The sequence below is a fragment of the Bacillus smithii genome, assembly GCF_001050115.1.
GTDB lineage: Bacteria > Bacillota > Bacilli > Bacillales > DSM-4216 > Bacillus_O > Bacillus_O smithii.
This window is the reverse complement of the sequence record NZ_CP012024.1, coordinates 383,530-614,215: the sequence shown is the minus strand read 5'-3', so window position 1 is coordinate 614,215 and position 230,686 is coordinate 383,530. Positions and strand designations below refer to the sequence as shown.

General features: G+C 41.4%; 198 protein-coding genes, 1 tRNA gene, 1 other RNA gene, 4 pseudogenes and 2 riboswitches (1 of these 206 cut by a window edge). Of the genes and pseudogenes, 61 read left to right on the top strand and 143 right to left on the bottom strand.

Going from position 1 to position 230,686, the window contains the following annotated elements; translation table 11 throughout:
- Both pxpB and BSM4216_RS02880 read right to left on the bottom strand, forming a co-directional pair.
- Window positions 1-133, bottom strand: partial view of a 5-oxoprolinase subunit PxpB gene (pxpB, locus tag BSM4216_RS02885; RefSeq protein ID WP_048622672.1) — the 5' end (the start) only. 593 nt of this gene lie to the left of the window's left edge; only the first 133 of its 726 coding nucleotides appear in the window; the start codon lies at window positions 131-133; its stop codon lies off the left edge, out of view.
- 307 nt (window positions 134-440) lie between these two features.
- Window positions 441-905, bottom strand: coding sequence for an Lrp/AsnC family transcriptional regulator (locus tag BSM4216_RS02880; RefSeq protein ID WP_048622671.1), 465 nt, complete (start codon window positions 903-905; stop codon window positions 441-443).
- A gap of 116 nt (window positions 906-1,021) precedes the next feature.
- Here BSM4216_RS02880 and BSM4216_RS02875 point away from each other — a divergent pair, with 116 nt between their 5' ends.
- The 13 genes from BSM4216_RS02875 to BSM4216_RS02820 all read left to right on the top strand — a co-directional run bounded on the left by BSM4216_RS02875 (window position 1,022) and on the right by BSM4216_RS02820 (window position 12,245).
- Window positions 1,022-1,432, top strand: a complete 411-nt coding sequence (locus tag BSM4216_RS02875; protein WP_048622670.1) for a carboxymuconolactone decarboxylase family protein — start codon at window positions 1,022-1,024, stop codon at window positions 1,430-1,432.
- Window positions 1,433-1,796: 364 nt separating this feature from the next.
- Window positions 1,797-3,110, top strand: a complete 1,314-nt coding sequence (locus tag BSM4216_RS02870) for an APC family permease (protein ID WP_048622669.1) — start codon at window positions 1,797-1,799, stop codon at window positions 3,108-3,110.
- Between the two features lie 429 nt (window positions 3,111-3,539).
- Entirely contained in the window at window positions 3,540-4,334 is a 795-nt protein-coding gene (locus BSM4216_RS02865; protein WP_048622668.1) for a sensor histidine kinase, read from the top strand.
- A 40-nt stretch (window positions 4,335-4,374) separates the two neighbouring features.
- Window positions 4,375-5,481 carry a hypothetical protein gene (locus BSM4216_RS02860; RefSeq protein ID WP_048622667.1) on the top strand — a complete coding sequence of 369 codons (1,107 nt, stop codon included), beginning with the start codon at window positions 4,375-4,377 and terminating at the stop codon, window positions 5,479-5,481.
- Window positions 5,482-5,540: 59 nt separating this feature from the next.
- Window positions 5,541-6,545, top strand: coding sequence for a transposase (locus BSM4216_RS02855; RefSeq protein WP_156179197.1), 1,005 nt, complete (start codon window positions 5,541-5,543; stop codon window positions 6,543-6,545).
- A 97-nt stretch (window positions 6,546-6,642) separates the two neighbouring features.
- On the top strand, window positions 6,643-7,125 hold the full coding sequence (locus tag BSM4216_RS02850) for a hypothetical protein (RefSeq protein WP_156179199.1): 483 nt from the start codon (window positions 6,643-6,645) through the stop codon (window positions 7,123-7,125).
- A 233-nt stretch (window positions 7,126-7,358) separates the two neighbouring features.
- Entirely contained in the window at window positions 7,359-7,949 is a 591-nt protein-coding gene (locus BSM4216_RS02845) for an accessory gene regulator ArgB-like protein (protein WP_048622666.1), read from the top strand.
- Window positions 7,933-8,055 carry an AgrD family cyclic lactone autoinducer peptide gene (locus BSM4216_RS16085; RefSeq protein WP_082142235.1) on the top strand — a complete coding sequence of 41 codons (123 nt, stop codon included), beginning with the start codon at window positions 7,933-7,935 and terminating at the stop codon, window positions 8,053-8,055. Before BSM4216_RS02845 ends, BSM4216_RS16085 begins: the two co-directional genes overlap by 17 nt.
- 255 nt (window positions 8,056-8,310) lie before the next feature.
- Window positions 8,311-8,420: riboswitch (TPP riboswitch) on the top strand.
- 111 nt (window positions 8,421-8,531) lie between these two features.
- Window positions 8,532-9,146 carry a DUF561 domain-containing protein gene (locus BSM4216_RS02840; protein WP_003353909.1) on the top strand — a complete coding sequence of 205 codons (615 nt, stop codon included), beginning with the start codon at window positions 8,532-8,534 and terminating at the stop codon, window positions 9,144-9,146.
- Entirely contained in the window at window positions 9,133-10,266 is a 1,134-nt protein-coding gene (gene thiO, locus BSM4216_RS02835; RefSeq protein WP_048622665.1) for a glycine oxidase ThiO, read from the top strand. The genes BSM4216_RS02840 and thiO overlap by 14 nt, the downstream gene beginning before the upstream one ends.
- Window positions 10,263-10,466, top strand: a complete 204-nt coding sequence (gene thiS / locus BSM4216_RS02830; RefSeq protein WP_003353911.1) for a sulfur carrier protein ThiS — start codon at window positions 10,263-10,265, stop codon at window positions 10,464-10,466. Before thiO ends, thiS begins: the two co-directional genes overlap by 4 nt.
- A 4-nt stretch (window positions 10,467-10,470) precedes the next feature.
- Entirely contained in the window at window positions 10,471-11,238 is a 768-nt protein-coding gene (locus BSM4216_RS02825) for a thiazole synthase (RefSeq protein ID WP_048622664.1), read from the top strand.
- A gap of 5 nt (window positions 11,239-11,243) precedes the next feature.
- The gene (locus tag BSM4216_RS02820; protein WP_048624373.1) at window positions 11,244-12,245 is read left to right on the top strand and encodes a ThiF family adenylyltransferase; all 1,002 of its coding nucleotides are present in this window, start codon (window positions 11,244-11,246) and stop codon (window positions 12,243-12,245) included.
- 436 nt (window positions 12,246-12,681) lie between these two features.
- Here BSM4216_RS02820 and BSM4216_RS02810 read toward each other — a convergent pair whose 3' ends face one another.
- Entirely contained in the window at window positions 12,682-13,680 is a 999-nt protein-coding gene (locus BSM4216_RS02810; protein ID WP_061778459.1) for a TAXI family TRAP transporter solute-binding subunit, read from the bottom strand.
- The gene (locus BSM4216_RS02805) at window positions 13,677-15,674 is read right to left on the bottom strand and encodes a TRAP transporter permease (protein WP_082142233.1); all 1,998 of its coding nucleotides are present in this window, start codon (window positions 15,672-15,674) and stop codon (window positions 13,677-13,679) included. Before BSM4216_RS02805 ends, BSM4216_RS02810 begins: the two co-directional genes overlap by 4 nt.
- Window positions 15,675-15,922: 248 nt before the next feature.
- Here BSM4216_RS02805 and BSM4216_RS02800 point away from each other — a divergent pair, with 248 nt between their 5' ends.
- On the top strand, window positions 15,923-16,114 hold the full coding sequence (locus tag BSM4216_RS02800) for an H-type small acid-soluble spore protein (RefSeq protein ID WP_003353924.1): 192 nt from the start codon (window positions 15,923-15,925) through the stop codon (window positions 16,112-16,114).
- 95 nt (window positions 16,115-16,209) lie between these two features.
- The gene (locus BSM4216_RS02795) at window positions 16,210-17,127 is read left to right on the top strand and encodes an LCP family glycopolymer transferase (protein WP_048622662.1); all 918 of its coding nucleotides are present in this window, start codon (window positions 16,210-16,212) and stop codon (window positions 17,125-17,127) included.
- Window positions 17,128-17,296: 169 nt separating this feature from the next.
- On the opposite strand, the gene BSM4216_RS02790 is transcribed toward BSM4216_RS02795, so the two are convergent.
- The 5 genes from BSM4216_RS02790 to BSM4216_RS02765 all read right to left on the bottom strand — a co-directional run bounded on the left by BSM4216_RS02790 (window position 17,297) and on the right by BSM4216_RS02765 (window position 26,078).
- Window positions 17,297-19,267, bottom strand: a complete 1,971-nt coding sequence (locus tag BSM4216_RS02790; RefSeq protein ID WP_048622661.1) for a methyl-accepting chemotaxis protein — start codon at window positions 19,265-19,267, stop codon at window positions 17,297-17,299.
- Between the two features lie 1,103 nt (window positions 19,268-20,370).
- Window positions 20,371-21,348, bottom strand: a complete 978-nt coding sequence (gene galE, locus BSM4216_RS02780; RefSeq protein WP_048622659.1) for a UDP-glucose 4-epimerase GalE — start codon at window positions 21,346-21,348, stop codon at window positions 20,371-20,373.
- Window positions 21,349-21,369: 21 nt separating this feature from the next.
- Window positions 21,370-23,124: a phospho-sugar mutase gene (locus BSM4216_RS02775; RefSeq protein WP_048622658.1), complete on the bottom strand. Its 1,755-nt coding sequence runs from the start codon at window positions 23,122-23,124 to the stop codon at window positions 21,370-21,372.
- Window positions 23,125-24,109: 985 nt separating this feature from the next.
- On the bottom strand, window positions 24,110-25,003 hold the full coding sequence (galU, locus tag BSM4216_RS02770) for a UTP--glucose-1-phosphate uridylyltransferase GalU (protein WP_003353929.1): 894 nt from the start codon (window positions 25,001-25,003) through the stop codon (window positions 24,110-24,112).
- 307 nt (window positions 25,004-25,310) lie between these two features.
- Entirely contained in the window at window positions 25,311-26,078 is a 768-nt protein-coding gene (locus tag BSM4216_RS02765; protein ID WP_048622657.1) for a tyrosine-protein phosphatase, read from the bottom strand.
- Between the two features lie 239 nt (window positions 26,079-26,317).
- Here BSM4216_RS02765 and BSM4216_RS02760 point away from each other — a divergent pair, with 239 nt between their 5' ends.
- Together BSM4216_RS02760 and BSM4216_RS02750 are read left to right on the top strand one after the other, a co-directional pair.
- Window positions 26,318-27,058 carry an SGNH/GDSL hydrolase family protein gene (locus BSM4216_RS02760; protein ID WP_048622656.1) on the top strand — a complete coding sequence of 247 codons (741 nt, stop codon included), beginning with the start codon at window positions 26,318-26,320 and terminating at the stop codon, window positions 27,056-27,058.
- 698 nt (window positions 27,059-27,756) lie between these two features.
- Entirely contained in the window at window positions 27,757-28,443 is a 687-nt protein-coding gene (locus BSM4216_RS02750; protein WP_048622654.1) for a YndM family protein, read from the top strand.
- Between the two features lie 139 nt (window positions 28,444-28,582).
- Here BSM4216_RS02750 and yfkAB read toward each other — a convergent pair whose 3' ends face one another.
- Window positions 28,583-29,698 (bottom strand): radical SAM/CxCxxxxC motif protein YfkAB, encoded by a 1,116-nt coding sequence (gene yfkAB, locus BSM4216_RS02745; protein WP_040341255.1) that lies wholly within the window; start codon window positions 29,696-29,698, stop codon window positions 28,583-28,585.
- A gap of 345 nt (window positions 29,699-30,043) precedes the next feature.
- Window positions 30,044-32,293: an alpha-galactosidase gene (locus BSM4216_RS02740; protein ID WP_244878037.1), complete on the bottom strand. Its 2,250-nt coding sequence runs from the start codon at window positions 32,291-32,293 to the stop codon at window positions 30,044-30,046.
- 594 nt (window positions 32,294-32,887) lie between these two features.
- On the opposite strand from BSM4216_RS02740, the gene BSM4216_RS02735 reads away from it, so the two are divergent.
- The 3 genes from BSM4216_RS02735 to BSM4216_RS02725 all read left to right on the top strand — a co-directional run bounded on the left by BSM4216_RS02735 (window position 32,888) and on the right by BSM4216_RS02725 (window position 35,636).
- Window positions 32,888-33,298, top strand: coding sequence for an RrF2 family transcriptional regulator (locus BSM4216_RS02735; RefSeq protein ID WP_048622653.1), 411 nt, complete (start codon window positions 32,888-32,890; stop codon window positions 33,296-33,298).
- 52 nt (window positions 33,299-33,350) lie between these two features.
- Entirely contained in the window at window positions 33,351-34,463 is a 1,113-nt protein-coding gene (mnmA, locus tag BSM4216_RS02730) for a tRNA 2-thiouridine(34) synthase MnmA (protein WP_048622652.1), read from the top strand.
- 222 nt (window positions 34,464-34,685) lie between these two features.
- A complete protein-coding gene (locus BSM4216_RS02725) occupies window positions 34,686-35,636 on the top strand; it encodes an LLM class oxidoreductase (RefSeq protein ID WP_048624370.1) in 951 nt (316 codons plus the stop codon).
- 157 nt (window positions 35,637-35,793) lie between these two features.
- Here the strand turns inward: BSM4216_RS02725 and BSM4216_RS02720 are convergent, their stop codons facing one another.
- From BSM4216_RS02720 to BSM4216_RS02695, 6 genes are all read right to left on the bottom strand, one after another.
- Complete coding sequence (locus BSM4216_RS02720) at window positions 35,794-37,179, bottom strand: LLM class flavin-dependent oxidoreductase (protein ID WP_048622651.1); 1,386 nt, start codon at window positions 37,177-37,179, stop codon at window positions 35,794-35,796.
- Between the two features lie 590 nt (window positions 37,180-37,769).
- Window positions 37,770-39,017 (bottom strand): MFS transporter, encoded by a 1,248-nt coding sequence (locus tag BSM4216_RS02715; RefSeq protein ID WP_048622650.1) that lies wholly within the window; start codon window positions 39,015-39,017, stop codon window positions 37,770-37,772.
- Window positions 39,018-39,262: 245 nt separating this feature from the next.
- Window positions 39,263-40,600 carry a glucose-6-phosphate isomerase gene (locus BSM4216_RS02710; RefSeq protein WP_048622649.1) on the bottom strand — a complete coding sequence of 446 codons (1,338 nt, stop codon included), beginning with the start codon at window positions 40,598-40,600 and terminating at the stop codon, window positions 39,263-39,265.
- 77 nt (window positions 40,601-40,677) lie between these two features.
- Window positions 40,678-41,580 (bottom strand): phosphogluconate dehydrogenase (NAD(+)-dependent, decarboxylating), encoded by a 903-nt coding sequence (gene gnd / locus BSM4216_RS02705; RefSeq protein ID WP_048622648.1) that lies wholly within the window; start codon window positions 41,578-41,580, stop codon window positions 40,678-40,680.
- Window positions 41,581-41,665: 85 nt separating this feature from the next.
- Window positions 41,666-43,108 (bottom strand): glucose-6-phosphate dehydrogenase, encoded by a 1,443-nt coding sequence (zwf, locus tag BSM4216_RS02700; protein ID WP_048622647.1) that lies wholly within the window; start codon window positions 43,106-43,108, stop codon window positions 41,666-41,668.
- Window positions 43,109-43,688: 580 nt separating this feature from the next.
- Window positions 43,689-44,087, bottom strand: coding sequence for a winged helix-turn-helix transcriptional regulator (locus BSM4216_RS02695; protein WP_048624369.1), 399 nt, complete (start codon window positions 44,085-44,087; stop codon window positions 43,689-43,691).
- Between BSM4216_RS02695 and hxlA the strand changes: the two genes are divergently transcribed.
- The 8 genes from hxlA to BSM4216_RS02655 all read left to right on the top strand — a co-directional run bounded on the left by hxlA (window position 44,053) and on the right by BSM4216_RS02655 (window position 54,564).
- Entirely contained in the window at window positions 44,053-44,685 is a 633-nt protein-coding gene (hxlA, locus tag BSM4216_RS02690; RefSeq protein ID WP_048622646.1) for a 3-hexulose-6-phosphate synthase, read from the top strand. The genes BSM4216_RS02695 and hxlA overlap by 35 nt on opposite strands.
- Window positions 44,686-44,690: 5 nt before the next feature.
- Window positions 44,691-45,248, top strand: coding sequence for a 6-phospho-3-hexuloisomerase (gene hxlB / locus BSM4216_RS02685; protein ID WP_003353965.1), 558 nt, complete (start codon window positions 44,691-44,693; stop codon window positions 45,246-45,248).
- A gap of 812 nt (window positions 45,249-46,060) precedes the next feature.
- Complete coding sequence (gene mmgD, locus BSM4216_RS02680) at window positions 46,061-47,167, top strand: citrate synthase (protein ID WP_003353966.1); 1,107 nt, start codon at window positions 46,061-46,063, stop codon at window positions 47,165-47,167.
- A gap of 94 nt (window positions 47,168-47,261) precedes the next feature.
- The gene (locus BSM4216_RS02675; protein WP_048622645.1) at window positions 47,262-48,710 is read left to right on the top strand and encodes a bifunctional 2-methylcitrate dehydratase/aconitate hydratase; all 1,449 of its coding nucleotides are present in this window, start codon (window positions 47,262-47,264) and stop codon (window positions 48,708-48,710) included.
- Window positions 48,711-48,959: 249 nt separating this feature from the next.
- Entirely contained in the window at window positions 48,960-49,883 is a 924-nt protein-coding gene (gene prpB / locus BSM4216_RS02670) for a methylisocitrate lyase (protein WP_048622644.1), read from the top strand.
- Window positions 49,884-50,273: 390 nt separating this feature from the next.
- Entirely contained in the window at window positions 50,274-51,422 is a 1,149-nt protein-coding gene (locus BSM4216_RS02665; RefSeq protein ID WP_048622643.1) for an iron-containing alcohol dehydrogenase, read from the top strand.
- A 3-nt stretch (window positions 51,423-51,425) separates the two neighbouring features.
- A complete protein-coding gene (locus BSM4216_RS02660; protein ID WP_048622642.1) occupies window positions 51,426-53,081 on the top strand; it encodes a sensor histidine kinase in 1,656 nt (551 codons plus the stop codon).
- 25 nt (window positions 53,082-53,106) lie between these two features.
- A complete protein-coding gene (locus tag BSM4216_RS02655; RefSeq protein WP_048622641.1) occupies window positions 53,107-54,564 on the top strand; it encodes a sigma-54-dependent transcriptional regulator in 1,458 nt (485 codons plus the stop codon).
- Between the two features lie 170 nt (window positions 54,565-54,734).
- Here BSM4216_RS02655 and adhP read toward each other — a convergent pair whose 3' ends face one another.
- From adhP to BSM4216_RS02640, 3 genes are all read right to left on the bottom strand, one after another.
- Window positions 54,735-55,757 (bottom strand): alcohol dehydrogenase AdhP, encoded by a 1,023-nt coding sequence (adhP, locus tag BSM4216_RS02650; protein WP_003353974.1) that lies wholly within the window; start codon window positions 55,755-55,757, stop codon window positions 54,735-54,737.
- A gap of 411 nt (window positions 55,758-56,168) precedes the next feature.
- A complete protein-coding gene (locus BSM4216_RS02645; protein WP_244878036.1) occupies window positions 56,169-57,740 on the bottom strand; it encodes a class I adenylate-forming enzyme family protein in 1,572 nt (523 codons plus the stop codon).
- 361 nt (window positions 57,741-58,101) lie between these two features.
- On the bottom strand, window positions 58,102-59,070 hold the full coding sequence (locus tag BSM4216_RS02640; RefSeq protein WP_048622640.1) for a carbon-nitrogen hydrolase family protein: 969 nt from the start codon (window positions 59,068-59,070) through the stop codon (window positions 58,102-58,104).
- A 395-nt stretch (window positions 59,071-59,465) separates the two neighbouring features.
- On the opposite strand from BSM4216_RS02640, the gene BSM4216_RS02635 reads away from it, so the two are divergent.
- A complete protein-coding gene (locus BSM4216_RS02635) occupies window positions 59,466-59,954 on the top strand; it encodes a VanZ family protein (RefSeq protein ID WP_003353977.1) in 489 nt (162 codons plus the stop codon).
- A 324-nt stretch (window positions 59,955-60,278) separates the two neighbouring features.
- On the opposite strand, the gene BSM4216_RS02630 is transcribed toward BSM4216_RS02635, so the two are convergent.
- Complete coding sequence (locus BSM4216_RS02630; protein ID WP_048622639.1) at window positions 60,279-60,713, bottom strand: VanZ family protein; 435 nt, start codon at window positions 60,711-60,713, stop codon at window positions 60,279-60,281.
- A 387-nt stretch (window positions 60,714-61,100) separates the two neighbouring features.
- Between BSM4216_RS02630 and BSM4216_RS02625 the strand changes: the two genes are divergently transcribed.
- Entirely contained in the window at window positions 61,101-62,771 is a 1,671-nt protein-coding gene (locus BSM4216_RS02625; protein ID WP_048622638.1) for a methyl-accepting chemotaxis protein, read from the top strand.
- 184 nt (window positions 62,772-62,955) lie between these two features.
- On the opposite strand, the gene pcp is transcribed toward BSM4216_RS02625, so the two are convergent.
- From pcp to BSM4216_RS02610, 3 genes are all read right to left on the bottom strand, one after another.
- Window positions 62,956-63,603, bottom strand: a complete 648-nt coding sequence (pcp, locus tag BSM4216_RS02620) for a pyroglutamyl-peptidase I (RefSeq protein WP_048622637.1) — start codon at window positions 63,601-63,603, stop codon at window positions 62,956-62,958.
- 137 nt (window positions 63,604-63,740) lie between these two features.
- A complete protein-coding gene (locus tag BSM4216_RS02615; protein WP_048622636.1) occupies window positions 63,741-64,703 on the bottom strand; it encodes a DUF979 domain-containing protein in 963 nt (320 codons plus the stop codon).
- On the bottom strand, window positions 64,700-65,398 hold the full coding sequence (locus BSM4216_RS02610; protein ID WP_048622635.1) for a DUF969 domain-containing protein: 699 nt from the start codon (window positions 65,396-65,398) through the stop codon (window positions 64,700-64,702). Before BSM4216_RS02610 ends, BSM4216_RS02615 begins: the two co-directional genes overlap by 4 nt.
- A gap of 338 nt (window positions 65,399-65,736) precedes the next feature.
- On the opposite strand from BSM4216_RS02610, the gene BSM4216_RS02605 reads away from it, so the two are divergent.
- Entirely contained in the window at window positions 65,737-66,720 is a 984-nt protein-coding gene (locus tag BSM4216_RS02605; protein WP_048622634.1) for a Gfo/Idh/MocA family protein, read from the top strand.
- A 474-nt stretch (window positions 66,721-67,194) separates the two neighbouring features.
- Here BSM4216_RS02605 and BSM4216_RS02600 read toward each other — a convergent pair whose 3' ends face one another.
- Window positions 67,195-67,842 (bottom strand): GGDEF domain-containing protein, encoded by a 648-nt coding sequence (locus BSM4216_RS02600; RefSeq protein ID WP_048622633.1) that lies wholly within the window; start codon window positions 67,840-67,842, stop codon window positions 67,195-67,197.
- Between the two features lie 492 nt (window positions 67,843-68,334).
- Here BSM4216_RS02600 and BSM4216_RS02595 point away from each other — a divergent pair, with 492 nt between their 5' ends.
- Complete coding sequence (locus BSM4216_RS02595; RefSeq protein ID WP_048622632.1) at window positions 68,335-70,056, top strand: bifunctional diguanylate cyclase/phosphodiesterase; 1,722 nt, start codon at window positions 68,335-68,337, stop codon at window positions 70,054-70,056.
- Between the two features lie 579 nt (window positions 70,057-70,635).
- On the opposite strand, the gene BSM4216_RS17020 is transcribed toward BSM4216_RS02595, so the two are convergent.
- Both BSM4216_RS17020 and BSM4216_RS02585 read right to left on the bottom strand, forming a co-directional pair.
- A complete protein-coding gene (locus tag BSM4216_RS17020; protein ID WP_048622631.1) occupies window positions 70,636-70,743 on the bottom strand; it encodes a putative holin-like toxin in 108 nt (35 codons plus the stop codon).
- Between the two features lie 200 nt (window positions 70,744-70,943).
- Window positions 70,944-71,183: a diadenylate cyclase gene (locus BSM4216_RS02585; protein ID WP_048622630.1), complete on the bottom strand. Its 240-nt coding sequence runs from the start codon at window positions 71,181-71,183 to the stop codon at window positions 70,944-70,946.
- Window positions 71,184-71,513: 330 nt separating this feature from the next.
- Here BSM4216_RS02585 and BSM4216_RS02580 point away from each other — a divergent pair, with 330 nt between their 5' ends.
- A complete protein-coding gene (locus BSM4216_RS02580; RefSeq protein WP_048622629.1) occupies window positions 71,514-72,011 on the top strand; it encodes a GNAT family N-acetyltransferase in 498 nt (165 codons plus the stop codon).
- Between the two features lie 228 nt (window positions 72,012-72,239).
- Here the strand turns inward: BSM4216_RS02580 and BSM4216_RS02575 are convergent, their stop codons facing one another.
- From BSM4216_RS02575 to BSM4216_RS02545, 7 genes are all read right to left on the bottom strand, one after another.
- Window positions 72,240-74,117, bottom strand: coding sequence for a sigma-54-dependent Fis family transcriptional regulator (locus tag BSM4216_RS02575; RefSeq protein WP_048622628.1), 1,878 nt, complete (start codon window positions 74,115-74,117; stop codon window positions 72,240-72,242).
- A 250-nt stretch (window positions 74,118-74,367) separates the two neighbouring features.
- Window positions 74,368-75,144 carry an acetoin reductase gene (locus tag BSM4216_RS02570; protein WP_048622627.1) on the bottom strand — a complete coding sequence of 259 codons (777 nt, stop codon included), beginning with the start codon at window positions 75,142-75,144 and terminating at the stop codon, window positions 74,368-74,370.
- Between the two features lie 161 nt (window positions 75,145-75,305).
- The gene (locus BSM4216_RS02565; protein ID WP_048622626.1) at window positions 75,306-75,800 is read right to left on the bottom strand and encodes a VOC family protein; all 495 of its coding nucleotides are present in this window, start codon (window positions 75,798-75,800) and stop codon (window positions 75,306-75,308) included.
- A gap of 128 nt (window positions 75,801-75,928) precedes the next feature.
- The gene (lpdA, locus tag BSM4216_RS02560; RefSeq protein ID WP_048622625.1) at window positions 75,929-77,308 is read right to left on the bottom strand and encodes a dihydrolipoyl dehydrogenase; all 1,380 of its coding nucleotides are present in this window, start codon (window positions 77,306-77,308) and stop codon (window positions 75,929-75,931) included.
- Window positions 77,309-77,324: 16 nt separating this feature from the next.
- The gene (locus BSM4216_RS02555; protein WP_048622624.1) at window positions 77,325-78,566 is read right to left on the bottom strand and encodes a dihydrolipoamide acetyltransferase family protein; all 1,242 of its coding nucleotides are present in this window, start codon (window positions 78,564-78,566) and stop codon (window positions 77,325-77,327) included.
- A gap of 29 nt (window positions 78,567-78,595) precedes the next feature.
- Complete coding sequence (locus BSM4216_RS02550; protein ID WP_048622623.1) at window positions 78,596-79,630, bottom strand: alpha-ketoacid dehydrogenase subunit beta; 1,035 nt, start codon at window positions 79,628-79,630, stop codon at window positions 78,596-78,598.
- A 23-nt stretch (window positions 79,631-79,653) separates the two neighbouring features.
- The gene (locus BSM4216_RS02545; RefSeq protein ID WP_048622622.1) at window positions 79,654-80,646 is read right to left on the bottom strand and encodes a thiamine pyrophosphate-dependent dehydrogenase E1 component subunit alpha; all 993 of its coding nucleotides are present in this window, start codon (window positions 80,644-80,646) and stop codon (window positions 79,654-79,656) included.
- Window positions 80,647-81,822: 1,176 nt separating this feature from the next.
- On the opposite strand from BSM4216_RS02545, the gene BSM4216_RS02540 reads away from it, so the two are divergent.
- Window positions 81,823-82,299, top strand: a complete 477-nt coding sequence (locus tag BSM4216_RS02540; protein WP_048622621.1) for a metal-dependent hydrolase — start codon at window positions 81,823-81,825, stop codon at window positions 82,297-82,299.
- 235 nt (window positions 82,300-82,534) lie between these two features.
- Here the strand turns inward: BSM4216_RS02540 and BSM4216_RS02535 are convergent.
- Window positions 82,535-82,873, bottom strand: a pseudogene (locus BSM4216_RS02535) (group II intron maturase-specific domain-containing protein); the annotation flags it as partial.
- Window positions 82,874-82,964: 91 nt separating this feature from the next.
- Window positions 82,965-83,867 (bottom strand): LysR family transcriptional regulator, encoded by a 903-nt coding sequence (locus tag BSM4216_RS02530; protein WP_048622619.1) that lies wholly within the window; start codon window positions 83,865-83,867, stop codon window positions 82,965-82,967.
- Between the two features lie 132 nt (window positions 83,868-83,999).
- Between BSM4216_RS02530 and BSM4216_RS02525 the strand changes: the two genes are divergently transcribed.
- Window positions 84,000-85,469: a YhgE/Pip family protein gene (locus BSM4216_RS02525; RefSeq protein WP_082142230.1), complete on the top strand. Its 1,470-nt coding sequence runs from the start codon at window positions 84,000-84,002 to the stop codon at window positions 85,467-85,469.
- 32 nt (window positions 85,470-85,501) lie between these two features.
- Here BSM4216_RS02525 and BSM4216_RS02520 read toward each other — a convergent pair whose 3' ends face one another.
- Both BSM4216_RS02520 and BSM4216_RS02515 read right to left on the bottom strand, forming a co-directional pair.
- Window positions 85,502-86,257, bottom strand: a complete 756-nt coding sequence (locus BSM4216_RS02520) for a DUF2935 domain-containing protein (RefSeq protein WP_048622618.1) — start codon at window positions 86,255-86,257, stop codon at window positions 85,502-85,504.
- A gap of 345 nt (window positions 86,258-86,602) precedes the next feature.
- Window positions 86,603-87,139, bottom strand: a complete 537-nt coding sequence (locus BSM4216_RS02515; RefSeq protein WP_048622617.1) for a vWA domain-containing protein — start codon at window positions 87,137-87,139, stop codon at window positions 86,603-86,605.
- Window positions 87,140-87,223: 84 nt separating this feature from the next.
- On the opposite strand from BSM4216_RS02515, the gene BSM4216_RS02510 reads away from it, so the two are divergent.
- Window positions 87,224-87,814 (top strand): TetR/AcrR family transcriptional regulator, encoded by a 591-nt coding sequence (locus BSM4216_RS02510; RefSeq protein ID WP_003353505.1) that lies wholly within the window; start codon window positions 87,224-87,226, stop codon window positions 87,812-87,814.
- Between the two features lie 373 nt (window positions 87,815-88,187).
- Here BSM4216_RS02510 and ssrA read toward each other — a convergent pair.
- From ssrA to BSM4216_RS17200, 14 genes are all read right to left on the bottom strand, one after another.
- Window positions 88,188-88,543: a transfer-messenger RNA gene (gene ssrA, locus BSM4216_RS16075) on the bottom strand.
- Between the two features lie 295 nt (window positions 88,544-88,838).
- Entirely contained in the window at window positions 88,839-89,306 is a 468-nt protein-coding gene (smpB, locus tag BSM4216_RS02505) for an SsrA-binding protein SmpB (protein ID WP_048622616.1), read from the bottom strand.
- Window positions 89,307-89,425: 119 nt separating this feature from the next.
- On the bottom strand, window positions 89,426-91,750 hold the full coding sequence (gene rnr / locus BSM4216_RS02500) for a ribonuclease R (RefSeq protein ID WP_048622615.1): 2,325 nt from the start codon (window positions 91,748-91,750) through the stop codon (window positions 89,426-89,428).
- Between the two features lie 37 nt (window positions 91,751-91,787).
- Window positions 91,788-92,534 (bottom strand): alpha/beta hydrolase, encoded by a 747-nt coding sequence (locus BSM4216_RS02495; protein ID WP_048622614.1) that lies wholly within the window; start codon window positions 92,532-92,534, stop codon window positions 91,788-91,790.
- Window positions 92,535-92,836: 302 nt separating this feature from the next.
- Complete coding sequence (secG, locus tag BSM4216_RS02490; protein ID WP_003353512.1) at window positions 92,837-93,070, bottom strand: preprotein translocase subunit SecG; 234 nt, start codon at window positions 93,068-93,070, stop codon at window positions 92,837-92,839.
- 143 nt (window positions 93,071-93,213) lie between these two features.
- Window positions 93,214-94,506, bottom strand: a complete 1,293-nt coding sequence (gene eno / locus BSM4216_RS02485; protein ID WP_048622613.1) for a phosphopyruvate hydratase — start codon at window positions 94,504-94,506, stop codon at window positions 93,214-93,216.
- Window positions 94,507-94,539: 33 nt separating this feature from the next.
- The gene (gene gpmI, locus BSM4216_RS02480) at window positions 94,540-96,075 is read right to left on the bottom strand and encodes a 2,3-bisphosphoglycerate-independent phosphoglycerate mutase (protein WP_003353514.1); all 1,536 of its coding nucleotides are present in this window, start codon (window positions 96,073-96,075) and stop codon (window positions 94,540-94,542) included.
- Window positions 96,068-96,829, bottom strand: a complete 762-nt coding sequence (tpiA, locus tag BSM4216_RS02475; RefSeq protein ID WP_048622612.1) for a triose-phosphate isomerase — start codon at window positions 96,827-96,829, stop codon at window positions 96,068-96,070. Before tpiA ends, gpmI begins: the two co-directional genes overlap by 8 nt.
- A gap of 33 nt (window positions 96,830-96,862) precedes the next feature.
- Window positions 96,863-98,047 (bottom strand): phosphoglycerate kinase, encoded by a 1,185-nt coding sequence (locus tag BSM4216_RS02470; protein WP_048622611.1) that lies wholly within the window; start codon window positions 98,045-98,047, stop codon window positions 96,863-96,865.
- A gap of 146 nt (window positions 98,048-98,193) precedes the next feature.
- Window positions 98,194-99,201 carry a type I glyceraldehyde-3-phosphate dehydrogenase gene (gene gap, locus BSM4216_RS02465; RefSeq protein ID WP_003353519.1) on the bottom strand — a complete coding sequence of 336 codons (1,008 nt, stop codon included), beginning with the start codon at window positions 99,199-99,201 and terminating at the stop codon, window positions 98,194-98,196.
- Between the two features lie 58 nt (window positions 99,202-99,259).
- Window positions 99,260-100,285, bottom strand: coding sequence for a sugar-binding transcriptional regulator (locus tag BSM4216_RS02460; RefSeq protein ID WP_003353520.1), 1,026 nt, complete (start codon window positions 100,283-100,285; stop codon window positions 99,260-99,262).
- Window positions 100,286-100,472: 187 nt separating this feature from the next.
- Window positions 100,473-100,880: a glutaredoxin family protein gene (locus BSM4216_RS02455; protein ID WP_307190432.1), complete on the bottom strand. Its 408-nt coding sequence runs from the start codon at window positions 100,878-100,880 to the stop codon at window positions 100,473-100,475.
- A gap of 80 nt (window positions 100,881-100,960) precedes the next feature.
- Window positions 100,961-102,295 (bottom strand): RNA polymerase factor sigma-54, encoded by a 1,335-nt coding sequence (rpoN, locus tag BSM4216_RS02450; RefSeq protein WP_082142229.1) that lies wholly within the window; start codon window positions 102,293-102,295, stop codon window positions 100,961-100,963.
- 383 nt (window positions 102,296-102,678) lie between these two features.
- Complete coding sequence (locus BSM4216_RS17200) at window positions 102,679-104,226, bottom strand: S-layer homology domain-containing protein (protein ID WP_048622609.1); 1,548 nt, start codon at window positions 104,224-104,226, stop codon at window positions 102,679-102,681.
- Window positions 104,227-104,587: 361 nt separating this feature from the next.
- Here BSM4216_RS17200 and BSM4216_RS02435 point away from each other — a divergent pair, with 361 nt between their 5' ends.
- On the top strand, window positions 104,588-105,253 hold the full coding sequence (locus BSM4216_RS02435; protein WP_048622608.1) for an MOSC domain-containing protein: 666 nt from the start codon (window positions 104,588-104,590) through the stop codon (window positions 105,251-105,253).
- Between the two features lie 238 nt (window positions 105,254-105,491).
- Here the strand turns inward: BSM4216_RS02435 and BSM4216_RS02430 are convergent.
- A tRNA-Arg gene (locus BSM4216_RS02430) sits at window positions 105,492-105,563 on the bottom strand.
- 263 nt (window positions 105,564-105,826) lie between these two features.
- Here BSM4216_RS02430 and clpP point away from each other — a divergent pair.
- On the top strand, window positions 105,827-106,420 hold the full coding sequence (gene clpP, locus BSM4216_RS02425; protein WP_003353530.1) for an ATP-dependent Clp endopeptidase proteolytic subunit ClpP: 594 nt from the start codon (window positions 105,827-105,829) through the stop codon (window positions 106,418-106,420).
- 185 nt (window positions 106,421-106,605) lie between these two features.
- On the opposite strand, the gene BSM4216_RS02420 is transcribed toward clpP, so the two are convergent.
- The 20 genes from BSM4216_RS02420 to hprK form a co-directional block, all read right to left on the bottom strand.
- Window positions 106,606-106,863 carry an HPr family phosphocarrier protein gene (locus BSM4216_RS02420; RefSeq protein WP_048622607.1) on the bottom strand — a complete coding sequence of 86 codons (258 nt, stop codon included), beginning with the start codon at window positions 106,861-106,863 and terminating at the stop codon, window positions 106,606-106,608.
- Between the two features lie 120 nt (window positions 106,864-106,983).
- Entirely contained in the window at window positions 106,984-107,943 is a 960-nt protein-coding gene (gene whiA, locus BSM4216_RS02415) for a DNA-binding protein WhiA (protein WP_048622606.1), read from the bottom strand.
- Window positions 107,944-107,966: 23 nt separating this feature from the next.
- Window positions 107,967-108,959 carry a gluconeogenesis factor YvcK family protein gene (locus tag BSM4216_RS02410; RefSeq protein ID WP_048622605.1) on the bottom strand — a complete coding sequence of 331 codons (993 nt, stop codon included), beginning with the start codon at window positions 108,957-108,959 and terminating at the stop codon, window positions 107,967-107,969.
- Window positions 108,943-109,851, bottom strand: a complete 909-nt coding sequence (rapZ, locus tag BSM4216_RS02405) for an RNase adapter RapZ (RefSeq protein ID WP_003353536.1) — start codon at window positions 109,849-109,851, stop codon at window positions 108,943-108,945. Before rapZ ends, BSM4216_RS02410 begins: the two co-directional genes overlap by 17 nt.
- Before the next feature lie 17 nt (window positions 109,852-109,868).
- Entirely contained in the window at window positions 109,869-110,327 is a 459-nt protein-coding gene (locus tag BSM4216_RS02400) for an 8-oxo-dGTP diphosphatase (protein WP_003353537.1), read from the bottom strand.
- Between the two features lie 498 nt (window positions 110,328-110,825).
- Window positions 110,826-111,773: a thioredoxin-disulfide reductase gene (gene trxB, locus BSM4216_RS02395; protein ID WP_003353538.1), complete on the bottom strand. Its 948-nt coding sequence runs from the start codon at window positions 111,771-111,773 to the stop codon at window positions 110,826-110,828.
- Between the two features lie 195 nt (window positions 111,774-111,968).
- Entirely contained in the window at window positions 111,969-113,495 is a 1,527-nt protein-coding gene (locus tag BSM4216_RS02390) for a tetratricopeptide repeat protein (protein WP_048622604.1), read from the bottom strand.
- A 185-nt stretch (window positions 113,496-113,680) separates the two neighbouring features.
- Entirely contained in the window at window positions 113,681-114,337 is a 657-nt protein-coding gene (gene hisIE / locus BSM4216_RS02385; protein WP_048622603.1) for a bifunctional phosphoribosyl-AMP cyclohydrolase/phosphoribosyl-ATP diphosphatase HisIE, read from the bottom strand.
- Window positions 114,334-115,092, bottom strand: coding sequence for an imidazole glycerol phosphate synthase subunit HisF (hisF, locus tag BSM4216_RS02380; protein ID WP_048622602.1), 759 nt, complete (start codon window positions 115,090-115,092; stop codon window positions 114,334-114,336). The genes hisIE and hisF overlap by 4 nt, the downstream gene beginning before the upstream one ends.
- Entirely contained in the window at window positions 115,089-115,820 is a 732-nt protein-coding gene (hisA, locus tag BSM4216_RS02375) for a 1-(5-phosphoribosyl)-5-[(5-phosphoribosylamino)methylideneamino]imidazole-4-carboxamide isomerase (RefSeq protein WP_048622601.1), read from the bottom strand. The genes hisF and hisA overlap by 4 nt, the downstream gene beginning before the upstream one ends.
- Entirely contained in the window at window positions 115,817-116,452 is a 636-nt protein-coding gene (hisH, locus tag BSM4216_RS02370) for an imidazole glycerol phosphate synthase subunit HisH (protein ID WP_048622600.1), read from the bottom strand. Before hisH ends, hisA begins: the two co-directional genes overlap by 4 nt.
- Window positions 116,453-116,455: 3 nt before the next feature.
- Window positions 116,456-117,049 (bottom strand): imidazoleglycerol-phosphate dehydratase HisB, encoded by a 594-nt coding sequence (gene hisB, locus BSM4216_RS02365; RefSeq protein ID WP_156179207.1) that lies wholly within the window; start codon window positions 117,047-117,049, stop codon window positions 116,456-116,458.
- A gap of 11 nt (window positions 117,050-117,060) precedes the next feature.
- Complete coding sequence (hisD, locus tag BSM4216_RS02360; protein WP_048622599.1) at window positions 117,061-118,344, bottom strand: histidinol dehydrogenase; 1,284 nt, start codon at window positions 118,342-118,344, stop codon at window positions 117,061-117,063.
- 5 nt (window positions 118,345-118,349) lie between these two features.
- Window positions 118,350-118,991 (bottom strand): ATP phosphoribosyltransferase, encoded by a 642-nt coding sequence (gene hisG, locus BSM4216_RS02355; protein ID WP_048622598.1) that lies wholly within the window; start codon window positions 118,989-118,991, stop codon window positions 118,350-118,352.
- A complete protein-coding gene (locus tag BSM4216_RS02350) occupies window positions 118,988-120,172 on the bottom strand; it encodes an ATP phosphoribosyltransferase regulatory subunit (protein ID WP_048622597.1) in 1,185 nt (394 codons plus the stop codon). The genes hisG and BSM4216_RS02350 overlap by 4 nt, the downstream gene beginning before the upstream one ends.
- Window positions 120,173-120,908: 736 nt before the next feature.
- On the bottom strand, window positions 120,909-121,421 hold the full coding sequence (locus tag BSM4216_RS02345; protein WP_048622596.1) for an acyltransferase: 513 nt from the start codon (window positions 121,419-121,421) through the stop codon (window positions 120,909-120,911).
- Window positions 121,418-122,071, bottom strand: coding sequence for a pyrophosphatase PpaX (gene ppaX / locus BSM4216_RS02340; protein WP_048622595.1), 654 nt, complete (start codon window positions 122,069-122,071; stop codon window positions 121,418-121,420). Before ppaX ends, BSM4216_RS02345 begins: the two co-directional genes overlap by 4 nt.
- Window positions 122,071-123,003 (bottom strand): nucleoside recognition domain-containing protein, encoded by a 933-nt coding sequence (locus BSM4216_RS02335; RefSeq protein ID WP_003353551.1) that lies wholly within the window; start codon window positions 123,001-123,003, stop codon window positions 122,071-122,073. Before BSM4216_RS02335 ends, ppaX begins: the two co-directional genes overlap by 1 nt.
- 146 nt (window positions 123,004-123,149) lie before the next feature.
- Complete coding sequence (gene lgt / locus BSM4216_RS02330; protein ID WP_048622594.1) at window positions 123,150-123,959, bottom strand: prolipoprotein diacylglyceryl transferase; 810 nt, start codon at window positions 123,957-123,959, stop codon at window positions 123,150-123,152.
- 30 nt (window positions 123,960-123,989) lie between these two features.
- Window positions 123,990-124,946, bottom strand: coding sequence for an HPr(Ser) kinase/phosphatase (hprK, locus tag BSM4216_RS02325; RefSeq protein ID WP_048622593.1), 957 nt, complete (start codon window positions 124,944-124,946; stop codon window positions 123,990-123,992).
- A gap of 663 nt (window positions 124,947-125,609) precedes the next feature.
- Between hprK and BSM4216_RS02320 the strand changes: the two genes are divergently transcribed.
- From BSM4216_RS02320 to nagA, 3 genes are all read left to right on the top strand, one after another.
- The gene (locus BSM4216_RS02320; RefSeq protein ID WP_048622592.1) at window positions 125,610-126,230 is read left to right on the top strand and encodes a DedA family protein; all 621 of its coding nucleotides are present in this window, start codon (window positions 125,610-125,612) and stop codon (window positions 126,228-126,230) included.
- Window positions 126,231-126,272: 42 nt separating this feature from the next.
- A complete protein-coding gene (locus BSM4216_RS02315) occupies window positions 126,273-126,860 on the top strand; it encodes an undecaprenyl-diphosphatase (RefSeq protein ID WP_048622591.1) in 588 nt (195 codons plus the stop codon).
- 261 nt (window positions 126,861-127,121) lie between these two features.
- Window positions 127,122-128,297, top strand: a complete 1,176-nt coding sequence (nagA, locus tag BSM4216_RS02310; RefSeq protein ID WP_048622590.1) for an N-acetylglucosamine-6-phosphate deacetylase — start codon at window positions 127,122-127,124, stop codon at window positions 128,295-128,297.
- A 95-nt stretch (window positions 128,298-128,392) separates the two neighbouring features.
- On the opposite strand, the gene BSM4216_RS02305 is transcribed toward nagA, so the two are convergent.
- From BSM4216_RS02305 to BSM4216_RS16635, 3 genes are all read right to left on the bottom strand, one after another.
- Window positions 128,393-128,740 carry a phage holin family protein gene (locus BSM4216_RS02305; protein ID WP_003353559.1) on the bottom strand — a complete coding sequence of 116 codons (348 nt, stop codon included), beginning with the start codon at window positions 128,738-128,740 and terminating at the stop codon, window positions 128,393-128,395.
- Window positions 128,737-128,937, bottom strand: coding sequence for a PspC domain-containing protein (locus tag BSM4216_RS02300; RefSeq protein ID WP_048622589.1), 201 nt, complete (start codon window positions 128,935-128,937; stop codon window positions 128,737-128,739). The genes BSM4216_RS02305 and BSM4216_RS02300 overlap by 4 nt, the downstream gene beginning before the upstream one ends.
- A 223-nt stretch (window positions 128,938-129,160) precedes the next feature.
- Entirely contained in the window at window positions 129,161-129,322 is a 162-nt protein-coding gene (locus tag BSM4216_RS16635; RefSeq protein WP_156179205.1) for a hypothetical protein, read from the bottom strand.
- Window positions 129,323-129,410: 88 nt separating this feature from the next.
- On the opposite strand from BSM4216_RS16635, the gene BSM4216_RS02295 reads away from it, so the two are divergent.
- A complete protein-coding gene (locus BSM4216_RS02295) occupies window positions 129,411-130,373 on the top strand; it encodes a LacI family DNA-binding transcriptional regulator (RefSeq protein ID WP_048622588.1) in 963 nt (320 codons plus the stop codon).
- A 174-nt stretch (window positions 130,374-130,547) separates the two neighbouring features.
- Here BSM4216_RS02295 and nagE read toward each other — a convergent pair whose 3' ends face one another.
- From nagE to BSM4216_RS02255, 8 genes are all read right to left on the bottom strand, one after another.
- Entirely contained in the window at window positions 130,548-132,518 is a 1,971-nt protein-coding gene (nagE, locus tag BSM4216_RS02290) for an N-acetylglucosamine-specific PTS transporter subunit IIBC (RefSeq protein WP_048622587.1), read from the bottom strand.
- Window positions 132,519-132,540: 22 nt separating this feature from the next.
- The gene (locus BSM4216_RS02285) at window positions 132,541-133,269 is read right to left on the bottom strand and encodes a GntR family transcriptional regulator (protein ID WP_244878035.1); all 729 of its coding nucleotides are present in this window, start codon (window positions 133,267-133,269) and stop codon (window positions 132,541-132,543) included.
- On the bottom strand, window positions 133,266-134,024 hold the full coding sequence (nagB, locus tag BSM4216_RS02280) for a glucosamine-6-phosphate deaminase (RefSeq protein WP_048622585.1): 759 nt from the start codon (window positions 134,022-134,024) through the stop codon (window positions 133,266-133,268). The genes BSM4216_RS02285 and nagB overlap by 4 nt, the downstream gene beginning before the upstream one ends.
- Before the next feature lie 126 nt (window positions 134,025-134,150).
- On the bottom strand, window positions 134,151-137,024 hold the full coding sequence (gene uvrA / locus BSM4216_RS02275) for an excinuclease ABC subunit UvrA (protein ID WP_048622584.1): 2,874 nt from the start codon (window positions 137,022-137,024) through the stop codon (window positions 134,151-134,153).
- A 5-nt stretch (window positions 137,025-137,029) separates the two neighbouring features.
- Entirely contained in the window at window positions 137,030-139,006 is a 1,977-nt protein-coding gene (gene uvrB / locus BSM4216_RS02270; protein ID WP_048622583.1) for an excinuclease ABC subunit UvrB, read from the bottom strand.
- A gap of 303 nt (window positions 139,007-139,309) precedes the next feature.
- Entirely contained in the window at window positions 139,310-140,452 is a 1,143-nt protein-coding gene (locus tag BSM4216_RS02265) for a GerAB/ArcD/ProY family transporter (protein ID WP_048622582.1), read from the bottom strand.
- A 7-nt stretch (window positions 140,453-140,459) separates the two neighbouring features.
- Window positions 140,460-141,689: a Ger(x)C family spore germination protein gene (locus tag BSM4216_RS02260; RefSeq protein ID WP_048624363.1), complete on the bottom strand. Its 1,230-nt coding sequence runs from the start codon at window positions 141,687-141,689 to the stop codon at window positions 140,460-140,462.
- Complete coding sequence (locus tag BSM4216_RS02255) at window positions 141,679-143,313, bottom strand: spore germination protein (RefSeq protein ID WP_048624362.1); 1,635 nt, start codon at window positions 143,311-143,313, stop codon at window positions 141,679-141,681. The genes BSM4216_RS02260 and BSM4216_RS02255 overlap by 11 nt, the downstream gene beginning before the upstream one ends.
- A gap of 157 nt (window positions 143,314-143,470) precedes the next feature.
- On the opposite strand from BSM4216_RS02255, the gene BSM4216_RS02250 reads away from it, so the two are divergent.
- On the top strand, window positions 143,471-143,728 hold the full coding sequence (locus BSM4216_RS02250; RefSeq protein WP_156179203.1) for a YczF family membrane protein: 258 nt from the start codon (window positions 143,471-143,473) through the stop codon (window positions 143,726-143,728).
- Between the two features lie 221 nt (window positions 143,729-143,949).
- On the opposite strand, the gene BSM4216_RS02245 is transcribed toward BSM4216_RS02250, so the two are convergent.
- The 27 genes from BSM4216_RS02245 to flaG all read right to left on the bottom strand — a co-directional run bounded on the left by BSM4216_RS02245 (window position 143,950) and on the right by flaG (window position 171,438).
- Window positions 143,950-144,183: a CsbA family protein gene (locus tag BSM4216_RS02245; protein WP_040340801.1), complete on the bottom strand. Its 234-nt coding sequence runs from the start codon at window positions 144,181-144,183 to the stop codon at window positions 143,950-143,952.
- A gap of 90 nt (window positions 144,184-144,273) precedes the next feature.
- Window positions 144,274-144,924, bottom strand: coding sequence for an HD domain-containing protein (locus BSM4216_RS02240; RefSeq protein ID WP_048622580.1), 651 nt, complete (start codon window positions 144,922-144,924; stop codon window positions 144,274-144,276).
- Between the two features lie 239 nt (window positions 144,925-145,163).
- Window positions 145,164-146,351, bottom strand: a complete 1,188-nt coding sequence (locus tag BSM4216_RS02235; protein ID WP_048622579.1) for a PDZ domain-containing protein — start codon at window positions 146,349-146,351, stop codon at window positions 145,164-145,166.
- 255 nt (window positions 146,352-146,606) lie between these two features.
- Window positions 146,607-148,073: a S41 family peptidase gene (locus BSM4216_RS02230; RefSeq protein WP_048624361.1), complete on the bottom strand. Its 1,467-nt coding sequence runs from the start codon at window positions 148,071-148,073 to the stop codon at window positions 146,607-146,609.
- Between the two features lie 133 nt (window positions 148,074-148,206).
- Window positions 148,207-148,986 carry a homoserine dehydrogenase gene (locus BSM4216_RS17000; protein WP_244878034.1) on the bottom strand — a complete coding sequence of 260 codons (780 nt, stop codon included), beginning with the start codon at window positions 148,984-148,986 and terminating at the stop codon, window positions 148,207-148,209.
- The gene (locus BSM4216_RS16995; RefSeq protein WP_244878033.1) at window positions 148,919-149,458 is read right to left on the bottom strand and encodes a Gfo/Idh/MocA family oxidoreductase; all 540 of its coding nucleotides are present in this window, start codon (window positions 149,456-149,458) and stop codon (window positions 148,919-148,921) included. The genes BSM4216_RS17000 and BSM4216_RS16995 overlap by 68 nt, the downstream gene beginning before the upstream one ends.
- Window positions 149,459-150,229: 771 nt before the next feature.
- Window positions 150,230-150,346, bottom strand: a riboswitch (SAM riboswitch).
- Window positions 150,347-150,551: 205 nt separating this feature from the next.
- The gene (locus tag BSM4216_RS02220; RefSeq protein ID WP_048622578.1) at window positions 150,552-151,031 is read right to left on the bottom strand and encodes a GNAT family N-acetyltransferase; all 480 of its coding nucleotides are present in this window, start codon (window positions 151,029-151,031) and stop codon (window positions 150,552-150,554) included.
- A 391-nt stretch (window positions 151,032-151,422) separates the two neighbouring features.
- Window positions 151,423-152,589, bottom strand: a complete 1,167-nt coding sequence (locus tag BSM4216_RS02215) for an IS256 family transposase (protein ID WP_048622577.1) — start codon at window positions 152,587-152,589, stop codon at window positions 151,423-151,425.
- Between the two features lie 541 nt (window positions 152,590-153,130).
- Entirely contained in the window at window positions 153,131-153,229 is a 99-nt protein-coding gene (locus BSM4216_RS16065) for a YjcZ family sporulation protein (RefSeq protein ID WP_147542737.1), read from the bottom strand.
- A gap of 130 nt (window positions 153,230-153,359) precedes the next feature.
- Window positions 153,360-154,628, bottom strand: coding sequence for a murein hydrolase activator EnvC family protein (locus tag BSM4216_RS02210; RefSeq protein WP_048622576.1), 1,269 nt, complete (start codon window positions 154,626-154,628; stop codon window positions 153,360-153,362).
- Window positions 154,629-154,684: 56 nt separating this feature from the next.
- Window positions 154,685-155,569 carry a permease-like cell division protein FtsX gene (ftsX, locus tag BSM4216_RS02205; protein WP_048622575.1) on the bottom strand — a complete coding sequence of 295 codons (885 nt, stop codon included), beginning with the start codon at window positions 155,567-155,569 and terminating at the stop codon, window positions 154,685-154,687.
- Window positions 155,559-156,245 (bottom strand): cell division ATP-binding protein FtsE, encoded by a 687-nt coding sequence (gene ftsE / locus BSM4216_RS02200; RefSeq protein WP_003352363.1) that lies wholly within the window; start codon window positions 156,243-156,245, stop codon window positions 155,559-155,561. The genes ftsX and ftsE overlap by 11 nt, the downstream gene beginning before the upstream one ends.
- Before the next feature lie 303 nt (window positions 156,246-156,548).
- Window positions 156,549-157,811 carry a group II intron reverse transcriptase/maturase gene (gene ltrA / locus BSM4216_RS02195; protein ID WP_003354109.1) on the bottom strand — a complete coding sequence of 421 codons (1,263 nt, stop codon included), beginning with the start codon at window positions 157,809-157,811 and terminating at the stop codon, window positions 156,549-156,551.
- Window positions 157,812-158,457: 646 nt separating this feature from the next.
- Entirely contained in the window at window positions 158,458-158,772 is a 315-nt protein-coding gene (gene cccB / locus BSM4216_RS02190) for a cytochrome c551 (RefSeq protein WP_048622574.1), read from the bottom strand.
- Window positions 158,773-159,240: 468 nt separating this feature from the next.
- Window positions 159,241-160,056, bottom strand: a complete 816-nt coding sequence (locus tag BSM4216_RS16990) for an enoyl-CoA hydratase/isomerase family protein (protein ID WP_053083210.1) — start codon at window positions 160,054-160,056, stop codon at window positions 159,241-159,243.
- Window position 160,057: 1 nt separating this feature from the next.
- Window positions 160,058-160,633: a nucleotidyltransferase family protein gene (locus BSM4216_RS02180; RefSeq protein ID WP_280513058.1), complete on the bottom strand. Its 576-nt coding sequence runs from the start codon at window positions 160,631-160,633 to the stop codon at window positions 160,058-160,060.
- 51 nt (window positions 160,634-160,684) lie between these two features.
- On the bottom strand, window positions 160,685-161,776 hold the full coding sequence (locus BSM4216_RS02175) for an XdhC family protein (protein WP_048622572.1): 1,092 nt from the start codon (window positions 161,774-161,776) through the stop codon (window positions 160,685-160,687).
- Entirely contained in the window at window positions 161,773-162,540 is a 768-nt protein-coding gene (locus tag BSM4216_RS02170; RefSeq protein ID WP_048622571.1) for a helix-turn-helix transcriptional regulator, read from the bottom strand. Before BSM4216_RS02170 ends, BSM4216_RS02175 begins: the two co-directional genes overlap by 4 nt.
- 177 nt (window positions 162,541-162,717) lie before the next feature.
- A complete protein-coding gene (locus BSM4216_RS02165; RefSeq protein ID WP_156179201.1) occupies window positions 162,718-162,924 on the bottom strand; it encodes a hypothetical protein in 207 nt (68 codons plus the stop codon).
- Between the two features lie 188 nt (window positions 162,925-163,112).
- Window positions 163,113-164,214, bottom strand: a protein-coding gene (gene prfB, locus BSM4216_RS02160) for a peptide chain release factor 2 (protein ID WP_147542793.1) whose coding sequence is annotated in 2 segments (ribosomal slippage) — window positions 163,113-164,141 and window positions 164,143-164,214 — 1,101 coding nt in all. Because the reading frame shifts where the segments join, the coding sequence is not laid out codon by codon here.
- Between the two features lie 137 nt (window positions 164,215-164,351).
- On the bottom strand, window positions 164,352-166,865 hold the full coding sequence (gene secA / locus BSM4216_RS02155; protein ID WP_048622569.1) for a preprotein translocase subunit SecA: 2,514 nt from the start codon (window positions 166,863-166,865) through the stop codon (window positions 164,352-164,354).
- 364 nt (window positions 166,866-167,229) lie between these two features.
- Window positions 167,230-167,781 carry a ribosome hibernation-promoting factor, HPF/YfiA family gene (gene hpf / locus BSM4216_RS02150; RefSeq protein ID WP_040341426.1) on the bottom strand — a complete coding sequence of 184 codons (552 nt, stop codon included), beginning with the start codon at window positions 167,779-167,781 and terminating at the stop codon, window positions 167,230-167,232.
- A gap of 230 nt (window positions 167,782-168,011) precedes the next feature.
- Window positions 168,012-168,398 (bottom strand): DUF8042 domain-containing protein, encoded by a 387-nt coding sequence (locus BSM4216_RS02145; protein WP_483294835.1) that lies wholly within the window; start codon window positions 168,396-168,398, stop codon window positions 168,012-168,014.
- 18 nt (window positions 168,399-168,416) lie between these two features.
- Window positions 168,417-168,767, bottom strand: coding sequence for a flagellar protein FliT (gene fliT / locus BSM4216_RS02140; RefSeq protein WP_048622567.1), 351 nt, complete (start codon window positions 168,765-168,767; stop codon window positions 168,417-168,419).
- Window positions 168,767-169,168 carry a flagellar export chaperone FliS gene (gene fliS, locus BSM4216_RS02135; RefSeq protein WP_048622566.1) on the bottom strand — a complete coding sequence of 134 codons (402 nt, stop codon included), beginning with the start codon at window positions 169,166-169,168 and terminating at the stop codon, window positions 168,767-168,769. Before fliS ends, fliT begins: the two co-directional genes overlap by 1 nt.
- A gap of 118 nt (window positions 169,169-169,286) precedes the next feature.
- Window positions 169,287-171,071 carry a flagellar hook-associated protein 2 gene (locus BSM4216_RS02130; RefSeq protein ID WP_048622565.1) on the bottom strand — a complete coding sequence of 595 codons (1,785 nt, stop codon included), beginning with the start codon at window positions 171,069-171,071 and terminating at the stop codon, window positions 169,287-169,289.
- Between the two features lie 13 nt (window positions 171,072-171,084).
- Complete coding sequence (gene flaG, locus BSM4216_RS02125; RefSeq protein WP_004439705.1) at window positions 171,085-171,438, bottom strand: flagellar protein FlaG; 354 nt, start codon at window positions 171,436-171,438, stop codon at window positions 171,085-171,087.
- A gap of 287 nt (window positions 171,439-171,725) precedes the next feature.
- On the opposite strand from flaG, the gene BSM4216_RS02120 reads away from it, so the two are divergent.
- Window positions 171,726-171,983, top strand: a complete 258-nt coding sequence (locus BSM4216_RS02120) for a hypothetical protein (protein ID WP_176572999.1) — start codon at window positions 171,726-171,728, stop codon at window positions 171,981-171,983.
- A 166-nt stretch (window positions 171,984-172,149) separates the two neighbouring features.
- Here BSM4216_RS02120 and BSM4216_RS02115 read toward each other — a convergent pair whose 3' ends face one another.
- Window positions 172,150-173,025 carry an ADP-ribosylglycohydrolase family protein gene (locus BSM4216_RS02115; protein ID WP_082142226.1) on the bottom strand — a complete coding sequence of 292 codons (876 nt, stop codon included), beginning with the start codon at window positions 173,023-173,025 and terminating at the stop codon, window positions 172,150-172,152.
- Window positions 173,026-173,198: 173 nt separating this feature from the next.
- Between BSM4216_RS02115 and BSM4216_RS02110 the strand changes: the two genes are divergently transcribed.
- Window positions 173,199-173,519, top strand: coding sequence for a hypothetical protein (locus tag BSM4216_RS02110; protein ID WP_176573000.1), 321 nt, complete (start codon window positions 173,199-173,201; stop codon window positions 173,517-173,519).
- A 482-nt stretch (window positions 173,520-174,001) separates the two neighbouring features.
- Here the strand turns inward: BSM4216_RS02110 and csrA are convergent, their stop codons facing one another.
- The 11 genes and pseudogenes from csrA to BSM4216_RS02055 form a co-directional block, all read right to left on the bottom strand.
- On the bottom strand, window positions 174,002-174,229 hold the full coding sequence (csrA, locus tag BSM4216_RS02105) for a carbon storage regulator CsrA (protein WP_048622562.1): 228 nt from the start codon (window positions 174,227-174,229) through the stop codon (window positions 174,002-174,004).
- Between the two features lie 6 nt (window positions 174,230-174,235).
- Complete coding sequence (gene fliW, locus BSM4216_RS02100) at window positions 174,236-174,670, bottom strand: flagellar assembly protein FliW (RefSeq protein ID WP_048622561.1); 435 nt, start codon at window positions 174,668-174,670, stop codon at window positions 174,236-174,238.
- A 17-nt stretch (window positions 174,671-174,687) separates the two neighbouring features.
- On the bottom strand, window positions 174,688-175,278 hold the full coding sequence (locus BSM4216_RS02095) for a DUF6470 family protein (protein ID WP_048622560.1): 591 nt from the start codon (window positions 175,276-175,278) through the stop codon (window positions 174,688-174,690).
- A gap of 203 nt (window positions 175,279-175,481) precedes the next feature.
- Window positions 175,482-176,357 (bottom strand): flagellar hook-associated protein FlgL, encoded by an 876-nt coding sequence (gene flgL, locus BSM4216_RS02090; protein ID WP_048622559.1) that lies wholly within the window; start codon window positions 176,355-176,357, stop codon window positions 175,482-175,484.
- A 15-nt stretch (window positions 176,358-176,372) separates the two neighbouring features.
- Entirely contained in the window at window positions 176,373-178,058 is a 1,686-nt protein-coding gene (flgK, locus tag BSM4216_RS02085) for a flagellar hook-associated protein FlgK (RefSeq protein ID WP_048624358.1), read from the bottom strand.
- A gap of 35 nt (window positions 178,059-178,093) precedes the next feature.
- Window positions 178,094-178,570: a flagellar protein FlgN gene (locus tag BSM4216_RS02080; RefSeq protein ID WP_048622558.1), complete on the bottom strand. Its 477-nt coding sequence runs from the start codon at window positions 178,568-178,570 to the stop codon at window positions 178,094-178,096.
- A 15-nt stretch (window positions 178,571-178,585) separates the two neighbouring features.
- A complete protein-coding gene (gene flgM / locus BSM4216_RS02075) occupies window positions 178,586-178,849 on the bottom strand; it encodes a flagellar biosynthesis anti-sigma factor FlgM (RefSeq protein WP_048622557.1) in 264 nt (87 codons plus the stop codon).
- A gap of 173 nt (window positions 178,850-179,022) precedes the next feature.
- Window positions 179,023-179,430 (bottom strand): TIGR03826 family flagellar region protein, encoded by a 408-nt coding sequence (locus tag BSM4216_RS02070; RefSeq protein ID WP_048622556.1) that lies wholly within the window; start codon window positions 179,428-179,430, stop codon window positions 179,023-179,025.
- A 105-nt stretch (window positions 179,431-179,535) separates the two neighbouring features.
- Window positions 179,536-180,237: a ComFC family protein gene (locus tag BSM4216_RS02065; protein WP_048622555.1), complete on the bottom strand. Its 702-nt coding sequence runs from the start codon at window positions 180,235-180,237 to the stop codon at window positions 179,536-179,538.
- A pseudogene (locus BSM4216_RS02060) lies at window positions 180,234-181,638 on the bottom strand (ATP-dependent helicase ComFA). Before BSM4216_RS02060 ends, BSM4216_RS02065 begins: the two are co-directional and overlap by 4 nt.
- A 104-nt stretch (window positions 181,639-181,742) precedes the next feature.
- Window positions 181,743-182,591, bottom strand: coding sequence for a DegV family protein (locus tag BSM4216_RS02055; protein ID WP_048622554.1), 849 nt, complete (start codon window positions 182,589-182,591; stop codon window positions 181,743-181,745).
- 391 nt (window positions 182,592-182,982) lie between these two features.
- On the opposite strand from BSM4216_RS02055, the gene treP reads away from it, so the two are divergent.
- The 3 genes from treP (at window position 182,983) to treR (ending at window position 187,685) form a co-directional block, all read left to right on the top strand.
- Window positions 182,983-184,401: a PTS system trehalose-specific EIIBC component gene (treP, locus tag BSM4216_RS02050; protein ID WP_048622553.1), complete on the top strand. Its 1,419-nt coding sequence runs from the start codon at window positions 182,983-182,985 to the stop codon at window positions 184,399-184,401.
- 442 nt (window positions 184,402-184,843) lie between these two features.
- Window positions 184,844-186,511 (top strand): alpha,alpha-phosphotrehalase, encoded by a 1,668-nt coding sequence (gene treC, locus BSM4216_RS02045; protein WP_048622552.1) that lies wholly within the window; start codon window positions 184,844-184,846, stop codon window positions 186,509-186,511.
- Between the two features lie 451 nt (window positions 186,512-186,962).
- Window positions 186,963-187,685: a trehalose operon repressor gene (gene treR, locus BSM4216_RS02040; RefSeq protein ID WP_048622551.1), complete on the top strand. Its 723-nt coding sequence runs from the start codon at window positions 186,963-186,965 to the stop codon at window positions 187,683-187,685.
- 43 nt (window positions 187,686-187,728) lie between these two features.
- Here treR and BSM4216_RS02035 read toward each other — a convergent pair whose 3' ends face one another.
- Window positions 187,729-188,406, bottom strand: a complete 678-nt coding sequence (locus tag BSM4216_RS02035; protein WP_004439660.1) for a response regulator — start codon at window positions 188,404-188,406, stop codon at window positions 187,729-187,731.
- Between the two features lie 139 nt (window positions 188,407-188,545).
- Window positions 188,546-189,712 (bottom strand): sensor histidine kinase, encoded by a 1,167-nt coding sequence (locus BSM4216_RS02030; protein ID WP_048622550.1) that lies wholly within the window; start codon window positions 189,710-189,712, stop codon window positions 188,546-188,548.
- A gap of 302 nt (window positions 189,713-190,014) precedes the next feature.
- On the opposite strand from BSM4216_RS02030, the gene BSM4216_RS02025 reads away from it, so the two are divergent.
- Both BSM4216_RS02025 and BSM4216_RS02020 read left to right on the top strand, forming a co-directional pair.
- Window positions 190,015-190,653 (top strand): YigZ family protein, encoded by a 639-nt coding sequence (locus BSM4216_RS02025; protein ID WP_004439637.1) that lies wholly within the window; start codon window positions 190,015-190,017, stop codon window positions 190,651-190,653.
- 408 nt (window positions 190,654-191,061) lie between these two features.
- The gene (locus BSM4216_RS02020; RefSeq protein WP_048622549.1) at window positions 191,062-192,039 is read left to right on the top strand and encodes an LCP family protein; all 978 of its coding nucleotides are present in this window, start codon (window positions 191,062-191,064) and stop codon (window positions 192,037-192,039) included.
- Window positions 192,040-192,491: 452 nt separating this feature from the next.
- Here BSM4216_RS02020 and BSM4216_RS02015 read toward each other — a convergent pair whose 3' ends face one another.
- A complete protein-coding gene (locus BSM4216_RS02015) occupies window positions 192,492-193,535 on the bottom strand; it encodes a glycosyltransferase family 4 protein (protein ID WP_004439633.1) in 1,044 nt (347 codons plus the stop codon).
- Between the two features lie 327 nt (window positions 193,536-193,862).
- Here BSM4216_RS02015 and secA2 point away from each other — a divergent pair, with 327 nt between their 5' ends.
- Window positions 193,863-196,214 carry an accessory Sec system translocase SecA2 gene (gene secA2 / locus BSM4216_RS02010; RefSeq protein WP_048622548.1) on the top strand — a complete coding sequence of 784 codons (2,352 nt, stop codon included), beginning with the start codon at window positions 193,863-193,865 and terminating at the stop codon, window positions 196,212-196,214.
- Window positions 196,215-196,220: 6 nt separating this feature from the next.
- Window positions 196,221-197,123 carry an accessory Sec system S-layer assembly protein gene (locus BSM4216_RS02005; protein WP_048622547.1) on the top strand — a complete coding sequence of 301 codons (903 nt, stop codon included), beginning with the start codon at window positions 196,221-196,223 and terminating at the stop codon, window positions 197,121-197,123.
- Between the two features lie 539 nt (window positions 197,124-197,662).
- Here the strand turns inward: BSM4216_RS02005 and ltrA (BSM4216_RS02000) are convergent.
- Window positions 197,663-198,928 carry a group II intron reverse transcriptase/maturase gene (gene ltrA, locus BSM4216_RS02000; RefSeq protein ID WP_048622546.1) on the bottom strand — a complete coding sequence of 422 codons (1,266 nt, stop codon included), beginning with the start codon at window positions 198,926-198,928 and terminating at the stop codon, window positions 197,663-197,665.
- 926 nt (window positions 198,929-199,854) lie between these two features.
- Between ltrA (BSM4216_RS02000) and tagU the strand changes: the two genes are divergently transcribed.
- Complete coding sequence (gene tagU / locus BSM4216_RS01995) at window positions 199,855-200,793, top strand: polyisoprenyl-teichoic acid--peptidoglycan teichoic acid transferase TagU (RefSeq protein WP_048622545.1); 939 nt, start codon at window positions 199,855-199,857, stop codon at window positions 200,791-200,793.
- Between the two features lie 298 nt (window positions 200,794-201,091).
- Here the strand turns inward: tagU and BSM4216_RS01990 are convergent, their stop codons facing one another.
- The 3 genes from BSM4216_RS01990 to BSM4216_RS01980 all read right to left on the bottom strand — a co-directional run bounded on the left by BSM4216_RS01990 (window position 201,092) and on the right by BSM4216_RS01980 (window position 205,499).
- Window positions 201,092-202,117: a C40 family peptidase gene (locus BSM4216_RS01990; protein WP_048622544.1), complete on the bottom strand. Its 1,026-nt coding sequence runs from the start codon at window positions 202,115-202,117 to the stop codon at window positions 201,092-201,094.
- Window positions 202,118-202,646: 529 nt separating this feature from the next.
- Complete coding sequence (locus BSM4216_RS01985) at window positions 202,647-204,671, bottom strand: penicillin-binding transpeptidase domain-containing protein (protein WP_082142224.1); 2,025 nt, start codon at window positions 204,669-204,671, stop codon at window positions 202,647-202,649.
- Between the two features lie 330 nt (window positions 204,672-205,001).
- On the bottom strand, window positions 205,002-205,499 hold the full coding sequence (locus tag BSM4216_RS01980; RefSeq protein WP_048622543.1) for a hypothetical protein: 498 nt from the start codon (window positions 205,497-205,499) through the stop codon (window positions 205,002-205,004).
- Window positions 205,500-205,720: 221 nt separating this feature from the next.
- Between BSM4216_RS01980 and BSM4216_RS01975 the strand changes: the two genes are divergently transcribed.
- Together BSM4216_RS01975 and BSM4216_RS01970 are read left to right on the top strand one after the other, a co-directional pair.
- Window positions 205,721-206,131, top strand: a complete 411-nt coding sequence (locus BSM4216_RS01975) for a helix-turn-helix domain-containing protein (RefSeq protein ID WP_048622542.1) — start codon at window positions 205,721-205,723, stop codon at window positions 206,129-206,131.
- A gap of 123 nt (window positions 206,132-206,254) precedes the next feature.
- A complete protein-coding gene (locus BSM4216_RS01970; protein WP_048622541.1) occupies window positions 206,255-207,409 on the top strand; it encodes an MFS transporter in 1,155 nt (384 codons plus the stop codon).
- 413 nt (window positions 207,410-207,822) lie between these two features.
- Here the strand turns inward: BSM4216_RS01970 and BSM4216_RS01965 are convergent, their stop codons facing one another.
- Together BSM4216_RS01965 and BSM4216_RS01960 are read right to left on the bottom strand one after the other, a co-directional pair.
- Window positions 207,823-208,752, bottom strand: coding sequence for a LysM peptidoglycan-binding domain-containing protein (locus tag BSM4216_RS01965; protein WP_174521032.1), 930 nt, complete (start codon window positions 208,750-208,752; stop codon window positions 207,823-207,825).
- 1,103 nt (window positions 208,753-209,855) lie between these two features.
- The gene (locus BSM4216_RS01960) at window positions 209,856-210,419 is read right to left on the bottom strand and encodes a 3D domain-containing protein (protein ID WP_048622539.1); all 564 of its coding nucleotides are present in this window, start codon (window positions 210,417-210,419) and stop codon (window positions 209,856-209,858) included.
- A gap of 252 nt (window positions 210,420-210,671) precedes the next feature.
- On the opposite strand from BSM4216_RS01960, the gene BSM4216_RS01955 reads away from it, so the two are divergent.
- From BSM4216_RS01955 to BSM4216_RS01940, 4 genes are all read left to right on the top strand, one after another.
- A complete protein-coding gene (locus BSM4216_RS01955) occupies window positions 210,672-211,331 on the top strand; it encodes a hypothetical protein (protein WP_004439591.1) in 660 nt (219 codons plus the stop codon).
- 17 nt (window positions 211,332-211,348) lie between these two features.
- Window positions 211,349-212,554 carry an efflux RND transporter periplasmic adaptor subunit gene (locus BSM4216_RS01950; protein ID WP_048622538.1) on the top strand — a complete coding sequence of 402 codons (1,206 nt, stop codon included), beginning with the start codon at window positions 211,349-211,351 and terminating at the stop codon, window positions 212,552-212,554.
- A 224-nt stretch (window positions 212,555-212,778) separates the two neighbouring features.
- On the top strand, window positions 212,779-214,665 hold the full coding sequence (locus BSM4216_RS01945) for an OPT family oligopeptide transporter (protein ID WP_048622537.1): 1,887 nt from the start codon (window positions 212,779-212,781) through the stop codon (window positions 214,663-214,665).
- 26 nt (window positions 214,666-214,691) lie between these two features.
- Complete coding sequence (locus tag BSM4216_RS01940; RefSeq protein WP_244878059.1) at window positions 214,692-214,997, top strand: PqqD family peptide modification chaperone; 306 nt, start codon at window positions 214,692-214,694, stop codon at window positions 214,995-214,997.
- Between the two features lie 124 nt (window positions 214,998-215,121).
- Here BSM4216_RS01940 and ltrA (BSM4216_RS01935) read toward each other — a convergent pair whose 3' ends face one another.
- The 6 genes from ltrA (BSM4216_RS01935) to BSM4216_RS01905 all read right to left on the bottom strand — a co-directional run bounded on the left by ltrA (BSM4216_RS01935) (window position 215,122) and on the right by BSM4216_RS01905 (window position 223,488).
- Complete coding sequence (gene ltrA / locus BSM4216_RS01935; protein WP_003354109.1) at window positions 215,122-216,384, bottom strand: group II intron reverse transcriptase/maturase; 1,263 nt, start codon at window positions 216,382-216,384, stop codon at window positions 215,122-215,124.
- A gap of 723 nt (window positions 216,385-217,107) precedes the next feature.
- Window positions 217,108-218,283: a phosphoglycerate dehydrogenase gene (locus tag BSM4216_RS01930; protein WP_048622535.1), complete on the bottom strand. Its 1,176-nt coding sequence runs from the start codon at window positions 218,281-218,283 to the stop codon at window positions 217,108-217,110.
- A complete protein-coding gene (gene serC, locus BSM4216_RS01925; RefSeq protein ID WP_048622534.1) occupies window positions 218,270-219,379 on the bottom strand; it encodes a 3-phosphoserine/phosphohydroxythreonine transaminase in 1,110 nt (369 codons plus the stop codon). Before serC ends, BSM4216_RS01930 begins: the two co-directional genes overlap by 14 nt.
- A gap of 428 nt (window positions 219,380-219,807) precedes the next feature.
- Entirely contained in the window at window positions 219,808-219,945 is a 138-nt protein-coding gene (locus BSM4216_RS16620; RefSeq protein WP_004439564.1) for a hypothetical protein, read from the bottom strand.
- 469 nt (window positions 219,946-220,414) lie between these two features.
- Window positions 220,415-221,848 (bottom strand): putative bifunctional diguanylate cyclase/phosphodiesterase, encoded by a 1,434-nt coding sequence (locus BSM4216_RS01910; RefSeq protein ID WP_048622532.1) that lies wholly within the window; start codon window positions 221,846-221,848, stop codon window positions 220,415-220,417.
- Between the two features lie 1,061 nt (window positions 221,849-222,909).
- Window positions 222,910-223,488: a hypothetical protein gene (locus BSM4216_RS01905; RefSeq protein ID WP_048622531.1), complete on the bottom strand. Its 579-nt coding sequence runs from the start codon at window positions 223,486-223,488 to the stop codon at window positions 222,910-222,912.
- A gap of 217 nt (window positions 223,489-223,705) precedes the next feature.
- Between BSM4216_RS01905 and uraA the strand changes: the two genes are divergently transcribed.
- Together uraA and BSM4216_RS01895 are read left to right on the top strand one after the other, a co-directional pair.
- Complete coding sequence (gene uraA / locus BSM4216_RS01900; protein ID WP_004439556.1) at window positions 223,706-224,974, top strand: uracil permease; 1,269 nt, start codon at window positions 223,706-223,708, stop codon at window positions 224,972-224,974.
- A gap of 475 nt (window positions 224,975-225,449) precedes the next feature.
- Window positions 225,450-226,639 (top strand): annotated as a pseudogene (locus tag BSM4216_RS01895) (ISL3 family transposase).
- Window positions 226,640-226,881: 242 nt separating this feature from the next.
- Here BSM4216_RS01895 and BSM4216_RS01890 read toward each other — a convergent pair.
- From BSM4216_RS01890 to BSM4216_RS01870, 5 genes and pseudogenes are all read right to left on the bottom strand, one after another.
- Window positions 226,882-227,169 (bottom strand): diguanylate cyclase domain-containing protein, encoded by a 288-nt coding sequence (locus BSM4216_RS01890; RefSeq protein ID WP_048622530.1) that lies wholly within the window; start codon window positions 227,167-227,169, stop codon window positions 226,882-226,884.
- 340 nt (window positions 227,170-227,509) lie between these two features.
- Window positions 227,510-228,625 carry a BCCT family transporter gene (locus BSM4216_RS01885; RefSeq protein WP_244878032.1) on the bottom strand — a complete coding sequence of 372 codons (1,116 nt, stop codon included), beginning with the start codon at window positions 228,623-228,625 and terminating at the stop codon, window positions 227,510-227,512.
- Between the two features lie 15 nt (window positions 228,626-228,640).
- A complete protein-coding gene (locus BSM4216_RS01880) occupies window positions 228,641-229,123 on the bottom strand; it encodes a hypothetical protein (RefSeq protein WP_156179199.1) in 483 nt (160 codons plus the stop codon).
- A 97-nt stretch (window positions 229,124-229,220) separates the two neighbouring features.
- A complete protein-coding gene (locus BSM4216_RS01875) occupies window positions 229,221-230,225 on the bottom strand; it encodes a transposase (RefSeq protein WP_156179197.1) in 1,005 nt (334 codons plus the stop codon).
- A gap of 34 nt (window positions 230,226-230,259) precedes the next feature.
- Window positions 230,260-230,664 (bottom strand): annotated as a pseudogene (locus tag BSM4216_RS01870) (BCCT family transporter); the annotation flags it as partial.
- Window positions 230,665-230,686 lie beyond the last annotated feature (22 nt).

The following is a 230,686-nucleotide window of genomic DNA, read 5'->3' as shown; positions in this document are numbered from 1 at the left end:
ATCCATGAAACGGCTTCTCATTTATGGCGTTTGCCAGATTCAAAATTTTTCGGTTTTTCTCTAATGAGATTCCTTCTCCGAAATCAATCGTCACGGCTGAATCTCCAAGTGGAGTAAAAACTGCATCCATCATCGTTGCACCCTTCTTTTAAAAATAAGAAATTAACGTGGTCTTTATCTCGGCACTGATGAACCAATATAAAGACAGGGGCGCAGATTACTCTGATTTTTCATAGCTTGTATCACATTAACACCCCTGATTCAGCTTGAATATTGTCCTATCCTATTTCATTATACTAAATAAAAATTATTTCTAAATATCTTTAAAATAACAACAGGCATATTTATTCGATAATTCTGTTTATTAAAAAATTGACAGCAAGCATTCCCCTTTTCCCCAAGGCAAAAATGATTCAAAATAAAGCCAAATCCCCGCCTTTCTATTTTTCATTTTGTAAAATAGGCAGCTGCCACTCTGCATCAGGTTGGGGCTTCACTTCCGAAATCACGATATGGGAAACGGTTTTAGCAAAAGTACATACCTCATTAATAAAATCTTCGATTTCCTTTAAACTCACGACAGACAGCTTGACCATATAACAAGATTCCCCGGTAATTCGATAACAAAACACCATCCGAGGATGACTCTCAATATATTGCTGAAAACGTTGATATTCGCCATTTTTAATCGATACTTCTATCAAACAATCGATCGCAAACCCTAATTTTTTTCGATTAATGGAAACCGTATATCCTTCAATGACACCTTGATCTTCCAATCGTCTTACCCGCTCTGCTACGGACGGAGGGGAAAGGTTTATTTTTTTGCCTAGTTCTCTCATCGACAACCGTGCATTTTTCTTCAATTCCTGCAAAATTCGTATATCGATTTCGTCTATTTTCATTTACAAACCATCCTTTTAAAATTCATTTCATATAAAATATATTATTTTTATTTTCATTATATTTGAAATGGTAATTCAATATCCACATTTTATAATAAAAGAAAAGGAGTGAGAATATGGAAGCCAGAATTTCATTTTCAAAAAATGGGGAAACCCCCTTTCAACAGTTGTTAGGACACAATAAGGAAATATTAGAAAAATGGAACGCACTAAGCAACGTGCTTTCGGAAGATTCATTACTTTCAGCTGATTTAAAGGAACAAATCAGAAGATCATTGGCGCAGCAAAACCAATGTGAATATTGCAAAGCGAAAGGAAAGCCCGATTTATCAAAGTTGGATGAATCTACAAGTCTTGCTGCCGCTTTCGCGGAAGTCATGTTGAAAACGAACGGTTCGCCCGGAAATTCTACTGTTCAACTGTTGAAAACTACCTTTACGGAGCAACAAATCAGTGAACTATGCGCATACATTTGCTTTACGATCGCTTCTCAATGGTTTGGAGCTGCTCTAGGATTAAAACCGTAATCAGCCAAATGGATCAACAACTGCTATTTTGTTTGACAGATAACAAAATAGCAGTCGATCCTCTTACAATCATTCGCTGATAGACCCCGCCATAAAATAGTGAAAACCTTTCACTGACATGATGTTTCCACGATTTGTTTTATCTTTCCTGACTTCTCAAATCCCTAAACCAATTGGTCTTTCGTTTAATAATCAACCATCGAGAAAATCGAATGATACTATATTTCCAAAATGTCCAATTCATTAAATATTGTGCATTACATATAAAAATTTAAATTTTCAAATAAAAAGAATTCATACTATTTCGTGGTATAATCAACAAAAACCGTCATAAAAATACATTTGTCCTTGCGTGGTGAACATCGTGGAAAATACTCAACTAAAAAGAAATATCGGTTTTGTGGTTGCAACGTCTATCGTGATCGGAACAGTTATTGGTTCAGGAATTTTTATGAAGCCGGGAATTGTCCTTGCTTCTTCCGGCGGATCTACAATGGCGCTTTGGGCTTGGATCATCGGCGGTATCATTACGTTGGCAAGTGGATTAACGATTGCGGAAGTCAGTGTAAAAATTCCTAAGACCGGCGGCTTGTACGCTTATTTGGAAGAAGTGTACGGAAAGTTTTGGGGATTTTTATGCGGTTGGATGCAAACCATTATCTATGGACCGGCGGTTATTGGAGCCCTCGGATTATATTTCGGTTCACTCGTGGCAGATCTGGTCGGCTTGTCGGAAACCGGCAAACTTTTCGTCAGCGTTTCTTCCGTTCTATTTTTATTTATCCTTAATGCAATAGGTACGAATTTAGGTGGCTTCATTCAAAGTCTCCTCACAGTGGCCAAGCTAGTTCCTATCGCCATGATTGCCGTTTTTGGAATTTGGCATGGAGATAGTCATATTACAGGAATGAGCAGCGGAAACAGCCAATCGATCAGTATGGGGGCCGCCGTTTTAGCTACCCTTTGGGCGTATGACGGCTGGATGAATGTCGGTTTTATGGCCGGTGAAATGAAAAATCCGTCCAAAACGCTTCCGAAAGCGATTATTACGGGAATCGCCGCCGTGATGATAGCTTATCTTTCAGTGAATGTCGCTCTCCTTCACGTTCTCCCGGCAAGCAAGATCGTTGAGTTAGGGCCGAACGCTGCCCATACTGCCGCTTCGATATTGTTTGGAGATATCGGCGGTAAATTAATTGCGATTGGAATATTGATTTCCATTTTTGGCTGTCTGAACGGAAAGATCATGACTTTTCCACGCATCTCTTTTGCTATGGCAGAAGATCGATTATTTCCTGGCGCAAAATGGTTGTCCAAAGTCCATCCTAAATTCCAAACTCCTTTATATGCCTCCTTGTTTGAAACGGTCTTAGCCATCTTATTTATGCTGGTGGGCAATCCTGACAGGCTGTCCGATATCGCTATATTCGTTGTCTTCTTGTTTTACGGATTAGCTTTTTACGCGGTTTTTCTGATTCGGAAAAAAGAAGACGGACGACAAAACAGCTTGTATAAAGTGCCATTATATCCGCTGACGCCTATCGTGGCGATCGTTGGAACTCTTTATATTGTCGGCAGTACATTAGTCGACAAACCGATAGATTCTTTCTTGTCCATTCTCGTCGCTTTAGCGGGAGTTCCGCTTTATAAATATTTAACAAGACGCATGCAGCCATAAACATTTTTTCATGGCTTGCATGATAAGGGTCTGCTCTCCATTTCCATAAAAAGGAATACAGGAGTAGACCCTTTACTTTTGCAAGCAATGCTTATTTCGCCCAAAAAGGCTTCGATTGAACAGAAAACGCCATGGGAGGTTATTTGCCTTTGGAACGATTATGCCTTTCAAAATAAAAGAAGTTCGGTGGCGCAAAAATTATTTTCAGGAAGAGCGTTCACATGCAACCAAAATCTGCTTCCTTCAATTTGAAAAGCCATGAAAAGATGTCATTTTATGCTGAAAAATATTTTGACAGCGATCCATTTTTTTTCATTGAAAAGAAGGAATCATGACAAATCATGTAGAATTCAAAGAATAAAATTCCTGTATTTTCCTAACGTTGATTTAGGAAAATAGATGGGCCTTTTTAGGAGTGTTACTTCATATATGAACAATTTAATCCAAAAATGGCTGAAAAAAAAGGACTCTCACATTCCTGTCGAGGTCGAAAAAGATCCTAAAGAATCAAATGACGAAGTATCCAAGAAATCAGAAGACGATCATGCAACGATTGGACGTATGGCAGCTTTTTTTGCTCATGAAATACGCAATCCACTGACAACGATTATTGGTTTTGCCCAGTTTTTAGAAGAAAATCCAATCATCAAGTCAGACCCGTATACCGTACACTATACATCGATCATTAAAGAAGAAGCGCTGCGAATGGAGTCTCTTATTCAAGAGCTTCTTAGCCTGTCAAAGTCTTATTTGCACCAAGACAATCTTTCCATTATTGATGTCAAACATAGCATTGAAAAAATAGTCCATATTTTTTCCTTGCAAACTGCTCCTTCGAATATAAAGTTCCATTCTCATTTAGCGGATGAAACGTATATAACCGGAAATGCCAGTCGATTTGAGAGAGCGCTGATCAATTTGATCCAAAATGCAGTGGAAGCAATACAAGAAAACGGCACCATCGAGATTATCACCAAAAAAGAAAACAAATTCGTGATGATCTTCATCATTGACAGCGGTCCGGGAATTTCACCCGAACATCTCGAACAGATTTTTTATCCATTTTACACAACAAAGGATGAAGGAACCGGCATCGGATTGCCAATCTGCAAAACGATTATTGAAACGCTGAATGGAACTTTGGATATCCAAAATCATCCGACGAAAGGGGCCCAAGTCACAGTCAAAATTCCACAAAGCCAGCAAATATATCACAAAAGTTAAAATTATTATTCTAATATTCTTGCGGTTAGGAGCCATCGCGATGGATTACTTATTCACATTGGTTATCTCATTATTTGAATGGATTGCTCTTTTGACGTTTCCCGTTGTGTTTTTAGGGTATCCTTATCGCATTTATATAAAACCGATTCTTTTTCTATCCGTCATTATGAGCGTCGCATCACTTTTATTAAGATTCACACCTTTGGCGACCGTTTTTGTTATCGCCGTTCAAATTTTATTATTGCTTTGCTTGGTGAAATGGTTGTATAAAGTAAACTCGCTTGAAACGATTGTCATTTCAAGCATGGGATACGGGTTTTATTCCTTCATTCAACTATTAATAACGGAAGTGGTAAAATCCATATCTACTGTTAACTACTTTAAAATATTATTTTCATTCTCTGATTTGCCGTTTCTGCTTCGAACGATTACATTTTTATTCGTCATGGCCATTAGCTATCTATTAAAAAGATATCAGTATCATTTGACTGACTTTCGTCACTTTTTAAAAACGCACAATCAAAACCATCAGTTTAGGGCGATCGTTATCATTAATTCCCTGCTGACATTTCTATTTATTTGCCTGTCTGTTTTTGCCATGTTGACAGAACAAATGAATTCTAAATTTTCGTTTGTGCTGTATTGTGTGATTATTTTGTTTATTATTTCATCCATTTATTTGATTTTGCACACTCAATTTCAAGTGAAGCATATCATAGAGGCCAAAAAATTTTATTTGGACCAAGAAGAACAAACCGCCATTATTGTTGAAAAATTAAAAACGGATTATGAAGACCATTTCCATGCCATCTTAAAACTTTGTGAGAGAGAATCTTCTACGCTTCTTATTAAAGAATATTTGGAAAACAATCGGCTGATTCGAAAAAAAGCCGCTTCTTGGCTTGTTGAGTCTGATTTTCGCGCCGGTTTAGAGAACTTAGATGAATTGCTCTATGCGTTTCTAGTAAATAAACGAAAACTAGCTGAACTGTTGGAAGTTGCCATTGTCGCAACGGCCGAAATTCAAGGAAATGTGGCTGCAACATTAAGGCAAGTCCGCTATCTGAGCATGATCATGGACGATTTAATTCTAGCGCTTTACCAGTCTCCTTCCAGCGTAGAAAAAAAACTTAGACGGAATAAATAACACTAACATTAAATTTAGGTTATAATAGACCTGAATTTTATTTAAGTTGGTGATTATTTATGCGTACCAAAAATAGATTAAATCCAATCGAATCAAAATACTTTAGACCCGAGATAACTAATTGTCCAGAATGTGGTAATAAATTAGTATACTGTCACCCTGTTTGGAGAAAAACAATTTCTACCCTAAAAGGTGAATTTAAAATCATAAATCTAGGATACCGATGTGAGAATAACTCCTGTTCTAATGACACCGTATATCGTTCAGCTGAAGCCGAACAATTAAGTATGAAGCACATTACTTATGGAATGGATGTCATCGCATATATCGGATATTTACGGTTTAAAGAACATAAGACTCGATCTGAGATAGCTACTATCTTATCGGAAAAAGAAGTAAAAATTTCTGAGAGGCAAGTACAGAAACTTTATGAAAGATATGCGTTATTACTGCGGGCAAGCGTTAAAGAAAATATGAAAGAGACATTAGAAAATATTGTGAAAGAACATGGAGGACTTGTCTTATCTATTGATGGTGTCCAACCCGAAAAAGGTAACGAAACATTGTATGTCATCCGTGAAGTTCTTAGTGGTACTATTTTAGCTGCACATAATTTAAAAAGCAGTGCTTCTCAAGAACTGATAGGTATTATTCAACCCATTTTAGACTGGGGTTATCCAATCCAAGGTTTTATCAGTGATGGGCAACAATCCATTCGTTTAGCAATTGAACAAATAGTTCCAGATATTCCGTATCAATATTGTCAGTTTCATTACTTTAAAGACATAGCCAAACCATTAGTTGAAAAAGATAGAAAACTAAAAACGAATATCAAAAAGAAGCTAAGGGGAATAAGGGAAGTTGAAAGAAAAATTGAAAATTCTCCATCTAAAAACATAGAAGAAGAGGTAGCAAGTGACTATATTGCGGCTATTCGATCCGTTCTTCTAGAAGATGGTAAGCCACCATTCGAATTACCAGGCACTTGTGTTTTTGAACGAACGAATGCGATTAAAGATTCGATTGAAAAATGCCTGGATAAAAAAGGGGACTCCTCTACTTGAAAATTTGTTCAGAATAGTCAGAAATGTGGATAACTATAAGGAAGATTATCAACTCGTAAAACGTTGGGATACACGATTTAAAAGGATTGCCACCATTATGGAACCTTCTGAGAATAAAACAAGTTTTTGGGTCGAAAACAGATTGAAGCAATATTTAAACCAAATGGAAAAAGAGCTTAATCGGAAAGAAGATCAACCGTTTGTAGAGAACCTATTAAAGTATAGTAAAGGATTTTGGAAAGGACTTTTCACCTTTTATGATTATCCACTTATACCGAGAACGAATAATGATTTAGAACTCTTTTTTAGAAGAATAAAGCAAAAACACCGAAGAATCACAGGTAGTCGGACTTGGAATCGATATATTATCCGACACGGTGAAAACATTGTATTTGTAGAAAATGTCTCTAATGAACAGGAAGGGCTACAAATGATAAAAAATGTTAATTATTCAGCATATAAAACTGAAGCGAATAAATGGGAACAACGTATTGGCGAGCATATAAAACAAAGAAGATTCAAAAAAGAACCAAATGAATATTTAAACACTATTGAAGAGAAATGGAAAAGGCACAACTAATTTATTGTGTTGGTTGTGCCGTCTAAGAAAAAAAATCTATTTTCATGTTCATATAGGAACTCAAGATATTACCTATTTGATATCCAGCCAACTTGTACTGGATCGCCTTCAGACAAACTTGAAATTATTTGATGCTCTTCAACACTTTAAGCAAGATCAAGCAGTGGTTGAAACCGAGCTAAAACCAGTCCGGCTATCCATCCGCTGCCCGTCATTATAAAGGAGGAAGTTGTATGTTTGAAAAATGGGCAGTTGCATTGGCAGACCAAATCAAAAAAATAAATCCTGAAGAAACAGAACCTCATGACGTACTCGTATTCGGGTTTACGATTCTATTCAATCTTCTTTTTACGTTTCTTCTTTTGCTGATTGTTGGCTGGATCATCGGAGTGCCGCTGTTGACTGTTGAAGTGACGTTGTCTTTTATGATTCTTCGGATATTGACGGGCGGCGCCCATTTAGATCGCTCTATCGCCTGTTCGATTACAAGCTCGCTTCTTGTTCTGACGTTCGTTTGGCTCCCTGTATCGCCTATTTTACTTTTTTGCTACTTTGTTGTCAGTCTCATGTTGATCGCAAGATTTGCTCCTTACTATGAACCGCATCAAATCAAACATTCAAAGCAGTGGGAACAAAAAAAGAAACTTGCTGCTATATTGTGGGTTATCTTTACCTTTGTCATCTACTATATTTTTTCCGCGCCCGGTTTCGTGTTCGGCGCATTGCTGCAAGCCCTTTTGCTGACACCGGCAGGCATCAAGTTTATCCATAAATTAAACAATTTCACCATGAAAGGAGGTGAATATTATGAAAAAAGCAGCTAAAATTTTATCTAACACTACCCGTGTAATGGCAAATGTATTTGTTCAAGCTTCCAGCCCGCTCGCACATGCACCTAAGATCCCCGAAAGCCTGAAGAAAGCAAAATAATTGCTTATTCTAAAAGATGGACATCATCTCTTTAGAAGGCCTCCCGCTACACTTCCGGGGCGCCTTCTTTATTTTTTCCCCATTCCCTTTTTCAACGACACAACATTTCGCCACCTTCTTTCACCTATCGTCCAGAAACTTTGAAACGACTATTGACAACCTTTCAATATGGATTTAAGATTTTGATAAAGAAAAATATTCCTTATTATTTTAAATTTTTTCATTGGGATCGTAAAACAATGATCATAAACAAATAAGAGCCACTAGGGGTGCCGATAGTGATCGGCTGAGATTAAAGTGATACTTTAAAACCCTTCGAACCTGATCTGGTTGATACCAGCGTAGGAAAGTGGAGTATAATTTCATTATACTTGAGAGCATTTAGCCCACTTTCCAACATAGGAAAGTGGGTTTTTTACTGCACAGAATTGGTTAAAAAGTTTTCCCATTCAACTTTCATCAAGGAGAAAATGGCGATGAAAAAAGCGCTGCACGTCATTTCCACAGGAAAACAGAGTTTTGAAGATTGGCTTTCGATCACCGTGCGAATTCAACCATGGGTGGATTTTATTCATATTCGAGAGCGTAGTTGGAGTACAGAGATGATCAAAAAAGGAGTTGCAGATTTAGAAAAACATGGAGTTCCGTTAACGAAAATCATTCTGAACAGTCAACCGGATTTAGCTTTACAGCTTGGTGTTCCTGGTGTGCACTTTCCGGAAAAGTCTCACGAGGAAAGAGATCATGGTCGTTTCTTAACAAAGGGGTATTCCGTACATAGCGTCGAATCAGCCATGGATAAACAAAAGCGAGGCGCTCAATACCTCATTTTTGGACATATTTATCCCACTAAAAGCAAACCAGGTCTCCCTCCGAGAGGATTGGCTGCTTTGAAAGCCGTTTCTTCAGCAGTCCAAATCCCCGTTATCGCCATTGGCGGCATTACTCCTCAACGCGTTCCCGAGTGTCTGGCAGCCGGAGCGTCGGGAGTGGCGGTTCTATCCGGAGTGTATGAAGCCGAGTTTCCTGAACAAGCGGCTAAAGCTTACAAACAATCATTATGGGAGGGGCGTCACCATGCAGAAATATGATGTCATTATTATAGGCGGCGGCATCAATGGCGGCTCGATCGCCTATCAGTTGTCAAAACGCAACTATCGCGTTGCTGTACTGGAAAAAGAACGAATTGCTTCTGAAGCATCAAGCGCGGCAGCCGGAATGCTGGGAGCACAAGTAGAACCGAGAATAGACGGAGCCTTTTTTGATTTCGCCCGCAAAAGCCGCGATTATTTTGATCAATTGGTTCCTGAGATCGAACAAGTTTCCGACCAGCCTGTTGAGTTTCTTAAAAATGGTATGTTGCGGATCGCGTTCAGCGAAGAAGAAGCAAACATGCTGAAAGAAAGAATCGCCTGGCAGCAGGAACAAGGAGAGCCGGCAGAATGGCTTTCAGCCGATCAAGTATATCAAATGGAACCAGAATTGAAAGCCGAAATAGTCGGTGCCGCTTCTTTTCCAAAGGATGGACAAGTCATGCCAGCTCAGCTCACAAAAGCTTTTTTCAAAGGAGCTTCCAATTTAGGAGCAGATATTTATGAATTTACATGGGTCAAAGAATTATTGGAACAAAACGGAAAAATAACAGGAGTAGAAACAACTTCCGGCCGTTTTTATGCCGAACATATCGTGATCGCAGCGGGCGCCTTTACTCCCCATCTCTCCCTTCCGGACGGAGCTTCATTGCCGACGCTTACTCCGGTTAAAGGAGAGATCCTTGCTGTCAGACCGGAAAAGCCGATTATCACATCGACTATTTATTCACCGACTGTTTACATTGTTCCGAAAGCCAATGGAGAAATTTTTATTGGTGCGACGGAACGTGAAGGCATATACGATAAGAAAGTTTCATTTGAATCCATTCGCCGATTATCTGCTGAAGCGTGCCGCATCGTACCGGCACTCCGTTCTGCGGAATGGTCAAGGGCCTGGGCAGGAGTCCGTCCGCAAACGATCGACGGTCTTCCCTATCTGGGACCCCATCCTGACTTCAAAGGACTTTGGCTGGCAGCCGGACATTTCCGCAACGGCATATTATTGTCGGCGTTAACCGGTGTCTGGATGGCGGATCAAATAGAGGGGAAAGCGGACCATTTAGAGTGGAAAGACGCCTTTGATCCCGGACGCCACTCACAAAAAGGAGTGATTCCATGATCGTAACGATCAATGGTGTAAAAAAAGAAATACCGGAAAATATCCGTACAGTCGAGCGTTTATTAGAGCATTTGCAAGTTCAAGACAAAAAACTGGTAGTCGAAATGAACGGCGAGATTTTGAGCAAAGATCAGCACGGGCAATTTCGATTGAAATCAGGAGATGTATTAGAAATCGTTCATTTTGTCGGAGGAGGATAACATCATGTTGAAAATTGGGTCCTACACTTTTCATTCTCGCTTATTTTTAGGAACCGGAAAATTCCCAAGTGCAGACATCCAAAAAGAAGCCATTCAAAAATCCGAGACGGAAGTATTAACGTTTGCTGTAAGAAGAATGAATATTTTTGATCCTGAACAGCCTAATTTTTTGGAAAATATCGACCTTTCCAAGTTTACGCTTCTGCCCAACACTGCCGGTGCCAAAACGGCGGAAGAAGCCGTTCGGATTGCAAAACTCGCTAAAGCAGCCGGAATGTGCGATATGATTAAAGTAGAAGTGATCGGCTGTGATCAAACACTGCTTCCTGATCCAGTCGAAACGTTGAAAGCGACAGAAAAATTGCTGGAAGAAGGCTTTACGGTTCTTCCCTACACGTCCGATGATGTGGTGCTGGCCAAACGCCTCCAAGAATTAGGAGCCCACGCTATTATGCCGGGGGCATCGCCAATCGGTACTGGATTAGGAATTATCAATCCTTTCAATCTATCTCATATTATAGAGCAAGCTACTGTGCCGGTGATTGTAGATGCTGGAATTGGCAGCCCGAAAGATGTAGCTTACGCGATGGAACTGGGAGCCGATGCCGTCTTATTAAACTCTGCCGTTTCCGGAGCAAAAGATCCTGTCAAAATGGCCAAAGCAATGAAATATGCCGTAATCGCCGGAAGGCTTGGATTTGAGGCTGGCCGAATCAGCAAAAAGTACTATGCCGAAGCCAGCAGTCCGATGGAAGGATTGATCCGGTTGTGAGCGACATGCGCTATTCCCGTCAGATTCTCTTCCAAGGAATCGGCCAAGAAGGACAAAAACGTATTCAAAACAGCCATGCTGCGATTATCGGCATGGGGGCTTTGGGCAGCGCCAGCGCAGAAATGTTAGTTCGAGCCGGAGTCGGCAAGCTGACAATCGTAGACCGAGACTACGTTGAGCTAAGCAACCTCCATCGCCAGCAGCTCTACACCGAAAAAGATGCAGAAGAAAATTTGCCGAAAGTAATGGCAGCCAAAAAACGATTAGAGGCTTTCAATCGCGATGTAGTCATTGATGCGAAGCTTGAAGAAGCTAATCCAAACACATTAGAATCGCTTTTGCCCGTAGATGTCATCATCGACGGGCTCGACAACTTCGAGACTCGCATGATGATCAATGACTTTGCACAAAAACATCAGATCCCATGGATATACGGCGCCTGTGTCGCTTCATACGGCGTATCGCTTTCCATTCTTCCCGGTGAAACGCCTTGTCTTCATTGTTTGATGGAAGAAATACCGTTAAATGGAGAAAATTGTGATACCGTTGGAATTATTTCACCCGCCGTCCAAATGGTCAGCACTTATCAAGTCGCAGAAGCGCTAAAAATTTTGTCCGGACAGAAACAGCATGTACGGAAAACACTCATTTCCTTTGATCTTTGGAAAAATGAATTTTCACAAATCAACGTTCGTTCACTGAAAAAAACGGAATGCCCGTCTTGCGGAATTCGTCCCAGCTACCCGTTTTTAAAATATGAAAACTGGGGAAAAGCGGAAGTACTGTGCGGCCGCGACGCTGTTCAAATCCGGCCCGGACAACGGCATAAAATCAACTTGCCGGCATTGAAGGAAAGATTTGAAATCGTAAACGAAAACCCTTATTTAATTGTTCTACAGTTGGAAGGAAAAAGAGTCGTTCTATTTCGAGACGGCAGGGCCATCATCCATGGTGAATCCGACCAAAAACACGCTAGGTCGCTTTACCAAAAATATATCGGAGGATAGGCCTCGTTCATCCTAAAAAAATAGATATCTATTTCTTTTTCGGCAAAAACATAAAATATGAAACTAACAGGTTTATCTTTTGTCAGATATGGGGCTATCCCCCATCGATCATGATCGAAGGACTTGCCAAAAAGCCGAGTGCACGGAAACTAAAAAAAGAACGGTGATTCCACCAAGCGTGGTAGGCCTCCGCTATTCGGCTCTTTTTGGCTTTCCCCCTTTTGATTTTGCAAGGAAGTCGTGCGAGGTTATCAAGTTGATGATTTTTCATGCGGACCAGAATAGAAAAAATCTTTTTAAAATGACAATCTATGAAGCATGATGGATCACATGGCCACGCCCCGTAGCCGCTTAAGGGGAAAAGGGCGCCCCGAGAAAAATAGAAGGAAACCATCTCTCGTTTCCTTCTTATTAATTAAAAATCGTTCCGATCTGTTTAGTGGAGAATCCCCTTTTCTTTGTAATATTTTTCTGCCCCTTTATGAAGCGGGATGTTGGAAAGTCCTTTTGTAGCTGTTTCCAATTTCATTTCTTTCGCTGCAGAAATGTTTTTCGTGATCGTGTCCACGTTTTCCCATAATGTCTTGGTCAATTCATACACCTTTTCTTGAGGAAGATCTTTTGGAACCACAATCAAATTCCCCTCGGCTATCGTATGGACATCTTGCGCTTGCCCTTCATAAGTGCCTGCCGGAATGGTATATTTGTAAAAACCAGGATAATGTTTCGTAATAAATTGAATTTCTTTATCTCCAATACTTAATAATTTTCCATTAGCTGTGGTCAAAATTTCAACAACTGCAGAATTCGGAACTCCCGCCTCAATAAAAGCACCATCAATTTGTTTATTCCGCATTAAATCAGTCACTTCGGTAAATCCGACATATTGAGCTTTTACATCGTCAAATGTCATTTTATAGGCAGATAAAATTTGCCCGGCTACTACCTTTGTTGAACTTCCTGGAGCCCCCGGAACAAACCCTTTGTTTTTCAAATCAGCGACAGAATGAATATCACCTTGACGGGTGACAATATGTCCGATATTCGGGTAAAGTGCTGCTAATACGCGAACATCTTTATAGGCACGTCCTTTGAAAGCGCCTTTTCCGGTGTAGGCATCATGTAAAACACCAAATGTAGTAATCCCCATATTCAGTTTTCCTTGCATCATCAAATTCAAATTTTGCACGCTAGCGTCCGTAGCTTGGGATGATACTTTTACACCCGGTACTTGTTGGTTCCATATTTTCGCCAATGTAGCTCCTAAAGGATAATAAACCCCCGTAGTCGTTCCGGTGCCAAAATTAATGACCAGCTTCCCATCGGATGAGCTTTGTTTTTGGCTGACTGAAGATTGCATTTCTCCTCTATTGCATCCCACTAACGCAAACAAGAAAAGGAAAACTGATACAAGTAGAAAACCTTTTCTTTTCATCTTCCATCCTCCCTCGAATTCTTAGTAAGTGCCGTAAAAGAGTTCGATTCAAGACCAGTCGACTGATCTTCATTATTCCTCTTTTTCTTTTGCCAAATGTACACGCTTACAAGAAGAACAAACCCAATCAAATCTGTCACATAATGAGGATCAATCATCAATAAGCCTGCTGCTATTAGCATCAGCCGCTGGACTATATTCGTTTTGATCAAAAGCCAATTGGCAAACCCAGCGGAAAGAGCCACAACTCCAATCAGGCCGATAATGGCAGCAATAATGGTGTTCATCATGCTTCCACCCATAAACAATAAAAGCGGATTGTATAGAAAGAAATAAGGGATGATGAAGCCAATGGCTCCGAGCTTCACAGCCGTTAACGCGACTTTAAAAAACGGCGCCTTTGCAATTCCCGCGGATGCCATCGCAGCAAGTGCGACCGGAGGAGTAATATCGGATAAGGCAGCAAAGAAAAAAGCAAACATATGAGCCACTAATAGCGGAACGCCCATTTTGGCCAATAAAGGAGCGGCAATCGTTGCCGTTATTACGTAAGAAGCCGTTACCGGAACTCCCATTCCCAAAATAATGCAAATGATCATTGTAAAGAATGCTATAAGAAAAAGATGATTGCCCGCCAATTCCAAAATGTTATTGCCAAATGTCAAACCAATGCTGGTTAATGAAATGATACCGATAATGACCCCGACAATCGCACAAGCCGCTCCGACCGTTAAAACACCTTTCGCTCCTTCTGCAAGCGCTTCCAATATTTCCCTCAAACCCATTCTCGTCTCTTTTCTGAACCAACTGACGACAACAATGGATAGCATTGCCCACACCGCCGCATACAATGGCGTTGTTCCACTGACAAGAAACGCAACAATGACAACAACCGGGATCAACAAGTGCCCTCTTTGTTTCAATACCAACCATATATTGGGCAGCCGATTTTTAGGCATTCCTTCTATTCCTAATTTTTTCGCCTCAAAGTGCACCGACAGAAAACACATAAAAAAATAAAAAATAGCTGGAATCACAGCGGCTAGCATAATCGTTCGATACGGAACTCCCAACGACTCGGCCATCACAAAACTGGCAGCCCCCATAATAGGCGGCGCGATTACCCCTCCCGTTCCGGCCACCGCCTCGACTGCACCGGCAAAATGAGGCTTAAAACCGGCCTTTTTCATAAGGGGGATCGTCACAGTTCCAACCGATGAAGCGTTGGCCACCCCGCTGCCGTTAATCATTCCCATAAACCCGCTTCCGATCACGGCCACTTTCGCCGGACCACCAGCAGAACGGCCGGCGACTGCCAGAGCCAAATCGTTGATAAAATCAATAAAACCACTGCGCCTTAAAAAAGCACCAAATAAAATAAATAAAAAAATATAAGTCGCCGCCACTCCAATGACCGTTCCAAATATCCCTTGGGCCCCCCACCACATGGTGTCTACCACACGTTCATACCCTAGATTTCCAATTCCAAAAGTTCCGGGAAGATACTGACCGAAAAAGTTATACAGCAAAAAAAGAGCAGCCAAAATCGTCATCACATTCCCTGCAGCACGCCTAGCTGCTTCGAAAGCGATCAAAATCCCAAGCCCGCCAAACCAATAATCCGCTTGGATATGAACACCGGTTTCGACATAGTCATCATAATTAAACAATAAAAATCCAATAGCCATGATGGTTGCGACAACGCAAATCCAATCCCAAACGGTGGGAAGCCGACGCGTTTTTCCTTCGTTTTTCCTTGCCGGAATCCATAAAAAAATCAAAACAGCCAAAAATCCGAAAAACCATGCACGTGCCTTTACAGCGTCCATGATCCCGAAACTGGACACATAAATTTGGAAAAGCGCCCATATGACGGCGATGGCCACGACAATTTTAGCCATAGGACCGGAATAAAGCCTAAAGCGCGTAACCACTCCTTCATCCGCTACTATATTCTCCATTTCCGCTTGAAGCTGCCTGTCATTCTTATTCAAAATTTCTCCCCTCCTTTAAGGCCTTCATACTCTGCCTTTGATCTAGGACACAACTATTCTCTCGGTCCTATTTCTTTTCTATGCTTGCGCCTCGAAAGACATACCTAAAATATCGTCTTTCTGAAAAGTACTTTTTGAATAATCTTTTATAACAGTCACCGTTTTTCAGTCATGTTCCAAAAATTTTCTATCATACACCATATAGAAAAACATCCTTGCAAAATGTTCTCGCCAACTTTGACCGAACAATGGAATTAAAACGTGTAAAACAAATACTTTCTTCACCTGCCGATATTAAAGTTTTATACGAAGGAACTTCCGTATGGATTGACGGAGTGGACGAAAACACAAAATTGGCCACCGTCCATGCCAGAAACCCACTATTGGAAGAAAGAACACAAGTACCAATAAAAGATCTAATCGAAGATGACGGGGCCTGACCCCCTTAATACTTTAAAGCATTAAGGGGGTCAGGCCCCCTATAAATATGGTATAATTCAACCATAGTTCTAAGGTGAAAGTTGAGGAATCCCATATGATGAAAAAACTGTTGAAAATCCTGTCCATCATAGTGGTCTTAATCGTCTTGGGCGGGGGTGGCTATGCCTATTATTTGTATCATTCCGCCAAAGAAGCGGCTGATAAAATGCATCAAAACATTCCTTTCGATAATGGCCGCGATCAGTCGGATAAAACGAAAAAAAGCGAACCTATTTCCATTCTTCTTATGGGAGTGGACGAGCGTAAAAATGACAGAGGCCGCTCCGACACTTTGATTGTCATGACGCTTAATCCGCAAAAAGAGAAAATGCAAATGGTCAGCATTCCTAGGGATACGCGAACAAATATCGTCGGAAAAGGAACCATGGATAAAATAAATCATGCATACGCATTCGGTGGAACAAAGATGGCAATCAATACCGTTGAACAGTTTACAGGTATCCCTATTGACTATTTTATCCGCATTAATATGGAAGCGCTAAGTGGTTTAGTCGATGCCGTCGGCGGTATTACCGTTGATAATCATCTGGATTGGTACGATGAAGGATATTACAAAAAAGGCTATCATTACAAAAAAGGGAAGATTGAACTTGACGGACCAAAAGCACTAGGTTATGTCAGAATGCGCCATTTGGATCCAAACGGGGATTTTGGCCGAAATCAGCGTGAACGGCAAGTCATAACAGCCATTCTGCACAAAGCTACCAGTATATCCTCTGTGACTCATTATCAAGATATTTTGAATACGCTAGGCAACAACGTAAAAACGAATCTAACTTTTCAGGATATGATGAATATTCGAGCCAATTACCGCAGCTGTCTATCCAACATAGAAAATTATGAAATCAAAGGAACAGGTCAAAAGATCAACGGCATTTATTATTTGATTGTTCCTGACGAAGAAAAAGCAAAAGTGACACATATGCTAAAGGAAAATTTACAAAGCGAATAAACATGTCTGCCATCTGACAGACATCATCTCAAACAACCTGCCCAAGACGAAAAAACAACGTTTATCCTTATACATGGAACGAAGAAAGGACATGGCCCTACGGCGATGTCCTTTCTTGATCCTTCAGTTTTCATTCTTCACTGTACTATTCTGCGAACATGCAAATGGGTTAATATTTAAAATTAGAAATTACCTCTTTGAGCTCTTCTGCCATAGAAGAAAGCGATTTTGCTGATGCTGAGATTTCTTCCATGGAAGCTAATTGTTCTTCCGTTGAAGACGCTACTTCTTCGGATGTGGCTGCGTTGTTTTGCGCTATATTGGCCAATTCATTGGCCATTGCCGCAACCTCTTGGACTTCGGCGGATATTTTTTGCGCCGTTGAGGAAATATCCTCGATTTTAGGAGCAACCTCTCTCATACTATTTAAAATTCCCTCAAACTTTTCAAAGGCTTCATTGGTGATTTTTAACCCTTCTTCTACATCTTCTGTCGTTTTAGACATAATTTGTACCGTATTGCCTGTATCTTGTTGTATTCCTTGAATTAATTCAAAAATTTGCTTCGCCGACTCTTGCGATTGCTCGGCTAATTTTCGGACTTCTTCCGCTACGACCGCAAAACCTCTACCTTCTTCGCCAGCTCTAGCTGCTTCAATGGCGGCGTTAAGAGCCAGAAGATTTGTCTGGTCTGCGATTCCGGTAATAACATCCAATATTTTTCCAATTTGCTTTGAACGCTCTGCTAAAGATTGGAAGGCTTCTTCTGACACTTGGAAGGATTCATGAATGGAATTCATTTGATCGACTGTCTTCTGAACAGCCTTTTCTCCTTCTTCCGCCTGCAATGTGGATTGTTTAGAAAGCTCCGCTACATTCATGGAATTTTCGGCGATCTTTGTAATTCCTGATGAGATTGTATTTAAAGACTGAGCATTTTTATCAATACCGTTTGTCTGCGTCTCCGCATTGCTTGCCACCTCTTGAATGGAAGAAGCGACCTGTTCAGTGACTAAACTTGTTTGTTCAGCGCTCGCTGTTAATTCCTCGGCAGACGAAGCGACTTGTTCCGCACTGAGTTCTATTTTTTGGATTAATGTACGCAGATTTTCTTGCATTTGATTAAAAGCATGGCCTAATTGACCGATCTCGTCGTTTACTTTTATTTCAATTTGTTCAGTGAGGTTGCCTCTGCTGATGGTAATCGCTTTATTTTTTAATACTCTAAGACGGGCAAGAATGGAATAGATAATAAAGTAGACGATTATCGCCCCAAGAACAGAAGAAATGATGATCACGAGCAACGTTTTACGGAGAATAGGCGCAACGGCATCATCCACTTCGGAAATCGACATGTTGCCTACTACTTTCCATCCCGTTAACGGATTCGTCGTATAACTGTATAATTTCTCTTTGCCATTCAAAGTATAATGAAATTCCCCTGTATTACTAGCAAATAATTTATCATAAAAGCTGCTGTCTGCTTTTGATCCGGATTTTAGATTAGGATGGGCAACGATCTTCTTATTACGATCGATCAGGAACGCATACCCTTCTTTTCCCACCTTCACTTTTTCCACTAAATCTTTAATCTTGTTTAATCTTATATTAATCGCCACGACGCCAGAACCATCATTGGTTGTTTTGCATATGGTGACCACCGTTTCACCAGTAGAGGCCGTTTTTTCAGGATCCGTCACTACTACTTGCCCTTTATGATTCATAGCTTCCGAATACCAATATCTCTGTCTTGGATCATAGCCGGAAGGCATCTTAAATTTTGGCATTTGAACATACAATCCATTTTTAGTGCCGACAAAAATACTCACTACTTCCGGATGCAAATCTACATATTCTTTAAAAATTCTGCGAAGTTCGGGACTGTCATCGCCTTTATAAAGACGTGATGAGACGGTTTTCGAAAAGTAATCGATATCATCTACTTTTGGATTGATGCTGTTGTCAATAAGTGTGTTCACCAGCTTTACATTTTCATTAACGCTAGTGAAGATTTGATTTTGAACTTGAACTTTTGCCGAATGGTATGCCAACGATCCCACAACAAGCGAAGGAACCAATAAAATAACAGCAAAGGAGATGATGAGTTTTGATTTCAAACCACTGAATAGTCTTATCTTCACTTTTCATACCTCTTTCATTAATAGTTTTTGAGATTCACCCTTTGACAAACTACTTAAAGTAAAACGAGTCTAGCTGTGTGTATCAAAAGATTGTTTAGAACGGGATAAAAGTAGAAGCTTCACCGCTTTTTTAGGTCTTATTACCCATCAATCTCTTTGCGTTTTTGTCATTATGTAGTTCTTAACGACTATTTAGCAACCAAAAAGAAAAACCGATCACTCCGATCTTGAGCCGCGGTTATGACATTCTTCAAAACTTATGATCCTTTCCTATATACAAACGAACCGTTTCCACCTAAAAAAGCGCTTTCCTCGTTTAAATCGTGAACACCACTGCAGCGGACCGATTAAATGGCCTTTTGACTCTGAATGCGCTCTCTCCCTTCCTATTGAATTTCTCCTGTTCCCTCTTATGGACACATCTCCATCCATCTTTTTAAAGACACTCTATGACCAAGTTGAAACCAAAAATTACTTCACGCCAAAAAACATTCTCGCACCTTCAGCATCGTTCCGCTACATTCTAATCCTTATACAATATGTACACGCTCAATGTGTGTCCACGTAATCTGTTTCCTTTCCCGTTGCTAAATGACAAACAAAACCACGTCATAATAAAAATTTTCATTAAATAATGAATTCTTAATTTGATTGTATACCCGAACCTGGTATACAAGTCAAGGTAAATCAGGAAATTGTTTTAAATTTTTTGGTTTCTTTTTCCTTCGGTTAAACGTCTGAAAGCTTTACATAAAATGTTTTCCAGCCGCTCAGGATACATACTCTTTACTTATACACGTTTCAGCGTGATCGGCAAAATTTCGTTAAGAAAGCCAGCCGATGATCATTCAAATCAAATTGCTTCCGTTCTAAACAAATCGCTTCAAAATTGCACCGATGCAGGAAATAATTGAAAGGATCGTTTCGACAGCGATTAAATAGCCAAATTTGTGCACAAAATACATTTGAAGTTTATCACATCCGGATGAATGATGCTAAACAAAACGATCGTTCTTTCATTTTTCGAGAAACGACTCCGGAAAAGAAAAAGGACATTGCTCTAAACATCCGTTTTTGGCAATGTCCCTTTCACTATTCCTTTCCTATTTGCCGCTAAATCCCTTTTTATGCCACTTCCATGCGGAGTCAATGATTTCCTCCAAGCCGTATTCCGCTTTCCAACCTAGTTCGTGGTAAATTTTTTCAGAAGTGGCGACGAGTCTAGCCGGGTCACCGGGACGGCGATCTGTATATTCAATGACAGCTTTACGTCCGGTGACGCGTTCGCACGTATCGATCACTTCTTTTACGGAATAGCCTTTTCCGTTTCCTAAATTATAAGTTGCTGATTTCTTTTCGCCCGACAACAAGGCATTCAGCGCCAAAATATGGGCTCGAGCGAGATCGGTAACATGAATATAATCGCGGATGCACGTTCCGTCCGGCGTATCGTAGTCAGTGCCAAAGACGGAGATTTTCGGGCGCTGGCCAAGCAAATGCTGCAAAATAATCGGGATTAAGTGCGTTTCCGGATCATGCGCTTCCCCAATTTCTGTCGATTCATGTGCGCCTGCTGCATTAAAATAGCGAAGAACGACATAATGCAAATCGTACGCATCGGCAAAATCGGACAAAATCTGTTCTACCATCAGCTTCGAACGACCATAAGGATTGATCGGTTGGGTCGGCTGCTGTTCATCGATCAGTTCCACATTCGGGATCCCATAAGTGGCCGCCGTCGACGAAAAGATAAAGTTCTTTACACCGTGGTCGATCATCGAATGCAATAACGTCAAAGTATTAGCCACATTGTTTTGGTAATATTTATAAGGATGCTGCACTGATTCCCCCACCAAACTATTGGCAGCAAAGTGCATCACCGCTTCAATCGGATAATTTGAAAATAATTTATCGAGTACCGCTTTATCGCCCAGATCTCCTTCAACAAAGTGTGCACGGCGATCCACCAGCGAACGGTGCCCCGTCGATAAATTATCAAGAACGACGACTTCATTTGTTTCTACAAGTTCCTTTACAAGATGGCTGCCGATATATCCGGCACCGCCAACAACTAAAATCATTGCTGACATCTCCCTTTTGTCTTAGTAAACAGTGATTTGATTTAGTTCATTTTCCACCCAGCGCATAACGTCTTCTTCCAGTCGCGCCAATCGTTCGGCACTGTTTTGCAAGGACGTTCCTTTCACGCCGAAATAAAACTTGGCTTTCGGCTCGGTTCCGGACGGGCGAATGCAAAACCAAGATCCGTCTTGAAGATAATATTTTAGAACATTGGAAGACGGCAACGAGATTTTTCTGTGACTTGACCCTGTAAGATCCATGTGGACACCTTTTAGGTAATCTTCCACTGCGACGATCGGGGATCCGGCCGCTTGGGCAGGAAAAGACTCGCGAAATTTATCCATCAGGGCGGCAATGGTCTCCGATCCGTCTTTTCCTTTCAAAGTCAGCGACCGCAGTGATTCGCGGAAATAGCCATATTGTTCAAAAATATCCATCAGACCGTCATACAAACTCTTTCCTTGTGCTTTGTAATACGCTGCTACTTCGGCTGCCAACACCGCTGCCTGAACAGCATCCTTATCGCGCACGAAATCGCCGATCAAATAGCCATAGCTTTCTTCATAGCCAAATAAAAAGGTATGCTCTCCTGTCTGTTCAAATTCTTTGATTTTTTCGCCGATAAATTTAAATCCAGTCAACGTATCAATCGTTGGAATGCCAAAGCTTTTGGCGATTTCCCTGCCTAGCTCCGATGTCACAATCGTTTTGATCACCACGCCGTTTTCAGGAAGCGTGTGGTTGGCTTTCTTCTGCGTCAACAAATAATGAAGCAAAAGCGCTCCTGTTTGATTTCCGGTCAACACATGATAGTCGCCTTGTGCATTTTTCACAGCCACACCTAAACGGTCAGCATCCGGATCTGTGGCCAGCAAAAGATCGGCGTCTTCTTTTTCCCCATAACGGATCGCCAGTTCAAAAGCGCTGTGCTCTTCCGGATTGGGAGATTGAACCGTAGAAAAATGGCTGTCAGGCTGCTCCTGCTCTTTCACCACGGTGATGTTCGTAAAGCCAAAGTTTTTTAATCCTTCCCGAACAGGGATATTTCCCGTACCGTGAAGCGGCGTATAAACAATTTTCAACGAATCAGCCACAGAAGATACGACTTCCTTGTTCTGACGGATCGTCTGTAATTGTTGTTGATACGCTTGATCCACTTCGCTCCCAATATACGTGAGAAGGCCGTTATTGACAAGGTCTTTTTCTTCTGCCACTTCCACCGTCAACTCATTTTCGACAGCTTGAACGTAGCGAATCAATTCGTCCGCCATGGCAGGAGGCAATTGTCCGCCGTCCGGTCCATATACTTTGTAACCGTTGTATTCAGGGGGATTATGGCTAGCGGTAATAACAACACCCGCGAATGTGTGTAAATGGCGGACAGCAAACGACAATACGGGAGTCGGACGCAAACTTTCAAACAAAAAGGCGCGAATTCCATGTTTCCCCACCGTTTTCGCCACTTCCAAAGCAAACTCCGGCGATTTCCGGCGGGAATCATAGGCAATCGCCACGCCGCGCTTCACCGCTTCCTCACCTTGAGACTTTATGTATTGCGCCAGCCCTTCTGAAGCTTTCCGAACCGTATAAAGATTCATTCGATTCGTACCAGGTCCGAGTTCCCCGCGCATGCCGCCTGTCCCAAATTCAAGACTCTTATAAAAGCTGTCTTCCAACAGTTTTTCATTATCTTTGATACCATCCAACTGGTTTTTTAAAACTGGATCTAAATTTGGATAAGATGTCCATTTTTCATAGATCGTTTTCCAAGTCATATTGTTCCCCTCCAACTCCCCAATAGAATCATTAAAATACTGCATACATGAACATTCTGATCTTTTCCTCACCACTAACCATAGTCGAGCTAAAATGATCATCCTGTATTAAAAGTGTACCGCTGGTTAGTCATCAAACTATTCTTAGGATGACAGCGCTTTAGATAACGCTTCCTTTTATATGAAATGTTTTCCAATCATCGAAGTACAATTCTTAATTCACCATGAAGACCCCATTTTCCTTTTCAATCATAGTCTTCTTGATTGCATGATAAAAAAGCATAGCAAAATTCCTTCTTTACAGAGAGAGTCGGTAAAACTCTGCTTACAAACACAATGAAAAACGCAAAACGAAAAAAGTACAAATCTGAATCCAAACTCTTTTTATAAGGACCTCTAAAAGAAAAAACGGAATCGATCACAAAAAAGTTCAGTTGAATATTACATTCTATTCGCGTCCCATTTTATACATTCAAAAAACAAGTGAATGACAAAGAAAAATAGAGAATGGCTGTACTTGCATGATTCAACTTTCGTTTAAAAAATCCTTTTAATGGTTAAAAGCAGTATATCTACTCAGTAATGAATGCTTATATCCATATTTCCCTGAGTTTACTCAAAGAGAAAAATCCAACGAAAATTCTATTTTCATCTTAGTAAAAAGATTCTCTACCATTATTTTAAAATAATTCATCGAAATCACAGCATATCTTAACTGGGTCAAACTTTTCGGTTCTTTGTATTCGTTTTTATTTTTTATACAGTAAACAACCGTCTTTCTTAAAAGGAATGCGATTCATTGACTTTTTTGATCATCCGAGCAAAGGAAGAATAAAAAGAAACAGCTGGTAAAATCACGATCTTTTCCCCAACTGTTTCAAAATGACGATTCTGAGGTTGTATAGAACAACAAAAGAATCGGGTTAAGTGACTATTCACAAATTGACTATAGCTAAACGAGCTAATTTTCTTCATTTTTTCTTTCTTACATATTCACTTTATTCAGATTGGTTTCTTTTAAAATATTATCCATGATTTTCAACAGTGGCTCTTTTAATTCCGGATCTTGTAATGCTATTTCAATCGTGGTTTGAATAAATCCCAGCTTCTCGCCCACATCATATCGCTTGCCTTCAAATTGATAGGCAAATACTCGCTGAATTTGATTCAACTTTTGAATGGCATCCGTCAGTTGAATTTCTCCTCCGGCTCCTTGCTCTTGTTTTTCTAAAAACAAAAAGATTTCCGGCGTTAAAATATAACGGCCAATAATCGCCAAATTGGAGGGAGCTGTTCCCGGTGCCGGCTTTTCCACAAAATTTTCTACTTGGTAGCGGCGCCCTTGGCTTCCAGCCGGGTCGATAATACCGTAGCGGTGTGTTTCTTCTTCCGGAACTTCCTGAACCCCGATAATGGAAGAATGGGTTTGTTCGAATTGATCCATTAATTGCTTTAAACACGGCGTATCGCTTTGAACAATATCGTCGCCTAATAGAACGGCAAACGGTTCATCCCCGATAAAATTGCGGGCGCACCATACGGCGTGGCCTAAACCGAGGGGTTGTTTTTGGCGTATATAGTGGATGTTAGCTAAATTGGAGGAATACCTGACTTTTTCCAACAAATCGAGCTTCCCTTTGTCCGCCAAATTATGCTCCAGCTCCCAGGCATTGTCAAAATGGTCTTCAATCGCTCGTTTACCTTTTCCAGTAACGATGATTATATCTTCGATCCCGGATGCTACTGCCTCTTCCACTATGTATTGAATAGTCGGCTTGTCCACAATCGGCAACATTTCTTTCGGCATGGCTTTCGTTGCGGGCAAAAAACGAGTGCCGAGCCCGGCAGCCGGTATGATCGCTTTACGTACCTTTTTCAAACCGCATACTTCCTTTCGTTTGAATTTTTTAGAATGCCGATGGGTTTTGTTCGAATAACGGATTTTTATAAAATATACGCAAAATGCAGTTGATTATGTTTGTATTTTAACAAAGTAAAATTAGTTAGGTCACGAGCCATCTCTCACGTTTCTCTCGATGACCGACTTTTATGAAAGAGCCACTCCCTCAGGCATAGAATCCCTACCTAATGGTTATTTTTTATGGATAGTTCAGTTGATTTGTTGAAAAGAGGTTCGATTCAAACATTGTTGTTGATTCGGGCTAAGGCTCCAACCCGATATTCTGTTAAAATAGCCCGAGAAATTTTTTCTTTTTAATTTGTTGCGGCGGTTCTTTCATGATATTCTGACCGCTGACTGCCAATTCTGCATTTTCTTGAAAGTAATAGACATAATCGATTCCAAATTCTTTTTCAAGTCGATCCAATGTCTCCATCATTTTGAACGGGCGTTTGTTTGTATTGTGTGCATCCGAAGCAATAAAATGCGCTAAGTTGGCGCCAATCAGCTGTTCCGTAAATTTCTGAATTTTTTTCCCGAAATAGCCGGTGAGGCTGGCAGCGGTAATTTGCGCTGCCGCTCCGTTCTTAACTAGATTATACAATTTGTCCGGGTCCTGGATTAGTTCTTGGTTTCGTTCGGGATGAACAATGACAGGCACTAGCCCCTTCATTTGCATGTCAAAAAGGAGCTGTTCCGCATACTTGGGAACATAACCGGACGGAAATTCCACCAATACATAAGAGGAATCCCCGCCAAGAGTGGAGATTTCCCCATTTTCATAGTCTTGAAGGAGTTCTCCGTAAATCCGCACCTCTTGTCCGGGGAGAACCGTTACATTAATCCCTTCCCGTTCCAAATGCGCATTTACTTCCATTACTTTTGCGACAATCTCTGATTTACGATTAATATATTTTCTGTTCATATGGTGGGGAGTGGCGATGATCGTATGAATTCCTTCTTTTTCTGCTTGTTTGGCCATTGCAGCTGCTTCTGTCAAAGTTTGAGCCCCATCGTCCACCCCAGGTAATATATGGCAGTGTATATCGATCATCGTCTCTTCCTACTTTCCGATTTAAGATTATTTTACTGAAATGAACAGATTGTTGCACGGAATCCATTAGATCCTAGAACTCAATGCTATATGATTGTAATCTTATAAATTACTATTCAACAGGAAAATTATATCATAGTTGGAATTTAGGATAAATATTGTCATGTTTTAATTAAAACCGCTTTAATTACTTACTCTAAATATCAACGGTATATTTTGAAAAAGGATATAGGAAGATATTGTTTTTCACATTGGTCGTTGCCCTTTTTTTACTGGCAAGCTATTGGTATTGGAAAGAAAAAACGACCGTCGATTCAACCGCTGTGGTGACACCCGTTTCCGGAAACGGATCAAACGAAAGTTGGCAAGATTTGTCGAGTCATTGGCCGGATCAGGCTCGCAAACAGCTGGCAAAATCATTCCAGGATGGAAAGCCATTTCAAGTAGCCATTGTCGGCTCTAAAGCACTTGGAAAAGAGGATAACAGCTGGTCTGTTCAATTGAAGAAAGCGCTGGAGACCGCCTACAGCCCGGTACTGAAAGCATCGATTTGGGAAGAAGAAGGGACATCACTCGACTTTCTTCAAAATGGGGAGATAGAGAAAATTGCCGCTTCCAAGCCGGATATGATTCTGTTCGAGCCGTTTACATGGGCTGACAACGGCAAAGTGTCTGTAGAAGACAACCATACGGTTATTCAGACGTTTGTGCGTGACGTCAAAGCGGAGAACGAACATGCAGTCGTGATGATCCAGCCGCCAAATCCGATTTACGGTGCATCCAACTATCCGGAGCAAGTCAAATCGCTTAAGGAATTCGCAAAAACAGAAGGATTGAACTATATCGACCATTGGAAAGTTTGGCCGGACTACTCCTCTGACAAACTGAAAGATTACATCGATGAAAGCAACGGCTTGCCGAACACGAAAGGTCACGCTTTATGGGCGAAGTTTTTGAAAAAGTATTTTATGGCTTCATAAATTCAAGACACATAACATGAATTCCGTATGTTCCATTGCGGTCCTTGTTATTTTCCCGCTAATAGCCTCTCCTTTTTTATTTTGACCGCAATGGCTAAATGACGGATCCACAAGAATCTCCTCTCCATTTTCACACCGCCACAAACTTCAATTGAGTCCAGAAATCTTATCATTTAAGTCTACCTTGTAAATCCATTTTTGGAAAAAATCCATATATTAAACATCTATCTTCACTAATTATTTTGGCCTAATCCATTTTCCACTGGCGGGAAAGCTGACTTCCGCTTTCAAAAAGGGCTTCTTTGTCGATTTCTTTCTTCCGCAATTTAAAATATTTCCTATCATAACTAGATCAAAGCAGATGAATGCTTCATTATTGTTCGACAACAACAGAAATTGCCCGGGAAATTTAGACAGAAATATTTGTTCAAAAGCATCAATTTTCTTCCTCATTCGTGTAAACCAGTAGGAATCTGTCATTTTAAATGAATGGTTGAATTCCTTCTGCACCGTTTCTTGACAACCCCGGTTTAATTGGAAATCAAGACTGCTTCTTTTTGCATTTTTTACGTTTTTAACAGTTGAAAAATAAAGGTGTAGATTTTTCGACAACGGGAAAGATTGGAAAACGAGAGGTGAATGAATAATCCCCTTTTTCGGAGCCAACCTAAGATTGACTTCAAAAAGGAGGGTTATGGATGGAACACGTAAGAGCACTAATCGTAAAATTTGTCATGGTCATGATCATATTAGCATTCGTGCTTGGATTATTTTACAGGGTGGATTTCGGTGAATATTTTACCATAAGCTTAATTGTGACAGTCGTATCCTATATGTTGAGTGATCTTTTTATTCTTCCGCGTTTCGGAAATACAGCCGCTACCATTTCCGATTTTGTATTGGCGTACATTTTAATATGGGCCGTCGGAAGCGGTATTATAAATGAAAACATTTCCCTTGGCTGGGCAAGCTTCTGGTCTGCTTTGATTTTAGCGATTGCCGAAATATTCTTCCATCGCTATATAAACAAAAGTGTGTTCAATGAAGACCAAAACAACGGCAGAGAAGCCCGCCACAATCCAGCCTTTAGCTCCGAATTCGGCGAAGAAGATGAGATTGTGTCAGCGAAAGATTTCAGTACACAAAATAGCCATGACAATCACGCTGACAGCAGCAATATCCATTCCAACGATCACAACAGTATAAGTAACAACAACTTAACGAACAACAATTTCAATCCCAATAACTTAACGAATAACAACCCAACGAATAACAATTTCAATAATAACGACCTGACTGATAACAACTTCAGTAATAATAACTTGAAAAACACAAAAGACAACAATGTTCGTCGTATTTATGACAACGATCAAAATGATCAATAACGACAAAACTTTATATTTAACAATGGGATGGCTCAACTTCCATCCCTTTTTGCTCTTTTTGGCCTCCCCTTTTCTGAAATCAAAAGAGGTCCTCCCAACACTATTTCTAGTTGTGGAAAGACCCCGATTGGATGTTCTTTTATTGAGCAATAAGAGCTTTTCGATCTCGGAAAGAGACCGTTGGATAATAGGCATTTTTCACAAGTACATTTGGACCGAGACAGCGGGCTTGCGGGCAATGGCAATGAAGTTCTTTCGCCCATTTGGAATCAAGCCAGCGTTCAAATGCCGCGGAAAGCGTATCTGTTTGTACATTGCCAAAAGGCGGTGTGTCGCCAAAATCAGTCACAATAACGTCGCCTGTAAAAATATTGACGTTTAACCGAGAGCGTCCATCCGGATCATTACGGACGGTTACATTTTTTTCCTGATAAAGTCGTTCGAGCAAGCGGAGATCTTCCGGATTGCGGCTGCATGGATAGAACGGCAGCGTGCCAAACAACATCCAAACATCCTGGCTGCGGATATCGAGCAAGTGATGGATGGCTTCTCGAATTTCCGTTAACGAGAGCAAGTGAAGGTTGGAAGCAAAATCGCTTGGATACATCGGATGTATCTCGTGTCGAAAAGCTTTCATTTCCTCCACCACTTGGCGATGTATCTTCTCTAAATAAGGAAGCGTCTTTTTATTCAGCATCGTTTCCGCAGAAATCTTGACTCCTTGTTCAGCAAGAAGACGGGAATTTTCAATCATCCGCTCAAACAAGGCCTCTCTTTTACTCATCGGCGGTTTACGATCCATCATCGCAAAACCGGTTTCGCTAAATTCTTCAATCGTTCCCCAGTTATGGGAAATATGTAAAACATCGATATACGGCGCCAGCTGTTCATACCGTTCTGCCGGCAGCGTCAAGTTGGAATTGACTTGTGTGTAAAGCCCTCTGCTTTTCGCATATTTCAATAGAGGCAATGTATAGTTTTCCACCGATTTTTTCGACAACATCGGCTCTCCACCTGTAATGCTGATAGCGCGCAAAGTCGGCACTTCTTCCAAGCGCCGGATCAATAGTTCTACAGGCAAAGCGTCCGGATCCTTCGCAGCCAGCGTATACCCTACCGCACAATGGGCGCATCGCATATTGCAAAGATAAGTAGTAGTAAACTCTACGTTAGAAAGTACATATGATCCGTGCTGTTCAATATCCATATAAGATTCCCACGGGTCAAAATCAGGGGAAATAGATCGTGACGTCATAAAAAAAGCTCCTTTATCCAATAAAATATAATGAAATATCCACCATCCAGGGAGAAGCCGGTCATTCGAGGGTCTCCCTGGATGGATATGAAACGAAACCGGGCTTTTTCGAATCGTGATTCCCTTAGCTTAAAGAAAACTCGTTCACGTGTAGTCGGGCATCCTAATAGGAATTCCGATAAGGGATCACAAGCCCGTTCAGCGAAATATTCCATCTACAATCATGTTGAAAAAGCGCCATTTTGTCAAATAAAGCAACCGTAAATCAACCCATTATGCTGCGTCACATTCTATTTAAAAAATGTATTTTCCTTTTTCAATCATCTAAGGAGGCCATCCGTCGTTTCATCTATTTTTCATCCCCACTTTTTCATCACTTTGAATGGCCTTTAATTTATAAATTTTGGAGTAGAAGTCCCCTTTTCCCTTTGCATCTTCCAACAGAAGGCCGACGTACATCAGTTCATCTCCAAAATACGTACCGTCTATTCCTTCGATTTCATACTCATAATCTGTTCGCAAACCTTTTAACAAAATACGGGAAAATCCCGGATTAGCTGTTCCCAACACTTGATAATACCCAACAAGCGCCTCTTTTTGATCTTCAGAAACTACCATCCAGCTTACGATGTTGCCATCGTCTTCAAAAGGGCTTCTTATTCGATAGAACGTTCCATTCATGATCCATTTCCTATTTTTCTTATAAAAGGCAATCTGTTCTTTGACTTTTTGTTTGTCTTTCTCTGATAGCTTCGTGACATCCAGCTCGTAGCCAAATACTCCGAAGAACGCCACATGTGCTCTTGCCTCAAGACTCGTGATCCTTTTGACTTGATGATTCGGAACAGACGTAACATGGGCGCCGATTGCGCTTAAAGGATAGAGAAAAGAAGTTCCGTATTGAATTTTCAAACGTTCGATCGCATCTGTGTTGTCACTCGTCCATGTTTGCGGCGCATAATATAACATTCCCGGATCAAACCTGGCCCCGCCGGCAGCACTAGACTCAAAAAGGACATGCGGGAATTCCGTCGTCAATCTTTCGTATAGATCATACACACCTAAAATATAACGATGGGGAACTTCTCTTTGACGTTCAGGAGGTAAATCAGCCGATCCAATTTCTGTCATATAGCGATTCATGTCCCACTTCACATAAGAAATCGGTGCTTCCCGAAGAATTTGGGCCATCATTCCATAAATATGATCGACCACTTCTTTTCTTGAGAAATCCAATACATACTGATTTCTCCCTTGGGACATCCTCCGTCCCGGCACTTTGATCACCCAATCCGGATGTTGTTCGTATAATCGGCTAGCTTTGGAAACCATTTCAGGCTCAAACCAAAGTCCAAACTTCATTCCTAAGTCATTGATCTTTTGAGCCAGCCCTGCGATTCCGCTAGGCAGCTTTCGATTATTCACAAACCAGTCTCCGAGCGAGGTTTTACTGTCATTTCGCTTTCCGAACCAGCCGTCATCCAAAACAAACAGTTCAATGCCCAACTCTTTCGCTGTTTTAGCAATCTTAATGAGTTTTTCTTCATCAAAATGAAAATAAGTGGCTTCCCAGTTATTAATAAGCACCGGTCTTTCTTTGTCTCGCCAATAACCTTTTGCTAATCTCGTGCGATATAACTGATGATACGTTTGGCTCATCCCATTCAGTCCTTGATCAGAGTAGACCATCACCACTTCCGGCGTTTGAAAACTTTCTCCTTGTCCTAAAAGCCAGTTAAAATCAAAAGGATGGATGCCCATTGTGACACGAGCGACATCGTAATGATCGACCTCCACCTGTGCCAAAAAATTTCCGCTGTAGACGAGGCTAAACCCATATACTTCCCCTCGGTGTTCTGTGGCGTCCGGTCTTTTCAAAGCGATAAAGGGATTTTGCTGTGAACTGCTCGCCCCCCGTGTGCTCGAAATACTCTGAATGCCAGGTTGTAATTTTCTCATTTTCACATATCTCTCCCTCCCCCATGATCCGGAGAGGTGAACCATTTCAAATTGTGAGTCGAAAAAATCGATGCTGGCGCTCATTATTCTGGTCAAGTTTAAAGCTTGCTGGCCATGATTGACCACTCTCGCACTTCGAGCCAAGGCGTTCCACTCGCTAAAAACCGTGTAAAGCAATTGAATTTCGGTGTCGATCAGTTTATCGTACAACGAAATTTCAAGCGTAATCGCCTCTTCGCCTTTTTCCACATACGTTGCCGGCAGCCCCTCTAATTTCGGCTTTCCTTTATAAATTTTATGATGTTGATATTCAAAATTCGTAATACGGCTTCCATTTTCCTGAAGAATTTGAAACGCGGGCTCACGAAAATCAGTCGTACCATAAGAAGGATACTCTTGTTTTAAAGTATCAAGGGAAAACGAATCCCCCTCATACACACAGGCAACCAAAGGCCTTGATCGAATTGAATATAGATGGGAAAAAGACTTTCGGTCGCGTATTTTTTTTCCGAAATATAGTTGCCCTAGCTGGTTGTTTTTCAAAATTTTGATAATGTAGCTGAAATCTTTTCCTTGAAGGTGAAACTCTTTCGTTTTTTTATTAAAACGAATCATCGCTTTTGGTGAAAAAGACATATGACCACACCTTTGGATTGTGATTGGAATCTATTCCCGAATTTTCCAAACGCAATGATGATATGGAAAAATGATGGACGGCTCTTATGACTGGGGTGACTTGGGTGTAGATAGACAGATGGAAATAATTGGATATCACCTGTCCGTTCTTCTCTGTTGGTCATTTAAAGAGCCAGTGTTCATTAAGGATTGTACGAATCGATTCCCCATCCTCGAATCAAATGGTTTCTTATACAGTATATTTGTAGATTAGACACGGCATTCAGGAATTTTCTTTTAATTCTAAATAGATTTCAAATCAGGCAACTCTTTAAACATTCCCACATGAAGGCACGATGATATCTCTTTTTCTCGGTGCTCCATATGCTCATGCCTGATACGTCCTTGCTCTCGTACGATGGATTTAATAAAATGAATGTGGGTGCCCAATGGATCGTGCATTCTTAACAATCCGCAAGATTAATACCATCATGATCCATCACTTTAATCTTAAAAGTTTACAATTTCATCATTTCAACGATAAGGATGAAAATTAATAGGTTGACATAGTTAACTGTAATATTTATTATTACATTTAGGAAGAAGGTAATACGATTGAATAGTGATTTTTCTATTGCAGTCCACTGCGTTACTTATTTGGCCACAAGATCTGAACAGATTGTAACGAGCGAAGACATTGCCCACAGCGTAACTGTTCATCCTGCACGATTAAGAAAAATTTTAAGTTTGCTTCGAAAAGAAGGAATTATCTTATCAAAAGAAGGAGCAAAAGGAGGATTTTCTTTAAAAGAAAAAGCGGAAAATATCACATTAGACAAAATCTTTATGCTTACGAGCGAAGGCACACTGGTACCAAAATGTCCCGAAGCAAATGAAAACTGTATTGTAGGAAAAAATTTGTCTTCCATACTGATCAATATTTTTGACGATGCCGAGAAACATCTGATGAATTATTTAAAGGGGATTACGATACAAGATATTATAAATAAAATTAATAAAAGATAATTTTTTTTTAACGGAAACTGTAATAAAAAATATTTCAGTTAAGGTGGTAATCATGAGTCGAAAGAAAAGAGTCGTTGTAGGAATGTCAGGAGGAGTCGATTCTTCCGTTGCTGCCTACCTTCTTAAAAAAGAAGGATATGAAGTTATAGGCGTTTTTATGAAGAATTGGGATGACAAAAATGATGATGGTGTCTGCACAGCTACGGAAGACTATGAAGATGTAAAAAAAGTTTCGAATCAACTAGGAATCCCTTACTACAGTGTCAATTTTGAAAAAGAATACTGGGATCGAGTCTTCACTTATTTTTTGGAAGAACTGAAATTAGGAAGAACCCCCAATCCAGATGTTTTGTGTAATGCGGAAATCAAATTTAAAGCCTTTATAGACTTTGCTCTGTCTTTAGATGCAGATTACATCGCGACGGGACATTATGCCAGAGTCAATAGAGAAAACGGCGAAATCCATTTATTGAGAGGAAAAGATTCAAAAAAAGACCAAAGCTATTTTTTGAGTCAATTAACGAAAGAACAATTATCAAAAGTTCTATTCCCGCTCGGAGAGTTAACGAAAGATGAAGTGCGAAAAATCGCTAAGGAATTAAACCTTTTTACTGCCAATAAAAAAGATAGCACCGGTATTTGTTTTATCGGAGAAAGAAACTTCAAAAGTTTTTTAAAGAATTTTCTTCCTGCACAACCCGGAGTCATTCGCTCGATCAATGGAGAAGTGCTGGGACGGCATGAAGGATTAATGTACTATACGATCGGACAAAGAAGAGGACTCGGTATCGGAGCAAAAGGCAACGGCGAACCTTGGTTTGTCGTAGATAAAGATTTAAATAACAATACGTTAATCGTCGCTCAAGGCAAAGACCATCCGGCCCTTTTCTCAAATGCTGCCATCGTTTCCGACGTACACTTTATCAGCGGAGATGACAGTCCACGATCATTCTCTTGTACGGCCAAATTCAGATATCGTCAAGAAGACCAAAAAGTAAAAGTGCATGTTCGTCCTGACAAAACCGCTTTAGTGGAATATGAACAACCGATAAAAGCGGTGACACCGGGACAAGTCGTCGTATTTTATGACAATGATGTTTGTCTTGGCAGCGGAATTATCGATAAGGTGAGAAAAGAAGATGCTTCTGACTCTATTGTCGCTTAATATTCGCGGATCCATGGCACGCTTTATCATTCGTAATGAAAAGCAACCTAAATGGATAATTTAAAAATATTCTTTGGAACAATATGAGGCTTGGAATAGACAGAACGATCACTCGCCTTAGCCGACAATCGGCATGGATGAGTGATCGAATGAAGCATCAATTCTTCATCAAATGATGATTATTATTCTATCTAATACAAAGAAAGGTATTGAGGTCTAATGATGGAAAAATTTCAAAATCATAGAGGATATAAACGGATGTATCAAGAGAACAAACTCACTCTCGGGCTGTTCTTCCCTATTGAATCCTATATGAGCGACGTCCCTGAAATGAATATAGAAAAGCAAATAAAACTAGCCAAAAGAGCAGAAGAACTAAAATTTGCCGCCGTATTTGCCAGAGACGTTCCTTTACGCGATCCTAATTTCGGCGACGTGGGCCAAATGTATGATCCATTTACTTATCTTGGATTTATAGCCGCCCACACAGAGAAAATTGCCCTGGGAACCGCAAGCATTATTTTAACATTGCGCCATCCGCTCCACGTAGCAAAAGCGGCAGCTTCTGTTGACAAACTTTCCGGTGAACGACTCATTCTCGGTGTGGCAACAGGCGACCGCCCTATTGAATTTCCGGCTTTTTCGGTAGATGCAAATGATCGCGGTACTTTATTTCAAGAATCTATTGCGGTCATGAGAGAAGTATGGGCAAAAAATTTCCCTAGAATTCATACTTCCCGGGTCGACCTAATGAACGGAGACCTTTTACCAAAGCCGAATTTATCCTCCATTCCGGTGATGGTAACCGGTCATAGTTCTCAATCTCCTGAATGGATTGCAGCAAACAGCGATGGATGGATTTATTATCCGCGACCACTTCATTACCAAGCGGAACTGATTAAAAATTGGCGGTCTCTAACAGATGAATTTAAGCCTTTTACTCAATCTCTTTATATTGATTTGACAGAGGATCCGAATCATGTACCTATCCCGATCCATCTTGGATTTAGAATCGGACGCAACTTTCTGATTGAATTTTTGCAAGCACTAAACGACGTGGGAGTCAATCATATCATCATCAATTTGAAATATGGACGACGTCCGGTTGAAGAAGTCATTGAAGAACTAGGCGAATACATCCTTCCTCATTTCCCTGCTTTAACAGAAGATTAAAAGGAGGATCAAACGTCTGTCCATAGTCTATTGAATCGAGCCCCTTTCGTTATGTTTTGAGTCGAGGTTTTAGCCGCTGAATTAATTTCCATTATAAAGCATATTCTTTATAGAGGGAGTGATTGCGCTCCCTCTAATAGTTTTGGTGAAACAATGCTTATGTACTCCTTTGAAAAGAAAAACGATTTCGATACTGGCGTCCCGGGTGATGGTCCGGCAAATGGTCGTATCCAAATAAGTTTTTCCGGAAAGTGCCTTCCTCATATTCCTTCCGCACAAGACCTCGATTTTGTAAAATCGGAATTACATCATCTACAAATTCTTCAAATGTACCCGGTGTCACCGCATAAGCGATATTAAAGCCGTCAACTCCCGTTTCATCCATCCATCGTTCCATCTCATCCGCAATTTTTTCAGGAGTTCCAACCGCAACTTTTCCCATTCCACCTATTCCTACAAATTCAGCGACTTCTCTGACCGTCCATTGTTTCGTTGGATCAATTTTTGTAAATGTCTCGATCGCTGAATGTATCGCATCGTTTTTAACGTATTCAATTTTGTCATCCGGGGCATATCTGGAAAAATCTACACCAGTCCATCCGCCCAACAATGCCAATCCGCCTTCATAACTGACATGGCTTTGATACTCACGAAACTTCGCTTCTGCTTCTTCTTGTGTACGTCCAATAATCGGAGTAAATAAAGAAAGAATTTTGATTTCCTCCGAATTGTGGCCGGCATTTTTCGCTTCTTCACGCAATGCTTCCACATATGTTTTACCAATTTGTTCGGTTGGAACGCTGATAAACACAAGTTCAGCATGTTTGGCCGCAAATTGGCGGCCTCTTTTGGAAGCCCCGGCTTGAAAAATGACCGGCGTCCTTTGCGGTGAAGGTTCACATAAGTGTGCTCCTGGCACCTTATAATATTTTCCTTCGTGTCGAATGTCATGTACTTTCTCAGGATCGGTATAAAGCTTGTTTTCTTTGTCCAATACGACTGCATCATCCTCCCAGCTGCCTTCCCACAGTTTATAAACCACTTCCATATACTCATCCGCGATTTCATAGCGTTCGTCATGGCTGATTTGTTGATCCAATCCGATATTAACAGCGGCACTGTTTAAATAAGAGGTCACAATATTCCAGCCGATGCGCCCTTTTGTCAAATGATCCAAAGTGGACATACGTCTGGCAAATATGTAAGGATGTTCGTAAGTTGTGGATACTGTTAGTCCAAAGCCTAAATGTTTGGTCACTTGAGCCATGATAGGAACAACAAACGCCGGATCATTAACAGGAACCTGTGCCCCTTGACGTACCGCCGGATCACGCGATCCTTGATAAACATCATAAGTCCCTAAAACATCTGCCAGAAAGATCGCATCAAATCGTCCTCTTTCTAATACCTTGGCTAAATGTGTCCAATATTCCGCATCTTTATAGGTGGAAGATTTATCTTTCGGATGCGTCCATAAACCCGGAGATTGATGTCCTGCACAATTCATGTCAAAAGCATTTAAATACATTCTTTTTTTTGTCATTAGATTTCCTCCTAACTGTTTGCGTTCTTTTGATCTGCTGCCTAACATTTCTATCAGGGTAATCACTAGTGATCGGATATTCCTCGATTCATAGCCAATGTTTTTTCGCTTATCATCCATTGGGGGTTGAAGAGAATTACCGGAATCGATCGAAGTTATGAAAATTCACGGGACCTTCCCCCACCAGCCAAGGATGAAAATATCATGATGATATGTTTGCTTTTGAATCCAGTAAGGATTTCAGTTTCCGAACAAACAACTGCATACATTCTTTTCACTGCCTTTCGACATTTGCTGCGAAAAATAGCCTTTCTCCTTATATGCCTTTAACAACTCTTCCATTTTATGAATCTATTTTTCTTAAAAATCTGAATATATTTTATATCTCACGTCCTTTCTAAAAATAAAATTTTTTCATCAAACATTAAAAAAAGAGGCTTTCAATTCAAAGTATTGTTTGAATTGAAAGCCTCTAGTTGTCTAGTCGGCATATTATTTGAGATTATATTAATTTAATTAATCCTATGTGTCAAGTAGGAATTGGTTTTTTACTTGTAAAGATGAGATTAAACGAAAATGGCCAAACGATATCAACGGGAACTCGCAGACTGATTCAAATTCTGATCTTCGTCCAATTTATGAAAGTAATACATGTATAACCATATCAAGCTAATGAAGATGCAAAGCATTCCTAAAAATACTCCAAAAACTTTAGGAGAGATCCTTTCTAATAATATTCCTGAAACAAACATAGACAAGTTAATCAGTGAACTATAGATGGAATAATGTAAAGAAAAAACCTTGCCGATCTTGTCATCATCCGTGTAGTTTTGAATGAAAGTAGTATCAAGAGGAATAATGACTCCTCCTGCCATTCTCATAAACAACAACATCATACATCCAACATAAACAGTAGAAGACAAAACAAAAAATAAGAAAAAGACTCCTTGAAAAAGATAGGCTAATCCGAATGCCTTCTTCATCTTATGATCATCGCTGCCAATGAAATTTTTAACGATGATGCCTCCGCCTATCATTCCGATTCCTTGTATCGTATATAATAGGCCGATTCCTGTACTTCCTGCATGAAAAACCTCTTCAGCATAATAGGTTAAAAATAATTGATAAGCTCCGCCAATCACTCCCCATGACATGCCTACCAATATTAAAGTAAGAATGATTTTATGATGGATGATAAACTGATACCCTTCCTTTATATCCTTATAAAAACGATTGGTTGTATTCTTTTCAAGATTATGCGGTATTTTACTCGAATAAATAAACCATGCAGAAAGAAAAAAAGAAAAACTGTTTATTATAAATGCCGTTTGTATACTCAACAGTTCTGCAACCATTCCCCCTAAAGAAGCGCCAACGACAGACATGAATCCATTCATCGTACTGGACAACGAATTGGCAATCACTATTTGTTCTTTTTTTACTGTATATTTCACTGCTCCTTGTCTGGCAGGCTCAAATAAAGTTTGTAAAATCGATAATAAAATATTCAGTATGAAAATAATCCAAATAAATTTATAGGCGAGTAAAAAACCTAGAACAATGACTCCCCGAATGATGTCTGTATAAAACATAATCTTCTTTTTGCTGTAACGGTCAACGAAATATCCGATAAAGGGGCTCAAAATCAGCTGAGGCAATCCTTTACTGATGAACGTAAGAGCTAACAGAAAAGTAGATTTTGTTTCAGAATACACGAATCCTAATAAGGCGATCGTTTGAAACCAATCTCCCAATACACTAAAAGTTTGTCCATAAAACAATTTTTTAAATTCTTTGTTTTCTTTCAGCAAATACAAAAATGTGTTTTTAGTCTCCATATCATATCATTCCATTCACTCCAGTCGATGTGCTTTTATCATATAACAATATTCTCTTTATTGCCAAAATTACAACATTAATTGGATAGAAGTATTTTCTGCCGTTCAGTGATGGTCACCAGATAAAATTTTCCAATTTCAAAATAGATTATCGAAAAAAGTAAAAGAGAGGGAGCGATTTGACTTCGCTCCCTCTCTTGTTTCCTGCACTTTTATCAACAACAGTGTCTATTTCACTCAATAAATTATTTGGACAACCGTTTCATCAGCGTTTCTCTTTCTGCTTCAAATCCCGGTTTTCCAAGCAGCGCAAACATATTCTTTTTATAGGCTTCCACTCCCGGTTGATCGAATGGGTTCACACCCAGCAAGTGTCCGCTGATGGCACAAGCTTTCTCAAAGAAGTACACCATTTCTCCGAAAGTGAATTCATTCATTTCGTCCAGTTCCACTACCAGGTTCGGCACTTCCCCGTCGACATGAGCCAATAAAGTCCCTTGGAACGCTTTTTTATTCACTTCATCCATCGTTTTACCGGCCAAGAAGTTTAATCCATCGATATTATCCGGATCTTCTTGGATGGTGACTTCGATTCGCGGTTTCTTCACTTGCAAGACCGTTTCGATCAGAAGGCGACGGCCTTCTTGAACGTATTGACCCATGGAATGCAAGTCCGTGGAAAAATCAACCGATGCCGGGAAAAGCGCTTTTTGATCTTTTCCTTCGCTTTCTCCAAACAGCTGTTTCCACCATTCGGATACACAATGAAGGGAAGGCTCATAATTCACCAGCAATTCGATGGCCTTTCCTTTCCGGTACAGAATGTTTCGCACCGCGGCATATTGATAGCTTTCATTGGTTAAAAGATCCGGATGATTGTATTTGCGTGCAGCCGCAGCGGCTCCTTCCATCATTTGATCAATGTTCAGTCCGGCTACGGCGATCGGCAAGAGACCGACAGCGGTTAAAACCGAATATCTTCCCCCGACATCGTCCGGAATGACAAAGGTTTCATATCCTTCTTGATCGGCCAATTTTTTCAAGGCGCCTTTTTCCTTGTCGGTGGTGACGAAAATCCGTTTTTTCGCTTCTTCTTTTCCGTATTTTTTCTCCATGTAGTCCCGGAAAATCCGGAAAGCAATCGCCGGTTCGGTCGTAGTTCCGGATTTCGAAATCACGTTGACGGAGATGTCTTTTCCTTCCAACAGCTCCAGTAAATGAGCCATATAAGTCGAACTGATATTGTAGCCGGCAAAATAAATTTGAGTCTGATCGTTCATTTGGTTATGGAAGCTATGGGACAACGCTTCAATCGCTGCCCTTGCCCCCAAGTAAGAGCCTCCGATGCCGATGACCACCAAAGCATCCGAGTGGCTTCGAATTCTCTCCGCCGCTTGTTTGATGCGCGCAAATTCGTCCCGATCATACCGGAACGGCAAGTCCACCCAGCCCAGAAAATCAGAGCCGGGTCCCTTCTTTTCATGAATCATCGTATGAGCGACTTTGACAAATTCGCTGAGATTTTCGATTTCGCTTTGTTTCATAAAGGATAATGCATTTGAGTAATCAAAAGAAATGGACATAGCCTACTCCCCTTTTCTTGAAATTGTTCTCCATTGATCAGGTCAGATGTTAAAATCTTTCCTTTTATCATGGTTCTTTATTTGCCGCTTGCTTTTTCCACCGCATGTCCGCCAAATTCATTGCGCAAAGCGGCGACGACTTTTCCTGTAAAGGTATCGTTTTCGAGCGAACGATATCTCATCAATAAAGACAGGGCGATAACCGGTGTGGCCGTTTGTAAATCCAGAGCCGTTTCCACCGTCCATTTTCCTTCACCGGAAGAGTGCATCACGCCTTTGATGCCGTCTAATTTCGCATCTTTCGAGAAGGCGCGTTCGGTTAATTCCATCAGCCAGGAACGAATGACGGACCCATTGTTCCATACTCTCGCGACTTTTTCGTAGTCAAAATCAAAGTCGCTTTTCTCCAACACTTCAAATCCTTCTCCAATGGCGGCCATCATCCCGTATTCAATGCCGTTGTGGACCATTTTCAAGAAGTGGCCGCTACCCGGTTTACCGGCATATAAATAGCCGTTTTCCACAGCGGTATCCCGGAAAATCGGTTCCACGATCTTCCAAGCTTCGGGATCTCCCCCTACCATATAACAAGCCCCATGGCGAGCTCCTTCCATGCCTCCGGAAGTACCGGCATCCATGAAGCGGATGCCCGCTTCTTTGAACTCGTTGTAGCGACGAATCGACTCTTTATAGTGGGAATTCCCCGCTTCGATGACAATATCGTCTTTTTCCAAAAGTGGCTTAAGGTCGCTGAGGACGGAATCTACCACACCATGCGGCACCATGATCCAGACAATTCTTGGCTTTTCCAACGAGTCCACCAATTCTTGTAAGCTGGAAGTTCCTTGAGCGCCATATTTTTGGATTTCTTCCACCGCCTTGGGATTGACGTCATACGCCACCACTTCGTGGCGATGGTCGATTAAGTTTTGGCCTAAATTCAGCCCCATTTTTCCTAAACCGATTAATCCAATTTTCATCTAAATACCCTCCTTCACTTGTTTTCCAATCGTAGTTTCTGATTTTCTTTTCATCATGCGGGGAACCCCCCGCCTATTGGTTTTACTACCAACGAAATCCGTCCTCTGCCAATAATTGTTGAGAGGCCTCCGGCCCCATGGAACCGGAAGGATAGGAATGGAGAGGAACCAGATTTTCTTCAAAGGCTTCTAAAATCGGTTGAACCCATTTCCAAGACAACTCTACTTCTTTCCAATGAGCGAAGAACGTCGAGTCCCCAAGCAAAGCATCGAACAGCAACAGTTCATACGCTTCGGGTACATCCTTCTGATTCGCCGAAAAATCGACTTGGACCGGTTCGATTTGATCGCGGTGGACCGGATTTTTCCGATTGAGTTGGAACGAGACGCCTTCCACCGGATTGACATGAATCACTAATAAGTTTGGCTCCGCTTGTTGAGATTCAACCGTATGCGAATGTTTAAATTCAAGGACAATGCGGGTCGATTTTTCCTTCATTCTTTTTCCCGTACGGATATAAAAAGGGACTCCCCGCCAAGCATCGTTGTCAATCCATAAGCGTGTCGCCACAAACGTATCGTTCGTGGAAGAAGGCGGAATGCCCGGCTCTTCTGTATACCCTACAACAGGTTCCCCTTGAATCTCCCCCGGTCCATATTGTCCGCGAACGACGTGTTGGCGGACGTCTTCTTTCCGCAATGGACGAAGGTTTTCCAAGACCTTTCTTTTCTCCTTGCGAATGTCTTCGGCGCTAAAGCGGTTGGGCAGCTGCATGGCCGTCATCATCACCAACTGCATCATGTGATTTTGAACCATGTCTCGAATAGCGCCCGCTTGATCATAATAGCCGGCTCTTTCTTCCACTCCCACCGTTTCACTGGCCGTAATTTGGACATTGGCAATATGTTGATGGTTCCATAGCGCTTGCAGCGCCGGATTGGCAAATTTCAACGCTTCCAGGTTTTGAACCATCGACTTGCCAAGATAGTGGTCAATCCGATAAATTTCTTCTTCTTCAAAAAATCGGCTTAATTTTTCATTCAACTCTTGAGCCGATTTCAAATCGTGTCCAAACGGTTTTTCAATAATGAGGCGTTTCCACCCTTTAGTAGAACCCAATCCACTTTGTTGGATGTTTTTCGCAATCACGTCAAAAAAGGTTGGCGCAACAGAAAGATAAAACAATCGATTTTCAGGAATGTTCAATTCCTTCTCACGCCGTTGAACCAGTTCGAGCAAAACATTAAACCCTTCTGCATCGGTTACATCCAAACTGCAGTAGCGGAAGGCATTCAAAAACTCTTTCTTTCGGGAATCATCCACAACGGGACGTCTAGAAAATGTTTTGATTGAATCCTCCACCAGCGCTTGAAAATATTCATCCGTCCAATCTCTTCGACCAACACCAATGACGGAAAAGGAATCTGGCATTTTTTGATCGAGAAATAAATTATATAAAGCAGGGAATATTTTTCTTTTCGCTAAATCCCCTGACGCTCCAAACAAGACCAAGCTCATAGAATTCATTTATATCCCTCCTGATCAAACAGACTCTAAAACGTTGGATCCCCTTGCTTTGAAAACAGGCGATTTCATTTTTTCCATACTTGACCAGATAGCAAGACCAAATCTCTGATGAATTGGATCTTTTTTCCATTTCGGTCATTTCTCTCACATCCGACATCTAAACTTTCGTGAGAATGTATACGAGTTAGTTTTCTCTTTCATATTCAAACAATGCCTATTCAAAATAAATTCTGCCTTCCAACGCCTTAGAGATAGAAAGAACATGCTTTCATGCATGCTTCATTGTTTCAGCAATGGTAAGTATAATACGTATCGATCGAATTTGTAAGTACGCACTTTTTAATCATATAGTTACAAAAATAATATATAGTGTAAATAAAAATACCTACTCATCTTTATAAAAGGTAATGTATAAGACCCAAATGGATTCCAAAGCTAGCGGCTTTTAAAGTATGAAGCCCGATTTTCGAAAGGAACATTTCTAAACAAAAAAGGCCACGAACAACAACATTTACAAGAAAAGTTGTTGTTCGTGGCTTTTTCATATCTATATTTTTTTCATCCTGTTTTAGAATGAACTTTATTTATTAACGACTTCTTTTGTTTCTGTTGTTTCTGGATGTTGGCCAAGAACCGTTTCCATATAATTTTTTCCCCATTGATACATGGACTCAAGAATCGGCATCAAGCTCTTTCCATACTCTGTCAAAGAGTATTCTACTTTCGGCGGAACAACAGGATAAACTTCGCGATGAACGATAAGGTCTTCTTCCAGCTCACGCAATTGGTTCACCAGCATTCTTTGTGTAATACCAGGCATAAGAGCTTTTAGTTCGCTAAATCGCTTAGTTCCCTCTCTGCCTAAATGCCATAAAATCAGCATTTTCCACTTTCCGCCGATGACTGCGAGCGTTAATTCTTTTTCACAAAGGAGTGAAAAAAGAATGGAATTACAATTAGCATTAGATTTAGTTGACATTCCAGAAGCAATAGAAATAGTAAAAGAAGTTGAGGAATATATTGATATTGTCGAAATCGGTACTCCGGTTGTAAAAATTTGGGGGCTTGAAGCCGTTAAACAAATGAAAGAAGCATTCCCAAATCTAAGAGTATTAGCTGATTTAAAAACAATGGATGCCGCTGCGTATGAAGTGATGAAAGCATCCGAAGCCGGCGCCGATATCGTGACCGTTCTTGCAGCTGCTGAAGATTTAACCATCAAAGGCGCTGTAGAAGAAGCGAAAAAACAAGGCAAACAAGTCCTTGTTGACATGATCGCCGTAAAAAATTTAGAAGAACGTGCAAAAGAAATCGATGCTATGGGCGTAGATTACATTTGCGTTCATACCGGCTACGATCTTCAAGCAGTAGGTAAAAACTCTTTTGAAGATCTTAAGAAAATTAAAGCTGTCGTTAAAAATGCAAAAACAGCTATTGCCGGCGGTATCAAATTAGAAACACTGCCAGAAGCTATTAAAGCACAACCAGATCTTGTCATTGTCGGCGGCGGTATCGCTGGACAAAAAGATAAAAAAGCTGTAGCAGCTAAAATGAAAGAAAAGTTACAACAAGGTTGAGGCCTATGAAGACGACTCAATATTTAGGTGAAATCTTAAAAGAGTTAAGTCGTACGGTTGATCTCATTTCGGATGAAGAAGCAGAAAAATTAGTAGATAAAATTCTCGAATCCAAGAAAATTTTCGTAGCCGGCGCCGGCCGATCTGGATTTATGGCGAAATCTTTTGCCATGCGAATGATGCACATGGGATTAGATGCCTATGTCATAGGCGAAACCGTCACTCCCAACTATGAAAAAGAAGACCTTTTAATTATTGGATCGGGTTCGGGAGAAACGAAAAGCCTAGTTTCCATGGCAGAAAAAGCCAAAAAAATCGGCGGAAGCATCGCAGCAGCCACCATTTTCCCCGAATCGACCATTGGTCAACTGGCGGATATTACTGTAAAGTTACCCGGATCACCAAAAGATCAATCGGATAACGATTACAAAACCATACAACCAATGGGGTCGCTTTTCGAACAAACATTGTTATTGTTTTATGACGCCATCATCTTGAGAGTCATGGAGAAAAAAGGATTGGATTCCAATACAATGTTTGGAAGACATGCTAATTTAGAATAGAGTTTCCTCTCTCGAACTTTTAGAGACCGTAAATGGTTCTTAGAACGATTTGCGGTCTCTTTTTGTAGAATAGTTTTCATATTTTATTCTTATAATGAAGCGATCCTCCTTCCCTCCCTTTCCCCTTTTTTCTCTTTAGAGGAAGAATGACAAGAAGAAGCACGCATTTTTATTCTAAAAACGGAGTTAAATAGGTTGTATCAACTGATATTTCCATTATAAAATAAAAGAAAATTTATAATTTTTTGTTTTATTTTTAAAAATGTGATATAGTATAAATGAAAAAGAAATGCTGTGTTATATATCAGGCATGATGATCATCAATCGTTGAAGCGGCAAAAAATCCGACGATCCGCTTCTATGAAAACCGGCATCGTGGCATCATCAGCAAATCTACCTGATTGGAAACGGCCGAAACTATAAAAATAGGAGGTGCTAAGAGCAGAGATCAATAGGAATTTTCAAGAAGTCCCATAGGGATTTCAACTTTTTGAAAGGAATCTTTTTTCTATTAGACCGGAATTCTATTAGATTAGAAAATCTTTGCTTTAAGAGAAATTTTTAAAACAGACTTTTTGAAAGCGTTTAATAAGCTAGGATTAAATCTTGACACTGCGAAAACTAACTCTTTCTTCGCAATATCAGTTCATATTCATGTGAGCTTGTTTGTATATGTCAGCAAAGATTCACACTGTCACATCCTATGATTCGAGGCATAAACTAATAAAAAAATTGCAGATGGGCAAATCCATCACACTACCCAGAGATGAGAGGACCATAGAATACAGAATATTCTGAAGGAGTGAAATAATTTGGAATTTCGTCCTGGATTAGAAGGCATTATTGCTGCTGAAACCGGAATTTCATTTCTTGATGTGGAAAATGAAGAGATTGTTGTTCGCGGGTATGATTTGATCGAGTTGGCAGAAAACAAGACGTATCTTGATGTTGCTTACTTATTAATTGAAGAAAAGCTTCCTTCTGATCAAGAAAGAGCTCGTTTTGAATCGGAAATTAAATCAAACAGCGATCTTCCAAAAGAGCTGATTGAAATATTGTCGCTCCTCCCTAAAACGACGCACCCAATGGATGCTCTTAGAACCGGCATCTCGGTTTTATCCGGCTTTGATTCTCTTATCGACGATCGAAGCGAATCCGCCAATAAACAAAAAACGATCAAGCTGCTTGGCCAAATACCGACCATTGTCGCAAGCAGTTATCGATTAATGAACAATCAACAAGTAGTTCCAAGCGATCCGAAGCTTTCCTACACGGCGAATTTCCTTTACATTCTCACAGGAAAAAAACCGACGGAACTGGAGGCGAAAATTTTTGATCGCTCGCTCGTAGCCTATATCGAACATGAAATGCCGAATTCCACTTTTACAGCCAGAGTCATATCTTCCACATATTCTGATTTATATGGCGCACTGACAGGAGCCGTTTCCTCTTTAAAAGGGCACCTTCACGGCGGAGCCAACGAAGCCGTTATGTATATGCTGGAAGAAGCCGGAACGAAAGAAAACTATGAGAATCTTCTCCATCGTAAATTAGCGAATAAAGAGCGGATTATGGGATTTGGCCACCGGGTCTACATGAAAAAAATGGATCCACGGGCATTGTTGATGAAAAAAGCGCTTCAATCATTAAGCGAGGCACGCGGAGATACGCGTCTGTTGGAAATGTGTGAAGCGGGCGAAAAAATTATGCGGGAAGAAAAAGGTCTGTATCCTAATCTGGACTATTATGCCGCTCCCGTCTATTACATGCTGAATATTCCGATTGAACTTTACACACCTATTTTCTTTGCCGCCCGAACAGCGGGGCTATGTGCTCATGTAATCGAACAGCATAACAACAACCGTCTGTTCCGGCCACGCGTCAAGTATGTCGGCGAGCGCCATCTGCAAACGAACTGATCCTAAACAGATTTATACGCTCACCAGTAGAGGAATTTGGGCAGAAATTCCTCTCCTTTAATTATATCATTTTACTTTAGAAAGGAAGAGGCCGATGGGTGAAGTTTTAGTAAAAAATAATGAAAAACAACAAGTGGATCCTTTGCTCAATGAAATTGCGGATTACGTATTGGATAAAGAAATTAAAAGCAATGAGGCTTTCGAAACCGCTCGCTATGTGCTCATAGACACGCTCGGCTGCGGAATTCTTGCTCTTCGCTACCCGGAATGCACCAAACTTTTGGGGCCTATCGTTCCAGGTACGATTGTTCCAAACGGATCTCGTGTTCCGGGAACATCATACGTATTGGATCCGGTACAAGGTGCGTTTAACATCGGCTGTATGATTCGCTGGCTTGATTATAATGACACATGGCTTGCAGCAGAATGGGGACATCCTTCCGATAACTTAGGCGGTATTTTAGCAGTTGCTGATTACATCAGCCGCTCGAACGTTGCCCAAGGAAAAGAACCGTTAAAAATGCGCGCCGTGCTGGAAGCCATGATCAAAGCTCATGAAATTCAAGGAGTGCTCGCTCTTGAAAACAGTCTGAACCGCGTTGGTCTCGACCATGTTTTATTTGTCAAAGTCGCTTCGACAGCCGTTGTCACAAAGCTTCTCGGAGGAAAAAGGGAAGAAATCATTAACGCCCTTTCCAATGCCTGGATCGACAATTCGAGCTTACGTACATATCGTCATGCTCCTAATACGGGTTCACGCAAGTCATGGGCTGCCGGTGATGCAACAAGCCGTGCCGTTCGCCTGGCGCTGATGTCCTTAAAAGGAGAAATGGGCTATCCAACGGCTCTGTCCGCTCCAAACTGGGGATTTGAAGATGTGCTGTTCCGTGGACAAAAATTGAAGCTTGCTCGCCCATTTGAATCGTATGTCATGGAAAACGTACTGTTTAAAATTTCTTACCCTGCAGAATTCCATGCTCAAACTGCTGTTGAATGCGCGATTGAACTTCATCCTGAAGTAAAAGATCGTTTAGACGAGATTGAAGAAGTGACGATTACGACACATGAATCCGCCATCCGTATTATCGATAAAACCGGACCGCTTCACAATCCGGCCGATCGCGATCACTGCATCCAGTATATCACTGCTGTCGGTCTCATTTACGGCGACTTAACGGCTGATCATTATGAAGACGAAATCGCATCAGACCCAAGAATCGATGCACTTCGTGAAAAAATGACCGTCGTGGAAAACAAACAATACAGCAAAGACTATCTCGATCCGGAAAAACGTTCCATCGCGAACGCTGTTCAAATTCGCTTTAAAGACGGAACGGGAACGCGTCAAGTCGTTCGGGAGTACCCAATCGGCCACCGCTTCCGCAGAGAAGAAGCCATACCGAAACTATTGAAAAAATACGAAAGCAACCTGGAAACCCGGTTCACAGACAAACAAATCAATCGTATTCTGGAAGTTTCTACGGATCAAGAACGCCTTGAAACAATGAATGTTCATGAATTCGTCGATCTATTCGTCCTTTAACACGTTTCAAAAGGAGTCTCCTGCTTTCATCACCAAAATGAAAGCAGGAGATGAATCGGGCTTTTCGAAACTCAAGACACCTCCCGAACCAGAATGGCGATTTGAATATGGCCTTCATGGTGTCATAAAACTCCCGCTTCAAATGAAACACCGTGGAGGGTGATTTGTTATTTCATACTAACTAATTGCAAGCAATGGATATGAATTCAAACAAACGAATGGTCTTAATCATTGAAAGAAGGTGGTTTTATGGTTTGGGTTGTTGAACACGAATCAACACAAGAAGAGTTGGCAGAACGGTTTCGAACTTTAATGAACGCTCCTGACATTTTGCAAATTCCCGGGGCACACGATGGAATGGCAGCCCTTATAGCCAGAAAGGTCGGATTTCAAGCCCTTTATTTATCCGGCGGAGCCTTTACGGCAAGCCAAGGGCTGCCTGATCTGGGCATCGTGACATCTGAAGAAGTGGCTCGTCGTGCCCGTGAACTCGTTCGAGCAGCCAATCTGCCTGTTCTCGTAGACATTGATACCGGATTTGGCGGTGTCCTCAATGTAGCCCGAACGGCTCGTGAAATGGTCGAAGCTCGCGTGGCGGCCGTTCAAATCGAAGATCAGGAGCTTCCTAAAAAATGCGGTCATTTAAATGGAAAAAAACTTGTATCCGATGAGGAAATGATGCAAAAAATTCAGGCCATTAAACAAGTGGCACCGTCTCTTGTGATCGTCGCGCGAACGGACGCTTATGCCGTGGAAGGACTCGACCGAGCGATCGAACGGGCGCAGCGATATGTAGAAGCAGGAGCAGATGCCATTTTTCCGGAAGCTCTTACGAAGAAAGAAGAGTTTTTGAAGATGAAGCAAGCCGTTTCGGTCCCGCTTCTTGCCAATATGACAGAGTTCGGGCGTACACCTTATTATACGGCTGAAGAATTTGCGTCTTTCGGCTATGCGATGGTCATTTATCCTGTTACTTCGCTTCGCGTGGCAGCAAAGGCCTATGAGCGGGTTTTCCAAACCATTCTCGAAACCGGCACGCAAAAAAGCGAACTGGACAATATGCAAACGCGAAAAGAATTGTATGAAACAATTCATTATTATGATTTTGAAGAACTCGATCAAACCATTGCCAAAACGGTTCTTCCGGATGAACAGCCTTTACCGGACGATTGATCGATTCATCCCCTGCCACGTACAATTCTTTTCAACGTGGATGGAAAAGTTCTGAATCTTTCAATCATCCAATGATTTGTTTTCTTTCGTTGTCATGAAATAAAGAGAAGCAGTTGACCATGCCGCTGCTTCTCTTTATTAAACATGACGAGTGCATAAGATTCACTAACGAATAACCTCTTTTTCAAATGTACAAGCATTCGAATCTTTTAATATCCTTTTTTACATCAAGAAATCTATTCTTCCCATTTTGTGAAAATCCCTTCTTCGTTTCATTTTGAACCATCTTCTTATTCTCCGTCCGTATCCAACAAGACAAGTTGGACTCAAAAGAAATGAATTTTAGCCCAATCAAAGGAAAAGTATAAGCCGTACATTGGGGGATTTAGAATGATGATACATAAATTTGTTATGCCGGAAGTGATTTTTGGAAATCATTCCATTCATCAAGTCGGCGAAAGCTGTCTTAGGCTTGGCGCCACAAACGTATTCATTGTCAGTGATCCGGGTGTCATGGAAGCCGGTTGGCTGGAAGTTGTGATAAAGAGCTGCAAACAAGCCGGGCTGAAATACTCCACATTTTATGATGTCACGGTGAATCCAAAAGATAAGGAAGTTGAAAATGGCGCTGCCCTGTATGTCGATAATGAATGCGACGCCATTATCGGAATAGGCGGCGGAAGTTCCATCGATGTAGCAAAAGCGATTGCGATCCTTGTCGCCAACGGCGGTCATATTCACGATTATGAAGGAGTCGATAAAATCCAAAAACCCCTCCCCCCACAAGTGATGGTTCCTACAACGGCCGGTTCCGGTTCAGAAGTATCGCAGTTTTCGATCATATTAGATACAAAAGGACAAAAAAAGATGACCATCGTATCGAAATCTCTCGTTCCGGATATTGCGATTGTCGATCCTGAAACATTAACAACAAAAAACGCCCATTTGACAGCTTCCACCGGTTTAGACGTCTTATCCCACGGAATTGAAGCGTATGTCAGTTTAGCATCGACACCTTTAACAGATGTTCAAGCGAAAAATGCCATTACGTTAGTGGCCCAATATTTGCGCCCTTCGGTTGCATCCAAACTCAATATGGAAGCGAAAACCAATATGGCGATGGCCAGTTTACAAGCGGGCCTCTCTTTTTCCAACGCTATTTTGGGAGCTGTACATGCGATGTCCCATGCCATCGGCGGGCGGTTTCCGGTGCATCACGGCGATGTCAATTCCGTTCTGTTGCCCCATGTGATGGAATACAATTTGATCGCCAATCCGAAGAAATTTGCCGATATTGCTTCTTTTCTAGGGATCGACATCCGTGGCCTCACCTATATGGAAGCTGGAAAAAAAGCCATTGACTATGTTAAAGAATTAGCCATTGATATCGGAGCTCCTCAAAAATTGTCGGAAATGGGGATAGAAAAAGAAACGATACAAGAAATGAGTCAAATTGCCTTAAATGACGCCTGCATGATCACAAACCCGAGAGACATAACCATTGAGGATATTGAAGAATTATTCAGAAAGGCTTGGTGACTCATGAAGATACACGATCAGAAGAAAATGATGAGTCTCTTAACGGGGGTCCAGTCTTCCAAAAAAAGTTATTATACCGAATTAAAAAAAATGGTCACGGAATTAAAAAAGAAAAATACGCAGCTAGAAATCATAAACGAAGTGACCAAAAGTTTTAATATCGATATGTCCATGGATGAATTAATGAAAAACCTTTTTGATAAATTAAATCAAATTTTCCCATGCGAAAGAATCAGCTTATCTTTATATAAACATCAAGAATTAATGATAAGCAATGCTTACCCGGCGCAGTCCTTATATTTCCCGATCGGTTTTTCTCTGCCGAAGGAAAACTCGCTCTATTGGAACGTCATTCAATCCCTGCAAATGACTTTTTACCAAGTCCGGAATAAAAAGGATTCTTTTATTGAAAACAAAGTGTACGAATCATTAGGAATTCAAAGTGTTTTATTAATTCCCTTAACGAGCAAAGAAAAAATCATTGGTCTTTTAAGCGTCGGAAGCAAAAGCACCCTCCAATATGAAAAAGATGATCTTTCCTTTTTTCAACAACTGGGTGATCAATTAGCTGTTTGTATAGAAAATGCCCAGCTTTATCAAGAAGTGCTCACGAGTAAAAAAGAATGGGAAGAAACGTTCCGGGCTGTTTCCGAAATGATACTGGTCGTTGACTTACACGGAAATATTCTGAATTATAATGACTCGGCACAAGAATTCTTTTCATTGCCTGCGCAGAAAAAAACGAACGAAAACATCCATTCGCTATTATCCATGGATATTCATGACAGCCCGATATTGGAAAGTCTTCAAACGAAAAAACCCGTTCACAGGCAAATTCATATTCAACAGCGTGTATGTGAACTCCATTCCTACCCGATATTTAATGAATGCCAAAACATGTATGCCATCATTGTTTATATCAATGACATCACAGAAAAATCCCGGATTGAGGCTCAATTAGTCCAATCAGGGAAGCTTGCGGCCATTGGCGAAATGGCGGCAGGAATTGCCCACGAGCTTAACAACCCATTAACCGCCATCTTAGGAAACGCCCAACTATTATTAAGATCGGTATCAAAGGAAAATCGCTCCTATCAACTGTTGACCGATATTTTTACATGCGGTAAACGATGCAAAACCATTATTCAAAATTTATTGACGTTCTCAAGACAAGATGAATATAGGTTTGAAGATTGTTCCATCAATGAAGCAGTCGAGCAAGTATTAGGATTAGTCGGTTACCAGATTCGCAAACAAAATATCCTGATCCAAAAAACGCTGGATGACTCCATTGGCACTGTTGAAGGAAACGCACAACAAATCGGACAAATCATTTTAAATCTGTTAATCAATGCAAAGGATGCTTTAGAAGAGACCGATGTGCCGAAAAAAGTGATTAAGATCCGCACATCGACGGTCAAAGAAAAAGGGAAACAATGGGTTCTTCTTTCGGTCGCAGATAACGGCAAAGGAATAAGCAAACAGCATTTACAAGAAATTTTCAATCCATTTTTTACGACAAAACGGCCCGGAAAAGGAACAGGACTTGGTCTTTCCGTCAGTTTAGGGATCGCAGAAGCTCACGGTGGAACAATTGAGGTAAAAAGTGAACTCGGAAAAGGAAGCCAATTCCTTTTAAAGCTGCCTGCCAAACATTAAAAAGATCATTCGGGGGTTGGAAGATATGGCCAATATTCTTGTCATTGACGATGAAACGGAAGTCGGTACATTCTTTTTGCATTTTCTTGAGGAAAAAGGATTTCACGTAAAGATTGGATACAACGGGAAAGATTTTCGACGTCTCCTCCAAGAACAAGCATTTGATTTGGCTTTCATCGATGTAAAATTGCCTGATGCCAACGGTTTAGATTTATTAAAACAGATGAAAAAAACGACCCCTTCTTGCCAAGTGATAGTCATGACCGGCTACAGTACGGTGAAAACAGCGATCGAAGCGATTAAAAACGGAGCCAGCGATTATATCGAGAAACCGTTTGACGATCTTGACCAATTGGAAACATTAATCGAAGAATTATTGAACACCCGGTCCACATCGTCTGATCACGACATGTATAAGTTGTCAGAATCGCTAGGCTTTATAATAGGAAAAAACAAAGAAATGAATGATTTGGTGAAGCTAGCCTACAAAATTGCCAAGAAAAATGTCAACGTGCTGATAGAAGGAGAAACCGGAACCGGAAAAGAAGTGTTAGCGCATTTTATCCACAGCGCCAGCATGCGTTCTGACCAACCATTTATCGGAATCAACTGCGGAGCGATTTCAGAAACCCTTCTGGAAAGCGAATTGTTTGGACATGAAAAAGGAGCCTTCACAGGAGCCGTAAAAGAGAAAAAAGGAATTTTTGAAATTGCGAACAAAGGCACTTTATTTCTGGACGAAATTGGAGAGGCTTCTCTTTCGACTCAAGTAAAACTTTTGCGGGTGTTAGAAACAGGAGAGTATTTTCGAGTAGGAGGGGAAACGATACGCAGGACCAATACGCGAATCCTCGCTGCTTCCCATGTCAATCTGGCTCAAGCGGTAGCCGAAAAAACATTTCGCGAAGACTTATTGTATCGTTTAGACGTGGTCAAATTATCCTTGCCTCCGTTGAGAAAAAGGATAGAAGATCTTCCCCTTCTCATAGAGTTCTTCTTACAAAAATTACAAACCCATCTTACTTTTTCTGAAGATACCATCGAACAAATGAAACAATATCATTGGCCGGGAAATATCCGTGAACTTCTGAATGTGATCAAAAGAGCGGTCACATTGGCAGAAGGCGAAACCACGATCATTACTCCGAATTATTTGCCGGAAAAAATGAAAATGACAAACGATTCGCCGCAGATCGAATTATTGAATGAAAAAAAGGATCATGATGACGAGGCCGACCTTGAAGTATATTTAAACGAATGGACAAACTATATTCTGGAACTATGGAAAAACAACCGTGAAGTGGATTTGGAACAGGTGCTATCGTTAGTAAAAGAATTAGAATGGCAAATTGGTCGATCTTTCGTCATGAAAACATTAAAACAAACTGTCGGAAATCGAAAAAAAGCGGCAGAACAACTGAATATCTCGGTTCGAAAACTTCGCTATTTATTAAAAGAAAAAGGAGTTCATTCTGTTCAATAGATTCATATAAAGGTCCAGCGTTGAATAAGATTTCACAAGTTCTTTCAGGCACGCTTTTGAACAGATCGGTAACACGTCTAACGGCGTCTTCCGCCGTGGTCCTTCCCTTTTATCACGCAGGGAGCGATCCGTGGTATGTACTCGCTCCCTGCCATACAGAAGATGACAAATTAGTTGGCTTCCCCAATTTTTAATACGATCCGTCCGTTAATTTGCCCTTTTTCCATTTTCTCAAATACTTCATTAATATCCTCTAACGGTGCCGTTTCGACAATGGGGCGAACTTTTCCGCGTGCAGCGAAATCTAAAGCTTCTTGCATATCTTTTCTTGTTCCGACAATCGAACCTCTTACCGTTACTCCGTTTAAAACAGTATCAAAAATCGGAATCGGCAATTCATCATTTGGCAATCCAACGACGACGAGAGTACCGCCTCGTTTTACGGATTGGTAAGCTTGTTCAAACGCTTTTCGGTTGACTGCCACGCTGACGGCCGCATGCACTCCGCCTAATTTTTCCCGAATCGTTTCGACCGGATCTTCTTTTAATCCATTGATCGCAATATCGGCCCCTAACTTTTTAGCCAATGCCGATTTTTCATCGCTAATATCCACAGCTACAACATTCAATCCCATCGCTTTGGCATATTGCAGCGCAATGTGGCCTAATCCTCCGATGCCGTATATCGCAACCCATTCCCCTGGTTTCGCGTTGGAAACCTTTAACGCTTTATACGTCGTCACTCCCGCACATAAAATCGGCGCCACTTCCACAGGATCCAAATGTTCCGGAATTTTCGCCACGTAGTCAGCAGGAGCTTTACAATACTCTGCATAACCACCGTCTACAGAATATCCGCCGTTCAATTGATGAGGACACAGAGTTTCTTGTCCGGTTAAACAATATTCACATTCCCCACATGCAGAATAAAGCCAAGGAATGCCGACGCGATCTCCCACTTTGATCGATCGAACTCCTTCACCGACTTCTACCACAATCCCTACTCCTTCATGCCCCGGTATCAAAGGAAGCTTCGGCTTTACCGGCCAGTCTCCGTGAGCCGCATGAAGATCCGTATGACATACACCGCACGCTTCAATTTTCACAAGCACTTCCCCATACTCTAATGTTGGTTTCTCCACATCTTTAATTTCCAATTTTTGTTTAAATGAATTAACAACAGCCGCTTTCATTTTCCCCTCTCCCCTTTCAATTTGTTTCACCCATAGTTATGCAAAAAACGTGCCAGCTGAAAAAATCGCTCCCCTCCATCTCCCTTTTTGTTTTTGTACCAAAATTTCGGCAAGATTGATCGAATATTTGTCATTTTTATCGTGAATTTGTCCATCATCATAGAAAATCTATTCCTATCACTGCCCCAACCTCTTCTCCGTTTTTGCATTTGATCAAAAGAAAAAGAGAGCCGATCCGTTTTCCTGGCCTCTTGCTCTCTCTTCTTTGATTCCTATTCAACTAGTGAAGCTGATTTTAATAAGGCTAAAGAATACTGTCCATTATTGCACCATCGCCAAATGAGACCTGCTGAAAAAATGGCATCCTGCCATTCGACCCCTAGTGTGAATACTAGAAAATAAAACTTTTGACTACTTGCGTTTCGCGGCCCCCTTCTCGTAGAGGAATTTTTTCAACTCATGTTTCTGAATTTTACCGACGGAGGTTCTCGGAAACTCGTCGACAAAATGAATGGCTTCCGGAACTTTAAATTTGGCGAGCTTTTGTTTACAAACATCGATTATTTCTTGCTCGGAAAGATCGTATCCATCTTTTGCAATCACGAAAGCATGGATGGCTTCATCTCTTATTTCGTCAGGAACACCAATAACAGCGCTTTCAAAAACACCTTCACATTGATTGATCACCTCTTCCACTTCACCGGCTGCTACATTTTCACCGGCACGCCTGATCATATCTTTTTGACGATCCACGAAGTAAAAAAATCCATCGTTGTGATCTTTCCGTGCGACATCGCCGGTATAAAGCCATCCGTCTTTTATGGTGCTGCTTGTCGCCTCTTCATTATGAAAATAGCCTTTCATGATGGTCCTCCCCGGAATTCCGTTCACGATGATTTGCCCCGCTTCACCGTCTTTTACTTCATGACCGTTTTCGTCGACCAGCTTGACTCGATAACCGATCGTCGGTCGCCCCATGCTGATGTTATTGTAATAGCCGTCCAACGGATTAATGAGCGGGGTGCCGACGGTTTCCGTCATCCCGTATAATTGCCGCAAAGATACACGGTATCGTTGTTCAAACTCACGGAGTTGTTCCCTTGTGATAGACTGTGCGAAAATAATCAGCCGTAATGAATGTTCAGCATCCGAAGACCGATAAGGCTTCTTTAAAATCATTTTTAAAGGGGCGGCAAACAACGATCCGACCGTTGCCCGCAATCGTTTCGCTTGTTGAAAGTAGCGGGAGGCGCTGAATCGTTCTGCTATCGCGATACTGGCTCCAACCGTCAATGCCGGCATCGCTAAGTAATATTGCCCATTCCCGTGGAACATCGGCAATACGATGAACACTCGGTCATCCGGGGACATCCTTAGTGTTTTGGACATGATTTCTCCCACGTAGATATAATTGGCATGAGTAAGCAAAACCCCTTTCGGTTTGGATGTCGTACCTGACGTATATAAAATGGAAGCAATGTCATCGCTCGATAAACGAGGAAAGGCAGTCAGTGGTTCTGTTTCATGGATGATGTTTTGAAGGCTTACACCGTAGTCGTCCTCTTCGCTCCTTGCCAAAAACAAGCCGTTCAATTGATCTCGGAATCTCGTAAACTTGTGGACATACTCTTTTTCCGTAATCACCAGTTTCGTTTCGGAATGTTCGAGCAAATAAGCCATTTCTTCAGCTGTCGATAAAACATTGGTGGGAACCATCACCGCTCCGATGGAAGTGACCGAAAACCAAGAAATCATAAAGTCGATTCCATTGGGCAGGTGAAGAAGTACTTTATCTCCTTTTTGAATGCCATACTGCTGCAAAGCACGGGCCAGACGACGGACTTTATCGAGAAACTCTTCATAAGTAAGCGAACTGGTCTGCTCTTGTTGATCCTCAAACACGACAAACGTTTTCTTTGGATAAAGAGTGGCCATTTCCTTTAGTAATTGCGGAATGCTCCTGTTTCCAATTATGTCGGTCATACCCATTTCCCCTTTCTCAACAGCTTTCGCCTTTGTCGTCTCACCAATCATTACGAAAAGTTCTTTACTAAATTCTACGTCATTAGCTGACTTCCATTCCCGAAGATCACAGTCGAAAATCTATTTTCTTCATACGAATCTTTTTCCGCGAGATCTTCTCAGTTGTTCCTATTCCATCGATTGTTTCACCTCCAAACTTCACCGTTTTTATCATTTACCCTCAATATGCAATTGGCATACCAAAGCGGTTTTTGATAGAACATGATTGAAAAGATATTTTCATGCGGAATAAGCCCCCTTTTTAGTCGCAAGAAAAAGGGGCTTGAATTCCTCATATGCAAAATCTTTCATTGCTATTTCATCAGAAATGATTAGATCCTATCCACTTAACGCTGTCTTTCTTCTCTTCATTCACCAACAGCTGGAATACGTCCGGTCTTGAGTAATGCCCAACGACATCAAAATCAAATTGACTATAGGCGATCTCACGCAAATCAAGATCGGCGATTAAAATATCTTCTTTTCCATAGACAGGTTCATGAATATAGTTTCCAAGCGGTCCGACAATGGCGCTTCCGCCGATGCACATTTCATGTGGCGAAGACTCCAGCTCTTCATAGCACGCTAAATCCGTCGGGTACATATCCTTCGTCACATACTGATTGCAAGATAACACAAAACATCTTCCTTCAGCGGCAATATGACGAATCGTAGACTGCCACAGTTCTCTTGCATCCGCTGTCGGAGCAATATAAATTTGAACTCCTTTTGCATACATGGCCGTTCTCGCCAACGGCATATAATTTTCCCAACAAATTAATGCACCCATTCTTCCATAGGGCGTATCAATTACTGGCAGCGTGCTTCCATCCCCCTCTCCCCAAATAATGCGTTCAGAGGCAGTCGGTTTCATCTTCCGATGTTTTCCAAGCAAAGAGCCGTCCGGTCCGAAAAATAAAACCGTGCAGTATAAAGTTCCTCTACTAAATTCATGATCTCTTTCAATAACGCCGATCACAAGATACACTCCTGCCTTACGAGCCGCTTCTCCCAACCGTTCTGTCGTTTCACTGGGCACTGGTACAGAATTTTCCCAGTAGCGAAGCCAATCTTTTCGTCCTTCCGGTGAACGGCCGCCGACGCTCGTTCCAAAAGTCAGTCCTCTAGGATACGCCGGAATGAAAGCTTCCGGAAACACTACGATGCCAGCTCCTTTTTCCGCAGCCTCCTGAATCAACGAAATCGCTTTTTCCGTAGTAGCATCCCGATCCATGATCACAGAAGCCGCTTGTACAACCGCAACACGTACATTTGTATATTGATTTGTCATTTCCATACCTCCTGAACCAAATATAATATAATTATGAATCTTCAGAAAATAAATCACAAGCTATAAGAATATCTATCCACAAAGCGCAGTTATTCCTCCTTCTTCTCTCATATCCTAATTATACTTTGATAAACGGCAGGCCCCTATCTTTAATCAATCAAAATCCAGAATGACGAAGTCCATGGCTGCCGAAACCATAGGTGTTCGGATAAAAAAGAATCTCTTTACACTGGTGAAAGTTTAACAGTGCTCTCATTAGATCCTTCCTCTTTGTTCATTGGATGAAACAGAACAGTTACATTCTTTTCTTGACGGCTTGGTCCAATAGCCTCTCACCAGTCATTATTTTCATATGATATAATAGGGAAATAAAACCAGTCACTAGGAGCTTAGCAATGAACAAAACAGAAAACGGAATATCCAGTCTAAAAAAAGAAGAAAGGTACCACCGGCAAGAATCATTGAAATTCCTTGCCGTCATCTTATGGGGATTGTTCTTAGGCATCCATACATGGACCGAAAATTTGGAAGCGTTGCTGCGATTTCAAACCATTAAATTTGAATGGCATTCGTCCCCCGATTTTTTACAATTCTTTAACTTTTATGATATCCAGCTGATTCACCCCCATTGGTTTTGGATAAAACTTGGACACTTTACCGGCTTTGCCATCATGGATGTCCTTCTGTATATCTGGCTGAAAGATCATAAGCAGTCTATCTTGATTTCGGTCGCTTTTGCGTTCACCACCGAAATCTTGCAGCTTTTTTTCGGACGAGACGGCCGTTTATATGATCTACTGATTGATTCGTTCGGCGTATTAACCGTCTATTATCTTTTGAAGAAATCCACCATTTTTCAAAAAATCATCAGCCATTTTCTTTGATACTCTCTGATACAAAGGAGAGATTGTTAGAATAAAAAAGAAGGTACGTATACACGTTACCTTCAAATAGACAGTTACCAAACTAGTTCTTTTTTTCTGTATCACAGTGGACCAAACCTGTTCATTTCTCTTGAAAATCAAGAGAATCTAAAATTCAGATTTTCGTACCGCTAAAAAACACGGTTTTATGTAAGCTCTTTATACGTTCTCTCTTATTTTTACTCAATACTAGTTCCCTTTTCGATACTGGACTGCGGTTTTCGCTTCCAGTATTTTTATATGCTTTATACTCCGCGTGAACGAATGGAACCCTCTGAATTTATTTTAATGACGCCTTGTCCGTATATAAAAACGGATAAACAATAAAACAATGAATGCTCCGGCTGCATCGATCAGTACATCGGAAAATAAAGCCGTCCGTCCCGGTCGAAACGATTGATGCCACTCATCCGATGCCGCATACAATACGGTAAAACACCATGCTCCTATATAAGAAAACCGATTCGGAAATACCGCTTTCCACACAAGAAAAGCCAAAAAACCAAAAGCTGAAAGATGCGCAAATTTGCGGATGATAAAATTCCACGAAAAGACGCCGCTATCGCGATGATCGTTCGTCCCCTCCAATCCAAAATACTGAGCGATGTGATGAATGACTTTCGCCGTATTTGCACCTGTAAACATAGAAAATTGACTAAAAGAAAAAATGACCCCACACCAAATGAGCACGAACCCCCACCAAAACCATTTATGCTTCATTAAAATCACCTGACTCTTTTCTTAGTAATCATTCTCATTTTGAATGAAGACACCACTGCTTACAAGCCCTATTTACACACCAGTAGTTTATCTCTCTTCCAACCAACCTTAAATGAAACGCAATCTCCATTTAACAAAAGTCACCCCTAAACCACACGATCATCCCATGATCTCGCATGATCACTACCGCTTTATCGCCATTGCTTTATAAATTTATCGATTCCTTGCTTTATGATTAATAGATTTATTGATTTATCACTTTATTGATTTAAATCATTAATGGGGTCAGGCCCCTTTTTTTAACGAATGCTTTATGAAAAATTTATATTATCTTTACATTGGTTTGGTTAAATGAGAGTAAAATATTACATTTATAGGGGTATCAAAATGAGAAAAGAGAAAAATCAAAAAAAGTTTCGGCTGCTCACCATATTGCTTGTGCCTATCATTACAGTGATCGCTTTATCCTCTTTGTTGATCGCCTATGTGAATGTTGAAAAAAATAAAAAGCTCGCCATCCAATCAATGGAGCAGCAGCTATCTTTATCTGCAGAAGTGATGTCGGAAAAGGTGGTCATGTTAAAAGCCTCTACGACGAGAGAAGACTTTAACCGCGAATTGCGATATGCCGTGCAGCTCAATCAAAGAATGTTTAAAGAACAAAACTTAATCCCCATCCAATTTCAAATCACAAAAGATAAAGAAATCAAAGGATTAGCGGATACGAAGTTAAACGAAAAAATTCCTTTCACTAAAGATGAAATTGACCAAATTTTGAAACAAAAAACAGGCATTGTGCATCTTCATGGCTATACGATGGCTTTATCACCATTAATCGAGCTGGATAATGCAACTTTTGTCATCGCTGTTAAAGATCAAGACTATATCAAGCCGATCACCCACCAGCAAAGAATGATGTTGGGATTCACAATCACTATGATTTTAGTAGCCAGCTTTATCGGCTTTATGACCATTCGCTCCATTGTAAAGCCTATTACGCTGCTAAAACGAGCATTTGACCAAGTGGCCGGCGGAGACTTAGATACACCTATACATATTCATTCCGTATCACGAGAAATCACGACACTGTCTAATGGATTTCATCAAATGGTCAGCAATTTAAGATTTCTCATCCAGCAAGTCGATCATACTACTTTGCAAATTGAATCATCCTCTAACAAATTAAGAGACTCTTCAAATCATTCAAAAGCAACATCAGACATCGTCACAAAGGCGATGAAAGAAGTCGTCAATGCAATGGAACGCCAATCTCAATATTCTTTAAAAAGCACCGAAGCGATTCATGAAACGTCTCATCGAGTAAAGCAAGTCGCTTCAGCGATAAAAAAAGTCGACAACGTAGCCATGATCGCCAATGAAAAATCGAAAGTAGGGCTTCAATTCATCAATCAAACAGTGAAAAAACTAGAAGAAGTACAAGCAACGTTTCTTGAAACAACAGAAAAAATTTATACGCTTGACCATAAAACGAAACATATCGATCAATTCGTCAAAGTCATTCAAACCATCGCTTCACAAACACATTTATTATCATTAAATGCATCCATCGAAGCCGCTCGAGCCGGAGACGAAGGAAAAGGTTTCGCAGTCGTCGCACAAGAAGTGAAAAATCTAGCAGAACAATCCAAACAAGCTTCAGAAGAAATTAAACAATTAACCGAAATCATCCGCAACGATACGGAAAATGTCACCAGCGCTATTACGAATAACTCCAGCATTTTAAAAGAAGGAATAGACATGATGCATTCGACAAAGCAATCTTTTGATGATCTAATATCCGTTGTGGAACAAGCCTCTTCCGAATCAAAATCCATGTCTTCCGCAGCGGAAATTATGGAACAAAAAATGAGCGAAATGGTAGAAAGCATGTCCAACATCGCCAGCATCGCCCAACAAATTTCAAGCAGCATGCAAGAAGTCGCTTCTATTACCGATGAACAAGATGCCACAATAAACGAAGTCGCAGATGAGGCAAAATCATTATATGTATTAGCCAAAGATCTAAATGCTTCCCTCGATTCATTTAAAACTACATAAATTTTTTCAAAAAAGTACGAACTTAGAAAAAGAAAAAATCGACATATTTGATAAAAGAGGCCCTATCCGGATAAACGGACAGGGCCAAAAAATTGGAAAATTCATTTGATATCCCTTTCATCTTTTTCTTAATGAGTGGAGCTGTTGCTTTCAAAAATCTCTAGAAATATCCATCGCCTATTCTTTAATGAATCGCACCACCGCTTTCTTTTATATCCTCAGGTTCGAGTGCTGCAGTGATGGCAGCTATTTTTAAACCTTCAACGATCGTTTCAATTGCCATGCTCGGTGCATGTTTATTGACAGTCTGCTCCGGCAAATAAGGGATGTGAATAAATCCTCCGCGCACATCCGGAGCATTGTCATGCAAATAATGCATTAAACCGTAAAACAAATGATTACAGACAAACGTTCCGGCTGAGTTAGATACCTCTGCAGGGATACCGCTTTCTCGTAGATTCTTCACGATGCGTTTGATCGGCAGCGTCGACCAATAGGCAACCGGACCATTCTTTACAATCGCCTCATCAATCGGCTGATTGCCTTCATTATCGGGAATTCTGGCATCATCCACATTAATGGCTACCCGCTCTGGTGTAATGTGTGTTCGACCTCCTCCCTGCCCAACGCAGATCACAACATCTGGCTTCTCCTCTTTAATCGCTTCTTCCAGCTTTTTGATCGAGGCTCGAAAGACCGTTGGGATTTCTACAGCAACAATGTGAACCCCTTTTTCCTGGTAACCATTTAAAATTTTGACTGTTTCCAAAGCCGGATTCACACGCTCACCTTCAAAAGCATCAAAACCGGTCATTAAAACTTTTTTCTCCATACTATTCCCTCCGATGCTCTTCCTCTCGAAACCTATGAATCTCACAACAATATTCCCTATCATTTTGTTTCAAACGGACGCTCCATTGGCCATATCATATCATCTACACATGTGCACAACATTTTCATATCCCAAAGCTACATTTGCCATCTAGCCAGGCAATACATCAGCACAATATTGAGCAAAAGCGTCAACAACGCTGTTGGTACTTGCACCCGAATGACATGATATTTATCTTTCAAGTCTAATAAAGCTGCGGGAACAATATTAAAATTGGCAGCCATAGGTGTCATCAACGTTCCGCAATAACCGGCAAACATGGAAATGGCGGCAATTTGGTTTGGATCCGCTCCGAACTGCTGAATCAGGATCGGAATGATGATTCCTCCGGCCATGACCGGAAAGGCCGCAAACGCATTTCCCATGATCATGGTAAAGAACGCCATTCCAACACATAACACCACGACACTCCAAAATAATGAATTAGATGGAATCATATGTTTGACAATATCGGCCACCACATTGCCGACGCCAGCTTTATCGAAAATCGTGCCAAGCGTCGCTAAAAATTGAGGCAATACGACAGCCCAACCAATTGCCTCCAGCAAACGGCGGGATTCCTTGATGGCTGTCTTTGGAGTACTCTTTGTAAGTGCCAGAGCAACCATCATAGCGATGACGCAAGCAACGCCTAAACCAACCAATGTCGGATTGGATGGATCAAATAGAAAGAGTTCGCCGATTTTGATACCCGCCAGTGCTTTTGAAAAAATAACGGTTAAAAATGGAATAAGCAACGCCGGTAAAAACAGCCAATTGCCGAGCCGCTTGCGTTTCGCTTCGCGTTCCTCTTCGCTTGTGCTGTCATATTTTCCTTTTTCTAAACCTCCGAAACCTACGATAAGTACCATCAGAATGACGAGCAAGCCTATGTAAAACGGCGGGATCACTTTTCCCAGCAACAAAGTCACAGCATAGATAAAATAAAACAACCCCGAAGTGACTCGTTTTGTATTTTTTTTATCTAAAAAAGTGTAGATAGAACAGCACAAACCGATGACTCCCATCAAAACATAGAGGTATTCAAGAGACAGTATCATGAAGATTTCACTTCCTTGTTTTCAGGTTTCTTTTGCCCAAGACGTCGCTCCAAACGTCTGTCGAATAAATATAGTCGAATGGAATGGATGATGAAGACACCAACCGCAGTGGGAATCCCCCATAGTGCCATCAACACTGGGTCACTCACAACATGATTTTGGTCAAAGAAGCCTTTCATTAATAAAATTCCTCCGACAGCAACAAAAATATCTTCACCGAAAAACAATCCAATGTTGTCAGCAGCGGCCGTATGTGCACGGATATTTTCCCTTTCCTCTTTAGGTAGCTTCCCGTATTTGGCTTCCGCAGCTCCTTCCGCCATTGGTGCAATGAGGGGACGAACAGTTTGTGGATGTCCACCGATACTATTCAATCCTAGCGCCGCCCCTATTTCCCTGATCAAAAAGTAAATGTTGATCAATCTACCAGCGGTGATCGCTTTTATTTTCGAAACAAGCAAAGCCGATTGTTTTTGCAAACCGCTTCGTTCCATAAGACCGATAACCGGAAGAGTAATGATTAAAATCGACATATAACGGTTCGTCGTGAACGCTTCACCAAATTGAGCGATGAGATCCTTAAAGGGAATACCAGCTATCAACCCAGTGACCAATCCCGAAACCGTTACGACAACCAACGGATTGATCCGAAACAAAAAGCCAACAATGATCAAAGCAACACCAATGAGTACCATCTTACCCCTTCTTTCTCCAGAAATTTGACATTCTATCATTCCAACGTTCTAACAAAGAGCTTTGCAGTGCAGAAGCAAACAAGCGATCCAAAAATAATATTATGATAATTCCAATATAATTTATTATTCTGAATTATATCACACTAATTAAGCTCGTCAACGCTATTGTTCATCATTTCATCTGCGCATTCCTCATAAATCAATTTCCCAGAAAAATAGGATATTTATATCAATATACCAAATGGGGCCTGACCCCTTTAATGGCTTAAAGGGGTCAGGCCCCTTAAAATATGGTACAATGCTGGTAGCATGTTCTAGCCATGAAGGAGTGACTAACGATGATAAAATTTGCGATCATTGGAACGAACTGGATTACTGAGGAATTTATTAAAGCGGCCAAAGAAGTGCCAGATTTTTCTTTAAAGGCTGTGTATTCGCGGACTGAAGAGAAAGCAAAAGAATTTGCGGCAAAAGTAGGTACTGAACTGACCTTTACCAACTTAGAAGAAATGGCGAAAAGCAATGAAATTGATGCTGTTTATATTGCAAGCCCTAATTCCTTTCACGCCGAACAAGCCATTTTGTTGATGAACCACGGCAAACACGTTATATGCGAAAAACCAATGGCCTCCAATACAAAAGAAGTGCAAGCTATGATCGAAGCAGCCCAACAAAACAATGTCGTCCTAATGGAAGCGATGAAAACAACACTACTCCCTAATTTCCAAGCCATTCGCAAACATATACATAAAATTGGAAAAATACGCCGCTATTTCGCCAGCTATTGCCAATATTCATCGCGCTATGACGCATACAAGCAAGGAACGGTGCTAAACGCCTTTAACCCCAAATTTTCCAACGGATCTTTAATGGACCTTGGCGTTTATTGCCTGTATCCAATGGTAGTATTATTCGGGAAACCTCTTAATGTAAAAGCCAACAGTGTTAAACTGGAAACGGGTGTGGATGGAGAAGGAAGCGTCATTCTCGACTATGGAGAAATGGACGCGGTGGTTCAGTACTCCAAAATTTCGAATTCCTATATCCCTGCCGAAATTCAAGGAGAAGAAGGAAGCATTATCATCGATGCGATCCATACGCCGCAAAAAGTCGAAATTCGCTATCGCGACGGACGCATCGAAGACATTACCGAAACCCAAGACCATCATCCTATGTACTACGAAGCAAAAGAATTTATCGAATTAATTCAAAACGGCAAACAACAATCGGAGATCAATTCGCATCAACACTCACTTACGACCATCGAAATTATAGAAAAAGCCCGGAAACAAACAGGCATTGTCTTTCCGGCGGACAAATAAAAGCCATAACAGCCTCTTGCCTTTTCGGCAGAGGCTGTTATTTTTCTAACATCGCTTGCTTTTATCCGTGAAATACTCAACGGAATTTAATTTCAAAACTGATAATAAATATACAATTCTATTTTATTGCTGACCAAGAGCCTCCTGATAAAAAAAAACTGCAGCATCAGGATTCTTCAAAGCAGCAAACACAACTTACCCCTTTAAGCTCAAGGCATTCCCATTCCAAAATATGCTTTCAAATCGTACATTTTTCTTTGCCACCACTGACCAATCAACGATGCAAACTTGAAACAGAAATAGAAGTTAAAAACGCTCCCCGTCTACTGTATAAAAGGTAAATTGTCACCTAAATTTCTAATCGACTTGATACCGTGCAATCACAAATGTCCCCTTCTTTCTCGCCTGTTGCAGTCCGTCCAAAATATTGATCTTCCTAACGATTTCAAAATGTGCCAAGCTCTCCTTATATACTTACACTGTTTTCCTGGAGTGTTTGTTTCTGTACATGTTTTGATCCGCTTTTTCAATTAAATCGTGCAATCGTTTTCCATCTTCTCCGTAAACGGCATATCCAACAGAAACGGAAATCTTTTTTCCAAAACTTTTGGCCAGTTCCTTGAGTTTCGACTGAAGGGAATCTATTTTTGCTTTGATTTCATGAAGGTCAGAAAAAAGGGAAAGGCCGAGAAATTCATCTCCTCCCCAACGGGCAATGACATCATGCTTTGTTATATCACTCTCCAAAACTTTTGAAACCGATAGGAGTATTTGATCACCGTATTCATGACCATAATGATCATTGATTTGTTTAAATTCATCAACATCATATACAAAAACAACCAGTTTTTTCTTTTTGCGTTGTGCTGTTTTTATGAATTTCGGAAATATAAAATGAACGTATCTTCTATTATTCAATCCCGTCAAAAGATCTTTCATTGAAAGGAAAAAGGTTTCATCATATTTTCTTCCTAACAACCATGCAATGATTAAAGCGATGATGCCGGGGATTGGAATGAGATGAGGAACTCGCCCTATTTTCATCCATACGGCTGTTCGAATGAAAATGAGTAAAAGAAGAACTAAAGAGGATGCCACAATCCTTCCTTTAAATTTATACAACATTTATCACCAACTCTCGAGAGTGATTTTTATTCTTGGCATACTTTTCCCATAGGGATTATAAAGGATCAACAAACTTTTGTCTATTTTTTCTATTAGAAATTTTTGAAAAATGATTCCGGATTAAATTCATCTTTTCATTTTAAAAAACATAGACTCAAAGAATTAGGCAAATCATCACAGATTCAGTTCGCAGCTCATTTGATGCGCCGGCAAAAATTCGTTCAATACATTAAACGCATGGACAGATTGCCTTTCACATAATTCTTGAATGCCAAAATATACTATATTATTATATAATAGCATAGGAAGTATCGCTCCAGTCTTCTTAGGTTTTTGCACCAATTACCGTTATACAAGACGTGGGGGATACTTCTTTTTTTACGATGAAACTCATTGATACAAGGGTAAGGCTTATGAAAATTCACTTAGCCAATAAAAAATCATACCAAAGTCACAAAAAACTAATTTAATGAATTAGAGAGGGATTTTATGGATTCAACCAATCATGACGTGAAAGCTTTTCAAGGCCTGTCACCTGACAGCATCAAAGAATTATTAGACATTAAGTATGCTTTGGATCAATCTACTATTGTTGCGATTACAGATCATACCGGAAAAATCACTTATGCCAATCAGAAATTCTGCGACATCTCGAAATACAGTCGAGAAGAATTAATCGGACGAGATCATCGGATTCTTAATTCAGGATACCATTCAAAAAGCTTTTTTAAGAATATGTGGGAAACCATTGGAAAAGGGGATATTTGGACAGGCGATATTAAAAATAAAGCGAAAGACGGGACATACTACTGGGTAAAAACCACTATTGTACCTTTTTTAAATGAAGAAGGGAAACCTTATCAATACATTTCCATACGCCAAGATATAACAGACTTAAAAAAATTAGAGGAACAATTACTGTTTAACGCCTATCACGACAGTCTGACCGGCCTCCCAAATCGTCATTACTTCAACGAAGAAGTAGGTGCATGGTTAAACCAAAAAAAGAAAACGGACCAAATGGCCTTGATCTTCTTCGATATTGATCGTTTTAAATACATTACGGATACACTAGGCCATTCGGTGGGGGATCGCTTTCTCAAATCAATATCCAAGCGACTGGCCATTCATTTAAAAGGGATTGGCAACGTTTATCGTTTTGAGGGAGATCAGTTTTCGATTGTCGTCAAAAATAAAGACATATCCGAAGTAATGGACATCATTCGAAAGGTGAAAGTACTATTAAAAAAACCTTTTTTATTTCATAAGGAATCCTATTCTTTTAGTGCCAGCTTCGGCGTCAGTCTTTCCCCTCAAGACGGGCAAGATATTGAAACATTAGTTAAAAAAGCGGATTTTGCCATGTATCGAGCAAAAGAAAAAGGAAACAATTCTATTCAATTTTTCACTAGCGAAACCCATGAAGTCTTATCCAAAAATATGAAAATGGAAACGGCTTTAAGACAAGCCATTCAAAAGGAAGGGTTACTTCTATATTATCAGCCGCTTGTCGATTTGCAAAAGCGAAAAATGGTAGGAGTGGAAGCACTCATTCGCTGGAATCACCCTACAGAGGGAATCATCCCCCCTTCGGAATTTATTCCTTTAGCGGAAGAAACAGGCTTGATTGTCCCGATTACCGAATGGGTTTTGAAAACGGCTTGCGAACAAATCGCAAAATGGCACGAAAAAGGGCTTCCCCCTATTTATGTAGCTGTGAATTTGTCGCCATTTTTATTTGAATCCAATCGATTTATGGATTCTCTCCAAAGAATTATAAAAGAAGGCAACCTTGATCCAAAATACATTGAACTCGAAATTACGGAGAGTATGATGCAGGATCCTAAAAGTGCCATTCCTTTATTAGAAAAACTAAAATCCTTAGGAGTTTCCCTTTCTATTGATGACTTTGGAACAGGGTACTCTTCACTCGCAAGCTTGAGACGCTTCACCATTGACACACTAAAAATTGACCGTTCTTTTATAGAAGAACTTTTTCAAGATGACGGGGTGATTGTCAAAACGATTCTTACCATGGCCTCTCACCTAGGATTAAACGTCATTGCTGAGGGGATTGAAATGAAAGAACAGCTGCAGTTTCTAACAAAACACTCTTGTCCCATCGGCCAAGGCTATCTTTTCAGTCGTCCATTACCCGGCAATGAACTCGAACAACTGTTGCGAAATCCGGAATATTTTTCGAACATTTGAATTTTGTCTAATAGATGAAGGCATATTTTGTGCGTCTCAAATATTACGAATCGAATGGTTTTTCAACCATGTTGAGGATCGTCACTTTTTTTGCGTAAAGGCGTTTTTAAGACCGTTTGCATTTGATTTATTTCCACTTTCAAGAAACCTGACGGGCATGAAAGCAAAGGCTACGCGGAAGACTTTGCAAATAAGAAGGCTGTCATGCCCATGCACCCTATTATGCTTAGACCAGTCCCTGAAAAAAATATCAAACAGTCTTAAAAACAAAAAAGACAGACGCTCAGACAGCTTCTGTCGAAATATATGATGAAAAACTTCGGAAACGTTCCAGACACTAATTCATTCCATTACAATCCACTTCTCCTCCATCCCTTTACCACTTTAAACTATTGATGGGGTCAGACCCCCCCCCTTGAACATAATTCAACATTTCCTGTATACTATAGTCAAAAGCAACATAAAATAAAAGAAACCGGGTGCGGGAACACCCGGTCAGTGCAACTACATGCCGCAAGAAGAGCGGCTGACCTTAATGACAGTGAAATAACCGTCATACCTTTGGTCATGGGAGGACGGTTATTTCTTTTTGTTTATATAGACGACCATAGTAACAATCAATGTCAGCACTCCTATCAGCACTAGACCGAATTGAGCGACTAGACTTAATGCTTCGTATGTCGTCATTTTACCACCTCCCTTCAACGGGAAGTGGTCAACCGCCCACCCTGCTTATGCAGTTGCTATTAAGATTCTAGCATTTTTCCATTTCGAATTCTATTTAATCAAAAAAAGAGAGTCGGTCACTTCGGCAGTGACAAACTCTCCTTTCTATTATTCCACAAATCTCGACAAAATCTGGGCGGTGATAGCTGACGCACCTATCTCTATAGCCACAGTATTTTTTCTCCATTTTTAAATAATTCAATGTCACTATCTTCTGAAATCTTAATAGCTATTCCAGAAAATGACGCTTCTTTAGCTGCTGTTGTTCTCGCACCAAAAATCAACTTATCCGCATTTGATGTAATATTCTCTTTATTTTTTGATTCTAAAATTATCTCTCCAAAAGAGAGTATATTTAAATTTTTATCTAGAATAATCGCTCCATCTATCGAAGCAATCAATTGAAATAGGTATGGGTCAATCTCACTTAAATTATATAATGTGAAGTCATTTTTTTCAATTAACTTTCTTGAGATACTATCTCTATTTTTTTCTCCAGTTTTTAAATACTTTCTAATTTTATTAATTGCTTTACTAGAATTTAAATATTCATTTTCCTTATGGTTTTTATAGTAATATTGTCATTTTTTGTGGTAATATTTAAAATTTAAGCTATTATAACAGATAAAGTTAATAATGCCAAAAGCAGGATAATGAGCGATAATTGTTGGAAGATAGGTCTGAATGGCTAAATCAGTTCGTCGAAATTCATCTTTTGGAGGGAGAATGAGTTGCATATTCGACAAATCGATCTTGATGATGCTGAAAAGTTGGTGAATTTGATTTTACAAGTGGAAAGTGAATCCGATTTTATGCTTTTTGAGGCCGGTGAAAGAAAGCTGACGCCTGAACAGCAGCGATACCGAATAGTGGCGATGGAGGAAGAAGAAAATTCGACCATATTCGTTGCAGAAGAGAAAGGCGACCTCATCGGCTACTTGATCGCCATTGGCGGAGGGGCAAGACGGAACCGACATTCGGTCTACCTTGTCGTCGGAATATTGGAATCATACAGAGGGAAAGGCGTCGGCACCCGATTATTTTTGGCATTAGAAAAGTGGGCTAGAGAACATCACATTCACCGTTTAGAATTAACCGTGATGACGAACAACCGGGCTGCGATCTCTTTATACAGCAAAATGGGGTTTGAAAAAGAAGGAATAAAGAAAGACTCCCTTCTTGTGAATGGGGAGTATGTAGACGAATATTATATGGCCAAACTTTTATAAAAACCCGTGCGTTGTTTCCGAAATATATGGAGTGAATGTCATACTAGACTGCCAGTAAGTCTTTTTTCTTTGCTTTCGTTTTGAAAAGCTACCTTTTGAATAGAGTAACTTCTCTATTTTTCTATACTTTTTAGAAATTAAGTAAGACGGAAAAAGTAAATTCCACTATTTTCTCGCTTTTTATCCAAAGAAAAAAGGAACCTTTTTTCATGTTCCTTGATAAAGGACTTATAAACCAAATTTCCGAATTCGTTTGTAAAATGTGCTTCTTGGGATGTCGAGCAATTTGGCGGCTAAAGATACGTTTCCTTTCGTTTTTCGTAGTGCCTCAATCATTAAGTCTTTTTGAATTTTTTCGCGGAATGTCAGTTGGGTGGGTGTGTCGGTTTTTGCTGATTCCGTAGTAGATGGAGCTGTGATCCGATGATGGATGTCGAATGAGTCCAATAGGTTCAAGACTTGGGATGAATCCGTTATTCCACATGGGAATAAAATTTGCAGTCGTTCCAATACGTTGAACAGTTCCCGTATGTTTCCCGGCCAATGATAGTCCATCATTCGTTCCAATACTTCATCCGGCCATTCGGTATTCCAGTTGTGTTTTTCGCAATAGTATCGAATTAAGTGCGGAATGTCTTCTTTTCGTTCCCGGAGCGGCGGAACATGTATCGGAAACACATGAAGGCGGTAATATAAATCTTTGCGAAAGGATCCTTCTTCGACTAGTTGGAGAAGATCTCGGTGAGTAGCGGTAATGATGCGAATATTTAAAGAAATTTCTTTCGTCCCTCCAACGGGGGTTACTTTGCGTTCTTGCAAAACCCGTAAGAGCGCCACTTGCATAGCCGGCGGAATTTCACCGATCTCATCTAGAAAAATCGTGCCGTTATTGGCTTGCTCGAATTTTCCTTTATATCCTTGGCGCTTAGCTCCTGTAAAAGCTCCTTCCACATAACCGAACAGTTCACTTTCCATCAGCTCTCTTGGAATCGCCCCGCAATTGATCGCAATAAAAGGACCGTTTTTCCGCGGGCTATTTTCATGAATCGCTCGAGCCACCAATTCTTTTCCGGTTCCCGTTTCCCCTAATATATAAACACTTGCGTCCGTCGGTGCGACACGCTTCACTTCCTCCAATGTGTTTTGAAACGCTTTGCTTGTACCGGTCTCTCCTTGAAACACAAACGGTTGAGTGGAAAAAGCAGCGCCGGGAACGGAATCGGATTTTTGGACAGCTCGTTCTGATAAATAAACGCATGTTCCGATGAAGCCTTTATGCTGATTGGCAAAGACAGGGGTTTCTTTTTGAATCCGAAATCCGTATTTTAATATTTCATTGACCTTCTTGCCGGCCCAGTGAGGTATTTTTTGACGAACCGGTTTACTTGCGGCCACGACGATTTTTTTCTCGTTGCAAACGATGACGGGTTGATGAGAATCCATGAAATCCACGCTCCTATGGACCAGTTCGATCTCATTTTTATGAGTACGTATGCTGATTTCCCGTTCGATCGCATGAGAAACAGACGCTACCATCCCCAACATAAAAGGATGGGCACGATCAACCGGACAAGAAACATCGATGATGCCGATTAATGCGCCGTCATCGTTTCGAATCGGAGCAGCCGAACAAGTCCAATTATGGGAAGCGACGGAATAATGTTCGGTGCCGTTTATCATCACCGCTTCTTCAATTTCCAACGCTGTTCCGATCGCATTCGTTCCGACTTCTTTCTCTGTCCAGCGGGCGCCTTCCATAAAATTAATTTTTCGTGCATCGTGAAGGATTCTTTGATTTCCCGCCACCGACAATACATATCCATCCGGATCAATGATTAAAGCGATCATTTCCAATTCTTTCATGGCTTGTTTCATTCGATTCAAATGAGGCAAAGCAATATCGAGGAGCAAGGAGTTTTTTTCTTTTTGAACGGCAAGCAAATCATTGGATAAAACATGTTGGCCTTTACTCAAATATGGATTGACGTCATTGTTCTTGCAACGATACCAAGATTCGATGACTCTTTTGTTTAAGCGAGACGAATCCAGCACTCCTTCGTTTACAAAACGCTTCCATGTAATCCAGTTACAGGTTGTTGTAAACATAATATCCTCCTTAATTTGGAAATATTGATCATATACAGAATCCATACTTTTGGCAAAGACCGACATGAGGAAACAGAAAAAGGAAAGGTTTCGAAGAGAAATTTTTGTTTATTCGGAGTATTCGAAATCATTATAGAGGAAAACTTAAGCGCTTTCAACATAAATCTCCATGCAGAAAGAAGACATGAACCAACATCTTCATGTCCCCTTTTTGAACTGCTTTTTCGGAAAATGCTTTTATTCCAATCATTCAGGAAAAAATCACACCCCCATCGATCATGACGGATTGGCCGGTCATATAATCGGAGTCCTCCGATGCAAGATAAGAAACAAACTTTGCGACATCTTCCGGTGTTTCCGGCCGCCCAAGAGTGATGCCATCCGAAAACTGCCGAAAAGCTTCTCCTTTTTTAAGATTCATATAATGCGCCATTTTTTCATCAATCAAGTCCCACATTTGAGTGTCGACAATTCCGGGACAGTAGGCATTCACGGTGATCCCAAATGGCGCCAATTCCTGAGCTGCCGCTTGTGTCAAGCCTCGAACGGCAAATTTCGTGGCCGAATAGGCGCCAAGAAGGCTGAATCCTTTATAGCTCGCAATGCTGGCCGCATGAATGATCTTCCCTCTTTTTTGCTTTTTCATTTGTTCGGCTGCCGCTTGCAGGCAATAGAGAACGCCAAACACATTGATTTGAACGATTTTATTCATATCCTCTTCTGTTACTTCCAGTAACGGCTTTACTTGGGCAATGCCGGCATTGGAAACCATGACGTCCAGTTGTCCGAAGCGTTTGACCGCTTGCTCCACCATTTGAAACACATCGTCTCTTTTGCTTACATCCGCTTGAACGGCAAAACTTTCTCTGCCCAGTTTCTTTATTTCATCTACCACAGATTGGGCGTTTTCCAAATGAATATCGTTTATGACAACATGAAATCCGTCACGGGCAAGACGTAAAGCAATCGCTCGACCTATGCCTCGGCCCGCTCCGGTGACAAGCGCGATTTTGGGAGAGCTGCTCAATATTGTTCCCTCCTTATTGATTGAGAAGTTCTTGAAATGCTACCCATCCTGTAAAACATAAGAGAATGGGCAGCCCGACCGCAAGTTTCTCATCTTGTTCTATTCTAAACAGAGAATGACCATTTGGTTTGTCTAATCGATAAAATTCATCTTTGGCCAACTTATGATTGCGGAGGATAAGTTCGCAATGGAGCGGGCAGTTCAAACCCTTCCGGTATATGGTAAATTTCTGCGATAAAGCCAAGGTCTTTCGTTGTGTTTAAGTATGTGTACCCGATTTTATGGAAGATCCCGCTTTGAATCACCTCATTTCCTCTTGCCGCCATCGTTTTCACTACATCATCATGATTTTCCGTCCCTAATGCGACATGGTGCAAACCGGGGCCATGCTGTTTCAAAAATTCCGCATACACGCTGCGGTCATCGGTAGGCTCAATGAGCTCCCATTGGACATTATGCGCATCACATAATGCGATTTTCATAGAGTAATCGACTTTTTCACCACGGATCGTCATATTCCTTACCGTCTCTTTGTTAAAATCATAGACTAACCAAGGCCCTATACCGTAATCATCGCGATACCTTTTCATATAAGCATCCAAATCATCCACAACGATGCCAATCTGCAATACTTCCGTAAAAATGAGTTTTTCCATTTTTCTTTCCCCCCAAATAGTAGGATGAGAGAATTCCATTTTCGTCATGGTACGGTACCACATGATCTTCAGTTCATGGACGTTTTCGGCGAACCCAGAATACTAACTGCTAGTTTTGAGAACTTCGGCTATACATGCACCGCATGGCCCACGGCACTGAGCAAAGCTTCATGAATGGCTTCAGACAAAGTAGGATGGGCCTCTATTAAATCCTCCATAATGTCCACCGTCATCTCAGCGTGCAGCATGACGGTTCCTTGTCCTATCAATTCTGTCGCACGTGGACCTACAATCGAAACTCCCACTATTTCGTGATATTGCGGTTCCACGATCACTTTTACTTTTCCGATCGGCTCGTTGAGTATGAGCGCTTTGCCATTGGCCGTGAACGGAAACTCTCCAACTCGAATATCGCCATATTGCTCTCTTGCTTGTTTTTCTGTCAGTCCGACTCCGGCAATTTCAGGTGATGTATAGATGCAGCGAGGAATCGCTCGATAGTTTACTTTCACCTCTTGTCCTCCGGAATGTAGAGCCGCGATGGTCCCTTCGTGAAACGCTACATGAGCGAGCTGAATTCCGCCAATGACGTCGCCGCAAGCATAAATATGAGGAATATTCGTCTGCATCTGTTCATTAACTGCGATGCCTCGTTTGGAAAATTCGATTCCGATATCCTCCAGCCCTAAATTCGCGATTCTTGGCTTTCTGCCAATGGAGACTAAAACATAATCCGCGCTTAGTTCACGAATTCCTTCCCGGTTTTCAATGATCGCTTTCTTTTTATCCGCATTCAAATCTTTTAAAGAAGTAGAAGTATAGATGGTCACTCCGTCCTTTTCCAATTGCTCCTGCAAAATCGAAGCGATATCTTCATCTTCCCCCGGCAGAAGCTGCTCGGCCATCTCGACGATGGTGACTTTCGCTCCCAGGCGGCTATAAATACTGGCAAACTCGCATCCGATCACTCCTCCGCCAATAATCAAAAGCGAAGAAGGAATCGACGGAAGAGACATGGCTTGCCCGCTGTGAATGACCCACTCCCCATCAAAAGGGGCGAACGGCAGACTGATCGGCTCCGATCCTGAAGCAATAATGAAGCGATCCGCTTCCACGATTTCTTGTCCGCTTTCATTCTCCACGCGTAAACGATTGGCCGTGAGAAAAGAAGCGGTGCCGTTTTTGACTTGGATTCTATTTTTCTTCATTAAATAGCCAATCCCTTGAACAAGCGTTTGAACAATTCGGTTTTTCCGCTGCTGAACTTGGTTCCAATTTACTCCTACTTGAGCGGATGAAAGGCTGATTCCAAAGTCTTCGGCATGTCGGACTTTCTCATAGACTTCAGCACTTTCCAACAAAGATTTCGTCGGCATGCAGCCTTCGTTTAAGCAAGTTCCTCCTAGAGGTCCTTGCTCAATTAGAATGACTTGTTGTCCCTGCTGGGCGGCCGTAATCGCCGCCACATATCCCGCAGGTCCACCTCCAATAATGGCTAATGTGGTCATGAACTCCACCTTCTTTCTATAAAAGCACGGTAAATGGCTCTTCTAAATATTGTTTCAGTGTCCGGAGAAAGGCCGCGGCCGGTGCTCCGTCCAACACACGATGATCGAATGTAAGGCTAAGCGGCAAGATCGTTCTTCTCTCCAGTTTATCTCCTATATAGACAGGTGTGTCATAAGTCGCTCCTACCCCAAGAATTCCTGCTTCAGGCGGGTTTAAAATCGGAGTGAAATGTTCAATTCCGTAAGCACCCAAATTGCTTATGGTAAACGTGGATCCTTTCATCTCTTCATGGCTCAGCTGTCCTTGGCGTGCTCGCTTGGCCAGCGATTTGATATTTTGGGCTAATTGAATCAACGATTGGTTTTCTGCATTGCGAATCACAGGGACAACCAATCCTTTATCCAAAGCAACGGCCATTCCAAGATGAATCGAATCAAATAGATGAATTTGATCGTTGATATAAGCGCTGTTCATCTCTTTATGCTGTTGAAGAGAAAGAACAACTGCACGGGCCACAAAGTCCGTCACGGTAAGCTTTGTTTCATAATGGGTTTGTGCCGTTCCAGTTAATTGTTTTTGCAAAGCGATCAAATCGGTGACATCCACTTTCATGTTTAACGTTAATTGGGCGCTGTTTTGCAAGCTGCCTTGCATCCGCTCTGCGATGATTTTTCGCATGCCGGCAACCGGAACTTTCTTAGTCGGCTCGATGTTATGAGTAATGGTTTCAGCCGATTCTTGCTCCTTTGTAGACGGAGATTCCACGGAAGAAGAGTTGGCAATCGCTTTTTGAACATCCTCTTTCGTAATCCTTCCCCCTGGTCCGGTCCCTTGAATGGTCCGAATATCTAAGTTGGCAGCTTCCGCCATTTTTCTGGCGACAGGAGAAATTTTGATTTTCTCTTTTGCTGCTGTTTGAACGGAAGGCTGTGATTCTTTTACTTTTGTTGCCGTTGCCGTGGCAGCGACTTCTGTCTGTGCTGTTTCTATGTTTCTTTCGATTTTGGAGATGCTTTCATTCGCATCGCCGATATAGCAGATCACGGTTCCGGGAGGAACTCCTTCTCCTTCCGGTACGACAATATCTAAAATGGTGCCATCTGCGGGAGACTCGAGTTCCATTTCGATTTTCTCTGAATTGATGCTGGCAATCAGCTCTCCCTTTTTGACGGGATCGCCTGCTTGCTTGTTCCAAACGGAAACGGTCCCTTCTTTCATGGACATTCCTAATTTCGGCATAACCACTTCTACGGCCATTTTCTATCTCTCCTTTCTCTTTTGCTTGATTACACGTTTAGAAGCGACGGATCCCCTATTAATTCTGATACCACTTCTATTACTTTTTCCGGTGTCGGAAGATAAAGGTCTTCCAGTGGAGGAGAGAATGGCACAGGTGTATGCGGTGCCGTAATCCGTTTAATCGGTGCATCCAACGTATCGAACCCTTTATCGGCAATTAATGCAGCGATATCGGTGGCCACATTGCATCTTGGATTCGCTTCATCAATGATCACAAGACGATTGGTTTTCGCCACGGAAGAAAGAATCGTGTCTTCATCCAGCGGAGATAAGCTTCGCGGATCGACCACTTCCACTTCCAATCCTTTTTTCGCCAATTCTTCCGCTGCCGATAACGCTGTATGAACTTGTTTTCCAATCGCGACAATCGTGAGGTCGGATCCTGTCCGTTTAATGTCTGCCTTTCCTAATGGAATGGTGTAATACCCTTCCGGAACATCCCCAGTCGTGTTATACAATGTCTTGTCCTCAAAATAGATCACCGGATCATCGTCTTCAATAGAAGCAAGCAGCAATCCTTTCGCATCATATGGCGTGGACGGAACCACGACTTTAATGCCGGGAATGCTGGTGAATAGGGCATATAAGCTTTGAGAATGTTGAGCCGCCGCCCGAAAGCCTGCTCCGTGAGTTGTTCGAATCGTAACCGGCACCTTCGCCTTTCCTCCGAACATATATCGGAATTTGGCCCCTTGATTCAGCACTTGATCCAAACAACTTCCGATAAAGTCATTAAACATTAATTCGGCAATCGGTCTTAATCCTGTAGCCGCTGCGGCCATGGCCGCCCCTACATATCCCGCTTCGGATATCGGAGTATCCAAAATCCGCTCCCGGCCAAATTCTTGAACTAATCCTTTCGTTACCCCTAATACACCGCCCCATGCTTCATCATCTTGCAAGTGGTCAACAGCCGCACCGCCAGCCACATCTTCTCCTAACAGAATGACATTTTCATCTTTTCGCATCGCTAGCTTCAATGCTTCATTAATCGCACTCGACATACTGATCTTTCTCACCATCTATACCGCCTCCTATCATTCTTTTAATAAGATACATACACGTCTTTTAACAGCTCTGATGCCTCCGGGTACGGGCTTTTTTCAGCAAATTCAACCGCCTTTTCTATCGCCTGTTCTACGGATTCTTCCATTTCCACTAATTCTTTTTCTGACAATAGTTGTTGACTAAGTAAATGTTTTCTGAATAGAACGATGGCATCCCGCTCTTGAAGGTGTTCTCTCTTCTCTTCTTCTGTCTTGTATTTTTGGGCATCTCCTTCAAAGTGGCCGTAATTTCGATAAGTCACACATTCGATTAGCGTTGGACCTTCTCCGTTGCGTGCTCTTTGAATGGCTTCCTCCGCTGCTTGATAAACAGCCAACACATCTTTCCCATCGACGCGAACGGCAGGCATGTTGTAGCCGATGGCGCGATCGACAATCTGTTTACAGCTTGATGCATATTCAAATGGCGTCGCTTCTCCATACCCGTTATTTTCCGCTACAAAAACAACCGGCAGCTTCCAAATAGACGCTAAATTAAGTCCTTCGTGAAAAGTTCCTTGATTATTGGCCCCGTCGCCAAAGAAGCAAACGCTTACATCTTCCGTCTTTTTATACTTCGCTGTCAACGCAGCCCCGCAAGCAAGAGGATAACCTCCCCCTACAATTCCATTCGCCCCCAGCATTCCTTTATCTAAGTCGGCAATGTGCATGGAACCGCCTTTCCCTTTGCACAACCCAGTGATCTTTCCAAAAAGCTCCGCCATCATTCCATCCAAGTCGCAGCCTTTGGCAATACAGTGGCCGTGCCCGCGATGCGTACTTGTAATCGTATCTTTATCACTTAAGTGCGCACACACCCCAACCGCTATCGCTTCTTCGCCTGCATACAAATGAACAAAGCCAGGTAATTTCCCTTGTGCAAAGATTTCATGAACCTTATCTTCAAATACACGAATTTCCAGCATTTTTTGATACATCCATTTGGCTTTTTCCCGAGTTAAAGCAACTCCTTTGCCTTGAATCACATTCATCTTTTTGAACCTCCTTCATTCTTGTTTCTTCACCCTTTCTTACTGCAAAAAGCGTGCCAAAAATCATCAGCGTCAACATGAAGCATCGAGCAATTCTCGCAAACACAAAAAGAGACAAAACGAGACCGGTGTCTCTTTTTGTCTCCAATTGAACACGTTGAATAGGAGTTCAAGATCACGCTCTGTTGTTCGATCAATGGAATCATCATTCATCATGAGCAACGAATCGAGTAGGAGGGGGTGATTAACCCCCGTCCTCTCACACCACCGTACGTACGGTTCCGTATACGGCGGTTCAATTAAGATAATTGACGCAAGTCTTTATAACTTCCGTGAATAGCTGTTCTCTTTATGCCAGTGGTCACTCCACCCTCCAAGAGGTCTCCCACGGGATTCACCGCTTCCTCCCTCAAGTGAGGTACTACGTTTTCTGTGTTCATCATGACTCACTGAATACCAAGGGCTATTCTCTCTTAATTGTTCGGTCCTTCTTAGTTGTTCTAGACCAACTAATACTATGACCTCTGCTGACTTCTGACGGTTCAGCTACTTATCACTAAGTAGGTTATGAAGAGTACTTCACATATCCGCCAGACCTCCCCGGGTAAGTACATGCACTTTCACACCATCTATCCGCCTCATTTACTCGATATGACCTTCGACAGAAAGAGCTTTGTTTTGTTATGCAAACTCACTCAATCATACCTAGCCTTATATGAGGTTCGTGTTCCTCGGACCGGTGTTTTGCCTCCAGCTTCCTTCAGATTCCGCGTCACCACGGACACCCTTGCGTTAAGCTAACTGCTACTTCTGCCTTCGCAGCTCGGGACTTTCACCCTATAGATTACACCCATGCCGGGCGCACACGAAAAACAGCCCCGCCACACTTGGCAAGTCTGTTTTTTTATTCGACAAAACGGGATCTCGGCCATTTCTTTTGGCACTACGGCATCTCTTTCAGTTGTGAAGAAATGTTCGAGAAATACTCGAAGATAAATTGATGAAACTGACGAGCTGTTTCCGAAAAGTATCGTCTTTTGGTTTTGGACCAACCTAAACCAATGGTTTGTTGGCATGTTGACTCCTTGATGAAGGAAGACATCAGCCTGGTTGATTTCATTTAAAAGCTAATTCATACTAAGCTATGGAAATAGTTTAAAAGAATAGGGGAGAAAAATGGAAGGTAAAACACATATTGTTGGGGGCTTAGCAGCAGGCTCTCTATATTTAAACTTGGGAGGAGCCGTTGGCCATGAAGCGCTTTTTTTTGGTAGTTTAGCCCTTGGTGCTTTAATACCGGATATTGATCACACCGGTTCATTAATTGGCCGAAAGGTGCCGTTGATTGACAACATCATCAGCACGGTATTCGGTCATCGCTCCTTTACTCATAGTCTTTTGTTTTTAGTTTTAGCATTCTTCTTATTCCAACAAACTTCCTGGCCTAAAGATATTGAATTGGGTATCTTGATGGGAATGTTCAGTCATATGGTCTTGGATATGCTCACAAAACAAGGAGTTAAGTTTTTATGGCCTTTAAAAATCGAAATTGGTATACCTTTTGGCATTCGTACCGGCGGTGCAATTGAACAAGGATTTTTCACTGTTTTAGTCATATATCTTTGTTATGTTGGTTTTCATTTTTATTTATAAATTAGGAGAACCTTACACCTGGAACTTACTAAGCATTCATGATGATTTCCATGTTTTCTTGCAATAGAGTCATATCGGGTGAGTAGATCCTCATATGGAAAATCGTTTGACAGCTTCACCTTCAGAGGATTTGAAGAAAATGGGAAGCGTTCATAAATCAAGTAGTAGGAGGTGGTGAACCTCCGTCCTCTCACATCACCGTATGTACCGTTCGGTATACGGCGGTTCAATCAAATTAATGACGCTTTTCGCCATATTTACTGTACAGGCTTTTCAGCCCTTGGCTACTCCAATAAGAGTTGCCAAGGGTTTGGTGTAATATGGGACTTTTAGAGATTCTCCAATATGATTTCCTCGAATTTCCCCATTCATATGCTTTATATGGTTGAACTCCGAGTTGTATAAGTTTCTTTATTTTCGTTTTCGGCTTCTTCCACTGTTTCCAGATCATCATTCGGAGCCTTCTTCTTATCCATTTATCAAGCTTCTTAAAGACAATAGGAGTGCCAGCTAGTGAAAAGTATCCGCACCAACCCATTAGGTACTGATTTAGTCTTTTGATTCTTTCTTCCATTGAGATCGACTAGCCATCACCAGCAAGTCCGTTGATTTTTACTCTCAAATATGCTTTTGGCAGTAACGGTCCTTGAACATTCATTTTGACACTACGTCATCTCTTTCAGTTGTGAAGAAATGTTCGAGAAATACTCGAAGATAAATTGATGAAACTGACGAGCTGTTTCTGAAAAGTATCGTCTTTTAGACCAGCCTAAACCAATCGTTCGTTGGCATGTTGGTTCTAAGATTCGTAATCGATTCAAAGTAGGTTTCTTTTGATGAATCCAATAGATGGCCGGAATAAAAGCAACCCCCAATCCTTGTTTCACTAAATCCCCTATGACTCCCGGCTCGTCCCCTTCAAAAGCAATATGTGGCATAAAACCTGCTTTTCTGCAAAATTCATCGGTTAAGTTACGGATTTCATATCCCGTATGCATACTGATAAAAGATTCGTCCTTGACTTCATCAAGATAAATCGTTTCTCGTCCTTCCAGCCGATGTCCAGGCGGGACAATCAAAAAAATTTCTTCCGTGAAAAGGGGCTGCCAAATGATTTCAGGGTCTTCAATGGGAACCGAAGAAATACAAAAATCGATTTCCCCGTTTTTCAGATGACGTTTCATGGACGATGTCGAATGGACAAATTGTTGAAAATGGACTTGAGGATATTTTTTTAAAAAAGAACCTAATAAATCAGGAAGGACTCTTGGAATGGATACAGCCAAGCTGATCTTATGTTGATTTCGCTCTGCCAACTCTAAAATTTCTCTTTTCCCTTCCTTTAATTCCATAAAGGCTCTTTCAACCCGTCCCAAAAATATTTTTCCATATCGATTTAGTTTAATTTGACGATTTTGACGATCGAACAGCGGAACGCCAAGATCTTCTTCCAATCTGGCAATCGTCTTGCTAAGGGAAGGTTGGGCAATGTTCAGTTCCTCTGCCGCTTTCGACATGTGTTCGAGACGTGCAACGGTTTGAAAATACTTCAGTTGCAGCAATTCCATCTGCCATACACCGCCTTATCCATAGACTGAAAGCTATCTTATTGTAATTAATTATATATTATACAATATGGATGAAAAAATTTATGATAAAAAAATGGCTATATAACTTTCAACCATGGCAAGGAGGTAAGAATGAAAGGAATCAAATTAATTTACAAAGACTTAAAATTGATGTGGGCTCATAAACATGGGCGGATTGCATTAGTATTTCTTTTGATTGTTCCTTTAATCTATGCCGGATTCTTTATAGCAGGATACTGGGATCCATACGGACGATTGGACAAACTGCCCGTTGCGGTTGTGAACTTAGATCAAGGTTCGATGATGGATCACAAACCGATTCATGCGGGGAAAGACTTTGTCAAAGAATTGAAGAAAAACAAAGATTTGAATTTCCACTTTGTCTCGAAAAAGGTGGCTGAACAAGGCTTAAAAGATGGCAATTACTATATGGTCATCACCATTCCCAAAGATTTTTCCGAAAAAGTCAGCACGTTGATGGATGAACATCCCCAACCCGCCAAACTAATTTATCAATTGAATCCAGGCAAAAGCTATGTCGCCTCACAAATCAGCTCGACCGCAACGGAAGAAATGAAAACAAAAATAGCCGACAGCATTACAAAATCTTATGCGGATGGCGTATTTTCAAAGTTTCAGCAATTAGCAAAGGGGCTCAGGAAAGCTAGTGACGGTGCGGAGAAATTAAATGAAGGGATTTTGAAAGAAAAAAACGGAATGGTTCAACTGTCTGAAGGGATCCATCGTCTGGAAAATGGGACGGCTCAACTTCAACAAGGAACCGGAAAACTGTCAAACGGTCAGCAAGAGTTAAACAAAGGGTTGGATAGAATTCAAAACGGATCGTTATCGCTATACAATGGCATGTCCCAGCTATCGAAAGGACATGAAACATTGGAATCCGGAATGAATCAATTAACAGAAGGAACAAAGGATTGGGCAAGCGGGAATGAGAAATTAGTTCAAGGACAATCCCGTGTGAACGATGCGGCGAACGCACTGAAGAAACAATTGGAACAGTATATCAAAACGCATCCAGAGGCGCAAAAAGATGCTCAATTTCTTCAAATCGTCGCCATGTCTGATGGAATAGCAAAAGCAACGCAACAATTGAAAAGCGGCCAATCAAAACTGGCCCAAGGTTCAGAGAAATTAGCGGCAGGACAAGCGAAAATCGAAGAAGGCATGAAACAATTTGGCGACAAGATGAATGAAGCCGCCATCGGAGCGAAACAATTATCCGCCGGAACGGTCCAATTTGCCAATGGTTTTCATCAATGGCAGCAAGGATTTTCTTCCTTGCAAACTGGAGTAAATCAATTGGCAAACGGTGAAAACCAACTAGATCATGGTGCCAATCAATTAACGAATGGACTTGTCCAATTGTCAGACGGCTCAAAAGAGTTATCGACAAAATTAAATGAAGCCGCCAAGAAAACGTCCAATATTCATGACAACGATGACATCGCCTCCATGTTTGCCGAACCGGTTCAATTGGAGAAATCTAATCTTTCACATGTTCAAAACTACGGTACGGGAATTGCTCCTTTTTTTATGTTTTTTGTTATTATAGTAGGATAGAAGAAAAAATAAAATAGCGATTCATCCCCCACCTAAAGAGGAAGAGGACTTCTCGCTATTCTTATTAAATAATAGCACTCTTCTCTCATCATATGATCCGCCATTAGAGGGGCAAAAGTACCCAAAGCTTGCTTACTTAATCCCAGCTCTTCTATTTCATTCAGAAAGTTCATAAAGAGCTTCATTTCAAGGGAAACATCATGATGAAGCCTCTCTAATGCGGGGAAAGAGGAAAGATTGGTTCTCAGAAATCCTGTCATTTCTACCGCTTTTAAATAAAATGCTTCGAAGTCTTTTGTAAAATCATCGCTTTTCTCTTTGATTTTCTTTTCGATTCTATCCATGTTATCTGAAATGGCTCCGGCATGACCGGCCGCATCTAAAATCCAGATTAAGTGGTGGTGAAGTTCATGAAAGATAGGAGGAACTGCTCCTTTTTTTAAATAGTCTAAAATCCGTAAATATTCCTCTAATTCATTGACCATATGGTTCACAAAGGATGGACTTAATCCTATTTGAATCTTTCCGACCAAATGCCGTTCGATTAAACGGAGCTTAAACTCTCTTAGTTTATTGCCCTCTTCTTCCACCTTGTTGCTTAATGCCCCTAAGTCATCGACTTGAACCCTTGCGAGAAGGTAATCAAACGTTTGAATAAAATAACGGGCCAAATCGATTTCCCGTTGTTCTTGAGGACCGAGTGAATCGTGTATAAATCGAGCATGATCTCCCAATACCTGAAGCCAAAATCCATGTTCAAATTTCGCCGCTTTTTCAAAATCCGCCATGAAGCCTCTCCCCTTTATAACCTGTTCATATAATCATATCTCCATGTATTTCAAAATATGATTCTAGTTGTCATTGATAAGTGGAAACAGCATAGTTTAGAGGTTCACGATGAACAGATTTATGGGAGAAAAGCATTTGGCTATAAAATAACCCTTATTGGGGTTTTATTCCCTTTCATACGGACAATATTTTTTTCTTAGCCTATCTGGTTTTCAATATCCGCCTTAAAAACAAGCTATCTTTCCTCGTGAAATAAGCTGGCTCCTGCGTGATTTTGTAATCCCCGTATTTTTATGGCTTGCGACGTCGTCCATACATACATGATCAATACAGTAAGCTGCTTTTTACCTTTTTGCCCCGCGGGGCCATAATGTATAACTAAAACTCCACAAAAAATCGATGATAAGAATAACAGACCATCGGGTTGCCGTGATTAACAGCTCTTTTGTTTTGTCAAAGTCGTTGACGAGCAAAACCATGAAAAGGATTAATCCATTCCCGATTGTCCATGCAAGCAAATGCCGATACCAGCCTTGTCGTTCGTACCTGGCATGTTCTTTTCCAAATCGAGGTGCTTTTTTGGGACGACTCCCCCCAGCAAATCGGTAGGAAAAGTGTTCATCAGCCCATTGAATCATGCGTCTTCCAAATGCAACGGAGACGCCGATATAAACTGCTGACAACGCGTGAACAAAATGAGCTGTTTCCCCATTTTTCAAATCAATAATAGTAGCCATCAATAAAAAAAGGTCTATAAGCGGTGTGCAAAACAATAATATTATTCCAATTCTTTTCCATTTCAGAACATATCTTGCGAATAAACCCGCAAAAATAAATAGCCAAAACAAAATTTCACTGGCAATAATGAGCCAAGCAATCATATAAATATCCCCTTTTTAATACAGTTGTATTAAAATCAATTTAGCACACATGTATCAAAAAAACAATCATGATATAATATATTCATGCCAAAAATAGTTGATCATGATAAACAAAGGAAAAAAATTGCGGAAGCGACATGGAGAATCATTACGAGGGAGGGAATTGAAAAAGCAACCGTCCGCAATATTGCGAAAGAGGCTGGAATTTCTGTTGGTTCCTTACGCCATTATTTTTCTACCCAGTCAGAACTGTTGGCTTTTTCGATGAGGCTCGTTTCCGAGCGAGTGAAAAAACGAATTGAAGGAATCGATTTTTCTTGTCCCCCTCTTGAAGGGATAAAACGTCTAATACATGAGGTTTTGCCACTGGAAGAAGAAACAAAAAAAGAAATGGAGGTGTGGTTTACTTTTACCCAAAAGGCATTATGGGAGCCTGAACTTCAGCCATTAAGCAATCAAGTATACCACGAGTTTCGTTCCGCAATTAAACTAATCATTGAAACGTTGTTAAAACTTGAACTTGCACGGCCAAACTTAAATGTAGATTTAGAAGTGGAGCGTCTTTATGCGCTTATTGACGGTTTAGCGATACACATCATTATGCAACCAAATCATTTAACCCCAGAAATGGTTGAATCGATTGTGGATCACCACTTGAGATCTCTTTGTAGATGAGAAAACAGAGAGTATTTACCGCTAAATATTTTGATTTCAGGTTTTTTATAAAAACCTGTGTAACTTCAAATCAGCCATCGGAATCTTCCGCGAACAACCGCAACTGATAGTGTTGCGGTTATATTTAGTTTGTCGACAAAAGCCAGCCTGCTTATGAAGCAAGTTAGGTAAAAATAAGCAGAAAAAGTCTCGACAAGTTGACCGAACGATGAAAGAGCCCTACGATTTCAAATAAAAATAGCAGTGCAAAATCAATGCAAAATTTTTTCGAATTCTACAGGATTCTTTCGGAATCTCGGAAAAATGAAAAACGACCGCAAATGCGGTCGTATCAGGATTTCGCAAGTTTTATTCGCATGTTATCGGATACTTGCAATGGAGACGGTGGGAGTCGAACCCACGTCCAAAGGTATCACCACTTAAGCGTCTACGAGTGTAGTCGACATATTGTGTTTCGCTCTATCGTCGGCCTGTCGACGGGCTTCGGACGAGCTAGCCTGATTGGTCTCTTCCTTCATCCTCAGGCGGCGGAATCCGGCGTAGCCCACTTCAGATGAACCCCTCGACTTCCACATGGGCGATGGAAGGAGGAGCCTTTAGCGCAATTAAGCAGCTAAAGCGTAATTGTTTTGTTTGCCAGTTATATTTAAGTTGACGTTGATGACGGAGACGATCCCTCCGACTCGCAGCTTAAGCTCTGATTACCCCTGTCGAATCCGTAACGTCCCCTTATAATAAAGAGAATGTTTCGGAAGCTCTGGGAATATCGAGAGCTTAATGCTTGTTTCAACTGGCTCTTGCAAGAGTTATTATATCATAATAGGCGTATAATTCAACCGGGATGAACTTCCAATTTTCCAACTTGCGGTACGACCCTCCACTTCTTTACTTATCGAAGTGGAGGCTTTTTCCCGAGTGATGGACTGCATCCAAAGATCGCTTGAACATATCGATTCTATGCAGTCCTGTATGGGTAACGAAACGAGTTTCTCCATGGAAGTTCAAGACTTTCTTCAAAGAAAAATTAAAACTGCTGACGAGCTTTAAACGCACGCTCAATTTCTCGTTTTGCTTCTTTCTTTTTCAAGTCTTCGCGTTTATCCCATTTTTTCTTCCCTTTGGCCAGACCGAGAAGAATTTTGGCATAGCCGTTTTTTATATATAATTTTAACGGAACAAGCGAATAGCCTTGTTCTTTTGTTTTTCCGATTAATTTCAAAATTTCTTTTTTATGCAGCAAAAGCTTTCGAGTACGAAGCGGGTCATGATTATAACGGTTTCCATGTTCATATGGGCTGATATGCATATTGTGAAGAAAAACCTCGCCCTTTTGGACGCGGGCAAATGAATCTTTTAAATTGACACGGCCAGCGCGGATCGATTTAATTTCCGTTCCTTGCAGCACGATGCCCGCTTCATACGTCTCTTCAATAAAGTAATCGTGCCTAGCTTTCTTATTTTGTGCGACAACTTTTCCTTCCCCTTTTGGCATATGATTCCCCCCTTGCTGGTTTCTTGATCTTTTGTCCAAAAGGCTATCAGGAAAGATCCGGCCTCTCCATCTCAAAAAAACTTATTTCATTTACGGATTAAATTCTTGTCAGTCCGCCTTTATTTTCGTTTACGCCTTTTGCTTTTTGGCTTTGCGACATTCTCGTAAAATTTCTTTTTCTTTTTTTTGGGCGGCCGCGTTGACCATTCTTCCTCCGAATTCAGCTGAGGACCTTTTTGTTTTCCTTTTTTGGAACGCACTTTCACCACTTTCGGCGCTTCCGTCATTTTTCTCTTCTTAACGTTTTTCATGCCGACGATTTCAAAATCGACCGAATGTTCCTCTTTATTGACATTGATGACGCGGACCGTGATTTCATCGCCGATCCGATACACATTTCCAGTCCGCTCGCCGATCATCGCATAATGGCGTTCATCGTAGTGATAATAATCATCGGTCATATACGAAACATGGACAAGACCTTCAATGGTATTCGGCAGTTCAACAAATATGCCAAAGTTCGTAACGGAACTAATAATGCCGTCAAATTCTTGGCCGATTTTATCTTCCATAAATTCCGCTTTTTTAATTTCGTCAGTCGCTCTTTCGGCATCTACTGCCCGTCTTTCTCTCTCGGAAGAATGCTCAGCGATTTCCGGAAGCCGCGCTCCCCATTTTGCACGTGTCGCTTCGTCCATTTTCCCTTCGATTAAATAAGTGCGGATAAGCCGGTGAACAATTAAATCCGGATACCGACGTATCGGAGAAGTAAAATGGGTGTAAAAATCGGTAGACAAACCAAAGTGTCCCAGACTTTCCGGATAATATTTTGCCTGCTGCATGGAGCGAAGCATCACAGTCGATACGACCATTTCTTCCGGCTTTCCTTGCACGGCTTCAATGATTTCCTGCAACGCCCGCGGATGAACGGAATTGGCCGTTCCTTTGACGACCAGACCGAAATTCGTAATAAATTCGAAGAATCGCTGCAGTTTGTCTTCTTTCGGATCTTCATGAATCCGGTAAATAAACGGAACATCAAGCCAATGAAAATGTTCCGCCACTGTTTCATTGGCTGCCAACATAAATTCTTCGATCAGCCGCTCCGCCACGGAACGTTCGCGCAGCACGACATCTACCGGTTTGCCGTTTTCATCGACAATCACTTTCGACTCTTTAAAATCAAAGTCAATGGCTCCTCGCTTCATTCGTTTATTACGGAGAATTTCGGCCAATTCGGCCATTCGTTCAAACATAGGAACAAGAGGTTCATACCGTTTCCGCAATTCTTCATCTTTGTCAACGAGAATGGCATTGACATCCTCATAAGTCATTCGTTCCGTTGTGCGGATGACGCTTTCGAAAATTTCGTGGCTGACCACTTCTCCTTGTTCATTGATTTCCATTTCACATGAGAGAGTAAGGCGGTCCACTTTCGGATTTAAAGAACAGATTCCGTTGGACAGCCGGTGCGGGATCATCGGAATCACTCGGTCAACCAAATACACGCTTGTCCCCCGCTCAAACGCTTCCCGGTCAATAGGAGAGCCTTCTTTCACGTAGTAGCTGACATCCGCTATATGAACGCCTAATTTGTAGTGTCCATTGTCCAATTTTGTGACAGTGACGGCATCATCCAAGTCTTTGGCATCCGGTCCATCAATCGTCACGATCAGTTCGTTCCGCAGGTCCCTTCTGTTTCGAATTTCCGATTCGTCAATGGTGTCGGGCGTTTCATTGGCCTGAGCCAATACTTCATCCGGAAAGCCTTCCGGAAGTCCAAACTGATGAATAACCGATAAAATATCCACTCCCGGATCGTTTTTATGGCCGATAATCTGAATAATTTCTCCTTCGGCGCTTTTTCTTCCTTCCGGATAAGAAGTGATCCGGACCACCACTTTATGACCGTCCACTGCCCCCATATTGGCTGTTTTCGGAATAAAAATATCACTGGAAAACTTGCGGTCATCCGGAATTACAAACCCAAAATATTTGCTGTCCGAGTACGTACCGACCAGATCCTTGACGCCTCTCTCCAAAATTCGGACAACGGCTCCTTCTCTGCGCGTTCCTGATTTTTGATTGGAAACACGGACAAGCACTTTGTCTCCGTTCACCGCTCCGTTTGTGTCGCCGGGAGGGATAAAAATATCATCCATTCCCGGTTCTTCCGGGATCAAAAAGGCGAATCCCTTCGGATGACCGGACAGCTTTCCACGGATTAAATTCATTTTTTCCGGAACTCCATAGCGGTTGCTTCTTGTTCGAACGACAAGCCCTTGCTCTTCCATGTAGACAAGCGCTTTGACAAAATCTTTAAACTCTGATGAATCCTCAATTTCAAATGCTTTTTCAAGTTCTTGGACAGTGAGCGGCTTGTAGGCGTCTTCTTTCATATAGGTCAACAGCCTGTCCACATGCTCTTGAATGGTTGGATCCATTTTCATCCCTCCTTAGGACTTAAAGCCCCGACGGAATTTATACTTGCCAATCAAGACTTTCTAAAAATTGATAAATATCTTCGTGAAGCTGCTCTTTTTCTTTACCAAGTGTAATGACATGGGTGGATTGTTCATACCATTTTATGTGTTTCACCGGAGATTGGATTTCATTATAAATAATATTGGCCGAATCCGTGTTGATCATTTCATCATGTCTTGCTTGAACAACAAACGTTGGGGCATATACGTTATCCACATTTTCACGGACATCGGCAATAAGATTTTGAAGCTCTTTTAATGTGTTCATAGGAGTTTCCTTAAAGGCTTCTATTTCTTTTTCAATTTGCTCCTCCGATTTTCCTTCCAATTTTTTATAGTTGCGGGCGTATTCCACAACTCCCTTGTACATAACTTCTTCGCTTTTAATATACATAGGTGCACACATGGGAATGATTCCCTTCACAGGTACAGTGTAACCTAATTTCAAAGAAAATACACCGCCGAGCGACAGGCCGGCAACGGCAATTTCCTCATAGCCTTTGCTTTTCAAAAAATCATAAGCTTTTACAACATCCTTCCACCAGTCTCTCGGCCCTGTTTTCACCAGCTCTTCCGGAGGCACTCCATGGCCTTTATAATGGGGGGCATGACTGGTATACCCCTTTTTCTCCAAAAATCTCCCCAGCATACGCACATCCGATGAATTTCCGGTAAAACCATGCAGCAATAATACCGCTCTCGGCCCCGCTTCAAAGAAAAACGGCTCCGGCCATTTAATTTTCATGATGACTTCTCCTTTCTTCATGAATCCAAATGTTTTACTGCCGCTGAAAAAAGTTCTTTTCCTCTAATCAATCCGCCTTCTCAAGAGTCCTCTCTAGTTCAAACTCTCTCTCATGATCCTCATGTTGACACCCTAGTCCACAAAATGGCGATGTTGGCGATCATCATGAGAAGCGAATGGATGAGCTTTTCAAGAGAAAAGCCTAACCACGAATGGTCAGGCCGGAAAATTCGCAATGTTATATCGTTCTTAAGATCAGTTAGCTGCAGACAACCGTTCATTTCCACAGCGTCTCGCTGCCGTTACCATCCAAGATAAGCGATCGCAATGGTAATCGCGAAAAACAAAATGGACAATACAACCGTAATGCGATGCAAAACCAAATCAACACCGCGCATTTTCTGCTTTCCAAAAAGCTGTTCTGCCCCGCCGGTAATGGCTCCGGAAAGGCCGGCGCTTTTTCCCGATTGCAGTAAAACGACCACGATGAGCGCGATGGAAACGACTACTAGTGCGATGGTTAAAAATGTGTGCATGATTCCCCTCCATAACAACGAACAAACGATTAGTTTCATTTTACCACAAGGGTCAGGAAGAAGACAAATAAGAATCATGAAAAAGGCTGACTCATTGAACGGGTCAACCGTGATGAGTCAGCCTTTTGAAAATGGATGAAGGATTAGTGTTTCAGATTATAGAATGCCTTCAAGCCAAGGTATTGAGCAGTATCTCCCAATTTGTCTTCGATGCGAAGCAATTGGTTGTATTTCGCTACGCGGTCAGTGCGGGACGGTGCTCCCGTTTTAATTTGGCCGGCATTTGTAGCCACGGCAATATCCGCGATTGTGCTGTCTTCTGTTTCACCAGAGCGGTGAGAAACAACAGCCGTGTATCCTGCGCGTTTTGCCATTTCGATTGCATCAAATGTTTCCGTTAAAGTACCGATTTGGTTTACTTTAATTAAGATGGCGTTGCCAACACCTTTTTCGATACCTTGAGCTAATTTTTTCGTGTTTGTAACGAACAAGTCGTCACCTACTAATTGTACTTTTTTGCCAAGGCGTTCTGTCAGCATTTTATGGCCTTCCCAGTCGTTTTCATCCAAGCCGTCTTCGATCGAAATGATTGGGTATTTAGAAATCAATTCTTCATACCAGTCTACCATTTCTTCGGATGTTTTCGCTACGCCTTCGCCATCCAGATGGTATTTTCCGTCTTCATCGCTGTAAAGTTCAGAAGAAGCAACGTCCATTGCCAATTTCACTTCTTCGCCTGGTTTGTAACCCGCTCTTTCGATTGCTTCAATAATGGTTTGCAGAGCTTCTTCATTGGATTTTAAGTTTGGTGCAAAACCGCCTTCGTCACCAACTGCTGTATTGTAGCCTTTTTCTTTCAACACGGATTTCAGATTGTGGAAAATTTCTGCTCCCATGCGCAGTGCTTCACGGAAGTTGGATGCACCAACCGGCATGATCATGAATTCTTGAATGTCCACGTTGTTGTCCGCATGGGCACCGCCATTTAAAATGTTCATCATAGGAACTGGCAATTGTTTTGCGTTGAAGCCGCCAAGATATTGATAAAGTTCAACGCCTAGAAAATCAGCTGCAGCACGAGCGACTGCCATAGAAACACCAAGGATGGCATTAGCGCCTAATTTTCCTTTATTTTCTGTTCCGTCCAGTTCAATTAACAATTTGTCAATTCCGACTTGGTCTGTTACATCATGACCGATCAATTCAGGGGCAATGATTTCATTTACATTTTTAACCGCAGTCAATACCCCTTTTCCTAAATAGCGTGATTTATCACCGTCACGCAACTCCACAGCTTCATATTCACCAGTGGAAGCGCCGGATGGAACAAGCGCACGTCCAAATGCACCAGATTCCGTATAAACTTCTACTTCTACTGTTGGATTACCGCGGGAATCTAATACTTCACGAGCATAAACTTCTGTAATGAATGGCATTTGAATCTCTCCTTTTTATTTAATTTCTAAATATTAATGTTTAATAATCGATTGACCTGTCATTTCTTTAGGCTGTTTTATTCCTAAAAGATCGAGCATGGTTGGCGCCAAATCGCCTAAAATACCGCCATCGCGCAATTCCAATCCTTCTTTTGTCACGATGACCGGTACAGGATTCGTTGTATGGGTCGTCATCGGCTTGCCGTCAAGCGTTACGACTTCGTCCGCATTTCCGTGGTCAGCCGTAATAATAGCGACGCCGCCTTTTTCTAAAATAAGGTCAACTACGCGTCCTAAACATTCGTCAACTGCTTCCACCGCTTTAATGGTCGGCTCTAGTTTACCGGAGTGTCCAACCATATCAGGGTTGGCAAAGTTTAGGATAATAGCATCAAATTTGTCTGCCTCGATTTCTTTCACAAGCGCATCAGCCACTTCATAAGCGCTCATTTCCGGCTTAAGATCGTAAGTGGCCACTTTTGGAGAATTGATTAAAATCCGTTCTTCTCCTGGGAATTTTTCTTCTCTTCCGCCGCTCATAAAGAAAGTAACGTGCGGATATTTTTCCGTTTCAGCAATACGCAGTTGTTTTAAACCGTTTTGCGATAGAACTTCCCCGATCGTGTTATCCAAGTTCGTCGGTTGGAAGGCCACATATCCTTTTACCGTTTCGCTGAAGTGAGTTAAACATACGAAATAGAGATTCTTCGGTGCTTTCGGACCGCGATCGAATTCACGGAAATCTTCGTTTGTGAAAGCATTGGAAATTTGAATCGCTCTATCCGGTCTGAAGTTGTAGAAAATAACGGCATCGTTGTCTTGGATCGTCGCAACCGGTTCTCCGTTTTCTTTCACCATCACAGACGGAATGACAAATTCGTCATAAATGCCGTTTGCATAGGAATCATCCACTAATTCAAACGGATCTTTATATTTTGGACCTTCGCCGTAAACCATCGCATCATACGATTTTTTCACACGATCCCAGCGTTTATCGCGGTCCATGGAATAATAGCGTCCGGAAATCGTTGCGATTTCGCCGACTCCATATTCTTTGATTTTTTCGAGCGTTTGTTCAATATACTTTTTCGCTGTTTTTTGGCCAACATCACGACCATCTAAGAAAGCATGTATATATACTTTTTTCACGCCTTCTTTCGCAGCGAGTCGCAGCAAGGCAAACATATGGTCAATATGGCTGTGGACCCCGCCGTCGGATAAAAGGCCGAATAAGTGAAGGCTTGTTCCATGTTTTTTCACATGGTTCATCGCTCCAAGGAATGTTTCATTACGGTCAAATTCCCCTTCGCGAATCGCAATATTCACTCTCGTTAAGCTTTGATAGACAATCCGACCAGCTCCGATATTCAAATGGCCTACTTCCGAATTTCCCATTTGCCCGTCAGGCAAACCAACCGCTTCTCCGCTTGCTCTCAATGTCGCATGCGGATATTTGTTCCAGTAGCGGTCAAAATTCGGTTTTTTTGCTTGTGCTACGGCATTTCCTTTCACTTCATCCCTTAGACCAAAACCATCCAAGATGATTAATGCAACTGGTGCTTTACTCATGACTGCCTGCCTCCAGTAATTGTAAGAAAGATTTTGGATCAAGGCTTGCGCCTCCGACTAATGCACCGTCAATGTCCGGTTGTTTCATAAACTCTGCAATGTTTCCTGGTTTTACGCTTCCGCCGTATTGGATGCGGATTGCTTCCGCCGCTTCTTTTGAAAATTGTTCAGCGACTACTTGGCGAATGTGAGCGCAAACTTCGTTGGCATCTTCTGCCGTGGAAGATTTGCCCGTTCCAATCGCCCAAATAGGTTCATACGCAATAACGGTTTGTTTCACTTGCTCTTCTGTTAAACCTTGCAACGCTTTGCGGACTTGATCGCCGACCAATTCTTTTGTTTGTCCGCTTTCTCTTTGTTCCAACGTTTCCCCTACACAAATGATCGGGATTAAATGGTGACGGAATGCTGCCAACGCTTTTTTATTGACCGATTCATCTGTTTCATTAAACATTTCCCGGCGTTCTGAGTGACCAATAATGACATATTGTACACCCAATTCTTCCAACGCTTTCGGACTGATTTCACCGGTAAAAGCGCCGGATTCTTCGAAATGCATGTTTTGAGCGCCGATTTTGACCGGTGTTCCTTGGACCGTTTTAATCAATTGATCCAGAAAAAGCGCCGGTGAACAAATGACGCTGTCCACTTTCTCTTCGCCAGGTACGGAACCTTTTACTTCGTTGGCAAATTGAAGAGCTTCCGTGAGCGTTTTATTCATTTTCCAGTTTCCCGCAATAATGGGTTTTCGCATGGTTTTTGCCTCTCCTTTCTTTTGCGACTTCCATTACTTATCGTTAAGAGCGACAACGCCAGGAAGTTGTTTTCCTTCCATAAATTCCAGAGAGGCGCCTCCGCCTGTCGAGACGTGATCCATTTTATCAGCTAAATGGAATTTTTCCACTGCTGCCGCTGAATCACCGCCGCCGATAATGGTAAAAGTATTTTCGGCATCAGCAAGAGCTTGCGCAACAGCTTTTGTTCCTTCCGCAAACTTATCCATTTCGAATACACCCATTGGTCCGTTCCAAATCACCAATTTGGAATTTAAAACGACTTCACGATATTTTTTGCTTGTTTCTGGTCCAATGTCTAAAGCTTCCCAATCAGAAGGAATTTCCTCAATGCTGACTACTTTTGTATTGGCAGTTTCAGAAAAGTCGTCTGCCACGACAACATCGATTGGCATATAGAAGTTAACGCCTTTTTCTTCGGCTTTTTTCATAAAGTCTTTTGCCAGTTCAATTTTATCTTCTTCAAGCAACGACTTGCCCACTTCATAGCCTTTTGCTTTAACGAACGTGTAAGCAAGACCGCCTCCGATGATTAAGTTATCGACTTTATCCAAAAGGTTGTCGATGACGCCGATTTTATCTTTTACCTTTGCTCCGCCGATAATGGCCGTAAATGGACGATCCGGATTAGAAAGCGCATTGCCGAGAGCTTCTAATTCTTTTTCCATCAAAAATCCTGCCACGGCCGGCAAATATTTTGCGATCCCTTCAGTTGAAGCATGAGCGCGATGGGCAGCTCCAAAAGCGTCATTCACATAAATATCTGCTAATTCAGCAAACGCTTTTGCCAGTTCAGGATCATTTTTTTCTTCGCCGGGATGGAAACGAACATTTTCAAGGAGGAGAATGTCGCCGTCTTCCATTTTCGCGATTTCTGCTTTCACTTCATCGCCATAAGATTCATTCGTTTTACGAACATCTTTATGAAGAAGCTCGGAAAGGCGTTTTGCCACCGGCGTCAGGCGCATTTCTTCCACCACTTGTCCTTTCGGGCGTCCAAGATGGCTAGCAAGGATCACTTTTGCCCCGTTTTCGGACAAATATTGGATCGTCGGGAGTGCAGCACGAATTCTCGTATCATCCGTTACGTTTCCGTCTTTCATCGGAACGTTGAAATCAACGCGGCAAAAAACTCGTTTTCCTTTTACATCCACGTCTTTAATCGTTTTTTTATTCATAGCAAAAGGCCTCCTTGGTTTTCGAAGATTTTCCAGCCAAGATTTTTCATGAAAACGGGGAGGGGGGATGAATCCCCCGCTCCCCCTTTCATCCCACTCTTATTATAGATGTTAGGATTTCAATTTCCAATATTCTTCAGTTTATATTAAAGACCTTTTTGAGCGATGTAGTCCACAAGGTCTACTACGCGGTTAGAATAACCGAATTCGTTGTCATACCAAGAAACAACTTTCACAAGGTTTCCTTCGATAACCATTGTGGAAAGGGCATCGATAGTAGAAGATTCAGTTGTTCCGTTAAAGTCGCGGGAAACAAGCGGTTCTTCTGTGTAAGCAAGGATGCCTTTTAATTCTCCTTCTGCTGCTTCTTTTAATACAGCGTTCACTTCTTCTACTGTTACTTCTTTGTCAAGTTCCGCAACTAAGTCTACAACGGAAACGTTTGGAGTAGGCACGCGCATAGCCATACCGTTTAATTTTCCTTTTAATTCAGGCAATACAAGCGCAACAGCTTTTGCAGCTCCAGTCGTAGTCGGAATGATAGATTGAGCAGCTGCACGAGCACGACGATAGTCTTTATGCGGCAAGTCTAAAATTTGTTGGTCATTAGTGTAAGAGTGAACGGTTGTCATCATACCGCGGCGAATGCCGAATTTGTCATTTAACACTTTTGCAAATGGAGCTAAGCAGTTTGTTGTACAAGAAGCGTTCGAAATAACATGGTGTTTTGCAGGATCATATTTATCTTGGTTAACACCCATAACGATCGTAATATCTTCTTCTTTTGCAGGTGCGGAAATAACCACTTTTTTAGCGCCTGCTTCTAAATGTTTTGCTGCATCTGCACGTTTTGTGAAACGGCCAGTAGATTCTACTACTACTTCTACACCAAGTTCTCCCCAAGGAAGATTAGCAGGTTCGCGTTCTGCCACAACTTTAATGCGTTTTCCGTTTACTACTAAAGAATCTCCGTCAACGCCTACTTCAGCATCAAGAGTGCCATGAACAGAGTCATATTTTAAAAGATGCGCCAACATATTGGCATCTGTTAAATCGTTGATTGCAACAATATCCACATTTGGGTTATTTAATGCTGCACGAAAAACATTGCGTCCAATACGACCAAAACCATTAATTCCAACTTTTACTGCCATTTTGAAATTCCTCCTTCATAGTTTCAGGATGATGGTAAAATTTATCCTTTAAAAAGGGTTAAATCCCTTTTAAAAGCATTTTTGCTGCTGCTTCATCTGTAATGAGCACCGTTGATTTAGGCGCGCTTTTCAAATAAGCGAAAATCGCTTTACCTTTAGAAGCGCCGCCAGCTACCGCAATGACATCTTTGGCCTTTGATAAGTCTGACAGCTGCAAACCGATAGTGGAAACTTTATGTACTACTTTTCCTTCTTCATCAAAGTAGTAGCCAAAAGCTTCTGCGACTGCCTTTGCTTTGACGAGTTTTTCCATCTCCGCCGGGCTCGTATTTCTGCGTTTTGCCATAACCATAGCATCACCGATGCCATGGAGAACCATATTGGCGGATGATATCAACGTCAAAATTTCCTTAATCGGTTTTTCCTTCATCAATGAAGCATACACTTGTTGGCTGACTTGGTCCGGTGCATAGAAAACCCGGTATTTTTGGCCCGTATTCTTTGCCATTTTGGCGCAAATATAATTGGCTTGATTGGATACATCTTCGCCAATGCCACCGCGAGCAGGGACAAACATGATTTTTTTATTGGAAAAATCGGGTGTCAGTGTTTCAGCAACAGCCGCCATCGTAGTTCCACCTGTTACGGCAATGATATTTTCTCCCAATAATCGTTTTTTGATACTTCGGGCACATGCACGCCCCATTTCTTGTTTTACCCAAGGAGAAGTATCGCTGTTGCCGGGCACAATAAACACAGCTTGGATTTGAAAATATTCCTTAATCCTGTTCTCCATTTGGTTAATTCCCGAAATTTCCCGCATCATGTCTTCAATTTCACGCAAAATGGTTTTCCCTTCGTCGGTAATCACCATTCCGGTGGAGCGAATCTCAATCAGATGCTGATTTTTCAAAAATTCAACTTCGCTGCGAAGCACCCTCTCCGTCAAGCCGACTGCTTGGGCCAAAGTACGCCTTCCTACAGGGCCGGACAACCAAATGGATCTTAAAATTTCATAACGTTTTTGCATGATTTGCAGCAGGTCCGGTACTAGCTTTTTTTGAACTTCAAGAAATGTACTCATTCATGCTTTGACTCCTTTATTCAGTTGGACATTTTTAGTCCCGCATAGACTTATTATGTCCCACCTGCTGTAAAAAAAATGATCCCTGCTTGCGATTTTATTGTAGCAAGGATATTGGAAGAAATCAACGCTGAAGAACACGATTTTACAAACCCTTCCTATTTCGTTAACAATATTGAAATATTTTTTATTTAAGCCGTCCCAACAACGTGGGGTAATCAACACGTCCGTACTGGATCATTTCGCCGTCGTATTCGACAACGGGTATCATCATGCCGTACTTTTCCATCCATTCATCCTTCTCTTCAATATCCCGTTCTTCTATTTTCAATGGTACTAATTCGCCGACAAGCATCAAATTCATTTTTGCTTCCAAACATAACGGGCAATCTTTCTTTGTATAAAGCACTATATGTTTCACGGTCGTTCCTCCTGTTTCATCCCAATTGGTTCCACCAATCATCATAGGCAACCTCCCTTTTGTGGAAACGTCATTTAATCCGCTTTTATCATCGATCAATCTTTCGTTCAACCTGTTTTGCGAGACATTCCGTTCCGACAATCCCTTGTCATCGAGAAGCATACATTGAAACATCATGATTTTCCTTTTCAATATTAAAGCTGCGAACCAATCCGTATTTGTTTTTTCGATTCAGTCATCCGGACGGACGATCGTCATGACTCATATCGCTTTCTTTTGGATGACGAAGGGATATGCAGTTGATCTCGATATTTAGCGACTGTTCTTCTTGAAATCATAATTCCTTCCATTTTAAGTCGATCACATATTTCTTGGTCGGAAAGCGGGTGTTTTTTATCTTCCTGCGCTATCATGTTTTCGATCAACCCTTTCACCCGTCGGCTGGATATTGCCTCGGCGTTGTCTCGGGCAGGTACGGCGTTAGTGAAAAAATAGCGAAGTTCCAACGTACCATAAGGAGTTTGCATATACTTTCCCCTCACAGCCCTGCTGACGGTTGATTCATGAATTCCGAGTTCTTCCGCAATTTCCTTCATTGTCAAGGAAGTTAAATTTTGCGGTCCTTTCAAAAAGAAATCCCGCTGTTTTTCCACTATTTTCAATCCAACTTTTTGAATGGTGTCTCTCCGCTGCTCCAAACTTTTCAGCAGCCATTGATAATCTTGGAATTTTTCTTTTAAAAACATTTTCAACTCTTGGTCATGATTGTTGGAGACTTCTTGAAAGTATTCTTTTTGAAAGACAATTTTAGGCATTGTCTCATCCAAAAATTTCAATTCTATTTTCTCCCCGTGTATCGACACGGACATATCAGGGATAATATATTCATTTGACCGGCTCGATTGAAAAGCCGCTCCAGGACGAGGATTTAACGTTTGAATATAATCTGAGGCTTTTTGAATGTCGGACAATTCCACTTTTAATGTTTTGGATAACCCTTTCCACTTTTTCTCTGCAAATTCATGAAAGTGGAAGCGGATTATTTGTTTTGCTAACGGAGGCGCATTTGTATCTCTATCCATTTGCAGAAGCAGGCAATGCTGGAGATGGTATGCACCGACACCGGCCGGCTCCAGTTCTTGAATAATCGAAACAGCTGTTTGTACTTCGTCCACCGATGTTTTCAGCAAAGCAGCCGCTTCTTCCGGACGGATGGTTAAATAGCCGTTGTCATCTAAGTTCAGCAGCAAAAAATCGAGCACTCTCTGAATCGTTTTCGTCACTTTGATTCCGGACAGCTGCAAACGCAAATAATCCGCAAGCTGATAAGAATGATCGGCAATTTGTTCAATCCAATTTTTATCGTCATGAATCCTTTTCGTCTGCTTGCGGCTTCTCCACCTATCGAAATATTCCATCGGCGGAGTCTCTATCTGAATAAACGGATTTTCCATCGTTTTTTCTTCTAAATATTCCGCCAATTCTTGCGAGGAGTATTGAAGCAGTTCAATCGCTTGCGACAGTTCTTGAGTCATCGCCAGCTTCTGCGTTTGCTGGAGCCAAAGCCCGCTTTTCAATTGCATACTCATGTTTCCCCCTCCTCCTTATTGTTGTTTTACAATATATGATCATTCACGATTCACGTTTTAAAAGCGCTTTCATTTATTATTTTATAAAGATATCCATCGAAAATGAACTATTTTTTCAAAAAATCCATTTTTTCGACAATATTCAACCTTCCCTGTCAACGGAAAACGGGTGGACCAAAAAAGCCTATCCATCCAGCTGCCCAAATCGCAAAAAAGCCTTTTGCCCCACCCCGTCCTATCACCAAACTAAATAACACCTGCAGACCGAATGTAATTCCAATCGATCGGGAAAATAAAATACGAACATCGCCATATGTAACAAAACCCCCAAAAATTTTTTCCTTCATTTTTGTTTCACTTCACGGAAGTTTTTTGATTACATTTTATTCCGTTAATCCTTCATATTGAGGCAACGGGTAAGTGGAAAAATCCAATCGTTTATAGCGAGGAATCGAACGAGTATACCATCCTAATTCCTTAGCAAACTCTCTTCCCGGAACATAAACGGTTCCATTTTTTGTTTCCACATCAACGGACAATGTTTTGGATTCACCGTTTACTTGAATTTCATTGCTTCCCGGTGTGAGTTGAATCGTGGTTCCGTTATATTGAACGGTTTTTCCATCATTCGATACAGTAACGGTTGGAACTTGAGCAAACAAACCTTTGATATCCACCATCAAAACACCGGATTTTGTATAGCTTGGTTGAACTTGACCAACCGTCACCTTATCATGACCGTACACGCCAAATTGAGTATATGGAATATGCAAGTCAATCCAATATTGATTAGGTTCTGTCGGTTGAGATGGCATAGTAACCGTTACAGGATCATCTTCTAAGAAAGGAGCATTATAAATTTCCGAATCCTTATAAGCCTTACCGTTGAATGAAATAATTTCATAATCCGGATAATGAGCGTTTATGAGCGTCGCTTGAGATAGTAAAGATCTTGATTTATCTTTTACATATGTTTCGGGATCAGGAAGGCTTTTATAGGCATCCTTTGATTGGTGTACTTCATTGTAGTAATCTTTCAGCAAATCAACGTCTGCTACAATGCCCCCTCCAGGTACCATACCATCAATTCTCCGAACTAATGTCCAGTCTCCATATTTTGCATGAAGTTGTGCCAATGACATATTGACATAATCAGGCACTGTATCCGAAGGATTCGACGGTGTAGATGGACCTGTTGGATCGCTTGGTTCAGTTGGATTCGTTGGTGTAGATGGATCTGTCGGATTGCTCGGTTCGGTTGGATTCGTCGGCGACGGTGTTGATGGACTTCCTGGATTACTTGGTTTCGTTCCATTTTTTTCTAAGACTTGCAGCACTCGGCTCACTAAAACACTTGAAGAAGCACGATCAGCTTTCTCGCTTGGTGCAAAGGTACCGTTGGTTTTTCCTTTAATGATTCCGTAATGAACCATCCGTTTAACAGATTCCAAAGCGTAAGGTGGAATTTTGTCCTTAAACTTCAAATTTTCCTTTTCCTTGAAGTTCCCTTTCAGATTCATCGCCCGATCTAACATGACAGCCATATCGGCTCGTGTCACAGGAAGATCAGGATTAAATTTACCACCTGTTCCCTTTACAATTCCCGCGCTTGCAGCACGGCTGATTTCATCATAAAGGGCCTTCGATTTTGGAACATCCTTAAAATGGCTGCTCCCTTTTGGCAGATTGAAAGCTCTGGCAATCATGCCGGCAAATTGTCCTCTTGTTACCTTTTCATCTGGATGAAATTTGCCATCAGAATAGCCAGTGACAACACCACGTTCTACTAATTTCTCAATATCCGAATAAGCGTATGAACTTTTCGGAACATCTCGAAAGTCTGTATTGGCTGCACTCGCCCCAACAGCAGGGATAGCACCCGTTAAAAAAGTCGCAAATGCCAAAGCACCTGCAAAATTCTTTTTCTTCAATTTATATGCCTCCTTAAATCCAGAAAAATCTCATTACTTTTATTATACAAAATCATCTTTCTTTCATGGTGATAAATTCCATTTAATCCTTTTTTCAATCGGACCATTGCCGCTATCTGTTTAAGTTCATCGATTGATAAAATTTCAGCAAGCTCCCTTTATGGTTATAACCTTTTCAGTTTTTTATGAGAATTGGTTTGGTTTTATCAAATAAAGCTCTCTTTATGTCTATTGCCCAAAAACGATAAAATGAATCAAAGGGATCCCGGCATCAAAACAAATCACCCTCTGGATTTTTTAATATTTCAAATGTTAAGATCATTTTAAAGAAAAATCTACAGAAAGCAGGGATATACGTCATATGAAGGATCGTAACATTGAAATCATCCACTTTGCTATAGGACTTCCCAAAACGATGCAATACGGCAATCAGAAGGAAATGAAAACCGGGATATACAAGAACAAAACAGAAGAAGCTTTTCTTACCAAAGAAGGTTTTCGCGGAGATGGAGTGGCCAACTTAAAATACCACGGAGGCCCCGACCGTGCCGTCTGTATCTATCCGTATGAACATTATCAGTTGTGGGAGAAAGAATTCGATACTTCATTGCCTCCTTCTGCGTTCGGAGAAAATCTTACCGTGGCCAACATGTTAGAGCAAGATGTTTGTATAGGGGATATTTATCAGTTGGGAGAAGCGGTCATACAAATCACGCAAGGGAGAATTCCATGCAGCACTATAACCAGAAGAACGAACATACAAGGTCTACTTAAGAGAATGGTAGAAACGGGCTATACCGGTTATCTCTGTCGGGTTCTAAAAGAAGGCACTGTCAGACACCATTCAAAGATCGAATTGATTCAACGCCATCCGCAACAAGTTTCCATCCTTTTTGCCAACGAAGTTTATTTCCACAGACAGAGAGACGCAGAAGGGATAAAAAAAGTATTAGAGGTTCAAGAATTAGCCAAATCATGGCGTGAATCGTTAAAAGAGCGCTTAAATAAATTGATTCCTTCCGTTTAGCCTGTTGTTCTACTCATGGTATACTTCGAAAATTCTGCGCCGATTTTTCAATATAGCGCTTATCGCCATTTTCGCTTTAGCGTAGCAACGGATTTTCTTCGTTTCATAGCGGTAAATTTTAGGTCGGTTGCGCATTACCATAGCGTGGTATTTTCAGAGGAAAAATAGCGAACATAAAAAAGTGCCCCTACGCATTTAATTAAGCGCAGGGGCACCGTAAACTTAACGTTTTTGAGGACGCCCTCGGCAGGAATCGAACCCACATTTCAAGAACCGGAATCTTGCGTGTTATCCGTTACACTACGAGGGCATATAATGAATCAGTACGGTTTTAAATTATAATGAAAAAACAATCATAATGCAAGAGTTTTATGGAAAAAACTTTGTCTTCAGGCGGGTTTTTAAAGTTTAAATTCGAACGGACATGGGTACAATGTTCGATGTGTACAAAAAAATTATTTTTTATAAGCTTTTATGTTTGACCTTTATTGACCTTCATTGTATGATTACATTACATAAGTTTCTCTTCGCTAGAAATTTTATGAAGAAATTTGAAAAAGGAGGAAAGTTGGTATGAACCTAATTCCTACAGTCATTGAACAAACAAACCGCGGGGAACGGGCGTACGATATTTACTCACGTTTGTTGAAAGACCGTATTATTATGTTGGGCAGCGCTATCGACGACACTGTCGCAAACTCTATTGTAGCTCAGCTTTTATTCCTTGAAGCAGAAAATCCGGAAAAAGACATCTCCATTTACATTAACAGTCCCGGCGGAAGCATTACAGCCGGAATGGCGATTTATGATACAATGCAATTTATTAAACCGGATGTCCAAACTATTTGTATCGGGATGGCCGCTTCCATGGGAGCATTCTTGCTTGCAGCAGGAACGAAAGGAAAACGTTATGCTCTTCCAAATGCCGAAGTGATGATCCATCAACCGCTTGGCGGCGCACAAGGTCAAGCAACCGAAATTGAAATTGCCGCTAAACGCATTTTGTTCTTAAAAGATAAATTAAACAAAATTTTATCAGAACGCACCGGCCAGCCGCTCGAAGTCATTGAAAAAGACACAGACCGCGACAACTTTATGACGGCTCAACGCGCCAAAGAATATGGCTTAATTGACCATATCATTAGCCGAAACGATATCAGCAAATAATTTCGTTTGCTCCCATCGAGCGGAGAATCGCCTCGTTCGATGGATTGTCTTTTCCTAACATCAGGAATAGAGAGAGTCCAGTGGTTAAGGCGGATAAGACGAATTTGGTTCGGTTCCCTCACCATCAAGCCCAGAAAGCCAAATATAACAGGCTGATACTTCATCAAAAGTATCAGCCTGTTTTGTTAATCTTCATTTTCAAGAAATTCCGTTAACGCTTCCAATGCTTTGTCTTCATCATGACCATCAGCGATTAACCGGATCTTCGTACCTGTTCCGACTGCCAAACTCATAATTCCCATGATGCTTTTGGCATTCACTCTTTTTTCGTCTTTTTCTACATAAATTTCCGATGAAAACCGGTTTGCCTCTTGTACAAATAAAGCAGCAGGCCGTGATTGCAATCCCGTTTTCAGCTTAACTTCCACCATCTTTTGAATCATTTTCCACAACCCCTTTTTTTATGATTCAACTGCGGCCCTTAGCCACCCGTGTCATCACACATCGGTTGGCTAAGGAGCCGCAAACATTTTGCTCGGTTTTGCCAGCCGCACCGGCTTTTTTCATGCTTGATGTTTTTTCGTAATGGTTTCGCCGGCCCGCAATTTTTCAGCGATCTCATCAATTTTTCTTAGGCGGTGATTAATGCCGGATTTACTGATTTTCCCTCCGGATACCAATTCACCTAACTCTTTCAACGTTACATCTTGGTGTTCCACTCGAAGCTCAGCGATTTCTCTTAATTTTTCCGGTAAAATGTCCAATCCAACGGTTTCTTGGATATAACGAATGTTCTCCACTTGCCTTAGCGCTGCGCCAATCGTCTTATTTAAATTCGCTGTTTCACAGTTGACAAGACGATTCACCGAGTTGCGCATATCGCGCATAATGCGGACATCTTCAAAGCGGAGCAACGCTTGATGGGCGCCGACAATATTGAGAAATTCAGCAATTTTCTCGGCTTCCTTTAAATAGGTGATATATCCTTTTTTTCTTTCCAGCGTTTTGCTGTTGAGATAAAAGGTGTTCATTACTTCACACAATGAATCATTATGCTCTTTATAAAGGGAAAAAATTTCTAAATGATAAGAAGATGTTTCCGGATTATTCACAGACCCACCCGCTAAAAACGCTCCTCGCAAGTACGACCGACGACAGCACTTCTTTTTTATCAATTCCGGGGAAATGTCATGAATAAACGAAAAATTTTCCCCGAGTATATACAAGTCCTCTAAAATTTGCTTCGCTTTTTCTTTTAAGCGGACGATATAAACATTGTTCTTCTTAAGCCGCATTTTTTTACGAACAAGCAATTCGACCGGCACATCGTACAATTTTTTAATCAGAACGTAAATTCGTCGGGCGATGGCTGCATTTTCAGTCTGAACGTTGACAACCAAAAGCCGATTGGAAAAGGAAAGTGCCCCGTTCATTCGAATGAGCGCCGAAAGTTCGGCACGAGCACAGCATTCCTTTACTTCCAAAGTGGTCAGTTCCTTTTTTGTTTCCGAAGCAAACGACATCCCCGCCACCTCCCATTCTGAGACTATCGTCTGCTTAGCTCAGATCCGTTTTCAGTTATTTTCACCAATAACGAGTATAATATTTGAGCAACTCGATCGGTGTCATGTCGAATGATTCCATCCTTCACAGAGACGATTTCTTCATAAAGAATGTTCAAACCAAGAGCCCGAAGCTCATCCGGGTCAAATATAACAGGCTTGGCCAGTTCTTTTTCATACCTTTTTTGAATTTCTTCCGGTATTGGTGTTTTATTGACTAAAATCGTATCAATACAAGGCTGATTCAAATGGCGGTGGATCGCCTTTACGTGGTCGCTTGCCGTATAATCAAGCGTTTCCCCTGCCTGAGTCATCAAATTGCATATATACACTTTATGCGCTTTCGACCGGGATACTTCCCGCCCGATTTCCGATACCAGCAAATTAGGAAGAATGCTTGTGTACAAACTTCCCGGACCGACAACAATTAAATCAGCTTCCCGAATAGCCGTAATCGTTTCTGGAAGCGGTGCCACATTATCCGGAGTTAAAAATACTCTCCGTATCCTTTTTCCGGAATATGGAATTTTCGATTCTCCTGAAACGATGGTCCCATCGTCCATCACTGCATGCAATACTACACTTTCATTGGCTGCCGGAAGCACTTTTCCGCGCACATTTAAGACACGGCTCATTTCTTGAACCGCCCGCACAAAGTCCCCCTTAATCGAGGTTAACGCGGCAATCATCAAATTTCCAAGAGAATGCCCGCACAGTTCATTCGAAGTCGTGAACCGATGCTGAAAAAGTTGTTCAATCAGCGGTTCCACCTCAGACAGGGCAGCCAACACGTTGCGGATATCTCCGGGAGGCGGAATGGACAAATCGTTTCTTAATCTTCCGGAGCTCCCGCCATCATCCGCTACGGTCACAATGGCTGACAAATCAATAGGATATTTTTTCAACCCGCGCAGCAAAACAGGAAGGCCCGTTCCACCGCCGATGACAACCACTTTCTTGTCAGAAGCAGGATTCATGTTGTCCTTTCCTTTCTTTTTTAATATCGCGATGGCTGATGCGTGTTTGGTAGTCTTTTTCAAAATAATGGCCGATATATTCAGCCAGTGCAACAGAGCGATGCTGCCCTCCGGTACATCCTATGGCAATAACCACCTGGCGTTTTCCTTCCCTCTTGTAATGAGGAAGCATAAAAGCAAGCAAATCGGTTACTTTTCCTAAAAATTTTTGTGTATCGCTCCATTTGAGCACATAATTATACACTTCATCATCCATGCCTGTTTTTTTTCGCATATGGTCAATGTAGTACGGATTCGGCAAAAATCGAACGTCAAACACCAGATCCGCATCAATAGGAATTCCGTGTTTAAATCCAAATGACATGACATTCACAGTAAAAATCGACTGTTTATTCGCGGAAAATTCTGTTATGATCTTATCCCGCAAGTCTTTCGGTTTCATATTGGAAGTATTGTAAATCAGCTGAGCACGACCCTTCAAATCTTCCAACAGCTTTCTTTCCTGCTGAATACCTTCAAGAGGCAGTCCCGAAGGAGCCAGCGGGTGCGATCGACGCGTTTCTTTATAACGGCGCACAAGAACAGAATCATCGGCATCTAAAAACAAGATTTGCGGGCTGACCCAATCAATCTCTGCCATGTCATCCAACGCTTTAAACAAATGTTCAAAAAAGTCTCTGCCCCTTAGATCCATAACAATAGCAGCTTTGTTTATTTTATGACCAGTGTCTTTCATGAGTTCCAAAAATTTCGGCAACAGTGTAGGCGGAAGATTATCTACACAATAATAGCCAAGATCTTCGAAACTTTGGATGGCAACTGTTTTTCCCGCCCCCGACATTCCAGTAATAATGACTAATTGGATATCCGTTGTTTTTGACTGTGAGCTCATCGTGGAACCCCCTTCATTTAACTTGGATCTAAACGATAGGATAACAGTTGAAAATCAGGCGTGTATGTAAAGGTTCCGTAAATCATTCCTTTTCCGTGAATCATATAATCCAAAATATGCCGGTCCCCTTCCGCCATCGGCAGCGTATGAATGGAGTCAATCGGATGCCAGGCAAGGTTTCCTTCTTCGGATGTCTTAAGGGATAATCCCTCGCTTTCTGTAGCGAAAAAAGTAAACAACATCCATTCTGAAGTGATTTTTTCTCCTTCTTTTATCAGAATGGTAAAGATCCCTTTTACATTCGGATTTCGAAGGTAGATGCCGGTCTCTTCCCGAAATTCACGGATGACCGCTTCTTTAATGGATTCGCCTGATTCCATTTTTCCACCGGGAGCCACCCACCATCCTCTGCGCGGTTTTTGCAGAAGCAGCACTTTTTCATCTTTTATTAATAGGCAATTTGTTACTCGTTGCATGTTCTCACCTCAATGGCCGCTGAAAACCGTTTTTCTGTTATCTTTTCCCCGCACCAAGGGGCAGTAAGTCCTTCTCTTGTTTTGAAGGAAACGAAAAGCTGTAAACTTGGGGACAACTGCCCCTATGTGCCCGATTGGTTCTACTAACCATCAGGGGTCGTGAAGCACCGCTGATGGAAGTTTCACTTTATCCCGCACTAAGGGGCACTCTTGACTAGAAGACTATAAGTCCTAAGACTGGAGCAACTGCCCCTATATGCGGTCAACTAAGTTCCACCTTATTCTTTTTATTATACTATGAATGAAGGCAGGTACTCAATTCAAATGCAAAACCGATATTTTTTCTAAGAAAAAAACACAGGCAGCAACACCTGTGTTTCAAAAAGGGATTCTTTTAAAAAAGAGGGGAATTTCATCTGTCTTTACTATACAGCATCATTGTTGCAGATTGATTACAACATAATTAATCTTTTATGAAGATTAACAAATATTCCCTTATTATTTCACGCCCAATTTTTCTTTTAATTCTTCCACATAGCGTTGGGCGCTTTGAGCAGCGATGCTTCCATCTCCGGTTGCCGTGACAATTTGGCGTAGATTCTTTTCACGGACATCTCCTGCGGCAAACACCCCAGGAACGCTTGTTTCCATTAGTTCATTCGTTACAATATATCCGGCTTCATTGGTAATATTCAAGTTTTCAAACGGCTTTGTCAACGGAACCATTCCGATATAAACAAAGACTCCGTCCGTTTTGAATTCTTTTTCTTCACCCGTTACGGTATTGACCAATGTTACAGCGTTCACTTTGCCGTCTTTTCCATGAATTTCTTTAACGGTGTGATTCCAAATAAAGTCGATTTTTTCGTTTTCAAAAGCGCGTTGTTGGAGAATTTTTTGAGCGCGCAGCTTGTCGCGACGATGGACAATGGTTACTTTGCTGGCAAAGCGAGTTAAATAAACGCCTTCTTCCACAGCGGAGTCTCCACCGCCGACCACAACCAGTTCTCTTCCTTTGAAAAAGGCGCCATCGCAAACCGCACAGTAGGAAACGCCGCGTCCGCCAAATTCCGATTCACCGGGAACCCCTAATTTCTTAAACTGTGCTCCTGTCGCAATAATGATGGACCGAGCCTTAAATTGTTTCGTACCGGCGTCTACCGTTTTATATTCTTCGCCGTCAATAATTTGTTTAATATCGCCATAAGCGTATTCTGCACCAAATTTTTTGGCGTGTTCGAACATTTTGTTGGATAATTCAGGTCCTAAAATGCTGTCATATCCAGGATAATTTTCTATTTCTTCCGTATTCGTCATCTGACCGCCCGGAACGCCTCTTTCAATCATCAACGTAGACATATTGGCTCTCGAGGCATACACAGCAGCTGTCATTCCTGCCGGGCCGGCGCCAATAATAATGACATCGTAAATTTTCTCTTCCGCCACGTAAGACACTCCCTTTTCTCATTTGTACATATTTTTTGTTCCGAAAGACGTTTATTCGAGACTGAGAGTCAAATCGTGCTCTCGCGTTTACAGAGACTGATAAGCAAGTAATCCAAATTTACTATTGAAGCATTCATCTTTGCTTTATTATCTCCTGCTATCTCTATCCTATAAGACAAAAGAAATTGCGTCCAACTATATGCTTATACCGGAGACTTCTTTTTTGATGGCTTGAATGTATCGACGCAAAGTGGCGGGAGAGATATGATAAATTTCAGCCACTTCTTTTTGAGACGCTTTTTGATGCCGCAGTTTTTTCCAAATGTATTCAATCGCTGCAGCATACGCCTCTTTTTTTTGCAGTCTTGGGCGTTTTGTAAGAATGGAGGCAAAAAAAGAAAACCATAGCAAATAAACACCGATTTGTTCGATTCCTATCGGCCGGAAACGTTCATACAATATTTGCGCTGTTCCATGTCCTATTTCAATGGCGGGGCTTGCATCCATCGGTTTCAATTCCATGTCCAGCACTTTAGCTAAATAAATCTTTTCTTGAAAGGTTAAATTTTCAATATCACAAAAGCTTGGATCCGCTGTGATGGCTTTTTTATCCTCCCGTAATGAAAGCAAAAACATGCCAAAAAGCCGTTCTTCTATATATTCGCTGTTTAATCTTTTGATGATGGAAGATGGTACATTTTCTATCCCTTGATGAAAATGAAAATCTTCTTCATTCCAAGGCTCCAAACCGTCTTTTTCCGGCGCCATCTGCAGCACTTGTTCCCAAGCCGCACGGGCCGTTTTGTGATGGCCGGTGTGATGAGCGGCATACGAAAGCCAGTAATAAAAATTCACATCCCCATCAAACCCTTTTTTATAGAGGTTTTTCAGCCAAAAATACGACTCTTCGTACCGGCCCACTAATGCAAAAGTCGTACCTAGCTTGTATTGATGCTCCATCAGGATTGGCCGCACTTTTTGAAGCGTGGCGATGATCTTCTGCAGTTCTTCTTCATTTCTCCCATAGTACATAAACACGGCGGTGTTGCAAAGCGCGTGAAGGTTGCCGGGGCTTTTCTCCAATACATTGTCAATCACTTCAAACGCTTTATCCGTTTTTCCTAAATAATAATAGGCCAAAGAAAGATTATTATACGCTGCCCAAAATTCCGGATAGTTGTCAATGATTTTGTTTAAAACTTCAATCGCCGCTTCAAATTGTCCGGCTTCCAATAAATTGCGCGCTTCTTCCTGCAGCGATATCAGCTCATCTTGAACAATGAGTACGTCTTCCGCTTCTTCCGCATCCATTTGAATCACTTCCAGCAAATCTTCGGCATCCTCGCTGAATTCCCCGTCAGGATCTTTTTGCAAATATTCATTCACATGTTTGAACGCTTCTTGAAACATCCCCATATGGGCGTAGTTATTTGCCAGAAAATAATGAACTTCATTCATAAACGGATCCAAATCATTCGCTATCATGATGAGCAACCGATTAGACTCTTCGTAATTGCCCAGTTCCGTTTCCACAATTGCTAATTGGCAGGCTATCACAGGTTCTAGAGGCTCCAACTCAAATGCTCGTGAAAAATATTTTTTTGCTTTATTTAAATTTCTTTGTCTATATGCCTTTAATCCTTTTTTAAAGTAATATTCACCGGTAGGGATGAAGGAAAGGATTTTCCCTTTCTCATCTTCTATATTTGAGCCTTTTCTCATAAATGTCCTCCAAAACGTACTTAATTAACTACAGTAGTATATCATATATCAAACTCTGACGAAATATGGCGATCTGTAATATTAAAAGCCTGTTTTCAAATGTTTATTTAACGCTTTTTAGTCAACTAATATTCTTTCCGGAAAGAAACAGCGCAAAATAAGCCGGCCCCTCGGCCAGCTTATATTCACTTATTTTCATTATTTTTTCTTGATTTTTCTTCGTGTCTTTTTTCCAAAACAGCCAAGACGTCTTGAAGCGGCAATCGCTGTTCTCGAAGCAGCACAAGAAGGTGATAAATCAAATCAGCTGCTTCCCAGCGCAATTCTTCATGGCTGCGGTTTTTAGCGGCAATGATGACTTCGGACGCTTCTTCCCCGACTTTCTTTAAAATTTTATCGACGCCCTTTTCAAATAAATAGGTGGTATAAGCCCCTTCCGGACGTTCTTCATCCCGTTTTGCAATCACTTGTTCCAATTCGGACAAAATAGCATAAGAAGCGATCTGATTTTCTCCCCCGTAAAACTCGTCCACAAAACAACTATCCGTGCCGTTATGGCATGCAGGACCGTTCGGTTCTACCAGAACGAGCACAGCATCCCGGTCGCAATCCCATTTCATTTTCACCACTTTTTGGGTATTTCCGCTCGTTTCGCCTTTGTGCCAAAGTGTTTGGCGGGAACGGCTGTAAAACCAAGTTTCTCCCGTTTCCAACGTTTTTTGCAGAGATTGTTTATTCATGTAAGCCAACGTGAGCACTTCTTTTGTATTCACATCTTGAACGATTGCCGGAATCAATCCTTTTTCATCAAAAACAAGTTGATCGATTGATAATTCTGTCATCTTATATCCACTCCTTGGAGTTGCAAAAAGTGTTTTACTTCCTGCACGCTTGTTTCTTTATAATGGAAAATCGAGGCGGCAAGGGCAGCGTCTGCTTTTCCCTCCGTCAGTATTTCCAAGAAATCTTCTTTTTTCCCGGCGCCTCCCGAAGCAATGACCGGTACCGTGACAGCTTCACTAACCGCTTTCGTTAACGCAACGTCGTACCCTTTCTTTTCACCATCCGAATCCATGCTCGTCAACAAAATTTCGCCGGCTCCTCTTTCTACTGCTTCTTTAGCCCAAGAGACGACTTCTTTTTCAGTGGCTTTTCTTCCTCCATGCGTATACACCCGCCAAGAACCTAGTTCTGCGTCATATTTGGCATCGATGGCCACGACAATGCATTGTGATCCAAAATATTCTGCTCCTTCGGTAATCAAAGAAGGATGATTGACAGCAGCCGTGTTTAAAGAAACTTTATCGGCACCTGCACGCAAAATCTTTTTCATATCGTCCAGCGAATGGATCCCGCCGCCAACGGTAAAAGGAATAGCCAGTTCGGAGGCGACGGCTTTGACAACATCAACCATCGTCTTCCTGCCCTCATGAGAAGCGGAAATATCTAAAAAAACCAGTTCATCGGCACCTTGTTCATCATAAACACGCGCCAACTCAACCGGATCGCCTGCATCGCGAAGCTGAACAAATTGAATTCCTTTCACCACTCTTCCATCTTTTACATCCAAACAAGGGATAATCCGTTTTGTGATCATCTTTCCACCTCTTCCAGCGCTTCCTGCAGTGAAAATTGTCCGGTATAAATGGCTTTGCCGACAATCGCACCGGACACGCCTTCATTCTCATAAGCCTTTAAAGCTTGCAAATCAGAGATGGAACGGACTCCGCCGGAAGCAATGACTTGTTTACCTGTTGCTTTCGCCAATTCCACCGCTGCCTCTATATTGGGGCCGGACAGCATGCCATCCGTCGCAATATCCGTAAAAATAAACGTTTCTACCCCGCCTTCTGCCAGCCGTTTTCCCAATTCGACTGCTTTAATTTGGGAAGTTTCCAGCCAGCCGTGAACGGCCACATATCCATCTTTTGCGTCGAGGCCAACGGCAATTTTGGATCCATATGTTCGAACCAATTCAAGAACCAAATCCGGATTCGAAACGGCCATACTGCCGATGATCACCCGATCCACTCCGTTTTCCAAATAATGGATCACATCTCGTTCCGACCGGATGCCGCCGCCAACTTGCACTTTCGCCGGAAACTTTTGAGCCGCTTCCAGAACATAGCGGTCATTGATTCGCGTTCCATCTTTGGCGCCATCCAGATCGACCATATGGATCCATGCCGCTCCTTGATCTACAAATTTCTTCGCCATCTCGAAAGGAGAATCACCATAAACGGTTTCTTTGTCATAATCTCCTTGAAGAAGGCGAACGCATTTGCCCCCTCTCATATCAATGGCTGGATAGATGGTGAAACTCATTGCTCAGCACCCGACCTTTCCATCATTTCCGTAAAGTTTTTTAAAAGTCCCATGCCCGTCTTGCCGCTTTTTTCCGGATGAAACTGCATGCCATAAATATTTTCTTTTGCCACAATGGCCGGTATTTGAACGTTATAGTCCGCACTGGCAATCAATGTGTTTTCCTCTAAGCTGCTGGCATAGTAGGAATGGACAAAATAAACGAACCCTTCCTCCACGCCGTTTGTAATCGGAGACGCTTGATGAAAGCTGAGCCTGTTCCAGCCCATATGCGGAATTTTAAAAGTTTCTTTTCCATTGTCGGAAGGAATGCGTGTCACTCTTCCTTTTAACAAGCCAAGCCCCTCTTCAAGACCGTTTTCCTCGCTTTCCTCAAAAAGCAGCTGCATGCCAAGGCAAATGCCAAGCAGCGGCCGGCCGGTTTTCGTATACTCTTGCAAAAAGGAAGCGAGCCCTGTTTCTCGCAGACGTTTCATCGCATCTTTAAACGCCCCTACTCCGGGCAAAATAAGTCCATCCGTTTTTTCCAGTTCACTTTCTTTAGAAGAAAGTATGTAAGGGGCCTCTAAACGCTCCAACGCTTTTGAAACACTGAAAAGATTCCCCATTCCATAATCAATCACTCCGATCATGCTCTACAAAACCCCTTTCGTTGAAGGAATTCCTTTTACACGGGGATCCAACATGGTCGCTTCATCAAGCGCTCTTCCCAGCGCTTTAAAAACGGCTTCGATCATATGATGGGTATTCGCCCCATAATGGAGGATCACATGCAAATTCATCCGTGCTTCCAATGCGAATTTCCATAAAAATTCATGCACCAGCTCCGTATCAAATGTTCCAACCCGACTGCTCGGAAGTTCTCCGCGCATTTCAAAATGAGGGCGATTGCTTAAATCGACCACCACTTGCGCCAGCGCTTCGTCCATTGGAACAAAAGCGTTTCCGTAGCGTTTGATCCCTTTCTTGTCGCCAAGCGCTTCTCTCAAGGCGCTGCCAAGACAAATGCCGATGTCTTCTGTCGTATGGTGGTCATCTATTTCAATATCGCCCTTTGCTTTGACGGTTAAATTGAATTGGCCGTGTTTTGTGAATAAATCAAGCATGTGAGTCAAAAACGGAACATTTGTATCAAGATCGGCCCTTCCCTCTCCGTCAATGTCAAAGGCTAATTGGATATCGGTTTCGTTCGTCTTGCGGCTGATTTCTGCATATCGTCTGATTTCCATTTGTCTCCCCCTCACTCAGGTCTAACCGGTTTTTTCAACCTGGATTCTATTGCGCGGGCATGAGCCTCCAATCCTTCAAGGCGAGCAAAAGCAGCAATTTTTTCTGCATTTTGCCGGAAGGACGTTTCACTGTAATAAATAATGCTCGACTTCTTTATAAACTCATCCACATTTAAAGGACTGGAAAAACGAGCCGTCCCATTAGTCGGCAAGACATGATTTGGACCTGCAAAATAGTCGCCAACAGGCTCTGAACTGAATCTTCCGACAAAAATAGCTCCGGCATGGCGGATCATCGGAACCAATTCGAGCGCATTTCTAGCGACAATTTCCAAATGCTCTGGCGCAATTTGATTCACCACTTCAATCGCTTTTTCCATGGTGGGAGCAAGATAAATGACTCCATATTCATCAATCGATTGTTTTGCAATTTCTTTTCTCGGGAGCTGTTCCAGCTGTTTTTCCACTTCACGTGCGGTTTCTTCCGCAAGCGTCCGGGATGTCGTTACCAGAACACTGGTTGCTCTCGGATCATGTTCGGCTTGCGATAAAAGATCAGCGGCCACTTCATGAGGCAAGGCTGTGTCATCTGCCAGCACGGCAATTTCACTCGGCCCAGCAATCATATCAATATCCACCTTGCCAAACACTTCTCTTTTGGCGAGAGCGACATAAATATTTCCCGGTCCGACAATTTTATCAACAGGTTGGATCGATTCAGTTCCATAAGCAAGAGCTGCGATCGCTTGGGCTCCCCCTACCTTCCATATTTCCTCCACGCCGGCTATATGGGCCGCAGCCAGAACGCCCGCAGGAAGCTTGCCGTTTTGATCGGGAGGAGACACCATCACAATTCTTTTTACGCCGGCTACTTTAGCTGGCAGCACGTTCATGAGAACAGACGATGGATAGGCCGCTGTTCCCCCCGGGACGTATACACCAACGGAATCGAGCGGTGTAAACTTCTGACCAAGAATGGTCCCGTTTTCATCTTGAGTAATCCAAGTTTCTCTTCGTTGTTTTTCGTGAAAACGGCGGATGTTCTTTGCCGCTTCCTCCAATACTTTCAGCAATTTTGGATCAAAACTTTGGATCGCTTCATGGATCTCTTCTTCGGACACTCGCATCCGATCGAGTTTGATTCCGTCAAATGTTTCCGTATAAGCAAGAAGAGCCCGATCCCCTTCTCGGCGGACGGATTCCAAAATCTCCAAAACGATCTTTCGTTGTTCTTCGGTTCCGTTGTCCACGGATCGCTGAATAGATATATCATCTGTCACCTTTTGTATTCTCATATCGATCACACCACTTTCTCTGAAATCACCCGACTCAGGCGGTCGACTATTTGTTCAATCGCCGCATCTTTTATACGATAGCTGACTGGATTCACGATCAGCCGTGAAGTAACATCCACAATATGCTCATACTCTACCAAACCGTTTTCTTTTAACGTACGTCCTGTCGAGACGATATCGACAATTCGATCGGCTAACCCGACAATCGGTGCCAGTTCGATCGAACCATTTAGTTTGATGATTTCCACTTGCTCTCCTTGTTCGCGGAAGTAGCTGGATGCCACGTTCGGGTATTTCGTGGCAATTTTAGGAGCAACCTCGTTCATTTTCGTATTGGGCAGACCGGCAACGGCAAGATAGCAAGGGCTGATTTTTAAATCCAACAACTCATAGACATCTCGTTCTTCTTCCAACATGACGTCTTTGCCGGCAATCCCCAAGTCAGCCACACCATGCTCCACATAGGTAGGGACGTCCATCGGCTTAGCCAAAATAAACTGCAGATTCTCCTCCGGGACATCGACAATTAACTTCCTCGATTCATCAAATTCCGGAGGAAGCTGATAGCCTGCCTTTCTCAAAAGCTCCGCTGCTTCATGAAAAATCCGCCCCTTCGGCATGGCAATGATTAATGGCGTATCGTTCATTCTTCCACCTCCGTTTTCGGCGTCCCAATATAAAAATGAACTTTACTGAATTTGGCGGTAAAACGATCCACATCTTGAACGCCGGAAATGTCTTGAAGCACCGTTCTTTCCCCTTTCTCTTGAAGGGATTTAGCAAAATCAATCGCTTCCTTGCGCCGTTCTTTGCTGAACAAAACGCATTGCAGCGGCTCTTCCTCGGACAACTCTCCAATAGCTTCCAAAAGGAAATCGAGACGGATTCCAAAACCAGTAGCGCTTGTCGGGAATCCGAATTTTTCTAATAGATTGTTGTACCGCCCGCCATTTCCGATAGGATATCCTACACCTTCCGCATATATTTCAAACAGAATTCCCGTATAATAGCTCATATGGCTCACAAGCGAAAGATCAAATTTGACAAACGATTCCACTCCATGATCCTTCAATACAAGCCAAAGCTGTTTAAGCTCATCAATTGCTTCCTGTCCTTTCCCGTCTTCCGTGAGGGAAATGGCCTCTTGAAGAACATTTTCAGTTCCTCTCATGTTTAAAATGTTTAACAGGCGCTGTTTGTCAATGGACGAAAGCGAGAGTTGCTTTACGTGTTCTTTATAGCCAACATAATTTTTTTCATATAAATAGCTTTGCAAAACGCTTGCTCTTTCTTCAGTTCCGAGAATTTGCTGAAACAAATTCCGTACAAAGCCGATATGGCCGATTGAAATTTGAAAATGCTTCAAACCTGTTTTTTTCAAAGAAGAAACAAGCAGAGCAATGATTTCCCCATCTGCGCTGATGGTCGGATCGCCAATGTTTTCAATGCCGATCTGTTCGAATTCGGCCGCCCTCCCCCCTTCGCGCTGCTGCGCCCTGTAAACATTGGTGCAATAAGCAAGGCGAATCGGAATCTGTTCTTTTAAAAGTTTCGATGCCGCCATCCGTGCGATCGGCGTGGTCATATCCGGCCTCAGAACAAGCGTGTGTCCTTGTTGATCCAGCAATTTAAAAAGCTGTTGATCCAAAATGGCCGAAGCCGTACCGACCGTTTCATAATATTCCAAAGCAGGAGTTTCAATAAATTGATAGCCGGCCAGTTTAAATTCTCGGCCAATTTGATCTTTTATTTTTTTCTTTGTTTCGTATATATGAGGAAGCGTATCCCTCATTCCAATCGGTTTTTCAAACATAAAAAGTTTGGACATAAACAAGATCACCTGTGATTAAAATTTCCGAAATCCTTTAGTTCGCTAATATGCTAACAAAGTGAAGTTATATGTAGTTTACTCCCCTCTTGTATTTGAGTCAAGACTTTTCGCAAATTCTTCCGGAAATCATATGAGAACAAAAAATCAGACCATTTTCTCAGAGCGAATGGTCAATGACAGCAGGAAAGATGCGGAAGTGGAAACCGATCATGAAAACAGGATGCGGATAAGAAAGAGAGGAATAAGTTTGATCGACTATGTATCAATCTTTCTTATGGCTTCACTTCGTTAGAAGAAAATAACGCAGATTCCGCGGTGCGGCTTTCAGAATACTCAATATTCCGGCTAAATGTTCTAAAAGCCGCGGGAGAATAGGTCTTTTCGAATCTATTGATCAAGATGATTATTTTTTCTTCTTTCTTTTGCAGAACGGAACCAAAAAACAGCGGCAACCGTTGAAAATAAGATAGCCGCCAATCCTAAAATATTAGCCATTGCGCTTCACTCTCCTTTCTTTTTAACGGATGGCAAAAGAAACTTTTTGATGGAACAGCAGTAACGTAGTTCATCGTTGCTATATCGGTTTCTTTCATGATGATTTGACTTTATTGACCAAAAATTCAGACATATATAAAAAGGGAGAGCGTTCTCCTCTTTCTCAACAAACAAAGAAAATATCGCCCCGCAAAGTGCAGGGCAGAGGGAAATACGGGCATGCCTTGCATCTTGATCATCATTCATTTTTCTGTCTAAGCTGCATTTCTTCTTTTGTGTAAATAATCCTCATTGGGTTTCCGCCGACAAAAGCGCCGGCCGGGACATCGCGGTGGACAAGAGTACCGGCGGAAACGACGGCCCCATCGCCAATCGTCACTCCCGGCAGGATCGTCGAATTCGCGCCAATCATCACGCGGTTTCCAATTCGGACCTCGCCGATACGGTATTCCTCAATTAAATATTCGTGAGCTAAAATGGTGGTATTATATCCGATAATCGTGGAATCCCCCACAGAGATGAACTCGGGAAACATAATGTCGGGCATGACTTTATAAGCAAGAGCAGCGTTTTTACCAATTTTCATGCCCAAGAACGTGCGGTACAGCCAATTTTTAAACGGCAAAAACGGAACAAAGCGCCCGATTTCGATAACGGCCGTATTTTTGAATACCTTCCAAAACGAAACCGTTTGATACACATTCCAAAGAGAATTCGGGCCTTTTATTTCGTACCGCTTCGTTCTCCTCATGATGGGTCCACTCCGACAATGGCAAGAATATCGTATATGGAATCCAGCATATAATCCGGATGATAAGACAACAGATGTTCTTTTCCTTTAATGGACCAGGACACCCCTGCAGTAAGCGTACCGGCATTTTTTCCGCCCTCGATATCATGGTAATTGTCGCCGATCATAATGGCTTCCTCCGGTTTGGAACGGAGCGTTTCCAGCGCTTTTAACAGAGGTTCCGGATGAGGTTTGGCGTGATTCACGTCATCCAAAGAAACGATCGTATCAAAAAAAGACTCAAGCCTTGCCAGCTTTAATCCTCTTATAATGAGGTCTCTCATTTTGGTGGAAACAATCGCTAATTTGAACCCATGTTCTTTTAACGTTCGAATGGTCTCATAAACACCTTCAAATTCGGTAACCAGCAAATCATGGTTTTCAACGTTAAACTTCCGATAGCGAAGAATCATTTCCTGCGCCTTTTCAGGATTAATTTTTTCAAACGTTTCGGCAAGGGGCGGGCCAAGAAAAGGATATACATCTTCACGTTCATATTGGTTTGGATAATAATAATTGAGCGTATGAAGAAAGGAGGAAACAATGAGCTCATTCGTGTTAATGAGTGTTCCGTCCAAATCAAATAATAGAGTAGTAATGTTTTTCTTCATTAAGCAGCTTCCTTTCTTCCGGCAGTTTCAACTCGTTTCCACACAAACGAAACGAAGAGCGTCAGCAGCACCGCTGTGATTAAACGGATGAAAAGCAAATATTGCACAGGAATGCCCAGCGGCAAAAAGACCAATGTATCCTCAATGACTGCATGGCATGCAACAAGAAAAAGGAACGCCAACGTCGCATCTTTTTTGCTTACGCCATCTTCTTTGACAGCCTGGATCATCACTCCCGACCCATAGGCCAGCCCAAAAACGAGACCAGCCGCCAAAGTCATAGAAGTATTCGCGTTCATGCCAAGCGCTTTCGTAATTGGCGACACCCAATTGGAGAAAACATCTATCCACTTTAAGTCCTTTAAAATTTGAATCACGATCATAAGGGGAATGACAATGACAACCAATTGAACAATGCCATAACCCGCTTTTTCCAAGCCTTGCATTAGGATCGCCATTGCACCATGAACTTCTTCTTGATGAGGCATCATGCCATAGTGCGCCTTTTCGCTTCCACCTTGCCACAACAAATTGACGACCACTCCTGAAATGAACGCAAGGCCGAGTCGGGCCGTTATCATCACCCAAATTTTCACGCCCACTTTAACCGCCACGCTGGACTCTACAATCAAATTGTGGGCAAAAGAAAGCATAATGGCAATAATAAACACTTCTTTCACGGTTAAATCCAGCGACAGAATTCCTCCGATCCCGGCATACAATCCCAAAAAATTCCCAATCACGATCGGAATCGCGGCATCTCCAGATAAACCGAACATTTTCATGACAGGGCTCACGATATGAATCACCCACGGCAAAATTGGGGTATATTGAAGCATCGTCACAATCAGCGTGACCGGAAAAATAATTTTCCCAAGCGTCCACGCTGTTTTCAATCCCGTCCATAACCCCGTTTTAAGTGTAAGAAGCATCCTTTCATCTCCCCTTTGTTCGTTCCTATCACTCTTGTGGCTTATATGTAAAAGAGATATTTGGAATCTATTCAATTTTTTCTCCCTGATGACTCTAAAGCCATCATTCCCCCCATGTTTTAGACCGGATCATCATTGTGCCTGCATCATGACTCCTTCTCATTATATCGGCTCTTCGCATATCCAAGCTTTCTTCTAACGAAAATCAGGACGATGCCGAGGACGATTAGAACAAGCGATACCACTTGAGCCATACGCAGATGTTGCGTCAACATTAAACTGTCTGTCCGGAGCCCTTCGATAAAGAAGCGGCCAATTGAATACCAGATTAAATAAGACAGAAAGATTTCCCCTCTCCGCGGATTCAGCTTGCGGAGCAGCAATAACACGACAAATCCGAGGATATCCCAAATCGATTCATATAAAAACGTCGGATGATAATAGGCTCCGTTAATGTACATCTGGTTAATAATAAAATCGGGCAGATGAAGGCTCTCCAAAAACGATCTTGTCACTTCTCCCCCATGTGCTTCTTGATTCATAAAGTTTCCCCAGCGTCCGATTGCCTGGCCCAGAATAATGCTGGGTGCGGCGATATCAGCCAGTTTCCAAAAAGATACATTTCGTTTGCGTGCAAAAACAACGGCTGTCAGAATCGCTCCGATTAACGCTCCATGAATGGCGATCCCGCCATTCCAAATTTGGATGATCTCATCGGGATGAGCCGAATAATAGCTCCATTCAAAAAGAACATAGTAAATGCGGGCACAAAGAATGGCGATCGGGATCGCCCAAATCAGCAAATCAGCAAATAAATCTTTATTCATGCCAAGCCTTTTCGATTCTCTCATGGCCAAATTTAATCCAAGAATAATGCCCGTTCCGATAATGATCCCATACCAGTGCACCCCAATAGGCCCCAAATGGAATGCAATCGGATTTAAAGGGTAATGCATATACTCACTCCTTTGCCGCTATTTTCTCCATTAATAGCCTCCAAAATTTCCGTCTTCCGGCAAGTTTTCATGTTCACTGATCACGCTGGCAAGTTTTTCCGTAAAATCTTTGGCGGCATTAACTCCCATCCGTTTGAGCCGGAAATTCATCGCTGCGACTTCGATAATAACAGCAAGGTTTCTTCCCGGCCGAACCGGCAGCGTGATCTTGGTAATTTCCGTATCAATAATTTTTAATTTATCTTCTTCAAGCCCTAAACGGTCATAATCTTTTGCCGCATCCCACGTTTCCAAATGAATATTTAAAGAGATCCGTTTGAAGCTGCGGACCGCTCCGGCCCCAAATAAAGTCATCACATTGATAATCCCTAAACCGCGGATTTCCAGCAAATGTTCAATTAATTCCGGGGAACTTCCGACAAGAGTATCCATATCTTCCTGGCGAATTTCCACGCAGTCATCCGCCACGAGACGATGTCCCCGCTTCACCAATTCTAATGCCGTTTCACTTTTCCCTACACCGCTTTGTCCTGTAATCAACACTCCCACACCATAAACGTCCACCAGCACTCCATGTACAGCCGTTGTAGGCGCCAGCCTGCTTTCCAAAAAGTTGGTTAATCTGCTGGACAGGCGCGTCGTTTTCATTTTCGAGCGCATCACCGGAACAGCATATCGTTCAGAAGCTTCAATCAATTCCGGAGGAACATCAAGATTGCGGGAGATGATAATCGCCGGTGTGACATCCGCGCACAGTTTTTCCATTCGAATTCGTCTTGCATCATCGTCTAATCTTTGGAAAAAAGACAATTCTGTCATGCCCAGCAATTGAACGCGTTCAGCTGGATAATAGTTGAAGTACCCGGCCATCTCTAATCCCGGCCGTGAAATATCGCTTGTAGTAATCGGCCGGTGGATTCCTTCTTCACCGCTGATTAATTCAAGATGAAATTCATCCAAAATGTCTTTAGCCCGAACTTTTGCCATATTGCATCCTCCTTACAGCCGATTTCGACCAGTCAACGGATCATCGTAGAATGCCCGATTCTACTAGCCATCCGTCTACCACGGATGGAAGTTTCACTTTATCCCGCATGAAGGGGCAGTAAATCCCCTTTTCTGGGATTGGATGGTAAGATGGAATTTCCATTGGGGACAACTGCCCCTATATGCCCGATTGGTTCTACTAACCATCCGTGTGCCACGGATGGAAGTTTCACTTTATCCCGCATGAAGGGGCAGTAAATCCCCTTTTCTGGGATTGGATGATGAGATGGAATCTCAGTCGGGTATAACTGCCCCTATATGCCCGATTAGTTCAACTAACCATCCGTCTACCACGGATGGAAGTTTCACTTTATTGTAGCACGTTTTCTTTCGGAACTAAACTGCTCAAACAGCTTAGATGCTCTACTACCTTTAATGGTATAGACCACTCCTTTTGAACACAAATGATTAGCCTTCTGACATTTTAGTCTATTCCCCTCCGCGCCCTTTTCCACCGATTGAAAAAAAGTGCACAAATTTTTCAAAAACATCGTTAATGACCACAATCACCTCATGATGTTTATCCAAAACGATCAAAATCGAACTTTTTATGGCAGCATACTGTCATTTGTTCTGTGAATGATTCTTTAAAGGAGGCTTATCATGCTGCATCAGCTGACTCTGATTTTAGAAAATACAGCGACTGAGCTGATTTCCACGCTGGGACATTGGGGAATTTTTATCGCTATGATGATCGAAAGCATGTGCATTCCTCTGCCAAGCGAAGTCATTATGCTATTTGGAGGATTCCTGGCCGCTAAAGGCACTTTACACTTCTGGCTAGTCATAATAGCAGGGGTTTTAGGAAACTTGGCGGGGTCTATTTTCGCGTATTGGACGGGGAAATACGGAGGACGTCGATTTATTATCCAATATGGAAAATATATTCTCTTTCAATATAAACACTTAGAACAAGCGGATTATTGGTTCCAAAAATATGGGAGTTGGGCAACGTTGTTTGGAAGAATGATGCCGTTTATTCGTACGTTTATCTCCTTACCCGCCGGCATCACGAAAATGGACGTTAAAAAATTTATCATCTTTACTTTCCTTGGCTGCGTACCTTGGAACATTGGGTTGACTCTTATTGGATTCAAGCTGGGGAAACATTGGGAAATGGCTCAAGCTTATATTCGACCTGTAGGATATGCTGCTTTGTTCATAGCGCTGGCTTTGATCGTACGCTTCTTATATAAAAACATATGGAAAAAAAGATATATGTAAACAAGATCCAACCAACTTTAAAATAGAGGAGAGGGATTTTTTATGAACTACGAATTATTTCAAAAAATCCATGGTCTTTCAGGACATAATCGGATATTGGATGACGTGATGATTTTCTTCACGAACGATGCCCTTTTTGTATATGCCATCGCATTATTGGCTATTTGGATGATAGGGAACACCACGTATAAAAAAAGTGTGCTCTACGCCGGAGGAACGGGAATCTTAGCCTTGCTTGGAAATTATTTGATTACATTGGTTTATTATGAACCGCGTCCGTTTGTGACCCATCATGTTCATCTTCTTGTTCCTCATGCAGCGGACGCTTCTTTTCCGAGCGATCATGCAACGGGGGCATTTGCCATCTCCATTGCCATGTGGATTCGACATCGTCGATTAGGTGCCCCTATGATCATATTTGCCTTTTTAACGGGACTTTCGCGTGTTTGGGTAGGTCACCATTATCCATTTGATGTAGTGGGAAGTATGATCGTATCCGTGATAGTCGCCGCTGTGGTTTCAAAATGCTCCGGATTTTTTGAACCTATCGTCAACAGAGTGATTTCCGTTTACCAATTCATTTTAGAAAAAGTGAAGAAAAGACTTTCGGGGCATACTTTACATTCATAAATGAAGAGACACTGAGGATGGTGTGAAAATAAGCTTTCTTCGTGTTATGATTAAACACGGATACATGAATTCTCTTTACATCCATAAGAATGGACCATTTTAATAAAAAATTTCTGTTGTCTTAATGACCTTAAAGATAAAGGATTGAATCTCATTACGATCATATAAAACATCCCAATTTAAAAAGCAGTTAAAATGAAAATAAAGAGAATCCATCAAGTCCATCTCAATATTACTTTAAGTAATAGAAAGGCGATTGATATGGAAAATAAACTTACCTTTATTCAAGCAAACATCTTATTGGAACACGATATTCTCCAAGACGGATTTTTAACCATTGAAAACGGAAAAATTACGTGTATCGGAAAGATGACGGAATATATATCCTCTCCCGGAGAAAAAGTGATCGATTTGCATCATGAGTCCTTTCTTTCGCCAGGGTTTATTGATGTCCATATTCACGGTGCCAACGGGGCTGATACAATGGATGCCACTCCCGAGGCTATAACGACGATGGCTTCTGCCCTTCCAAAAGAAGGAACGACCAGCTTTCTGGCTACCACGATCACGCAAAGCCCGGAAAACATTGAAAAAGCCATCCGGAATGTCGCCGAATACAGAAAAAAACATAACATTCCCGGAAAAGCAGAAGTACTCGGCATCCACCTAGAAGGCCCCTTTATCAATGAAAAGCATAACGGCGCTCAACCCAAAAAATACATTTTAAAACCAAGTATTGACCAATTTCAAAAATGGCAAGTTCTTGCGGACAACGCCATCAAGCTAGTGACACTGGCTCCCGAAATCGAAAATGCTTCTGAACTCATTTCCTACTTGGCAGATCATGATGTGATTGCTTCCATCGGCCATACGGATGCTTCATACGAAGAGGTTGTGAAGGCAGCAGAAGCTGGAGCAAGCCATGTCACCCATCTATTTAACGCTATGAAAGGAATGCACCATCGTGAACCGGGGACTGCCGGCGCTGCCCTTCTTCTCGATCAGCTAACAGCGGAGCTTATCGCAGATGGAGTCCACGTCCGTCCAGAAATGATCGACTTAGCGGTCCGTATGAAAGGAGAAGAAAAAATCGTCTTAATTACAGATTCGATGCGAGCCAAATGTCTTAAAAACGGCCGCTACGATTTAGGTGGGCAAGATGTGATTGTTCGAGACGGAAAAGCCGTTTTGGAAGACGGCACGTTAGCCGGAAGCATTTTAAAAATGAAAGACTCCATTCAAAATATCATTCGCTTTACGAAGCTTTCGCTTTTCCAAGCCGTTCGATTAGCTTCGACGAATCCGGCAAAAGAACTGAAAGTATTTGATCGCAAAGGCAGTCTTGCCGTTGGGAAAGATGCCGATATCGTCGTATTCAATCCACAATACGAAGTACAAATGACTTTATGTCGAGGGGAAATCGCCTACGAACAGTAAATATCGCTTTTTCTTGTCCCGTAAAACAGACATTTAATCAATCGAATCCCAAAAAGCGTGCTGGAAAAGCAAAACGGCTTTTTCAGCACGCTTTTTTAGTCTTTCTCAAACAGTACCCGTTGAACCACTAAATTGAAAATGGACATAATGATGACAACAAGGAGCGCCAAACCAAAACCGGATACATCAAAAGCATCTCCCATAATCGCATCGGTTAATAACAGCGTCATGGCGTTGATCACAATTAAAAAAAGACCAAGTGTCAAGATCGTAATCGGTAATGTCAAAATAATCAAAATCGGTCGGACTAACATATTCAATATGGAAAGAATGAGGCTGGCCACAAATGCCGCTCCAAAGCCGGAAACGTGAAACCCTTGAAACCAACCAGCCAAAGCTACAAATAAAACCGCATTGATGACAATGCCTAACAGCCATCTCATCTATAAACATCCTCTTCATTAGGCATGACAAACATCAATAGCAAATAAGTAATCGCTAATGGAAAAAAGCCTGTTGGAAACAACAAGATAATAAACAAAACCCGAATAATGGTGGAGTCGACTCCCAACATTTGGGCAATTCCGCCAAGCACTCCCGCCAACTTGCGGTCTATGCGGGAACGAAATAATTTTTTCACTCGTAAACCCTTCTTTCCTCATTAATTTGCTCATTACTATTATTATTCAACGAAAAAGCGTTTTTATCCGACTTTCGATGATTGGGTTCCACAATGATCACAGTCCCCATATCTTTCATTATGCATACGAAAAAAGAACAAAACAAGTTTCATATGGAATAAGAGCGCTTGGGAAAAATGGCGTCAAAACGAAACTAAACGGCTTTAATCGAAAATATTCTTTTCAATCATCGTTTTTTTCTTTCTCATACACACGAAACAAATAACTAAAAGGATCTTTTTCATTTTTCTCCTCTCTGTATCCGTTATTCTCGCCTATCTTGACTGCAATGGATGTTAAAATAAGAATAGAACCACACATCATGATCAATGATAACAAACCCATTTCTACATCTCCCCTTTCATCTATAACGTTAATGGATGAAACGCGTTTCAAAGCAAGAGCGATTTTACGGAGGGAGGAGCATTGATTCATGACCAATATTAGAGATATAGCCAAAATGGCGGGTGTTTCCGTCACAACGGTTTCCCGCGTTCTAAACCACCATCCCTATGTAAGCGAAGCAAAAAGGGCTGCCGTGCTCGAAGCCATTAAAAAATCCCATTATCATCGGAATATCAATGCCGTGCATTTAAGCAAAGGCAAGACGAATTTGATTGGAGTGGCTGTTCCGTTTTTGAATCACCCTTACTTCGGGCAGTTGATAGAGGGGATTGCAGATGAGGCGATCACTCAAAATCATCAGCTAGTCTTGTTCCAAACCAATTATGAACCCCAAAGGGAGCTGGAAGCGCTCAAAATGTTGAAATATAAGCAAATTGACGCCCTGATTATTTGTTCGCGGGCGGGAAGCTGGGAATGGATTGAAGAATATCAACAATACGGGACAATCGTTTTATGCGAAGACGCTCGAAAAAAACCTATTTCTTGCACTTTTATTCATCATTATCAATGTTTTCAAGCAGCACTCGATTTTCTGCACCAAAAAGGCCACCGAAAAATTGGCATCAGCATCGGGAGAACTTCCGGAACGAACAGTCACCAAAGACTTCGCGCTTACCGTGATTTTTTAAAAAACATCAACGAACCATATAAAAAGGATTATGTCTTTGACCACTGCCTCGTTCTTGAGGACGGAGTGGATATCATAGAACGCATTTCAAAAATGTCGGAGCCTCCGTCTGCTTTAGTGATCACCAGCGACGAAGTAGCTGCAGGTGCGCTTCTTCAATGCCAACAAAAAGGCATTTCTGTTCCTGAACAATTAGCGATCATCGGTTTTAATAATCAACCCATCTCCTATTTGATGAATATGACTACGATCGACATCCCGCTTTCAGAAATGGGAAGAAGTTTGTTTCGCCAGGCATGCGATGGCGCCCGTATTTCTCAAAAGGAAATGTCTTATACACTCGTTGAACGCTCAACCGTTTAAATTTTCCAAAAAATGGATCAACTAACTTTCGTGCTGCGCCGTATTCAACACTCAATCTCAAGTCAATATGAGTTTTGCAAAGCGGTCATCTTTCCCATATGTACTCAAGGAAAAAGAAAACCCCTACGGAACGATTTTTCATCGTCCCATAGGGGTTTCGATTCTTGGCGAATGCTATTGAATTTCTAAGAAAAGAGCATCTCCCCGCTGAATTGGTCCTTGTTTCCGCAGTACGACTTTTTGTCCTTCCGCTAAGTTCGTAAAGACCACCGGGGTAATGATGGAAGGCACTTTTTCTTTTATAGCTTGGATGTCCATAAAAGCAATTTCTTGACCTTGAACCACCTTGTCCCCTTCCTTTACGAACACCGTAAACCCTTCTCCTTTTAATTGAACCGTATCAATTCCTAAATGAATCAACACTTCCAATCCATCTTCTCTCTTTAAAGCAATCGCATGCTTGGTCGGAAATACCGATAGAATCGTGCCGTTAAACGGGGCAGCTATTTTGCCCTCTGCCGGATCAATCGCAAATCCGTCTCCCATCATCTTTTGTGAAAAGACTTGATCAGGCACTTTTGTCATCTCCATCAATGTTCCTGATAACGGAGCAGCAAATGAATGTGTGTCAAATGTTTTACCTATGTCTGCTGAGCGTTGATCGTTATCAGCAGTCTTTTCCGACGGCTCGATCAAAGATTCATGAGGCCGTTCCATGGCAGCCAGCTTTTTCAACGCCTCCGCAGCAAATTCCACATCTGGTCCGACGATAATTTGCACACTGGTTTTGCTCGTTTTCATTACACCGCGAGCACCCGAACGCTTAATCCGTTGTTCATCAATTGCGTCGCTGTCGCGGACTTCCAGGCGCAATCTGGTAGCACAGTTGTCGATGTTAGTGATATTTTCTTTTCCTCCCAATCCTTCTAAAAAGCCCACGGACATTCTCATATACTTATCGTCAACAGACAATCCGCCTTGCTCTTCCGCCGTATCTTCCTCATCTTCACGCCCCGGAGTTTTTAAATCACGCCATTTGATCACGAAGTAGAAGACAATAAAATAAACGACGAAATAAACTGCTCCCACGAGCAAGAGCAAAACAGGTTTTTGGGCAATTCCGAAATTGAGAAGATAATCAATTAAGCTTGCTGAAAAGCTAAAAGAATCGTGAATCCCCAGCATATAAGTAACTGCCAAAGAAGAAGCCGTTAATAGAGCGTGAACGACATAGAGAAACGGCGATATAAACATAAATGAAAATTCGATCGGTTCGGTAACACCCGTCACAAATGCCGTCAATGCCATTCCCACCAACAAGGCAGCGACTTTTTTGCGGCGTTCCTTTTTGGCAGCGACAATCATCGCCAAACAAGCGCCCGGCAAGCCAAACATCATAATAGGGAAGAATCCGGCCGTAAAGATTCCGGCTTTTGGATCCCCGTGTAAAAATCGGGTGATATCACCGTGGAAAACATTTCCTTTCGCGTCTGTAAAGGAGCCGAAATCAAACCAAATCAATGTGTTAATAATATGATGCAAGCCTAACGGAATTAACAACCGGTTTAAAAATCCGTAAGCCGCAACACCGACTGCTCCTGCACCGATAATCCAATGAGCAAGAGAATCGATTCCATCTTGAACATAAGGCCATATGTAACCAAAAAGGAGCCCAAGAATCACGGCTGAAACAGCCGTTACAATCGGTATAAAGCGGCGACCGCCAAAAAAGGCAAACCAAGTCGGCAATTTTATATCATGGTACTTATTGTAGAGCATTCCGGCAGAAATACCGGCGATAATTCCACCCAATACTCCCATATTGATCGTGTTATTAATGGCATGGGTAGTAAACACCAGCACCATATAGCCTATGGCGCCAGCCAAGGCTGCAGCTCCGTTGCTGTCTTGCGCAAAGCCGATGGCAACCCCAATGGCAAAAAGCAAAGCCAAATTGCTAAAAGTCGCTCCCGGATCATGAGCGGGGTCAATGGCCATGCTTCCGAAAAATGCATTACCAGCCTCGGCAATAAAAGGAATATTCAACAAATCCGGTTGACCAAGACGCAATAATAAACCGGCCGCCGGAAGCACTGCTATAGGAAGCATCAATGATTTACCGATTTTTTGCAAAAAACTGAGCATAAAAAATCCTCCTCAATCCTCTCTATACCCTGATCATCTCTGTACAAAATTGATAACGATCACCGCGGTAAACAGAATTCACAAACTCAAAGGGACGTCCATCTTCTAAATAGCTGACCCTTTTGACTAATAAAACAGGATCATTTTCTTCTATTTTCAACATTTCCGCAACCGTTTTTTTCGCTGCAGCCACCTCTAACGTTTGCGATGCTCTGTCTATTCTCAACATTAACGTTTTTTCCATATAATCATATAAAGATTTTTCGACTGCTTCCTTCGTTAATGTCGGCATTAAAGAAACCGGCATATAGGATGTTTCAAACGCCATTGGCTCCTGATCCGCTGATCGAACCGTTATGACCTTATAAATCGGGGCATATTCCTTAATATGAAGTTTTTTCGCAGAAAGGGGCTCCGCAGGCAACACTTTAAATTCTAACACTTTTGCTCTCGGCTGCAATCCTCTTTGTTTCATATCTTCCGAAAAACTTATCAAGCTCCTCATCTTTTTTGCCTTTTCTTTTTCTGCCACAAACGTGCCTTTTCCCCTCTTGCGTATTAAATATCCTTCATTCACCAAATGATTGATCGCTTGTCTCACCGTCATTCGGCTAATGGAATACATTTCCGCAAACTCCCTTTCCGACGGAATGACGTCGCCCGGAACCAGTTCTTTTTGTTCAATCCATTCTTTAATGGCTTTTTCTAATTGATAATAGATCGGAAGCGGAGAGTTTTTATCAATGTTCAAAATTCCACCTCCGTCTCCACCCATACAGGATCAACAAGAGAAAGCGCTTCTTCATCCGCAATCAGCACCACATTCTCATGTTTTTTTAAAACAGAAGCAGGAATCTCTTCCGTTATTCCCTCCTGAAAAAGTTTGCGAATAATAGGCGCTTTTTTCAATCCGGAAGCTAACAGTAAAATCTTCTTACTCTTCATGATCGTTTCTATTCCCATCGTAATAGCTTTCTTCGGAACTTCCTCAAGGGTGTTGAAAAATCTCGCATTAGCCTTTCGGGTCGATTCCGACAGTTCAACAATATGGGTTTTGGAATCAAAAGGCGTACCCGGTTCGTTAAAACCGATATGGCCATTCACACCGATGCCAAGAAGCTGCAGATCAATGCCGCCAAGACTTTCGATCCGCTCGTCATACCTTTTGCATTCTTCTTCAAGATCTTCCGCTTGTCCATCAGGCAAATAGGTGTTTTCAGGCGGAATTTGGACATGATCAAACAGCCTTTTTTTCATATAAAAATGGTAGCTTTGCTCGTGTTCAGGGCTTATTCCAATATATTCATCCAAATTAACCGTTAAAATCTGTCGGTAACTCGTTCCGTTCTTCTGATGGTCTTTTGCCAATAATTGATACGTTCCGATCACGGTTCCACCCGTGGCCAGCCCGAGAACCGAATCAGGTTTTTCTTTCACTTGGCGAATGATACATTCCGCGGCTTTTTGGCTCATTTCCTCATAGTTGGCTACTTTTACGACTCGCATCTAACTCCCCCTTTTCTAACAATAAAAGGAAATTGAAGCGTTTACATCTTTATATTACCTTTTATTCGTCTAGTTATCTATACCAGTATCAAAACAGCGGAAGGGAGCACCCTTCCGCTGCAATTATTAAGAAGTCGCATGTTCGTGTTCAGCTATTTTTTGTTTCATACGCTCCTGGTCGCGTTTTAAAATTTTCTTTAAATATTTTCCAGTATACGATTGTTCCACCTCAGCCACTTCTTCAGGCGTTCCGGTAGCCACGATCGTACCGCCTTTATCGCCGCCTTCAGGTCCTAAGTCAATAATATAATCGGCTGTTTTGATTACATCCAGGTTATGTTCAATTACAAGCACCGTATCACCGTTTTCCACCAGCCGTTTAAGGACCTTTAGAAGCCGAGCAATATCATCCACATGCAATCCTGTCGTCGGCTCGTCCAAAATATAAAACGTTCTTCCGGTAGAACGGCGATGCAATTCGGAGGCCAGCTTGACACGCTGTGCTTCCCCTCCCGACAATGTGGTAGCTGGCTGCCCCAGTTTGATATAGCCGAGGCCGACATCAGCAATCGTCTGCAGTTTACGCTTGATTTTCGGAATGTTTTCAAAGAATTCAAGCGCATCTTCCACCGTCATATCCAATACATCTGCAATGTTTTTTCCTTTGTATTTCACTTCGAGCGTTTCCCTGTTGTATCTCTTTCCATGGCAAACTTCGCAAGGAACATAGACATCCGGAAGGAAATGCATTTCGATTTTGATAATGCCATCCCCGCGGCAAGCTTCACAGCGTCCGCCTTTCACATTAAAGCTGAAACGTCCTTTCTTATATCCGCGCATCTTCGCTTCCGTTGTTCGGGCAAACACATCGCGTATATCATCAAAAACGCCTGTATAGGTGGCCGGATTGGATCGCGGAGTGCGTCCAATAGGGGATTGGTCAATTTCGATCACTTTATCCAAATGTTCAATGCCTTTCACTTCTTTATGCTGACCCGGCTTTTGTTTTGCTTGGTACAGCTTATGAGCAAGCGCCTTGTAAAGAATCTCATTGACAAGGGTGCTTTTTCCGGATCCCGACACGCCGGTGACAGCGATAAATACGCCTAACGGAAACTTCACTTTCACATTTTTTAAATTGTTTTCTTTTGCTCCTATTATTTCAATAAAACGGCCATCCGGTTTTCGCCGTTCCTGCGGCAGCGGAATAAACTTTTTCCCGGATAAATATTGGCCCGTAAGCGAGTTAGGATCTTTCATCACTTCCTCAGGCGTGCCCGCTGATACGATCTCTCCTCCATGGACGCCTGCTCCCGGCCCAACATCGATTAAATAATCGGCGGCTAACATCGTATCTTCGTCATGTTCTACAACGATTAATGTGTTGCCTATGTCCCGCATTTCTTTCAGCGTTTCGATTAATCGATCATTGTCACGCTGATGCAGACCAATAGATGGTTCATCCAATATATATAAAACTCCCGTCAGTCGAGAACCGATCTGAGTGGCTAAACGAATACGCTGCGCCTCACCGCCTGAAAGCGTTCCGGCCGCACGGCTTAACGTCAAATAATCGAGGCCAACATTATCCAGAAAACCAAGTCGCTGGCTGATCTCACGCAAAATCAAATGGGCAATTTTCTTTTCCTTTTCCGTCAATGTGAGATTTTCAAAAAACTTTTTCGCTTCCTTAATGGAAAATTGAGTGACTTCTCCGATATGAAGACCGCCGATTTTGACAGCCAAGGCCTCTTTCCTTAAACGATGCCCTTTGCAAGTCGGGCATTTTTGATGAGCCATGTATTTTTCCATTTGCTCGCGTATATAATCAGATGTCGTCTCTCGATAACGGCGCTCAACGTTCGGGATCACGCCTTCAAACTCGATATAATTCTCCTTGACTTGGCCGAAATCGGTCACGTAGCGAAAATAAATGCTCTCACCATCTGATCCATATAAAATTTTGTCTAAAAGCGGTTTCGGTATATCCTTGACGGGTATATCCATATCAATGCCGTAATGATCGCACACCGCCTTTAAAAGCTGCGGGTAATATTGAGAGCTGGTAGGTTCCCAAGGTGCAATCGCGTTCTCGCGCAAACTCAAATTCCAATCCGGAATGACAAGATCAACGTCCACTTTTAATCTGGACCCCAATCCGTCGCAAGTCGGACAGGCACCGTATGGACTGTTAAACGAAAACATGCGCGGCTCCAATTCGCCGATCGAAAAACCGCAATACGGACATGCATGATGTTCACTGAATAACAGTTCTTCTTGTCCGATGACGTCGATAATGACTTTTCCTTCCCCTAGTTTCAGCGCGGCTTCTAAAGAATCGGCCAAACGGGAGTGAATTCCGTCTTTCACGACAATGCGATCTACCACCACTTCAATCGAATGCTTTTTATTCTTATCTAATTGAATGTCTTCCTCCACATCCCGCATTTCCCCATCGACGCGAAGACGTACATACCCTTGTTTCTTCATATTCTCCAGCGTTTTGGCATGCGTTCCTTTTTTCCCGGATACCACTGGAGCAAGGATTTGCAGTCTCGTCCGTTCAGGATATTCCATAATGCGGTCCACCATTTGTTCAATCGTTTGAGAAGTAATTTCGATGCCATGGTTAGGGCAAATCGGATGGCCGATACGGGCAAATAACAGACGCAAATAGTCGTATATTTCGGTTACGGTTCCCACAGTAGAGCGGGGATTTCGACTGGTCGTTTTTTGATCAATGGAAATGGCCGGCGACAGCCCCTCGATGGCGTCTACATCCGGCTTGTCCATTTGTCCGAGAAACTGGCGTGCATAAGCAGACAAAGATTCAACATACCTTCTTTGGCCTTCCGCATAGATCGTATCGAACGCCAAAGAAGATTTTCCAGAACCCGATAGCCCGGTTAAAACAACCAATTGATCCCTTGGAATGGTAACGTCAATATTTTTCAGATTATGGGCTCGTGCTCCTTTAACAATGATTTGATCTTTTCCCATGATGGTCATCCTTCCGCTTTTAACTCTAAAATCGCATCACGCAGCTGGGCAGCCCGTTCGAAATCTAGTGCTTTGGCTGCCTCTTTCATTTCTGTTTCGAGACTGGCAATCAAACGATTCTTTTCTTCCGCAGATAATTTTTTCTTAGGAGATTTTTCGTACGTTTCTTTTTCTTCCGCAGCATAAGTAGCCCGAATGACATCGCGAATGCCTTTTTGAATCGTTTTGGGAATAATTCCATGCTCTTTATTGTACGCTTCCTGAATGGCACGGCGTCGTTTTGTTTCCGAAATGGCTTTTTCCATCGAATCGGTAATATGGTCGGCATACATGATGACGTGGCCGTTTGCATTTCGAGCGGCGCGGCCAATCGTTTGAATTAAAGAGCGTTCCGACCGCAAAAATCCTTCCTTGTCGGCATCCAAAATCGCCACAAGAGAAACTTCCGGAATGTCCAATCCTTCTCTTAATAAATTGATCCCGACCAGTACATCAAATTTTCCGAGTCGTAAATCGCGGACGATTTCAATCCGTTCCAACGTCTTTACTTCCGAATGCAAGTATTGCACTTTTATGCCGACTTCTTTCAAATAATCCGTCAAGTCTTCTGCCATTTTCTTTGTTAAAGTGGTCACAAGCACTCGTTCATTTCTTTTCGTTCTTTCTTGAATTTCGGCAAGCAAATCATCAATTTGCCCTTCGATCGGGCGGACATCGATGGTCGGATCCAGCAAACCGGTCGGCCGGATGATTTGTTCCACCATTTCCGGGCAATGTTCCATCTCGTAAGGACCCGGAGTGGCTGATACGTACACAATTTGGTTAATATGCTTCTCAAACTCTTCAAACGTTAAAGGACGGTTGTCCAAAGCAGACGGCAGCCGGAAACCGTGATCCACCAGGACTTGCTTTCTTGCTCTATCCCCGTTGAACATTCCACGAATTTGCGGTAATGTCACATGCGATTCATCGACCACGATTAAAAAATCATCCGGAAAATAATCAAGAAGCGTATAAGGAGTGGAGCCCGGCGGTCTTAACGCCAAATGGCGGGAATAGTTTTCGATTCCGGAGCAAAACCCCATCTCTCTCATCATTTCCAAATCATATCGAGTTCGCTGCTCCAGTCTTTGCGCTTCCAGCAATTTTCCTTGGTCTCTCAGCTCGTTTAAACGTTCTTCCAGTTCGATTTCAATATTGCGAATGGCCATCTTCATTTTTTCTTCTCTCGTGACGAAGTGAGAAGCAGGGAAGATAGCCACATGTTCCCGTTCACCAAGAATTTCTCCTGTCAGTGCATTGACTTCGCGGATGCGGTCGATTTCATCTCCAAAAAACTCAACTCGGATACAGTGCTCATCCCGGGAAGCGGGGAATATTTCGACTACATCGCCGCGTACACGAAAGGTCCCACGCTGAAAGTTAATGTCATTGCGCTCGTATTGGATATCCACAAGTCGACGGAGAAGGTGGTCCCGCTCCATCTCCATACCGACACGCAAAGACACGACTAAATCCCGGTATTCTTCCGGCGAACCTAAACCGTAGATGCAGGAGACGCTGGCAATGATAATGACATCTCGCCGTTCAAACAGAGCGGAAGTAGCAGAGTGCCGCAATTTGTCAATTTCATCATTGATGCTGGAATCTTTTTCTATATACGTATCCGTCTGCGGTACATACGCTTCCGGTTGATAATAGTCGTAATAACTAACGAAATATTCCACTGCATTATTCGGGAAAAATTCTTTAAACTCACTGTATAATTGTCCGGCTAACGTTTTATTATGAGCGATGACCAATGTCGGTTTATTCACTTCTTTAATTACATTCGAAATCGTGAACGTTTTGCCTGTTCCTGTTGCACCAAGAAGCGTTTGATGCTTCTTTCCTTCCCGTATTCCTTTTACCAGCTGTTGAATGGCTTTCGGCTGATCGCCTTGCGGACGATATTTCGAAACAAGTTCGAAGCGATTTTCCACTCGCAAGATCCCCCCTATATTGACAGCATTTATCAGCCGAAAAGAAGAATTTCTTCCTTAATGGCTGTTTCGTGTATATAAACGATCACATAAGGTGAACGGTGATAGACAATCCTTTATCTGGTTATAACTCATTCTACCACAATTCCCTTCCCCTTCACCAATTATATGCGAACAAATTTTCGTTTCGATTCAAAGAAATGGATAAAAAATAAAAGCAATCAATGGCATTGATCACTCTTTTAAGCATAAAATTTTCTTTTCCATAAAGAAATTCAATACTCAGCGCAAAGAAGCCAATCTTCACGATTCCGCTGAATCCTTTCCCGTTTGTTCTGTTGCTTGCTTATTTTTTTGTTTTTTTCTATTTTTAAAAAAGGCAATGATGAGTAAAAAAATAGGAATGACGACTTGAAGCGGCAAGTGTAAAACGAGGGGAACTAAATCCAGCCCCTCTTTCATGTGCTCAAAAAAATTATCGGCAATGGATAGCGATGCAATGATCAAGATCGGAACCAGCAAATACAATAGCTTTTTATAATCAGAGATCCGAAAAATTTCCGCAATCCCGATGGAGGCGGCATAGAGACACAGACTAACTTTAATAAAACCGACAATCACTAATGCGATCAAAAAAAAGATATCCAGTCGTTCCAAAAAATCAGCCACTTCGATTTGCTGGATGGTTGCTAACAGAGGAAAAGTCGCCCTTGAAAAACCATCCACCCCCAGCACGGCGATGTTGACGACACTTACGATGGTTAAATTAATTCCACTGAGCGTAATCGCCGTTAATCCAATGATTTTTCCTTTTTCGGGCTTGTTTAAATACGGCAGCAACATGGTGAAAACAACGATTTCACCAAACGGTACATACATTGTTTGCGTAACGATTGTTTTCAACACAGGCCGAATCCCGTTTTCCAGCATCGGCTGTAAATTCTCCAGTTTGATTAAACCGGAAATGACCACCAATACAAAGCCCGAAATCGCCAGCAAATAAAGAGCCACAAAGGATAATTCGCTCGTTCTCGCAATCACTTCTATTCCTTTGTTCAGGCCATATAAAATGGTCGCCATCATAATGGCATTAATAATCAACACAGGTGTCTCGGGATAGGCAAATGTTGCCACTAATTCCCCGAAATCGCGCAGCACTCTTGCTGCTAAATAAAGAAAATAAATGCAATAGACAAAGCCGATCACTTTTCCTACAAACGTCCCTAAAAGGTCTTGTGCATAAGTGGCCAGAGACTTGTCGGGAAAATACAGATAAAGGCGATGGTAGACAAGAAATAAAAGCAATCCTCCCAACAACCCACCTAATATCGTCATCCAAGCATCTTGCTTAGCCTGGACTCCTAAAGTGAGGACAATGGCACTTCCCATTTCAAATAAAAAAATGAGAATGAATAACTGGAGGCCGTCTATTTTTGCCTTCTCCATTCATGGATCACCGCCTTTTTTCTTCCTTAATAGTGGACAGGAATGATTTTGTCCGCAATTCTGAACGCCGTATGTGCGTCCTCACTTCAACCTTTATGTTCATAGTTGGGAAATAATCATCGCTCCACTTCGTGTGTACCCTTTTCCAAAACTTCGGATCGTGCCTATGGATCGCATCGCCAAAGCCAAAAATATCCGTGTGGTTCCGTTGAGCGATTTTGATCGCTCGCTCAATTTCTCTTTCAATTTCTCTATTGGTTTGTCTTTCAATTTTTTGTATGACTCGTAAGTTCGTGATATCAACCGGGACGAGCATTTCTCCAATATCGCCTTCCACTTTCACCAAGACGGACCCTTCCGGTTTTCCGTTTTTCACTTTGGCTGTCAGCTTTGTTTTGTCCCGAACCACTTCATAGGAAAGGGCCTTTTTTCTTCCACCCCAATCGACGCTTACACTCGTGGACCTCATCTTTCCCAGCGACCAGGTTACTCCTCGCGCTGTTTTGCCGTACACCCATTTTTTTAGTTTTCCATCTTTAATCATGGCGAATCCGCTTATTTCGATATTACTTACCGGATTTGTTCTTTGCAGGTTTTCCATCGTCCCCCTTTGTTCACTGTTATGGATCAGCCTGATCCCCGGAATGACCGGTTGTTTTCCCGGGGAAATCAATTGTTGAATGACATCAGCAATTTTGGTTGGGAAAGTTTCACTCCATATTGACTCGGAAGTCGTCAGCGTTTTGCGAATTTGATCAGCGGGAATTTTATCAATTGGCGTCAAAGTTTCTAAAATGGTCTGCGCCTTTGTTCCTTTTGCAACCACCATCGTAGTTGTGCTTCGAAATTGTTGGTCTCTTTCGATGGCTTCCAGTATAACAGGTATATTTTTTTTAGCCACTTTTTCTCCTATTACGAGCATATTCGTATGAGAAAAGTACAAACGCCTTGAAATCATTGTAGAAGCTTTTCTGGCAGCTTCAACGATGTTATCACCTTTTTGATGATACACGACTATCGGCAGTCCTTGTCCTCCTCCGCCACCTTGCTGGACAGCCCCGGCCACATTTCCGGGATTGACAATTTGCATGCTGACCTCATATTTTCCATCCTTCGTCATATCGATGCCGAGTGCCAACACCAACGCCAGATCGGTCAGTTCACGCTTGCTCCAACACCCCGAAAGGAGAAGTTGCACACATACTATCATGAACAATAAGGACCGCTTACGAATCATTTTTTTCACCTTTTTCATTCTCTTTCTGAGAATAGGAATGATCCGGCGGCTGTGGCCGTTGATGTTCACCCGCTCTTGTAATATTCGATTGGCTAATGATACGAGGTCTCTCTTTATATTCCCAGATTGGCTTGCGAACTACTGTGTCGCCAAAATTAGCCGGAATAAAAGGAGCAAGCGGAGTCATATACGGCACCCCAAATGAGCGAAGGCTGCATAGATGAATCACCATCACCAATATGCCCATTAAGCAGCCGTAAAACCCGAATGTCGCCGCCATCACCGCAATAATAAAACGAATCAATCGCGCCGATATCGCAATAGAATAAGCAGGGGTCGCAAAATTGGCAATCGCTGTAATCGAAACGACAATGAGCATAGCCGGCGATACAAATCCTGCTTGAACCGCTGACTGGCCAAGGACAATCGCCCCCACAATCGATACCGTTTGTCCGATTGCCCGCGGAAGCCTTACCCCGGCCTCACGCAAAATTTCAAACGTTACTTCCATAATCATTGCTTCCACAAACGCCGGAAAAGGAACCGATTCACGCTGTGCTGCCAGCGCAATCACAAGAGGGGTCGGTATCATTTCCTGATGAAAAGTAGTCGCTGCAATATAGATAGCCGGACCTACGAGAGAAATAAAAAAAATCAGCACTCGTAAAAAACGGAGGGCAGAACTAAGATCAAACCTGCCATAATAATCATCCACCGCCTGAAAAAACTGGATAAAAACGGCCGGCGCCAAGAGGACATATGGTGTGCCATCCACCAATATCGCTACTCTTCCTTCCAATAAATTAGCCGCCGCCACATCCGGTCTTTCGGTATGAAACAACGTTGGAAAAGTAGTAAACGTTTTGTCCTCAATCAGCTGTTCTATGTAGCCAGTCTCCAGAATACTATCGATATTGATCCGCTTTAACCTTATCCTGACTTCCTCTACCACTTTTTCATTGACAATTCCTTTAATATACATAATCGCCACATCTGTCTGCGTCACTTTGCCAATTTTCATGGATTCCAGCCATAGATTCGGATTTTTAATTCTTTTTCTGATTAAGGCACTGTTTGTTCGGATCGTTTCCGTAAAACTGTCCTTCGGCCCGCGAATGGAAATTTCCGTAACCGGCTCCGATATTTGCCGCTTTTCCCCTCCTCTTGTATTAGCCGTTAACGCTTTAGAAACGCCATCTACCAGGATGATCGTTTGTCCCGTCATTAAATTGGTAAACAAATCTTCCCAACAATCTAATTCCTTCACTTCTCCGATCGGTAAAATTTTTTCTTTCAATACCTGAAGCGCTAACTTCGGGTTTTCCAAATTTTGTTCGTTCGTATCTTTCATGGCCGATTCTATCAAAAAGTCTTTTACGGTCAGATCGTCTACAAGCCCTTCCGTATAAATAATGGCAGCTGTGACATCCGCTTCCTGACCCATTTTGATGACACGAACAATGATATCGCTGCTGTTGCCCGTTGTTTCTTTGATGACATCTATATTGGTCGCAAGCGATTTCTCTATATCTCCTTTTGGCACATTTTTGGATTGTCCTAATTGCTCTTGTTTTTTGCTCACCTGTTTTTTCTGTTTGTTCTTTTTGCCTTTATGAAAGAACATTTTCTTAAACAATCCCATCATAATCCCTCGTTTTCAAAAAATGGATGTATCTGTAGTTTCCCGCATATACCGTGGAGATTATACGAACTTTTTTTCTTACATGATCTGGGACAAAATAGAGAAAAATAAAGAAAACATATGTTGTGAGGATGTCATCATGAAGGTCATTTTTACCGTTCTTTTAATCATCGCGGTTCTTTTCGCTTTAATTTTTTCACTCGATTTACTGTTAGGGTACCGATATCAAAATGCGTTTTTAAAAACGCTCGACCCCTTTCGAAAAATGGAAAAAGAAGAAATTATAACGCTTGCTCTCTTTTTTATTGTGTACATCATCAAGCAAGTCATAAGACTATATAAAAAAAAGAGCAAGAGCAAGAACAAAAACAATCAAAAAAGCAGCCCCAAAAAATAAGCTGCTTTTTTATGCGATAAACATATTCAAAAAAACAATGGAAATGTTTTCAATCAGAGGTTATTACACTGTCTTTCATTGGTGAACTTCTATCAGTGGGAGTCCGCTGTCTGATCACGCGGGATCAAAAGGCCGTAGCGTCTCGTTTAAAGCTCAAAATCTGCCTATTCATGCAACCTCAGCAGCAAAAAAATAGCGCCAGGAATCATCAGCAACAGTTCCTAAGCGCTTTTCTTTTGACTTCTTTTCCAATAGTTCGATAACCAAAATCCAGCCGTTAAAGAAGCGGCATCAATGATCACCAAAGGCCACGTATGAGTATATCCTTTGTAAGCGGAAGCAGCGATTAAGGCGACAGTTAAAACCAGTCCAATGACTTCATTATACGTGATACGTGCAAACAGCAGCACCAGTAATCCGGGAACAAACATTGCCAACAATATTTTCCCTTCCATATCCACACCCCTTTGGCACCATTCTGCTATACATCATATAACATACAGAATAAACTGAAAAGTCATTTACAAAAAATTACTGCTTTCTGTTTATTCAGACGGATTTTGTTTTTTGAAAATAATATCTTCTGTCATTTGTTCCAGTTCACTTTGCGGAATGTATGTCTCCGATAATAAATCAGGCACGATTTCCTTCAAAAAGTATTGAACGCAATTCATATCTTTAAACTCCATAATAGTGGACAAAGCTTCCTGATAAATTTCGCGGAATAGCGGTTCCGGATTTCCTTTTTGGATTTCCCCGAAAGATTCATAGAGCAAATCAATTTTATCCGCCACTGATAAAATTCTCCCCTCTAATGTATCATCTTTCCCTTCTTGAAACCGTTCCATATAGATCGATTGAAATTCTTCAGGAAATTCTTTTTCCACAAATTTCTTCGTCATTTGCGCTTCCACCTGTGAAAATAGCTCTTTCAATTCATTCGAAGCGTATTTCACAGGCGTTTTTATATCGCCGGTAAACAATTCCGCATAATCATGGTTGAGCGCTTTTTCATACAACGCTTTCCAATCTACTTTTTCGCCATGCGCTTCTTCTACCGTCCCTAAAAATTGGGCAATTTTCGTCACTTTAAAAGAATGGGCTGCAACCGAGTGCTCTTGATATTTAAATTTTCCCGGACAACGAAACAGATTTTCTAAGTCTGATAAACTTTTAAAGTAGTTGTGTACTCCCATCGTCCATCCTCCTTAAAAAGTATATTGCGAATGATTGTATCAATTTTTGTTGAAAGTTTCCACTAAAATGGATGAACCATCGAATCATTATGGAGATCGTTACCGGACCAATGCCCGTCTCATCTCGGTTACGGTGGGCGCCATTCGCCAATCTTATGGATGAAAAAAGACCGCCCTTTTCATGTTACGAAGAACATTTCGCTAAAAGGGTGGCCTCTCTTTATCGCGGGAAACAACTGCTATGATACAGCTGACCCGTTTATATGTCTTTCTTCATCAATGAAAATTAACCCAAGTTCATGGTGTTCGCCTTCATATAAAGAACTTTGGGCAAAGCGAACTTGGCCGTTCACATCATACACTTCCAATTTGCAAAATGCACGGTTGCGTTGAAGCGCTTCATAAAATTCTTTCTCGCTGTTGACTTCCACTCCGTTCGTTTTACGGATAATTTCCCCGCTTTTCAGTCCCATTTTATGAGCGGGTGTAAAGGGGAGAACCCCCAAAATCAAAACACCTTTCGTACTGGGAGTAAAAAAATGGGGCTGGCTTTTTTGCCGATTGTGGTCAAAATAGGAAATCGCCAACCGACCGGCAAAAGCAAAGATCAAGGCTGCATAGCTTATGACCGGGACCCAATGAGACACGAAGGCAAGCAATAAGGTGAGCACACCGAGCCAAATCACCTTTCTGCCCGTTTCCTTCAACGCCCTCTCCGGAATAGAAGCCGTCATCGTCCGTTCAAACCCTATTAAAAAAGGAAAGAAAAACAACGTGAATGATTGTGCTCCAATGGAAAAGAACGGCCACCAATCTAAAGAAGAACGAATATGATCAGCAGGTAGCAATAAAAACACAGGAATGAGCCACGTACGTTGAGAATAGTGAGCGCCCACCGTCAATCCCCGCGGACTTTGGACAAGTCTTGGCGAAGTGTCCCGCCAAGCATTTCGATAAATGAGAGCCCCTTCCCCTATAAGAAGAAGCCCCGCAAGAACAGAGAGCGATACAAATACGAGCGGTTCTGAAACGGTGGAATCAGCATTAGGCAAACCCATGCCAGCTGCTTTCGCCACATAATACAGAATGGCCGCACCGCCAAAAATCCATGCCGGTGATAAAAACCGGGCCCTGAAAAAGCTAAGCAGCAGAGTGGTCGTGGCTAACAGTGCGCATGAAAACCAAGACACTTCAACACCAAGAGCCAGCGTACAGGCGGAAATAATGAACCCGGCGACCAATCCGGCCGGAAGCAACATGCGCAATTCGTGGTATATATCGTATACACTGATATCAAAATCTTTCCGTTCTCTTTTTACCCGCCATAATCCAATACAGACAGAGAAGATGAAAGAAAAATAAAAAAGCGGATGGAGAAAGAGTTTTCCAAAGCCTTTTGCCAATTCAAGCAGAATATCTTGTATCAATAGGAAACCACCATCCTTTCTTCCGTCTCACCGTTTTGACTGTAATCTCATTGTATCAAATGAATGATGAAAACACATATAAAATTACACAAAGATCATAATGAAATCATAGCGGACTTCTCTTTCGCCGCAAATTCTTTTCATGAAGTTCTCCCGTCACACGTCCTGGACAATAGCGGCCAAAGGACAACCGTTTACGGCCAAAACTATTTCTATATTACATAAACCAGATATCAATAGACAAAGCCTTAAATGTCATTTAGTTTTGCCAATTTTTTCATCATCGCTGACAACCTTTAGCGCCACATTCAGCTGCAAATCATTTTTATCTTTTTTCATCGCTTCCATGATTTTAGTCTCCAGCATTTGCGCTGTCTGCTTATCAATTTGTCCGTTCACTTTTATTTGATTTTCCATTTGAAAGGCGCGAACCGCTTTTTCCGTTTGAGCGCTAAAATAGCCATCGGTCCGTCCGGGAGCGTATCCCAGTCCATCCAGCATTTCTTGGGCGTTTTTGACTTGATCGGTATTCATATCTTTCTTTAGCGGTTTTTCTATTTGAAGAGGATGAACATAGAAATAGTCAGGCTGCTTCACCACAATGTTCGGTTCAATCCCTTTATGATGAATCCAATTGCCGTTTGGCGTCAGCCATTTATAAGTCGTTAATTTAATATTGCTGCCGTCACTGAGGGGAACCGCTTGCTGAACCGTTCCTTTGCCAAATGTCTTTTGTCCGATTAAAGTATATCCTTCTGCCTCCTTCAGTGCTGCGGCTAAGATCTCAGATGCAGAAGCGCTTCCGCCATCTGTAAGGACCACAATCGGATAAGGTTTAGCTTTTTTGGTCGTTGAATAATATTCCACTTTCTTTCCGGATCGTTCTTCGATTTGCAAGTACGGCTTATGATCTGTAACGAGTTCTTTTAAAATTTCTTCAACGCTTGTCAATAATCCTCCTGGATTGCCTCGAACATCGAGTACAAGTCCTTTGATGTGTTCTTTCTCTAACTGCTTTAATTTCTTTTTAAAGTCTTTTCCCGTTTCTTCCGAAAAAGAGGTAATTTCGATATATCCTATTCGTTTTCCATGTTCTTTCTTGATTTTTCCATTCACCGTTTGAATCGGTATTTCGCCCCTTTTCACTTTAAATGTCAACGGTTTTGCCGCCCCATCTCTTCTCACTTCCAACGTGACGGATGTTCCCTTTTTTCCGCGGATTTTTTCAGTCGCCTTATATAAATCCAACCCCTCTACGTTTTTGCCATTGACTTTAATAATCTGATCGTTCGGCTTTAAACCTGCCTTTTCCGCCGGTGAATCTTTCAAGGGCGAAACGATGAATACTTTTCCGTTTCTAACGGTGATCTCAGCCCCGATCCCTTCAAAAGCAGAGTCCAAAGAATCATTAAACTGGTGAGCGGTTTCAGCATCCATGTAAACGGAATAAGGGTCTTTCAAAGCAGCCAGCATTCCAGAAATGGCCCCTTCCACCAGCTGACCGCTGTTCACCTTCTTCACGTATTTTTTTGAAATCAATTCATACGCCACTTCCACTTTATGGAGTTCATCCGGAAGTTTGTAAGACGCCTCGCCTGTTTGGCCAGGCTCCCGGCTTTCTTGCGGCGCCCTCTGATCCCAAATTTTCAATCCTGCATAAGTGCTCCCTGCACCCGTTAAAAAAGAGCACGACACAAGAAGAGCAGCCCATTTTCTCTTCATCACTCATACATCCTCCTGTCCAAAAGCCTTCTCCTCTTTTTGAGGTTCGAGCTAGCCTGACGTTCGTGTCATTATCTATATTCACGGAAAGGACAAGTTATGAAGAGAAAGGTTCGGCTGCCAGAAAACATTTTTATATGGAAACTCCGGATATAACAGCCCCTAAGCTGGCATTCCTTGGTTCAAGCGCCAGTTCATTTAACACTTCAAAGCTTTGCAGGATTGTTTCCTTTTGATGCCATTGCTCTATCGTTTCCCTTGTGGCGGCGATATCATAATAATAGACTGAAGCGGTCTTGCCTGTATGTTTTATTTCGACATTTGGCTCAGATAGAGGTTGTTCCGTCAATACAACCCATTCCGTTTCAGCAGTATTGGAAGAGGTATGGGAAAAACAAGGTTTTTTCCCTACTGAAGTTTGTTTGAGAACATGAATTAAATCTTCTACCATGGCGCTTGCAGTTGGATACTTTCCGGCACCGGGGCCTTGAATGGTCACTCTGCCAATTAAGCTTCCTTGGAAGGAAACAGCATTCTCCACTCCTTCTACACCGTAAAATGGATGCGTCGACGGTACAAAGACAGGCTTGACAAAACCTTTCAAATGGCTTCCTTCTTTTTTTATATCCGCTACATGCTTTACGCGACATCGCAATTGATCGGCAATTTCTATTACTTCGCTTGTGATATGAGTAATTCCTTGCTTTTCAATCGTTTCCCAGTCAGGCTGGATTCCCCAGCCAACGTTGCTTAATATCAAGAGCTTATAAAAAGCATCGGTCCCTTCGATATCATTGGCCGGATCAGCCTCGGCATAACCTCTTGCTTGAGCGTCTTTTAACGCTTCATGAAAACTGATTTTCTTTTCTCTCATTTCCGATAAAATAAAATAAAATAAAATTGGAAGTTCCATTTAATATTCCTTGTATTTCTTCCACTTCATTGACTCTTAACAGCGCAAGCGTTTGAAGAATCGGGGTTCCACCGGCAGTCGTCGCTTCAAAACCTATTTGAACGCCGTTTTCTTTTGCTTTCTTTAACAGTTCCTGACCGTGGCGGGCAAACATGACTTTATTGGCAGTGATGACGTGGATACCTTTTTCTATTGCCATTGATAAATAAGTATGGCCCGGCTCTTCTCCCACTATAGCTTCAAATATCACTTGCAAGCCCGGAATCGCCAAAATGTCTTCAAATTGGGTCGTAACGATCACAGACTCATCTACATCCCGTTCTTTTTCCGGATGTTGAATCAAGATTCCCGCAACTTCCACTTCTTTCCCAAGCAGCTGTTTCAGCCGACTTTGATGGGATTGAATCGATTGATAAACTCCTTGTCCCACTGTACCAAAACCCAAAATGGCTGCTTTAATTTTCTCTGTCATGTTTGCTCCTCCTTCACATCAATCTAGAATGCTTTTTATTGCAACCCCTTGTTGACACTCCTCGATACAAACAAAACGGCTCTAAATCGAGTAGGAGGGAGCGATTAACTCCCGTCCTCTCACACCACCGTACGTACGGTTCCGTATACGGCGGTTCAATTAAGATAATTGACGCAAGTCTTTATAACTTCCGTGAATAGCTGTTCTCTTTATGCCAGTGGTCACTCCACCCTCCAAGAGGTCTCCCACGGGATTCACCGCTTCCTCCCTCAAGTGAGGTACTACGTTTTCTGTGTTCATCATGACTCACTGAATACCAAGGGCTATTCTCTCTTAATTGTTCGGTCCTTCTTAGTTGTTCTAGACCAACTAATACTATGACCTCTGCTGACTTCTGACGGTTCAGCTACTTATCACTAAGTAGGTTATGAAGAGTACTTCACATATCCGCCAGACCTCCCCGGGTAAGTACATGCACTTTCACACCATCTATCCGCCTCATTTACTCGATATGACCTTCGACAGAAAGAGCTTTGTTTTGTTATGCAAACTCACTCAATCATACCTAGCCTTATATGAGGTTCGTGTTCCTCGGACCGGTGTTTTGCCTCCAGCTTCCTTCAGATTCCGCGTCACCACGGACACCCTTGCTCTTGGCTAACCTCTACTTCTGTCTTCGGGGTTCGGGACTTACACCCTATAGTTCATGTACATGCCGGGCGCACATGAAAAACGTCCTCTTCTTAAGAAGAGGACGTTGATGGACTCCTCCTCTTATCTTTCAGATCTGTATACAAGATCTGTAGGACTTAGCACCTTTTCAAGCAGTACTGCTTGAAGGTTGCCGGGCTTCATTGGGCCTAATCCCTCCGCCGCTCTTGATAAGAGTGAAATATTCATTATTTACAGTTTGTTGTGAATAAATGAAAAAAAGAAACTTTTGAACAAATTATAGTGAATCTATGGACTAAAGTCAATGCCCTTTTCAATGATCCACATGGTTGTGCTTGTCCATGTTCGATACGGAACAGTGCCGGACCATCGACCTTGCGAACTTAGAACGGTCGCACATTCGCGCTGCAAAAGTTTTGATTTATTGTATTTCTTTTACGAACAAAAATTCGTCCCGTATCGGTATATGGTTCTCGGGATTCATAAGGGGGATTTCAGGCTTTTTCTTTCTCGCGATATTCACGGCATTCGGGATGACCTTTACACATTGATATCCTCTTTTTTGATAAAATCGGATAGCCCTCAAATTATCATTAGTCGTAATCAGTTTCATTTTCTTACAATTTTGTTCTTTAGCAAAAAATTCAACACGATTCAGCAAAGAAGTTCCAATGCCTTTATTTTCTTCCATACTATCCAACGATATAATTTCGCATTCATCTTTTGAAATGTAAAAAGTAATGAATCCATTGATTTCTCCTTTTAAGTTTAGAGAGACAAATCCATCCAATTCCAAGCAATCGTATGTACCGCTTGATGTCACCATTTCTGTGCTCCCCCATTGCTCTTTAAAAAATTTTAAAATGAACTCCTTCCTTACATCTTTTATTGGTTTTATCATTCATCATTCTCCTCTCCTTTGCAGTGGTTCAATGGCTATGCATTGATCGTCAAGCATTGTGCCACTCATTTCTTCCATTGAGGAAAAAGCGAGCCTATATGCAAGTTTCTTGGTGTAAAAGTCCAGTTTGGGTTATTTGTTCGAAAAGTTTTTTAATGGGGAAGGGAAAACCTAATTTACTAAATAAAAAATGTTCGATGGGTTATCCTTACGACTTGATTGGAAGAGGAAGGTACCGTCAAGAATTTTGTGTTATGTAAGATAGATAGGGTATCTCTGAAATGGATTTGGAATGGATAGGGGTTCGATTTCCTCCACACAGGAGACTGAATATTCAGTCTCCTGTGTGGAAAGGGAGAATCCCTTTATTTTGTTCGTTTACAATATTTGGTTAGTTATAACGTTTTTCAAACATTTGTTGAAGGGTTTCATAGGCTTCAGCAAATCCTCGTAATTTTCGTCCTGCCCATTTCTCATTAAAATCTTGGATGGTCAAATACACGACTTTTTCAGCGGCTTCTAAACTACTCAAACTGTTCATCGGCTTTAGACGTTTCCGAATCTCTTTGATCGTTCGTTCAATGGCATTGGTCGTGTAAATCACACTTCGAATACTGCTTGGATAATCCATAAATGTAAGGAGGACATCCAACTCATTGGCCCAAGATTGAACTTCTCTCGGATACTTGTTCGACCATTTCGACTCAAACTGTTGAAACATCTGTAACGCAATCTCCTTATTCGGTGCGCGATAAATCAGTTTGAGATCCTCTGCCACTTCAAATTGATCTTTTTTCCGAACACGATTTAAGGTATTACGTACTTTGTGAACGACACAGCGCTGCACATCGGCTTTCGGATAAACAGCCTTAAAGGCTTCCTCTAGCCCCGGAAGGCCATCAAATACGCCCAGAAGCACTTCCTGTACGCCTCTTTTGTAGAGCTGTTGAAGAATCTCTTGCCATCCATAGGCACTCTCCTGTCCTCCTACGAAAAAATCAAGAATTTCGCGATATCCTTCTTCGTTGACCCCCAACACCACATAAATCACTTCTTTCTCCACGGTATCGCGACGAAGTTTTACATACAATCCGTCTAAATATAAGACAGAATAACGTTTGTTCAGGGGACGTTTGTGCCATTTCTCAATGTCTTCTTTCACGATATCGGTCATACGACTGATCGTTGAAGGAGAATAGGCCTTGCCTAAAATTCGTTCAATAAACTTGCCAATTTCACGCGTACTCATACCACTTTGATACATCTTGATGATGGCTTCCTCGAGCCAGCCCGTATGGCGTTGGTAAGGGGTGAACAGCTGCGTTTGAAATTCCCCCTTTCGGTCTCTTGGAACAGAAAGTCCTTCGATACGACCATACTGCGTGTCTAGGTTTCGATGGTAATAGCCGTTTCTTCTATTCGACGTTCCCTCTTGTTCCATTTCGAGGAAAGTCTGGATTTCTTCCTTCATGATCAGCTCTAATTTTTCCTTTACAAACTCACGAATAACGTTTTCCAGTTGATTCATCCAATCTATATTCGATATACTCTTAGACATAGGTAGGGTACTCCTTTCTCTAGATGATTGGTCAAATCAGAGAATACCCTACCTTTTTCTTTTGGTCTAACTAAATGCTTGACACAAAATTTTATACATCATCAAGAGGAAGAGCCCACACTTCCATTGTAAAGAATTTTTTCGTTGCATAAATACCCAATTTTGAAGATTATTATTTTTTAGAATTCTTTAATTTCATTTGTTCAATTAGCGTGTTGCAAAATGTATTCTTACTGTTGATGAAAACTGTTTTAGAAGTCATCAGCGTCTATGAGGAATGGTTAGTTCTTAGCCGTGTTTAAAAATGAGATCATGAATAAGACCGACATACAAACAACAGGCTGATTCAGAGAGAATGCCTCTAAAAATCAGCCCGTATAATGAAATTCAATGTTCAACCTTTTTCCAGACTTCGCGTTAAAACGCTACTGCCGGGATAGTAAGAAAGCAAGGCAATGTTTGAACACATTTAATTTTGATAACCGATTTTGTCGAAACTTTTTCCAAATGTCAAACATACTTCTTCGCAATAAGCACCTTACTAGTAACCGAAACCAACGAAAGCCGTACCAACAATAATCAACAAAATAAACAACACAACAATCAACGCAAAGCCACCTGCATAAGCTCCGCCCATCATAACACCTCCATTTGTGAGTACAGAATAACATATTCCAATTGCCCCTCAAATGCCCGGGCTCGTGTAGCTGTCCATCGATTTTTTTCAAAATGAAAAAGAGAGCCTGACATGTGTCAAGCTCTTCTATACCCTAAAAATTAATATATTTCCGTGGGTTAACAGCATATCTTTTATCCGGAGTCCATGGCCCTTCATGAATTTCAAAATGAAGATGCTGGCCGGTTGATTGTCCCGTGCTTCCCATATAACCGATCACTTGTCCTTTCGAAACGTGTCCCGATTGGACGAGACGCGCGGACATATGGGCATAAACCGTCGTAAATACTTTTCCATTAATGGAATGTGAAATAAAAATACAGTTTCCATAAGAAGTAGAATAATAGGAGCGAATCACTTCTCCTGATGCGGCAGCCACTATTGGAACGTTGGAGCCGCTGTTCGCGATATCGATTCCTTCATGGAATTCAGAACCTCTAGCGCCAAACTCAGAAGAAATCACCCCGGCTGCCGGCCGAGTAAAGGCCCCAGACGAAACTTCAGGCATCGGACCTTGGCTGGCGGACTGAACGGAATGTTCATTGCCAGTTGGCTGTGGTGCTTGTGCGGCCTCTTTTTTTCGGTTTTTCTCGCTTTGAATCGCTTGTTGAATAGCCGACTGTTGAGATGCCAGCAATTCTTGCTCTTCTTGAAGGCTTAATTTATCGTTTTCAACGTCTTTCTGCTCTTTTGCCAACTGCCTCATCAACGAGTCTTTTTCCGTTCGTTTGGCATTTAAACGTGCCGTTAAATCTTTTAAATCCTGCACCATTCCTGTTAAACGGTCCAACTCTTTTTCTACTTCTTTGCGATTATTCTCTAGCTTTTCTTCATCTTTTTTTTGCTCATCCAAAATCGTTTTATCGGCGTTTACAAGAGCAGTCACCGCTGTGGCGCGGTCGATAAAATCACTAAAACTTTCAGCACCAAGCAGCACGTCTATGTAGCTAGCGCTTCCCCCGCTTTGCTGAAGTGCACGTGCCCGTTCCTTAAGCACTTCGTTCCGTTCCTGAATACGCTTTTGAATTACTTTAATTTCTTTTTTCAGATTTTCGATTTTTTCGTTTGTCTCTTTCATTTGTTTTTGTTTCTCAGCAATTTTTAATTCGGCATCTTGAGCAGCCATATCGATCGCTTTTATTTCTTTCGCCAACTTGCTTTGCTGGTCTTTTAGCTCGTTTAGTTTTTGGTCTTTTTCTTGAAGATGATGCTTGAGGTCCGCCTTTTTTTGTTCGATTTGTGTATTTTTCGATTCCAAATCTGAAATTTTGGAAGCAAAAGCGGCTTTTGTGAAGCCAAAATTGCTTCCAAGCCCTAAAGAAGCAGCCAAAGCGGCTGAAAGAACGACTCTCTTTTTCACCATAAATCCCCTTTCCCTATCATTTTTTTAACGTTACAAGTATGTAGATCTAAAAAACTTTAAATTTTCAAGAAGCGGCGAACAGACAAGAAGCTTCCCCACATTCCGATAAAAACGCCGACCAATAAAATAATGGCGCTTACTTGGAACACAAAAGGCGTATAGGAAAGAATTTGGATAAAATGATCATGCACATGCGTTTGAAAATATTGATAGATTACTTTATAGACGACCGCCACAAATGCGATTGGAATGACAGAACCTAAAATTCCGATCCAAAGCCCTTCCAGTAAAAAAGGCCAGCGAATAAACGAATTGGTGGCTCCAACGAGTCTCATAATTTCAATTTCTTTTCGTCTTGAAAAGATGTTCATTTTAATCGTGTTCAAAATTAAAAACATGGCGGTGAACAATAATCCTATCAGAAGCACAAGGCTGACATTCCTTGCCGTTTCAAGCACCCGAAACAATTTTTTGATTTTCTTTTCTCCGTAGACAACTTTTTCCGTATGATCGAAATGACTGATTTTCTCAGCCACTTTTGACGTATCTTTCGGATTTTTCGTTTTGACGATGAACACATCGTAAAGAGGATTATCTTGTTTAAAAAGTTTAAATTCGTCTCCCATGTCTTTAATCAAATTTTGCAATTCTTGTTCTTTTGAGGAAAACTGGACGGATTTCACTTGGGGCATCGATTCAATTTGTTCTTTGAGCTCTTGTTCGTCTTGCTTATTGGCGTTAAGAGCAATATGCACCCTGATTTCGACGTCTTTTTCCATATCCGTGGCTGCTTTGTTCATATTAAATAAAATGATCAGAAACACTCCGACCATCAATAAAGTGACGGTCACTGCCGAAACGGATGCGAACGTCATCCAGCCGTTGCGGCCGAGGCTCTTAAAACTTTCTCGAAAGTGGCGACGCACTGTTCTAGCTTTCATATCCGTACTCACCTCGCTGCTCGTCACGTACAATCCGCCCGTTATCAATAGCAATCACCCGATGGCGGTTTGTATTGACAATTTCTTTGTTGTGAGTCGCCATGACAATCGTCGTGCCTGTTCGGTTGATTTTTTCAAAAAGATTGATAATGTCCCAAGATGTCTCAGGGTCTAAATTTCCGGTTGGTTCATCCGCGATCACCACTTTCGGACGATTCACAATCGAGCGCGCAATCGAAACACGCTGCTGTTCCCCGCCTGAAAGCTCATCGGGAAACATTCTCGCTTTATGCTTTAAGCCGACCAATTGCAGTACTTCCATGACTCTTTTTCTAATTTTTTCCGGTTCTTCTTCAATCACTTCCAACGCAAAGGCGACATTTTCATAAACAGTCAGCGTCGGCAGCAGTTTAAAATCTTGGAAGACAACTCCAATATTTCTCCTCAAAAACGGAACTTTGCTGTTTTTCAAGGTAGAAACGGTGGTCCCATTGACAATCACGGTGCCTTTTGTCGGTTTTTCTTCCCTATAAATCAGCTTGATAAAAGTGGACTTGCCTGCACCGCTCGGGCCAACGATGTAAACGAATTCTCCTTTACCAATCCTTACATTAAAACCATTGGCCGCCACTACGCCGTTCGGATATTGCTTAAAAACATCCTTCATTTCTATCATTTTAAAACCACCTAAGTCTTTTATTTCTTGTCGAATTTATGACTCTAACCCATTTTTTTTGGGAAAAATCGCAAAATCTAGCGAATTTTCAACTCAAAACTCATTATAGCATTGAATATCTTTCACTCATTGAAAATTTATGTTACATTTTGATTTCAGAATGTAAAAATAGTAGAGAAATCCGCAACCGGCTCATGACGATATACGAAAGAATACAATCCTTTTTTCGATCGAGTAGGAGGGGGTGATTAACCCCCGTCCTCTCACACCACCGTACGTACGGTTCCGTATACGGCGGTTCAATCAAGATAAATGACGCAAGAATTCATAACGTTTCTGTAGACTTTTAAGCCCTTGGTTACTCCAATAGGAGTTTCCAAGGGTTCTGTGTAATATGGGACTTTTTGAGATTCGCCAATAACCTTTACGACTGTTCCCCCATTCATAAGCTTTCCATTCAGGAACTCCTAGTTTTATGAGGTTGCGTATCCTGGTCTTTGAGGTTTTCCAGTTTTTCCATAAACACATCCGGAGTCTTCGTCGAATCCAGCCATCCAAATCTTCAAAGATACTCTTTGTGTCTGCTAATGCAAAATATCCACACCATCCAAGTAGATATTGGTTAAGTTTCTTAATCCGATATTCCATTGGGTATGGTATTTTTCTTGACGTGATTTCTCGCACCTTTTTCTTCATTCGTTTTAGACTTTGCTTGGCAATCCGAACTTTTGGCTCTTTTGAAGGTGTAAAACTAAATCCTAGAAACTTTCGTTTCCATGGTCGGTCAACCGCAGATTTCTTCTCGTTGACTTTTAGACGAAGTTTTCCCTCAATAAATCGTTTGACACTAGCCATGGTTCTTTCACCAGCCCGTTTTGACTTCACGTAAATATTACAGTCATCGGCATAACGAACAAATTTATGCCCTCTTTTCTCTAATTCTTTGTCTAGTTCATCTAGTACAATATTCGAAAGTAAAGGGCTTAGGGGGCCACCTTGCGGCGTCCCTTCTTCTGTCCTAGATACCACACCATTAATCATGACACCAGCTTGTAGATATTTGCGGATTAGCTTCAATAGTGGCTTTTCTTTAATAGTCTTGGCTAATGTACTCATCAGCCTGTCATGATTCACTCGATCGAAGAACTTTTCTAAATCCATGTCTACTACCCATCTATAACCATCTCTGATATAGCCTTTTGCTTTCCTAACTGCGTCATGAGCACTTCGATTTGAACGAAACCCATAACTATGTTCGGAGAACATAGGGTCATATATCCTCGATAATACTTGGGCAATTGCTTGTTGAATCAAACGGTCTGTTACGGTTGGAATACCTAGTAACCGAACACCGCCATCAGGTTTCGGGATTTCGACTCTTCGAACAGGCATTGGTTCATAGGTACCCTTGAGAATTGCCTCTTTAATGGATATCCAGTTTTCGACTATGTGCTGACGGAGGTTTTGTACGGGCATCATATCTACTCCATGGCTACCTTTGTTCTTTTCTACTCTTTGTAAAGCTAAAAGCATATTCTCCCGTGACAGGATTTGATTCAAAAGCATTGTTATTCTTCCTTCCGTGAATAGCTTTTCTCTTTATGCCAGTGGTCACTCCACCCTCCAAGAGGTCTCCCACGGGATTCACCGCTTCCTCCCTCAAGTGAGGTACTACGTTTTCTGTGTTCATCATGACTCACTGAATACCAAGGGCTATTCTCTCTTAATTGTTCGGTCCTTCTTAGTTGTTCTAGACCAACTAATACTATGACCTCTGCTGACTTCTGACGGTTCAGCTACTTATCACTAAGTAGGTTATGAAGAGTACTTCACATATCCGCCAGACCTCCCCGGGTAAGTACATGCACTTTCACACCATCTATCCGCCTCATTTACTCGATATGACCTTCGACAGAAAGAGCTTTGTTTTGTTATGCAAACTCACTCAATCATACCTAGCCTTATATGAGGTTCGTGTTCCTCGGACCGGTGTTTTGCCTCCAGCTTCCTTCAGATTCCGCGTCACCACGGACACCCTTGCGTTAAGCTAACTGCTACTTCTGCCTTCGCAGCTCGGGACTTTCACCCTATAGATTACACCCATGCCGGGCGCACACAGAAAAAAAGCTGAGCGCTTCCATCGCACTCAGCTTTTTTCTTTTCATCCCTTTTTCCATTTGATTTTCTAGAAACAACATTGTTAAGCGTTTTATTATTTTTTATTGGCCAGCCATTCTGCCATTTTTTCGGCGTCCTTTCCTTGTACAACTTTTGGAGGCATTTGTCCACGGCCATTTTTCAGAATATTTAAGATTTCCTCTTTGCTGTATTTAGAACCAACTTTTTGCAAAGAAGGACCGACACCGCCTTTTAAATTTTCCCCATGGCAGCTAATGCACTTATTGTTGTAGATCTGTTGCGGGTCATCTCCTTTACTAGCCGATTCTTTTGCATTATCGCCATTGCCTCCACCACAAGCGGCAAGTAGAATCGATGTTCCAAGTATAAGCCCCATCAACTTTTTCATTTTTATCCTCCCTTGTGATCAGAATAGAACTCCTAAAAAATTATACCAATTTTATTTCACTTTGGAACTGTTCCACATCTCTTCCATTTCCCGATGACATCATAAACATGCAGCCAGGACATTCCTTTCCGTAAATGGTTTCTATTTCGTGAATTTCCGTTTGAATCTGATCCAAACCGATTATCTATTATTTATTATGAGCGTAATAAATGAAAAAAATCTTCCTATATAGGGAAACGAATTTCAAAAAGAAAAGGTCTGTTTCTAAAGTCAATAAAATGCCCAGGAGCACCCCTTTCTTCATGTAAAACCTTATTTCGGGTAATTATGGATGATCGCGAAATTCACTCGCTTTCCGCGGGCTCTCCGTTCCTTTACCATTTCAAATAATTCGTATTTAAGAAAAAACATTAAAAAGGCTCCCGAAAACTATGTTATCGGGAGCCTTGATTTCCTGCAGTGAAAATCTTATTTTCCAACGAAATTTGGTTTTCTCTTCTCTACAAATGCCGCTACTCCTTCTTTAAAGTCTTCCGTTGTCCGAAGCAAACCATATGCTTTTCCTTCCAATTCAATACCTGCGCTAAGAGGCGTTTCATCTGCTGCATTCAGTACTTGCTTACATACTTTTAATGCAAGCGGCGAAAACTTTAACAGTTCCTCAACCAGTGCGTCCACTTCTTTTTCCAAATCTGCTTTCGGGACTACTTTCGTGATCAGTCCCCATTGATAACCCTCATCAGCCGGTATCCTTCTAGCTCTCATGATCATAAGCGACGTAATTTCTTCGCGTTCCAATAGTTCAAGGGCTTCTTTTTCATCAAAGTCAGTTAATACGACATATTTGCCATTTAAAAACATGATGGATAAAAGGGATCTCATTCCCATCGTATGATAAAGCGGCATTGTGCCTAACGTACTTTTTTCTAAAGCATCTTCCGCGATATAGCGGTTTTTGGCCGCAACGACCGCTACCGGTTCGCCAACATACCGCACTTTATCAATAGCCATTGGATAGTATTGAACTGGCGCTGTCACTCCGACACTGAATGGATTTAATAAAGGCTCAATATCCTTCCCAGTCACAACTCCTTTTACCCCCGGAATTTCCAGCGCTTCTGAATAATCGATAGAAACGATTTTAGCATGAGGGTAAGGACTTCTTAATATCGCCACATGAGCGGTATTAGGCGGCGTCCCGATATCATCGATGTATTTTCCCTGCCCTGTCAGCAGTCTGGCATCTTCTATACGAGTTACTTTTTTACCAATCAATTGACTCATTTTACCTTACCTCCTTCCGAAGAAGTTCCTCATAATCTTCCGGTGTATCAACATCCTCAGGATATGGTTTATCCAACCTAGCCAAACGAATCTGGTTGGCAAACTTCTTTAAGATGGATCTGGCCCCTTCATCCCCTGTTATATGGAAAAGATACGGAAACATCGAATGGTCAAACAGAACGGGATGCCCTCTTTTGGACTGATATTGCGCTTGAACAATAGGGGCTTCATTCGATACATAACATCGAATGACTTCATTAATATCGTCCGCTGTTACAAGCGGCTGATCACCGAGCAGCACGACGGCAGCATCCGTCGTAGAAGGCAGATTTGTCACCCCTGCTTTTAGCGATGTAGACATTCCTTTACCCGCCTCATCATTCAACACTAGTTTGTTTACAGACGAACTCCGTACTTCCTGTTGAAGCCCGGCTATGTCGGAATTCACGACAACAATGACGCCGTTTAAGCAGGAATTGGTGCTGGCATCCAAAACATGCCGGATCATGGATTTCCCTTTATATGGAAGAAGCAGCTTAGGTTTTCCCATCCTCTTTGAAAAACCTGAAGCTAAAATAATTCCCCAAATGTTTTTTCTCTTCTTCTGTAAAATCGGCAGACGCCTCCTTCACACAGATTGCCTCATATCCGCTAATTGCGATAGCTTCTGTCCGGAGCCACCTCTATATACGATCGTAATTTCGGCCAATATGCTCAATGCGATTTCTTCCGGTGTTTTGGCCCCGATGTCCAATCCTATCGGGCTGTGAAGGAGATGGACTTTGTCATTATTCACAAGGATGTCGCTGGCCGCAATCAATTGATCCGTCCTTTTTCTCGGTCCCAACAGTCCGATATAGGCAGCATCCGAATTTAAAATCTCTTCTAAAATTTCCTTATCGTGCAGGAAGTTATGTGTCATGATAACGACATAGGAGTTTTGGTGAAGAGAAACTTTTGGTACGCTTCCGGAAGGATATAAGCAAAGATCATCCGCATCCGGAAAATGATCTTTGCTGCAATAGGATGGGCGATAATCGAGTACGGTCACCTTCCATTTCAAATTTTTCGCCATCTTGACGAGTGGTATTGCATCAGGACCTGCACCGAAAACGATTAGATGAGGAGGTGGACTTACCGATTCATAGTACACGTATAAATTTTGTTCGCCGCCTAGGTGAACCAATTCATTTTTTAAATTTTTTTTCCTTTTCTTATAATCATCTGCAATATCTTGAACAGAAATCGTTGAACCACTCTTGGTGTCAACAGGATCGATTATCCACGTTTTTCCTTGTAGTGATTCATCATTTGCTTCTACGACGGTAATGGCATGCAACGGTTTCTTTAAGGAATCTGAAAAATATCGTTCGATTAAAGCTGCCTTTTCAGGCTGCTTTGCAGGAAGATAGGGTTCTAATAAAATATTGATTTTTCCATTGCATCCAACGCCAAGCCCCCAGACAATATCTTCATCTCCGTAAAAATTATAATGAAGGACAGTCGGCTTCTCATTCTTAAGAACTTTGAAGGCATGTTCCATAATGTCGGATTCAACACATCCCCCACTTAAAATCCCCGTTAAATGCCGATCTTCTGAAATGAAACATTTGGTGCCGGCCTTTTGATAAGTCGAACCCTCCGTTGAAATAATGGTTCCTATGACACCCGAGAGCCCTTTCTTTTTGCAGCGTTCTAATTCTTTTTGGATCGCAATCATGGATTCACCCCCTGTTCTTGAAAATAAAATTGATCCCGATATTCACTTGGCGTTTTCCCTACTAATTTTTTGAAAGTGGTAGCAAAATAGCTGGGATTCGAAAATCCTGTATTATTCGCTATCACCTCAATCGGTAAACAGGAAATTCTGAGCAAACTTTTGGCTTTCTCCACTCTAACAAATGATAGATACTCAACAAACGTCATGCCAACTTCTTCTTTAAACAATCGGCTGAAATAGGATGGGCTCAAATATACTTGATCTGCTACTTGTTTTAGTGTAAGAGAATAGCCATAATTCATCTGAATAAATTGAATCGCGCTTTCAATCGGGTTTTTTAAGTCAGAAGAAAAATGACTGTTCCCTTTGATCGTTTGATGAAGCTCTTGGTTAAGTCCCAGAGGCAAAACCCGTTCTAACGCTTGATACAAATCATTTTTGGAAAGCGGTTTCAATAAATAGGCTGAAAATCCTGAATTAATAGCCTCTTGTACAAGTTCAAACATTTTTAAATGCGACACGATAATAACAGGCAAATCTGAATATAATTGTAATGCCGATCTTCCAAATTTTAATCCATCCATATCGGGCAGCGAAATATCTAAAATTAACGTGCTCGGACGGCTTTGTTTTAAAAGAACTAACCCTCTTTGAGCTGTATTGGCCTCGAAAATGGTCAGAAAACGAAATTTACTTTTCTCGATGTACTTTCTAATTTCTTTTCTCGAATGTTTGTCGTTATCGACAATTAAGACTTCAGCCAATTATTACCCTCCCTGTTCATATGATAGTTAAAATGATCGTTCAATGGTTTTAAAATTTCACTTTCTTGCTTTTGAATTTTTATACTTTGGAATTTTCTGAATAATAATACGGGAAAATTAGGAATCTGCCATTCTTTCAATAAAAATCATATAAACACTTTCAAAATACAATCTCATTTAAGAAACTCCAAAAAATTCGAAGAAAGAACTGCAGCGGCCTTCCTTTAAAATAACGGAAAAACGTTCATCGAACGACTCAATCGTTTTATGCTCAGCACGTGAGCGGAGCTGTTCATTAATGGAGATTTTCAGATTATGGCGGAGGGGACGACTTCCATCAAAATGAGAGCGCTTGTTAAGCGGATCTTGCATGGATATTTCCATTTTACTAAGAAACCATTTTCTTTTAAAGTCAAAAAAAGAAGCTGACCCTTAACAAACGTGGTTCGTTCTCTTAGAGTCAGCCCCAACTTTGTTCTGTTCCCCTTTACCCCTTCTCAATATTTACGTTATGTGGCATCAGCTCAGACATTCTCTGAAGTCTGAGTATAAAGGATCCCAGATGAAAAACATTATTTCAGCCGTGAACGGAGATAGGCATCGATAAACATATCAATTTCTCCGTCCATTACCGCTTGTACATTTCCGGTTTCTGTATTGGTACGATGGTCTTTCACCATGGAGTACGGATGAAATACATAGGAACGTATTTGGCTTCCCCAGCCAATTTCCTTTTGTTCGCCGCGGATTTCTGCCAATTCTTTTTCCTGCTCTTCCAATTTTTTTTGATATAATTTCGCTTTCAACATGTTCATCGCCCGTTCGCGGTTTTGAATTTGCGAACGTTCTGATTGGCACGTCACAACAATACCAGTCGGCAAGTGGGTAATTCTGACCGCGGAATCGGTTGTGTTGACGTGCTGTCCGCCTGCACCGCTTGAGCGATAAGTGTCGATTTTCAAATCTTCATTGCGAATTTCAATTTCAACTTCCTCATTAAATTCCGGCATCACATCGCAAGAAACAAAAGAAGTGTGGCGCCGTCCGGATGAATCAAATGGAGAAATGCGTACAAGGCGGTGGACTCCTTTTTCAGCCTTTAAGTAGCCATAAGCATTATGCCCCTTAATTAACAAGGTGACACTTTTAATGCCCGCTTCATCTCCAGGCAGATAATCGAGAGTCTCGACTTTATATCCCTTCTTTTCCGCCCATCTTGTATACATGCGAAGAAGCATGGAACCCCAGTCTTGCGACTCTGTTCCTCCAGCACCGGGATGCAGTTCCAGTATCGCATTATTTTTATCGTACGGTTCGCTTAACAACAGCTCCAATTCATAACGATTCAGCCGTTTTGTGAAGTCTTCCAGCTCTGATTCCAATTCTGCTTTCAATTCCGTATCGTTTTCTTCTTTTACAAGATCATAGGTTAAATCCAGATTTTCTTGTGTCTCTAAAAGATCTTTATACTCGTTCACAAGATCTTTTAATCCATTGGCTTCATTGATGATAGCCTGGGCTTTTTGCTGGTCGTTCCAAAAATCAGGCTGCATCATAATGTCATCCAATTCCGCAATGCGCGCTTCTTTATTTTCTAAGTCAAAGAGACCCCCTAAAATCCGCTAATCTCTTAGCTGTTTTATCCAATTCATTTCGAATTTCAAAAAGTTCCATTCCTTCTCACCTCATCGTTTAATCTCGTAGCTATTTTGTATTTTACCTTCGCCCTGATTTACCGGGCAAGAGAGAACCCCTTCTCTTATCTCATCAGGAAAGAAAAGGGGGCAAAAGAATCACTGACGGCCAAACGTTTATCCTGCCGTCTTACCATGGCAGTTTTTATATTTTTTGCCGCTTCCGCATGGACACGGGTCGTTGCGGCCGATATTGACTTTTTTGCGGAATGGCTGCCGCTTTACTTTTTCACCGTCTTCTTTCGGATTGACCGCTTGTCCTTTCGCCACTTCTTGGCGTTCCAAATTGCTGTGGATTTCCGCTTTCATAATATATTTTGCCGTTTCTTCTTCAATGGCTTCAATCATAAGCTCAAACATCTGATAACCTTCATTTTGATACTCGCGAAGCGGATCAATTTGCCCGTAAGCACGCAAATGGATGCCTTCCCTAAGCTGTTCCATAGCATCAATATGGTCAATCCATTTAGAGTCGACAGCGCGCAGAAGAATGACTTTTTCAAATTCGCGCATCTGTTCTTTCGACAAGCTTTCTTCTTTTTCATCGTAGCGTTTTTGCACTTTCGAAAAAATCAGATCCACCATCTCGTCCGGCTCTTTTCCGAGCAAGTCTTCTACTGTGACGTCTCCTTCCGGAAGAAGATTGGCATTGACATAATCGACGATTCCTTGCAAATTCCATTGTTCCTCGTCTTCTGCAGTAGAAGCATGGGATTGAACGACTCTTTCAAGAACGGAGTGAATCATATTCTCAATAATAGAACGTAAATTGTCCGATTCCAATACTTCATCGCGCTGTTTATAAATGATTTCCCGTTGTTGACGCAGGACATCATCGTACTCCAACAACCGCTTTCTGGCATCAAAGTTATTGCCTTCCACACGTTTTTGCGCAGATTCGACCGCTCTCGTGACCATTTTGCTTTGAATCGGCTGGGAATCGTCCATACCAAGACGCGACATCATATTTTTTAGATTATCTGAGCCGAAACGCCTCATTAACTCATCTTCCATCGATAAATAAAACTGGGTAACCCCCGGATCGCCTTGACGACCTGAACGTCCGCGGAGCTGATTGTCGATCCGGCGAGACTCATGGCGTTCTGTCCCGATCACGGCAAGTCCGCCTAATTCGCTTACCCCTTCGCCCAACTTAATATCGGTTCCGCGTCCGGCCATGTTCGTTGCGATGGTGACAGCCCCTTTTTCACCCGCATGGGCAATGATTTCCGCTTCACGCTGATGGTTTTTGGCGTTCAATACGTTGTGGCGGACACCTTTTTTTGTCAGCATCTTCGACAACAATTCAGATGTTTCAATGGCCACTGTCCCTACAAGCACAGGCTGCCCTGTCATATGGCGCTGATAAATATCTTCCACTACTGCGCGAAATTTTCCTTCCATCGTTGCGTAAATCAAATCAGGGCGATCTTCACGGATGACAGGCTTATTCGTAGGAATGACAATGACTCTCATATTGTATATATTTCGGAATTCTTCTTCCTCCGTTTTTGCTGTTCCTGTCATCCCTGCCAATTTCGCGTACATCCGGAAATAGTTTTGGAATGTGATCGTAGCCAACGTCATGCTTTCGTTTTGAATTTTTAATCCTTCTTTTGCCTCGATGGCTTGATGGAGCCCATCGCTGTAGCGGCGTCCTTTCATCAAACGCCCTGTAAATTGGTCGACAATGACGATTTCGCCGTCTTGAACGACGTAATCGACGTCACGGTGCATGCTTACATGAGCTTTCAAAGCTTGGCTGATATGGTGGTTTAGCGTGACGTGTTTTAAATCAAACAAGTTATCGATTCCAAAGTATTTTTCCGCTTTGTTGATGCCTTCTTCTGTCAGCAGCACGGCTTTTGTTTTTTCATCGTACGTATAATCTTCATCGCGTTTTAAAGTTTTGACAAACGCATTAGCTTGGATATAAAGCTGAGTGGATTTTTCCGCTTGACCGGAAATGATTAACGGAGTGCGGGCTTCATCGATCAAAATCGAGTCTACTTCATCGATGACAGCGTAGTAAAGAGGGCGCTGAACTTTATCTTCTTTATACAAAACCATGTTATCTCGCAAATAATCAAATCCAAATTCGTTGTTCGTTCCGTACGTGATATCTGCTTGGTAGGCTTCTTTTTTTTCCTCTTTTGACATGCTGTTTAAGTTAAGCCCTACGGTCAGTCCAAGAAATTCATAAAGCTTGCCCATTTCCGTGGCGTCGCGGGAAGCCAAATATTCGTTTACCGTCACAACGTGAACGCCTTTTCCGGCGAGAGCATTTAAATAAACCGGCATAGTGGCGGTCAACGTTTTTCCTTCCCCTGTTTTCATTTCCGCAATATTGCCTTCGTGAAGGGCAATGCCACCCATGAGCTGCACTTTGTAAGGATACAGGCCGAGAACTCGGCGCGCTCCTTCCCGTACAACGGCAAAAGCCTCTATTAATAAGTCATCTAACGATTCTCCGTTTTGATGACGCTGTTTAAATTCTTCTGTTTTGGCACGAAGTTGATCGTCAGAGAGCTTTTCCATTTCGGAACTAAGTGCGTCAATTTGGTCAGCCATCTTTTTCAGACGTTTGACCTCTCGCTTGTTGGCATCAAACAGTTTATTTAGTAATCCCATTCATTGTACTCTCCTTTATTAGCTTTCAAAACTCTCTTCTGACTAAAATATGTGGTCAACACTTGGAAAGGAAGAAATTGAACAAAATTGTTTAGCATGTAATAGACCACTTATAAACACAGATCATTGCACTTTTTCACTATTTTATAATACCACTGTCGCTATACAGAGACAACTTTTGTAAACGGCGTCCGATATGGTGGAAATAAACCTTCTTTGTGTGAATGATGAGAACATTGCCGATGTTTTTTCCAAAAACAAAGAGCCGGACTTCCTCCGAAAGCACAATGTCTATCGACAATGTACTTTAACTTTAACAAATCGGAGCAGCCCGGCCCTATCATCAGCCTCTTATGATCAATTGTTAATTCGTTTCAATTAAACCGTATTTGCCGTCTTTTCGACGGTATACAATATTGGTTGCATTTGTTTCAGCATCTGTATAAATAAAGAAGTTATGACCAAGCAGATTCATTTGTAAAATCGCTTCCTCACTGTCCATCGGCTTTAAGCTAAATTGTTTTGTCCGGACAATAGTAATGTCGTTTTCTTCTTCAGCATTTGACTGTCCGCTTTCATTGACAGTGAAAAGCTCTTTTGTACTGCCTTGTTCTCTCAGTTTTCGATTAACTTTCGTCTTATGTTTACGAATCTGACGTTCAAGCTTGTCGACAATTAAATCGATTGCTGCATACATATCTTGATTGCGTTCTTCTGCCCTGAGCACAAGATTTGGAAGAGGAATGGTAACCTCCACCTTCGCCATTTTATCTGGATAAACTTTCAAATTTACATGGACGTTTGCATCAGGAGTTTCATTAAAATAGCGTTCTAATCTTCCGATTTTTTTTTCGGCATATTCACGGATTGCCGGCGTTACTTCAATATTTTCGCCTCGAATGTTGTAGTTCATCATGCAAACTCCTCCTTTTATGCAAGAAGCTAAAAGCTATATGTATATATTTCGTTTTCTCCCCTTTCATTCCTGCCTAATCTTCGAAAAAACTGTGTCTATTTTTTGTCGAATAATTCACATTTATTGTTCTAATTCCTTCTATAGATTATGCAGTTCTCTTTCTTTTCGACAAGGAGTAGAACTTCACTTTCGATCATGAAAGAAGAAGCCTACCAGCAGGCAAGCTTCTTTTAATGGACTATATACGGTTTGAACGTGTTTTGAATTTCACGAAGCCAACGGACAAAAGCAGGGTACAATACATATTCCAAAATCCGTTCTTGTTCGGACAAAACGTTCTCATTTTTTAAAAAGTCTTTCATATGATCTTCCAAAATTTGAAAACTGACAACGGCCTCCAGAGCTTTTTGATCTTCTTTTAAAAACTCAGAAACGGTTAAATTGGCAAAATGAATTTCATGAAAAGCATGAATCACGTCTTTCAGTATTTTTTGAACGGAGTTGGAGTTTTGTCCTTGAAGAAAATGGGAAACAATCCAAACCAAACCCTCATCAATCGTTTCCAAAAGCTGAAGATAGTCTCGCAGCAACTGAAATTGATTTTCTGTCAAATTCACTTTTGGCAATCTTTCCACCTATTTTCTTCTATCATAAAACACGCCATCCGTCTGCAAAGACGCATACGGATTCAAGTACTTTCTCATGTTTTGCTTCTTGTTGTGAATTCCATGAATGCTTTGTTTAATCTCTGCTTGAATTCCCTTTAATGCTTGTTGAATCACATCATTCCATTTCATGATGGTTTGGCCAAGTTTCTCTTCCTCTGCAGTAAATGGCGGCTTAAGGCTTTTTAAGACCTGCTCCCGCTCATCGAGCAAATCAAGCAATCTCTTAATCCATTCATCTCGATCTGCCACTGCCGGCTTTGCTTGAACGTGGTGAAGCAATTGCTCTGTGATGTGAAAACAGGTCCGCATGTCTCCCATTACACTCGACCGCCTGTCCCATACTGCTGTTTCCGTTGTTCTTGAATCGCCTGCTTCCACGTATCACGCAGTTCCGTAATGAATTCCATCACCTCATCTAAAATCTCGAGATCATTTTTCACATTTGCTTCAATGAGACGGCGATTCATATAGTCATATACAGCCATTAAATTTTTGGACAGCTCTACATCCATATTTAAAGTGACCATCAATTCACGAATGATATTTTGCGCTTTTTGAATATAAGTATTTTTCTTCTCAAAATTTTTGTCTTCGATAGCTTTCTTTGCCTGAAGCAAAAATTTCAGACAGCCATTATAAAGCATTAACGTCAACTCGCCAGGCGATGCAGTAGAAACAGCGTTTTTTTCGTATGCTTGGTATGGATTATTGATTGCCATGTCCGTATCTCTCCTTTAGTAAGCTGTTAGTTTCCATCCATAGTCCGTTCTGAAATGACCGTTAAGGGACCGGAAAACCTGTTTATCAACGTGGAAATATTTTCGCCATTTTTCTTAATTAATTACCGCCGGAAAGCATTTGTGTTAAATATAAAGATTGCTGATTAGCTTGTTGAATCGCTTGTTCCATTGCAGTGAATTGATTATAATAGCGATTTTCTAAGTCATCCAAGCTGTTTTGCATATCTGTTACACGTTTATCAATATCATCCAATTGACGGCCAATCGAAAACTGCTGATTCGTCGAATACGAATTTCCGGCTTTATCCTTTAATTGACTCATTGCATTATTGACCGTATCATACAGCTGCTGAATAATGCCTCCATCCCCGCGGAAAAGATTTTCAACCGATGTCGGATCATCTTGGATCGCTTGTTTTAACTTCGCGTCGTCGATGATTAATTTTCCGCCGTCTAAAAAGTTGCTCGAAGTGGTAATGCCGATTTTGGCGATTTGGTTATAGTTTGCGGAAACGGAATCATTTTGGACCGTACTGTAAAAATTGGTGCGCATCTTGCTTAAAAGGCCCGTTAAAATCGGATCATTGCGCAAAAGACCGCTTTTTGCCTTTTCTTCCCATTGTTCCTGCTGCTTGTCCGTTAATTGCTCGCGCTGGTCATCAGTCAAAGGCGGGTAATCGCGATAACGTTCTTCCGACGTTTTCTTGCTAATCTTGTCGATCAAGTCATTATATTTATCTATAAAGTTTTTTATATTCTGATACACGGTATCACTGTCATTAGTCACGGACACGGTAACCGGACTATCAAATGTTTGTTTAAGAGTAAAGTTGACTCCATTGACAGTAAAAGTATTGGACGTCCGCTCCGTTTCTAAGCCGTTTAAAGTGAACTTCGCGTTTTTTCCTTCTTGAACGTTCACATAACTATTACTGCCACTGTCCGCTCCATTTGTTTCTAAACTAATTGCTTTGGCAAAATCTCCGGTGATTTGAAGATCCAATCCGGCGCTGTTAAAATCTCCCGTTTCCGTACGTACAACGGACATTTTCCCCGAAAAAGAATCATAGAACATGTTGACACCGACGCCGGAAGAATTCACTTTACTGATGACAGTATTCAGTGAATCGCTCCCTTGAACGAGGAAGTTTTTCTTTACTTCCCCTTTGGATGTCCAAGAATCAATAGAAAAAACGCTATATTTTTGCGTACTGTCCGTTGTAATATAATCAATTTTAATGGAGCTGTCTTTTGCTATTGTTGTTCCAAAAGTCATATTCCCATTGGAATCGATATAAACTTCATTCGAATTCAGAGTATGATTAGAGTCTGTTACAACGGTAAATGTCTGCCCATTGACAACAACGTTCCAATCCCCACTTTTGGTTAAATCAAAATTACTTTCTCCTAGTTCAAAATTGGTCCCATCTGCTGTTACAGTAATCGATTTTGTCGCCACTCCGCCCGTTTTCCAAGTTAGATTTAACGGCTGATCTTGCAGACTTTTAGTCGGATCAAAATTAGCTGCATCATTTGTAATACTATTTTTCGCCGCAATCGTTTCCGCACTGGCCAATTGTGTCACGTTGGAAATGCTGTAAGAGGTGAGTCCCGCAGCACTGGAAGCAGTCGCTGTCACTTTTGAATCGTCTGATGATGCTACTTGACGGGCACGATAATTCGTCGTCAGCTTCATTTGTGTGAGGAGACTTCTGAAATCAAGAAGGGCAGAATTCATATCACGGTAATCATCTCTCTGCCATTCGAGAATTTGTTTTTGCTGCTTTAACTTATCTAACGGCACTTTTGCCGCTGTCATCAACTGTTTCACCATGGAATCAATGTCCATGCCGCTGGCGAGTCCTGTGATTCTCGTTACCATATTTTTCACTCCCCTAAATTTTCTTATCTACTAATATACCTAAATAATTGGCCATTGCTGCATAAATATCCAACAATTTCTTTGGCGGGATTTCTTTCACCACTTCGTTCGTTTCATCGTTCACAATCTTCACATAATATTCTTTCAATTGATCATGAAACACAAATTTCAAATGCGTGTTGGATGATTTTAAAAAATGATTCATGCTCTCGACAATCTCATGAACTTGCTCTTTTGAGTGACTTAGTTGAGGGAAAGCTGGCTGTTGAGTCATCGTTGTTTGATCTTCAGCTGTCCGTTTCAGTACGTCTTGCTGCAACGTCACTGCCTGATAAATCAATTCCGAATTGGCTACTTTCTCAACCATTTTCCGAACCACTCCCCTCTGATAACTCCACATCCTATTCTTTTTATCGTCAGCGGCTGGCTTTTTTTTATCTTTCTCTCTTAAAATTCATAATTCATGCTTAAGGTAAATAATTTTGGACGAATCACCATGTCTGATATTTTTTAATTTAAGAGTCCCAAGATGAGAAAATGATGTTCTGTTCATTAAACTCTTACCTAAAATAAGTTGTTTGCCTAAAACAATATTAGAACAAACGCATAATTTAAAGTGAGCTGTTAAGCTAAGTAAAATGAGGAGGAATGAAAATGCACCCTGATGTGACAAGTGACGAAAGAATAATTGGAAGACCATTTGGGTTTGGGTTCGGAAGACCTTTCGGATTTGGGAGGCCATTCGGGTTTGGGTTTGGAAGACCATTTTTCGGTGGATTTTTAGGAGGTTTGACTTCAGCAGCTTTACTTTCTCCTTTCTTATACGGTCCAGGCTTTGGTTATGGGTACCCCTACGGATACGGAGGATACGGAGGATTCGGTTACCCGTTTGGGGGCGGCTTTGGCTGGTAATCACAGACATTGTATAAAAAAGGCCATCGGCTTCTCGACTTTTTAGAATCGCGAAGCCTTGGCTCTTTTTATTTATGAAACCATATCTTTTAAAAGAATCATAATCATACTGGAATTTTGCCCTCTCAAAAACAAAACAGTACAGATTGAGATCTCTAAAAAAGACCTATATCCGCTGTCTAACAGCGTACAGTTTTTCTGATAATAATTCTAATTCTTGCTTGACCCGCAATATCTCTGTAAACCTGCGAGGTAAACGATGAAACCCCGCTTCCAGCCCTTTCAGTCCACCGGCAATGGAAGCAATGGTATCGCTGTCCCCGCCCCTGTTAGCCGCTTCGATCACTACTTCTTCAAACGTATGGCAATTCCAAAGCCAATGCAATACCCATATCAACGTATGGACAACATAGCCATCAGGAGGACAATCCGGCTCTTTACGAAAGCAAACAGAAGAATAGGATGTATTCATTATTTCTTCTTTCAGGGACGTTTTAAGATTTTCTCCCTTTAACAAACGAAACGCTATTCTGTTATAGATCAAGCAAGCTTCTGCCGCTTCATCGGCGTAATGGGTCATCTTTGACTGCAGAAAGGTAATCTTCTCCATCATCTCTTGATCGGAATAAGCAAGCGCCACCGGGAGGCATCTCATTAAAGATCCGTTGCCGCTGCTTTTTCCTTGCTGCGCACAATGAACGTGAAACGCCGTTTGAAACCAATCCCCCTGATACTGAGAAAGAACAAGGCTTATCGTTCGGCCAACTCCCCGTGGATTCCGACGATACCATTTTAAAAACTCCTCTCCAATAGCCGGAATCGGGTTTTCCGGACTTTGGGTGATTCCGTTGGCAACGGCAATCATCATGTCCGTATCATCCGTTACCTCCCCCGGATCTAGTGTCAGCCAGCCGCCTCCGATAATCGTTTTGATTTTCCCGTACTTTTCTTGAATTTCTTCTTTATTCATACATTCGGTAGTCGCTCCGAGCGCATCGCCGACTGCCGCTCCAAACAATCCTCCTCGAATTTGGTCAAGCACTGTTAATCCCCCCATGCAACATGCCATCTATCCAATAAAATTCCCTTTATTTTTAAGTAGGTAAAACGCCTATTTCTTTTGTTTGCAAGATAATCGCCCAGCATTTCTATCCGCATTTGCATATGATTGATTGAGCTTACAAAATTATAACAAAATTCTAAGGAGGAAAAGGTATGTCTTTTATCAACAATGAAATGAATGGTTACTTGGCCGAAAATCCTTATGAGGAAAAACGAGTAGATCCCTATGGCAGCTATCCCGGAGTAGGGTATCCTTATGGTCATGGATACGGACACGGCGGATATTATCCTGGACATGGTCACTATGGACATTACGGATATCATCATGGATATGGACATCATTACCCTTATCATCATTATCATCCGCACCATCATTACGGAGGCGGATGGTACGGCGGACATGGCGGATATGGTGGATATGGCGGATACGGAGGACATGGCGGATACGGAGGACATGGCGGAGGCGGATGGTAGCAGTAGAATGAAAGATTTCAACCAAAACGTTTCAACCGTCGTTTAATAATTGGATGGCATCCAATTTGCGCGATCAGGTTATCGAGTAATCCTCGAAAGCCTGATCCGCTATCTTACTCCTTTTATTAAGAGAAACAAGGTTAAAAACGGATCGAGAGACTATCTTTTGCTTCAAAACAAGTGATAACGGCAATCCAAATTTGCCCATGAACCGTCTACTTTTAAATGTGAATCATTACATATATCTACCCAGAATACTGTGAAGATGCTCCCATTCATTTCGGTTTACTCAGAGAAACGGTTGGTTTTGTTTTAAGTTAAAGAGTCTTTTGAAGAAAAACAAATTCGTTTCTGCGTCAAAACACTCGGGTTTATAGCCAATAAATGTATTTCCGTTTTTGCAAAGGTGCTGCCATCACAAATCTGCTTTTGCCGCTCTGGAAAAACCAGAAAAGCATCAAAGAAAAATACACTATTTTGATTTATTCGTTTTTCGGCGGGGTAATGATGGAAAATAGATCGGCAATTCCTCGCGAAGCTTTGGCGTTTTCCGCTTGAATTTCCAAATAGACTTCTTTTCTGTGGATATCGACATGTTTCGGCGCTTGGATTCCGATTTTCACTTGATCTCCTTTGACGGCCAAGACCGTGATTTCTATATCATCACCAATTTGGATCGTCTCGCCCTTTTTTCTTGTCAGTACCAGCATCTTGATTCAACCTCTCTGGAGCGCAAATAGGGGGGTTCGCACATTGTATTTTCCGTCATTTAAAATGACTTGTTTTCCCTTTCGGTTCGTCTTATTCAAAATAAGAGGAGCTTGAAGATTAGCCGTCGTGTTTTGAAACGGCTCTTTCACCGTTAAAATGACCAGCACCAGGACTTCTTCTTTCTTTTTGAGATCCAATTGATCCAACGTCAAATCATCAAGTACAAATTGATAATCGCTAAAAAAGACAAATGGATCGGAAACTACAAACGCTAGCTCAGGCGTTTGAACCGATTGAAGAATCCAATATACTTCATTGTCTGGAAGCGGCAGCAAGACGAATTCCTTTTCCTCCAAAAATCCTGGAATTCCTTTGTCAAATCGCCAAATATCGGCTTTTTGCACTTCCATTTTGCCATGATACTTCGTTTCAATAATCATTGCCCTCTTCCTTTATACTAGATTTCTTGTTCGTAGTGGATTCCTTTGTATTTTAAATGGACAAAATCAATTTTCAGTGCCGGATACTGGGCCATCTGGATGGAAACATTTCCAGGTCGATAATCTATGATCGGTTTTTGCGCTTTTGTATGATTTTCTGCCTTATGCAAATCCCAATCGATTTTTAATCGATCGGGTTCATAATGAAGTTTTACACTGAAATAAGGCGGAATAAAACCGATGTTAAATTGGTGCTCAGGGGGCTCACTGTTGCGCTTCGCTTGTTCGGCCAGCGGATTGCCTTTATGTTCAATTTCCATCAGTTCACGTCCATCTTCCGCACGTCTTGCAATCCCTTCAAGCCAGTCCTGGTACCCGATTTCGGCAGCTTCTTCTATTCGTTTGGAAATGGGCTTCAAATCCATCGATTCCCATGCTTTCGTTTGATCAATGGTTAAACCGCCTCTTATCCGTTCAATGTGAAGTTCAGCTTTCGCCTGCTTCAGATCCAGCTGGGCAGGAGGCTGTTCAATCGTTTGTTTAGGAGGAGTCGTGGCAATGGAAATTTGTGCTTTTTGCGACTGAATTCGAATTTGCGGAAATTCCACTTCATTTCACCTCGTGATGAACCCGTTAGGCTTTTTCAAAGGGGTGATCCTCTCGCCGTTCTTCCTGCCTCTTGTAAAAAGAAGAACCGGATTAGCAATTTAACGTTTTGCAAATCTATATCCAGGCATATGGATGATAGTCAATCAAATTTTTTACAAAAAAGGTCTAACTCGAATAGGAGTCAGACCCAACACCCAGCCGTTTACGTCAAAAAGTCCATTAAAGTTGGCTGAAGAACTCTAGCACCTACAGCTAATGCCGCGCGGTGAACGCTTTCCTGAGCCGTTAAATCCGTAATGGCTTTCTCGTAGTCCACATCCTCATTGTCTGAAAGAACTTTTGTGGCAATGACCTCTTGGTTATCTACACGCGATTCCATCATTTCGAGTCGGTTTTGCCGAGCCCCGAGGTCCGCGCGGGCATTATTGATCGCATCAATATGTTGGTCGATTTGATCCAAATAACTAGCAGGGTTCTTTCCTTGATCCAAATCATCAGTAAGCGCCTTTAAATCCGAAAACAACTGTTCCCCAAATACTTTTTCTCCCGGTACGTTTACCGGCAAATAAATCCCTTTCGAAAGTTCGATTTCAACCGGCTCGGTCGGCTGGGACTCACTCGGATAATTTCCATTCTGCAGATCTACCGGCTTTTTGGTCGTATTCGCCCCGTTAAACAAATATTTATCTCCAAATTTCGTATTTGCAACCTCCGCCAAATGGTCGCGAAGTTGTTTAATTTCCGCTGAAATGGCCTGTCTTTGAGAAGCATCATACGTATCATTGCTGGCTTCAACTACAAGTTCGCGGATTCTTTGCAAGGCTTGTCCCGCATTGTCTAAAGCCGCATCCGAGTTTTCTATCCAATTGTACGCTTCGGAAAAATTCCGTTTATATTGCTGCACTTCTGAAAGGTCCGCGCGATAAGAAATCCCTTTCATGACCACCACCGGGTCATCGGACGGACGATTGACCTTTTTACCTGTGGAAATTTGATCCTGATATTTCGACAGCCGCTCATAGCTGGAGCTTAGATTGCGAAGCATATTATTGGAAAGCATAGACTGAGTTACACGCATATTTTTTCACCTTCCCTACCGTCCTACAACGCCCATTCCGTTGATGACTTTATCAAGCATTTCATCCATAACCGTAATATTGCGGGCAGCAGCATTATAGGCATGCTGAAATTTTATGAGATTCGTCATTTCTTCATCCAATGACACGGAGCTGACAGACTGTCTTCTTTCATCGGCTGACTGAACCAGCGAATTGCTGTTATTGGATAGCCGCTGCGCCTGTTGAGAGGCGACGCCAAGACCGCCAATGATTCCTTCGTAAAAAGAGTTAATTGTACTTGTCGTTATAGGAACATCAATGTCTCCTGGGTCTTTCCCAACCGATAAAATTACCGGAGTGCCGTCGCTATTTTTAACCCCTTCAAGCGTAATATCTTTAGAGAGATCCATCGAAAAAATATTCCCTAAATTAATCGCATTTTTTCCGTCTCCTGGCAACCCGTTAGAAGAAGCGGCAATATCTTTTGTTTGAAGATCACTATTTAATTGAATATTGCTTGCCGCATTTTCAATGGTACTTAAATTGGTAAAAAAGTCTTTGCTAGCTGGATTTCCTTCCAAATCAAAACCAAGTTTCTGTACTGTATTGAATAACGTTCCAAATGTATAGGCGAGCTGATCTAATTTATCCTGCATTTCCGGATAAATGCCGGCTACTATAGGATTTCCATCCGCATCAGTTGATGTTTGATAGCCATATGATTCCATTAATCCCCGCAGCTTGCCTTGTGAAAAATTAACATTTCCGCTTGTGTAGAAATCAATGGAGGCCACTTCATTCCCGACAACAGGATCGCTTTCTGTTTGAGACGGGTCATTTGGTGTTGTATAAACCTCAATATTTTTAATCGGGCCCGACACTACGCTCGTATATTTCCCGTCTTCGGTTGAAAATCCCAGCTGATTGAATTGACTGCCATCAACAAGCGTTGCAATTGGGTTTCCGTTCGCATCCAAAAGCGTAATTTTATACTGTCCTTCGGCAATATCCAGAGCATTGCCTCCGGACGGCATTTTTTCCACTTTCACATTCAAATAGCTTGACAGTTGATCGACTAGACGGTCACGCTCATCGTACAAGTCGTTCGGCAAATAGCCGTTTGGTTCTACTTCTCCGATCTGTTGGTTCAGTTCGGCAATTTGCTTCAAGATCGAATTGACATCTTTAATGCCGACGCTGATTTGGTTGCCTAAGTCTCCTTGAATGTCGCTTATGGAGTTGGATAAATAATGAAACGTATCGACAACTCCTTGTGCCCGTTGAAGGACGACAGAACGTGCTCCTTCGTTTTCCGGATTGACGCTCAAATCTTGCAAAGATTGCCAAAACTCATTCATCACAGCAGACAAACCATCCGTATCGCTTGGCTCGGCAAACACGTCTTCCAACCGGCTCAAAGCTGTCGATCGTGAATCCCAATACCCCAGTTTGTTATTTTCGTTGCGGTATTGTACATCTAAAAACTGTTCGCGAACGCGTTCAATCGAACCAGCCTCTACTCCTGTCCCCATTTGCCCCGGAATTTGAGGTCTGTTCATTGAAGCAGCCGGGTAAGGCTCTGTTTGAACAAAATTGACGCGCTGGCGGGAATAGCCCGGGGTATTGGCATTGGCGATATTTTGGCTCGTTGTATATAAAGCTGTCTGTTGAGCCATCATCCCCCGCTTGGCGACTTCTAAACCATGAAAAGTGGAAGTCATAAAATATTCCTCCGTTTCTTTCATCCTTGCTTCCATTAAGCTTTTGAATCGAAAAGAGAGCGCCCTTGCCTATCTTTTATTTTTTGATTAGGATGGGAATACGTTGCATCCTTTGGCTGAGGATGAAGCAAGTTTAAACTGAATGTGATAAATTGAAGCGATTGATAGATTAATTGCTGGTTCAATTTATTTTGTTGTTTTAACAATTCCACGATGTCCATAAGCTTTTCTCGAAGATATACCAGCTTTTCTTTCTCTTCATCCACGGCTTTCTCTATGCAGTCAGAAATGGTTGCATTCTCCCGTCCCAGCCAGTTTGCCACCTCTTTTTTCCGTTCTTTTTCCATTGTCTGTATGGCGGCAATATATTTCTGTTCCTTGGCAAGCAGATTGTTTAGCCCGTCTACATCGTTCTCTTTTACAATCTTTTCTTTTTCCTGCTCCAATTCATACAGGATCTCATGAAGGGCACACAATTTTTCCATTATCGTGATAACTTGAGCAGCAGACATTTTCATCCCATCTTTCTATCTGCGGTAAAAACGAAGTATACCTTTGGCAATCTCTTCCGGATGAGGCTTATACTCGCCGCTTTCAATCTTTTGCTTAAGCTCATTTACTTTTTTTTGCCGATCTGCTGTCAGCTGGGAGGCTTCCTGCATTTCTTTAGCTGCAGCGGAAATTTCGACTTTATCCTTCTGGGTATGTTCCGGTTGCTTGGACTCATCAAACTTGCTCATAGCCTTTTTATAAAGATTCACGCCGGATAAGCCGATAGGTTGGATCTTCATCCCATATCCCTCTTTTCTTTTCCGTTGTTCCTATGTTCATTATATCGGTTTGATTATGAAAAAGTTTAGCAACCGTTCATAGTTCCTTTTTCCTTTTTTCCATTATCTTTTTATCCAAAGGATCCTTTTCTTTTCCGCCCTCTAAACAGACCCTTGAATGTTTTCCATACCCGTTATTTCGTATCGTCCTTCAAAGAGTAGTACGTAATATTTCTTTCCTTTTTTCTTTCCTGTTCTTTTTCAAACGTCTCTAAATCGTGGCGCAATTGATCGGCACAATCGGAACATAATTTTCCTTTTGTAATAATTTTCCCGCAATTGTCGCACGGATATCCCATGTTCGGAAAAACAGCCGGCTGCAGCCTTCCCTTCCTCACCCATTTATAAATCAATTCTTCGTCCACTCCCGTCGCTTCCACTACCCTCGTGATGGTGGCAGCCCGATTTTCTCTTTTTCTCAGAAATTTATATACTTTGTCATAAAGATTTTCCTCTTCTTTATAGCAATTTTCACAAACGTCGCGAAAACTTGTTTTCATAAACAGCGACCCGCAGCGGGGGCAGTTTGAAATCTCTCCCATTATTTCTTTCCTCCCGTTAAATCTCCTTTTTCTTAATATCGTCTTTCATTTCCGCTCATGAAGATTTTTTGCCGTCAAAATGATTTTTCTATCGTCCATTCGGACCTATCCTCTTGCCAATGTCAAGGCGAGCACAGTTTGTGCACCATGTTTTTTCAGCACTTTGGCCGCATGGCGTAAAGTAGAGCCGGTCGTATAAATATCGTCCACGAGTAAAACCGTCTCGTTGGCAAGTGATGCCGGGTGTATCATATAAAATACTTCCGGCAAATGAATTCTTTCAATCCGTGACTTTTTCGATTGTTTTTCCGTATGGAAGCGGCCTAATAGCTCTTCCGCATGAAATCCTGCTTCTTCAACAAGTGCTTTTGCTTGGTTAAACCCCCGCTCCTGCAGACGTTCCTCACTCAAAGGAATGGGAACGATCTTGTCGGGAGCCATCCGCCGGATCTCATTCCGTATTTCTGAAGCAAAACAGCGCGCTAAATGATAATCCCCCCGATATTTAAAACGAGCCAGCCACTCTTTCATACCTTTATTATAATAAAACAGCGATACATTTTTTGTTAAAACGCTCCGCCAGTTCTCATCTTCCTCCCAGCGAACGCAATCCAAGCAGCAATGCGAGCGGGGCCATTCAGCAGGCCATTCTGAAAGCGGCCGCCCGCAAATAGAGCAGCAATCCCCACTGATTCGCTGAAATCGTTCTTGGCAATCTAAGCAAAGCGCAGGTTCTTCTTTTAATCGGAACACCGTCAGCCAAGAATATCGAGAAGATTGTTCTTTCCCGCAATATAGACAGTTCAATCAATCAACCCCCTTTTCTTCGCTTCCAGGTTCATCCGTTCAATATGTCGGATAGCTTTGATGATCTCTCTCGTAAGCCCGTAATGAAAAAACATGATTTCCCCATCGGGATAATCGGCGCTCCGACCCACCCGGCCGGAAATTTGCACAAGTGCGCTTTCATTAAAAATCATCTCTTCTGCTTTCATTAAAAATCATCTCTTCTGCTCCTATTACAGCTACATCAAGATTCGGAAACGTAACCCCTCGTTCTAAAATAGTGGTCGTCAACATAACAGGGATCTCTTTGCGGCGCATGCCTTCCACCTTTTCGATGCGGGCGGGGTCTTCAGCGTGGACAGCTTCAATTCGAGAATGAAGCCTTTTAAATAAGGGGAGAGCATCGTTCATCATACGAACGCTGGGGAAGAAAAGAAGGGCTTGCTTGTTTTTTGTCAAACGTTTTTGTGTCCAATCTTTCAGTTCTTTCGGAATACAACCTTTTTTAAAGGATTTTTTCCAATTTCCTATCCAGCGTATTTTCGGAACGGGGAGAGGATGTCGATGATAACGGGCGGGTATGGAGACAAATTTTCTTTTTCCTTGCCGGCATTGCCGCTGCCATATTTCATTTGGAGTGGCCGTTAAATAGATCATGGCCGAGGAAGGCTTACGCGATTTTTCCACCGCATATTGCAACGTGGGATCATAGGAATAAGGGAAGGCATCGACTTCATCTACGATTACAACGTCAAACGCTTCTTTGTATCGATACAATTGATGAGTTGTGGATATGACAAGAGAGCCGTATTCATTTCGCTGCGGGCTTCCTCCGTACAACGCTGTAACAGGGACCGTGGGAAAAACTTTTTTCAGTCTTGGCGACAGTTCAAGAACAACATCTGTCCGCGGAGCAGCGATGCAGACACGGTCTCCTTTCTGAAGCGCGGCATTTATACCGTCAAAAAGAATTTCCGTTTTCCCTGCTCCGCAAACAGCCCAGACTAATAAGTCTCCCTTCTCTTCTACCGCGTTTTGAACAGCCCTAGCTGCCGTTAATTGTCCCTTGGATAATCGGCCGTCCCACTGAAGCAAATCGTGACTGGTAACGGAACGAGGTGGCGGTCCTTTCCATGAAACTAAAGGAGTGCATTCTGATACACGGCCCATCATTATACAACAGCGGCAATAAAGGCAAAACTTCCGGCAACGGGCGCAAGGAAATGAGGCAAACATTTGGGGATCTCGATTTCCGCAGCGGGCGCAAACATAATATCGGCCTTCTTTGCGAATACCGTCTTCCAATTGCAAATATCCGTTGTTTAAATGGTGTTGAATCAAATCTTGAGGAAAGGGAAGTTCTGAAAGCAGCAAATGGCGGCCGGATGTAAAAGATTGGACAGAAGAGGAAAAGCGGTTCATATTTCACCTCTATTCAAATGTATAAAGAGATCGTTTTACGGCTTAAGGGGCTAAGATAGACAGCAGCCCCCGTCAATTTTGGCCGAATAGAAAATGGTGCTTTGCTAGAATAGTTTTTTCGCCCAAGTCATTCCTAAAGCCCCTTCGCCAAGATGCGTGCCGATGACAGGACCGAAATAACTGATCTGGAATTCTGTTTCAGGATATTGATTCTTTAATTCTTCCATCCAGTCAGAAGCTTCCTGAGGGCGATTGGCATGGATTATAGCAGCTTGAAGCGGAATTCCTTTCTGATAGTCTTCGGAAAATAATTGTTCGATCCGTTTTAAAGCTCTTTTTTTCGTACGGATTTTTTCAAAAGGAACAATCACTTTGTTTTCAAAGTGGAGAAGAGGTTTTACTTGTAGCAAATTTCCCACAAACGCTTGAGCACCCGACAATCTCCCGCCTCGTTTTAAATGGTCAAGGTCGTCCACCATAAAATAAGCGCGGAGAGTAGCTTTCAATTCATCGAGCTTCTTCAGTATGTTTTGGGGCTCCATTCCTTCCCTTGCCAATCGGCTGGCAGCCATTACATAAAATCCTTGAGCAGCACAGCTGATTTCGGAATCATAAGAAAAAACTTCGAGTCCGTCGACCATTTTACCCGCAGCAACTGAAGTTTGATAAGTACCGCTTATCCCGCTGGAAAGAAGGATGCAAATAGCCGCATCATACTCTTTTGATAAATCTTCAAACAACTCTACAAACTGACCGATGGAGGGCTGAGAAGTTGTGGGAAGCTTCTGTTCATTCTGGACTTCTTCATAAAACTGTTCCGCCGTGATGTCCATTTCTTCTTTAAAAGACTCTCCGCCGATCACCACATTTAAAGGAATCATATAAATGTTCCATTCTTTTCGCAGCGTTTCCGGAATATACGATGTACTATCTGTTATAATCGCAGTTTTCATTTGAACACCTCCTATTAGTTTGTATGCTGAACGGACGAACTTCATCCTGTGATGTCATCAGACAAATTACTTGTAGAAACCATCGTTTCCGACTGTCGTTTTATCAGTTGAACCGCAGTTGACCTACTCATTCCCTTTACTACTGTAAAATATGGTTTTTATTTTACCAGAAAGCCAAAAGTTTTCATCTTTTTTTCAATAAACGTTCATGAAAACGTTTTATATTTTTTCTTGACACCTTGTATATACATGAATACAATAAAAGTAAATCTTGTATATACAAATTAAAATTCTTCACCCGGTGAAGCGATCATTTCATTAGATTTTTAGTTATCTTTCTTTCAATTTATAATTTTGGCCACTATTGAAAACGGTTACGGAGGGGAAAGAAATGAGTGAATATCGCGACTCGGTCCGGCAAATCATCGAAGCGGTCGGCGGCAAAGAAAATATCAACACTGGCACTCACTGCGTTACTCGTCTTCGTCTCGTTTTAAATGATGAAGAGAAAGTCGACAAAAAAAAGTTGGAAAATATTGATCTTGTAAAAGGTTCATTTTCGGCAAACGGCCAATTTCAAGTGGTAATTGGTCAAGGAATTGTAGATAAAGTATTCGATGTATTCGTTCAAGAAACCGGCATCGGAACTGCCACTAAAGAAGAGGTAAAAAATGCGGCAGCCCAAAAAATGAATCCGCTTCAACGTGCGATTAAAGTATTGGCGGATATTTTTATACCGATCCTTCCAGCGATCGTTACGGCCGGTCTCTTGATGGGGATTAACAATATTTTAACAGGACAAGATATTTTTTACAAAGGGAAATCCTTTATAGAGGTTCACCAAAATTGGGCCGATATCGCCAGCATGATTAACCTGATTGCCAATACGGCATTTACATTCTTGCCTGCATTAATCGGTTGGTCAGCCGTAAAGCGGTTTGGAGGCAGCCCTTTGCTCGGGATCGTACTAGGTTTAATGCTTGTTCACCCGGATTTGCTTAATGCCTGGGGCTATGCTGAAGCGAAAGCTAAAGGAGCCATCAAGTATTGGGATTTATTCGGATTGAAAGTTCAGCAAGTCGGTTATCAAGGACAAGTATTGCCGATTTTGTTTGCTTCCTATTTGCTGGCAAAAATCGAAGTATTTTTAAACAAGCGTGTTCATGATTCCATAAAGTTGCTGGTTGTGGCACCGGTCGCTTTGCTGATTACCGGGTTCGCCTCATTTATCATCATCGGTCCAACCACCTTCTGGCTTGGTAATGAAATTACGTCAGGGATTGTATGGATCTTTGACCACTTTGCATGGCTAGGCGGACTGATTTACGGAGGATTATACGCAGTGCTAGTCATAACGGGAATGCATCACACCTTCTTAGCCGTTGACTTGCAGTTGATCGGAACAACCGGAGGAACTTTCCTCTGGCCAATCCTCGCCCTTTCCAATATTTCTCAAGGATCAGCGGCGTTGGCGATGATGTTTCTGGCTAAGAAAAGCCAAAAACTGCGCGGTCTTTCCGGAACCGCAGCGCTATCCGCTTATTTAGGTATTACTGAACCAGCGATGTTTGGTGTGAACTTGCGGTATCGCTACCCATTTATTAGCGCCCTGATTGGATCAGCTATTGCGGGTATGATTCTCTCCATCGGCAAAGTGAATGCTTTTTCCGTCGGAGTTGGCGGTTTACCGGGGTTCCTTTCCATTAAACATGAATATTGGGGGACATTTTTCCTTGGAATCGGAATCGTGCTTGTAGTTCCATTTATTCTCACCGTCATTTTCAGTAAATTTTCCAAAGAAGAAATTTAATGGAAACATTAGGGGTCAGACGCTTTTAGCCTTGACCCCTCTCTGTTTTCAGCACTGAAAATGGACTAGTTAATCAAATGGAAATATGTCTTCAGCAACTTCCCTTATGGCGACAGCATAAGCGAACATCATAAGGGGCCGCTCTGCTTCAACAGGCATTCAATTTCGACCGCCGCGCTCCCCCTCTTTCTTCACTTGATTTTTGGGAGATATGGATCTTACTGCAATGAACTCAATGGTATAGATGCCTGTTTTAGCTAATATTTTGCTGCATGGATTTTTTCACTTGATCAAGCAAAATGGTTACTAGCTTAAGAGCATTCTTAATCATGCTGATTATCAATTCCATTACACCAAGAAAGGAGGAAACACAGGAAGCAATTTTGACAGATGCGGACCGTATCCCGCGTCTATTTTCGAAAATGTTTCCTGTGCAACGAAGATGAAACAGCCATGGTGGAAAAAAGCCGTAGTATATCAAATTTATCCAAAAAGCTTTTATGACGCTTCCGGTGACGGAATTGGCGATATTAAAGGAATCACGGCCAAACTCGACTATTTAAAAACTCTGGGGATCGACTGTATTTGGATTACGCCTATTTATCAATCCCCCCAAAGGGATAATGGCTATGACATAAGCGATTATTATTCCATCGATGAAACGTACGGAACGATGGATGACTTTGACGAGCTTTTAAATGAAGCCCATAAACGGGGCATTAAGGTGATCATGGATATAGTTGTAAACCATACTTCTACAAAACATTCATGGTTTATTGAAGCTCGAAAATCGAAAGAAAGTCCGTACCGTGATTTTTATATTTGGAAAGACGGAAAAGAAACTGGAGAGCCCCCTACCAATTGGGAGTCAAAATTCGGAGGATCCGCTTGGCAATACGACGATGAAACAGGTCAATATTATTTGCATCTATTTGACGTGACACAAGCGGACTTAAACTGGGAAAACGAAACATTGCGCAAAAAACTGTACAAAATGATGCATTTTTGGCTCCAAAAAGGAGTCGATGGCTTCCGTCTCGATGTCATTAACTTGATTTCCAAAGACCGGCGCTTTCCGGACGATCCAGAAGGAGACGGTCGAAAATTTTATACCGACGGACCTCGCATTCATGAATATTTACAGGAAATGAACCGTGAAGTGTTTTCCCAATACGACATCATGACAGTGGGTGAAATGTCCTCCACCACGATAGAAAATTGCATTCTTTATACACGTCCAGATCGCCGGGAACTAAATATGACGTTCAATTTTCATCATTTGAAAGTGGATTATCCAAACGGCGAAAAGTGGACAAAAGCAGAGCTTGATTTTCCACAATTAAAATCGATTCTGTCTACCTGGCAAACGAAAATGCAGGAAGGCGGAGGATGGAATGCTCTCTTTTGGTGCAATCACGACCAGCCCAGAATTGTCTCCCGCTATGGAGACGACGGACGCTATCGGGTGGAATCGGCCAAAATGCTTGCTACCACGATCCATATGATGCAAGGAACTCCTTATATTTATCAAGGAGAAGAAATCGGGATGACCAATCCTTATTTCTCCTCTATTGAAGAATATCGGGATGTGGAATCGCTGAATATGCACAAAATTTTGCTTGAACAAGGAAAAAGCGAAGCCGAAGTAATGGACATTCTCATGCAAAAGTCACGTGATAACTCCCGGACGCCTGTTCAATGGAACGATAAGGAAAACGCCGGGTTTACAACCGGAACTCCTTGGATCGGACTGGCTAAAAACTATAAAGAAATTAATGTAGAAAAGGCGCTTAAAGACCCCGATTCTATTTTCTATCACTATCAAAAATTAATTAAGCTTCGAAAAGAATATGATATTGTGACAGAAGGGGATTACCGGCTGATCTTAAAAGATCACCCTCAAATTTTCGCTTATCTGCGGACAGGAAAAAGTGGAGAGAAGCTGCTTGTGGTGAACAACTTTTTTGCAGAGGAAACGACATTTGAAAAACCGGAATTTCTGGAGGAAGACTCCGGTAAAGTACTGATTTCTAACTACAAAGACACACCGGAGCATTTCCGCCGGCTCGTCCTGCGTCCGTACGAGTCTGTCGTATACTATATCCGCTAAAACATCGTGTTTCTTCCATTTGCTGCCGGAGCTTTCCGGCAGCATTTCATTCACAACACCATGCTCAAACTGATGCAAGACAGCCGCTGATTCTTCTTCTTGTAAAATAGAAAACCTCTTGGATCCAAAAGGAACAGAGAGCCTAGATCTTTTATGACAAAAAAGAAAGGGCTGTCAATTCTTACTCGATTGCATGCTTGTATTTCGATGAAATATCGTAGCCGCAAAGATTTTTTTGCACCTTTTTGGAAGATTGGCAGAATAGAATAGCCAAACGAATCGCTTTTTCCTTTTCTTCATTCGCTAAATGATGAAAAGCTTTTTTGAACTCCGTTTTATTTTTCTTTTTAAAAGTTCCGCTTTGATCCGTGGGCGTTTTTTGGTTGTTCCATCCTTTTCAGAGGATGATCACACTGGTCCTGATATGGTACAATGATCATCAGGTGATACTATGAGAAATAATAAATATAGGCAAATTTATCAAGAATTGGAAGATAAAATTCAAAACGGGGTTTATAAACCAATGGAAACGTTGCCATCGGAAAACGAACTTTGCGAATTGTACGACACTTCGAGAGAAACCATTCGAAAAGCCCTCAATTTGTTGGCACAGAACGGATTAATCCAAAAAATCCGCGGCAAAGGATCCATTGTGTTGGATACACCAAAAATGAGCTTCCCGATTTCCGGCCTAGTGAGCTTCAAAGAACTTCAAGATTCTCTTTGGGGGAACTCCCGAACGATTGTGTACGATCTCGGACTTATTCATCCGGATCCATGGCTTTCAAGACAATTGAATGTTTCCGACAAAACAGAAGTATGGAAAGTCATTCGAGCTCGTGAAATTAAAGGCGAACGGGTGATATTGGATCGCGACTTTTTCATCAAACAATATGTCCCGCTGCTTACGAAAGAAATTTGTGAACACTCCATATACGAATATTTAGAAAATGAATTGGGGTTGGCCATCAGTTTTGCCAAAAAAGAAATTGTGGTAGAGCCGTGCACTGAGGAAGATATCCGCTTTTTGGATATAAAAGATTACAATCACATTGTGGTGGTGAAAAACTATGTCTATTTGGAAGATGCGACTCTCTTCCAATATACCGAATCGCGTCACCGATTAGACAAATTTCGTTTCGTCGATTTCGCCCGCCGAAACAAGCATGGATGAATCATTATGTACCGCTTTAAAATGCTAAAGGGGTCAGACCCCCCTAGCGTACTTCTACCCAACCTCTTTTAATGGCGGTTACGACTGCTTGTGTGCGGTCGTTCACATTCATTTTTTGCAAAATATTACTTACATGGTTTTTTACTGTTTTTTCGCTGATATACAGCGCTTCGCCTATTGCCCTGTTGCTTTTTCCGTCCGCCAGCAGCTGGAGAACTTCACATTCGCGTTTCGTTAATAAATGATAGGGGCGCCGCACTTCGCCTTGCTGAAAGCCTTTTTTTCGATCGCTGGAAGTGAGTCGACGATAGTCGGCGATCAAATTATGAGTAACTTTTGGATGCAAATACGATCCACCCTCTGCCACGACTTTGACGGCTTCAATCAGAGCATCCGCATCCATTTCTTTCAAAAGATAGCCGCGCGCTCCTGATGTTAAAGCGTGCGCCACATAATTTTCATCATCATGAATGGATAAAATGATCACTTTCGTTTTCGGATAGGCATCCACCAATTGTTTCGTTGCCTCTACACCGTTTACGCCAGGCATATTAATATCCATTAAGACCACATCGGGTCTGTGTCTTTCGACAAGCTCAAGCACATCTGATCCGTCGTCTCCTTCAGCAACGATCTTAAAAGATTTTTCAAACTCTAATATTCGTTTTACTCCTTCACGGAATAATTGATGGTCATCGATTATGACAATCTTCGTTGCCATTGTTTCTCCTCCCTTATTATGTCAGCACTTTCTGCTTCTTAATATAATTTCTATTTGGACCAATTATTTCCTTGTTCATATTACCTTTTCATCATTTATTTTTATAAATTCTTCTCAAATGTTTTACTTAAAGTATAGCTTAATCCTTTCCATGAACATGAATCGGGACGCTTAACCTTACAACGGTCCCCTTTCCTGGTTTCGAATCAATGTTCAACTCACCTTCCAAAAGTTCTATTCTCTCTTTCATGCCAAGAATCCCAAACGAATTTGATTTGCGTTTATGAATGTCAAACCCTTGGCCATTGTCTTTAATGACCGCCAATACCTTCTCTTTCCCAATTTCCAGTTTCACAACAATTTCGCTGGCATTTGAATGCTTTAACGCATTTTGAACGGATTCTTGAATCAGGCGAAAAAGAGCAATTTCCAACTTTGAAGGGAGCCGTACTTCCAGCCCAATGTTTCGAAAGCGAATAGTCGTATTTCTTTGAATGGATCGATTATACTCCTCAAGAGTGCTTAAAAATTTATTCAGAGCCGGGACCAGGCCCAGATCATCAAGCGCCATTGGCCGCAAATCGTATATAATGCGTCGGACTTCATATAGCGCACTGCGAACCATGTTCTTTAAGTTGCGGATTTCTACAAGAGCTTCTTCCACTCCTCTTTCTTTGTACACTTTCTCGATCAAATCCGAGCGCATCAAGACATTGGCCATCATCTGGGCCGGACCATCATGGATTTCGCGTGAAAGCCGCTTTTTTTCTTCCTCTTGAGCCTCTAATATCCTAAGGCCAAACTCCTGCTTCAACTTCGCATCTTCAAGCGCTTGGCCAATTTGCTTCATGTCGCTGGTCATATATTTCAAAACAACTGATATTTGAGCCACAAGATTGTCCGCTCTCTCAATCGTATTTTTCAAATTTTTAAGACGCCGTTCCAAATCATCGCGACGCTCCATCAGCTGTTTTGCCTTTTGTTTCGTCAGGATTAATTTCGTCTGTAAATCATGGGCATACTGATAAGCTTTTCGGATATCTTTTTCAGAATATGTATGAAAAAATTTGCTTACTTCCGAAAGCCTTCTTCTCGCTTGTTTAGTTTGATAATCAAGTTCTTCTTCTTGTTGAAGAGCTTGCTTTACTTCATCTTTGATCGCTTTTAGTTCCATCAATCCCGATTCTAAATCTTGCCGGCATCGTTCGCCGATTTCAAAGATTTCATCTTTACTTTGATTGACTGTAGAAATCATTTTATCTAATATCTCATCTAGCTTTTCCGTTTTGATACCTCTTAATGACATAGAGAAGACCTTCCTCGTGGTTACTGATTTTAAAACAAATGATATTTGTTCATCTGCAACCTTTGAACTGCTGAATAAAAGTAAGCAAAATCTCCTGGTAAAAATACAATCACTTTTACAGACAATTCCATTATATCATGTCATATTTTGCATAGGATTAAAGTTTGGTTACCAATAGATTAAATGTTTTTTTCTATATTTGTATTTCAGAGGCTTTTCGTTTGCACAAAGAAGATTTTTCTATATCATAAGGATGTCTATACCCGTTTATTTTGAAAATGAAACATGATGGAGTGAGAGCTTTGCTTCCTAATTACTATACAGTAAAAGGATATGGAGAACACGAAATTGTTATACAAAAGTCACGGTTTATCGCCCACGTCAATCGAGCGGAAACAGAAGAAGAGGCAATAAATTTTATCGCGGAAATCAAAAAAAAGCATTGGAACGCCACTCACAATTGCTCTTGCTACATGATCGGCGAGCATGATCAGATTCAAAAAGCAAATGATGACGGTGAGCCGAGTGGTACCGCAGGTGTTCCGATGCTGGAAGTGCTTAAAAAACGAAATTTAAAAGATACAGTCGTAGTGGTTACCAGATACTTCGGAGGAATCAAGCTAGGGGCCGGTGGATTAATTCGCGCCTACAGCAAATCAGTCTCCGAGGGGCTTAACCATACCGGTATTGTCGAACGAAGATTGACGAGGGTCATGCATACTACATTGGATTACCACCTTCTCGGAAAAGTAGAAAATGAGTTAAGGTCTTCAGTTTATGATATAAAAGATATTCATTACTTGGACCGAGTCACCATTGAAACATTTGTCGAAGAAGGAGATAAAGAAACGTTCAAAAAGTGGATGACTGAGCTGACGAATGGACAGGCAGCCATTACGGAAGGCGATATGCTTTATTTAGAAAAGGATATCGAAATGTAACAAAGCTGAAGCTCTTTACATTCAGTTTAAAAACTTTCTCCGGAAACTCAGCTTAAACATGCCAATCATGAACTTCCAGGTGCCCGGTCTGTACGTCAAATTCTTCATCAAAGAAAATCCCTGTTTCCTTTTTTAACACCGGTAAAAGTCCTATTTCATTTAATCTTATTTATGAGCTTCCGACCATGCCGCTTGTTTTTCCGATCTGTATGGAGAGGTTTCCTTCAAAAAGGAGACCTATTTTTTCTGCAGAATTTTTGAAAATAAACAAAGTCTATTAAGCGATTTCCATAAAATAATTTACGAACAATGCTTCTTCATAGTAAAATGGAGTTTAGAAGACTTGTTGAAATTTGAAAAAATTTGTTGATTTCGCTTTATTTCATTATTCGCAAAAGGAGCAATGGTATGGCTGAACAGAGACAGCAGATCAGAGAACGGAGAAAACGGAGGAAACGACGAAGAAGAATCATGTTCTTTCTACTACTCCCCTTCATTCTAGTGGCATCTACAGCAGCAGGTTATGGAGCCTATTTATATAAAAAAGCAGAAACGGTTTTTACCGATGCTTATGACCCAGCTGTTGAAAAATCTGATTTGAGAGATAAAGCTGTGGATCCTAGCAAGGACAATATCAGCATTTTATTTATAGGAGTGGATGACAGAAGTCCCGATTTCAAACAAAAAACAAGATCAGATGCTCTGATTCTCGCAACACTAAATAGAAAGAATCATAGTGTAAAACTGTTAAGCATCCCTCGTGATTCTTATGTGTATATTCCCATTATTGGAGAAAAGCAAAAAATTACCCATGCTCATGCCTATGGAGGAACTCAGGCAACCATCGATACAGTAGAACACTTGCTTGATGTTCCGGTAGACTTTTATGTCAAAATGAATTTCAAAGGTTTTGTGGATGTGGTAAATGCTCTAGGCGGAGTGAAAGTAAAAGTACCGTATGAATTCACTGAAAAAAATTCAACCGACTCAGAACCCGTCCATTTAACGCCCGGAGTTCATAATCTCAGCGGAGAAGAAGCCTTGGCGTTGGCCCGAACAAGAAAACATGACAACGATATTATGCGCGGCGAACGTCAGCAGATGATTTTAGAGGCGATTGTCAAAAAAGCCAAATCCGTCAATGCAGTCACTAAGTATCCGGACGTAATTGAAGCAGTCGGACAAAATATGAAAACAAACCTTTCGTTCTCTCAGATGAAGTCGCTCGTTAGCTTCGGTACATCCGGCGACTTAAAAATAGACCATTTAACCTTAAAGGGAACGGACGGTCATGATCCGAATAACGGTGCTTATATTTATAAGCTAGATGATGTTGAACTGGAAGTGACAAAACGAATTTTAAAACGTCAATTAGGTATTAACTAAAAAAGACTGTCGTGAAGGCCCTCAATGGAGCCTTTTGCGACAGTTTTTTATCTGCTTTTCCTTTTCAATTTTCCAATCCCATTTCCAGTCATTAACTGAACATTGCCAATGACCGTTAGAAAGAACAACGGAATTTCCTTTATAAAAAAAGCAACCACCGTTCCTTCTCCTTTTTCCTAAGGTTGATCAATCCCCTTTATGGGAAGATCAGCTTACGACTCGTATTATGCATCTCATACAAAATCGTACAAAAACAACGTATGATATCGGTAAAATTCACCGCGACCACGCTACGCTCTGCCGCGCTTTTTATACTTCGCAAAGCCAAAGCCAAGCTACTTGATTACACCGATATCAAGAGTATTTCTAACCCATTTATTGATAAAAAAAGGTGCCCCAAAAGCTTGATTTCAGGACACCCTTTTCTTTTTCCACTTCTAAGCGAAATTGGATTATCTGCTTTTTCTCATGACTAATCTCAACAACGGCTGGTAATCGGATCCGACTAAGCCAACACTTTCGACGAAAAGTTCAATTCCTATAATCAAAATAGCGCCAAACAGAAGAGCCCCCCATATGGTAGCCATTGAAAAAATAATGGCTGCCAGTCCAAACATGGCTGAAATGGCATAGATGATCAGCACCGTTTGTTTGTGGGTGTATCCCATTCGCAACAAACAATGATGCAAATGAGATTTATCAGGCGCTGAGAGTGGCTTCTTATGGATAAAACGGCGAATAATCGCAAAAAACGTATCGGAAATTGGCACCCCGAGAATAATAACAGGGATGACAAATGAAAGAACTGTTACATTCTTAAATCCAAGCAGCGACACAACGGACATCATATATCCTAAAAAGAGAGCTCCTGTATCTCCCATAAAAATCTTGGCAGGATGAAAATTGTAAATCAGAAAACCTAATGTACTGCCAAGCAAAATGAGTGCAATACTCATGACATATGCGTCGCCTTTAAGAAAAGCCATAAAGCTAATGGTAATTAAAGCGATCGAAGAAACCCCGGCAGCCAGTCCATCTAATCCGTCGATTAAATTAATGGCATTGGTCACACCGACGATCCATAAAATGGTTAGCGGAACGCTTAACAATCCAAATTCCAATTGGCCTCCGAAAGGCAAATTAATAAATTCCACATGCACCCCGCCGATCACGACCACGACAATGGCTGCCAGCAGCTGACCAGCTAGTTTAAGTTTTGGCGAAAGCTCAAACTTGTCATCCAGTAATCCTGTAAGGACAATAATAAAGCTGCCAATTATAATCGGCCAGTTATAAGGATCTTGCGGACGTAAAACCAAAAGTCCAATAAGAAAACTTAAAAAAATCGCCAAACCACCCATACGGGGCATTATTTTCTGATGCACTTTTCTGTAATTAGGCTTGTCAACAGCTCCGATAGCGATCGCCAGCTTCTTCGCCAAAGGAGTCAGCAGAAGCGAAGCGATAAAACATAGTACAAAGGTAAGGTAAACCATGCCGTACCTCCTCTTTCTTAGCATGCCCAAAAAAGCAACTAAAGTTCATTGCAAAATTTGTTATTGCATTCAAAAAAAATCGGTATTCTATCTCTCATTTGGAAAATTTCTTCTGCAAAGAATTTCCACCACTTCAATTTCAATATTATAAAACGGATTGGTCATAATATCTATATCAAATTCTTTAAAAATTCATTTCATGCTATTTTTCTTTTATTCTCGACCTTTATTTTACATCTTGTACTGTTTATAGTAAAAAAGCATTGGTTCTGGTAAGATATTAATATAATAGAAGATTAGGATTTTTCTTCAAGGAGCGTACCTAATATGATCTCACTTATCAAAAATATGGTCGATGCGAACGAAAGAAGATTGAAAAAATATTATAAATTAGTTGAGAAAATCAATGAGATAGAACCAGAGTTTGAAAAACTTTCAGACCAAGAATTACAGCAAAAAACCATTTGGTTTAAACAACAGCTGCAAAACGGAAAAACGATTGATGATATTAAAGTCGAAGCCTTTGCGACAGTCAGAGAAGCAGCCAAAAGGATTCTTGGCATGCGCCATTACGATGTCCAGTTGATCGGCGGCCTTGTATTGACCGAAGGCAATATTGCTGAAATGGCTACCGGTGAAGGAAAAACATTGGTAGCCTCCCTTCCCAGCTATTTACGAGCTTTGGAAGGAAAAGGTGTCCATGTCATTACCGTCAATGAATATTTAGCAAAGCGCGATCGCGAAATCATTGGCCCTATCCATGAATTCCTTGGATTAACAGTGGGATTAAATTTACCGCTTATGGAGCAAAGCGAAAAAAAACAGGCCTATCTTGCCGATATCACTTACGGCGTCGGAACAGAATTTGGTTTTGACTATCTGCGTGACAATATGGCTACCCGGGCTGAAGATCGAGTCCAACGCCCTTATCATTTTGCCATTATCGACGAAGTGGACAGTATATTAATCGACGAAGCAAAAACACCGCTCATTATCGCGGGTAAAGTAAGGGCAAGTTCTGAATTGCATTATATTGCAGCTCAATTGGCAAAAAAATTCAAAAACGAAGAGGATTATTCCTTCGATATGGAAACAAAGGCGGTCAGCTTAACCGATCAAGGAATTGAGAAAGTGGAAAATGCCTTCGGTATCGATAATTTATACGACTTGGAACATCAAATACTGTACCATTATGTCATCCAAGCCGTACGTGCCCATGTCATGTTTAAACGCGACGTAGATTACATTGTGAAAGACGGCAAAATTTTTCTCGTGGATAGTTTTACAGGCCGCATCATGGAAGGAAGAACGCTGAGCGACGGACTTCATCAAGCTATCGAGGCTAAGGAAGGACTGGAAATTACAGAAGAAAACAAAACTCAAGCGTCCATTACCATCCAAAACTATTTTCGTATGTACCCGTATTTATCGGGGATGACCGGAACGGCAAAAACGGAAGAACAAGAATTCCTTCGAGTGTACAATATGGAAGTCATTCAAATTCCCACCAACAAACCAAAACAACGCATCGATTTGCCGGACCGGATTTATAAAACGATACACGATAAATACACCGCTGTAGCGAAAGAAGTAAAAAAGCGCCATGAAAAAGGGCAGCCGGTTTTAATCGGGACTACTTCCATTCTTCAGTCGGAAAAACTGGCGAAGTATTTAGACCAAGAGCATTTAGACTATGAACTGTTGAACGCTAAAAGCGCCGATCAAGAGGCAGCGCTGATTGCCAAAGCCGGACAACGAGGACAGATTACGATCGCCACCAATATGGCTGGACGCGGGACAGATATTATTTTGGAAGAGGGAGTCGCCCAGCTTGGGGGCCTTCATGTCATCGGAACAGAGCGGCATGAAAGCAGAAGAATTGATAATCAGCTAAAAGGGCGCGCCGGCCGCCAAGGTGATCCCGGTTCCACCCAGTTTTTTATTTCATTAGAAGATGACATGTTCCAGCGCTTCGCCTCCAAAGAAATGGAAAAATTATCTAAAAAAATCAAAACCGATTCTACCGGCTTAGTGCTAAATAAAAAAATGGACGAGTTTGTCAACAAAATTCAGCGAATAGTGGAAGGCTCAAACTTTTCTGTACGTGAATACAATTTAAAACTGGACGATGTCATTAACATGCAGCGAAATGTCATTTACGGACTAAGAAATAAAATTATTGATGAAAGCGATCTGTTGAAACTATATTTTGAAATGATTGATTCGGCTGTAAAAGAACAAATACAACGACTTTGTCCGGAGACAGAAACACCGGATAATTGGCGTCTGAATCAATTGCTTTCGACGATTCAATCGTTCATTCCCGGTGAGACTGTCAACTTGCCGGAAGGATTGGAAGATCTGAAGGATGTGGAAGAAGCCGTCTTCCCTGCCGTTGCTTCTTACAAAAAACGAATTGAACAATTAAATTTTGCAGAATGGGCCAGTTATATAAAAGAAATTATGCTTTCTGTCATTGACCGACATTGGATCGAACATATGGAAAGCATGACGCGTCTGAAAGAGGGAATCGGATTAAGATCGTATCAACAAGAAGATCCTATGAGGCTTTACCAAAAAGAAGGATATGAAATCTTTTTAGAAACGTACCATGAAATCGAAAAAGAGATCTCTGTCAGAATCGCCGCTTTTTTAAAAGAGATGCAAACAAAGGAGTAGCTGATCATGTTTCCATTATTTCGAAAAAAAAAGAAAGAAGATATCCAATTAGAAGGCTTGACTAATACCATCGACTCCGCTGAATTAGTCGACTCTCCACAACAAGGAGATCAAGATTCAGAAGTGAAAACCGAACTTTCCATCCACCCGTTGTGGAATGTTTCAAAAGAACAATACTATGTATTTCGTTTTTTAAATAATGAGCTGCCAACACTGAAGCCCAATCAGCTTTCTCTGTCCAGCATTCAATGGGAAGAAACACCCGAAGGGCTTTCGGTGACCGCCTTTATTCGTAATTCATTAAAAAAGCCGATCCAATTGGAAGAAGTTCCCCTTATTCTATTAGATGAAAATCGGGAAGTTGTGGCTAAACACACCTTTAACCTTCATGATGCAGGAGAAATCCCGGCCGAAAGCAGCCGACCGTGGACTTTTGTTTTCCCTAAAGAGTCCTTGTTGAAAGATCATCTGCAAAAAGAAGGCTGGACACTCGCCTTCGATTTAAGCACAAAACAACATCAACTCGATTTAGAACCTTCTTGGGAACAAAGTTTGCCTGACGAAGAAAAGAAAAAACTCCAACAGCTCGTTAGCCAATTGGAGCCTCCAAAGAAAAATGAACTCAATTTTATGGGATTAGAAGCCAAAATGCTGCAATCGGGAGATTTGGCCGTGACTCTCTTGATCCGAAACGGCTACGAAAAAGCGATTCAAATACAACAACTTCCGCTGAGAATTATCGATGCGAACGATGCCATTGCGGCTGAAGGGCAATTCAATATCGGTCAATTGGAAATCAAGCCAAATACAACAAAACCGTGGACCTTTATTTTTCCGAAAAACAATATAAAAAAATCTGCTCCTGACTTGTCTTCTTGGAAGGCTGTTGTAATCCAAAAACAGGACTAGCCGATATTGTGAAACTTCCATCAGAAGGGGAAGAAAAACTCCCCTTCTGATGGTTAGTTGAACCAATCGGGCCTTTAGGGGCAGTTAGTCCCAAAGGGTTCTTCTTCCCCGCCAATCCTATGAAAGGGATTTACTGCCCCTTAATGCGGGATACAGTGACACTTCCATTAGAGGGGATTCTTTCCTCCTCCAGCTTTAAACCATAACCTTAAATTTGGACTTATCTCCTCTTTTATAGCTGAATGAACCTAAGACTTTCCATTTAATCAGGAAATAAATCCGTCCGACTTCATCACCATTTCCAGTTCATTTCGTTAAAACGAAAAATCCTTTTTGGGAGTCATTGACTTTCCCCGTTTCCCTTCTCTTATTCTCTGTTCTCAAACATCCTATTCAACCTCAACGGGTACGGTCATTTTCCTTATGGATCCATAGTCCAGATAAATCCGATTACAGACTTTTTTAAGGGAATCGAGTAGGAGGAGGTGTGAACCTCCGTCCTCTCACACCACCGTACGTACCGTTCGGTATACGGCGGTTCAATCAAATAAATGACGCTTTTCACCATATTTTCTATACAGGCTTTTCAGCCCTTGGCTACTCCAATAAGAGTTGCCAAGGGTTTGGTGTAATATGGGACTTTTAGAGATTCTCCAATATGATTTCCTCGAATTCCCCCATTCATATGCTTTATATGGTTGAACTCCGAGTTGAATGAGTTTCTTCACTTTCGTTTTCGGTTTCTTCCACTGTTTCCAGATCATCATTCGGAGCCTTCTTCTTATCCATTTATCAAGGTTCTTAAAGACAGTAGGAGTGTCAGCTAGTGAAAAGTATCCGCACCAACCCATTAGGTACTGATTTAGTCTTTTGATTCTTTCTTCCATTGAGATCGAATGGGAGCGGCTGGTGAGTTCCCTGATTCTTTGTTTCATCTTTTGAATGCTCTTCCGAGCGATTCTTATCTTTGGTTCTTTATGATACGTAAAGCTAAACCCTAGATAATCCCGTTTCCATGGGCGGTCTAATGCCGTCTTTTCCCTGTTCACCTTGAGTGATAGCTCTTTCTCTATGAAGTTTGTCATGTTCTCCATGACTCTCTTTCCGGCTTTTCTACTCTTGACAAAGATATTACAATCATCTGCGTATCTTACAAATCGAAGATTTCTTCTTTCGAGTTCTTTGTCTAATGGATCCAACATTATATTGGATAAAAGCGGACTTAATGGACCCCCTTGGGGGGTCCCTTCAAGGTTTGAAGTGACTAGCCCGTTTTCCATAATGCCTGCCTTCAAGAATTCTCGGATTAGATGAAGGATTCTTCCATCTCTTATTTTCTTGCCAATTAAATGCATTAGCTTATCATGATTCACATGATCGAAGAACTTTTCTAAGTCCATATCAATGACCCAGCGGTAACCTTCTTTGATGTAGGATTTCGCTTTTCGCACAGCTTGATGTGCTTGCTTGTTTGGTCTAAAACCAAAGCTATTCTCTGAAAATCCCGGGTCAAATATGGGTGTTAGCGCTTGGTTTAATGCCTGTTGAATGAAACGGTCTATCACCGTAGGAATCCCTAGTTTCCGTTTACCGCCGTTCGGCTTCGGGATTTCGACTCGTCGGATTGGTTGTGGTTTATAGGTTCCCTCTAATAGAGACGTGCGGATTTCATGCCAGTGTTCCATCATGTACGGTCGTAATTCGGATACACTCATTCCATCCACACCATGACTTCCTTTATTTCGTTCCACTCGGTGAAGTGCCTCTAATAAGTTTTCACGTGATAGTACCTGTTCCATTCTCATAAATATGACTCCTTGCGTGTGTTTTCTATTCTCTTCCATAGACCTAATATAAGCTCCACCCTCTTGAAGCCCCTCGTGGGATTCACCACTACCCTCTTCAAGCAAGTCCGTTTCGGATTGTCTGTGTCATTGCTTCATTAGAATATCCGAGTAGAAAACCCTCTTTGATTGTTCCGTCCTTCCAAATAAGGAGCGACCTTATTTGTACTATGACTTCTGCTGACTTCTGACGGTTCAGCAATCTATCGCTAAATTGGTTGCCAACTTAGTTGGCGTATCAGTCAGACCTCCCCGGGTAAGGGTGCAATCTTTCCTTCCATCCATCTGCTTCATTTACTCTGTATCACCTTCGGCAGAAAGGGCTTTGTTTTGTCTTGCAAACTCACCCAATGATACTTAGCCTTATATGAAGTTCGTGTTCCGAGAGACCCTAAGTTTGCCGCTCGCTTCCTTCAGATTCCGCGTCACCGCGGACACCCTTGCGTTAGGCTAGCCGCTACTTCTGCCTTCGCGGTTCGGGACTTTCACCCTAGAGATTACACCCATGCCGGGCGCACAAGAAAAAGGCACCTGCATGTGTATACATGCAGGTGCCTTTTCGGCCATCACCAACCGTCGCCTCATTCTCTCTCGAACATTACAAAACGGAAAACATTACTCTTTTATTGTACCACAACCTTTTACTTTGACAAGAAATATTTTCATCTAATGCCTCAATTTACCTCCATATAATAACATTTCATTTGTTTTTTCCGCCATGGCACATTCTTTTCACAGTATTCGCAGCTCCTTCAAAATCACTTGAATTTTTGAACCAGCCCATGCTCTAAAAAGTAAAAATCATAACCATTTCTATTGTTCTTTCAGTAATATTTGATATTCTTGTAGATAGAGAAGAAACTAGAAGGAAAGGGATTTAAGAGAATATGAGAAGCGATAGACATAAACATAAAAAAAAGAAAAGACGCGGTTTAAAAATTTTACTTACCGTTTTAGCCATTCTTTTAGCGGGTGCCGGTGTGTACGCGTACTCCATCTACCATTCTGTGAACAAAGCGGTAGAAAGCATGCATGCACCGATTGCTCATGATCAAGCTAATAAACGTACACATCCGGTGTCGCTGGATAACAAAGATCCGTTTAGCGTCCTGTTATTAGGTGTAGACGAGCGGCAAAACGATACAGGGCGTTCCGATACGATGATTTTAGCCGCCGTCAATCCGAAAAAGCAGTCTGTTCAACTTTTAAGCATTCCACGAGACACGCGAACAGAAATTGTCGGAAAAGGAACGGAAGATAAAATCAATCATGCCTATGCTTTTGGCGGTGTACCGATGTCGATTGCAACAGTGGAAAAATTTTTGGATATCCCGATCGACTATTACATTAAAGTCAATATGGAAGGATTTAAAGATATTGTCGATGCAGTGGATGGAGTAACGGTACAAAACGATTTGGATTTTACTTATGAAGGAGAACATTTTCCGAAAGGTACATTGCATTTAAACGGCGAACAAGCTTTAAAATATTCTCGCATGCGTTATGATGATCCTCGCGGAGACTTTGGAAGGCAGCTTCGTCAAAGACAAATCCTTGAAGGAATTCTCGCAAAAGGGATTGATTTCTCTTCCTTATGGAAATATGGTGATATTTTAAACGCTTTACAAAAAAATGTAAAAACCAATTTAACAATGGATGATATGATGAAAATCCAAAAAAATTACAAAGCAGCCCGAAATCATATTCAGCAAAACGAAATAAAAGGAGAAGGTACCAAAATAAACGGTGTATACTACTATATCGTTTCCGATTCAGAAAAACAGCGCCTTTCCCAAATATTTAAAGACCAATTAAACCTAAATTAATGGATTGGAATCCATCATTCCAATCAAAGAACCACTCACTATTAAAGACCCCTAGCAGGAAACATCCGTCCGATGCACAACATTTCCTGTTAGGGGTCTCTCGTACTCTACACAATCATAGGTTCAAAACTTCCTTTATTTGGACCATTTTCTTTTATAGATCATTTTGTCCATACATTTTTCCATAGTCCTGAATCGCGACTTCATTAAAAAGCCTGACCCATTTACCTAAAGGGCAGGATCCAATTCATGGAACTCCCTTCTACACAAGGTTTTAAAGGGTCAGGCTTATTCCTAATTAATAAAATCTCTTGAAGCTGTCGAAGTGGCTTTGATAATAGGAATTGCTCAAGCTGCTGATTTGAACTTGATCTCCTCCGGCATGAATAAATTGATTGTTTCCAATGTAGATCCCCATATGAGAGACGCCTTGTTTGTATGTATTATCGAAAAAGACAAGATCACCAGGTTGTGGGTTGGAGACATAGTAGGAACGGCTGTAGTATCCTTCCGCACTGGTTCGTGGGATGCTTTTTCCGACTTTGTTAAATACATAGTAGACAAACCCGCTGCAATCAAATCCTACCGATGGAGAAGAACCTCCGAAAACATACGGGACGCCAATATATTTTTTTGCTTCCGCAACCACTGCGGTATTGATGTTGCTTCCAGTTTGCTCTATGGAACTGCTATTTGCCGCGCCGCTAGGAATGATCAGTTTTTGGCCAACGTAAATGGTGTCAGAAGAAAGGTGATTGGCTGATTTTATTGCTGAAACGCTTGTACCATATTTAGAAGCTATTTTGGTTAGTGTGTCGCCTTTAACAACGGTATAGGTTTTAGAACCTGAAGAGGAATTGGAGTTGGTTGTTCCGGAAGATTGAGCTCCCGAGCTTGAACTAGCTGCAGCAGAAGCTTTCACTTTTAAAACCTGTCCTGGATAAATGGTATCAGAACTCAAACCGTTCCAGCTTTTCAAATTTTGGACGGTAGTCCCATAAGCTCTTGCAATTTTGGAAAGTGTATCTCCAGATTTCACGGTGTATGTAGCGGTGCCAGAGGACGTGCTGGACGAGCTGGTGCTGACAGATTGCGTTGAACTCTTCCCGTCATCAATTTTTAAAACTTGAGAAACGTAAATCGTATTTGTAGACAAATGGTTTAAGTTTTTAATAGAATCAATCGTTGTATTATATTTTTTTGAAATGCTGTATAATGTATCTCCGGATCGAACTTGATAATTGATAATAGCTGCTTCGCTCTTTGAAGCAAATCCTGCTGAGATAATCGCAGCTGTGGACAAAGTAAATAATGCTTTTCTCATTTTGGGCCTCCCTAATTGAATATTCACGTTTAATATCGGTTTTTTCAGTGTCATATTAACAGATTAATAGTTGAAAATTTTTTAATTCTGTGTAAAATTGTAGAATAAAATGATCTACACTTCTGTTTCGATATGTTTTCGTCATTTCCTTTTGGAAATTTCATACATTTCGTCGAATATTCTTAACAACACACAGCAATATACTATCATAGAGCGACAAAAATCAAAAGGTAAAAAGGACATATTTATCCAAATCTACTAAAAATAGATCATATTTTTGTATAATATTGGTAATTATTACTACTTTTTTTCTGTATGATCAACATAAATTGGAGAATATGTTATCTTATGGCGTTCACGTAATGCTAATTTCGTGTCGCTAAAGGGATCTCTTTGTCAGTCTATAGTATGTAGTAAAACACACTTTTTAAGGCTTTATATCTACTGTTGTTCCTTCTTAAAAGGATGGTATGCAAAATGATATTCCTAAAAAAGAGGCGGTTTCTTTTGAAACTGCCCCTTTTTTTCTTTATAGAGGGTTCATTTGCTCCCATTGAAGAAAGATATTTTTGGATAATTGAACAACGGAACTGCTGCCGCCTCTGGAATTGACTCCTTCCATTAAAATGGCGAGAACCATATTCGGCTTGTTTTGGTCATAGGCAACGAAAATACCATTCTCTTTTCCCGATTGTCCAAAATTGGATTTTAATTCAGCCGTTCCGGTCTTTCCTGCCAGTTTTAAAGACGGATGATTCGCTTTTTTTGCCGTTCCTTTTTCTACGATAAGCCTCAGATCCTTCTGCAGAATTTTTGCATCTTTTTGAGAGATCAAGTCCTTTTTCCATACTTGTGGTTTTTCATCGCTATACAAAATCGGCTTCATCATTGTGCCTTGATTGACAATGCCTCCGTACATGGAAGCCAAATGAAGCATGCTGACTAACAATTCACCTTGACCGTATCCGGAGTCGCTTAATAGCCTTTCCTTGTCAAAATGGCCACTGTTCGATATCTGCGAAGAGCGGATAGGAAAAGCAAACGGCAACTTGGTTTCAAATCCAAAATTCTTCAACCCATTTTCCATATCTTGCTTTCCAATTTCTAAAGCCGTTTGGGCGAAATAAATGTTGTCCGAATAAACGAGGGCACTTTCCAGATTTATCGGTTTCCCCGGGTCTGTCACTCGAGTCACGTGATAATTTCCCCATGAAGCATCTTTTTGCCATTTGAGCCCTTTAATATTGCGCGCTTTAAACGGATCCAGCTTTCCTGTTTTCAGCCCAATCGCCGCTGTAATCGGCTTGATAGAGGAACCGGGAGCATAAGTAGCTGCAAACCGATTCAAAAAAGGCTTGGCCGGATCATTTTGCATCTGTTGATAACGGCTCTCAGACAATCCTGTAATAAAGTCATTTGGATCAAAGGCCGGTGAACTTACAAGGGCAAGAACCTTCCCGGTTTTAGGATCAATAGCCGCAGCGGTCCCCGGTTGTCCGTTCATTTGGTTGTATATGACTTTTTGCAATTCGGCGTCTATCGTCAATTTTACGGATTTGCCGTTCTTTGCTTTCGTTTCGGCGAGAACAACCTGATTGCCATCCGATTTTTCAATCACTATTTTTTGGCCGTTTATCGCTCGCAGTTTGTCTTCAAGCAGCTCCTCCAATCCACGCTTTCCTATCCAATCGCCTTCCTTATATCCTTTTTTCTTTTGCTTTGCTAATTCCTCCTTTGTGATGGTGCCAACATACCCGGTTAAATGGGCCAAAGCTTGATGATAAGGATATTCTCGAATAAGCTTCTCGTTGGCCAGCACGCCCGGAATACTCAACAATTGATTGATATTTCCATCATCATACAAAACATCTTTCAGCGGCACAAAATAATCGGGTTTCACCCAACTTTGGCTTAACTGTTGATCGATGTAATGGACAGAAACCCCAAGCAAATGAGCAAGCTTACTTTTTTTTCCGGCATCATGACCAAATTGTTTAGGAATGATCCCTACCTCATAACCTTTAGAATTAATGGCTAAGGCATTGCCATTTCGGTCAAATATTTCGCCGCGTTTTCCCTCGACGGTTTCAAGCCGGACTTTGTCTCCTTTTCCAAGCTCAGGGAAAATATAGGTTGTATTCCAATCGACGTACCAATTCTTTTTTCCTTCTTTTTCTTCCAGTTTCAAATGGACATTCTTTTTAAAATGAATCGGACCGGCAGCAGTATCCATTTTTACGTCAATCGGCAGTTCTGCCCGGTCAGCATCTTTCCAATCCTTTTCTTTTGCTGATAACACAGTCACTTTTAAATGCTTCACGTCTAGATCCCTATAAATCGTTTTATACCGATCTGCGAAATCCACTATTTTATATTTTTTTTGAGAGGAAGACGTTAAATAATCATGGTACATTTGGCTGAATTTCTGATCATTCCATAGCTTGACATAATCAGCTAACCGTTCTTCCGGACTCGGTGTTTTCTCGCATGCAGCCATGGAAAGAACGAATAACAGCACCAAAAAAACGGGCGTCAGATTTCGAAAGCGTTTCAATTTAATCCCCCCCTTCGTCCCATTTCATTATATCAAAATCTGGAACTAGGAAAAAAAGCGAGGCGTCTTTCAGCCTCGCTTTAAATTTAAATATTCGTGTTCAAAGACAATGGTGTCATGATCGGGTGAATATCTGCTTTCGTCTAAAGAAATAATTGATTTTTTGCTTTAAACACTAATCATCCCTTTTCGTGACCATTATGTACATCATACGAAACGTCTTGTCTGTTTGGCAGCCAAAAGGAATGATAGAATTGGATGGACGAATAAATCCATGCTTGTGTTTCGAACTGAATGGAAAAGTCATTTGAAGAAATTTGTTGTTTCTTTTTAAATTTTTGCATCGTTCCGGGTTATCAAATTTAAAGATAAATAAATAGAACTTGATAAACGGTGAGGTTCTTTCTGAGAAGCACGGCGCTGGAATTTGGTTTTTCTTTGAAGGCAATGCTTTTGGTGAGGAAGATACGCGATAAAATAGAAAACTTCTCCAATTTTCAACAAAAAACTGGTTAATACCTTTTCTACTACTCTTTCCGGGACCCACTGTTCATTTAAGTTTGATAGTTTGATGAGCCTTTTATTTAAATAAATCTCCATTTTGAATGTCCACTCATCCAATCCCCATCCCACTGTTAACAGAAAGGAATCGTACTCTTCTTGAAGAGGCAATTCAACATAATTCGTGTTACGGATTCGATAAAAAAATTTCTTAGAAGAGTAAATATTGGTGATGACATCGTAAAAACCACATATAGACAATAACTGAACGCAATCCCTATCTTTCTTTTTTCCATTGAAAATAAGAAAAGATTGCTCCTTTTCCACTCGATCTCGCCCCCTCCCATTTAAAATATTTGAGAAATAAGTCTTTTGTAATAGATATATTTTCCTTTATTCCCATCATATAGGAAAAACATGTCGAAGCAGCTCGTTATTCTTTAATGGAATGGATTTTATAATTTCAATTCGGAAACTATTTGTTCTTTTTACAGAAAAATCGCTATCTTAATAATCAATCATGGTAAAACTTTCATAGGTGGGTCTTTATGCATTTTCACGAAAAATTAAAGAAATATAGAGAAGAAATTTTACAACTTTCCCAAAAGGAAGTAGCCTTTCGTTTAAAGCTTTCGCAATCCGCTTTGTCCAAGTATGAAAATGGTCGAGCTCAAATTACCGCGGACATGCTGAAAGATTTTAAAGCCGCTTACGAAATCCCTTCTGATCTTTTCGCAGAAATGCTTTTTGAATCCTCAGACTTATACTCTTCCACTACTCCAGAAGTTTTGCGGGAAAAATTAAAAGAAGCAGAACTTCAGCGCGTAGAAAAAATGGTAGAAGAATACCCGGAGATCAAAAAAATGATTACCAACCTTTCTTACTTGCCAAAGGCAGAATCCAGAAAAAAAGTTAAAGTACTTTTCAGAATTTTTGAGGCGATTAAAGATTTAAAGTAAGAGCCTTTAAAAAAGACGGTTTGTCCGTCTTTTTTTGCAATTCGGAAACATTCTCGATTTCATGACAGTCTTTTTCTTTTTCGATATAATTTTTTCAGAGTATGCTAGGAAGGTTGGATTCTTTTGAAACCACAAACTTGGTTGTCGATTAATTTTTTCTTGTTCTTTTTTACTTGGGGAGTATTTATTCCTTATTGGAATACTTGGCTGATTAATGAAAAAGGGCTTTCTATTCAAGCCGCCGGTACGATCATTGCGGTCGGATTATTGATCCGCGCATTTAGTACATTTTTTGTATTCCCATTTTTAAGCAAGAAAATGGCGATCGGTCATGAAATGAAAATGATTTCCTTGCTTTCTGTACTAATCCTTTTATTATTTCTGCCGGTCCACTCTTTTCGATGGATTTTGGCGGCCATGATTTTATTCAGTTTTATCTATCCCATGATGTTGGCGGTTTCCGAAAGCCTAGGATCGATCATGATGAAGACAGATCAAATTCAATACGGAATCAGCCGATCTTTCGGATCCATCGGCTATGCGACAGCACTAGTAGCCGTCGGAGCAATTTTGTCTTTTTACAGTGAGAGTTCTATTTTTTGGACCATGTTTGCCAGTTGTTGTCTTATGACCATTGCGGCTCATGTCCAAACGCCGAAATCGCTTATGGCCAAGCACCAAGAACAGTCGGTTTCCTATCTGCCTCTGTTTCGATCCAAACGGTTTATGGCGGCAATGGTAGTATGTATCCTTATTCAAGGAGCCCACGCCTCTTACTATAATTACGGATTTATTTATTTACAAAAATTGAATGCCGGAGATTTTTGGAGTGGCATGATTTTAAACTTGGCCGTCCTTGCTGAAACATTGTTCTTTATGACGGCGGATCGCCTTTTTCAAAAAGTCTCCACTTCTCGCATGTTTGCCATTTCCGCGGCGGCTTCGATCGTGCGCTGGGGGCTTGTCTATCTTGTGCCAACGGTATGGATGTTTATTTTCACCCAGTTTCTGCATTCTCTTACATTTGCACTTGCCCATTACGCATTTATACGCCTTCTTCATGAGGAATTAGACAATCGACTCATTCCGGCGGCTCAAGGCATCTATGCCTCTCTAGCTATGGGGCTAAGCATCAGCGTCTTCACTTTTCTGGGAAGCTATCTCTACTCCAAGTCGGCTGGGTTGGCGTTTGCCGGAATGGCAGCAGCGGTCATACCTTCTCTCTTTATCGCACTGATGATGAACCGAAAATTCGAAATGCATCCCGTGAAAGAATAAAACATTAATTGTGAAATCAATAAAGTATTAAGCCCCCCGGCTCGATTTTACGTTTCCAATGGAATTTTGAAAGCAGCCTATTTGAAGTTTCGTTTTTCATCTAAAAGGCTGCTTTTACAGGTTCTGTTTCGATCAAAAGGATTCCATAAAAAAACTCGTCCTTTCGCCACTCTCAATAGTAAGCCAACCTAAACCTTGTGGCTATCCATTGAGAATCCAAAAAGGACGAGTATTCTCATTCATTTATCCATATACAAACAGCGTGACTGGTCTTTTTTATTCTGCTTCAAAATCTACTCTTTTACTACAATAGAACACATGTGCCAACAGGAAAATCAATTCATCTATCAAGGGTGTCATCTCAAATGATTTCGAAGGAGGGCATGGTTCCTCCCCCCAATTTAAGTTCCTTATTATTTAAGTACTTTTACTGTTACCGTTCTAACTCCCCAATTACGAGCTTGTTGATCATTTGGAACGAAAACGTCGATTCTGTTTCCGTTAATGCTTCCACCAGTGTCCCCGGCAATCGCATCACCATATCCTTCAACATATACTTTTGTTCCTAATGGAATGACGCTCGGATCAACCGCAATGACTTTCGCATTCGGATTGGCTTTTAAGTTCATTCCCGTTGCTGTTACACCGGAGCAACCACCGCAATTAGCTGTATAAGCTGTGGCCGTCATAGTAAAGGTTTCTCCTTGAGCAGCATTGTCTGGTTGTGTATTAGACTGCTGTGCCGGCTGAGATTGAACTTGCTGAGCTGGTTGTTGAGATTTTTGTACCGGTTGTTGAGATTTTTGTACCGGTTGTTGAGCATTTTGTGCCGGCTGTTCAGATTGCTGTACAGACCGGCTTGGTTGTGCCGTTGTATTTTGCTGTTGAACAGCTGCTGTTGTCGCTTTTGTTTCAGTTTGACCGGTTTGATTAGCTTGTTGATTTTGAACAGGTTGCTGTGCAGCCTGACTTTGAACAGGTTGTTGTACCGATTTATTCTCAACAGTCTGCTGAACTGCTTTTGAACCGTTTAGTACAATGCGATCTCCCGGGAAAATAAGATCAGAGTTTAATTGATTGATTGATTTTAAAGTTTGGACAGACATACCGTAAGCTTTGGCGATTTTGCTTAATGTATCTCCTTTTTGAACTGTATAATACTCAGGTATATCCGAAGTAGTTAGGACTTGATTTGGGAAGATTAAATCAGAGGAAAGGTGATTCATTTCCTTTAACTTATCTACAGTAGTATGATGTTCACGTGCAATCTTCCATAATGTGTCTCCTCGCTCCACCTTGTACGAAGCAGCAGATGCATCGGCAACAAAAGCACCTGATAACATCGTTGCGGCTGCTAGAGCAATTACAGATTTTTTCACGTAATTAACCTCCTTTATTCACTGACGAGGTTCATTTTAACATGAAAAACAGCACTGTGATTTTAAAAACCGATTACGTTTCCTTGCCATTATGTTACGCGATCATTTCACTTCCCCTTTTTCCCCTTTCTTTGTAACATTCATGTAATGATTATGGATTGATATAACTCAGATGGAAAAAGAAGTAATTGGTAATACATGGTCATTCCAAACAGATTAGTAGATGAAATGCCTTTTCTACTTGATGAAAAAATCGAGTAGGAGGGAGCGATTAACTCCCGTCCTCTCACACCACCGTACGTACGGTTCCGTATACGGCGGTTCAATTAAGATAATTGACGCAAGTCTTTATAACTTCCGTGAATAGCTGTTCTCTTTATGCCAGTGGTCACTCCACCCTCCAAGAGGTCTCCCACGGGATTCACCGCTTCCTCCCTCAAGTGAGGTACTACGTTTTCTGTGTTCATCATGACTCACTGAATACCAAGGGCTATTCTCTCTTAATTGTTCGGTCCTTCTTAGTTGTTCTAGACCAACTAATACTATGACCTCTGCTGACTTCTGACGGTTCAGCTACTTATCACTAAGTAGGTTATGAAGAGTACTTCACATATCCGCCAGACCTCCCCGGGTAAGTACATGCACTTTCACACCATCTATCCGCCTCATTTACTCGATATGACCTTCGACAGAAAGAGCTTTGTTTTGTTATGCAAACTCACTCAATCATACCTAGCCTTATATGAGGTTCGTGTTCCTCGGACCGGTGTTTTGCCTCCAGCTTCCTTCAGATTCCGCGTCACCACGGACACCCTTGCTCTTGGCTAACCTCTACTTCTGTCTTCGGGGTTCGGGACTTACACCCTATAGTTCATGTACATGCCGGGCGCACATAAAAACGTCTGGAATTTTGTTGCTTCCAGACGTTTGAAATTCGATTTTTAATAGGTTTTCTCTGCTGCGTTCACTCCCGTGGGCAGGAGTTCGCCCAACAATTTAGCTCATTTCGTGAGAAGCCAAGATTTCACACGAAATGAGCTAACACGATCAAGATAAACGGAGAAAATTTATTGTAAGATCGTCACCTTCGTTGTCCTTACTCCCCAATTACGTGCACTTTGAAGGGATGGAACAAACACGTCGATCCTATTTCCTTTAATAGCAGATCCTTTATCGGCTGCGATTGCTTGGCCGTATCCTTCCACATATACTTTTGAACCGAGCGGAATAACTTTAGGATCCACTGCAATCACTTTCGCGTTCGGATTTTTTTTCAAGTTGATTCCCAACGCTGTAACGCCGGAACATCCTTTGCAAGATGCTGTATAAGCAGTGGCCTTAACGACGATCACTTTCTTTCCCGCAGTAGAGTTTACGGCGGATGTTGTAGACGTATTCTTGGCTGTTGCGGTCGAACTAGATTGAATGATTAATTTCGTTCCTACTGTAATGTTGTTAGATGTTAGATGGTTCCATTTTTTTATATTATCGACAGTCGTTTTATAAGCATTGGCAATCTTCCATAATGTATCTCCCTTTTTGACAGTATATGTCGTGCTTGCCGCATTCGAGGAATGAGCAAAGCTGAAACATACTACTGCAGTAAAGAGAGCGGCAATTGCTTTCTTCACACCATAACCTCCTTTTCTATTAACGAGTATCATTCTATCATGACTAAACTACTAGTGATTTTACAGTTCATTATCTTTTTATTACGTAAATGTTTCATTTTCTTAACATGATAGAATAATTGGTTATAATAGTAGAAAGAGGAGGCAGTCACACACAGAGATTATGGTATATTCGTCTGGTATGTGTCTTGCCGTTTCTATATAATAAATAATTGCTGTTATTTATAACCTGTTATGGAGGATGTTGCAACTATGTATCAAGTAAAGCTTTGGAAGGGAGTTTTTAAGACTCGGAATGTGCTTTATGAGCTGGAACAAGCTGAAACCATCCGAGGGTTAAGCAGTCGAATCATCATCTTGCTGGTGATTAGCGTCATTCTATCGGCTGTAAGCAGCTGCCTTGGCATTGGAAGTGAAGACCTTTCGCATCGATTAGCGGATTGGACCGCAAATGAATTGGCTGCAAGAAAAGTCTTTTTTGTTTTAGGAAGCGTGTTTTGGGGCATCCTCTTTGTTTTGTTAGTGTTAGTCGTTCCGTCATTGTTATTTTGGGGCTTAATGGAAGTAGACTTCCGCAAAGCACTTGTCTTGCAGCTTTTTGTTCTAACCATTCTGATAGGAGAAAGGGTTATTCTTTTGCCATTTGAGTTTCTATACGGATTGAAATGGTACTATTCTCCTTTCGCATTAGGAACGGCGATTCGCTATTTGACCGATCATTCGATCCTTATTCGCTTTTTTGGAAGCATCTCTCTTTTCCAAATTTGGACATTAGTCCTGCAATATCGATTCTTAAAAAGAATGACGGATCATAAACCGCTTTATATTGCGGCTGTGATCGCAGGATTATCTATTGTCTTTTGGGCCTTTACCGCTTTCTTCACTTCCATACATATCGAAAAACTTATTTAAGATAGGAGGGCAGAATCGTGCGAAAAACAACGAGAAATATGATCATCGCCGTTTTGTGTGCTTGTTTAATAGCAGGCAATCTTTACTTGATTTTTAAAAAAGATAGCAAAATCGAGAAAACGCAGTGGATAGACAAATGGGCGCGGGTCAAAATCGGCAATCTGGCTGAAACATTCCATACATCGGGCGTTATTACATCACAAGAGGAATATCCGGTCTATTTCGATCCTTCCATGGGGCAATTCAGCAAGTTTTTAGTAGAAAAAGGGGATAAAGTTTCTCCCGGGACGGAACTCTTTCAATATTCGCCGGCTGAAATAGAAGAAGAACGAGCAAAATGGCTGGCAGAAAAAGAGCAGGCACAAAGAGAAATAGATCTGGTCACGGAGGAAGTGCAAAAGTTACAAAACATACAATCTTCTCTAAAAAGCTCTGATCAAACGCCAAGCGCTGCTGAGGTAACAGTTAAAAGTCAAATATTAGAACAGCAAGCGGAAATCGGCAAATTACAAGAAGAAGTGAAAAAGTATGATACTCTTCTCCGCGAACTTGATCAAAGAAAACAACAACTTACTGTAAAAAGTCCTTATGCAGGCTATGTAGAAAAAATCGACGATCGATTAAACAACCCAATCGTAACGATCCGCTCCTTGAAACCAGCCGTTCAAGGGGTATTGAACGAAAAGCAGCGCAAAAAGGTAACAGAAGGATTAAAAGTCAAAGTTTCTGTTGATACAAAGAAAAAACAATATACAGGAAAAATCATAAAAGTAGACTCTTATCCGGAAAATGAACCTTCTGTACATAAAAATAGCTATTATCCTTTTAAAGCCCAATTGTTCAATGTAAAAGATTCAAACGAACCTCTTCTACCCGGTTCAAAAGCAAACATTACCATCATAACGAAAGAATCTTTAAGTACGTTAATGGTGCCATCATCCAGCGTTTTTCAAGATCATAAGAAAAACTACGTACTTGTTCTCAACCGAGAAGGAATCGTAGAAAAACGTGAAATAACGAAGGGAATTCATGTCGGACAAAAACAAGAAATCATTCGAGGTGTAAAACAAGGAGAAGCGGTCCTTCCACATCCACAGGATATTCAGAAAGTCAACTCTCCTTTTATTACACCGTTTAAATTCTCTGATACAGATAAAAAAGCGATTCAGAACGTACGCAAAAAAGATATGCTCCTGTATTTTATGTTAGGTGTACTTTCCTAAAATAATGATGAATGGTTGGCCAAGTCAAAACATGTTATATAGAATGAAAGAAATCTATTTTTCTATATAACATGTTGACGGCCGACTTTCCTGTTATGAATGGAAATGATCATGTCGAGACGCTTGTCTTGATTGAAAGAAGAAAAAAGAGTATAATTATATCCGTTTTAGGTTAAAATCCGTTTTAATTTTTTAACAAAATTTAATATTCAGGGGGTTTGTCTATGTCTGAAAAAAACGGAAAAAAATTCGTCCCCTACGTTCCGGCGTCAAAGTCGCTGCCTGAGCTTACTGTCACAGCGATTATATTAGGAATTGTTTTATCCATTTTATTCGGAGCCGCGAACGCTTATCTAGGTTTAAAAGTTGGTTTGACAGTATCAGCTTCCATCCCTGCAGCTGTCATTTCCATGGGAATTTTGCGCGGAATTTTCAGAAAAGATTCTATTTTAGAGAATAATATCGTGCAAACCATGACAACTGCCGGTGAAGCGCTTGGGGCGGGCGCCGTTTTCACCATTCCGGCACTCTTTTTATGGGATATCCCCATCAGTCAGTCCATGCTGATTTTCATTGTTCTGACAGGGGGCTTTTTAGGCGTTTTTATGATGGTTCCACTGCGCCGTATGTTAATTGTCAAAGAACACGAAACATTGCCTTATCCTGAAGGAACAGCCTGTGCCGAAGTGTTAATCACAGGTGAAAAAGGCGGATCGAATGCCATCATGGTTGCGTCCGGTCTTTTGATCGGCGGTTTGATGAAAGCTTTGGGAGACGGCTTTAAGCTGTTTAAAACAGAAATTGAAACCGGCATATATAAATTTAAAAATGCGGTAGTGGGAGCGGATGTTTATCCAGCTCTGCTCGGTGTTGGCTATATTATTGGTCCTCGTATATCCGGTCAAATGTTGGCGGGAGGATTGCTTGCTTGGATTGTCATCATTCCTCTCATCGGATTTTTCGGTGCAGATAGCACCCATGCCATTTTCCCATCGACAGAACCGATTAAACATTTGGATGCGTGGGGAATTTGGGACAACTACATCCGCTATATTGGTGCAGGTGCGGTTGCAGCCGGCGGGATTATTACATTGGCCAAATCAATCCCGACATTATATCAAACCGCGGCTGCCACATTTAAAAATCTTTCCAATGGATCGAATAGCCAAGCGTCCTTAGACAGAACCGATCGGGACATGCCGATGAAATACGTAATTTTAGGTGCACTGGTTCTCATCGTTATCATTGCTCTTGACCCGTTTGTAAAGGTAGGAATTCTCGGAGCGCTGGCTATCGCCGTTTTTGGCTTCTTATTTGTAACTGTCGCTTCCAGAATAGTCGGAATCGTTGGAAGTTCTTCTTCTCCGGTTTCTGGGATGACGATCGCCACACTGCTCATCGTCACGCTTATTTTTAAACTGACAGGTTATCACGGAAAAGAAGGAATGGTTGCAGCCCTTACTGTCGCTGCCATTGTTTGTACGGCACTGGCCGTAGCAGGTGATATTTCCCAAGATTTAAAAACCGGTTATCTTGTCGGAGGAACACCGTGGAAACAACAAGTTGCCATGATGATCGGTGTCTTGGCTTCCGGTCTTGTAATGGGCTTCATCCTTGTGATGCTGCATAAAGCCTATACGATGGGGTCAGCTGCTCTGCCTGCTCCAAAAGCTATGTTGATGAAAATATTAGTAGAAGGAATTATGGGTGGAAACTTGCCTTGGGAACTGATATTAATCGGTGCTTCCATTTCAATCGTGATTGAATTTTTAGGATTGAATTCCCTTGTCGTCGCCGTTGGTATTTATTTGCCGGTTCACACAAGCGTTCCGATTATGGCAGGAGGAATCGTCCGCTGGCTTGTAGAAGTACTTTCAAAATCGAAAGAAGAAAAAGAAAAACGCAGCGAAAAAGGAGTTCTTTTTGCATCCGGTCTGATTGCGGGAGAATCTCTCGTCGGCGTGATCATCGCAATTTTAATTTGGCTGAAGGTGCCGGTTCCTGAAAATGTAGCAACCGAAAACCAATGGCTGCCTCTTCTTTTATTTATCATCATATGCGTGATGTTATACATGGCTTCTACCAGCAAAAAAGGGCTGGCTAAAAAATGATCCGGCGGAAGAAAAATCTCTTGGAAATGGTGCCGGTACTGAAAGACAATCTAAAGATCGACCATGAAAATCAGAGTTTAATCGTTCCACGTACTAATCTGATCGAACGATTTTCCGTCCGATTTTTAAAGCAGCCGTCAGAAAGAAAAATCCAATTGGATGACTTAGGGTTCTTTGTCATCCGACATATAGACGGGAAAAGCACAGTTTTAGAGCTTGCGAATGTCGTAGAAACAAAGCTGGGGGACAAAGCCTCCCCCGTTTTGGAACGCTTAGTCACGTTCCTGTCCATCTTGGAATCCTATGACTGGCTCAAATGGAAAGAAAAATAGTATCCATATTATGTGAGTGCGAAGGCATTCTCCTTTATTTTGATCAGTAAATCGAGTAGGAGGGAGCGATTAACTCCCGTCCTCTCACACCACCGTACGTACGGTTCCGTATACGGCGGTTCAATCAAGATAAATGACGCAAGAATTCATAACGTTTCTGTAGACTTTTAAGCCCTTGGTTACTCCAATAGGAGTTTCCAAGGGTTCTGTGTAATATGGGACTTTTTGAGATTCGCCAATAACCTTTACGACTGTTCCCCCATTCATAAGCTTTCCATTCAGGAACTCCTAGTTTTATGAGGTTGCGTATCCTGGTCTTTGAGGTTTTCCAGTTTTTCCATAAACACATCCGGAGTCTTCGTCGAATCCAGCCATCCAAATCTTCAAAGATACTCTTTGTGTCTGCTAATGCAAAATATCCACACCATCCAAGTAGATATTGGTTAAGTTTCTTAATCCGATATTCCATTGGGTATGGTATTTTTCTTGACGTGATTTCTCGCACCTTTTTCTTCATTCGTTTTAGACTTTGCTTGGCAATCCGAACTTTTGGCTCTTTTGAAGGTGTAAAACTAAATCCTAGAAACTTTCGTTTCCATGGTCGGTCAACCGCAGATTTCTTCTCGTTGACTTTTAGACGAAGTTTTCCCTCAATAAATCGTTTGACACTAGCCATGGTTCTTTCACCAGCCCGTTTTGACTTCACGTAAATATTACAGTCATCGGCATAACGAACAAATTTATGCCCTCTTTTCTCTAATTCTTTGTCTAGTTCATCTAGTACAATATTCGAAAGTAAAGGGCTTAGGGGGCCACCTTGCGGCGTCCCTTCTTCTGTCCTAGATACCACACCATTAATCATGACACCAGCTTGTAGATATTTGCGGATTAGCTTCAATAGTGGCTTTTCTTTAATAGTCTTGGCTAATGTACTCATCAGCCTGTCATGATTCACTCGATCGAAGAACTTTTCTAAATCCATGTCTACTACCCATCTATAACCATCTCTGATATAGCCTTTTGCTTTCCTAACTGCGTCATGAGCACTTCGATTTGAACGAAACCCATAACTATGTTCGGAGAACATAGGGTCATATATCCTCGATAATACTTGGGCAATTGCTTGTTGAATCAAACGGTCTGTTACGGTTGGAATACCTAGTAACCGAACACCGCCATCAGGTTTCGGGATTTCGACTCTTCGAACAGGCATTGGTTCATAGGTACCCTTGAGAATTGCCTCTTTAATGGATATCCAGTTTTCGACTATGTGCTGACGGAGGTTTTGTACGGGCATCATATCTACTCCATGGCTACCTTTGTTCTTTTCTACTCTTTGTAAAGCTAAAAGCATATTCTCCCGTGACAGGATTTGATTCAAAAGCATTGTTATTCTTCCTTCCGTGAATAGCTGTTCTCTTTATGCCAGTGGTCACTCCACCCTCCAAGAGGTCTCCCACGGGATTCACCGCTTCCTCCCTCAAGTGAGGTACTACGTTTTCTGTGTTCATCATGACTCACTGAATACCAAGGGCTATTCTCTCTTAATTGTTCGGTCCTTCTTAGTTGTTCTAGACCAACTAATACTATGACCTCTGCTGACTTCTGACGGTTCAGCTACTTATCACTAAGTAGGTTATGAAGAGTACTTCACATATCCGCCAGACCTCCCCGGGTAAGTACATGCACTTTCACACCATCTATCCGCCTCATTTACTCGATATGACCTTCGACAGAAAGAGCTTTGTTTTGTTATGCAAACTCACTCAATCATACCTAGCCTTATATGAGGTTCGTGTTCCTCGGACCGGTGTTTTGCCTCCAGCTTCCTTCAGATTCCGCGTCACCACGGACACCCTTGCTCTTGGCTAACCTCTACTTCTGTCTTCGGGGTTCGGGACTTACACCCTATAGTTCATGTACATGCCGGGCGCACATACAAAAAAGTTCACGGAATCCATATGTTCCGTGAACTTTTTTGCTAATAAACCTCGAAAGATTAAAAGAAAGAATACTAGAATAACAGTTTAAGCCTGAAACTCCCTATCCATCGATCGTGACGTCGCCTTTAGGTTATTTTCTATTTTCTAAAATCTTTTAAACTGGCAGATCAAATGGACCGAACAGCCACAACTCCCTTGATTTCTTTTATTCTTGCTTCTACACTTGGCAGCACATCGCCATTCACTTTATTGTCAATATCAATCAACGTATAAGCCCACTCGCCTTTGCTTCGATTCAGCATATCGGCAATGTTGAGATGGCTTTCTGCTAAAATGGAAGTCATCTGTCCCACCATATTTGGAATATTTTGGTGGATCACCGTAATCCTTTTTCTGCCGACATAAGGGAGCTCTACATTGGCGAAGTTAACAGAATTTTTAATATTCCCTGTTTCTAAATAATCCTTTAACTGTTTGGCGGCCATGATGGCGCAATTTTCTTCCGATTCTTTCGTGGAAGCTCCGAGATGCGGGACTGCAATGACGTTCTTCATGTCCAATATGCGGTCATTTGGAAAATCCGTTATATACTTAGCCACAATCCCTTTTTCAATCGCCTCATTCAAATCATGTTCGTTTACTAGTTCTCCACGAGAAAAATTCAAAATCCGTACCCCTGGCTTCATTTGGCTAAATGCTTCTCGATTGAACATTTCTCTCGTTTGATCCGTAAGCGGCACATGAACGGTAATATAGTCACATGCGGAAAAAATTTGTTCAATGTTCATAGCCCTTTGGACGTTTCTCGACAAGTTCCAAGCCGTATCGACGGAAATAAACGGATCAAATCCAATGACTTCCATATCGAGTTCGAGGGCATCGTTAGCCACCAGGGCCCCTATGGCACCCAAGCCAATAATCCCTAATTTTTTCCCTTTAATCTCTGTTCCGACAAACTCTTTTTTACCTGCTTCCACCAAGGAAGGAACTTGATCACCTTGCCCCCGAAGCGTTTTCGCCCATTCCACGCCATCAAATAAGTTCCGTGAGGAAGCAAGCAATACAGCCAATACCAGTTCTTTCACAGCATTTGCATTGGCTCCAGGCGTATTGAAAACCACAATTCCTCTTTCTGAACAAGCTTGCACCGGAATGTTGTTCACCCCCGCACCTGCACGCGCAATGGCTTTTACACTCCTCGGAATATCAACATTATGCAAATTATAGCTACGCAATATAATGCCGTCCGGTTGGTCGGCATCATTGTTAATCGTAAAATTTTCTTGGCGCAAAATATTTAAACCACTTTCGGCAATGCTGTTGTAAGTTTTAATTGTGTACATTGCTTCTATTCCTCCTAGCTGTTTTTGCCTCAAAGCTTTTCATAAATTCCACCAGCTTTTTTACTCCCTCAATCGGCATTGCATTATATATGCTTGCACGCATTCCTCCGACGGTACGGTGGCCTTTTAATGTTTCCAATCCTTGCTCTTTTGCCTCTTTAATAAATTGAGCGTTCAATTCTTCAGAAGGCAGTGTAAAAGGAATATTCATTAATGAGCGACTTTCTTTTTCCACAGGGGAATGGAATAGCTCGGATTGATCCAAGAATTCGTAAAGCAGCTGGGCTTTTTCTCGATTGATTTTTTCCATCACGGATACCCCGCCCAGTTCTTTCAACCATTCAAAAACAAGTTTTGCCACATAAATGCTGAACGTCGGCGGCGTATTATACAACGAACCTTTATCACTGTGGGTCTGATAGTTTAACATGACGGGGCAATTCTCAGGTGCGTTTCCAATGAGATCTTCCCGTATTATGACGACGGTCAAACCGGCAGGGCCAATGTTTTTTTGTGCTCCCGCATAGATCAGACCAAATTTTGACACATCATATTCCTGTGCAAGAATATTGGAAGACATATCCGCAACGAGAGGGATGCTTCCCGTATCCGGAACTGAGAAATAACAAGTTCCTTCAATGGTATTATTCGTCGTAATATGGACATAATCTGCATCCTCGGAAAACATAGCCGGATCCAAGGATGGAATATAACTGAATTTCTTATCTTCTGAAGAGGCGACAACACGAACTTCGCCGAATTTTTTTGCTTCCGCCATGGCTTTTTTCGACCATGATCCTGTATGTACAAAATCCGCTTTTTTATTTTTCACAAGCAAATTCATGGGGATCATCGCAAACTGCAAAGAAGCGCCCCCTTGCAAAAATAACACTTTGTAATTGTCAGGAATGCTCATTAATTCACGCAGCAAAACTTCTGCTTCCTGAATAATTTCTTCAAATGCACTGGATCGATGACTGAGTTCCATTACAGACATCCCAGTTCCACGATAATTGAGCAATTCTTTTTGGACTTTTTCCAAAACGGGCAACGGCAACATCGACGGACCTGCAGAAAAATTAAAGACTCTCTCCATTCCACTTCTCCTCGTTTTACTTGTGATTTCAATTCTGAAAATTTATACTATAATAATATTTAAAAATTATACGCCAAAATACTCCAACTATCAAGATCCACTTGCAAGAAAACTCATTTAGTTGTGCTTTCACAGCAGAAACGGATGTCTATTTTTATAGGAAACTTTCTCCCTCCCATTTCTTCCGAAAAGGCGGCTTTCATCATGCCCAGATTCGGAAGCCATCTGCTTACTTTTGCAATCCAAAACGGACAAATATCGTGTTCCATCTGCTGCCTTGCCAATAGATCGCTCGGCTGCTTTCTTCCCGCAACTGAAAAGAATGGAATCTTTTCCAACTTTTTTAGATTAAAAAGAGACCGGTTCCTTTTCTTCCAAACCGGTCTCTTTTTTGCACTCTATTTTTCTATGTAAATACCCTGTTTCATTTAAGAGTTGTTCGATTCTAATTTCACCATCTGTGTTTTGATCAAGTTTAAAATATTTTCCAAATTGCTATCTTTTTTATATCCTTCTTCATAAGCTGCTTTTAAAATCGATAAAAACATTTGCTGTTCTTTTGTCATATCCCTCCATCCTTTCAACTTAAAATGTTTGTCAATACGTGTCTATCATAGTTTGTTTTTGACTGATTTACAAGAATTTTCTCTGCATTATGAACCTTAACTAAGCATAAAACAGAATGAGAAAGGCAAATCGACAATCTATGCGTAAAAAGTCTGTACTTTTCCCCTTTCGAAGAAAAGATCTTTTTTCGTCCAATTGATCCTTTAAAAAGCAAAAAAAGCCGGCTCATTATAGGTTGACTCCCTTTTGAGCAAGCCCTATGCTTTCATGGATTCGATATTTTTTCCTTTTTTCACTACTATGTTTTTCTATGTCTCTCGATGAACAGCCAAGGAAATGATCTCCGCCTTAAAGTTGAAAATTAGGCTCGTCCAATCTCTCACTCTATGACAACCCATTCTTTCACGAACTACGCTTATGAACGAGCCATCCTCTATAAACCCTGATCGTCGACAAGACATCTATTATTCATTGTCCGTTGTTTGTTTTATTGGCTGACAAGTAACAAACAAAAGAATTCGATGGATTGGATTGAATGTTTTTCCTTTTTTCACTAGAAATCATTTCTTGCGGAATAACCATTTTTTGGATAAATAACTGTCCAATCTCCTTGCCGGGCAGCGACTTACTAAATAAAAATCCTTGAATTTCATCACAACGGCATTGCTGCAAAAACTGCAACTGCGATTTTGTCTCTACTCCTTCTGCCACGATGCGCGTTCCCATTGCATGCGCCATCTCGATCAACGCTTTTATAATGGCTTGATCAATAACGTTCTCCTCTAAATATTGGATAAAAGAACGGTCGATTTTTAATGTATCAATCGGATATTTTCTTAAGCTATTAATGGAAGAATACCCTGTGCCAAAGTCATCTAAAGCAATCCGCACTCCTAAGTTTTGTATTTTTCTCCATTGTTCCAATACCAGGTCATTCAAAAGAAGTAAAGACAACTCCGTTATTTCCATTTCCAGCTGCGAAGGTTCGATTTGGTGGTCCGTCGTTGCTTGCAGGATCGTTTCATATAAACCTTTTTTCAAAAACCGTTTTGCTGATATATTAATAGAGATCGTTGGAACTTCAATGTTTTGGCTTTGCCATTCATGGATTTGTTCGCATACTTTCCTTATCACCCAGTCGCCGATCTCGTTAATTAATCCTCCTTCTTCCGCCAACGGAATGAACTCCGATGGCAGCACGGTCCCCCATTCAGGATGGTGCCAACGCAAAAGAGCTTCTGCACCAACAATTTGATTCGTGTTGGCTTCTATACGCGGCTGATATTCGATCGATAAGCCATCGTTTTTTAAAGCTTTGCGCAGCTCTTTTTCTAGATGATACATTTTAAACGTCGATCTTTTCATAGACGAAACATAGATTTGGCAATTATTTTTACCGAACTCTTTTGCCCGGGATAAAGCCACTTCTGCGACTTGAAACAATGTGTCAGGATCTTCACCATCGTTAGGATAAAAACTTAATCCAATGCTGGTAGTGATAAAAAGTTCGTATTCTTCCACTTCCATTTTTCTGCCAATCACTTCCATTATTTGCTGCGCTAATTGAACATACGGTTCCCTTTTTTCTCCGTATTTCACTAGAGCAACAAATTCGTCTCCGCCGACCCTATAGACCGTCCCATGTTTCCCGATGACTTCTTGCAACCGTTCGGCTATTTTTTCCAACACTTTATCTCCGATCCTGTGACCTAGTGCATCATTCATTTTTTGAAAGCTATCCAAATCGAAGCAAAAAACAGCAAACATCCCACCGTTGCAATCGATCCATCTATTCAAATCTTCCATGAAAGCATTTCGGTTGCGGAGCCTTGTCAATAGGTCGTGACTGGCCATTTGTTTTATCGACATGTCTTCATAATTTTCTGCAAAAAAAATGGACATTTAAACCGTTTTCCTTCCTGGCACGACTTTTTTTGACGAATCTTTTTGCAGTTCTCTTGCTATGAAAAAGATTCCCTCCATTTACTTATTATAGGAAAAAAACATCTAATAATCTACATATTTATACAAATTTTCCCTTTGATTTTCTGTTTCTTCATTGATTTTTTTATTATTTTTATTTTCTCAATATGTAATTCTCCTATTCAGTTCATCCAATTTTCTACAAAATATGGTATGAACTTGGTGCTTTGCATGGAAAAAATGTCAAGTTGCCCCTTTTCGAATATGGCTGTAAATAGTTGTAATCCAGTCCCAAGACGTTTCTATAAAAAACGGCAGCCAGACAAAAAAATATTATATTAAAATATTATTAATTTTCCGTTAAAATATGGTTAATTATTTTTAAAAGAATGGCACCCACTTTGACGAAACAGCATGATCCATGCCATTCTGCTGCCACCCCATACAGCTTATTAAATCATCAAAATCTCCTATCAAAACTATTTTTTCAATACCATCACAAATCCGAGGCTGTCCGACGATTCATAATCGCTCCCGGTGCATCCCTTTATTCATGTAAAGATTGATATCGGGCATTGCTTTCCGCGGGCGGTCCCGAAGCCTCTTATTTGTCCCCCGCAGTAGGGTCTCGCCCGACTCGCTTTTCCGCAGAAATCTCGTCACTTTCACGATCACAGTAAAATCTTAACTTTGACAAATGAAAAACATCCAATTCTGGTGGGTTGCCGTCACCCATACACTTTCTGAAACAAGCCTTGTATTCCATTTCCCTTTCAAAATACTTATTTACAGCGAATAGTTTGAACTCAACTGAATAGTTTATGAATTTTGGTCCCTTTTTGCCAAAACAAATCCCTCCTATGCAAAACAGTATGGGTTTTTTTCCAACTGTCTACACAAGAGGGATAATATCAACCTCGGCGGGTTTTCTTATTTAACCACGTTCACTGGAGAATCCCAGTATTTTTGTAAATTTCATTCCAGCTTTTTCCCTTGAAATGTCTTTAACATTTGTCCATGTCGATTAATGACTTGCATCCTCAGCTAATCGAAAGCCCTGTTTTATTTCGCTTGCGTTTCTTTTTTTCTCCAAACAACACGGTGGCTAAACTTTCAAAAGGGCGAACCCATTTTTTTGATTTATTTACCTGCGTTGTCCCTAAGCTCTGAATTAAATGACGGTCTCGTTCTTCAATTTTGATTTCTTCCATTTTTTGCTTGATCCACAATTGTTGCTGTTCTAATTTACAAATCAGCTCACGATTAATCTCGATGAGTCGATTTTGTCCTTCTTCCAACTGCTGCAAACGTTCATAAACATCTTGACTTTGAACATGAATTTCCTGTTTTGGAGACTCAATCGCTTGATTTTCTTGTTGCTCCCGGCTTTGTTCGGCCGCCATTTGAATCGCTTTTTCAAAGGAAACGTTATTTTTTGTGATCGCTTCAATGATCCGCTGAATGACTGCCACATCTTTCGGATAAAAGACACGTGAATGGTTGATGCCTCGCTCAAAATGATAGCCATTCTCTTCAAGAGCCAAAGCGTATTTGCGAAGTGTGCTCGCCCCGATCCCTAAGCTTTTTGCTACTTTCGAACTAAAATATGCCTGCTCCACATTGTTCCCTCCCGTTTTTCCTTCTAAATAAGGATATTCAACAAAGCCGTCTAAAAGCCTTTCACTAACTTTGGAGATTCATAAGAAGTTTTGTCAGTGGCACATAAAGGAAATCGACTTCTTTCACATTTGGACAAGGAATTGTTCGAATTTTGTCGTATAATAGTACAAGAAATTTATCTTCATAATTTTTATACAAAAGGAGCTTAATCAATCGATGAAAACATTTGATGTAGATGAGCGGCCGTCTTTTGCAGCTCTAGTTCCGTTGAGTCTGCAGCATCTATTTGCGATGTTCGGCTCAACTGTGTTGGTGCCTATTTTGTTTCATGTCAACCCGGCCACCATTTTGCTGATGAACGGAATCGGCACTTTACTTTATTTATTCATTACGAAAGGCAAGATACCGGCTTTTCTAGGTTCCAGCTTTGCTTTTATTTCACCCGTATTTGTTGTTTTGGGAGAAAAGAGCTATCATGAAGCACTGGGTGGCTTTATAGCAGTAGGAATTATTTTTATTCTGATCAGCCTTATCATTCATCTGGCCGGAACAAAGTGGATCGATGTCGTCTTTCCGCCGGCAGCGATGGGAGCCATTATTACGGTTATCGGTTTAGAACTGGTTCCTACCGCGGCTGACATGGCGGGGTTGATTAAACCTTTAAGCCATCCACCCGCTCATTGGTCGCCGGACGGAAAAACCATTTTCGTTTCTCTTTTGACGTTAGGAGTGACGATTCTTGGAAACGTAGTGCTCCGCGGCTTTTTGAAAATCATCCCTATTCTGATCGGAATCACGGTTGGCTATATCAGCGCCTTATCCCTTGGAATGGTCGATTTTCAACCGATCAAAGAAGCGAAATGGTTTGCGATCCCTGATTTTTATGCTCCATCATGGGATTGGGCAAGCATCGCCATCATCGTTCCAGCCGCTCTAGTAGTTGTCGCTGAACATATTGGACACCTTGTGGTCACGCAAAATATTGTGGGGAAAGACTTATTGAAAGACCCCGGTCTTGCCCGTTCTATTCTCGGAAACGGAATCTCCACCACTTTATCAGGCTTTGTAGGATCCACGCCTAATACTACTTATGGGGAAAACATTGGTGTATTGGCACTGACGAAAGTGTACTCGACTTGGGTGATCGGGGGAGCTGCCGTTCTGTCCATTCTCCTGTCCTTTTTCGGAAAACTGGCTGCCTTGATTTCGTCCATCCCTACACCCGTTATGGGCGGTATTTCCTTGCTATTGTTTGGAGTAATAGCCGTTTCTGGATTGAGAATGCTGGTCGAATCGCAAATCGATTATTCCAAACCGATCAATATGATCTTGACAGCGGTCGTGCTTGTGATCGGGATCAGCGGAACGACTTTTACATGGGGATCTTTCTCGATAAAAGGCATGGCATTGGCTACAGTCGTGGCCGTTCTACTAAGCTTGCTCTTTAAATTGTTCGAAATCTTGCATATTTCGAACGAAGATTAAAACAATCTAGTATTCAAACAGTGATCCCCCAACCAATCTTTTTGCTTGGCGACAGGCGATATGTAAAATTTTCGGGGCAATGAATGAAAATCGGATAGACGTTATCATCAATGTACACTTCCAAACAAATACATTTCAAAAAGACCCTCAAAAATAAAAAGAAAAGGCGAAAATGAAAAAAGGATGAAAGGGAATATTAATGTTCCTCTCATCCTTTTTTCAGTTTATCTTACAGCATTGAATTGAAGATCACACTCTCTCGCCGCTTCATCTCAAATGCAGGCACTAGCTAAAAAAGGAATCGTTTGTTCATCTCTGACTGATGGACGTAAAGCAAACAGGCTGCACGAACTTTAAAGCGATTATCATTTTTGATTCATCACCACATTTTGTGATTTAACCCAAAAATAGGGAAAACACTCACGAATTCCTGGCAGTAATGTTAGCGTCACTTAACATAACAGGAGGTTCTAAAGTGTTTTCCGTATCACTAGATTTGCAATTTGAAGTTGTTAAACAAGTGTTTCTTGAAGATTGCAATTTGTTACATGTTGAGAAAATACTACAGAAGAACGCTGTTCTTACTGCGGTTTTTTTTCTAGTCATGTCCATGACTGGCGGACAAGAAAGGTTCGTGACTTGTCCGTATTAGGTAAGCCCCTTTTCTTATTTGTCAGAGTGTATAGATACCGTTGTCACAACTGTAATGAGGTATTTTCACAAACATTTGAATCTATCAGTCCTAATAAGCATCAGACCAATCGGTACAGAGAATATCTGTACGAAATGTGCATTGGCTCTACTATCCAAGAAGTGAGTCGAAAGGAAAAAATACCTTATACAACTGTTGAAAGAATATTTTATTCCGTTGCTAAAGAAAAAGAGAAGGAGCATGTAGAAACTCTTGAAAGTGTTTTAGAAAACAATGAATTAATCCTTAGCCTTGATGAGATCGCTGTCCGAAAGGGTCACCGATATGAAACAGTTCTTATGGATACCCAATCCGGGAGTGTGCTTGGTATGGAACATCAACGGAGTTATCGTTCAACTCAGATCTTACTTGCCAAGAAGATTCTGTCTGATAAATGCGTTCATACCGTTGTTATGGATATGTGGGATCCCTTCCATAAAGCTGTTAAATCTATATTCCCAGAGGCCTGTATCGTCATTGATAAATATCATGTGGTGCAAAAGGTGACACATGCACTTGACCAAGTTAGAAAGAAAACTCCTGGACTAAAAAAGGGACGGTTTAAACTCTTGAAAGGTTCTGAAAAGTTAACGGCTAATGAAAAACAACAATTAGATGAGATGCTCAAAGAGCATTCAGAATTGTCATATGCCTATTTTCTAAAAGAACTCTTTAGAGAAATATACCAAGTGAATGACTATGATACAGCTGATTCACTCTTAGAAGAATGGATTCAACTCGCATGGAGCAGCCCATTTCCTTCATTTCATCAAGTTGCCAAGACGATAGAAAATTGGAAGGCACAAATTTTACAATATTTTCTTACCCCTTTTACGAATGGCCGGATTGAAGGTACAAACCATAAGATTAAGAACATCAAAAGACGTGCTTTTGGCTTCAGAAACCTTGAAAGATTTCGACTACGTGTATTTTTGGAATGTACAGGTAAAACTTATAAAAATCAGGTTGCTTAACCATGCCCTTCATCAGCTTTCCGCATTGTAGTGGCTAGAATGGAAGCCGTCAAGGAAAGCGCTTGACCTCTTCCATTCTACCCACTTAGTGGTCTGCAAGCTGACGAAGGAGCTACTCTAGATTGAGTATCAATCTCGCTAACTTATTACCGGAATTGTGTGAACATCACAGAATATGGTGATGAGACCAAAAAAGTAACCAAGGTTTTCATTTAATCATCATATACTTCTATCGTCCTTATCTATAAATAAATCGAAAATTGATTTTTCCCTTTTTTCTTTGAATCATATAAAGCTTGATCGGCATGTTTATATAATGTTTCTACATCTTCGCCATGGTATGGTGCATAACGAAACTGATTTGTTGTTTTTTGAAAATCCCACTCGTCAACATTCGGCTTTTTTTCGTAATATTTAAGTAATCGATAGGTTGTTGACTCCATTCGATCAGCAGTTTCACTATCAAAATAGTAATATACTTTATCTAAATTTTCTAAAGCATAAAGAACCGTTTCTTCAATACGTTCCACTTGAAACTGATTATTCTCTTTTACAAGAGATTCAAGTTTAACATGATTGATCATCGCGAACGTATGGCGATGACCGATGCAAACATAATTATAATTGCAAATAAACGCAACCGAAAGTTCCCATTCACTTAGATCACCCTAGTAATGTAAATATGTATACATCTCTATTTTACAGCACTTTTATAATAGAGATAGGGAACTAAATTATTGCAATAATGAAACTTTATAAACAATCTAAGGGCTATCCTTACAAAATAAGAAAGCCGAGAAACTGTCGATGATAAAAAATCAATCCACAGATTCTCGGCTTGAATTTTGAAATTAAACGGCTACCTCATTTTCAGACAGAAAGCACATCTTGTTCTTTTTTCTTCTTCATTCCCGTTTTTACAGGTTTAACTTGTTTTTCTTTTACTTTGACCTTCTGTTTTTCTGCTTTTGGAGCAACTTCTTTTGAGACGACTTTAACGAGTGAAATCATCATAAAGACGATAATAACCGTAAATGGCAGAGCTGCAACAAGGGATGCTGACTGTAATCCTGTTAGGCCACTTGTCGATAATAATACTAATGCAATTGAACTGATTAGTACTCCCCAAACAATGCGCATACCAATTGGCGGATTGGTACTTCCATTTTCGGACATACTACTTAAAATATATGCTGCAGAGTCTGCAGATGTTATTAGAAACGTAAAGATTAATATAATGGTGACTACTGATAAAATTTCCGTAATTGGCAACGTTTCAAACAGTGTAAAAATCGCCAATGTAATATCATTATTGGTTACAGTCGCAATATTGGAACCTTTAAATAGATCCATATATAAAGATGTTCCACCAAAAACAGCCATCCACATCATCGAAAGTAATGCTGGTGCGACCATGACTCCGATTATAAATTCACGAATCGTCCGTCCTCGTGAAATACGTGCGAAGAAAGCTCCTACGAATGGCGACCAAGCAATGGTCCAAGCCCAATAAAAGATCGTCCATTCATGTACCCAATGCTCACCACTGTATGGTGTCATATTTAATGAATAACTAATGAAATTCGAAATATAATCTCCAATGGCAACTGTAAATGTCTCCATTATAAATACAGTTGGTCCTGCGAAAAATACGAAAATCATTAATAATATGGCTAAAGCTAAGTTCGCATTACTTAACCATTTGATTCCCTTGTTTAAACCAGATGTTGAGGACAAGAGAAAGAGAAGCGTCATTATAGCGATAATCGCCAATTGAACCCAAAAATGAATTGGTGTATTAAAAACAGCATTTAAACCACCGTTTGTTTGTAGTACACCCATACCAACTGATGTTGCTACACCCATAACAGTAGCAACAATAGCTAATATATTAATTGTATTTTTAATACTTCGACTACTGCGATTTTTTGGCATCAGTGGCTGTAACGACGTTGAAATAAGTCCATTTTTTTTCTTAGACGGCACAACCAACACAATAAATTAGTTGTGCCTTTTCCATTTCTCTTCAATAGTGTTTAAATATTCATTTGGTTCTTTTTTGAATCTTCTTTGTTTTATATGCTCGCCAATACGTTGTTCCCATTTATTCGCTTCAGTTTTATATGCTGAATAATTAACATTTTTTATCATTTGTAGCCCTTCCTGTTCATTAGAGACATTTTCTACAAATACAATGTTTTCACCGTGTCGGATAATATATCGATTCCAAGTCCGACTACCTGTGATTCTTCGGTGTTTTTGCTTTATTCTTCTAAAAAAGAGTTCTAAATCATTATTCGTTCTCGGTATAAGTGGATAATCATAAAAGGTGAAAAGTCCTTTCCAAAATCCTTTACTATACTTTAATAGGTTCTCTACAAACGGTTGATCTTCTTTCCGATTAAGCTCTTTTTCCATTTGGTTTAAATATTGCTTCAATCTGTTTTCGACCCAAAAACTTGTTTTATTCTCAGAAGGTTCCATAATGGTGGCAATCCTTTTAAATCGTGTATCCCAACGTTTTACGAGTTGATAATCTTCCTTATAGTTATCCACATTTCTGACTATTCTGAACAAATTTTCAAGTAGAGGAGTCCCCTTTTTTATCCAGGCATTTTTCAATCGAATCTTTAATCGCATTCGTTCGTTCAAAAACACAAGTGCCTGGTAATTCGAATGGTGGCTTACCATCTTCTAGAAGAACGGATCGAATAGCCGCAATATAGTCACTTGCTACCTCTTCTTCTATGTTTTTAGATGGAGAATTTTCAATTTTTCTTTCAACTTCCCTTATTCCCCTTAGCTTCTTTTTGATATTCGTTTTTAGTTTTCTATCTTTTTCAACTAATGGTTTGGCTATGTCTTTAAAGTAATGAAACTGACAATATTGATACGGAATATCTGGAACTATTTGTTCAATTGCTAAACGAATGGATTGTTGCCCATCACTGATAAAACCTTGGATTGGATAACCCCAGTCTAAAATGGGTTGAATAATACCTATCAGTTCTTGAGAAGCACTGCTTTTTAAATTATGTGCAGCTAAAATAGTACCACTAAGAACTTCACGGATGACATACAATGTTTCGTTACCTTTTTCGGGTTGGACACCATCAATAGATAAGACAAGTCCTCCATGTTCTTTCACAATATTTTCTAATGTCTCTTTCATATTTTCTTTAACGCTTGCCCGCAGTAATAACGCATATCTTTCATAAAGTTTCTGTACTTGCCTCTCAGAAATTTTTACTTCTTTTTCCGATAAGATAGTAGCTATCTCAGATCGAGTCTTATGTTCTTTAAACCGTAAATATCCGATATATGCGATGACATCCATTCCATAAGTAATGTGCTTCATACTTAATTGTTCGGCTTCAGCTGAACGATATACGGTGTCATTAGAACAGGAGTTATTCTCACATCGGTATCCTAGATTTATGATTTTAAATTCACCTTTTAGGGTAGAAATTGTTTTTCTCCAAACAGGGTGACAGTATACTAATTTATTACCACATTCTGGACAATTAGTTATCTCGGGTCTAAAGTATTTTGATTCGATTGGATTTAATCTATTTTTGGTACGCATAAATAATCACCAACTTAAATAAAATTCAGGTCTATTATAACCTAAATTTAATGTTAGTGTTATTTATTCCGTCTAAGTTTTTTTTTCGAAATTGAAAATAAGCAATAGCTAAACCAACAACTGCAAAGATCGCCCACATACTTAATCCGTAATGGAAAAACGCTTGTCCCATGGCAATTCGAGCAGCTTCAGCCGATTGGGATGTTATATCTTCCGACGGCGGATTAAAGAAATGGGTCATTGGTTCACCTACACCATAAAAGACGAGCGCAATTCCAAGACCACAAGAAAACAACATAGCAATCCATGTAAATCGACTAAATTGCAGCTTTTCCTGATCTCCGCCTAAGCGGATCTTTCCAAATTTACTAAAGGCCATATATAGACTGAAAATAACCATAGCTAAAACGGATAATAAGTAAAACCAGCCAAAATTTTCAGTCGTAAATTGGAGTCAGTCA

Coding starts and splice junctions, on each gene's coding strand:
- BSM4216_RS02880 (WP_048622671.1), bottom strand. CDS start 905: ATGAAAATAGACGAAATCGATATACGAATTTTGCAGGAATTGAAGAAA.
- BSM4216_RS02875 (WP_048622670.1), top strand. CDS start 1,022: ATGGAAGCCAGAATTTCATTTTCAAAAAATGGGGAAACCCCCTTTCAA.
- BSM4216_RS02865 (WP_048622668.1), top strand. CDS start 3,540: ATGAACAATTTAATCCAAAAATGGCTGAAAAAAAAGGACTCTCACATT.
- BSM4216_RS02860 (WP_048622667.1), top strand. CDS start 4,375: ATGGATTACTTATTCACATTGGTTATCTCATTATTTGAATGGATTGCT.
- BSM4216_RS02855 (WP_156179197.1), top strand. CDS start 5,541: ATGCGTACCAAAAATAGATTAAATCCAATCGAATCAAAATACTTTAGA.
- BSM4216_RS02850 (WP_156179199.1), top strand. CDS start 6,643: ATGGAACCTTCTGAGAATAAAACAAGTTTTTGGGTCGAAAACAGATTG.
- BSM4216_RS02845 (WP_048622666.1), top strand. CDS start 7,359: ATGTTTGAAAAATGGGCAGTTGCATTGGCAGACCAAATCAAAAAAATA.
- BSM4216_RS16085 (WP_082142235.1), top strand. CDS start 7,933: ATGAAAAAAGCAGCTAAAATTTTATCTAACACTACCCGTGTAATGGCA.
- BSM4216_RS02840 (WP_003353909.1), top strand. CDS start 8,532: ATGAAAAAAGCGCTGCACGTCATTTCCACAGGAAAACAGAGTTTTGAA.
- thiO (WP_048622665.1), top strand. CDS start 9,133: ATGCAGAAATATGATGTCATTATTATAGGCGGCGGCATCAATGGCGGC.
- thiS (WP_003353911.1), top strand. CDS start 10,263: ATGATCGTAACGATCAATGGTGTAAAAAAAGAAATACCGGAAAATATC.
- BSM4216_RS02825 (WP_048622664.1), top strand. CDS start 10,471: ATGTTGAAAATTGGGTCCTACACTTTTCATTCTCGCTTATTTTTAGGA.
- BSM4216_RS02820 (WP_048624373.1), top strand. CDS start 11,244: ATGCGCTATTCCCGTCAGATTCTCTTCCAAGGAATCGGCCAAGAAGGA.
- BSM4216_RS02810 (WP_061778459.1), bottom strand. CDS start 13,680: ATGAAAAGAAAAGGTTTTCTACTTGTATCAGTTTTCCTTTTCTTGTTT.
- BSM4216_RS02800 (WP_003353924.1), top strand. CDS start 15,923: ATGGAATTAAAACGTGTAAAACAAATACTTTCTTCACCTGCCGATATT.
- BSM4216_RS02795 (WP_048622662.1), top strand. CDS start 16,210: ATGATGAAAAAACTGTTGAAAATCCTGTCCATCATAGTGGTCTTAATC.
- galE (WP_048622659.1), bottom strand. CDS start 21,348: ATGATTTTAGTTGTTGGCGGTGCCGGATATATCGGCAGCCATCTTGTA.
- BSM4216_RS02775 (WP_048622658.1), bottom strand. CDS start 23,124: ATGACTTGGAAAACGATCTATGAAAAATGGACATCTTATCCAAATTTA.
- BSM4216_RS02765 (WP_048622657.1), bottom strand. CDS start 26,078: ATGATCGATATACACTGCCATATATTACCTGGGGTGGACGATGGGGCT.
- BSM4216_RS02750 (WP_048622654.1), top strand. CDS start 27,757: ATGGAACACGTAAGAGCACTAATCGTAAAATTTGTCATGGTCATGATC.
- yfkAB (WP_040341255.1), bottom strand. CDS start 29,698: ATGACGTCACGATCTATTTCCCCTGATTTTGACCCGTGGGAATCTTAT.
- BSM4216_RS02740 (WP_244878037.1), bottom strand. CDS start 32,293: ATGTCTTTTTCACCAAAAGCGATGATTCGTTTTAATAAAAAAACGAAA.
- mnmA (WP_048622652.1), top strand. CDS start 33,351: ATGAGTCGAAAGAAAAGAGTCGTTGTAGGAATGTCAGGAGGAGTCGAT.
- BSM4216_RS02725 (WP_048624370.1), top strand. CDS start 34,686: ATGGAAAAATTTCAAAATCATAGAGGATATAAACGGATGTATCAAGAG.
- BSM4216_RS02720 (WP_048622651.1), bottom strand. CDS start 37,179: ATGACAAAAAAAAGAATGTATTTAAATGCTTTTGACATGAATTGTGCA.
- BSM4216_RS02715 (WP_048622650.1), bottom strand. CDS start 39,017: ATGGAGACTAAAAACACATTTTTGTATTTGCTGAAAGAAAACAAAGAA.
- BSM4216_RS02710 (WP_048622649.1), bottom strand. CDS start 40,600: ATGTCCATTTCTTTTGATTACTCAAATGCATTATCCTTTATGAAACAA.
- gnd (WP_048622648.1), bottom strand. CDS start 41,580: ATGAAAATTGGATTAATCGGTTTAGGAAAAATGGGGCTGAATTTAGGC.
- zwf (WP_048622647.1), bottom strand. CDS start 43,108: ATGAATTCTATGAGCTTGGTCTTGTTTGGAGCGTCAGGGGATTTAGCG.
- hxlA (WP_048622646.1), top strand. CDS start 44,053: ATGGAATTACAATTAGCATTAGATTTAGTTGACATTCCAGAAGCAATA.
- BSM4216_RS02695 (WP_048624369.1), bottom strand. CDS start 44,087: ATGTCAACTAAATCTAATGCTAATTGTAATTCCATTCTTTTTTCACTC.
- hxlB (WP_003353965.1), top strand. CDS start 44,691: ATGAAGACGACTCAATATTTAGGTGAAATCTTAAAAGAGTTAAGTCGT.
- BSM4216_RS02675 (WP_048622645.1), top strand. CDS start 47,262: ATGGGTGAAGTTTTAGTAAAAAATAATGAAAAACAACAAGTGGATCCT.
- prpB (WP_048622644.1), top strand. CDS start 48,960: ATGGTTTGGGTTGTTGAACACGAATCAACACAAGAAGAGTTGGCAGAA.
- BSM4216_RS02665 (WP_048622643.1), top strand. CDS start 50,274: ATGATGATACATAAATTTGTTATGCCGGAAGTGATTTTTGGAAATCAT.
- BSM4216_RS02660 (WP_048622642.1), top strand. CDS start 51,426: ATGAAGATACACGATCAGAAGAAAATGATGAGTCTCTTAACGGGGGTC.
- BSM4216_RS02655 (WP_048622641.1), top strand. CDS start 53,107: ATGGCCAATATTCTTGTCATTGACGATGAAACGGAAGTCGGTACATTC.
- adhP (WP_003353974.1), bottom strand. CDS start 55,757: ATGAAAGCGGCTGTTGTTAATTCATTTAAACAAAAATTGGAAATTAAA.
- BSM4216_RS02645 (WP_244878036.1), bottom strand. CDS start 57,740: ATGACCGACATAATTGGAAACAGGAGCATTCCGCAATTACTAAAGGAA.
- BSM4216_RS02640 (WP_048622640.1), bottom strand. CDS start 59,070: ATGACAAATCAATATACAAATGTACGTGTTGCGGTTGTACAAGCGGCT.
- BSM4216_RS02635 (WP_003353977.1), top strand. CDS start 59,466: ATGAACAAAACAGAAAACGGAATATCCAGTCTAAAAAAAGAAGAAAGG.
- BSM4216_RS02630 (WP_048622639.1), bottom strand. CDS start 60,713: ATGAAGCATAAATGGTTTTGGTGGGGGTTCGTGCTCATTTGGTGTGGG.
- BSM4216_RS02625 (WP_048622638.1), top strand. CDS start 61,101: ATGAGAAAAGAGAAAAATCAAAAAAAGTTTCGGCTGCTCACCATATTG.
- pcp (WP_048622637.1), bottom strand. CDS start 63,603: ATGGAGAAAAAAGTTTTAATGACCGGTTTTGATGCTTTTGAAGGTGAG.
- BSM4216_RS02615 (WP_048622636.1), bottom strand. CDS start 64,703: ATGATACTGTCTCTTGAATACCTCTATGTTTTGATGGGAGTCATCGGT.
- BSM4216_RS02610 (WP_048622635.1), bottom strand. CDS start 65,398: ATGGTACTCATTGGTGTTGCTTTGATCATTGTTGGCTTTTTGTTTCGG.
- BSM4216_RS02605 (WP_048622634.1), top strand. CDS start 65,737: ATGATAAAATTTGCGATCATTGGAACGAACTGGATTACTGAGGAATTT.
- BSM4216_RS02595 (WP_048622632.1), top strand. CDS start 68,335: ATGGATTCAACCAATCATGACGTGAAAGCTTTTCAAGGCCTGTCACCT.
- BSM4216_RS17020 (WP_048622631.1), bottom strand. CDS start 70,743: ATGACGACATACGAAGCATTAAGTCTAGTCGCTCAATTCGGTCTAGTG.
- BSM4216_RS02575 (WP_048622628.1), bottom strand. CDS start 74,117: ATGTTTACAACAACCTGTAACTGGATTACATGGAAGCGTTTTGTAAAC.
- BSM4216_RS02565 (WP_048622626.1), bottom strand. CDS start 75,800: ATGGAAAAACTCATTTTTACGGAAGTATTGCAGATTGGCATCGTTGTG.
- lpdA (WP_048622625.1), bottom strand. CDS start 77,308: ATGACCACATTAGCCATTATTGGAGGTGGACCTGCGGGATATGTGGCG.
- BSM4216_RS02555 (WP_048622624.1), bottom strand. CDS start 78,566: ATGGCCGTAGAAGTGGTTATGCCGAAATTAGGAATGTCCATGAAAGAA.
- BSM4216_RS02550 (WP_048622623.1), bottom strand. CDS start 79,630: ATGGTGAGAAAGATCAGTATGTCGAGTGCGATTAATGAAGCATTGAAG.
- BSM4216_RS02545 (WP_048622622.1), bottom strand. CDS start 80,646: ATGAATGTGATTCAAGGCAAAGGAGTTGCTTTAACTCGGGAAAAAGCC.
- BSM4216_RS02540 (WP_048622621.1), top strand. CDS start 81,823: ATGGAAGGTAAAACACATATTGTTGGGGGCTTAGCAGCAGGCTCTCTA.
- BSM4216_RS02530 (WP_048622619.1), bottom strand. CDS start 83,867: ATGGAATTGCTGCAACTGAAGTATTTTCAAACCGTTGCACGTCTCGAA.
- BSM4216_RS02525 (WP_082142230.1), top strand. CDS start 84,000: ATGAAAGGAATCAAATTAATTTACAAAGACTTAAAATTGATGTGGGCT.
- BSM4216_RS02520 (WP_048622618.1), bottom strand. CDS start 86,257: ATGGCGGATTTTGAAAAAGCGGCGAAATTTGAACATGGATTTTGGCTT.
- BSM4216_RS02515 (WP_048622617.1), bottom strand. CDS start 87,139: ATGATTGCTTGGCTCATTATTGCCAGTGAAATTTTGTTTTGGCTATTT.
- BSM4216_RS02510 (WP_003353505.1), top strand. CDS start 87,224: ATGCCAAAAATAGTTGATCATGATAAACAAAGGAAAAAAATTGCGGAA.
- smpB (WP_048622616.1), bottom strand. CDS start 89,306: ATGCCAAAAGGGGAAGGAAAAGTTGTCGCACAAAATAAGAAAGCTAGG.
- rnr (WP_048622615.1), bottom strand. CDS start 91,750: ATGGATCCAACCATTCAAGAGCATGTGGACAGGCTGTTGACCTATATG.
- BSM4216_RS02495 (WP_048622614.1), bottom strand. CDS start 92,534: ATGAAAATTAAATGGCCGGAGCCGTTTTTCTTTGAAGCGGGGCCGAGA.
- secG (WP_003353512.1), bottom strand. CDS start 93,070: ATGCACACATTTTTAACCATCGCACTAGTAGTCGTTTCCATCGCGCTC.
- eno (WP_048622613.1), bottom strand. CDS start 94,506: ATGCCATTCATTACAGAAGTTTATGCTCGTGAAGTATTAGATTCCCGC.
- gpmI (WP_003353514.1), bottom strand. CDS start 96,075: ATGAGTAAAGCACCAGTTGCATTAATCATCTTGGATGGTTTTGGTCTA.
- tpiA (WP_048622612.1), bottom strand. CDS start 96,829: ATGCGAAAACCCATTATTGCGGGAAACTGGAAAATGAATAAAACGCTC.
- BSM4216_RS02470 (WP_048622611.1), bottom strand. CDS start 98,047: ATGAATAAAAAAACGATTAAAGACGTGGATGTAAAAGGAAAACGAGTT.
- gap (WP_003353519.1), bottom strand. CDS start 99,201: ATGGCAGTAAAAGTTGGAATTAATGGTTTTGGTCGTATTGGACGCAAT.
- BSM4216_RS02460 (WP_003353520.1), bottom strand. CDS start 100,285: ATGAGTACATTTCTTGAAGTTCAAAAAAAGCTAGTACCGGACCTGCTG.
- BSM4216_RS02455 (WP_307190432.1), bottom strand. CDS start 100,880: ATGTTTCAATGTATGCTTCTCGATGACAAGGGATTGTCGGAACGGAAT.
- rpoN (WP_082142229.1), bottom strand. CDS start 102,295: ATGAGTATGCAATTGAAAAGCGGGCTTTGGCTCCAGCAAACGCAGAAG.
- BSM4216_RS02435 (WP_048622608.1), top strand. CDS start 104,588: ATGAAGGATCGTAACATTGAAATCATCCACTTTGCTATAGGACTTCCC.
- clpP (WP_003353530.1), top strand. CDS start 105,827: ATGAACCTAATTCCTACAGTCATTGAACAAACAAACCGCGGGGAACGG.
- BSM4216_RS02420 (WP_048622607.1), bottom strand. CDS start 106,863: ATGATTCAAAAGATGGTGGAAGTTAAGCTGAAAACGGGATTGCAATCA.
- whiA (WP_048622606.1), bottom strand. CDS start 107,943: ATGTCGTTTGCTTCGGAAACAAAAAAGGAACTGACCACTTTGGAAGTA.
- BSM4216_RS02410 (WP_048622605.1), bottom strand. CDS start 108,959: ATGAATCCTGCTTCTGACAAGAAAGTGGTTGTCATCGGCGGTGGAACG.
- rapZ (WP_003353536.1), bottom strand. CDS start 109,851: ATGAGCTCACAGTCAAAAACAACGGATATCCAATTAGTCATTATTACT.
- BSM4216_RS02400 (WP_003353537.1), bottom strand. CDS start 110,327: ATGCAACGAGTAACAAATTGCCTATTAATAAAAGATGAAAAAGTGCTG.
- BSM4216_RS02390 (WP_048622604.1), bottom strand. CDS start 113,495: ATGAGAAAAGGCTCAAATATAGAAGATGAGAAAGGGAAAATCCTTTCC.
- hisIE (WP_048622603.1), bottom strand. CDS start 114,337: ATGACAGAATTATCAATCGATCAACTTGTTTTTGATGAAAAAGGATTG.
- hisF (WP_048622602.1), bottom strand. CDS start 115,092: ATGATCACAAAACGGATTATCCCTTGTTTGGATGTAAAAGATGGAAGA.
- hisA (WP_048622601.1), bottom strand. CDS start 115,820: ATGAGTTTCACCATCTATCCAGCCATTGATATGAGAGGGGGCAAATGC.
- hisH (WP_048622600.1), bottom strand. CDS start 116,452: ATGATCGGAGTGATTGATTATGGAATGGGGAATCTTTTCAGTGTTTCA.
- hisB (WP_156179207.1), bottom strand. CDS start 117,049: ATGGAAATCAGACGATATGCAGAAATCAGCCGCAAGACGAACGAAACC.
- hisD (WP_048622599.1), bottom strand. CDS start 118,344: ATGAGAATACAAAAGGTGACAGATGATATATCTATTCAGCGATCCGTG.
- hisG (WP_048622598.1), bottom strand. CDS start 118,991: ATGAACGATACGCCATTAATCATTGCCATGCCGAAGGGGCGGATTTTT.
- BSM4216_RS02350 (WP_048622597.1), bottom strand. CDS start 120,172: ATGTCCAAACTTTTTATGTTTGAAAAACCGATTGGAATGAGGGATACG.
- BSM4216_RS02345 (WP_048622596.1), bottom strand. CDS start 121,421: ATGAGGAGAACGAAGCGGTACGAAATAAAAGGCCCGAATTCTCTTTGG.
- ppaX (WP_048622595.1), bottom strand. CDS start 122,071: ATGAAGAAAAACATTACTACTCTATTATTTGATTTGGACGGAACACTC.
- BSM4216_RS02335 (WP_003353551.1), bottom strand. CDS start 123,003: ATGCTTCTTACACTTAAAACGGGGTTATGGACGGGATTGAAAACAGCG.
- lgt (WP_048622594.1), bottom strand. CDS start 123,959: ATGCATTACCCTTTAAATCCGATTGCATTCCATTTGGGGCCTATTGGG.
- hprK (WP_048622593.1), bottom strand. CDS start 124,946: ATGGCAAAAGTTCGGGCTAAAGACATTTTGGATGAATTTCATCTTGAA.
- BSM4216_RS02320 (WP_048622592.1), top strand. CDS start 125,610: ATGCTGCATCAGCTGACTCTGATTTTAGAAAATACAGCGACTGAGCTG.
- BSM4216_RS02315 (WP_048622591.1), top strand. CDS start 126,273: ATGAACTACGAATTATTTCAAAAAATCCATGGTCTTTCAGGACATAAT.
- nagA (WP_048622590.1), top strand. CDS start 127,122: ATGGAAAATAAACTTACCTTTATTCAAGCAAACATCTTATTGGAACAC.
- BSM4216_RS02305 (WP_003353559.1), bottom strand. CDS start 128,740: ATGAGATGGCTGTTAGGCATTGTCATCAATGCGGTTTTATTTGTAGCT.
- BSM4216_RS16635 (WP_156179205.1), bottom strand. CDS start 129,322: ATGGGTTTGTTATCATTGATCATGATGTGTGGTTCTATTCTTATTTTA.
- BSM4216_RS02295 (WP_048622588.1), top strand. CDS start 129,411: ATGACCAATATTAGAGATATAGCCAAAATGGCGGGTGTTTCCGTCACA.
- nagE (WP_048622587.1), bottom strand. CDS start 132,518: ATGCTCAGTTTTTTGCAAAAAATCGGTAAATCATTGATGCTTCCTATA.
- nagB (WP_048622585.1), bottom strand. CDS start 134,024: ATGCGAGTCGTAAAAGTAGCCAACTATGAGGAAATGAGCCAAAAAGCC.
- uvrA (WP_048622584.1), bottom strand. CDS start 137,024: ATGGGAAAAGATCAAATCATTGTTAAAGGAGCACGAGCCCATAATCTG.
- BSM4216_RS02265 (WP_048622582.1), bottom strand. CDS start 140,452: ATGGAGAAGGCAAAAATAGACGGCCTCCAGTTATTCATTCTCATTTTT.
- BSM4216_RS02260 (WP_048624363.1), bottom strand. CDS start 141,689: ATGATTCGTAAGCGGTCCTTATTGTTCATGATAGTATGTGTGCAACTT.
- BSM4216_RS02255 (WP_048624362.1), bottom strand. CDS start 143,313: ATGTTCTTTCATAAAGGCAAAAAGAACAAACAGAAAAAACAGGTGAGC.
- BSM4216_RS02250 (WP_156179203.1), top strand. CDS start 143,471: ATGAAGGTCATTTTTACCGTTCTTTTAATCATCGCGGTTCTTTTCGCT.
- BSM4216_RS02245 (WP_040340801.1), bottom strand. CDS start 144,183: ATGGAAGGGAAAATATTGTTGGCAATGTTTGTTCCCGGATTACTGGTG.
- BSM4216_RS02240 (WP_048622580.1), bottom strand. CDS start 144,924: ATGGGAGTACACAACTACTTTAAAAGTTTATCAGACTTAGAAAATCTG.
- BSM4216_RS02230 (WP_048624361.1), bottom strand. CDS start 148,073: ATGAAGAGAAAATGGGCTGCTCTTCTTGTGTCGTGCTCTTTTTTAACG.
- BSM4216_RS17000 (WP_244878034.1), bottom strand. CDS start 148,986: ATGGAACTTCCAATTTTATTTTATTTTATTTTATCGGAAATGAGAGAA.
- BSM4216_RS16995 (WP_244878033.1), bottom strand. CDS start 149,458: ATGACAGAGAAAATTAAAGCAGCCATTTTGGGTTTTGGTACAGTGGGA.
- BSM4216_RS02220 (WP_048622578.1), bottom strand. CDS start 151,031: ATGATAAAACCAATAAAAGATGTAAGGAAGGAGTTCATTTTAAAATTT.
- BSM4216_RS02215 (WP_048622577.1), bottom strand. CDS start 152,589: ATGTCTAAGAGTATATCGAATATAGATTGGATGAATCAACTGGAAAAC.
- BSM4216_RS16065 (WP_147542737.1), bottom strand. CDS start 153,229: ATGATGGGCGGAGCTTATGCAGGTGGCTTTGCGTTGATTGTTGTGTTG.
- BSM4216_RS02210 (WP_048622576.1), bottom strand. CDS start 154,628: ATGGTGAAAAAGAGAGTCGTTCTTTCAGCCGCTTTGGCTGCTTCTTTA.
- ftsX (WP_048622575.1), bottom strand. CDS start 155,569: ATGAAAGCTAGAACAGTGCGTCGCCACTTTCGAGAAAGTTTTAAGAGC.
- ftsE (WP_003352363.1), bottom strand. CDS start 156,245: ATGATAGAAATGAAGGATGTTTTTAAGCAATATCCGAACGGCGTAGTG.
- ltrA (WP_003354109.1), bottom strand. CDS start 157,811: ATGCTTTTGAATCAAATCCTGTCACGGGAGAATATGCTTTTAGCTTTA.
- cccB (WP_048622574.1), bottom strand. CDS start 158,772: ATGAAAAAGTTGATGGGGCTTATACTTGGAACATCGATTCTACTTGCC.
- BSM4216_RS16990 (WP_053083210.1), bottom strand. CDS start 160,056: ATGAGTCAATTGATTGGTAAAAAAGTAACTCGTATAGAAGATGCCAGA.
- BSM4216_RS02175 (WP_048622572.1), bottom strand. CDS start 161,776: ATGATTGCGATCCAAAAAGAATTAGAACGCTGCAAAAAGAAAGGGCTC.
- BSM4216_RS02165 (WP_156179201.1), bottom strand. CDS start 162,924: ATGGAAATATCCATGCAAGATCCGCTTAACAAGCGCTCTCATTTTGAT.
- secA (WP_048622569.1), bottom strand. CDS start 166,865: ATGGGATTACTAAATAAACTGTTTGATGCCAACAAGCGAGAGGTCAAA.
- hpf (WP_040341426.1), bottom strand. CDS start 167,781: ATGATGAACTACAACATTCGAGGCGAAAATATTGAAGTAACGCCGGCA.
- fliT (WP_048622567.1), bottom strand. CDS start 168,767: ATGGGAGACATGCGGACCTGTTTTCACATCACAGAGCAATTGCTTCAC.
- fliS (WP_048622566.1), bottom strand. CDS start 169,168: ATGGCAATCAATAATCCATACCAAGCATACGAAAAAAACGCTGTTTCT.
- BSM4216_RS02130 (WP_048622565.1), bottom strand. CDS start 171,071: ATGGTAACGAGAATCACAGGACTCGCCAGCGGCATGGACATTGATTCC.
- flaG (WP_004439705.1), bottom strand. CDS start 171,438: ATGGTTGAGAAAGTAGCCAATTCGGAATTGATTTATCAGGCAGTGACG.
- BSM4216_RS02120 (WP_176572999.1), top strand. CDS start 171,726: ATGCACCCTGATGTGACAAGTGACGAAAGAATAATTGGAAGACCATTT.
- BSM4216_RS02110 (WP_176573000.1), top strand. CDS start 173,199: ATGTCTTTTATCAACAATGAAATGAATGGTTACTTGGCCGAAAATCCT.
- csrA (WP_048622562.1), bottom strand. CDS start 174,229: ATGCTGGTACTGACAAGAAAAAAGGGCGAGACGATCCAAATTGGTGAT.
- fliW (WP_048622561.1), bottom strand. CDS start 174,670: ATGATTATTGAAACGAAGTATCATGGCAAAATGGAAGTGCAAAAAGCC.
- flgL (WP_048622559.1), bottom strand. CDS start 176,357: ATGCGTGTAACTCAGTCTATGCTTTCCAATAATATGCTTCGCAATCTA.
- flgK (WP_048624358.1), bottom strand. CDS start 178,058: ATGACTTCCACTTTTCATGGTTTAGAAGTCGCCAAGCGGGGGATGATG.
- BSM4216_RS02080 (WP_048622558.1), bottom strand. CDS start 178,570: ATGTCTGCTGCTCAAGTTATCACGATAATGGAAAAATTGTGTGCCCTT.
- flgM (WP_048622557.1), bottom strand. CDS start 178,849: ATGAAGATCCAACCTATCGGCTTATCCGGCGTGAATCTTTATAAAAAG.
- BSM4216_RS02070 (WP_048622556.1), bottom strand. CDS start 179,430: ATGGGAGAGATTTCAAACTGCCCCCGCTGCGGGTCGCTGTTTATGAAA.
- BSM4216_RS02055 (WP_048622554.1), bottom strand. CDS start 182,591: ATGAAAACTGCGATTATAACAGATAGTACATCGTATATTCCGGAAACG.
- treP (WP_048622553.1), top strand. CDS start 182,983: ATGAGTGAATATCGCGACTCGGTCCGGCAAATCATCGAAGCGGTCGGC.
- treC (WP_048622552.1), top strand. CDS start 184,844: ATGAAACAGCCATGGTGGAAAAAAGCCGTAGTATATCAAATTTATCCA.
- treR (WP_048622551.1), top strand. CDS start 186,963: ATGAGAAATAATAAATATAGGCAAATTTATCAAGAATTGGAAGATAAA.
- BSM4216_RS02035 (WP_004439660.1), bottom strand. CDS start 188,406: ATGGCAACGAAGATTGTCATAATCGATGACCATCAATTATTCCGTGAA.
- BSM4216_RS02030 (WP_048622550.1), bottom strand. CDS start 189,712: ATGTCATTAAGAGGTATCAAAACGGAAAAGCTAGATGAGATATTAGAT.
- BSM4216_RS02020 (WP_048622549.1), top strand. CDS start 191,062: ATGGCTGAACAGAGACAGCAGATCAGAGAACGGAGAAAACGGAGGAAA.
- BSM4216_RS02015 (WP_004439633.1), bottom strand. CDS start 193,535: ATGGTTTACCTTACCTTTGTACTATGTTTTATCGCTTCGCTTCTGCTG.
- secA2 (WP_048622548.1), top strand. CDS start 193,863: ATGATCTCACTTATCAAAAATATGGTCGATGCGAACGAAAGAAGATTG.
- BSM4216_RS02005 (WP_048622547.1), top strand. CDS start 196,221: ATGTTTCCATTATTTCGAAAAAAAAAGAAAGAAGATATCCAATTAGAA.
- ltrA (WP_048622546.1), bottom strand. CDS start 198,928: ATGAGAATGGAACAGGTACTATCACGTGAAAACTTATTAGAGGCACTT.
- tagU (WP_048622545.1), top strand. CDS start 199,855: ATGAGAAGCGATAGACATAAACATAAAAAAAAGAAAAGACGCGGTTTA.
- BSM4216_RS01990 (WP_048622544.1), bottom strand. CDS start 202,117: ATGAGAAAAGCATTATTTACTTTGTCCACAGCTGCGATTATCTCAGCA.
- BSM4216_RS01975 (WP_048622542.1), top strand. CDS start 205,721: ATGCATTTTCACGAAAAATTAAAGAAATATAGAGAAGAAATTTTACAA.
- BSM4216_RS01965 (WP_174521032.1), bottom strand. CDS start 208,752: ATGTTATCAGGTGCTTTTGTTGCCGATGCATCTGCTGCTTCGTACAAG.
- BSM4216_RS01955 (WP_004439591.1), top strand. CDS start 210,672: ATGTATCAAGTAAAGCTTTGGAAGGGAGTTTTTAAGACTCGGAATGTG.
- BSM4216_RS01945 (WP_048622537.1), top strand. CDS start 212,779: ATGTCTGAAAAAAACGGAAAAAAATTCGTCCCCTACGTTCCGGCGTCA.
- BSM4216_RS01940 (WP_244878059.1), top strand. CDS start 214,692: ATGGTGCCGGTACTGAAAGACAATCTAAAGATCGACCATGAAAATCAG.
- ltrA (WP_003354109.1), bottom strand. CDS start 216,384: ATGCTTTTGAATCAAATCCTGTCACGGGAGAATATGCTTTTAGCTTTA.
- BSM4216_RS01930 (WP_048622535.1), bottom strand. CDS start 218,283: ATGTACACAATTAAAACTTACAACAGCATTGCCGAAAGTGGTTTAAAT.
- serC (WP_048622534.1), bottom strand. CDS start 219,379: ATGGAGAGAGTCTTTAATTTTTCTGCAGGTCCGTCGATGTTGCCGTTG.
- BSM4216_RS16620 (WP_004439564.1), bottom strand. CDS start 219,945: ATGACAAAAGAACAGCAAATGTTTTTATCGATTTTAAAAGCAGCTTAT.
- BSM4216_RS01910 (WP_048622532.1), bottom strand. CDS start 221,848: ATGTCCATTTTTTTTGCAGAAAATTATGAAGACATGTCGATAAAACAA.
- uraA (WP_004439556.1), top strand. CDS start 223,706: ATGAAAACATTTGATGTAGATGAGCGGCCGTCTTTTGCAGCTCTAGTT.
- BSM4216_RS01880 (WP_156179199.1), bottom strand. CDS start 229,123: ATGGAACCTTCTGAGAATAAAACAAGTTTTTGGGTCGAAAACAGATTG.
- BSM4216_RS01875 (WP_156179197.1), bottom strand. CDS start 230,225: ATGCGTACCAAAAATAGATTAAATCCAATCGAATCAAAATACTTTAGA.